At 40.5% G+C, this 174,985-nt stretch carries 178 protein-coding genes, 1 tRNA gene, 1 pseudogene, 2 riboswitches and 2 other annotated features (1 of these 184 running past the window's edge); of the genes and pseudogenes, 52 read left to right on the forward strand and 128 right to left on the reverse strand.

The window, feature by feature from the left end; genetic code table 11:
• From rbsK to refZ, 3 genes are all read right to left on the reverse strand, one after another.
• Nucleotides 1–370, reverse strand: the 5' portion of a protein-coding gene (gene rbsK, locus ACQKKO_RS12245) for a ribokinase (RefSeq protein WP_498647552.1). The gene continues 509 nt to the left of window position 1, outside the view; 370 of the gene's 879 nt are visible here — the first part of the coding sequence; it begins with the start codon at nt 368–370; the stop codon falls past the left edge of the window.
• A 1-nt stretch (nt 371) separates the two neighbouring features.
• The gene (locus ACQKKO_RS12250; RefSeq protein WP_498647553.1) at nt 372–1,352 is read right to left on the reverse strand and encodes a LacI family DNA-binding transcriptional regulator; all 981 of its coding nucleotides are present in this window, start codon (nt 1,350–1,352) and stop codon (nt 372–374) included.
• Nucleotides 1,353–1,491: 139 nt separating this feature from the next.
• On the reverse strand, nt 1,492–2,148 hold the full coding sequence (refZ, locus tag ACQKKO_RS12255) for a forespore capture DNA-binding protein RefZ (protein ID WP_498647555.1): 657 nt from the start codon (nt 2,146–2,148) through the stop codon (nt 1,492–1,494).
• 188 nt (nt 2,149–2,336) lie between these two features.
• On the opposite strand from refZ, the gene ACQKKO_RS12260 reads away from it, so the two are divergent.
• A complete protein-coding gene (locus ACQKKO_RS12260) occupies nt 2,337–2,819 on the forward strand; it encodes a GAF domain-containing protein (protein ID WP_498647557.1) in 483 nt (160 codons plus the stop codon).
• A 266-nt stretch (nt 2,820–3,085) separates the two neighbouring features.
• On the opposite strand, the gene ACQKKO_RS12265 is transcribed toward ACQKKO_RS12260, so the two are convergent.
• Complete coding sequence (locus ACQKKO_RS12265) at nt 3,086–5,299, reverse strand: sensor domain-containing diguanylate cyclase (RefSeq protein ID WP_498647559.1); 2,214 nt, start codon at nt 5,297–5,299, stop codon at nt 3,086–3,088.
• Nucleotides 5,300–5,758: 459 nt separating this feature from the next.
• Here ACQKKO_RS12265 and rpsD point away from each other — a divergent pair, with 459 nt between their 5' ends.
• Nucleotides 5,759–6,361 carry a 30S ribosomal protein S4 gene (rpsD, locus tag ACQKKO_RS12270; RefSeq protein WP_498647561.1) on the forward strand — a complete coding sequence of 201 codons (603 nt, stop codon included), beginning with the start codon at nt 5,759–5,761 and terminating at the stop codon, nt 6,359–6,361.
• 98 nt (nt 6,362–6,459) lie between these two features.
• Here the strand turns inward: rpsD and tyrS are convergent, their stop codons facing one another.
• The gene (tyrS, locus tag ACQKKO_RS12275) at nt 6,460–7,704 is read right to left on the reverse strand and encodes a tyrosine--tRNA ligase (protein WP_498647563.1); all 1,245 of its coding nucleotides are present in this window, start codon (nt 7,702–7,704) and stop codon (nt 6,460–6,462) included.
• A gap of 54 nt (nt 7,705–7,758) precedes the next feature.
• Nucleotides 7,759–7,966 (reverse strand) — a binding site (T-box leader).
• A 131-nt stretch (nt 7,967–8,097) separates the two neighbouring features.
• Here tyrS and ACQKKO_RS12280 point away from each other — a divergent pair.
• The 4 genes from ACQKKO_RS12280 (at nt 8,098) to ACQKKO_RS12295 (ending at nt 14,178) form a co-directional block, all read left to right on the forward strand.
• Nucleotides 8,098–10,908 carry a transglycosylase domain-containing protein gene (locus ACQKKO_RS12280; protein ID WP_498647565.1) on the forward strand — a complete coding sequence of 937 codons (2,811 nt, stop codon included), beginning with the start codon at nt 8,098–8,100 and terminating at the stop codon, nt 10,906–10,908.
• 156 nt (nt 10,909–11,064) lie between these two features.
• On the forward strand, nt 11,065–12,231 hold the full coding sequence (locus ACQKKO_RS12285) for a Gfo/Idh/MocA family protein (protein WP_498647568.1): 1,167 nt from the start codon (nt 11,065–11,067) through the stop codon (nt 12,229–12,231).
• Between the two features lie 13 nt (nt 12,232–12,244).
• Nucleotides 12,245–13,327 carry a Gfo/Idh/MocA family protein gene (locus ACQKKO_RS12290; protein WP_498647570.1) on the forward strand — a complete coding sequence of 361 codons (1,083 nt, stop codon included), beginning with the start codon at nt 12,245–12,247 and terminating at the stop codon, nt 13,325–13,327.
• A 5-nt stretch (nt 13,328–13,332) separates the two neighbouring features.
• Complete coding sequence (locus ACQKKO_RS12295; RefSeq protein WP_498647571.1) at nt 13,333–14,178, forward strand: AraC family transcriptional regulator; 846 nt, start codon at nt 13,333–13,335, stop codon at nt 14,176–14,178.
• Between the two features lie 197 nt (nt 14,179–14,375).
• Here ACQKKO_RS12295 and ACQKKO_RS12300 read toward each other — a convergent pair whose 3' ends face one another.
• Nucleotides 14,376–15,233 carry a MurR/RpiR family transcriptional regulator gene (locus ACQKKO_RS12300; RefSeq protein ID WP_498647573.1) on the reverse strand — a complete coding sequence of 286 codons (858 nt, stop codon included), beginning with the start codon at nt 15,231–15,233 and terminating at the stop codon, nt 14,376–14,378.
• Between the two features lie 153 nt (nt 15,234–15,386).
• On the opposite strand from ACQKKO_RS12300, the gene ACQKKO_RS12305 reads away from it, so the two are divergent.
• Together ACQKKO_RS12305 and ACQKKO_RS12310 are read left to right on the forward strand one after the other, a co-directional pair.
• On the forward strand, nt 15,387–16,412 hold the full coding sequence (locus ACQKKO_RS12305; RefSeq protein WP_498647574.1) for a Gfo/Idh/MocA family oxidoreductase: 1,026 nt from the start codon (nt 15,387–15,389) through the stop codon (nt 16,410–16,412).
• Nucleotides 16,409–17,356, forward strand: a complete 948-nt coding sequence (locus ACQKKO_RS12310) for a Gfo/Idh/MocA family protein (protein ID WP_498647577.1) — start codon at nt 16,409–16,411, stop codon at nt 17,354–17,356. The genes ACQKKO_RS12305 and ACQKKO_RS12310 overlap by 4 nt, the downstream gene beginning before the upstream one ends.
• 70 nt (nt 17,357–17,426) lie before the next feature.
• On the opposite strand, the gene acsA is transcribed toward ACQKKO_RS12310, so the two are convergent.
• Complete coding sequence (gene acsA, locus ACQKKO_RS12315; RefSeq protein WP_498647579.1) at nt 17,427–19,142, reverse strand: acetate--CoA ligase; 1,716 nt, start codon at nt 19,140–19,142, stop codon at nt 17,427–17,429.
• Nucleotides 19,143–19,324: 182 nt separating this feature from the next.
• On the opposite strand from acsA, the gene ACQKKO_RS12320 reads away from it, so the two are divergent.
• Genes ACQKKO_RS12320 through ACQKKO_RS12330 form a run of 3 tightly spaced genes read left to right on the forward strand, consistent with a single transcriptional unit; the run spans nt 19,325 to nt 21,804 of the window.
• A complete protein-coding gene (locus ACQKKO_RS12320) occupies nt 19,325–19,957 on the forward strand; it encodes a GNAT family N-acetyltransferase (protein WP_498647580.1) in 633 nt (210 codons plus the stop codon).
• Between the two features lie 28 nt (nt 19,958–19,985).
• The gene (locus ACQKKO_RS12325; RefSeq protein ID WP_498647582.1) at nt 19,986–20,639 is read left to right on the forward strand and encodes a CBS and ACT domain-containing protein; all 654 of its coding nucleotides are present in this window, start codon (nt 19,986–19,988) and stop codon (nt 20,637–20,639) included.
• Nucleotides 20,626–21,804 carry an acetoin utilization protein AcuC gene (locus ACQKKO_RS12330; protein WP_498647584.1) on the forward strand — a complete coding sequence of 393 codons (1,179 nt, stop codon included), beginning with the start codon at nt 20,626–20,628 and terminating at the stop codon, nt 21,802–21,804. Before ACQKKO_RS12325 ends, ACQKKO_RS12330 begins: the two co-directional genes overlap by 14 nt.
• Before the next feature lie 50 nt (nt 21,805–21,854).
• Here the strand turns inward: ACQKKO_RS12330 and ACQKKO_RS12335 are convergent, their stop codons facing one another.
• From ACQKKO_RS12335 to ACQKKO_RS12345, 3 genes are all read right to left on the reverse strand, one after another.
• Complete coding sequence (locus ACQKKO_RS12335) at nt 21,855–22,562, reverse strand: 5'-methylthioadenosine/adenosylhomocysteine nucleosidase (RefSeq protein WP_498647585.1); 708 nt, start codon at nt 22,560–22,562, stop codon at nt 21,855–21,857.
• Nucleotides 22,563–22,576: 14 nt separating this feature from the next.
• Nucleotides 22,577–23,581 carry a catabolite control protein A gene (gene ccpA / locus ACQKKO_RS12340; RefSeq protein ID WP_498647587.1) on the reverse strand — a complete coding sequence of 335 codons (1,005 nt, stop codon included), beginning with the start codon at nt 23,579–23,581 and terminating at the stop codon, nt 22,577–22,579.
• Between the two features lie 275 nt (nt 23,582–23,856).
• Nucleotides 23,857–24,933, reverse strand: coding sequence for a bifunctional 3-deoxy-7-phosphoheptulonate synthase/chorismate mutase (locus ACQKKO_RS12345; protein ID WP_498647588.1), 1,077 nt, complete (start codon nt 24,931–24,933; stop codon nt 23,857–23,859).
• Between the two features lie 198 nt (nt 24,934–25,131).
• Here ACQKKO_RS12345 and ACQKKO_RS12350 point away from each other — a divergent pair, with 198 nt between their 5' ends.
• Nucleotides 25,132–27,285, forward strand: a complete 2,154-nt coding sequence (locus ACQKKO_RS12350) for a cell division protein FtsA (RefSeq protein WP_498647591.1) — start codon at nt 25,132–25,134, stop codon at nt 27,283–27,285.
• A gap of 189 nt (nt 27,286–27,474) precedes the next feature.
• Here ACQKKO_RS12350 and ACQKKO_RS12355 read toward each other — a convergent pair whose 3' ends face one another.
• From ACQKKO_RS12355 to ACQKKO_RS12390, 8 genes are all read right to left on the reverse strand, one after another.
• Nucleotides 27,475–27,924 (reverse strand): YtxH domain-containing protein, encoded by a 450-nt coding sequence (locus ACQKKO_RS12355; protein WP_498647593.1) that lies wholly within the window; start codon nt 27,922–27,924, stop codon nt 27,475–27,477.
• Nucleotides 27,905–28,381, reverse strand: a complete 477-nt coding sequence (locus ACQKKO_RS12360) for a DUF948 domain-containing protein (RefSeq protein ID WP_498647595.1) — start codon at nt 28,379–28,381, stop codon at nt 27,905–27,907. Before ACQKKO_RS12360 ends, ACQKKO_RS12355 begins: the two co-directional genes overlap by 20 nt.
• A 258-nt stretch (nt 28,382–28,639) precedes the next feature.
• On the reverse strand, nt 28,640–29,941 hold the full coding sequence (murC, locus tag ACQKKO_RS12365; protein WP_498647597.1) for a UDP-N-acetylmuramate--L-alanine ligase: 1,302 nt from the start codon (nt 29,939–29,941) through the stop codon (nt 28,640–28,642).
• A gap of 215 nt (nt 29,942–30,156) precedes the next feature.
• On the reverse strand, nt 30,157–32,763 hold the full coding sequence (locus ACQKKO_RS12370; protein WP_498647599.1) for a DNA translocase FtsK: 2,607 nt from the start codon (nt 32,761–32,763) through the stop codon (nt 30,157–30,159).
• Nucleotides 32,764–32,909: 146 nt separating this feature from the next.
• On the reverse strand, nt 32,910–33,515 hold the full coding sequence (ytpR, locus tag ACQKKO_RS12375) for a YtpR family tRNA-binding protein (protein ID WP_498647601.1): 606 nt from the start codon (nt 33,513–33,515) through the stop codon (nt 32,910–32,912).
• Between the two features lie 51 nt (nt 33,516–33,566).
• Nucleotides 33,567–34,436: a DUF1444 domain-containing protein gene (locus tag ACQKKO_RS12380; protein ID WP_498647603.1), complete on the reverse strand. Its 870-nt coding sequence runs from the start codon at nt 34,434–34,436 to the stop codon at nt 33,567–33,569.
• Between the two features lie 88 nt (nt 34,437–34,524).
• Nucleotides 34,525–34,851, reverse strand: coding sequence for a thioredoxin family protein (locus tag ACQKKO_RS12385; protein ID WP_498647605.1), 327 nt, complete (start codon nt 34,849–34,851; stop codon nt 34,525–34,527).
• A gap of 11 nt (nt 34,852–34,862) precedes the next feature.
• Nucleotides 34,863–35,885 (reverse strand): PTS sugar transporter subunit IIC, encoded by a 1,023-nt coding sequence (locus tag ACQKKO_RS12390; RefSeq protein ID WP_498647607.1) that lies wholly within the window; start codon nt 35,883–35,885, stop codon nt 34,863–34,865.
• A gap of 145 nt (nt 35,886–36,030) precedes the next feature.
• On the opposite strand from ACQKKO_RS12390, the gene ACQKKO_RS12395 reads away from it, so the two are divergent.
• Nucleotides 36,031–36,471, forward strand: a complete 441-nt coding sequence (locus tag ACQKKO_RS12395) for a YtoQ family protein (protein WP_498647609.1) — start codon at nt 36,031–36,033, stop codon at nt 36,469–36,471.
• 42 nt (nt 36,472–36,513) lie between these two features.
• Here the strand turns inward: ACQKKO_RS12395 and ACQKKO_RS12400 are convergent, their stop codons facing one another.
• Complete coding sequence (locus tag ACQKKO_RS12400) at nt 36,514–37,056, reverse strand: DUF84 family protein (RefSeq protein ID WP_498647611.1); 543 nt, start codon at nt 37,054–37,056, stop codon at nt 36,514–36,516.
• Entirely contained in the window at nt 37,053–38,129 is a 1,077-nt protein-coding gene (locus ACQKKO_RS12405) for a M42 family metallopeptidase (protein ID WP_498647613.1), read from the reverse strand. Before ACQKKO_RS12405 ends, ACQKKO_RS12400 begins: the two co-directional genes overlap by 4 nt.
• A 231-nt stretch (nt 38,130–38,360) precedes the next feature.
• Here ACQKKO_RS12405 and ACQKKO_RS12410 point away from each other — a divergent pair, with 231 nt between their 5' ends.
• A complete protein-coding gene (locus ACQKKO_RS12410; RefSeq protein WP_498647615.1) occupies nt 38,361–38,663 on the forward strand; it encodes a hypothetical protein in 303 nt (100 codons plus the stop codon).
• A 42-nt stretch (nt 38,664–38,705) separates the two neighbouring features.
• Here ACQKKO_RS12410 and trmB read toward each other — a convergent pair whose 3' ends face one another.
• Nucleotides 38,706–39,347: a tRNA (guanosine(46)-N7)-methyltransferase TrmB gene (gene trmB / locus ACQKKO_RS12415; RefSeq protein ID WP_498647617.1), complete on the reverse strand. Its 642-nt coding sequence runs from the start codon at nt 39,345–39,347 to the stop codon at nt 38,706–38,708.
• A 79-nt stretch (nt 39,348–39,426) separates the two neighbouring features.
• Here trmB and ACQKKO_RS12420 point away from each other — a divergent pair, with 79 nt between their 5' ends.
• The gene (locus tag ACQKKO_RS12420; RefSeq protein WP_498647619.1) at nt 39,427–39,684 is read left to right on the forward strand and encodes a YtzH-like family protein; all 258 of its coding nucleotides are present in this window, start codon (nt 39,427–39,429) and stop codon (nt 39,682–39,684) included.
• A gap of 70 nt (nt 39,685–39,754) precedes the next feature.
• On the opposite strand, the gene ACQKKO_RS12425 is transcribed toward ACQKKO_RS12420, so the two are convergent.
• Both ACQKKO_RS12425 and pulA read right to left on the reverse strand, forming a co-directional pair.
• Nucleotides 39,755–40,531 carry a phosphotransferase gene (locus ACQKKO_RS12425; protein WP_498647872.1) on the reverse strand — a complete coding sequence of 259 codons (777 nt, stop codon included), beginning with the start codon at nt 40,529–40,531 and terminating at the stop codon, nt 39,755–39,757.
• 144 nt (nt 40,532–40,675) lie between these two features.
• Entirely contained in the window at nt 40,676–42,808 is a 2,133-nt protein-coding gene (gene pulA, locus ACQKKO_RS12430; protein WP_498647621.1) for a type I pullulanase, read from the reverse strand.
• Between the two features lie 168 nt (nt 42,809–42,976).
• Between pulA and purU the strand changes: the two genes are divergently transcribed.
• Complete coding sequence (gene purU / locus ACQKKO_RS12435) at nt 42,977–43,849, forward strand: formyltetrahydrofolate deformylase (RefSeq protein ID WP_498647623.1); 873 nt, start codon at nt 42,977–42,979, stop codon at nt 43,847–43,849.
• A 41-nt stretch (nt 43,850–43,890) separates the two neighbouring features.
• Here purU and ACQKKO_RS12440 read toward each other — a convergent pair whose 3' ends face one another.
• The 5 genes from ACQKKO_RS12440 to thpR all read right to left on the reverse strand — a co-directional run bounded on the left by ACQKKO_RS12440 (nt 43,891) and on the right by thpR (nt 46,945).
• A complete protein-coding gene (locus tag ACQKKO_RS12440; protein ID WP_498647625.1) occupies nt 43,891–44,208 on the reverse strand; it encodes a type II toxin-antitoxin system HicB family antitoxin in 318 nt (105 codons plus the stop codon).
• A gap of 113 nt (nt 44,209–44,321) precedes the next feature.
• Nucleotides 44,322–45,299 carry a nuclease-related domain-containing protein gene (locus tag ACQKKO_RS12445; protein ID WP_498647627.1) on the reverse strand — a complete coding sequence of 326 codons (978 nt, stop codon included), beginning with the start codon at nt 45,297–45,299 and terminating at the stop codon, nt 44,322–44,324.
• 46 nt (nt 45,300–45,345) lie between these two features.
• Entirely contained in the window at nt 45,346–46,026 is a 681-nt protein-coding gene (locus ACQKKO_RS12450; RefSeq protein ID WP_498647629.1) for an LrgB family protein, read from the reverse strand.
• Nucleotides 46,026–46,394: a CidA/LrgA family protein gene (locus ACQKKO_RS12455; RefSeq protein WP_498647631.1), complete on the reverse strand. Its 369-nt coding sequence runs from the start codon at nt 46,392–46,394 to the stop codon at nt 46,026–46,028. Before ACQKKO_RS12455 ends, ACQKKO_RS12450 begins: the two co-directional genes overlap by 1 nt.
• The gene (gene thpR, locus ACQKKO_RS12460; protein ID WP_498647633.1) at nt 46,391–46,945 is read right to left on the reverse strand and encodes an RNA 2',3'-cyclic phosphodiesterase; all 555 of its coding nucleotides are present in this window, start codon (nt 46,943–46,945) and stop codon (nt 46,391–46,393) included. The genes ACQKKO_RS12455 and thpR overlap by 4 nt, the downstream gene beginning before the upstream one ends.
• Nucleotides 46,946–47,055: 110 nt before the next feature.
• Between thpR and cysK the strand changes: the two genes are divergently transcribed.
• Both cysK and ACQKKO_RS12470 read left to right on the forward strand, forming a co-directional pair.
• Nucleotides 47,056–47,988 (forward strand): cysteine synthase A, encoded by a 933-nt coding sequence (gene cysK, locus ACQKKO_RS12465; RefSeq protein WP_498647635.1) that lies wholly within the window; start codon nt 47,056–47,058, stop codon nt 47,986–47,988.
• Between the two features lie 412 nt (nt 47,989–48,400).
• Complete coding sequence (locus ACQKKO_RS12470; RefSeq protein WP_143846456.1) at nt 48,401–48,619, forward strand: DeoR family transcriptional regulator; 219 nt, start codon at nt 48,401–48,403, stop codon at nt 48,617–48,619.
• Between the two features lie 58 nt (nt 48,620–48,677).
• Here ACQKKO_RS12470 and ACQKKO_RS12475 read toward each other — a convergent pair whose 3' ends face one another.
• The 14 genes from ACQKKO_RS12475 to ACQKKO_RS12540 form a co-directional block, all read right to left on the reverse strand.
• Complete coding sequence (locus ACQKKO_RS12475) at nt 48,678–49,382, reverse strand: pseudouridine synthase (RefSeq protein WP_498647638.1); 705 nt, start codon at nt 49,380–49,382, stop codon at nt 48,678–48,680.
• 17 nt (nt 49,383–49,399) lie between these two features.
• A complete protein-coding gene (locus tag ACQKKO_RS12480) occupies nt 49,400–50,563 on the reverse strand; it encodes an FtsW/RodA/SpoVE family cell cycle protein (RefSeq protein WP_498647641.1) in 1,164 nt (387 codons plus the stop codon).
• A 99-nt stretch (nt 50,564–50,662) separates the two neighbouring features.
• Nucleotides 50,663–51,841, reverse strand: a complete 1,179-nt coding sequence (gene rodA / locus ACQKKO_RS12485; protein WP_498647643.1) for a rod shape-determining protein RodA — start codon at nt 51,839–51,841, stop codon at nt 50,663–50,665.
• Between the two features lie 34 nt (nt 51,842–51,875).
• Entirely contained in the window at nt 51,876–53,033 is a 1,158-nt protein-coding gene (gene ftsW, locus ACQKKO_RS12490; RefSeq protein ID WP_498647645.1) for a putative lipid II flippase FtsW, read from the reverse strand.
• Between the two features lie 128 nt (nt 53,034–53,161).
• A complete protein-coding gene (locus tag ACQKKO_RS12495) occupies nt 53,162–54,769 on the reverse strand; it encodes a putative polysaccharide biosynthesis protein (RefSeq protein WP_498647647.1) in 1,608 nt (535 codons plus the stop codon).
• A 212-nt stretch (nt 54,770–54,981) separates the two neighbouring features.
• Nucleotides 54,982–55,833 (reverse strand): SMP-30/gluconolactonase/LRE family protein, encoded by an 852-nt coding sequence (locus ACQKKO_RS12500; RefSeq protein WP_498647649.1) that lies wholly within the window; start codon nt 55,831–55,833, stop codon nt 54,982–54,984.
• A 16-nt stretch (nt 55,834–55,849) separates the two neighbouring features.
• A complete protein-coding gene (locus ACQKKO_RS12505) occupies nt 55,850–56,251 on the reverse strand; it encodes a secondary thiamine-phosphate synthase enzyme YjbQ (RefSeq protein ID WP_498647651.1) in 402 nt (133 codons plus the stop codon).
• Between the two features lie 340 nt (nt 56,252–56,591).
• Complete coding sequence (locus tag ACQKKO_RS12510; protein ID WP_498647653.1) at nt 56,592–57,251, reverse strand: YesL family protein; 660 nt, start codon at nt 57,249–57,251, stop codon at nt 56,592–56,594.
• A 48-nt stretch (nt 57,252–57,299) separates the two neighbouring features.
• Nucleotides 57,300–58,148 (reverse strand): carbohydrate ABC transporter permease, encoded by an 849-nt coding sequence (locus tag ACQKKO_RS12515; RefSeq protein WP_498647655.1) that lies wholly within the window; start codon nt 58,146–58,148, stop codon nt 57,300–57,302.
• 20 nt (nt 58,149–58,168) lie between these two features.
• On the reverse strand, nt 58,169–59,125 hold the full coding sequence (locus ACQKKO_RS12520; RefSeq protein WP_498647656.1) for a carbohydrate ABC transporter permease: 957 nt from the start codon (nt 59,123–59,125) through the stop codon (nt 58,169–58,171).
• A gap of 85 nt (nt 59,126–59,210) precedes the next feature.
• Nucleotides 59,211–60,524, reverse strand: coding sequence for an ABC transporter substrate-binding protein (locus tag ACQKKO_RS12525; protein WP_498647657.1), 1,314 nt, complete (start codon nt 60,522–60,524; stop codon nt 59,211–59,213).
• A gap of 283 nt (nt 60,525–60,807) precedes the next feature.
• Entirely contained in the window at nt 60,808–62,100 is a 1,293-nt protein-coding gene (locus ACQKKO_RS12530; RefSeq protein WP_498647659.1) for an ABC transporter substrate-binding protein, read from the reverse strand.
• A gap of 48 nt (nt 62,101–62,148) precedes the next feature.
• On the reverse strand, nt 62,149–63,753 hold the full coding sequence (locus ACQKKO_RS12535) for a response regulator transcription factor (RefSeq protein WP_498647660.1): 1,605 nt from the start codon (nt 63,751–63,753) through the stop codon (nt 62,149–62,151).
• 6 nt (nt 63,754–63,759) lie between these two features.
• The gene (locus ACQKKO_RS12540) at nt 63,760–65,481 is read right to left on the reverse strand and encodes a sensor histidine kinase (protein ID WP_498647661.1); all 1,722 of its coding nucleotides are present in this window, start codon (nt 65,479–65,481) and stop codon (nt 63,760–63,762) included.
• Between the two features lie 202 nt (nt 65,482–65,683).
• Between ACQKKO_RS12540 and ACQKKO_RS12545 the strand changes: the two genes are divergently transcribed.
• On the forward strand, nt 65,684–66,940 hold the full coding sequence (locus tag ACQKKO_RS12545) for a BaiN/RdsA family NAD(P)/FAD-dependent oxidoreductase (protein WP_498647662.1): 1,257 nt from the start codon (nt 65,684–65,686) through the stop codon (nt 66,938–66,940).
• A gap of 255 nt (nt 66,941–67,195) precedes the next feature.
• Here the strand turns inward: ACQKKO_RS12545 and leuS are convergent, their stop codons facing one another.
• Both leuS and ACQKKO_RS12555 read right to left on the reverse strand, forming a co-directional pair.
• Nucleotides 67,196–69,616 (reverse strand): leucine--tRNA ligase, encoded by a 2,421-nt coding sequence (gene leuS, locus ACQKKO_RS12550; protein WP_498647664.1) that lies wholly within the window; start codon nt 69,614–69,616, stop codon nt 67,196–67,198.
• Between the two features lie 99 nt (nt 69,617–69,715).
• Nucleotides 69,716–69,947, reverse strand: a binding site (T-box leader).
• Nucleotides 69,948–70,012: 65 nt separating this feature from the next.
• Complete coding sequence (locus ACQKKO_RS12555) at nt 70,013–71,209, reverse strand: MDR family MFS transporter (RefSeq protein ID WP_498647666.1); 1,197 nt, start codon at nt 71,207–71,209, stop codon at nt 70,013–70,015.
• Between the two features lie 197 nt (nt 71,210–71,406).
• On the opposite strand from ACQKKO_RS12555, the gene mnmL reads away from it, so the two are divergent.
• From mnmL to ACQKKO_RS12570, 3 genes are read left to right on the forward strand one after another with little or no spacing between them, the layout of a single operon-like run.
• A complete protein-coding gene (gene mnmL / locus ACQKKO_RS12560) occupies nt 71,407–72,372 on the forward strand; it encodes a tRNA modification radical SAM protein MnmL/YtqA (RefSeq protein WP_498647667.1) in 966 nt (321 codons plus the stop codon).
• Nucleotides 72,369–72,941: a tRNA 5-(aminomethyl)-2-thiouridylate-methyltransferase MnmM gene (gene mnmM, locus ACQKKO_RS12565; RefSeq protein ID WP_498647669.1), complete on the forward strand. Its 573-nt coding sequence runs from the start codon at nt 72,369–72,371 to the stop codon at nt 72,939–72,941. Before mnmL ends, mnmM begins: the two co-directional genes overlap by 4 nt.
• 25 nt (nt 72,942–72,966) lie before the next feature.
• On the forward strand, nt 72,967–73,530 hold the full coding sequence (locus ACQKKO_RS12570; protein WP_498647671.1) for a beta-class carbonic anhydrase: 564 nt from the start codon (nt 72,967–72,969) through the stop codon (nt 73,528–73,530).
• Nucleotides 73,531–73,656: 126 nt separating this feature from the next.
• Here the strand turns inward: ACQKKO_RS12570 and ACQKKO_RS12575 are convergent, their stop codons facing one another.
• Nucleotides 73,657–74,439: an alpha/beta hydrolase gene (locus tag ACQKKO_RS12575; RefSeq protein WP_498647672.1), complete on the reverse strand. Its 783-nt coding sequence runs from the start codon at nt 74,437–74,439 to the stop codon at nt 73,657–73,659.
• Between the two features lie 112 nt (nt 74,440–74,551).
• On the opposite strand from ACQKKO_RS12575, the gene ACQKKO_RS12580 reads away from it, so the two are divergent.
• Nucleotides 74,552–75,076 carry a gamma carbonic anhydrase gene (locus tag ACQKKO_RS12580; protein WP_498647674.1) on the forward strand — a complete coding sequence of 175 codons (525 nt, stop codon included), beginning with the start codon at nt 74,552–74,554 and terminating at the stop codon, nt 75,074–75,076.
• A 67-nt stretch (nt 75,077–75,143) separates the two neighbouring features.
• Here the strand turns inward: ACQKKO_RS12580 and metK are convergent, their stop codons facing one another.
• A complete protein-coding gene (gene metK / locus ACQKKO_RS12585; protein ID WP_498647676.1) occupies nt 75,144–76,358 on the reverse strand; it encodes a methionine adenosyltransferase in 1,215 nt (404 codons plus the stop codon).
• Nucleotides 76,359–76,489: 131 nt separating this feature from the next.
• A riboswitch (SAM riboswitch) is annotated at nt 76,490–76,600 on the reverse strand.
• Nucleotides 76,601–76,781: 181 nt separating this feature from the next.
• Between metK and pckA the strand changes: the two genes are divergently transcribed.
• On the forward strand, nt 76,782–78,359 hold the full coding sequence (pckA, locus tag ACQKKO_RS12590) for a phosphoenolpyruvate carboxykinase (ATP) (protein ID WP_498647678.1): 1,578 nt from the start codon (nt 76,782–76,784) through the stop codon (nt 78,357–78,359).
• 52 nt (nt 78,360–78,411) lie between these two features.
• Here the strand turns inward: pckA and ACQKKO_RS12595 are convergent, their stop codons facing one another.
• The 6 genes from ACQKKO_RS12595 to ACQKKO_RS12620 form a co-directional block, all read right to left on the reverse strand.
• Nucleotides 78,412–79,191 carry an alpha/beta hydrolase family protein gene (locus tag ACQKKO_RS12595; RefSeq protein ID WP_498647680.1) on the reverse strand — a complete coding sequence of 260 codons (780 nt, stop codon included), beginning with the start codon at nt 79,189–79,191 and terminating at the stop codon, nt 78,412–78,414.
• 3 nt (nt 79,192–79,194) lie between these two features.
• The gene (gene ytkD / locus ACQKKO_RS12600; protein ID WP_498647682.1) at nt 79,195–79,668 is read right to left on the reverse strand and encodes an RNA deprotection pyrophosphohydrolase; all 474 of its coding nucleotides are present in this window, start codon (nt 79,666–79,668) and stop codon (nt 79,195–79,197) included.
• Nucleotides 79,669–79,732: 64 nt separating this feature from the next.
• Nucleotides 79,733–80,944: an MFS transporter gene (locus tag ACQKKO_RS12605; RefSeq protein ID WP_498647684.1), complete on the reverse strand. Its 1,212-nt coding sequence runs from the start codon at nt 80,942–80,944 to the stop codon at nt 79,733–79,735.
• Nucleotides 80,945–81,064: 120 nt separating this feature from the next.
• A complete protein-coding gene (locus tag ACQKKO_RS12610) occupies nt 81,065–81,556 on the reverse strand; it encodes a YwpF family protein (protein WP_498647686.1) in 492 nt (163 codons plus the stop codon).
• A gap of 469 nt (nt 81,557–82,025) precedes the next feature.
• On the reverse strand, nt 82,026–82,181 hold the full coding sequence (locus ACQKKO_RS12615; RefSeq protein WP_498647689.1) for a sporulation histidine kinase inhibitor Sda: 156 nt from the start codon (nt 82,179–82,181) through the stop codon (nt 82,026–82,028).
• A gap of 26 nt (nt 82,182–82,207) precedes the next feature.
• Nucleotides 82,208–83,386: a MalY/PatB family protein gene (locus ACQKKO_RS12620; protein ID WP_498647691.1), complete on the reverse strand. Its 1,179-nt coding sequence runs from the start codon at nt 83,384–83,386 to the stop codon at nt 82,208–82,210.
• A 231-nt stretch (nt 83,387–83,617) separates the two neighbouring features.
• On the opposite strand from ACQKKO_RS12620, the gene ACQKKO_RS12625 reads away from it, so the two are divergent.
• The 4 genes from ACQKKO_RS12625 (at nt 83,618) to ACQKKO_RS12640 (ending at nt 88,050) form a co-directional block, all read left to right on the forward strand.
• Nucleotides 83,618–85,063 carry a phospholipase D-like domain-containing protein gene (locus tag ACQKKO_RS12625; protein WP_498647692.1) on the forward strand — a complete coding sequence of 482 codons (1,446 nt, stop codon included), beginning with the start codon at nt 83,618–83,620 and terminating at the stop codon, nt 85,061–85,063.
• A gap of 102 nt (nt 85,064–85,165) precedes the next feature.
• On the forward strand, nt 85,166–86,719 hold the full coding sequence (locus tag ACQKKO_RS12630; protein WP_498647694.1) for an ABC-F family ATP-binding cassette domain-containing protein: 1,554 nt from the start codon (nt 85,166–85,168) through the stop codon (nt 86,717–86,719).
• A 22-nt stretch (nt 86,720–86,741) separates the two neighbouring features.
• Nucleotides 86,742–87,365, forward strand: a complete 624-nt coding sequence (locus tag ACQKKO_RS12635; RefSeq protein ID WP_498647696.1) for a deoxynucleoside kinase — start codon at nt 86,742–86,744, stop codon at nt 87,363–87,365.
• Nucleotides 87,366–87,378: 13 nt separating this feature from the next.
• Nucleotides 87,379–88,050, forward strand: coding sequence for a deoxynucleoside kinase (locus ACQKKO_RS12640; protein ID WP_498647698.1), 672 nt, complete (start codon nt 87,379–87,381; stop codon nt 88,048–88,050).
• Between the two features lie 197 nt (nt 88,051–88,247).
• Here ACQKKO_RS12640 and ACQKKO_RS12645 read toward each other — a convergent pair whose 3' ends face one another.
• The 4 genes from ACQKKO_RS12645 to ACQKKO_RS12660 form a co-directional block, all read right to left on the reverse strand.
• Nucleotides 88,248–88,859: a restriction endonuclease gene (locus ACQKKO_RS12645; protein WP_498647699.1), complete on the reverse strand. Its 612-nt coding sequence runs from the start codon at nt 88,857–88,859 to the stop codon at nt 88,248–88,250.
• 77 nt (nt 88,860–88,936) lie between these two features.
• A complete protein-coding gene (locus ACQKKO_RS12650) occupies nt 88,937–89,836 on the reverse strand; it encodes a glycine betaine ABC transporter substrate-binding protein (RefSeq protein WP_498647702.1) in 900 nt (299 codons plus the stop codon).
• Between the two features lie 53 nt (nt 89,837–89,889).
• A complete protein-coding gene (locus tag ACQKKO_RS12655; RefSeq protein ID WP_498647704.1) occupies nt 89,890–90,744 on the reverse strand; it encodes an ABC transporter permease in 855 nt (284 codons plus the stop codon).
• Nucleotides 90,713–91,930 carry a quaternary amine ABC transporter ATP-binding protein gene (locus tag ACQKKO_RS12660; protein ID WP_498647706.1) on the reverse strand — a complete coding sequence of 406 codons (1,218 nt, stop codon included), beginning with the start codon at nt 91,928–91,930 and terminating at the stop codon, nt 90,713–90,715. The genes ACQKKO_RS12655 and ACQKKO_RS12660 overlap by 32 nt, the downstream gene beginning before the upstream one ends.
• 250 nt (nt 91,931–92,180) lie before the next feature.
• On the opposite strand from ACQKKO_RS12660, the gene ACQKKO_RS12665 reads away from it, so the two are divergent.
• Nucleotides 92,181–92,726 (forward strand): GbsR/MarR family transcriptional regulator, encoded by a 546-nt coding sequence (locus ACQKKO_RS12665; RefSeq protein WP_498647708.1) that lies wholly within the window; start codon nt 92,181–92,183, stop codon nt 92,724–92,726.
• 158 nt (nt 92,727–92,884) lie between these two features.
• Here ACQKKO_RS12665 and ACQKKO_RS12670 read toward each other — a convergent pair whose 3' ends face one another.
• Complete coding sequence (locus ACQKKO_RS12670; protein ID WP_498647711.1) at nt 92,885–93,553, reverse strand: phosphatase PAP2 family protein; 669 nt, start codon at nt 93,551–93,553, stop codon at nt 92,885–92,887.
• A 120-nt stretch (nt 93,554–93,673) separates the two neighbouring features.
• Here ACQKKO_RS12670 and ACQKKO_RS12675 point away from each other — a divergent pair, with 120 nt between their 5' ends.
• Together ACQKKO_RS12675 and ACQKKO_RS12680 are read left to right on the forward strand one after the other, a co-directional pair.
• Nucleotides 93,674–95,179, forward strand: coding sequence for a glycerophosphodiester phosphodiesterase (locus ACQKKO_RS12675; RefSeq protein WP_498647713.1), 1,506 nt, complete (start codon nt 93,674–93,676; stop codon nt 95,177–95,179).
• Between the two features lie 15 nt (nt 95,180–95,194).
• The gene (locus ACQKKO_RS12680) at nt 95,195–95,383 is read left to right on the forward strand and encodes a Fur-regulated basic protein FbpA (RefSeq protein ID WP_498647715.1); all 189 of its coding nucleotides are present in this window, start codon (nt 95,195–95,197) and stop codon (nt 95,381–95,383) included.
• A gap of 62 nt (nt 95,384–95,445) precedes the next feature.
• On the opposite strand, the gene ACQKKO_RS12685 is transcribed toward ACQKKO_RS12680, so the two are convergent.
• The 9 genes from ACQKKO_RS12685 to ACQKKO_RS12725 all read right to left on the reverse strand — a co-directional run bounded on the left by ACQKKO_RS12685 (nt 95,446) and on the right by ACQKKO_RS12725 (nt 103,715).
• Nucleotides 95,446–96,204, reverse strand: a complete 759-nt coding sequence (locus ACQKKO_RS12685; RefSeq protein ID WP_498647717.1) for a LamB/YcsF family protein — start codon at nt 96,202–96,204, stop codon at nt 95,446–95,448.
• 23 nt (nt 96,205–96,227) lie between these two features.
• Nucleotides 96,228–97,220 carry a 5-oxoprolinase subunit C family protein gene (locus ACQKKO_RS12690; RefSeq protein ID WP_498647718.1) on the reverse strand — a complete coding sequence of 331 codons (993 nt, stop codon included), beginning with the start codon at nt 97,218–97,220 and terminating at the stop codon, nt 96,228–96,230.
• Nucleotides 97,221–97,952, reverse strand: coding sequence for a 5-oxoprolinase subunit PxpB (gene pxpB / locus ACQKKO_RS12695; protein ID WP_498647720.1), 732 nt, complete (start codon nt 97,950–97,952; stop codon nt 97,221–97,223).
• A gap of 305 nt (nt 97,953–98,257) precedes the next feature.
• A complete protein-coding gene (locus tag ACQKKO_RS12700) occupies nt 98,258–98,641 on the reverse strand; it encodes a DUF1516 family protein (protein ID WP_498647722.1) in 384 nt (127 codons plus the stop codon).
• 76 nt (nt 98,642–98,717) lie between these two features.
• Nucleotides 98,718–99,239 carry a CcdC family protein gene (locus ACQKKO_RS12705; protein ID WP_498647724.1) on the reverse strand — a complete coding sequence of 174 codons (522 nt, stop codon included), beginning with the start codon at nt 99,237–99,239 and terminating at the stop codon, nt 98,718–98,720.
• A 91-nt stretch (nt 99,240–99,330) separates the two neighbouring features.
• The gene (gene cyoE, locus ACQKKO_RS12710) at nt 99,331–100,272 is read right to left on the reverse strand and encodes a heme o synthase (RefSeq protein ID WP_498647726.1); all 942 of its coding nucleotides are present in this window, start codon (nt 100,270–100,272) and stop codon (nt 99,331–99,333) included.
• A 303-nt stretch (nt 100,273–100,575) separates the two neighbouring features.
• A complete protein-coding gene (locus ACQKKO_RS12715) occupies nt 100,576–101,550 on the reverse strand; it encodes a 2-hydroxyacid dehydrogenase (protein WP_498647874.1) in 975 nt (324 codons plus the stop codon).
• 117 nt (nt 101,551–101,667) lie between these two features.
• The gene (locus ACQKKO_RS12720) at nt 101,668–102,798 is read right to left on the reverse strand and encodes a bifunctional cystathionine gamma-lyase/homocysteine desulfhydrase (protein WP_498647728.1); all 1,131 of its coding nucleotides are present in this window, start codon (nt 102,796–102,798) and stop codon (nt 101,668–101,670) included.
• Nucleotides 102,795–103,715 (reverse strand): PLP-dependent cysteine synthase family protein, encoded by a 921-nt coding sequence (locus ACQKKO_RS12725; protein WP_498647730.1) that lies wholly within the window; start codon nt 103,713–103,715, stop codon nt 102,795–102,797. The genes ACQKKO_RS12720 and ACQKKO_RS12725 overlap by 4 nt, the downstream gene beginning before the upstream one ends.
• Nucleotides 103,716–103,826: 111 nt before the next feature.
• On the opposite strand from ACQKKO_RS12725, the gene ACQKKO_RS12730 reads away from it, so the two are divergent.
• Nucleotides 103,827–104,477 carry a class I SAM-dependent DNA methyltransferase gene (locus tag ACQKKO_RS12730; RefSeq protein WP_498647732.1) on the forward strand — a complete coding sequence of 217 codons (651 nt, stop codon included), beginning with the start codon at nt 103,827–103,829 and terminating at the stop codon, nt 104,475–104,477.
• Between the two features lie 24 nt (nt 104,478–104,501).
• Here ACQKKO_RS12730 and ACQKKO_RS12735 read toward each other — a convergent pair whose 3' ends face one another.
• Nucleotides 104,502–105,683, reverse strand: coding sequence for a M20 metallopeptidase family protein (locus ACQKKO_RS12735; protein WP_498647734.1), 1,182 nt, complete (start codon nt 105,681–105,683; stop codon nt 104,502–104,504).
• A gap of 171 nt (nt 105,684–105,854) precedes the next feature.
• On the opposite strand from ACQKKO_RS12735, the gene ACQKKO_RS12740 reads away from it, so the two are divergent.
• A complete protein-coding gene (locus tag ACQKKO_RS12740; RefSeq protein WP_498647736.1) occupies nt 105,855–106,013 on the forward strand; it encodes a Fur-regulated basic protein FbpA in 159 nt (52 codons plus the stop codon).
• Between the two features lie 147 nt (nt 106,014–106,160).
• On the opposite strand, the gene ACQKKO_RS12745 is transcribed toward ACQKKO_RS12740, so the two are convergent.
• From ACQKKO_RS12745 to ACQKKO_RS12810, 14 genes are all read right to left on the reverse strand, one after another.
• Nucleotides 106,161–106,931 carry a class I SAM-dependent methyltransferase gene (locus tag ACQKKO_RS12745; protein ID WP_498647737.1) on the reverse strand — a complete coding sequence of 257 codons (771 nt, stop codon included), beginning with the start codon at nt 106,929–106,931 and terminating at the stop codon, nt 106,161–106,163.
• Nucleotides 106,932–106,972: 41 nt separating this feature from the next.
• Entirely contained in the window at nt 106,973–107,548 is a 576-nt protein-coding gene (locus tag ACQKKO_RS12750; RefSeq protein ID WP_498647739.1) for a GNAT family N-acetyltransferase, read from the reverse strand.
• Between the two features lie 165 nt (nt 107,549–107,713).
• Nucleotides 107,714–108,709: a class F sortase gene (locus tag ACQKKO_RS12755; RefSeq protein ID WP_498647741.1), complete on the reverse strand. Its 996-nt coding sequence runs from the start codon at nt 108,707–108,709 to the stop codon at nt 107,714–107,716.
• Nucleotides 108,710–108,745: 36 nt separating this feature from the next.
• Nucleotides 108,746–110,074: a copper amine oxidase gene (locus tag ACQKKO_RS12760; RefSeq protein WP_498647743.1), complete on the reverse strand. Its 1,329-nt coding sequence runs from the start codon at nt 110,072–110,074 to the stop codon at nt 108,746–108,748.
• A gap of 229 nt (nt 110,075–110,303) precedes the next feature.
• Nucleotides 110,304–110,837, reverse strand: coding sequence for an NADPH-dependent FMN reductase (ssuE, locus tag ACQKKO_RS12765; RefSeq protein ID WP_498647745.1), 534 nt, complete (start codon nt 110,835–110,837; stop codon nt 110,304–110,306).
• Nucleotides 110,838–110,921: 84 nt separating this feature from the next.
• On the reverse strand, nt 110,922–111,509 hold the full coding sequence (locus ACQKKO_RS12770) for a GNAT family N-acetyltransferase (RefSeq protein WP_498647747.1): 588 nt from the start codon (nt 111,507–111,509) through the stop codon (nt 110,922–110,924).
• 134 nt (nt 111,510–111,643) lie between these two features.
• Nucleotides 111,644–112,798 carry a sn-glycerol-1-phosphate dehydrogenase gene (locus ACQKKO_RS12775; RefSeq protein ID WP_498647749.1) on the reverse strand — a complete coding sequence of 385 codons (1,155 nt, stop codon included), beginning with the start codon at nt 112,796–112,798 and terminating at the stop codon, nt 111,644–111,646.
• Nucleotides 112,795–113,589: an HAD-IIA family hydrolase gene (locus tag ACQKKO_RS12780; protein ID WP_498647751.1), complete on the reverse strand. Its 795-nt coding sequence runs from the start codon at nt 113,587–113,589 to the stop codon at nt 112,795–112,797. Before ACQKKO_RS12780 ends, ACQKKO_RS12775 begins: the two co-directional genes overlap by 4 nt.
• 12 nt (nt 113,590–113,601) lie before the next feature.
• The gene (locus ACQKKO_RS12785; RefSeq protein WP_498647753.1) at nt 113,602–115,104 is read right to left on the reverse strand and encodes an alpha-glucosidase/alpha-galactosidase; all 1,503 of its coding nucleotides are present in this window, start codon (nt 115,102–115,104) and stop codon (nt 113,602–113,604) included.
• Nucleotides 115,105–115,174: 70 nt separating this feature from the next.
• Nucleotides 115,175–116,077, reverse strand: a complete 903-nt coding sequence (locus ACQKKO_RS12790) for an AraC family transcriptional regulator (protein WP_498647755.1) — start codon at nt 116,075–116,077, stop codon at nt 115,175–115,177.
• A 20-nt stretch (nt 116,078–116,097) separates the two neighbouring features.
• Nucleotides 116,098–117,006: an ArsR/SmtB family transcription factor gene (locus ACQKKO_RS12795; protein WP_498647757.1), complete on the reverse strand. Its 909-nt coding sequence runs from the start codon at nt 117,004–117,006 to the stop codon at nt 116,098–116,100.
• A gap of 106 nt (nt 117,007–117,112) precedes the next feature.
• On the reverse strand, nt 117,113–118,630 hold the full coding sequence (gene arfA / locus ACQKKO_RS12800) for an arabinosylfuranosidase ArfA (RefSeq protein WP_498647759.1): 1,518 nt from the start codon (nt 118,628–118,630) through the stop codon (nt 117,113–117,115).
• 201 nt (nt 118,631–118,831) lie between these two features.
• Nucleotides 118,832–120,934, reverse strand: a complete 2,103-nt coding sequence (locus tag ACQKKO_RS12805; protein WP_498647876.1) for a beta-galactosidase — start codon at nt 120,932–120,934, stop codon at nt 118,832–118,834.
• Nucleotides 120,935–120,945: 11 nt separating this feature from the next.
• On the reverse strand, nt 120,946–121,710 hold the full coding sequence (locus ACQKKO_RS12810) for an SDR family NAD(P)-dependent oxidoreductase (protein WP_498647761.1): 765 nt from the start codon (nt 121,708–121,710) through the stop codon (nt 120,946–120,948).
• A 197-nt stretch (nt 121,711–121,907) separates the two neighbouring features.
• Between ACQKKO_RS12810 and ACQKKO_RS12815 the strand changes: the two genes are divergently transcribed.
• Both ACQKKO_RS12815 and ACQKKO_RS12820 read left to right on the forward strand, forming a co-directional pair.
• Nucleotides 121,908–121,980 (forward strand) — tRNA-Ala (locus ACQKKO_RS12815).
• A gap of 138 nt (nt 121,981–122,118) precedes the next feature.
• Nucleotides 122,119–122,586: a hypothetical protein gene (locus ACQKKO_RS12820; RefSeq protein ID WP_498647763.1), complete on the forward strand. Its 468-nt coding sequence runs from the start codon at nt 122,119–122,121 to the stop codon at nt 122,584–122,586.
• Nucleotides 122,587–122,633: 47 nt separating this feature from the next.
• Here ACQKKO_RS12820 and ACQKKO_RS12825 read toward each other — a convergent pair whose 3' ends face one another.
• Nucleotides 122,634–122,846, reverse strand: coding sequence for a hypothetical protein (locus ACQKKO_RS12825; RefSeq protein ID WP_498647765.1), 213 nt, complete (start codon nt 122,844–122,846; stop codon nt 122,634–122,636).
• A 134-nt stretch (nt 122,847–122,980) separates the two neighbouring features.
• Here ACQKKO_RS12825 and ACQKKO_RS12830 point away from each other — a divergent pair, with 134 nt between their 5' ends.
• The gene (locus ACQKKO_RS12830; protein ID WP_498647767.1) at nt 122,981–123,214 is read left to right on the forward strand and encodes a hypothetical protein; all 234 of its coding nucleotides are present in this window, start codon (nt 122,981–122,983) and stop codon (nt 123,212–123,214) included.
• A 32-nt stretch (nt 123,215–123,246) separates the two neighbouring features.
• Here ACQKKO_RS12830 and ACQKKO_RS12835 read toward each other — a convergent pair whose 3' ends face one another.
• The 3 genes from ACQKKO_RS12835 to ACQKKO_RS12845 form a co-directional block, all read right to left on the reverse strand.
• Entirely contained in the window at nt 123,247–123,405 is a 159-nt protein-coding gene (locus ACQKKO_RS12835; protein WP_498647769.1) for a hypothetical protein, read from the reverse strand.
• Nucleotides 123,406–123,463: 58 nt separating this feature from the next.
• A complete protein-coding gene (locus ACQKKO_RS12840; RefSeq protein WP_498647771.1) occupies nt 123,464–123,880 on the reverse strand; it encodes a YugN-like family protein in 417 nt (138 codons plus the stop codon).
• 134 nt (nt 123,881–124,014) lie between these two features.
• Nucleotides 124,015–124,173: a hypothetical protein gene (locus tag ACQKKO_RS12845; RefSeq protein WP_498647773.1), complete on the reverse strand. Its 159-nt coding sequence runs from the start codon at nt 124,171–124,173 to the stop codon at nt 124,015–124,017.
• A 157-nt stretch (nt 124,174–124,330) separates the two neighbouring features.
• Here ACQKKO_RS12845 and ACQKKO_RS12850 point away from each other — a divergent pair, with 157 nt between their 5' ends.
• Nucleotides 124,331–124,489, forward strand: a complete 159-nt coding sequence (locus ACQKKO_RS12850) for a hypothetical protein (protein ID WP_498647774.1) — start codon at nt 124,331–124,333, stop codon at nt 124,487–124,489.
• 61 nt (nt 124,490–124,550) lie between these two features.
• Here the strand turns inward: ACQKKO_RS12850 and ACQKKO_RS12855 are convergent, their stop codons facing one another.
• On the reverse strand, nt 124,551–125,897 hold the full coding sequence (locus tag ACQKKO_RS12855; protein ID WP_498647776.1) for a glucose-6-phosphate isomerase: 1,347 nt from the start codon (nt 125,895–125,897) through the stop codon (nt 124,551–124,553).
• Between the two features lie 118 nt (nt 125,898–126,015).
• Nucleotides 126,016–127,176, reverse strand: a complete 1,161-nt coding sequence (locus ACQKKO_RS12860) for an iron-containing alcohol dehydrogenase (RefSeq protein ID WP_498647778.1) — start codon at nt 127,174–127,176, stop codon at nt 126,016–126,018.
• 205 nt (nt 127,177–127,381) lie between these two features.
• On the opposite strand from ACQKKO_RS12860, the gene ACQKKO_RS12865 reads away from it, so the two are divergent.
• Nucleotides 127,382–127,609, forward strand: a complete 228-nt coding sequence (locus ACQKKO_RS12865) for a DUF378 domain-containing protein (protein WP_203088360.1) — start codon at nt 127,382–127,384, stop codon at nt 127,607–127,609.
• A 346-nt stretch (nt 127,610–127,955) separates the two neighbouring features.
• Here ACQKKO_RS12865 and yugI read toward each other — a convergent pair whose 3' ends face one another.
• From yugI to ACQKKO_RS12890, 5 genes are all read right to left on the reverse strand, one after another.
• The gene (yugI, locus tag ACQKKO_RS12870; RefSeq protein ID WP_498647781.1) at nt 127,956–128,384 is read right to left on the reverse strand and encodes a S1 domain-containing post-transcriptional regulator GSP13; all 429 of its coding nucleotides are present in this window, start codon (nt 128,382–128,384) and stop codon (nt 127,956–127,958) included.
• A gap of 130 nt (nt 128,385–128,514) precedes the next feature.
• Nucleotides 128,515–129,663, reverse strand: a complete 1,149-nt coding sequence (locus tag ACQKKO_RS12875; RefSeq protein ID WP_498647783.1) for a DEAD/DEAH box helicase — start codon at nt 129,661–129,663, stop codon at nt 128,515–128,517.
• A gap of 24 nt (nt 129,664–129,687) precedes the next feature.
• A complete protein-coding gene (thiM, locus tag ACQKKO_RS12880; protein ID WP_498647785.1) occupies nt 129,688–130,476 on the reverse strand; it encodes a hydroxyethylthiazole kinase in 789 nt (262 codons plus the stop codon).
• An 88-nt stretch (nt 130,477–130,564) separates the two neighbouring features.
• Nucleotides 130,565–131,746 (reverse strand): aminotransferase, encoded by a 1,182-nt coding sequence (locus tag ACQKKO_RS12885; protein WP_498647787.1) that lies wholly within the window; start codon nt 131,744–131,746, stop codon nt 130,565–130,567.
• Nucleotides 131,743–132,237 (reverse strand): Lrp/AsnC family transcriptional regulator, encoded by a 495-nt coding sequence (locus ACQKKO_RS12890; RefSeq protein ID WP_479824314.1) that lies wholly within the window; start codon nt 132,235–132,237, stop codon nt 131,743–131,745. Before ACQKKO_RS12890 ends, ACQKKO_RS12885 begins: the two co-directional genes overlap by 4 nt.
• Nucleotides 132,238–132,350: 113 nt before the next feature.
• On the opposite strand from ACQKKO_RS12890, the gene ACQKKO_RS12895 reads away from it, so the two are divergent.
• Nucleotides 132,351–132,971 carry a cysteine hydrolase family protein gene (locus tag ACQKKO_RS12895; protein ID WP_498647878.1) on the forward strand — a complete coding sequence of 207 codons (621 nt, stop codon included), beginning with the start codon at nt 132,351–132,353 and terminating at the stop codon, nt 132,969–132,971.
• A 149-nt stretch (nt 132,972–133,120) separates the two neighbouring features.
• Here the strand turns inward: ACQKKO_RS12895 and ACQKKO_RS12900 are convergent, their stop codons facing one another.
• A complete protein-coding gene (locus tag ACQKKO_RS12900; protein WP_498647790.1) occupies nt 133,121–133,591 on the reverse strand; it encodes an S-ribosylhomocysteine lyase in 471 nt (156 codons plus the stop codon).
• Nucleotides 133,592–133,645: 54 nt separating this feature from the next.
• Nucleotides 133,646–134,062, reverse strand: coding sequence for a hypothetical protein (locus tag ACQKKO_RS12905; RefSeq protein ID WP_498647792.1), 417 nt, complete (start codon nt 134,060–134,062; stop codon nt 133,646–133,648).
• Nucleotides 134,063–134,180: 118 nt separating this feature from the next.
• Between ACQKKO_RS12905 and ACQKKO_RS12910 the strand changes: the two genes are divergently transcribed.
• Together ACQKKO_RS12910 and ACQKKO_RS12915 are read left to right on the forward strand one after the other, a co-directional pair.
• Complete coding sequence (locus ACQKKO_RS12910; RefSeq protein ID WP_498647793.1) at nt 134,181–135,005, forward strand: YihY/virulence factor BrkB family protein; 825 nt, start codon at nt 134,181–134,183, stop codon at nt 135,003–135,005.
• 86 nt (nt 135,006–135,091) lie between these two features.
• Nucleotides 135,092–135,364, forward strand: a complete 273-nt coding sequence (locus ACQKKO_RS12915; RefSeq protein ID WP_498647795.1) for an HU family DNA-binding protein — start codon at nt 135,092–135,094, stop codon at nt 135,362–135,364.
• Nucleotides 135,365–135,419: 55 nt separating this feature from the next.
• Here the strand turns inward: ACQKKO_RS12915 and ACQKKO_RS12920 are convergent, their stop codons facing one another.
• Nucleotides 135,420–136,907 (reverse strand): leucyl aminopeptidase, encoded by a 1,488-nt coding sequence (locus ACQKKO_RS12920; RefSeq protein ID WP_498647797.1) that lies wholly within the window; start codon nt 136,905–136,907, stop codon nt 135,420–135,422.
• A 156-nt stretch (nt 136,908–137,063) separates the two neighbouring features.
• On the opposite strand from ACQKKO_RS12920, the gene ACQKKO_RS12925 reads away from it, so the two are divergent.
• On the forward strand, nt 137,064–137,531 hold the full coding sequence (locus ACQKKO_RS12925) for a divergent PAP2 family protein (RefSeq protein WP_498647799.1): 468 nt from the start codon (nt 137,064–137,066) through the stop codon (nt 137,529–137,531).
• Nucleotides 137,532–137,902: 371 nt separating this feature from the next.
• On the opposite strand, the gene spsC is transcribed toward ACQKKO_RS12925, so the two are convergent.
• The 3 genes from spsC to ACQKKO_RS12940 all read right to left on the reverse strand — a co-directional run bounded on the left by spsC (nt 137,903) and on the right by ACQKKO_RS12940 (nt 140,482).
• Nucleotides 137,903–138,622: a stationary phase survival protein SpsC gene (spsC, locus tag ACQKKO_RS12930; protein WP_498647803.1), complete on the reverse strand. Its 720-nt coding sequence runs from the start codon at nt 138,620–138,622 to the stop codon at nt 137,903–137,905.
• A 72-nt stretch (nt 138,623–138,694) separates the two neighbouring features.
• A complete protein-coding gene (locus ACQKKO_RS12935; RefSeq protein WP_498647806.1) occupies nt 138,695–139,012 on the reverse strand; it encodes a YuiB family protein in 318 nt (105 codons plus the stop codon).
• Between the two features lie 267 nt (nt 139,013–139,279).
• Nucleotides 139,280–140,482 carry an NAD(P)/FAD-dependent oxidoreductase gene (locus tag ACQKKO_RS12940; protein WP_498647807.1) on the reverse strand — a complete coding sequence of 401 codons (1,203 nt, stop codon included), beginning with the start codon at nt 140,480–140,482 and terminating at the stop codon, nt 139,280–139,282.
• 309 nt (nt 140,483–140,791) lie between these two features.
• Between ACQKKO_RS12940 and ACQKKO_RS12945 the strand changes: the two genes are divergently transcribed.
• On the forward strand, nt 140,792–141,784 hold the full coding sequence (locus ACQKKO_RS12945) for an NAD(P)/FAD-dependent oxidoreductase (protein WP_498647809.1): 993 nt from the start codon (nt 140,792–140,794) through the stop codon (nt 141,782–141,784).
• A gap of 276 nt (nt 141,785–142,060) precedes the next feature.
• Here ACQKKO_RS12945 and ACQKKO_RS12950 read toward each other — a convergent pair whose 3' ends face one another.
• The 6 genes from ACQKKO_RS12950 to ACQKKO_RS12975 all read right to left on the reverse strand — a co-directional run bounded on the left by ACQKKO_RS12950 (nt 142,061) and on the right by ACQKKO_RS12975 (nt 148,349).
• Nucleotides 142,061–143,182: a mannitol-1-phosphate 5-dehydrogenase gene (locus ACQKKO_RS12950; RefSeq protein WP_498647811.1), complete on the reverse strand. Its 1,122-nt coding sequence runs from the start codon at nt 143,180–143,182 to the stop codon at nt 142,061–142,063.
• Entirely contained in the window at nt 143,182–143,619 is a 438-nt protein-coding gene (locus tag ACQKKO_RS12955; RefSeq protein ID WP_498647812.1) for a PTS mannitol transporter subunit IIA, read from the reverse strand. Before ACQKKO_RS12955 ends, ACQKKO_RS12950 begins: the two co-directional genes overlap by 1 nt.
• Nucleotides 143,616–145,712 (reverse strand): BglG family transcription antiterminator, encoded by a 2,097-nt coding sequence (locus ACQKKO_RS12960; RefSeq protein WP_498647814.1) that lies wholly within the window; start codon nt 145,710–145,712, stop codon nt 143,616–143,618. The genes ACQKKO_RS12955 and ACQKKO_RS12960 overlap by 4 nt, the downstream gene beginning before the upstream one ends.
• A gap of 27 nt (nt 145,713–145,739) precedes the next feature.
• Complete coding sequence (locus ACQKKO_RS12965; protein ID WP_498647816.1) at nt 145,740–147,512, reverse strand: PTS mannitol transporter subunit IIBC; 1,773 nt, start codon at nt 147,510–147,512, stop codon at nt 145,740–145,742.
• A gap of 245 nt (nt 147,513–147,757) precedes the next feature.
• On the reverse strand, nt 147,758–148,111 hold the full coding sequence (locus tag ACQKKO_RS12970) for a HesB/IscA family protein (protein WP_498647817.1): 354 nt from the start codon (nt 148,109–148,111) through the stop codon (nt 147,758–147,760).
• Between the two features lie 55 nt (nt 148,112–148,166).
• The gene (locus ACQKKO_RS12975; RefSeq protein ID WP_498647818.1) at nt 148,167–148,349 is read right to left on the reverse strand and encodes a Spo0E family sporulation regulatory protein-aspartic acid phosphatase; all 183 of its coding nucleotides are present in this window, start codon (nt 148,347–148,349) and stop codon (nt 148,167–148,169) included.
• Nucleotides 148,350–148,621: 272 nt separating this feature from the next.
• Between ACQKKO_RS12975 and mqnE the strand changes: the two genes are divergently transcribed.
• Complete coding sequence (mqnE, locus tag ACQKKO_RS12980) at nt 148,622–149,716, forward strand: aminofutalosine synthase MqnE (RefSeq protein WP_498647820.1); 1,095 nt, start codon at nt 148,622–148,624, stop codon at nt 149,714–149,716.
• A gap of 37 nt (nt 149,717–149,753) precedes the next feature.
• Here mqnE and dapF read toward each other — a convergent pair whose 3' ends face one another.
• The 3 genes from dapF to ACQKKO_RS12995 are packed head-to-tail and all read right to left on the reverse strand — an operon-like array spanning nt 149,754 to nt 151,148.
• Nucleotides 149,754–150,605 carry a diaminopimelate epimerase gene (dapF, locus tag ACQKKO_RS12985; protein ID WP_498647822.1) on the reverse strand — a complete coding sequence of 284 codons (852 nt, stop codon included), beginning with the start codon at nt 150,603–150,605 and terminating at the stop codon, nt 149,754–149,756.
• Nucleotides 150,602–150,853: a hypothetical protein gene (locus tag ACQKKO_RS12990; RefSeq protein WP_498647824.1), complete on the reverse strand. Its 252-nt coding sequence runs from the start codon at nt 150,851–150,853 to the stop codon at nt 150,602–150,604. The genes dapF and ACQKKO_RS12990 overlap by 4 nt, the downstream gene beginning before the upstream one ends.
• Before the next feature lie 58 nt (nt 150,854–150,911).
• Nucleotides 150,912–151,148, reverse strand: coding sequence for a YuzB family protein (locus ACQKKO_RS12995; RefSeq protein WP_479827935.1), 237 nt, complete (start codon nt 151,146–151,148; stop codon nt 150,912–150,914).
• Between the two features lie 147 nt (nt 151,149–151,295).
• On the opposite strand from ACQKKO_RS12995, the pseudogene ACQKKO_RS13000 reads away from it, so the two are divergent.
• Both ACQKKO_RS13000 and ACQKKO_RS13005 read left to right on the forward strand, forming a co-directional pair.
• Nucleotides 151,296–151,454 (forward strand): annotated as a pseudogene (locus tag ACQKKO_RS13000) (TetR/AcrR family transcriptional regulator); the annotation flags it as partial.
• A gap of 411 nt (nt 151,455–151,865) precedes the next feature.
• The gene (locus ACQKKO_RS13005) at nt 151,866–152,933 is read left to right on the forward strand and encodes an NAD(P)/FAD-dependent oxidoreductase (protein WP_498647880.1); all 1,068 of its coding nucleotides are present in this window, start codon (nt 151,866–151,868) and stop codon (nt 152,931–152,933) included.
• Between the two features lie 97 nt (nt 152,934–153,030).
• Here ACQKKO_RS13005 and ACQKKO_RS13010 read toward each other — a convergent pair whose 3' ends face one another.
• Both ACQKKO_RS13010 and ACQKKO_RS13015 read right to left on the reverse strand, forming a co-directional pair.
• Nucleotides 153,031–153,264, reverse strand: coding sequence for a hypothetical protein (locus tag ACQKKO_RS13010; RefSeq protein ID WP_498647826.1), 234 nt, complete (start codon nt 153,262–153,264; stop codon nt 153,031–153,033).
• A gap of 337 nt (nt 153,265–153,601) precedes the next feature.
• On the reverse strand, nt 153,602–153,910 hold the full coding sequence (locus ACQKKO_RS13015; RefSeq protein ID WP_498647827.1) for a YuzD family protein: 309 nt from the start codon (nt 153,908–153,910) through the stop codon (nt 153,602–153,604).
• Nucleotides 153,911–154,074: 164 nt separating this feature from the next.
• Between ACQKKO_RS13015 and ACQKKO_RS13020 the strand changes: the two genes are divergently transcribed.
• A complete protein-coding gene (locus tag ACQKKO_RS13020; RefSeq protein ID WP_203088335.1) occupies nt 154,075–154,314 on the forward strand; it encodes a NifU family protein in 240 nt (79 codons plus the stop codon).
• Nucleotides 154,315–154,352: 38 nt separating this feature from the next.
• Here the strand turns inward: ACQKKO_RS13020 and ACQKKO_RS13025 are convergent, their stop codons facing one another.
• The 5 genes from ACQKKO_RS13025 to yutH all read right to left on the reverse strand — a co-directional run bounded on the left by ACQKKO_RS13025 (nt 154,353) and on the right by yutH (nt 159,127).
• Complete coding sequence (locus ACQKKO_RS13025; protein ID WP_498647829.1) at nt 154,353–154,583, reverse strand: transcriptional regulator SplA domain-containing protein; 231 nt, start codon at nt 154,581–154,583, stop codon at nt 154,353–154,355.
• A 73-nt stretch (nt 154,584–154,656) separates the two neighbouring features.
• Complete coding sequence (gene thrB / locus ACQKKO_RS13030; RefSeq protein WP_498647831.1) at nt 154,657–155,562, reverse strand: homoserine kinase; 906 nt, start codon at nt 155,560–155,562, stop codon at nt 154,657–154,659.
• Nucleotides 155,562–156,626, reverse strand: coding sequence for a threonine synthase (thrC, locus tag ACQKKO_RS13035; RefSeq protein ID WP_498647833.1), 1,065 nt, complete (start codon nt 156,624–156,626; stop codon nt 155,562–155,564). Before thrC ends, thrB begins: the two co-directional genes overlap by 1 nt.
• Nucleotides 156,627–156,629: 3 nt before the next feature.
• The gene (locus ACQKKO_RS13040; protein WP_498647834.1) at nt 156,630–157,925 is read right to left on the reverse strand and encodes a homoserine dehydrogenase; all 1,296 of its coding nucleotides are present in this window, start codon (nt 157,923–157,925) and stop codon (nt 156,630–156,632) included.
• 167 nt (nt 157,926–158,092) lie between these two features.
• Entirely contained in the window at nt 158,093–159,127 is a 1,035-nt protein-coding gene (gene yutH, locus ACQKKO_RS13045; RefSeq protein WP_498647836.1) for a spore coat putative kinase YutH, read from the reverse strand.
• 115 nt (nt 159,128–159,242) lie between these two features.
• On the opposite strand from yutH, the gene ACQKKO_RS13050 reads away from it, so the two are divergent.
• Nucleotides 159,243–159,779, forward strand: coding sequence for a phosphatidylglycerophosphatase A family protein (locus ACQKKO_RS13050; RefSeq protein ID WP_498647838.1), 537 nt, complete (start codon nt 159,243–159,245; stop codon nt 159,777–159,779).
• On the opposite strand, the gene ACQKKO_RS13055 is transcribed toward ACQKKO_RS13050, so the two are convergent.
• The 3 genes from ACQKKO_RS13055 to ACQKKO_RS13065 all read right to left on the reverse strand — a co-directional run bounded on the left by ACQKKO_RS13055 (nt 159,742) and on the right by ACQKKO_RS13065 (nt 161,698).
• Nucleotides 159,742–160,506 carry a TIGR01457 family HAD-type hydrolase gene (locus ACQKKO_RS13055; RefSeq protein ID WP_498647840.1) on the reverse strand — a complete coding sequence of 255 codons (765 nt, stop codon included), beginning with the start codon at nt 160,504–160,506 and terminating at the stop codon, nt 159,742–159,744. The genes ACQKKO_RS13050 and ACQKKO_RS13055 overlap by 38 nt on opposite strands.
• Before the next feature lie 41 nt (nt 160,507–160,547).
• Nucleotides 160,548–161,189, reverse strand: coding sequence for a helix-turn-helix transcriptional regulator (locus tag ACQKKO_RS13060; protein ID WP_498647842.1), 642 nt, complete (start codon nt 161,187–161,189; stop codon nt 160,548–160,550).
• Between the two features lie 65 nt (nt 161,190–161,254).
• Nucleotides 161,255–161,698 carry a DUF86 domain-containing protein gene (locus tag ACQKKO_RS13065; protein WP_498647844.1) on the reverse strand — a complete coding sequence of 148 codons (444 nt, stop codon included), beginning with the start codon at nt 161,696–161,698 and terminating at the stop codon, nt 161,255–161,257.
• Nucleotides 161,699–161,786: 88 nt separating this feature from the next.
• On the opposite strand from ACQKKO_RS13065, the gene ACQKKO_RS13070 reads away from it, so the two are divergent.
• Nucleotides 161,787–162,032 carry a hypothetical protein gene (locus ACQKKO_RS13070; RefSeq protein ID WP_498647846.1) on the forward strand — a complete coding sequence of 82 codons (246 nt, stop codon included), beginning with the start codon at nt 161,787–161,789 and terminating at the stop codon, nt 162,030–162,032.
• Nucleotides 162,033–162,039: 7 nt separating this feature from the next.
• Here the strand turns inward: ACQKKO_RS13070 and ACQKKO_RS13075 are convergent, their stop codons facing one another.
• Together ACQKKO_RS13075 and lipA are read right to left on the reverse strand one after the other, a co-directional pair.
• Complete coding sequence (locus tag ACQKKO_RS13075) at nt 162,040–162,351, reverse strand: YutD family protein (protein ID WP_498647883.1); 312 nt, start codon at nt 162,349–162,351, stop codon at nt 162,040–162,042.
• Nucleotides 162,352–162,501: 150 nt separating this feature from the next.
• Complete coding sequence (gene lipA, locus ACQKKO_RS13080) at nt 162,502–163,425, reverse strand: lipoyl synthase (RefSeq protein ID WP_498647849.1); 924 nt, start codon at nt 163,423–163,425, stop codon at nt 162,502–162,504.
• Between the two features lie 178 nt (nt 163,426–163,603).
• Between lipA and ACQKKO_RS13085 the strand changes: the two genes are divergently transcribed.
• A complete protein-coding gene (locus ACQKKO_RS13085) occupies nt 163,604–164,608 on the forward strand; it encodes a M23 family metallopeptidase (RefSeq protein ID WP_498647851.1) in 1,005 nt (334 codons plus the stop codon).
• A gap of 42 nt (nt 164,609–164,650) precedes the next feature.
• Here the strand turns inward: ACQKKO_RS13085 and ACQKKO_RS13090 are convergent, their stop codons facing one another.
• The gene (locus tag ACQKKO_RS13090) at nt 164,651–164,770 is read right to left on the reverse strand and encodes a methionine/alanine import family NSS transporter small subunit (protein ID WP_498647853.1); all 120 of its coding nucleotides are present in this window, start codon (nt 164,768–164,770) and stop codon (nt 164,651–164,653) included.
• A gap of 19 nt (nt 164,771–164,789) precedes the next feature.
• A complete protein-coding gene (locus ACQKKO_RS13095; RefSeq protein WP_498647855.1) occupies nt 164,790–166,286 on the reverse strand; it encodes a sodium-dependent transporter in 1,497 nt (498 codons plus the stop codon).
• 315 nt (nt 166,287–166,601) lie between these two features.
• Here ACQKKO_RS13095 and ACQKKO_RS13100 point away from each other — a divergent pair, with 315 nt between their 5' ends.
• Complete coding sequence (locus tag ACQKKO_RS13100) at nt 166,602–166,772, forward strand: hypothetical protein (RefSeq protein WP_498647857.1); 171 nt, start codon at nt 166,602–166,604, stop codon at nt 166,770–166,772.
• Nucleotides 166,773–166,866: 94 nt separating this feature from the next.
• On the opposite strand, the gene ACQKKO_RS13105 is transcribed toward ACQKKO_RS13100, so the two are convergent.
• The 7 genes from ACQKKO_RS13105 to ACQKKO_RS13135 form a co-directional block, all read right to left on the reverse strand.
• Complete coding sequence (locus ACQKKO_RS13105) at nt 166,867–168,471, reverse strand: Na+/H+ antiporter NhaC family protein (RefSeq protein WP_498647859.1); 1,605 nt, start codon at nt 168,469–168,471, stop codon at nt 166,867–166,869.
• Between the two features lie 89 nt (nt 168,472–168,560).
• Nucleotides 168,561–168,732, reverse strand: a riboswitch (Lysine riboswitch).
• A gap of 85 nt (nt 168,733–168,817) precedes the next feature.
• Complete coding sequence (gene yunB / locus ACQKKO_RS13110) at nt 168,818–169,585, reverse strand: sporulation protein YunB (protein ID WP_498647861.1); 768 nt, start codon at nt 169,583–169,585, stop codon at nt 168,818–168,820.
• A gap of 69 nt (nt 169,586–169,654) precedes the next feature.
• Nucleotides 169,655–170,140 (reverse strand): dihydrofolate reductase, encoded by a 486-nt coding sequence (locus ACQKKO_RS13115; protein WP_498647863.1) that lies wholly within the window; start codon nt 170,138–170,140, stop codon nt 169,655–169,657.
• 56 nt (nt 170,141–170,196) lie between these two features.
• Nucleotides 170,197–170,517: a YunC family protein gene (locus ACQKKO_RS13120; protein WP_498647864.1), complete on the reverse strand. Its 321-nt coding sequence runs from the start codon at nt 170,515–170,517 to the stop codon at nt 170,197–170,199.
• Nucleotides 170,518–170,572: 55 nt separating this feature from the next.
• Nucleotides 170,573–171,937 (reverse strand): bifunctional metallophosphatase/5'-nucleotidase, encoded by a 1,365-nt coding sequence (locus tag ACQKKO_RS13125; protein WP_498647865.1) that lies wholly within the window; start codon nt 171,935–171,937, stop codon nt 170,573–170,575.
• 18 nt (nt 171,938–171,955) lie between these two features.
• A complete protein-coding gene (locus ACQKKO_RS13130; RefSeq protein ID WP_498647867.1) occupies nt 171,956–172,777 on the reverse strand; it encodes a sulfite exporter TauE/SafE family protein in 822 nt (273 codons plus the stop codon).
• A gap of 37 nt (nt 172,778–172,814) precedes the next feature.
• A complete protein-coding gene (locus tag ACQKKO_RS13135; RefSeq protein WP_498647869.1) occupies nt 172,815–173,651 on the reverse strand; it encodes a DUF72 domain-containing protein in 837 nt (278 codons plus the stop codon).
• 243 nt (nt 173,652–173,894) lie between these two features.
• Between ACQKKO_RS13135 and ACQKKO_RS13140 the strand changes: the two genes are divergently transcribed.
• A complete protein-coding gene (locus tag ACQKKO_RS13140) occupies nt 173,895–174,785 on the forward strand; it encodes a YitT family protein (protein ID WP_498647871.1) in 891 nt (296 codons plus the stop codon).
• Nucleotides 174,786–174,985: the final 200 nt, after the last annotated feature.

A 174,985-nucleotide genomic window follows, 5' to 3' on the forward strand; every position in this document is an offset into this window, starting at 1 on the left:
CCTGGTTAATGTATTCAACGGTAACTTCATCATTCGCTCCTGACGTGATAATAATCCGGTTATCTTGATCTGAGAGAATAATTGAAGCGATACCCGAACTACAATCTGTAACCGGTTCCACATTTGAAACATCAATTCCCTCATGTGCTAAACCTTCTGAGAGGATTTTGCCAAATGGATCATCTCCAACTCGACCGATCATTCGCACAGATGCACCCAGTCTCGCGGCCGCTACAGCCTGATTTGCTCCTTTTCCACCCGGCATTGTGACAAAGCTTTCACCCTTTATCGTTTCACCTTGCTTAGGAAAAACAGCTGTACTCGTGACCATGTCCATATTGATACTACCAACTATCGTTACGTTTCCCATACTACTCTCCTCCTACCGAGGTTTCTCTAATCGTTAATTTTGTTTTAAACTCATGTCTATATGATTGCAGCTCTTTCTTCTCAATCATGGTCATTAGTAGCTTAGTCGCACGTTCGCCCATTTCGTAAATAGGCTGTTGCACAGTTGAGAGAGCCGGCGTAAGCATCTCACCTAATGAAATCCCATCAAACCCTATCACTTTTAAATCGTCTGGCACTGACTTGTGGCACTTATATGCCGCCCGCATTGCTCCAGCTGCTGTTACATCACTACTCGCAAAAATTCCATCAATTAATGGGTACATATCAAGTAGCTTTCTTGTAGCCATTTCTGATTGACCAATTTCAAAGCCTGAATCTATTACAACATGTGCAATTGAGTGCTTTTCTATTACTTGTTTAAACCCTTCATACCGTTCATCAGCTGATGTCACTCCTATTGGACCGCGTAGGTGAGCGATAAATGTACAGCCTTGCTCTACCAAATGCTCTGTTGCATCAATGGCACCTTGTTTATTACTAGAAACCACCGTTGGGATATCCTCACTAATATATCGATCGAGAGCAACAACAGGAATATTTGTGGATAGAATGTGTTCCACTGATTCTGTCCCTGTTACAATAATGAGTCCATCAGCATATTTTTGTTGGAGCACTTGAATGTATTTTTGTTCTTTATCTTGTTTATTATCAGTGTTACATAAAACAACCGTGAAGCCTTCTGCAGTTGCCGCATCCTCTACCGCTCTTGCCAATTCAGGGAAAAACGGGTTTGAAATATCCGGTACAAACAGTCCAATAATTCCCGACGTTTTATGGTACAACGATCTTGCTACTGCGTTAGGTTGATAATTTAGAGTCTCAATTGCTTTTTTAACAGCCTCTTCTGATTCTTTACTTACATAGCCTTTTTGATTTAACACTCTTGAAACAGTAGCAACAGAGACATTCGCCTGTTTTGCTACATCTTTTATTGTTGTCATGACTTTTTCGCCTCACATCATGTAACCGGTTACACATAATATAAATGCGAATCTACTTCGTGTCAATCTTTTTTTGTCGAATTCGGTTGAATGCAAAAAAACGAACGTTCCTACATAGAGGGAAGCTCGCTTTAGATCATTAATACATTTGTTTAATTCGAATTTGAGGTTTTGGTTGGATAAGACTACTGGGATCAGAGCTTAGGCCCGATGCGATCCAGGTTTTTAGGTGATCCATATATCGATCAATAAAATAGGGCTCCTTAGGGTTTAGTTGAAAAAGCTCCCATAAATACTGTGGAGACATAAAAGGTAATGTAATCATGCTGCGCAACTGGATAATGACAAAATCAACCGGTTGTCTACGAAACTCTCCTACGGCCATCCCATGTTTAATCAAGCGTGAAAACTCATGCTTCTCTTTTTGAAGGTAAGTGGCCATGACTTCTCTAACAAGCGTGGAATCAACAGACATCTCACGGTGAACCATTCGGGCAAGCTGATGCTGTGAGCGCTGATAGGTAATCAACGAATGAACAAAGGATAATAAACAATCGTATGCAGATTCACGTTCATTAAACGAACTCTCTTTATCCAATTCTTTCATATACCCTTCGTAAAATTGAATGAGTAATGTTTCAAATAATCCTTTCTTTCCACCAAAGTAATAAGAAACCAAAGCAATATTAACAGATGCATCTTGTGCAATATCTCTGACAGACGTGCCATGGTACCCTTGCCTTTGAAACAATGCAGTAGCTGATGTTAAAATTTTCACTTTGGTTACTTCACTCATACGATCCCTCCGTTTAATTAAGTGGTTCTGTACTCTTTCGCTCTCTATCCCCATTCCCCTGCACCCTCAATCAAAACCAAGGAATAAATCGTCTGACAAATTCCCTTATGAAATCTATTTTTTTGCTGAATCTACTTACTTCATGTAAACTATAGTCGATTAATACGTAATGAAAGCGAGTGAATCGAATGTTCCAATCCTCCACTTATTCTGATAATCAAGAAAAAGCCTACACATTATTAAATAAACAACTAGATGCTCTACTTGAAGGTGAGACCGATCAAGTGGCCAATCTGGCAAACGCCAGTGCGCTTTTGAATCAGTTTCTAAATGATGTGAACTGGGTAGGATTCTACCTATCAAAAGAAGAACAAAAGCTCATTCTTGGCCCATTCCAGGGAATGCCTGCATGTGTTCATATTGATTTTGGAAAAGGGGTTTGCGGAACAGCAGCAGCGAAGCAAGAGACAATTCGTGTTGCCGATGTTCATCAATTCCCAGGCCACATTGCATGTGATGCAGCATCTCGTTCAGAAATCGTTGTCCCTCTTGTTAAAGAAGGGAAAACAATTGGAGTATTAGATATCGACAGCCCAAGTCTGGAGCGCTTTAACGAGGAAGACGAGAAGTATTTGAAACAGTTTGCGGAGATCCTTGTGAAGCATCTGTAATGATTAGAAATGGTGAATTAGTCTAGAAAACACGAATACTAGCAATTCATCCACTCCGGGAGAAGTGCTCGCTTTCCGTGGGTACGGCCTCAGCCCCTTTCGCGGAATAAGGCACCGCTACAGTGTCTTCACCACGTACTGTATCCACAGGAGTCTCACATTCTCCCTACGCTTGTTCTGTAGAAAAATCGAAAGGCAGACGATCAAATCGTCTGCCTTTTTGCATGTTTAATTGTTGTCACGGGCTATTCTTTTTATTTCAAATACTAACTCTCTGCTGCTCGCGGCTGCTCAATCATCACTCGGTTTTTCCCTTCATCTTTTGCCTTGTATAAGCCCGTGTCGGCTGATTTAAAGAGGCATTCCGATGAACGATACAGTGATTCGCTCTTATCCCAGTGAGAGACTCCACAGGATACGGTAACGGGCGGACTTGTATGAAGGGCAACAGCTTTAACAATTCGTTTGGCTATATCAGTCCCTACACGAAGATCCACTTTAGGAAGATAGATCGCCAATTCCTCTCCACCCCATCTCGCAGCAATATCTGTTTCGCGGATGTTTGATTGGATGACACTAGCTACCTGCTTTAAAATTTCATCACCAATTTGATGTCCAAAGGAATCATTAATTCGTTTGAAATCATCAATATCGATGAGTAAAAAGGTTCCCTTTTCATGTTCTAAAAGTGACTCTTCCATCGATTCTTCTAAGTAATTTCTAGAATGTAGACTTGTTAAATGATCCGTAATGACTAGCTTCTCTAGTTCTTCATGTAGAAGCGTATTCGTAAAAGCTAACGTTGAATGATGTACTAACGATTGAAGCAATTTAAAACTCTCGAATGTAAAGTGATAAGACTCCTGATGAAAAGCAAACACAGCACCATGTACAGCTTCCTTGTGGACCATTGGAATCGCAAGCAGTGATGAAAACGGCCCACTTTTGATGTCTGGATGTAATCCTGTATCTCCAATATAGATCGGATCTTTTTTGTTTAGTAACTGCTCTATAATTGTATGGAGATCTAGATGATCACGATTCGACTGGAGATAAGGGGTACCACTTTGATGTATCACAGATTGATCCGTTCGATCGAATAACATAAAACCGACTTCCTGTGCCCCAAATGCGTCTTTAATTTGTTGCGTCATACTCTCAGTTAAGTCATTTAAATTTAACTTACTATTAATTTGGTGGGCTGCCCGATTAATTAATTTTAAATCATGGATCAGATCTCTAGACTGTTGATAAAGCTCTGCATTCTCCAACGCATTTCCCCCTGTATCCGCCAGGATCTCAATAAAAGAAATCTCTGTCTCAGGCAAAGGCAATAATGAACTGGCATGAATTTCTAGCACGCCATAGATTCCTTGCTTGCCCCGTAGCGGCATGTACACGTCAACAATCTGTTGATTATGGTTTCGTTCTACCTGATTTTCTCCAGTAAGAAAGGCCTGCTCAGCTTTTAAATGCACACCTTCTGAGCCATAGATGAATGGTTTAATCGGCAGTTCCTCTTGAACCTCCCACTCATGCGAAAGCATTAAATATACGTCAAACGTAGGGTACGTCTGCTTAATTGCATACACAATCTTGGCTAATACTTCACTGATGTTCATCGTTGAATGAACTTTTTTTGTTACTTCTAAGAGTAAGTCTTTCTTTTTCGCTTCCCTCTCCTCATGTTCTACTTGATAGCCTTTCTCTAGAAGGGGTTGAAGCCAAATGGCCATATTTTGAAAAATAGCGCCCCATTCTTGACGTTGCTTTGGAATTTCAGAGACCAGGCAGCCAAGACACCGCTCCTTAAAAATAATAGGTAGCACCATATAATCACTTTGACTATCAGAGTCCACCATCGTACAGGAAGCATGTCCTTTTGCTACCAATTGTTTATGTACGTTTTGCTTGGCTTCATTCAAAACCTTGGCAGGAAAAACGTTCTCCCCTCGTGCGTGTTTTAACTGTTCTTCTGTCCACTCAAATAGTGTAAATTGAAAGGGAAGCGAGCGCATACTTTGTTCATTAAACAAAGCATTAATTAACGCACGAAACGTAATCTCATAGTTAGCCTCTTTTAATAAACCCTCTGCATGAAACGTGCAAACACTTGCAAATAGCTTTTGTTCAAGACGTTGCAGAAGAATACTAAGCTTGTCTCGTTCACATAATTCATCCCGACTCATCACTCCAAATTTAATAGGAGGATGATTTGCAACTTGGAACAAACGATTCGATTCGATATAGATGTACTCTTCACTACCTGCACCAGCATCATGTTGACAATACGATAGGAACGCTCGATTAAGCTCATCAGATGAAGGACCCATCTGTTTGGCAGAAACAAGCCCCGAATCTGTCCATATCATATAGATAAATGATTCTGCCCCCATTAGCTGTTCTTCCTCCACGGGCACTAACTCATCCCACAAAGAAGTAAACTCATTAGATTGAAAATAATCACGTAACTCATGCACCACTATCACCACCATAGACCAAGACTAACGTCCCGTTTTTCATGAATCTATGTATACAAATACCTTACTTTAGACTGACATAAACCCGCATTATTCGTTTGAACACAGCTTTTTTGTTAAGAATCATAAATAGTTTAAATATTTTGTAAGAATATAGATTGATTATAATGCAATACCTTCCAAATTGCTATGACTTTTTTCTTATATAGTGAGGCATTGACCGTTTCAGTCATTGACTTCTGATACAATTCTAGATATAATCAAGTTTGTGTGAAATGAGACAGCCAAGGTAAGCTTAGTGTAGATTGATTCTATTCCTCGAAGCGGCTGCGTATTTGAGGTGTACCGCGTAACTTCCTGCTGTCGAAGCGAAGGTACATGAAAATAGAACGTCTAGTCTAGGAGATTGCCACGAGGTTGTTATTTTGCAACATTCAAAATAACAGGAGGATTCACCTTATGTCACGTTATACAGGTCCATCTTGGAAGTTATCCCGTCGTCTTGGGATTTCACTTACAGGAACAGGTAAAGAATTAGAAAAGCGTCCTTACGCTCCAGGTCAACACGGTCCAAACCAAAGAAAGAAACTTTCTGAGTACGGATTACAATTACAAGAAAAGCAAAAGCTTCGTCACATGTACGGAGTAAATGAGCGTCAATTCCGTCGCACATTTGATATTGCTGGTAAAATGAACGGAATCCACGGTGAGAACTTCATGATCTTACTTGAGTCTCGTTTAGATAACCTTGTGTACCGTCTAGGTCTTGCTCGCACTCGTCGTGCAGCTCGTCAACTAGTTAACCATGGTCACGTTACTGTTGAAGGTAAGCGCGTTGATATTCCATCATTCCGCGTAGCACCAGGTCAACAAATCGGTCTTCGTGAAACTTCACGTAACCTAACTGCAGTTAAAGAAGCAATCGAAGTAAACAACTTCGTACCTGCTTACGTAACATTTGATGCAGAAAAACTAGAAGGTACGTTCACTCGTCTTCCAGAGCGCACTGAACTTCCTGCTGAAATCACTGAAGCTCTTATCGTTGAGTTCTACTCTCGTTAAGCTGCTAACGAACCTCAACTTGTTACCCAACAAGTTGAGGTTTTTTCATATAAAAAACAGCAACCCTCTTTAAAAGGTTGCTGCCTCTCCCACTACTCTTACAGCGTAATCTTCACAAACTTACGCTTCCCGACTTGCACAATTAATCCGTCAGTGATGGTTACTTCTGTTTTAATATCTGTTACTTTTTCTTCGTTCATCTTCACGCCACCGTTTTGAATCATACGACGGGCTTCTCCTTTTGATGGAAGGAGTCCAAGTTCTACAACTAGATCGATGATGCCAATTTGTGCATCCTTTTCCCATTTCACGACTGGCATATCGTCTGGTAATGCATTCTTTTGGAACACGGTCTCAAAGTAGCTTCTAGCTTCTTTGGCTGCTTCTTGTCCGTGGTACATTTCAACAAGTTTGCTACCAAGATTCATTTTGGCATCACGCGGGTGGATGGAGCCCTCTGCTAAGCCCTTTTCTAGAATGTCTACTTCTTCTAATGGAAGATCCGTTGCTAGTCTAAAGTATTTCACCATGAGTTCATCAGGGATCGACATGGACTTACCAAAGATTTCGTTTGGTGCCTCGTCAATTCCGATGTAGTTGTTAAGGGACTTAGACATTTTTCTTACGCCATCCAGTCCTTCAATTAATGGAAGAGTCATCGCAACTTGCTTTTCTTGTCCGTATGCTTCTTGAAGCTGACGTCCCATGAGTAGGTTGAATTTCTGATCTGTCCCCCCTACTTCGATATCAGACTTCATTGCAACTGAATCATATCCTTGCATTAATGGGTAGAAAAATTCATGGATGGAGATGGGTTGCTGAGATTTGTAGCGTTTTTCGAAGTCATCACGCTCTAACAGGCGAGCGACCGTTAAGTTACTTGCAAGCTTGATGATATCTTCAAAGTTTAGTACTTTTAACCACTCCGAGTTATACATAAGAGTGACTTTGTCCATATCTAACACTTTACTGTACTGTTCCACATAGGTTTTAGCATTTTCCATTACTTGTTCGTTTGTTAAGGCTTTTCTTGTTTCAGACTTTCCAGTTGGATCTCCGATACGACCAGTAAAGTCACCGATTAAAAGCTGAATTTCATGGCCATATTCTTGGAACTGACGCAGCTTGTGTAGAACAACCGTATGACCAATATGCACGTCTGGTGCAGAAGGATCCATTCCAAGCTTGATCTTAAGTGGGACACCTGTTGCTACTGATTGTTCAATTTTCTCTTTAAAAGCGTGTTCAGGCGCAATTTCAACGACCCCACGCATTAATTCCTTCACTTGTGTATCAACTAATTGCTTTTGCTCTGCTGTTAACTCTCTTTTGGACTCAGCCATACCATTCACCCTCCGATTAATCTCTTTTTGCACACAAAAAAACCCGTCTCCTAAAAAAGGGACGAGGTTATCGCGGTACCACCCTTGTTGAAAAGCATGTGCTTTCCCACTCAGTCTATAACGGCATTCACCGTTCTTTGCTTCTACACAAAGAAAAAGCTCCAGGCTGTAATTCTTTCAGCATCTCGTACTGGCTTGCACCTACCGCCAGCTCTCTTTAATCGATGTGTACTGAAATACTCCGACCCTTCCGCGCTTGTGATTTCATTCAATTGTTACAGTTTTAACACAAACAGATGACATAGTCAATAAATACAAGAAACCTTCTCTGATAGCATTTCATCTGATCTAATCCTATGCTATACTGTTTCTGATTATTTAGGGAGGTATGTTATGTCCATGTTTTCTCGTTTGAAAGAGAGAATACACCTACTATATAAAAAACTAGATGATATTCAATTATTCCGCAAAGTAGGCATTACTTATCAAGTATTTTGGAACCTATTCTTGCTTTTTATTATTTTCGGATTGATGTCACTCTTTTTTGTTGGGGGTACTGCAGCAGGTTACTTTGCTTCATTAGTAATGGATGAGCCACTGCAGAATGCGGAAGAGATGACGACTAAAATTCATAATTATGAAGAAACCAGTCAGGTCTTTTTTGCTGGTGACACCTACATGGGTGAGTTACCGTCAGATTTAGAGCGACATGAAGTGGCCTTAGATGACATATCAGATTATGTTAAGCAGGCGATTGTTGCGACAGAAGATGAATATTTTTATGAGCATGAAGGGATTGTCCCTAAGGCGATTTTACGTGCTACATATCAAGAATTTGCAAATGCTTCAACCCAAACAGGTGGGAGTACGTTAACTCAACAGTTAATTAAGCAGCAAATTTTATCAAGTGAAGTTTCCTTTGACCGAAAAGCAACGGAGATTCTACTTGCTATGCGTTTAGAGCACTTTATGAGTAAGGAAGATATTTTAGAGGCTTATCTAAATGTAGTGCCATTCGGACGGAATGCATCTGGGAACCAAATTGCAGGTGTGCAATCTGCAGCGACTGGGATCTTCGGTGTTGATGCTAAGGATCTAAACTTAGCACAGTCAGCCTTTATTGCCGGACTTCCTCAAAGTCCATTCGGATATACTCCGTTTACTTCAACAGGTGAAGTAAAAGAATCCATTGATCCTGGATTAAACCGAATGAATACTGTTCTTACTCGCATGAATTCAGAGGGCTACATTTCAGATGAAGAATTACAAGAAGCGTTAGCCTATGATATTGCAGGCGACTTCACAGAACGTACGCCGCCGATTACTGAAAAGTATCATTACCTGACATATGAGGTCATGAGAAGAGCGACGCCAATTGTCGTTGAAGAGAAGATGAAAGAAGATAAAGTAAACCTCGATGAAATGAGTGATGCTAAGCGAGCTGAGACACTTGATGCTTACTACCAGGCGGCTACAAATGAGCTCTCTAGTAACGGATACAGGATTCATACAACGATCAACCAAGATGTGTATGATGAGATGCAAAATGCAGTGAAGGATGATAGCCTCTTTGGTCCTGAGAAAAAAGGTGAAATCGAAGAAGTCGGAGCTGTTCTCCAAGAAAATAAAACGGGTGCAATTATCGGTTTTGTAGCAGGGCGCGAGGAAGGTAGCTCGGATAAGCAGTTTAACCATGCAACCCAAGCAAACCGACAAACGGGTTCAACGATGAAACCACTGCTTGGTTATGCTCCAGCAATGGAAATTGGTGCGATACAGCCAGGGTTGGTTATTCCTGATACCCCGATGAACTATAAAACAAATGGAGATCCAGTAAAGAACTTTGATCTTGGGCATAAAGGATTACAATCCGTTAGAAAATCACTTGCTCAATCCAGAAACGTTCCAGCCGTTCGTGCACAGGCTATGGTTCCTCATGAGACAGCAAGAGAAACGCTTTTGAATCTAGGTATTCCTTTAGCAAACGAAGAACTACCATATGAGTCAACTGTGCTAGGAACTCTCAACATAAGCGTTGAAGAAAATACAAACGCATATTCCACATTCGGTAATGGCGGAAAACGCGTGGAGTCGTATATGATTGATCGAATTGAAAAAGCCGATGGAGACGTGGTATACGAACACGAAGAAAAAGTTACAGACGTGTTCACGCCTCAAACCACCTATCTAACCTTAGATATGATGCGCGATGTGCTTAAGCCCGGCGGAACAGCAAGCAGCGTTCCAGGTTACTTAAACTTTAGTGCAGATTGGGCTGGTAAAACGGGGACAACGCAAAGCGTTCGTGACTCTTGGTTTATGGCGACCAACCCAAATGTGACGCTTGGTGTTTGGATTGGGTACGATTCTGAATATCCAATTGAACAAACCGTAAACGGCCTTCGCTATGGTCCAAGAAACCAAAAGATTTGGGCGAGTATCGCAAATGCAGCCCACAAAGCAGACTCTGAGCTTATGGCTCCTTCCGGTTCATTTAAGCAACCAGAAGGCATCGTGGCGAAGAAAATTTGTAGTTTAACTGGTACCTCCCCTTCTAAAGCTTGTGAAGAGGCAGATCTCGTTACAACGGATCTTTTTAATTCGAAATATCTACCGAATTCTACTGACAACTTAAAGTCAGAGCGCTATGTAACGATTAACGGAAAAAACTACAAGGCCCGCAGCAATACTCCTGATGAATTTACAGAACGAGGATTGTCCGTTTCAGGCGATTTATTTGGCGTTGGAGATATCTCTTCTTATTTACCTGACTCGATAAATGGTGTGGTCAGTAACGAAGAAGCGCCTGATAATGGGAATACACCAGGCAAGGTATCTGGCGTTTCAGTTAGTGGTGACTCCTTAAACTGGGCAAAGCATGATGCCAGTGATATTGTTGGTTACCGTATTTATCGTGCGGACAACGGAAGTAATGACTTTAAAGTGGTTCAATCTGTAAAAGGCAATGACTCCACAACCTACAATGCTGGAAATGGAACGTATGCCTATTACGTAACAGCTGTTGATTCAGTTGGTAACGAATCCAGTGCATCTGATATTGCTCGAGCTGGTGATTGGTCGGCTGAAGACGAAGCCGATGATGAAGCAGAGCAAGCCGATGATGAAGATGATGAGACGGATGAAGAGGATTCAGACGACAATGATGAAGAGGATTCATCAGACGAAGAATCTGATCAGGATTAAAGCAATAAAAAGACGAGACATCCATGTGATGCTCGTCTTTTTTTGATTCCAGAGAACAACCTCGTATAAATGACCTTCCACTTTCATTAATCAGAACAAAGTACCATATGGCAAATTCCTTTACACTAACAGTAATACACTTAAAGGGGTGACTAGATGTCTGAGATAACTCGTATTGGTGTCATTGGAATAGGCAATATGGGGAGTGCTCACGCAGACTACCTATATGAAGATCGGATTAAAGGTGCTACATTAACGGCCATTCTCGAGGAGCGAGTCGATCGTATTAAAGAAATTGAACACAAATATTCGGAGGAGCAAGTGACTATTTTTTCTGATGAGGATGCTTTTTTTCAATCAGATGTAGTGGATGCGGTTATTATTGCTACTCCACACTACAGTCATCCTTCCCTAGCCATCACAGCATTTAGGCAAGGGTTGCATGTGCTTGTGGAGAAGCCAGCTGGAGTCTTCACAAAACAAGTGCGCGAAATGAACGAGGAAGCTAAAAAAAGCACATTGGTTTTTTCAATGATGTATAATCAACGTATGAATCCTTTGTATCAAAAGCTAAGAGAAATGGTACAGTCAAATGAGCTTGGGTCCATAAGACGTATCAATTGGATTATTACAGATTGGTACCGCTCGCAAAGCTACTATGATTCTAGTGATTGGCGCGCTACCTGGGAAGGCGAAGGTGGTGGTGTTTTGATTAACCAGTGCCCCCATCAACTCGACCTCATGTATTGGCTGACTGATATGATTCCAGCAAGAATTCGAGCCTTCTGCCATTTCGGAAAGTATCGTACCATTGAAGTAGAAGATGATGTAACGGCTTATGCTGAATATGTGAATGGAGCAACAGCCGTATTTGTTACTACAACAGGAGAAGCTCCTGGAACGAATCGTCTTGAGCTGACCGGTGACCGTGGAAAGATGGTAATTGAGCATGATACGCTTAGCTTTTGGCGGTTAAGAGAATCAGAAGCGACATTTAATGAACGGTATACAGGTGGGTTTGGCACGCCAGAATCGTGGAAATGTGAAATCCCAACACCCGGAATCAATTTAGCACATGAAGGCATCACTCAAAACTTTGTGAACGCAATTCAGCATGGTGAACCACTGGTCGCACCTGGGAATGAAGGCATTATTGGCCTCACTTTATCAAATGCTATGCAGCTGTCTACATGGACAGACGAGTGGGTAACCCTTCCGATTGATGAAGAGTTATATGCTAGAAAACTGAACGAACAGATCTCTCAATCAACATATGAAAAGAACACAACTAAGCAATCACTAAACGTCAAAGGGACTCATTAAAAAGGAGGAGCATATGAATCGAAACGATGGAATGAACTACGCACCTAAGGGTAAACCGAAACGAGTGGTAGAAGAAAATACGTTTCATTTTGCTGCGATGGCCTTAGATCATGGTCATATTTACGGGATGTGTCAAGGACTGGTTGATGCAGGAGCCATTTTATCAAAGGTTTACGACCCAGATCCCGAAAAAATGAAAGCGCTTAAATCTAAATTTCCATCGGTTGAATGTGTCACGACTGAAGCCGATATTCTAGAAGATCCTTCTATTCAATTAGTTGCTGCAGCTGCTATTCCTAATAAACGAAGCTCCCTTGGCAACCGTGTTATGAAGCATGGAAAAGATTACTTTACGGACAAAACACCATTCACTACGCTTGGACAGCTTGAAGAAACTAAAAAGGTTGTGCAAGAAACAAAGCAAAAATATATGGTTTATTATAGCGAACGTCTACATGTAGAATCTGCTGTCTATGCTGGGCAGCTCGTAAAGGAAGGCGCAATTGGAGACGTCATTCAAGTCACAGGCTTTGGCCCTCATCGGTTGAATGCACCTAGTCGCCCTGACTGGTTCTTTAAGAGAGACTCATATGGTGGCATTCTATGTGATATCGGTAGCCATCAGATCGAACAATTTCTTTATTTTACTGGTAACTCAGACGCGACCGTATTACACAGCAAAGTAGCGAACTACTCATCCAAACAGTACCCTGAGCTTGAGGATTACGGAGATGCAACATTGGTTGGAGAAAATGGCGCAACTCATTTCTTCCGTGTTGACTGGCACACTCCAGATGGTTTAGGTGTTTGGGGCGATGGACGTTTATTCTTAACTGGTACAAAAGGGACAATTGAGGTTCGTAAGTATATAGATGTTGCAAAAGATACGGCAGGAGATCATATCTATCTTGTAAATGATGATGGAGAACAGCATATACCCGTTGCTGGCAAAGTTGGCTTCCCGTTTTTTGGTGAGTTGATTCTTGATTGTATCCAGCGAACAGAAAACGCGATGACACAAGAACATGCATTTAAAGCAGCTGAATTATGTCTGCTTGCTCAAGAACAAGCTGAAATCATTCACCCGTCGGAATAGCCTGGATGAATACAAATTCGTATCACATCCCTCATCTTTCCATGAATTACTTGCAGAATCACACCTATCAGGTGGCGTTTCATTCGCACCAGGAGGCTGAGTTATTTTATTTTCATGAAGGAAAATGTACGTACTTAGTAGGAGATCGTATTTTTCATTTGGCAGCGGGTGATTTAATTTTAATGAACGGCTTAACCCTTCATCGTCCAAAGCTTTTTGCTGACCATGCGTACGTTCGAACAACCATTCATTTTGATCAGACGTATTTTAAGACCCTTCTCGCTCCAATGAATATGGAGAAATTAGTGGATCCATTTACGTCCCTTTCTTCTCTTCACTTGTCCTTTCGTGGTGAGGAGAAGGCAAAGGTGGAGCACTATCTTACATCGATGATGGCGTGTAAGGAGAAGGATACAGAAGTCGCTTCGTTTCGTTTTCAACTCTTATTTATGGATTTACTAAGTTTTCTATTTCCATACTATCAGGAGCCACTTTCTCAGAAGATGCTCCGGCAAACGGAAAAAGAACGTCATGTTCAAAAGGTAATCTCTCTAATTGAAACGCACTATCATACGGACTTTCATTTAGAAAAGCTAGAAGAAGAACTGCACTTGAGCAAATATTACCTCTCTAAGATTTTTAAAGAAATTACAGGGGTAACGATTTTTAAGTATCTCCATCAGAAACGTATTAATCAAGCGAAGGTTCATATGATGCTTGATGAATCGATTAGTATTACGGAGCTTGGGTACCAAACAGGTTTTAAGTACCCATCCCATTTCTCACGAGTCTTTAAACAACTGACAGGAATCACTCCCGAACAATATCGGAAGACGGTATCGGATCTATAAAAAAGAGTTGGACTAAGGTCGCTGTCCAACTCTTTTTGTTTATCATGTTTTTTCAGATAAGTGATTCGGAAACAAACGAGCTTCTTCAATTTTAGGAAATTTTCTTAATATAGAACTTGATAACCAGCTTAAACTGAAAATAATCATAGCTACACCGCAAATGAATACGGGTACAATAGGTGTAAATACTCCTCTCTTCACTCTTCTACTTCTCCACTCGCTGACCTTGCCGCATCACTCAGACTTTGTTTATAACGATCATAATCCAGCTTATATATACATGAATAGATGGTGTTTAATACGTATTCAAATGAGATTTGTGAAGAGAAGGTTCCAATCTTGGAGAACTTGTCTTCCTCATTTGGCACTAAGATTGTATGTGTGCTTTGATTGGTGAGTTCACTATTACTTGTAGCTGTAATCGAAATAATAGGAACTTCTTTTTGAGTTAAATAATTGGCTGCTCTAATTAGCTCTTTTGATTTCACATGATATGTAAGGAAAATTGCACAATCTGATGGAGTCAGATTCGTTGAATGATAAGACCACTCAGATAGCTCTGTCGCGATCACTACATATTTATTAATCTTAATCATTTTGTTTTGGAAGCTCTTTGCGCGAATTTGTGAATCCCCTAGCGCATAGATGAAAATTTGCTTTGAATCGTTTATCAGATTAGACACTTTTTCGAGTGTATCGTCTTCTAGGAAATGATACGTCTTTTGCACAACATAAGACATTAAATTAGCAAGTTCCTTTGCTATTTCTATAGGCTGTTCATCTGGAGTAAATGGGTAATTAGGGTTTGTCTTTGTTTCTTGCTTATTTTCTTTTTGTAATTCCTGAGCTAGTTTGATGGTAAATTCTTTGTAACCTGCTAACCCTAACTTTTGAACAAATCGAATAATCGCCGAATGAGATGTGTATGTTTTTTGTGCAAGCTCTTGAATAGTTAAGTAAAGTACATTCTCCCCCTCGGACGTCACATACTCGGCAATACTTTTTTCATTAGTGGTAAATCCTTCTTTCTCTTCTAATTGATCTAAAATTCGCATAAAGTCACTTCCTTCTATCTAACAATGAACAAAATGTTTAAGCCTTTTATGATTAATGATTCAATAATGATGATTTATACCAATATGGCTGTAAACCCACGTTTATAAGCTTTTTCTATTTATAATATAGGAAAACCATAAAGGAGTCACATGATGCTAACTATTGGATATATCGGTAATGGGAAAAGTACAAATCGCTATCATCTTCCTTTTTCGCATAATAGGGATAACCTAAATATAAAAACGATTTATGCTCGTGATTTGTCAAAAGAAGATTGGGCTCGCGTTCCTTCAGTTAACTATACAGATCAGCTATCTGAGTTGCTAAATGATCAAGAGATTCAAGCTGTTGTAGTATGTACGCATCTGAATTCACACTTTGACTTAACAAAGCTTGCACTAGATCATGGAAAGCACGTACTCGTTGAAAAACCATTTATGCAAACAAAAGAAGAAGCCGAATCTATTTTTAAGTATGCCAAAGAAAGGAATCTTCATGTGCAGTGCTACCAGAACAGGCGATATGATTCAGACTTTTTAACAACGAAAAAAGTGATTGATTCTGGAGTGCTTGGAGACCTAGTAGAGATTGAAATGCACTATGATTACTACCGACCAGAAACACCTTTGTCAGTTCAGAGCTTCTCCCCAACAAATAGCTTTTTATATGGGCATGGCGTTCATACCATTGATCAAGTAATTTCGATGTTCGGTAAACCTCAAGCTGTCCATTATGATGTACGTCAATTACTTGGACCAGGTAGAATGAACGACTATTTTGACCTTGACCTTTATTATGATTCCCCTTTAAAAGTATCCATTAAATCAAGCTTTTTCCGCATCAAGTCAAGACCTAGATTTTCGGTTTATGGAACAAAGGGAGTGTTTATAAAAGAAACAGAAGATCGTCAAGAGGAGCATTTAAAGCTATTTTATATACCTAAGGATCATCCTGACTTTGGGTTAGACCTTCCTCAGCACTACGGGACACTCACATATATTGATGAGGCAGGTGTCTACCATGAAGAAAAGGTTGTTTCTGAAAAAGGCGATTATGCGAGAGTGTATGATGATTTTTACAAGATGATTGTGAATCGAGAAGAAGGAACTATTAAAGATTTTGAAACATTAGGTGTGATGGACATACTTGAAACAGGGATTAAGGGGTGCTCCGAATGAAACTAGGTATCGTAGGTTCTGGGATGATTGTTCATGATCTGTTAAGCTTTGTTTCTGACATTTCTACCATTGCAGTTGAAGGAATATATGCTAGATCAAAGGAAAAAGTTCAAACCCTTCAAGATAAGCATTCAATCAAAACAACCTATGTCAATTATGAGGATATGCTTCATAATCAGCAAATTGATACGGTGTACATTGGCTTACCAAATCATTTACATTATGAGTATGCAAAAAAAGCATTACTTCAAGGGAAACACGTGATTTGTGAGAAACCTTTTACATCGACTCTGAATGAATTCAATGAATTACAAGAACTCTCTTGTCAACAACAGCTCATGTTACTTGAAGCCATCTCTAACCAATATCAGGAGCAGTATATAGCGCTTAAACGTTCCCTTCCTAAATTAGGCGATATTAAGGTCATTGAGTGTAATTATTCTCAATACTCGTCTAGATACAAGGACTTTAAAGATGGTATCATTCATCCTGTTTTTGATCCCTCTATGGCTGGTGGCGCACTCATGGATATCAACATTTACTGTATTCATTTTGTTGTTGGATTATTTGGTTTGCCAGACCAGGTGCAGTATTTCCCTAACAATGAAAACGGAATAGATACATCTGGAATTCTCATTATGGATTATGGCTCCTTTAAGTCCGTCTGTATCGGAGCTAAGGATAGCTCAGCATCACCTTCTATAAATATTCAAGGAAACAAAGGGTCTATTCATATTCAACACTCTGCAAATCATGTAGAATCTTTTACTTTAAACGAATATGGAGGAGACTCTACTTTTGTTCGTTCAGAGAACTCAACACATCGTATGTATGATGAGTTTGTTTCATTTGCAGCAATGATTGAAAATGAGGATCTTGATCAAGCAATCAAGAGATTAGAGCATAGCGAGCGTGTTATGCAGGTTCTTGACAAGGTCAAATAAACCTTCCTAAAACAGATAAGAAGCCGAATGACTCTACTTAGTGAGTCATTCGGCTTCGAGCTGTTTGCTCTTAGTCTTCCATTGTTGATAAATCACCTGTTGGCAAATCAAGCTCCCACGCTTTTAACACGCGACGCATAATTTTCCCACTTCTTGTTTTAGGAAGTCCTTTACGGAACTCAATCTCACGCGGGGCGGCATGAGCGGATAAGCCTTCTTTAACGAACACACGAATCTCTTCTTTTAATTCATCAGAGATCTCATAGCCCTCTCTCAGGGAAACAAAGGCCTTTATAATCTCACCGCGGACAGGATCTGGCTTACCAATCACTCCAGCCTCAGCAATAGCTGGATGCTCGATCAGCTTGCTTTCTACTTCAAATGGTCCAACCCGTTCACCTGACGTCATAATGACATCATCAATTCGCCCCTGGAACCAGAAGTACCCGTCCTCATCTTGATACGCAGAATCACCAGAGATATACCAGCCTTCAAGTTCAAAGTAGCTGTTGTACTTTTGTGGGTTGTTCCAAATTTCTCTCATCATTGATGGCCAGCCTTTGCGAATAGCTAAATTCCCCATTCGATTTGGTGGAAGCTCATTCCCACGATCATCAATTATTGCTGCCTGAACCCCAGGGATTGGTTTACCCATTGAACCTGGGCGAATCTCAACAGATGGATAGTTACAGATAAGCTGAGCACCTGTTTCTGTCATCCACCACGTATCGTGAATCCGCTTGTTAAATACTTTTGAACCCCAGCGAATGACTTCGGGGTTAAGGGGTTCTCCTACACTTAGAACATGACGCAGACTGGACAGGTCATACTTCTTCACTACTTCGTCCCCTGCACTCATCAACATTCTAAACGCAGTGGGCGCACTATACCAAACCGTCACTTTATTCTTTTCAAGCGTCTCATACCAATCCGTTGGGCTGAAGCGCCCCCCTCGAATCACATTTGTCACTCCTGCAAGCCATGGGGCAAAGATTCCATAAGATGTACCAGTTACCCAGCCAGGATCTGCTGTGCACCAGTAGATGTCATCCTCTTTTAAGTCTAGTACCCATTTAGCTGTCTGATAGTGCTGCAGCATCGCATTGTGTACGTGAAGAACGCCTTTTGGTTTTCCGGTTGAGCCGGATGTATAATGTAGAATTAATCCGTCTTCGCGATCAACCCATTCGATGGAGAGCTGGTCAGAAGCCTGCTCTAGCTTTGAATTAAAATGAACATAATTGCCAGAAGCCTCGTATTCATCAGCTACGATTAATACTTTTTTCAAATCTGGTAAGTCTTCAAAAGGAACTCGCTCCATTAAGGCAGGTGTCGTCACCAAGACTTTTGCACCACTATCCTCTAGACGGTCTCTGACTGCACCTTCCATAAATGCTTCAAACAAAGGCCCGACAATCGCGCCCAGTTTAATGGCTCCAAATAATGCAAAATACAATTCTGGAGAACGTGGCATAAAGATGAAAACACGATCTCCTTTCTTAACTCCTGCTTCTTTTAATACATTCCCTGCTTTGTTTGAGTAGGCTTGCATTTCTTTAAATGTATATGATTCATCTCGTTTTTGATCACTATACAGTAAAGCAGTCTTATCTGCTTTATCCCCTTCTGCAAAACGATCAATGGCCTCATAGGCAAGATTTACTTTGCCAGAAGTGTTCCAGGAGAACTCTTTTTCAACATGACTCCAATCAAACGATTCGTATTCAGTTTCATAGTTTTCTAGATTATAATGCCCGTTTTCAGGTGGAAGCGCTTGCAATTTCATATGTCTCTTCCTTTCTGTAATGAATTAACATTAGTATAATATACGTTTTTCAAATACACAAATAGAAAGTAAGGGTTTACAGTTATAATAAAAAAACTGTTCATAATATTCGTTCATACTCTCGTGGCATGTTAGAATTGTGTATAATGAACGTATCAGCCTTAAAAGGTGAGTGAACAAATATGAATCATATCAAAACGTACCATTCTAGACTGATTTCGTTTCAAGATAGACAATTATTAATCGAAGGTCCTATCTCTAAGGACATGCTCGCATCCTATGCATTTCACGAAGACCTCAACTCGTTTCGACCTGCAAAAAAGCAGAAAGAAGCGTTGCTTGAAATTGTTGAATTGCCTGAGGGTCGGATTAACGTCGTAGTTGATGGTGACATGGTTGTTGGATATGTCACATTTCTTTACCCGGATCCCATGGAGCGCTGGTCAGAAGGGAATATGGAGAATCTATTAGAACTCGGAGCCATTGAGATCGCTCCTGCTTATCGCGGGGTTTCAGCTGGCAAAAACCTTGTCTCTCTCTCTATGCTTGATGCAGAGATGGAGAACTATATCATTATTACAACCGAGTACTATTGGCATTGGGATTTAAAAGGTAGCGGGTTAGATGTATGGGAATATCGAAAAGTGATGGAAAAAATGATGGGTGCTGGTGGGCTCGTCTGGTTTGCAACAGATGATCCTGAGATCAGTTCACACCCTGCCAATTGTCTGATGGCTCGAATTGGTTCAAATGTAGGACAAGAATCGGTTCAACAATTTGATCAACTACGTTTTCACAATCGATTTATGTATTAATTAACTTAGGTAAAGGAGTCTTGTTCACATGAAAGTAAAAGATATTATGAAGCGTAATGTTGTGACATTGTCTGAAACTCACACGATTAAGGAAGCGCTTCATTTACTTGAAAAGAACCGAATCAGACATATTCCTATCGTTAATGATCAGGGTCATATACAAGGAATTGTGTCAGATCGAGATATTCGTGACGCTAGACCTTCAATATTTGCACAAGATTCGGATGACCAGGATTTACTTAAACCCGTTTCTTCTCTGATGTCTACACATATCATTACAGCTGAACCAGAAGATTTAATCCAGGAAGTTGCATCTGTGTTTTATTTATACCATATTGGATGTCTCCCGATTACTGAAGATGACCGGCTCGTTGGAATGGTAACAGAAACAGAGCTGCTTCATACGCTAGTTGAATTTATGGGGGCAGATCAGCCAAGTACACAAATTGATGTGGAAGTGAATAATAGTCCAGGTCAATTAGCAGATCTTGCACACATTTTTAAAGAGCTAGATATTAACATTCATAGTGTTATGGTTTATCCATCTGAACAGGAACAAACTAAGACACTTTTATTCCGTGCGCAGACAATAGATGCCAGGCAGGTCATTTCCGCGATAGCAAAAGCTGGTTTCACTGTACGTGGTCCACAACTCAATGGAGATTCATATGAAGAAAGCTGACGCTTGCTATGTGTACTCCCGTGAGGAGCACGCTTATCACTTTCACGATAAGCATCCGTTTAATCCTCTAAGACTTACATTAACAAAGGACTTACTCGAAGCGTGCAGTAGTTTAGATCAAACAAGCATTCTCGAACCAAGAAAAGCAACAGAAGAGGAACTAGCGTATGTTCATGATTCCGCCTACATTGAAGCCGTTAAGCTTGCAGGAGCTAATCAGCTCAGTGCGGATAAGGCGAGAAACTACGGACTAGGAACAGATGATACTCCTCTATTTTTAGGGATGCATGATGCAGCTTCTTATTTAGTAGGTGGTACATTAGCAGCCGTTGATGCAGTGATGAACGGAGAGTATACCCATGCCTTACACCTGGGTGGTGGCTTACATCATGGATTTCGTGGGAAGGCATCGGGTTTTTGTATCTATAATGACTCTGCGATCGCCATTGAATACTTAAAGCAACATTATCAGGCTCGTGTGCTATATGTGGATACTGATGCACACCATGGTGACGGTGTGCAGTGGTCCTTCTATGATGATCCGGACGTATTTACTTTGAGTGTTCATGAAACGGGTCGCTATCTTTTTCCAGGTACCGGTAGTATTGCGGAGAGAGGCGCTGGATCTGGGTATGGTTTTAAGCTGAATATTCCATTGGAAGCCTTTACAGAGGATGACTCATTTATCACTAGCTACGAGACCGCATTCCGTGAAGCCGTTGAATTCTTTAAACCTGATATCATTCTGACGGTAAATGGTGCAGATTCACATTATCTCGACCCCCTCACCCATTTACATACTTCTCTTAAAAGCTTTCATTTTATTCCTAAGCTTGCTCATGAACTAGCACATGAGTATTGTGAGGGCCGGTGGGTCGCTGTTGGTGGGGGTGGGTATGATCATTGGCGTGTGGTTCCTCGTGCATGGGGTTCCATTTGGTTAGAGATGACAGAGCAAACCCACGTATTGGATCAGCCTATCCCGACAGATTGGATTAATCGTTGGAAACATAAATCTGAAGTGCCTCTGCCTACTACATGGCACGATGAACCATCTATGTTTCCGACCATCCCTCGAAAACCGATTATTACGGCAAGAAACCAGCAGACAGTTGAGAAGGCTTTGTTTGCTATACGAAATGAGAAGAAGCGGAGGAAGTCTTAACAAAAAAAACAGCGATCCATCAGTTAGATGGTTCGCTGTTGTATAAAACACTAGATGTTCCAGGAATGTAGCATTTCTGAAACGAGTGTGTAGGACTGTTCACTTGCAAGCTTCGTAAAATCAGTAAAGCTCATAGTTGCTTCCTCGTTCGCCTTATCAGAGATTGCTCGGATAATGACAAAAGGAATGTCATTCATGGATGCTACTTGAGCAACAGAAGCCCCCTCCATCTCCACGCAACTACCAGTAAAGTCCTCTTTCAGCTTCTCGGAACGCTCAACATCTGCAATAAACTGATCCCCACTTAAAACGCGTCCTCTTTTGACTTGACAAGAAAGAACACGCGTGGCTGCTTGATGAGCTAAGTGAATTAATCCCTCGTCCGCTTGAAATAAAGACGGTGTTGATTGCATCGGGATCTGCCCTTTTTCAAACCCTAACGCGGTTGCATCCATATCGTGCTGGATCGCGTCTACAGAAATGACAACGTCACAAACATTCAGCTGTTTGTCTAAAGCCCCTGCAATTCCAGTAAAAACAAGATGTGTCACTTGAAAGCGATCAGCTAAGAGCTGAGTGGTAACAGCAGCATTCACCTTACCAACACCCGATTGACATAAGACAACGGAGCACCCTTGTATGGTGCCAAGATAAAATGTGATGCCTGCGTGCTCCTGTTTCTGCTCTGCCTGTAAGTCTGCTCGTAATTGAGCAATTTCCTCAGCCATTGCTCCAATTAACCCAATTCTAGTAGCCAACGCACCCACCAACCTTAATCGTTCTTTGTTGACTGTCTGAATTCAATACGGTGTGGAAGCTGAACCGTATGATCTGTTACCTCTTCTTTGTTCATAAACTTGGTTAACAAACGCATCGATACAGCACCGATATCATACATCGGTTGTACAACCGTTGTGAGTGTTGGACGGACCATAACAGACAAACGAGTGTTATCAAAACCAATAACGTCAAAGTCACCAGGAACATTAAAGCCTTTGTCCTGCGCACCGTGAATGACACCAAGTGCCATTTCATCAGATGAAGCGAAGATGGCTGTAGGCTTGTCCTCCATGCTAGTGAAGGTATCCATGGCCTCGATTCCAGAATCATATGTATAATCACCTAAGACAATTAGGTTCTCATCGAATTCTAGATTCTTTTTCTCAATTGCAGAACGATAGCCAGCGAACTTCTGGAATCCATTAATCGGATCATCAAGCGAACCGCTTAGCATACCGATACGTGTATGCCCTTTTTCAATTAGAGTCGTAACCGCATCTTCTGCCGCTTGCTTGTAATCAATGTTAACAGAAGGGAAATTCTTCTCTTGATCAAGCGTTGCTGCTAGAACAATCGGTACTGGTGAACGCTTAAACTGCGCAGCGTGTTCTTCTGTAATTTCTCCACCCATATAAACAATTCCATCTACTTGCTTCTCAAGAAGCGTATTGATGAGATGGATTTCTTTTTCTTTATTCTGGTCGGAGTTACAAAGAATAATATTGTATTTGTACATTGTTGCAATATCTTCAATTCCTCGTGCTAACTCAGAAAAGAAGATGCTAGAAATATCAGGAATGATAACCCCAACAGTTGTTGTTCTTTTACTAGCCAGACCACGCGCTACTGCATTCGGTCGATAACCAAGCTGTTCAATGGCCTCTAGTACTTTTTTTCTAGTTGTAGGCTTCACGTTGGGGTTTCCGTTCACAACTCGTGATACAGTTGCCATGGATACGCCAGCTTCTCTCGCTACATCATAAATCGTTGTATTCACATTGATCCTCCTCATAACATGCTTATGTCCTCATTTTGTACTGTTATCATACGCTACAAACCAGGCTTCCGCAATGTCTTTCGCATTTATTCGACACTATCCGATATTTCTTCGTTATTCTTAGTCATCGAACGTTTTCATATAATACTACAGTTATTCCCGTAGGCACTATTTAATATGCTTCCTTTTACCAAAAAAGCTCATCAATCCATTTTAATCCTCAAACATAGGAAAAGCAACCCACTTCAATAGAAGGGGCTGCTTTAATAAATTTATTAATTCTTGTACAAGCCGGATGCTGTCAATTCATCAATAAATGTGTTAAAGGTTGGGATGTCCATTTGCTGTGCAGAGTCAGAAAGTGCAACAGCTGGATCCGGGTGTACTTCAGCCATAACTGCATCAGCACCAATGGCTAAAGCAGCTTTTGCTGTTGGAAGAAGTAAATCTCTTCTACCTGTAGAATGTGTAACATCTACTAGCACGGGTAAGTGTGTTTCTTGTTTCAGAATTGGTACAGCTGAAATATCTAGTGTGTTACGAGTTGCTTTTTCATACGTACGAATGCCGCGTTCGCAAAGCATGATTTGACTGTTTCCTTTAGAAACAATGTACTCAGCTGCATGAATGAACTCTTCAATTGTTGCAGACAAACCGCGTTTAAGTAGAACCGGCTTGTTCACAGAACCTGCTGCTTTAAGAAGCTCAAAGTTCTGCATATTACGTGCCCCAATTTGAATCACATCTACATAATCCAATGCCATTTCAATGTCATTTGGGCTAACAATCTCACTAATTACAACCATATCTTGTTCTTGTGCTACACGCTTTAAGATTTGAAGACCTTCAAGTCCAAGTCCTTGGAAATCGTATGGAGATGTTCTTGGTTTGAACGCACCACCACGAAGAAGCTTTAAGCCACGCTCTTTCATTGCTTTTGCAACAGCTGTTACTTGCTCATAGCTTTCAACTGCGCAAGGTCCCATAACAAGACGTTGCTGGCCATCTCCAATTGTTTCACCTTTTAGATCAACAATTGTGTTTTCCTTTTGTCTCTTTCTTGAAACAAGTAATGCTTTAGAGTTATCTTCTTCTTGTAGTTCAAGACCAGCTTTAAAAATTTGCTTGAACAAGTGCTGAAGCGTGCTTGTTTCAAATGGTCCTTCATTATGCTCAGCAATATGATCAAGCATTTTGCGTTCACGAACTGGATCAAAACGATTAACCCCAGATTCGCGTTTAACTGAGCCAATTTTTTGGACTAAGCCAGCACGCTCATTTATTAAAGACATTAGCTTTAGATTCACGTCATCAAGTTCAGAACGTAGTTGTTCTAGTTGTTCATTACTCATACTCTCCACTCCTCACAAAAAATAAGTTCTCTTTAACTTAACTTCATTATAAAGGATGTATTCATGAATGTCACGACATTTCTCTTTATTTCTTAGACGCTTTTAAGCACTAAAGCGTTTTGTGTAATTCTATATACCTTTTCTCTGCTAACTCTAGTAAAATAGAATCAGCATAACAGAAAGGTAACAGGTGATTAAATGGACGTTTCGCAAACTTTATTTGCTTTGGATATTGGCACTCGCTCTGTTGTAGGCCTGCTCTTGCAAAAGCAAGGCGATCAGCATACGTTAATTGATATTGAAATCATAGAACATCAAGAGCGCTCGATGTTGGATGGACAGATACATAATATTCCTGCTGTTGCGGCAGTCATACAAACGGTAAAAGAACGCTTAGAAGAAAGACATGGCCCTCTAAAAAAAGCGTGTGTGGCAGCTGCCGGCCGTTCACTCCTTACAAAACGGGCGACCTATTGTGTCCAATTAGATGAACACCCCTTACATACAAAGGAAGAGTTAACACAACTTGAACTTAGCGCGGTCACACAAGCTCAATACCAATTGGCGCTTGATTCGGATCATTCCTCTGCAGCTCGTTATGATTGTGTTGGCTACTCTGTATTGGAATACCGATTAGATGGTACACCAATCGGAAGCTTACTTCAACAGACAGGTAATCAAGCTGAAATTGAGGTCATTGCCACATTCCTACCTAAGGTTGTCGTAGAATCCTTACTTCAAGCTCTTCATGAAGTTGGATTAAGCTTAGAAGCATTAACACTAGAACCAATCGCTGCTATCGATGTATTAATTCCTACTTCTATGAGAAGACTCAATGTGGCCCTTGTCGATATTGGAGCAGGCACTTCGGATATTGCGTTAACAGCTGATGGTACGGTTCAAGCATATGGAATGGTTCCTACCGCAGGAGATGAAATCACGGAGGCTCTTAGTGATGAATACTTGCTTGATTTCCCCGAGGCGGAATCAATCAAACGGATGTCACTTCAAACTGAGAAAATACAACTAACTGATATCTTAGGGTTAACCACTGAGTATACAACAACGGATTTATTTGAATCCATTAAACCCTCTATTCAAGAACTAGCTCATAAAATTGCAGATGAGATCTTGCGGTTGAATGGAAAACCACCACGAGCCGTGATGTTAGTAGGAGGAGGAAGTCAAACACCATTTTTACCCGAGTTACTAGCTAACGCCTTACAGCTTCCCTCAGATCGCGTAGCCGTTCGCGGCGTGGATGCAATAAAACATTTTGTTTCAACAGATGAAAAAGCAGTCGGTCCAGAACTTGTTACTCCAGTCGGCATCGCGATTGCCGCAAAACGAAATCCGATTCAGTACGTTCAAGTTCAAGTGAATCAGATGAATTTACGTTTATTTGATGCAAAGAAATTAACAGTTGGTGATGCCCTTGTCTCTGCAGGATTGGATGTGTTAAAACATCATGGGAAGCCGGGTCTGGCGATGGTGATTAAAGTGAATGGGACTCTATTTTCGATTCCTGGCCAGCTTGGGTCCTCACCTGTACTTAAACGAAATGGTATGACAGCGGATTTATCAGAACCAATATCAGAAGGGGATTCAATTGTTATTGAAAAAGGCGAAGATGGTTCTCCACCACATGTGACAGTTGGGGATGTAATTGAGGAATCGTCGCAGTTAACGTGTTATGTGAATGGCGAAAAAACAGCGTTTGCTTTCGCTTTGTTTAAAAATGGTCAACGATCAGATCGATCAGCTTTTTTACAGGATCGTGATGAAGTGATGATTCAAAACAAAGTAACCGTACAGGACGCACTAACTTATATGAAAATCAAACCAGCATTCTTTAAGGGTGTCCAAGTAACAGTCAATCAGGAAAGCATGAATGTTCGACATCAAGAGTCTACATTGCTGTTAAACCATCGTTCAGTTTCTTTTGATCAGAAACTGTCTGAGGGTGATCATCTTACTGTTTCGGTTCCGACTGATGAAAGAGCTAATGTCACAATAGCAGACTTAATTCGTCAACTCGGAAATGTAGAACAATCCATCACTGTTACGTTTAATGAAAAAGTGATACAGCTCATGAAAGAAACAGTAGAGCTCTATCAAGAGGGTATGAGAGTTTCAGCTGATACGATTCTGACTTCAATGGATACCTTTATAACCAAAGAAATAGATTTTAGTCCATTTATCGTTCAAGATTTATTTGCAGTAACAGATCTTACAATTCCTACATCAAACCATACATTTACATTGCTCTGTAACAACGAGCCCGTAGAATTTACAAGTAGCTTAAAGCACGGAGATAACATCGAACTTTCATTCACAAAACTAACGAACTGAATTGTGCACAAATAGTAAAAGGATGCCGTTACAGTGAGGACTTCGCTTTCAATGGGGGCAACGTCAGCCTCTTACACGCAAAATCGTTGCTCCAGAGTCTACGTCTCCACTTCTGCTAAAGATGATCATATAAAAAAGACTGATGATTCTACCGAATCATCAGTCTTTCATTTTAAATTTATCGTTACGTTAGTTCATTTTGTTCTTTTCTTGCTCTAGTTTCTTCTCTAAATCGTCAACCTCAGATTTTACCGTTGCGGATACTTTTTGACCAGAATCCTTAAGTTCACTAGTTAAATCCTCTGTAAGAGATGCAACCTCATCTTTTGTTTGGCTAGCATCATTTTTCACAGTGTTAGCTACTTCTTTTACTTTATCGGCTACTTGACTTGATTGATCTGATACTGTTTTTGCAATGTTATTAGACTTTTCTTTTGCAATCGTTGCCCATTCGTTTCCTTTATCATATGCAGTTGAAGTGAACTCTGATGTTTTTGCTTTTGCCATTTGAGCTTGCTCTCCCAAATCGTTACGAAGCTCTTTACCAGATTTCGGAGCTAAAAATAAAGCTGTGGTTGCCCCTACAATTCCTCCAATTAGTGTACCAATTAGAAAATCCTTAGTATTCATATCTCCCATTTTCATTTCCTCCTTGTGTTTTTATTGGTTCGTTGAGATGCTGCTTTCTCAGCTTAAACTTTGTATACAAATCAAGGGCCGTAGTCCCCCAATTAACAGCTTTAGCAATGTTTTCTGATTGTTCAACCGTTTGACTTGAAACGGTATTTGATACTTGTCGAATTGATTGATTAAACTGTGAAACCGATTGACCCAAATCCTTAACCGATGTAAACATGGTGTTTACTGCTTCTGATTTCTGTTGAATATCATCAGCCAAGCGGTTGGTCTTATGGAGCAATTGCTCCGTTTCACTTGTGATGCCATTAATTTGTTTCTCTAAATTGGCAACGGTGTTAGCCGTATGCTCAAGTGTACGATTTGCTGATCGCAGTGTTCGAACAAGAAAAATAACGAGTACAGCAAACGCAACAGCTGCTATCAGGGCACTTATGTACAAGAGTATTGCCCAATCCATGATGTATCCCTCCTCCATACCTTAGATTTACCCAAAGCTAAATGTGATTAAACATAAGTATGTTAAAACATATTCGACAGCTTTTTTAGATATCCTCTATCATACCTTACTTTTCAGGGTAATAAAAAAAATTTAATGAACTAAAAAAGACTGTCTTAAGAGATAGCAGCAAAAGGACTGGAAAAATAAAAAAGACAAATGATTCACTTCACTAAAGAAGAATCATTTGTCTTTCTAAACCAATCATTCGTTTTCCTCTTACTGCTTCACTAGATTCTCATAATTCTTTTGGAACTTTTGAATATCTCCAGCACCCATAAAAAGAAGCACGCTGTTTGAATGTTTACCAAGAACTGAGACATCTTGTTCTTTTAAAACATGCGATTGTGGAATAAGCTCTTGCAGATGGCCAATAGTCAAATTCCCTTTATCTTCTCTTGCTGATCCAAAGATATCACATAGATACACAGAATCCGCCTTTGAAAGTGCCTGCGCAAATTCATCAAGAAACGTCTTTGTCCGAGTAAACGTATGTGGTTGGAATATAGCCACGACTTCATGATCTGGATATTTCTTTCTTGCTGCTTCAATTGTAACGGAAATTTCAGTAGGATGATGAGCGTAATCATCAATTAACACCTGCGCGCCAATTTCTTTTTCACTGAAACGACGTTTAACCCCGTCAAACGTTTGAAGATGGGCAGCAAGATCATCAGCCGACACTCCTTCGTAATGACAAATAGCAATCACAGCTAATGCATTTAGTACGCTGTGGTTGCCAAATCCAGGGATTGTAAAGGTTCCATACAAGCTGTTACGTACAAACACATCAAAGGTCGTTCCATGTTCTCCACTTTGTACGTTATGCGCTTGAAAATCGTTATGATCTTTAAAGCCATAATAGACTACAGGTACATTAGCATGAATTCGTTGCAAGTATTCATCATCACCACAAGCGATAATTGCTTTATTCACTTGCTTAGCCATTTCTTGGAATGCGTCAAATACATCTTCAACGTCTTTAAAATAGTCCGGATGATCAAAATCAATGTTGGTCATCACACAATAATCAGGCTTGTAGTTAAGGAAGTGTCGTCTGTATTCACACGCTTCAAACACAAAATACTTTGAGTCCTCTTCCCCTCTTCCTGTCCCATCACCTATTAAGTAAGAAACAGGATAAACAGATCCAAGCATGTGAGAAAGTAAGCCAGTTGTGGATGTTTTTCCGTGTGAGCCAGTTACAGCTACACTCGTAAATTGGTTAATAAACTGACCAAGAAATGTTGGATATTGCTCCACTTTAATGCCCTTTGCTGCAGCTTCCTGAAGCTCAATATGGTCTTCATTATAGGCAGCTGACACGATGACCTTTTGATTTTCTTTAATATTCGCCTTATCAAAAGATAAAAGTGGAATTCCTTTTCTCTCAAGTGGTTTCTGAGTAAAAAACGTCTTTTCTACATCCGAACCTTGCACAGTATAATTCATGTCATGCAGGATTTGAGCAAGAGCACTCATTCCTGACCCTTTAATCCCAACAAAGTGAAAATCGCTCATATGGTAAACCTCCCCGCTAAATCTCATTCTCGATACAGTCGGAAAACAAGAGAAAGCGTTCATTCATTTTTTATTAATCATCTATTTTGTCTCATTAGCTTTTATCTCTTAGTATATGTTTCATGCTTGTAATACGCGTCTGACAACCTTAGCTCACTTGTATCTGACGCCCCTCCCTATGATATAGAATTAGAGGTGTTTAGACAAGTGGCTTCTTAGTCAGTGTATCCAAGAACTTTATCGACAGACATTTCATCAATGAGAACCTGTCTAGGTTTACTCCCCATTGCTCCTGTGATAACACCCCTTGCTTCAAGCATATCGATTAATCTTGCGGCACGGTTATACCCAATTCGGAATCTTCTTTGCAAATTGGATGCTGAAGCATTCCCTTGATTAATCACATGATAACATGCTTCTTCAAAGAGCTCATCTTCCTGCTCTGTCTGTTCCACTGTTTTTTGCATTTGTTCCGTATCTAGTAAAAACTCCGGCTTTCGTTGCTTTTTCACATGCGCAATAACATCTTCAATTTCTTCATCCGTTACAAACGTCCCTTGAACACGAACAGGCTTTGGAGAACCATTTTCGTTGAACAGCATATCACCGCGCCCAAGTAACCGCTCGGCCCCGTTCATATCAAGAATCGTTCTGGAATCCGTTTGAGAAGAAACGGAGAAAGCAATTCGAGTTGGAATGTTTGCTTTGATTAACCCCGTGATGACGTCAACTGAAGGTCGTTGTGTTGCCACCAATAAGTGAATTCCACAGGCTCGAGCTTTTTGAGCAATACGACAAATCGAATCTTCCACGTCTTGTGGTGCTACCATCATAAGATCAGCGAGTTCATCAATCACAACCAGTATGTAAGGCATGGCTGGTTTGCTTGGATTATCTGAATATAACTCATTATATCTGCCTACATCACGGACGCCTTTTTGGCTAAATTGTTCATATCTACGTTCCATCTCACCAACAACCCATTTCAACGCAATGGTTGCTTGCTTTGCATCCGTAATAACCGGTGCAACTAGATGAGGAACATCATTATATGGAGCAAGCTCAACCATTTTCGGGTCAACAAGAAGAAGTTTCACCTCATCCGGATTGGCTTTATATAAGAGACTTATTAGAATTGAATTAATACAGACACTTTTACCAGAACCCGTTGCTCCAGCCACTAAACCATGTGGCATTTTGCGTAGATCTGTCACGATCGGCTGACCTGATATATCTAATCCCAATGCAACAGTCATTGGTGAGTCCGGTTTGATAAACACATCACGTCTAAGAATCTCTCGTAACCAAACCGCTTCAGGATGAAGGTTCGGAACCTCAATTCCAATCGTGTTCTTACCAGGGATCGGTGCTTCAATTCTAATTTCCTTAGCAGAAAGAGCCATTTTAATATCATCTGATAAGTTTGTTACTTTATTTACTTTGACCCCTCTAGCGGGCTGAATTTCATACCTTGTCACAGATGGCCCCATCGTTGTATGAACAACCTTTGCATCAACATGAAAACTTTGCAATGTTTCCTCAAGTAACATTGCTTGCTCTTCAAGCCATTCAGTGTCCGTCGCTCGTTTGGCTTCCGGATAACGTAGTAGCTGGATACCTGGTTTTTGGTAGGAGTCGTTTGAATCTTGTTTTATCTTCTGAGCCGGTTGAACTTGTTTATCCTTAGGCATCATTAGTACATTAAACGGAATAGAAGGTTTACTAGTTGATTTCGGTTTACCTTGCTCTTCGGCTGTTGTTTTAATCGGTGCAGTGACAACTTGTTCTGGTTCCGTTACTTCTGTCTCTTCTACTGGTTCAACCTCAACCGTTTGTGAAGACAGCGTGCTGCTCTCATTAGAAAGATCGCTATCATCGATTATTGGTTCTTCCACAACTACCTCAACAGCACTCTCATCCATTTGAACCTCGTGAGAATCTACCGTTTCCGGCTCAGGTTTTGGCAATATGTCTACCTCATCAAGTACAGGTACATTATGTACCTCAACCGTTTGATCGTTCTGACTGATAGCATCTTCCTGAGGTGCTTGCTCTTTAATAAGGTCGTATTCATCATGTGCATCCGAACCGGAGACAGCCAATTCATTAGGTGCAGGAATATCCATATACGTTTCTACTTGACCTTGATCTGTTTCCACCGGTACCACATCATGCACTTGAATGTCTTCGACTACATCTATTTGTTCAGGTTCGTTGTTCCATTCAGACAAAGAGGGCACAGGTCTTCGCAGTTTCTCAAACACTGAGTCCTCTAGCCGTTTATTAAGCTCTTGCCGTTCTCTTAACCACGAGCCTGTAACGCGAGCCTCACCTTGATGCGCGTCATCAGTGTTATGTAACGTTAACTGTGTTCGCTGACTAGGTGTAACCTTCCTGAATCCATGAATAGGAGAAGGAATAGACGTTGGTTTAAAGTCAGGATTATTAAATTTAACCCGTTCTTTCTTTTCTTCGAGCACTTCTTCCTGATCAGGATATTGAACTCGCTGTGAACCCTTTGGTTGAGCTGTTTCGGCTTTAACCTTCTTTTCCCATTTCGTTTCATCCACTTTTCGATCGTTCATCATTTCCTTAGCCTGTTCTTCCATCTCTTCAGGAAATCTTACACCACTTGACTTTGCATATTGATATGTAATCCGGGGCGTGTGATCTGAAGGTTCTTGATAAGAGGAATAGTTAGGTTTCCGTTCAATTTTGTTTGAACGCGTTTCAGTTGTCTCTTTTTCTTCTGTTTCTCTATCATGCTCTGATCCAAAGAATGTTTGTTGGATCCATTTTTGAAAACGGTTCAATGGTTCCACGCTTTCATTCACCTGCTTTCTAACCACTAAGCTCCTCGGAACAGAAAAAAGCCGGCAGCAGTAAGATCACTTTATCACATGCACAAAGGCTGCTTTAGGAGACCTATTGCTAAACCAGCCTTTTTCATTTTAGGCTGCTGTAATTTTTATCTTGTAAACGGTTGACCCGCTTCATGCGAGTCTTCAAGGACTAGAATCCCTTTTTCTTCAGGCGCATCAGGAAGATTAAGCTCTTTGGCTGAGCAAATCATTCCATTTGACTCTACGCCACGCAGAGAGGCTTGTTTAATTTGTAGACCACTTGGCATAACTGCTCCTACTAAAGCAACAACAACCTTTTGACCTGCTTCTACATTAGGAGCACCACAGACGATTTGTAAGGTTTCATTACCTACATCCACTTGGCAAATCCCTAGCTTATCTGCGTTAGGATGCTTTTCTTTAGAGGTCACATACCCAACAACAAATGTCGGTTGATCTGCACCGTCAAATGAAAAGGTCATCCCTTCTTTTGAAAAAGCACTCTGAACCAGTGACTTCATTGAATCAGTTAACTCAACAACTCCCGAATCCTCTATTACCCCAAAAGCAGACGCGTTAAACACGTTATATCCAATTGTTTTGTTTGAATGCACGTCATAAATTCTCGCAATGTTTCCAGTGCGCTCATAAGATTGTTCTGCTACTTCGTTATTTGAAAGAGAAATTAGCAATGTGTCGCCTATCCCTTTAAGATTATAAAATACGTTCATGAAGGTGCTCCTTTATCTTTTTTCTCGTTTCTAGTATAACACAGCTACTTTTTAGTTTGATGGGCCTTTAGGTTTTTTTTGTGCCATGATAAACACGGGTTCAATCCCATTGTCCCCCATTAAAAATGGAAGGGCTGTGACTGGTACTCTGCCTTGTCCAAAAAAGGTCAAAGTCGTTTGTGCCATCACGTCGTACCCTGTATCATTTACAAGATCGACAAAAAATAAAGCGTCTTGATGTGGAATCGCAATGCCTAATTCGCCTTGCACCTTTTTACCCATTTCTTCAATCAGAGAAGGATCAAGAATTCGACTCGCTTCATACCCGTCTTTTGCGTTCATAAAGTAAAAGGTATTTCCTGCTACCTCCTGTTGTTTAAAGGACTGTGGAAGTGAGCGTAAATTAAACAGCGCCATCTCTCTCAAAGACTCTGATGTCATTCCGCTTTGTTCTAATAGTGAATGATCAATGAGCGTATAGGATTGACCTAAATCAAGTGCATAATACACTCTTGTCTCAGCTGTATGCTCATGGAAAACAAGCTTCTTGCCGTCTTTTGATTCCTCAGGAAATGAGGCCGCACGAATCACAGGATAAATGCGAGACTCGTTCCCCTTTATATTGACTTGTTGACGCATCGACTCAAGTCCAACTTTCACATAGCGTACAGCTTCATCCACACCTGCATACTCTTCACGTTCCCATTTTGCGAGTAACGGGCGTAACGAGAGAGTGACTCCCTTGTTTGTTACCGTATCTTCTATTCTAAGTGTGGCTTCTTTTTGATTGTATTTGATATTCCATTCTGGATGCTCAAGCTGAGCTTCAATCTTCTTTCTAAATTCCTGCATATTCATATCTAATTCTTCCTTCCTACCAATCGGTAAGCGATCCATTGTAGTCTTTACCGATTTTACCATGTGTATGGCAACATTCCAACGAAACCGTATCTTAATGCATTCATAAAAAATACCTCTTTAGGATTTGACCCAAAGAGGTATTTCTTAATTACACGCTTTTCGCTTCGGCTTCAGTTAAGAATTTCTCGATTTCTTCTTGTGTTTTGCGGTCCTTGCTTACAAAGCGATGAATTTCTTGTCCGTTTGCATAGGCTAGGAAGCTTGGAATTCCAAAAATACTTAGCTCTCCACATAGATCAATAAATTGATCGCGATCTACATAATAGAAATGAAAGGTCGGAAAGTCAGCTTCCACTATTGGAAGAAACGGCTCGATTACGCGACAGTCGGGGCACCAATCTGCTGAAAACATAAATACTGCTGTTTCATTCTCACTAATTTTTTTAAAGTGTTCTAAGTCTTTTACATGTTCCATCTTAAATCTCCTCAGCTTTCTTTAGATAAAGTGTAGATTTTCATATCTCCATCTCTAATATAACCCATTTTCCTCATCAATTCCGAGAAAAGTAAACTAAGAAATGCTGGGGCTATAAAATAAAAGATCAGAACAGCGATTACACTTGATGAATGGAAGCCCATATCTCTAAATGTCATAATCGGTCCAACCAATCCACTTGTGCCCATTCCGGCTCCAGCAGGAATATTGGTTATCCCAAATACAATCACTCCGATTGGTGCTAAAATTGCGCCGGCTATTAGAGGAGGAATGATAATAATCGGCTTCTGAATCACCTTCGGAAGAAGAAGCATCGAGGTCCCAAGTCCTAAAGGAATCAGTCCAGAAAAGCGATTGTCTCTAAATCCGCTGACGGCAAACCCAATCATTTGAGCTGCGCAGCCTATCGTCGCGGCCCCGGCAATCGGTCCTTCAAGCTCTAAGACCATTCCAAGCGCAGCGCTTGACGTTGGGCCAGTGATTATAAGCCCCATCACAGTTGCTACAACGATACACATGATAAGCGGCTGCTGTTCCCCCGCCCACATAATGGCATTTCCTAATGTAGTCATAGTTGTTTGCACACCTGGACCTGCAAAGAACCCAACTACATATCCGCTAATCACCGTTACAAAGGGAACAAGAATAATATCCATTTTTGTTTCACCACTGATCAGCTTCCCCAACTCAACTGCTATAACCGAAGCAACAAAACTCCCAGATACGCCACCAAACTCTGCTCCGGCAGCTCCTGCCACTACCGCAGAAAGGACAACGAGTCTAGGTGCTTTAAGCCCAAGAGCAATGGCTGCGCCAATTGCTGGCCCCATCATCGACATTGCCAAGTCTCCGATTCGTATGAGACTTTCCATGCCAAACTGTTCCCCTGCCGTACTTAGAATAAGTCCAATAATTAATGTTGCAAAAAATCCTATAGCCATTTGCCCCATTGCATCAATAAAATAAACACGCCAATGAAGCTTAACCCCTTTTTTCTTTAAAAAAGCGTTCACGGTTTCTCCTCCTGTCATCTACCCATCCCATCATACTCTTAACTATTACACCTGACAAGACACTTGTTAAAAAGAGAGATGTTTTGTTTTTGACAAGTGAAACTCGTATACTTTAACTACCCATCTCATAAAGGAGTGTCTATTCATGGAATTAAACGTTTATCTTGCAGGAGAAATTCATAGCTCATGGAGAGAAACCATTAAACAGTTAGCATCTGATCTACCGATTACGTTTTACCATCCTATGGAACATCATGATCGTTCTGATCATATCGGTGAAGAAATTTTGGGTGAACAACCGAACGCTGTGTTAAAAGATGAAGCCGCTTCTAGCATTAATAATTTACGAACCCAGGTCCTTCTGCAAAAGGCTGATGTGGTGGTTGCGCTATTCAGCGAAACCTATCGCCAATGGAATACGGCAATGGATGCTTCTACAGCCGTTGCATTAGGTAAACCATTAATCTTAATCCGTCCAGAAAAACTTCATCATGCGTTGAAGGAATTATCGAATAAAGCACAAGTTGTCGTAGAAACACCAGAACAAGCAATCTCTGCGCTTTCGTATATTTTTGAGCAGGAATAAAAAAGGACGAGCTCTCCATTCATATGGAAAGCTCGCCTTTTTTTATTTATTTAGTTGTTCTACAAGATATTGACCGTATAGAGCCTTTACAATGTGACTGAACATCTCTTTACGTGAGATCCGGTTTAATGTAAAAGCACCAACAGCTCCTTCTCTTGTATTTGTTCCTTCCTCATTCGCACGTTCATTCATAATTGTTCCGAGCTCTTGACCCTTTAAAAGCTCATCACTGACATCCGTTGGAACTGGGATTCTTAGTCCACTCGCTTCCCAGGTACTCCCTTTTTTATCAACAAGAACTCCCCAATTACATAACATTAGAGCGCCAGTATCCGTTTCACTGACACCACCTTCAAGTCCGATTGCTAAATCAGCGTCAGTATCAACTAAAGCTGCCTTCGCACGATTTAGTGCACCAAGTCTTGTTTCGTCATCAGAAAAAGGTTGGCAACTCACACCTGACGGAACCTCTACGGAAACAAATGTGATCGGTTCACTTAACAATGTTTCTTTTACCGCATGAACCTTTGCTGGATTCTTTGTTCCGATGGCAACAATTAATTGGCTTGTACTCTCTAGACTCATAAAGAGTGACCAATAAGCGATTCAAACGTTGATTTGTCTGAAGTTTTCACTAGCTTGATTAATAGTTCCTTTGCTGCTGCATAGTCATCTACATGAATGATGGAGCCTGATGTATGAATATAACGTGAACAAATCCCCACTACTGCTGATGGAACCCCTTCATTGACCAAATGAACTCTTCCTGCATCGGTTCCACCTGGAGAAATAAAGTATTGGTATGGAATGTTGTTTGATTCAGCTGTATCTAGCACAAACTCACGCATTCCTTTATGTGTAATCATGGTCCGGTCAAAAATACGTAGAAGTGCACCTTTTCCTAAATGACCAAATGCATCCGCTCCACCTGTAGCATCATTCGCAGGACTTGCATCAAGTGCATAGAACAAATCTGGGTTAATCATTTGTGCAGCCGTTTGAGCCCCGCGCAAGCCAACTTCCTCTTGAACTGTTGCACCGGAATAAAGAATATTTGGGATCTCCTCCCCTTGAAGTTCTTTCAGTAATTCAATGGCGAGCCCAACACCGTAACGATTATCCCATGCTTTCGCTAAGATCTTCTTAGGATTAGCGAGTGGGGTAAATTCACTAACAGGCACAATTTGTTGTCCTGGCATCACACCGAGCTTCATAGCATCCTCTTTATTATCAGCACCTATATCAATGTACATTTGCGCAAGAGGCATTGGCTTACTGCGTTGGCTTTCCTCGAGCAAATGAGGTGGCGTTGAACCAATCACACCAATAATCGGGCCTTGATCCGTCATAATTTGCACGCGCTGTGCGAGTAGTACCTGACTCCACCATCCACCAAGTGTTTGGAACTTAATTAGTCCCTTGTCATTAATAGAGGTAACCATAAATCCAACTTCGTCCATATGTCCTGCAACCATTACAGTTGGACCCTCTTCATTTCCTCGCTTCACACCGAAAATACTACCTAAACGATCTTGTACAATCTCATCTGTGTACGTTGATAACTCCTTACGAACAAACTGGCGAACTTCGTGTTCAAATCCAGATGCTCCTTGGAGTTCTGTTAACGTTTTGAATAAAGATAACGTTTCTTGGTTCATGAATTTCTCCTCACTTTCTACGAATAACTGATCTTTGTATGTATTGTTGTGCAATACTCTTAGTGTATCGAATCTTATTTCAAATTGCTACTTTCTTACGTTAACAAAAAACGTATCTTTCTCTCCGATGGACAAACTTTGCACAGAATTTTAACTACTGGTATGATTAGATCATCCAATCGTACTACACATAAGACATAGACGGATTACTTATGAAAGGAATGATTGATTTTGAAAAAGCTCTCATTTGGATTAGGCATTGGCTTTGCTCTGGGATATTTTCTTCGTCCTACTATTTCAAAGGAACGAATTTCTCCAGAAAAAGCTTTAAAGAAAGCGAAAGCAACAGCTGCAACACAGCATACGATTAGTGGATCATGGATTCACATGAACCCTGAAACAGTTGAACGTTATGGTCTTCAATACGAGGTTTATCGCGGTGGAATGTCTACGTCCACGCCAGATGGTACGGTTCAATTTGAGTTTATTGTCGAAACCAAGAATGGCACACTGTTAGAATTGATTCAGTCCTAACAAAAAGAAATCCAAGAAAGGCTCCCTTTCTCGGATTTCTTTTTAGTTTCTGAACTTTGCTTCGCACCGATAGATACGCATTTGTTTTTTTGAGAATTTCTCTTCATACTCGGTCATGACATTTCCTTCAATTCCGCTCTCATGAAGGTTCAAGCTCACTTGATTTAAGATCATCCCGTACAACGAGAAGCTGTGTAAGGAATATTCAAATAACCCTTGATTATCGGTTTTAAAATGAACCTCTCCCTGCTTTACCAGGAGATTTTCATATAAAGCTAAAAATGATTTATATGTTAGTCTTCTTTTCTCATGGCGAGATTTTGGCCAAGGATCCGTGAAGTTGATATAAAACCGATCTACTTCCCCAGGAGCAAAGAATTCTGCTAAGTCGGCAACATCTTGGCTAAGCAGCTTCACATTTTTAAGCTCGGCTTCTTCCACACGCTCCATGGCGGTATATAAAACACTTTGATATTTTTCTACACCAATGTATAAAACGTTTGGATGGAGTTCAGCCATACCAGCTAAGAACTTCCCTTTTCCCGTGCCTACTTCAACATGAATTTCATCAAAATCTCCAAACGTTCGTTTCCAATTCCCCGCCATTTCCTTTGGGTTTTGAATAACAATATGATCACGTTTTTTTAATTCATCAGACGCCCAAGGCTTATGTCTTAATCTCATTTCTTATCCTCCTACTTTTGTATAATAACCGCAGAAATGGTGACATTAACACCAAACCATTTAAAAAGGAGTCAACAAAATGACCCTCTCAAATTCTCATAAATTACAACTACTGTGCGATCTTCTTCAAAGTCAATCCACAGAACAGTACATGACAGATGGAGAAGCGCACCAAATTGATCGACTTGTTCAGTCTTTATCAAGAGATCCAAACTTAGATCCATCCTTGTTGCAAACCCTAGAGCAGATTCAAGAGCAACATCAGCTTGATAATCGTCCTTTTACGAATGATGTGTCAGGCTGGGTAACTTCACTTTCAATCGACCAAACGACATAATCCTCGTCATTTCTCAGGAAATAACACTCATAACAAAAGCTCATCCAGATTAGTGGATGAGCTTCTTATATTATAGAAGCGTAGTCAAATATTCTTCAAACCTTTTGGCCTCTTCAGGTTGTCCTCTTTCATAGTGCCATGTAATTAACGTAATGGTCTGAGCAACCACATACCAGTGCATCCGGTCTCTCAGGGATTGATCAAGCTGGATACCATAGTTATGTAACCATTCTTCCCAATTTTGTTCTGCAATGTATGAGTACAATAGCAACCCGATATCTAATGCCGGGTCCGCAACCATTGCCCCGTCCCAGTCGATCAGATACAAGTTATTCGTCTCATCATCAACCATCCAATTATTATGGTTGATATCACAATGGCACACCACACTAGGAAAGTTGACTACTTTTTCAATTTCCCTACTGAGGTAGGTCATTCCTTCTTGAATCGTATCTATGTTCAACCCTGTTAATTCGGTTTGAATACGCAAATTCTCCAACATGACTTCAGGAATGAGAGGTTCATTACCAATCCTCTTAAACATATCAAGTAATTCGCTCGATCCATGAATGGTAGAGAGTAGATTGGCCACCTGGCTATCCATCATTTGATAGGCCTTTAGTTCTTTTCCTTCAACCCATCTTTGAGCCGTAATGACATCGCCATTCTCTAAGCGTCTTGTCCATAACAGCTTTGGGACTATGCCTTCAGCTGAAAGAACCGCTAGAAAAGGTGATGAATTTCGTTTCAAAAAGACCTGATGGTCACCTCGCCGGGCTACATATGCTTCTCCTGTTGCACCTCCGGCCGGTTGAACCTCCCAGCCATCTCCTAAAAACATTTCCAACCCATTCACCTTCAATTTCCTCTACTTTTCAAATATATCGGTCACATTCTTATAATTATATCGCATTTGAGCTAATGAACCAAGAACGTTTGTAAAAATCAACGAAAATAAGCAGAGCTGCTTCGTTGTCTAGCTCTACTTACACTACTGGATACAAACCAGTGTAGAAAGCGGAGAGATTTCTATCTCTTCTCCACGCAGTGAATACAATGGTACCAAAGAAGCAGCTTTTTCGTCAACGCAAACTTGCCAGATACCTGAAACTTTACAATTCAGCGTTTTCCGTTGAAGGCTGCCATTATGAAAAACAAGCATTTTTTGAGAGTAAGAACGTTTTTTTGAAGGATGATCTAATTGATAAGCGATAAAATCTGATTTCCATTCGATCCAATTCATTTGCATATGAATTTGTTCAAAGGTGCTTAATTGAAAACCTGTGTACGTTTTTCTAATTAAAAGTAACCCTGTTACATAGCTGACATAGGAGTGATACCTTGAACGCCGATTCCAATCCATTTGATTGATCCAATCAGAATGAGCATAGCTGTTCTCAACTCCAAACTTGGTACGGCAAAATTCTTGTCCAGCATGTAAAAAAGGAATCCCCTGCGAAAGCAAAATCATACTGGTTAAAAGCATATGACGTCGCTGAATGGTTGCTTGCCCTTCATCTGGATACAACTTTACCAAACGGTCCCATAATGTTTGGTTATCATGCACTTCGACATAGTGAATGGCTTGAGTAGGAGAATGAAATCGCTTCGGTCCCCCACTCAACACATCTTTTAACCTCTCTGATTGGTTCCCTTTTTGCCCAAACCCTTTGTCTTGTAACGAAAAAATGGAACCCTTTAATGCATCTCTACACTGATCATCAAAGAAAGAAAAATAAGGCAGCTGATCTGCCTGCTCAATCGTAGCCAGCTTATAAGGGGAATAAGCCGTTTGCATGCTCCACCCCTCTCCTAAGAGAAAAAAGCCCTCTTTATATTCGTTGCAGATATCAGCGATCATATTCATCGTTTGGATATCAAGAATTCCCATCAAATCAAAACGTAAACCGTCAACGTTATATTCAGTAACGAGATAGCGAATTGATTCTACCACTAACTTTCGCACCATTTGTCTCTCTGTAGCAAGATCATTTCCCACACCCGTTCCGTTACTGATCACTCCATTTGAATCATGTCTAAAATAATAACCGGGAACCAATTTTTCAAGAGTAGATTCCTCCCAGACATATACATGATTATAAATGACATCCAAGATCACTCTTAACCCTTGCTTATGAAATTCATTAATCGTCTCTCTTAGCTCCTGGACTCGATGAAGCCCGTGATATGGATCCTTTGAATAACTACCCTCAATTGCAAAAAAATGAGTCGTATCGTATCCCCAATTATAGGACTTAAACTGATTGCTCTCATCAACTGTTTGAAATTCTTGAACCGGCATGATTTGAACATGGGTAATGCCTAATTGCTTTACATAATCCAATCCCGTTGTAAATCCATCTTCCGTTAACGTACCTTTTTCAACCATCCCTTTATACGTAGCCTTCCCTTTTATGTCACTCGTATTTGCGATCGAGAAATCACGAACGTGCACCTCATAGAGAATAGACTGTTCTTTAGGTAGTGCTTCGAGAGACCGTTGATTGGCAAGTGGGTTTAAGCTACCAATCATGGCTTTTTGTCCATTAATGGATACGTATTTAGCATAGGGATCAACAATATATTCTGGCTGTTTTCCAGGGTTACACACTCTATATTGATACCAATACTCATTATAATCTCCTGAGAGTTCACACCTCCAAACGCCACTTTCTTCGCGTATGAACGAATGCCTTTCCGCGGGACCCTCATACCAATTTTTGAATAAAAAAAGTTCTAGAAGATAAGCTGTAGGTGTCCAGACTGTAAAAATGGATCTTTCCATTGTATAGTCCAGACCTAAGTCATTACCTCTGTAGTAAAAGAGCTGATCAAATTCAGCTGAACGAACAACATCCTTGATCAGTAACGGAACGTGTATATCTTGGAATCCTACTAAACAAAGTGAGCCAAATGGAAATGGATGGAGTAAGCACAAGATTAAACATGCATTTTCCTGACGTTGAACCGTAAAGGGAATTTCATTTTCACCCGCCATGATAATGAGCCTCTCTTGCTCCTGTGTAGTGAGCCTTCTACTACAAACAACTCGGACCACCTGCATATGAATTAACTCAGCCTCTATAAAAAGAGAATTGACAGTAGGGCATGTCGTTTGCTTCAATAAGAAAAGCTCCTTCCCGTTTAAGTTGCAATATGATCTGATCTTACATATTAATAAATGTTAGAGGAATGGTAAGTAAAATGACTTACTGTAGCAAGCCTATGTATAAAGAGAATCGATCATGCGCTTATTTTTGTAAGGTGCTATTCATATTGTGGAGGGAACATCATGATCCAATCTTTACCTACTAATAGAGGACGTCTGTTGGTTGCGTGCCTTGACCAACCTGGAATTGTCGCATCTATCTCAAGCTTCTTACAAAAGCAAGGAGCAAATATCGTTCAGTCGGACCAATATACAACCGATCCAGAGGGCGGAATGTTTTTCATGCGAATTGAGTTTGATTGGTCTTCAACAAACGATCAGTTCGACCAGATAAAAGAACGTTTTGTAGAAATCGCATCTGCGTTTGATTTTGACTGGCGAATGGAACGAGCGACTCGTAAAAAGAAAATGGTTATTTTTGTATCAAAGGAAAACCATTGTTTACTAGAGCTCCTTTGGAAATGGAAAGCAGGCGAATTACATGTCGATATTCCGCTTGTTATTAGTAACCACCCAGATCAAAAAGAAGAAGTCGAAGGATATGGCATCCCATTTGTGCATATCGCCGTTGAAAAAGGACGTAAGCAGGAAGCAGAGAAAAAAGCCATTGATTTAATCAAACATCATGACGCTGACTTTGTTGTGCTAGCTCGTTATATGCAAATTCTCTCGCCCACTTTTGTTCAGGAATTCCCAAAAAAGATTATTAACATCCATCACTCATTTCTACCTGCATTTATTGGCGCAAACCCATATGCAAAGGCATTTGAACGTGGTGTAAAACTAATCGGCGCTACCGCTCATTATGTAACGGACGACTTGGATGAAGGTCCAATTATTGAACAGGATATTATGCGTGTAAACCATCGCTATTCAAGCGCAGAGCTTAAAGTGGCCGGAAGAAATGTTGAACGGATCGCTCTAGCCCGAGCGGTTAACTGGCATCATGAGGACCGCGTGATTATACATGGAAACAAAACTATAGTCTTTTCCTAATAAAAAAACTGATTCCACATCTGGAATCAGTTTTTTTATTATTAAATTAGCTTTTGCAGCTCTTCGTTTATATACTGTACCTCAACATCCGTCATTTCAGGTAAAAGGTGAATCAATTGTGCACCTTCGCTCTGAGCAGCAGGTAGGGCTTCTTCCCCGTATCGCTTAAGCCAGAGATGAAGTGCTTCATACAAACCTTTCTTCGCTTCTCTGATGGTCTCTCCGAAACTTACACAACCATCAATTCCTTCAAGTTCGATCATATATTCTTTGTTTCCTATCCAATTCGGAACTTGACGAAGGTACCAAGTGAAGTCCTCAGGACGTACTTGGCTTAGAAGATTGCTTCCCGTCCTCATCTAAACCTACTCTCCTCTCGTACTATTGCGTGGACAGTCACTATCTCTCTCACGAACACTTATTTAACCAGTTCCCTATTATACGATGACTAGCCCACTCTTTCAATGCTATCTCACGAGAACATCTCCAGTTCGGCTGAATTTCGTTCGATAGACTCTCTACTCTCACAATACTGAAGTAGCGTTTCACAAGCCTTTACTTGTTGATGTTTTAATGGAATGTTTGAATGGACAAGCTTTGATTTCCAATCAGAAAACGAACGCTTGTCTAGAAAATCCACTTTCATCCCGATCGTCCTATGATCAATAATCGAGTTTGCTGCAATCACAATGCTCCGAACCGGCATACTCCGATCATGTTGAGAGAGAATGTTTCCAATGACTCGTTCCATTCTCTCAAGAGCAGGTATTGGACTAAGTCGCTTACGTCTTTCTTGATTTACGTATTCAATCCAATAACGATCAGAGTTTACTTCAAACACACTTAATGCCTCCCCGTCTAAACGTGTAAGGCATATGATCTCGGTGGGTGTAATTAATACTGTATCTAGCTCGATTTCAGCTTTTTTCACATAAAGAACGGGCTTGTAAAACAAAAAGCAATTGTCAGGTAGCTCGATACCAAGCTGCTTCAACCATTGATCTTGCTTCCAATCTATCATTTGATCCTGATTCAACAATTCCGCGTCGGGAACACCAGCCCAAAGTAGTTGCTTCTCAAAGATTTCATCTCGAAACAGTTGCTTTGTTTGTTGAAATGCTTCATGCTCTCTTTCTTTCTCGTTCTTTTGTTCATGTCCCCTTGTGGTCCAGTTTCGAACCTTATTCACAGCTTTTGACCAAACTTCAGCTATTGCTGAGGATTCCGTCAATTCTTCGTATTCGAGTCGAACGGTTTCAGCGAATTCCCTTTTCCAAGATTCTTGCATGTAATGCCAGCGTTCCTTTTTCATACGAGTGAATTGGCTAGAATATCGTTGAATGTCCGTTTGATATCGTGATGTATAATCAGAAATACGAATAATGTGAGCCACAGCTCCGCCTCCTGTTGACTGCTTGCGACTCAGCACACTCGCTAGCTTCGTTTTCATTTAGTTTATCACATTACTGAACAGGAGCACCGAAGATTTCAATGACTTAAAACCAGATCATAGCCACAACGGGAATAAGAATGGAGACCATGATGGCACATAAAGTCATCGCTACTGAACTAACAGCCCCTTCTTCCTCACTAAATTCCAGTGCTTTTGCTGTTCCAATTGCGTGTGAAGCACTCCCTACAGCAACCCCACGACCAACTACATGCTCAATTCGAAACCATTTGCAGATCAGTGGATAAAGAATGGTTCCAGTCACTCCAGCCACTGTCACAAAAATAGCAGCAAGAGAGGATTCACCACCTGCCGTTTCAGCCAGATCAATAGCAACTGCTGTTGTAACCGATTTTGGTAAAAGCGAAGCGATCGTCCCTTGATCTACGCCTAGTAAGCTCGTTAGTAAGAATGTGCTAAACACTCCGATCATTGATCCAATGGCAGTTCCAACAAATAACGAAACCCGGTATTTTTTTAGTATAGCTAGTTGTCTGTATAACGGATAAGCTAATGCCACAACGGCGATTCCAATTACATACTCAAGCCACCCAGCTCCATCTATGTACGTTTCATACGATATATCAAACAAAAATAAAACAAATAACAATAGTACTGTTGCTGTAATTACTGGTAGTAATAACGGATTTGGGAATAGTCGATAAATCCATCTTCCTCCAACATAACAAAGGAGAGTTAAGCTCGTCATAAGTAACAGATTAATCATTAGGTATTCCTTTCTTGTTTTCGTGCAAAAGATTGGCTAACAAGTCCAGATACGATAATAATCATCAATGTGCTGAACATTGTAATAAGAATTAATATAAATCCATGCTTAGTAAAAAGAATAGGGAATGCAACAATCCCGGCAATGATCGGAATGAACAATAATGAAAGATGCTTAAGTAAAAAAGAAGCTCCTTGATCAACAAAGCCACTAGGAATGAGCCCACTCATTAAACAGACTAACAACAGGAGCATACCAATCAGACTGCCTGGGAACGGAATGGATAACCACGATTGTAAAGCGAGACCTAAAAGATAAAACCCACTCAATATGAGCAGGTGTAATGCCATTCGAGCTATGATTCTCATGTGTCAACACGTCCTAGATGAAATGTGTGGATCGGCTTATACTTTGGTTCAAGCTTTGGGTAGGATTGAAACAAATCCACATGTGAGATTGTAAATGGTTTATCGGTTAAGGTCACGTGTTTAGCTTCATAATTCGTTTCTTCGGTCCACTTTCGAGCAACCGTAATATGTGGTGTATACGGTCGACCGTCCACTTGAACACCAGTAGAAGCAACAATCGTATGTATGTCCTTCTGCACGTTTCTTAAATCAAGATTCTCTTGAACCCCTACCCAATAAATACGTGGGATGTCAGTTGATCCAAACGTCCCCATCTGATCCAACCTCAACGTTATAGACGGCCAATGAATGGACTGTTCCCTCAGTTTATGTACTATCTCCTGCCTTTGATCGATTGAGACTGCTCCTAAAAAGACAAGCGTGATGTGATAGTCCTCCTCATGAACCCATTTCTGAAAACTTTTTTCGTTCCACGCTTTTCTAAGTTGTTCCTTAAGATGTTGTTTTAATTCTTTCGGTAAAGGTAATGCAATAAAAAAATGATCATCCAAGGAATATACCCTACTTTCATGCAGAATTTTTCGCAAAGGACTCATTCATTATAGAATCCTAAGTCTTATGATAAACTAATACCAGTCATTGATTCAAAAGGAGTGGAAGCATGAACGTATACAACAATATAGCAGAACTGATCGGAAATACTCCTCTCGTTCGCTTACAACGTGTGGCAGACATTAATGGAGCCGCCGTCTACTTGAAAATGGAATTGCAAAACCCCAGCGGGTCAGTAAAAGATAGAGCCGCCTATAATATGATTGTTGAAGCAGAGAAAAGTGGTTTATTACATTCAAATTCAACGATCATTGAACCAACAAGCGGCAATACGGGCATCGGCATCGCAATGAATGCAGCTGCAAGAGGCTACAAATCAATTCTCGTTATGCCAGACACCATGTCACAGGAACGAATCAATTTATTAAAAGCTTACGGGGCAAAGGTTGTTCTGACAGATGGAGAAAAGAAAATGCCAGGTGCAATTGAAAAAGCACATGAACTAGTAAAGGAAATCCCAAATAGCTTTATGCCAATGCAGTTTGAGAATCCTTCAAATCCAGATGCGCACCGAAAAACAACAGCTCATGAAATTAAACGATCGTTGGATCAGGTTGATCGAAAGCTTTCGGCATTTGTTGCTGCCTCTGGAACAGGTGGAACCGTGACCGGAACAGGAGAGGAATTAAAAGAGTTGTACCCTGATGTGTCCATTCATGTGGTTGAACCAGCAGGCTCACCAGTTCTTTCAGGCGGGAAGCCTGGTCCTCATAAATTAGTAGGGACAAGCCCAGGGTTTATCCCTCCCATTTTAAATACAGAAGTGTACAATGAGATCTTAAAAATCAAGGATGAAGATGCGTATCGTGTGACACGAGCACTTGCACGTGAAGAAGGCATATTAGTTGGTCCTTCTTCAGGAGCTGCTTGCTTTGCAGCCTTAGAAGTGGCTAAACGATTAAGTCCCAAAGATACGGTTGTCGCTATTGCGTGTGATACTGGTGAACGATATCTTTCAACTGACTTATTTACTTTTGAGTAAAGGATGCATAGTGAACAATTACCGAACAAACCCAATCATTGTTCGGTTTTGTTTACACGGGTCAGATCTTATATTCAAGAGTAGATAGTGGGTCCAGCTATTGTTTTAATAAAGCTGAGAAGCTCATATGTAAACAATGTTCGGTTTTTCAACAGCTCTTTTTTTCATTACATGAAAATACACAAACAAAATCCTTGATATATTAGACGAGCCGTTGTAAAATATACGTGTCTAGGGAAGTATATGTTACATCAGATTAAACAGATAAAAGATAATCTGATCTAACGTCACTTTAGAAAGACAACACGTCCCTGACGCGCACTAATCATTAAAGAACCGTGCATGATGCAGTCTTATACTGCATACATTTAGCAACAGGATCTAGTCATGATTATGTATAAGGAGTGGTGTTTTGAAAACTTCAACTGATCGCATGCTGACTCGTATTAAGTCCATTTACCTCTATATCAAACAAAGGGGGACCGTCACGACGAATGAATTAGTTGAAGAGTTCGGAATTACTCAACGGACGATCCAACGTGACTTGAACGTATTAGAGTATAACAAACTCGTGACAAGCCCCACACGTGGAAAATGGAGTACAACTAACAAAAAAACAAGGGTTTCGTAGTAGACCTGTTACATGAAGAGACCGAGGCAACGATGTGTGCCTCGGTCTCTTTTGGTTTTCATTCAAAAAGTGCCAACTCTTCTTCCGTTAGTTCTCTTGATTCACCCGGTGCAAGTGAATGATCAAGTTCAAGCTGACCAATTGCTTTTCTCTTTAGTGTTAATACGGTTTTACCTCTTGCCTTAAACATACGCTTTACTTGATGGAACTTCCCCTCCGTTATCGTGAGTTCAATGTAAGAGATCTCACTTGATTCCAATATAGTGAGCGCAGCAGGCTTCGTTACATACCCATCATCAAGCTCAACACCTAGACGAAACGCCTCAATGTCTTCGCTTGTCACAACTCCATCAACCTTTGCCTGATACACCTTTGATACATGCCGTCTTGGGGACATCAACCGGTGTGAAAAAGCACCATCGGTTGTTAACAACAATAACCCTTCTGTATCTTTATCAAGTCGCCCCACAGGAAAAATGGAGTAAGACGACCATTTCTCATCTATTAAATCAATCACCGTTCGATGTAGCTGATCCTCCGTTGCAGAGATGACCCCTTTAGGTTTATTTAACATTAAATAAACCTCGGACTGATAATGAACAACCTCACCTGCAACAATGACTTCCTGTGTACCCGGATTGACTTGTGTTTTCGGATCCTTATTCACTTCTTGGTTAATGGATACAACCCCAGATTTCAGGAGTTTTTTTACTTCTTTTCTTGAGCCATACCCCACATCAGCGAGAAGCTTGTCCAGTCTCATTTTTAATGCCTCATTTCCTATAATTCCTCAGTCTTTTCAAACATATATTCTCTTCGATTGGCTTTGACACACAATACCAAACCAAGTGATAAACCGGCGGTCAAAAGTGAACTTCCTCCATAGCTAACAAGCGGCAATGAAAATCCTGTCACTGGGAGTAATCCAATATTCATTCCGATGTTTTGGAAAATTTGAAATGCAAATAACCCTGCTACTCCAGCGCAAATACACAGATCAAATTGGTTTGTTGATTGAAAACCGATCATAACAATATGATATAAGAGTATAAAGTAAATACTAATGAGTATACACGCCACGATGAATCCATGCGTATGTGCAATAATAGCAAAGATAAAGTCGGTATGCGCTTCAGGAATATAGTAATTATTATTCTCTGCCCCAATTCCATTTAACCGCCCTGAACCTACCGCTCTCATCGCTAAATTCACCTGAAACGCTTCATCTGTATATTCTGTTGGGTTCAGCCATCCATGGAAACGTCTCACTTGATACTCTTCAAGATGAACAAAGAAATACTTTTCTAATATATCCATCCGTGTAAAATACACCATCACAAAGCTGAGTATGGCTGTAACAGGAATAAAAATCATTGAAAGAATCCATTTTAAGCTTACTTTTGATACGAGTAGTACAGATAAAACAATCGCTGCAATTTGCATAATCGTTCCCATGTCTGGCTGCTCAATTAATAATAGAGCTATAGGAAAGCATAGAGCAGCAACTTTGGCGATTAACCAGACATCACTTTTCCATTTTGAAAACCCTTCTCTATGTTTACTGATAATGTTTGCAAAGGTAATAATCAAAAAAATCTTTGTTAGCTCCGCAGGTTGAAAAGAGCCAATTACAGGCAAGTTGTACCAACGAATCGCTCCATTGTCTTCTCCTCTTACAAATGAATCCGGTACAATGAGAAGACCTACTAAAATAATGATACCAAATCCATATAAAAACCAATGGCTCTGTTTAATATAATCAATATCAATGTACGACATTGCAATGACTAGCATAAATAAAGCCATAAAAAAGATCAATTGCCTAAGCATAAAGTTTGTTGAATATTGTTGAAGCTCTTGTGCTTCATATATGTAAAAACAACTAATCACCATAAAGAGAAACAGAAGAAATAGCATATTATAATCTAGCTTTGATTTCAACATAATAAACCCACCTAATTTCCAATTCCCTTCATTATATCGACTCCTCTCTTTTTTGGACAGCTTTTATTCCTTTTATTTCATAAAAAAGAACCAGTCGCCTTATTCAGCAACTGATTCTCTCGCTTCAAACATATAGTGCTTTGTTCTCATATTTACATTCAGAATGATTCCCATCGCGAGCATATTCGTAAGTAATGCACTCCCCCCGTAACTGATGAACGGTAAGGCAAGCCCTGTAATTGGCATTAAACCAATCGTCATTGCGATGTTTTGAAAGACTTGGAACACAAGCAAGCCAATAACTCCAGCTACAAGATAAGAGCCGTACAAATTATTACACGTTAGAGCAATCATAATCATTCGGTAAAATAATAAGAAATACGTCACAAGAAGCACCATCGCTCCAAAGAATCCGAACTCCTCACCAATGGCAGCAAAGATAAAGTCAGTATGGATTTCAGGAAGGGTATCACTTTGAGTTTGAACTCCCTGCATAAAGCCACTCCCGTAAAACTGACCCGAGCCAATTCCTTGCAACGCCAGGTTTAATTGATAGCCAATCCCGGATGTATCTCCATCAGGATCCAGCCAACCAAGAATCCGGTCAAGCTGATGGGACTTAATAAAGATATTAAATATATCAAAATGAGCGTTATAGAGCCAGACGAGCATCGAAAGGATAAATACAACAAATACGAACATAAAAACTAATATTCGCCATCTAATCCCTGACATTAAGATCATTACACCAATGATACTTGCAATAACAAGTGCTGTCCCCAAATCCGGCTGTTTAAGAATTAGGAAAAACGGCGGAATTCCTAAAGCCAAGATTTTAAGCAGAATCATGAGATCGCCTTGTATGGACGTATCTTTACGGTGAGTTGTTACCTTATATAACAAATGCGCGAGAGCAAGTATCAAAAAGATCTTCATAAACTCTGAAGGCTGGATTTCTGCTACACCTAAGTTAATCCACCGTTGCGCACCGTTCCGATAGACTCCAAAAAATTCAACGATTAATAAGAGTAGCATCCCAAACGCATAGACAGGCACTGTAAGATTTTTAAAGAAATCATAATCAACAAACATCACACCAACGATAATAACAGCACCTACAGCAAACCAGATAAGCTGTCTGATCACAAAATAACTAGGATCAACACTGTACTGGCCAGACGCGCTATAAATCGCCAGTAAACTAATACACATCAACACAAACATTAGAAACAATAACGTATAGTCAAGCTGTTGAAGGCTTGATTTTCTTTCTTGCATGTTGTTCCTCCACAAATAAGGTTAAGCCCTTCAGCTAGGCTGTTTTAACCTGATTATCAAGATCTTCTTTCAAACGACTTTGGCGAATGTTATGACGGGATATGTTCGCTAAAATGGCGATTGATATCATCGTAACAAGTAGAGATGATCCACCGTTACTCACTAGTGGCAACGTAATTCCGGTAATCGGAAGCAATCCACTCACCGCACCAATATTAAAGACCACTTGAATGGCCAATTGAAACACAATACCAAAAGCAAGTAAGCTGCCAAATGGACTCTTACACTTCATCCCAACTAGGACCCCTTTAAAAAGGATTACTCCATAACAGATTAGGACAAACAACACGCCAAGAATCCCTAATTCTTCTGAGATAATGGCTAAGATAAAATCAGTATGTGCCTCAGGTAGATATAAAAGTTTCTGTACACTACCACCTAATCCAGTTCCCGTAAGCCCTCCATGTGCAAACGCGATATAGCCTTGAATGAGCTGAAGCCCATCATTCATTGGATCTGCAAAAGGATCGACAAAAGAAGTTAATCGTCTAAAGCGATACGACTCGGAAACTGCCAATACTGTAAATAACGAACCACCAACAACACCTAGTCCAATGATATGTATCCATCGTGCTCCTGATAAAAAGATAATAAAGAACGTGACCATTAAAATCGCAGTTGCCGTACCTAAATCCGGTTGGCGCATGATAAGAATAAAGATCAGCCCAACAACAATTAAAGGTGGTAAGACTCCCTTAATGAATTTATGAATATACACTTGCTTTTGAGAATACACTTGAGCAAGATAAATCACCATTCCCAATTTAACGAATTCGGAAGGTTGAAGTCTAAATGGCCCAAGCTGCAACCAACGCTGAGCTCCCCCACCAGAACTACCGAATCCTACCAACACTAAAAATAGCGATAAAAAAGATAAGATTAATATAAACGGTGTTAGTTTCTTAAATACATGATAATTAAAATGCATAAAAAAGATAAAAAGAATCGTGGCGAGTATAAACCAGACAACTTGCCGTTTCAAGAAAAAGTAAGGATCTCCACTTCCTCCTTCTCCCATATACATGCCTTCCACATAGCTTGAGCTAAAAACCATTAACACACCAAAGGAAGCTAGCGCAAATACTGTCAGGATTAGCAACCAATCATGATCTTTTATTAATGAATACTTCATTGCCTCCCCCACTTCACCCGAACATAGTCAGTCTTTTTATTATAGCAGAGCGCGGGCTTTTGAAAAAGAGGAGGAAGCTGTCATAACTTGTTGAAAATCGTGCGCCAATGACGCAAAATCTCTAAACTTTAGTCTGGTCTCTTAAACCGTTCGCCCAGAACAACCTCGGCTAAACGAGAGCGATATGTCAGATACGCATAGACAATCGCTCCAGATAATGCGCCCACTCCAGATAAAACGAAGCTATTGAAGCGATTCTCCAACGGAAAGCTTATACGCAGTCCCATCGTAATAAACCAAACGACAGCTGCCATGACAAGTGAAAAGATGAGAAGGATGCCCCCTCTTTGTGCAATTTTCTGATAAGAAAATGAAGTATACGTACCTATTCCCCACACGGTCACACCAATTGCGACGATAAATCCAATGTAGGTTGCTAAAATAGCTCCATTTGGCCCCATTGTAACAAGTAAGAAATGATTTAGAGTAAGTTTCAAGATTAGACCAGCTAATAGGGCTGTGATCGCAAGCATTTGACGATTTATCCCTTGAAGGATAGCTGCCGTCACAGAGAAAAGAGAAAATAACAACGTAATTGGACCATAGTACTGCAGCGTTTCTCCCCCAATAGCCAAATCCTCCAGACTAAACAATGCCACAAAGATAGGGTCCGATAATACGGCTAATCCAACGGCTGCTGGCAATGTAATAAATAAAATCAGTTGGAAGGTTTGCGTAATTAATCTCTGAAGCTTGGCTTGGTCACCTTCTGTATACGCTCTTGTTATGGTTGGTACCAATGTAATTGATAATGCGGTTGCTAGAGCCATAGGAATCAAGACAATCTTGTGTGCCGATTGCGTCAGCACTCCTACAAAATTCTCAGACACCTCACCCATTCCAATACTGGCAAGCGCACCGTTAATGGTCATCGTATCAATTAACTGAAATAATGGTATCGCCAGACCTACAATTGAAAGTGGAACAGCGTACCAAATGAGTTCCTTGTACATGGCTTTTAACGGTAATGGCTTTTTAGAATGTTTGCTTTCTGCTAGACCGATGATCGTTGTCCGACTTTTAAAGAGATACAAAAGAAGAACAGCCAGTCCGGCCAATCCTCCAACAAATGCGCCAAAGGTCGCAAAACCGACAGCTAGCCCGATTTCACCGTTCCCTACGTTCATGATTAAAAAAGCAGCCGCCAAAATAAAACAGATGCGCACAATTTGTTCAATTACCTGAGAGACAGCTGTTGGCATCATCTGCCCCGACCCTTGGAAATACCCTCGAATCATCCCCATAATCGGAACGATAAGCAGAGCAACACTAACCATACGAATTGTAAATGTAATATCCTCATACGAATTTACACCTGATTGTTCATTCGGCAAAACGAGAGGTGTAATAACAGGAGCTAAGAAAAACAAGAGAAGAAAGGCTATTAAACCAGTTATACTCATCACGAGTAACCCCGACTTAAATAATCGATATCCCGTTTCGTAATCACCCATTGATTGATATTTTGAGACGAACTTAGAGACTGCAAGTGGAAACCCTAACGTCGCTAAGCTGAGTAGTATAGTGTAAGGCGTATACCCATACGAATATAACCCTAACCCTGTTTGACCAACTAAGGCAGAGAAAGGAACGACGTAAATAAAGCCTAGAATTTTTGAAGCAAGTGTCGCAGCGGTTAAGACTTTTGTACCGCGCATCAAATTTGAATCGGCCATGTTTTCCTCCTGTACATTCCGAAAAAGATCTAAATTGAATTGTAGCATAGATTGATTCTGCATAATCGTGACGAATCGTGTAAAAAAATCAGGATGAAAAACCAAAAAGAGCGAGTATTCCATTGTTGTGGAATCATCGCCCTTTTTTCAAGATTATCTATTCAATCATATCATCGTTCTACTTATACAAGTGTTAGCAGAAAAAGCAGTTCTTAACCTGCAAATTCATCGGGTTTATAGCCTTTTGACTGTGTTTCAACAGCAAACAGGTCACCACCATGTGGATCATCCTCGTCACCACTTGATGCGGTTGTGATATAAAGGGTCTGATAATCTTCTCCTCCAAAGGCACAAGAAGTCACGCACTTTGCTCCTACCTCTACTGACTGAATCATTTCTTCAGTAAATGGATTTAATTGAATGACTTGCCAGCCATTATACATCGCCACCCAAAGCATCCCGTCCTGATCAATGGTCATACCATCTGGTGAGCCTTCAGATGTTGGAAAAGTATACACCACTTCTTTTCCGTGAATCTCTCCACTTGTCTCATCATACTGATAGGAGACAATCTGTTGAGTTGGTGTATCAATATAATACATGCGATGATGCTTCGTATCCCATGCTAGTCCATTCGAAATCTGGACATTTTCGATTACTTTGTCACATGTATAGTCCGTATTAAGTCTGTAGAGCGTAGCATCCTTTTCTGAGCCTTCGATGACCATTGTACCGGCCCAGAAGCGCCCAGCAGGATCACATTTCCCATCGTTAAAACGGTGATACGGCACAGTCTTTTCCGGAGAAGCTACCTTTTCCAAACGATCCGCATCAAATAAGTAGAGACCATCTGTCATAGCTAAGATGTATCCGCCTTTTTTCCGCTTCACAACGGCTGTCACCTTTTGTCCAAAGGAAAGCTGTGTATTTTCTTTCTCGTTAGGTGAATAGGTATTTAACTTACATCCATCAATATCAACCCAGTGAAGAACCTGCTGCTTTTCATCCCAAAACGGACCCTCGCCTAGTTTCGCCTTCGAACGCCAAATGATCTCTGCCTTCACACGATCACTCTCCCAATTAGCTGACTTTTATATAATAGGTTCTAGCTCTTGAGCCATCAAATTCACAAAAGTAAATGCCTTGCCACTGGCCAAGGATCAATTTACCTTCAGAGATAATAATGGTTTGTGATGAACCTACCGTGCTTGCTTTTAAGTGAGCTGCACTATTTCCTTCAGCGTGTTTATATTGTTGATGATCCCATGGGTAAACTTCTCGGAACCTCATTAGCATATCTTCTTTTACATCAGGGTCTGCATTTTCATTAATCGTAATGCCTGCAGTTGTATGCGGACAGTAAATAACAACCTGTCCTTCTTTTATATTCGATTCATTTACAACCGATTCTACTTCACGAGTAATATCGACCATACTATCTCTATTTGTGGTCGTTAATCGTTTCTTTTTTAACACGGTCATATCCCCCTTACACGATCTCCACTTCTCTATTCCCTGTTTTATTTACTTAAAACCCAAATGATGGACAAAATAAGAAAATAATTGGATCAAAGCGTAAAGGGAATTCTATCTAAACTTTTTCTATACTATTTTTAACAGACTGCTCCTGTAGAAAGATTTGAATGCCGGATTTCTCGAGTATAGAAATGGCTTGTTTTACAGGTGATTTCATGAAGCCAAACTCATTGTGGATAGATTGTTAGATAATTTCAAAAAAAACATAAATAGCGAATGATTCTTAGTTTGAATCACTCGCCTAATTCCACTTCATATTTAGTTATGTCCATAGATCTTTCACACTTTATACCGATGCCTGCGTGTCAGCTTGCTTTCTTTGATGTTTCCCGTGCATTTCATTGATGCGTTCAAAGCCTTTGTAGGCGATCCACATGTTCACATGAATGAAAAAACTAATGCCTACTAAAGGTATTAAACCAGGAAGGAAAATTAAAAAATAGTAGGTTGATAATAGACTAGCAAATAGAAACACCATGTTCGTTGGGTGCAGAAAACCGATAAAGAGCGCTTTTTTTAATGTTTTCTTAATCGACTCCGCATCATGAACCATTACAGGGAACACATACATCATCAGCATTCCGATCGCAAGTCCAATCACAATCAAGGCAACATGCATAACCGAATGGAAGGCACCATCCCACTGTCTAACAAACATAAAGTCAATGTACCAGATAGCAGAGATGACAAAAAGAATGCCACCAACTCCATTCGAACGTAAGAAGGACTGACGATACTCACGGACAAATGTTTTGAATAAAGGAATGTCCTCTTCTCCTGCCGCAGTCCGTTTCGCTATCGCAAAAACAGCAGTTGTACTAGGCATAAAGCCCAGTACAATCCCACCTAACAATGTCCCTCCTACCCAAAATAAATTGAGCCAGAAGAAGTAGGTGATCCACTTACAGAGGTTATAGATTCCAGTAAACAGCCGATTCATTTCCATTGTGATCTCTCCTATCTGTTCGACTACAATGATTCCACACTACACTGACTACGATTTCAATCCACTTGTACTGATGCCATCTACAATGTAGCGCTGGAAGATGAAGAAAATTAAGAACACTGGTAAAATACTAACCGTTGTCATCGCAAACATTGCGCCCCAGTTTGTTACAGCACTTGGGTCAGAGAACAACTTTAGAGCAAGTGACACAGGATATTTTTCAGGGGTCACTAGGTAAATTAACGGTCCCATAAAGTCATCCCATCTCCAATAAAAGGAGAAGATGGCTGCTGTCATCATGGCCGGAACAACAAGTGGAACAATGATTCGGAAGAAGATGGAAAACGTATTACACCCATCAATCTTCGCTGCTTGATCAAGCTCAGTAGGAATGGTCCGAATAAACTGCATGATCAAGAAGATGAAGAACGGAACACCAAAGAATGTCGGTAAGATCAATGGCAGATACGTATCGATCCAGCCAAAACCTGAGAACATAACGTATTGTGGAATCATAACCATTTCATACGGAAGCATTAGTGTAAGCATCATTAGAACAAACCACATTTTTTTGCCTGTAAACTTAATACGAGCAAAGCCATATGCAATAAATGTTGAAGAAATGACACTTCCAATCGTTGAAATAATCGTGATTACAAATGAGTTTTTAAAGAAAGTGGTGAACGTAATTCCACCGAATCCTTGCCAGCCTTCTGAAAAGTTTTCAAAAGCCCACTCTCTAGGGATTAGTGTGTGTGCATCTACAAACACATCTGAGCTTTGTTTAAATGAACTCATCACCATCCAAGCTAAAGGATAAAGCATAATGAGCGTAAAAATGATCATTAAAATATGTTGAACGATTTTCTTTATGCGTTTTTTTCGTTGTGTATCCATGTGATTTTCTCCTTCCCTTGTTAATCGTTATAGTGAACCCACTTATCAGAGCTTTTAAAGATAACCGCTGTAAAGATCGCTATGATAACTAACATGACCCATGCCATCGCAGACGCATAACCCATATCAAAGAATTCAAACGCACGACGGTACATGTACAGCACATAAAGAAGTGTACTGTTCATCGGCCCACCATTTGTAACAATGAAACTTGGGGTAAATGCCATAAATCCTTGGATGGTCTGCATGATCGTGTTAAAAAGGATCACCGGCGTTAACAAAGGAATGGTAATCTTAAAGAATTGCTGCCAAGGCTTCGCGCCATCTACCGCAGATGCCTCATAAAACGTTTTTGGAATGTTACGTAGTCCAGCAAGGAAAATAAGCATTGATGAACCAAACTGCCAGCCATATAAAGCAACAAGTGTCCAAATGGCTGTACCTGGGTCACCAAGCCACGAATGTGTTGGTAGTCCAATCGAGGCTAACACAGAGTTAAAAGCCCCATCGTTACCAAACAATTGTCTCCACATAATGGAAATCCCAATACTTCCACCGACTACAGATGGAAGGTATAACATCGTTCTGTAAAGACCAACCGCCTCTACAATTTTGTTTAGAGCAACAGCTACCATAAGCGCGAATACAAGACGAATAGGGACTGCTGTACCCGCATATAAGAAGGTCACTTTTAATGACTGTCTCCATGTATCATCTGATGTGAACATTCGTTCATAGTTTGCCAGTCCAATCCATTCATACGCTCCTCCCATCCCATAGTTCGTGAAGGAAAGATAAAGGGAATAGACAATAGGGTAGAGAGTAAACGCAACTAATCCAATAATAAATGGCGAAATAAATGCATATCCTGACAGCTCTTCATAGCCTGTACGCAATCGTTTAGGTCGTTTAAACGGCTTTTTAAAAGGCGGTTTAACTGGGACCACGGTTTCTTTTCCCGTCTGGTTTTGTGCCATAATCTCCACTCCTTACAGATCATTTTCTTTAGCCAAAGAAAGTGATCCCCTTCATATCGTTCATGATAGGATCACTTCCTCTACATTAATTTCCTAAAATCATTTCAGCTGACTTTCTGAATTCAGCAGCGCCTTCTTCAGGTGTAATTTGTCCATACATGACTCGCTCATCAATTGTATTAAGCTCGTTTAGAATCTCAGAAGATTGAGCCGGGAAGTTCGTATCAATAGGTGAACTGTTTTCTGTTACTTTATCGATGTAATCATAGATTTTTGTTTCAATTTCATCTAGGTCCGCACGCATTTCTTCACGGATTTCGTTGTTGATCGGTACACCGCGGTCAGATCCAATTGTTTCAAAAACTTCTTTCGTATTCGTAAAGAAGTTGATGAATTTCACTGCTTCTTCTTTGTTCTCAGAGTTCTCACTTACCGACCAAAGCATAGCTGGCTTGAGATACATTCCCTGAGAAATGTTATCTCCAGGCAATACATTTAGATCGAATGTATAATCTGCTGCCATAGACATTGTTTTCATTTGGTTGGACCATCTTAAATCAAATGGAGCATTTTTGTGTACGATTAATTCATCTTCAATTCCTTGAATCTGCTGAATCACATCGTATCCAGGAGCAACTCCATCATCAACCATTTGTTTAGCTCTTGTAAGATAGTCTGTTAGGATTTGATCATCGTCATAACCTAGAGCGGTGCCATCTTCATTAAACAAAGCAAACCCTTGCTCTCTTAGGTAGTACTCAAAAATATTACCTGCTTCATACGAGCGCGTACCATACGTATCTAGCTCATCATGAACCTTATAGGCAATTTCCTCGAAATCCTCCCATGTCCAATCATCCGTTGGTAGGTCTGCTCCAGCTTCTTCTAGCATCTCCGCATTGTAAACGGCAGTCAGAGCATTTGTACCAGATGGAATGCCTAGTAACTGATCATCTTTCATACCAGATTGAACAATCGATTCGTCAACCTTACTTAAATCGAGAGCTCCACTATCTTTAAATTCGTTCAAGTCGGCAAGTAATCCCTGACTTGCATAAAGATTTAGATACTCACCAAAGTTTTGTTGCATGATATCTGGCAAATTGTTTCCTGCAGCTTGAGCAGCCATACGCTCAAAGTAGCCATCCCATCCGGTGAATTCCGGCTCAATTTTAATATTTGGATTTTCTTTCTCATACATTTCAATGATTTTAAATGTCATGTCATGACGTTCCTGAGAACCCCACCAAGACATACGCAATTTAATTTGCTCATCACCACTGCTACCACCTTCAGAATCAGTCGTTTCTCCACCAGTATCTGAAGCCCCTCCACACGCAGCTAAAGCAAGTGAAGCTGTTAATACAGAAGCCGTTAAGAACATCCATTTCTTTTTCATCAAGCAACCCCCTTTATATTTTGAAAGCGCTTTCTTAAGCTGTATTTATCGTACACCATCCTTATTTTTCTGGGAATCAAATAATCAGATCTAAAATGTTCAAAAAACAGAGGTCTCAAATAGTATGTAAAAAAGATCAGATAAAACGTAGTTCATTCACAAAGAAATCTTCCACTCGTTAATAAAAATACGAATGGCGAACGATTCATTCGTTGAATCATTCGCCACATACTCAGTGAATTTTAGTTACGTTCTAGCCTCTTCATTTCATATTACGGTCTTTTTAATCCCCTAGAATCCGTTCCGATTCGGTTCTAAATTCACTCGCACCTTCTTCAGGAGTAATCTGACCATACATCACTCGCTCGTCAACTTGTTCTAATGCGTTAAAGATTTCACTGGCTTGGGATGGGAAATTCGTATCAATGGGTGAGCTATTTTCAGTAAGATATTCAATGTAATCAAAAATCTTCGCTTCAACCTCATTAAGATTGGCTCTCATCGTTTCTCTAATCTCATTGTTGATTGGCACACCACGCTCAGACCCACTAATGTTGTAAACCTCTTGTTCATTTACAAAATAATCAATAAATTTTACAGCTTCTTCCTTCTGAGTTGAGTTTTCGCTAACGGACCATAGCATTGATGGTTTCAAATACATTCCTCGCTCATTAAACTCACCAGGTAATACATTCAAATCAAATGAGTAATCTGCTGCATTTGAAAGAACCAGAATTTGATTTGAATGGACAAAGGCGATTGGAGATTTCTTATGGACGATTAATTCGTCTTCTAGACCTTGAATTTGATTCGTCACATCCAATCCTGGAATGACGCCAGCATCTGCTAAATCCTTATTTAACGTGAAGTACTCAACTAATAACTGATCGTCGTCGTACCCAAGAGCCGTACCTTCCTGATTAAAGAGTGTAGATCCCCTCTCCCTCAGGTGATACTCAAATGTATTTCCTGTTCCGAGTGCACCTGATCCGTAGATATCGAGTTCAGCGTGAGCCTGCTCTGCAATCTCTTTAAAATCGTCCCATGTCCAATCATTGGTCGGAAGTGCAATTCCTGCCTCTTCTAATAACTGTTTGTTATAGGCAACGGTTAACCCATTTGTCCCTGTTGGGATTCCTAGTAGCTTACCGTCTTTTTCTCCAGTCTGTAAAATGTCATCCTCCACTTGACTCACATCTAAGGTACCATCCTCAATGAAGGTCGAAAGGTCCGTTAGCAATCCTTGACTGGCATACAGATTCAAATATTCGCCGAAATTCTGTTGCATAATATCAGGTAGGTTGTTCCCCGCTGCTTGTGCGGCCATTCTCTCGAAGTATCCGTCCCATCCGGTAAATTCCGGCTTGATTGTCACATGTGGATTTTGCTCCTCATATTTTTCAATGATCTCCAAGGTCAAATCGTTTCTTTGTTGAGACCCCCACCATGACATTCGTAGCGTCACTTCATTTTCCCCATCATCCTCTACCTCGCTTGCTGCATTCTCTTGACAACCGGTAAGAATTAGAGCTAGTGCAACCCCTGAAACCATGAACAAACCGTTTGCTTTTTTCATCTGTTCGCCTCCTAGGATAATGTGAAGGATCGTTTATCAGGATCAGGATTATTTTTCAGATACGCTTAAACAATAGGTTTCTTTGTATTCTTTTGGTGTGTAACCCGTTTGCTTTTTAAAGACTTGACTAAAGTAACGTGGATTATTACCAAATCCCACTAATTCCGCCACCTCTGCCACCTTGCTATTTTCTGTGTCACACATCTGTTCCATTGCTTTATTGATTCTAAGCTTCATTAGATAATATGAAAATTTTTCTCCCATTTCTTTTTTAAACAGCTTCCCTAAGTAATCTGCATTCATATAAAACACATCATTTGAAAGCTGCAGTAATGATAACTCTGAATCCCAGTAGGACGATTCAACATAATCACACAGCCTTTGTATGGTCGTGCTAATTTGCTTTTTGGTTGATTTGTAATTTTCGTGTACAACCTTACTTGTGTATTGCATCATAAATCCTTCAATTTGACGAAACGTGTGTAATCTCTGGAACTGTGCCACCGCTGCGAATAGTTCATCCATCAACTCATTCGAAGCCTGACGAATGATGGACATATACAGCTCTAAGCTGTGTGCTTTTACAATGCCTACATCATATTTTTTTTCCGAAATATAAGAGAAGTAATGATGAAGATAATGTTCCGTTTCGGTTTTGTTACCGCTTCGGATAAAGACCAATAGTTCCTCATGATTAAATTGAAGTTCATCCATCCGAAATGGCTGCTGATCAATAAGACCTGTTGAAATAATTCCTCCCTCCTCTAAATAAAATCGTTCTGCTAAACCTTGTAACGCTTCTCGGTACAATGGTCTAAGTTCCATTAGAGTGCTCTCTCTAGTTACTGCACTAGTGAACGTCATCTGATAAAAGTGAGTAAAGTGGTTTCCCACATCTTCCAAGATTGAAATAAGCTGATCATCAGAACCACTTTCAAGTAAGATCACAACTTTTTCTCCAATAGTCGTTGAAAGCCAGACAGATTGAGTTTTCTCTATCTCTGAAGTAGCCATTTCTTTTAATGCATAAAAATGCTCAAACTCATCAGATTGGACATATGAATGGGAATCAAGCACTGGCTTATCAACTGTCAGTACAACAAGCTTTAAACAGCTGGTCCATTCATCTGGTTCAAACAGGTGTTTATAATATTCCAATTCCTGCGTGCCAAATGTATTTGTTGTTAAGAATTCCTTTAATACCTGCATTTTTGCTTTGGGTAGCATTTCATTCATTTTTTCTTTCATCTTCCCTACAAACGCTGCGTCTTCTTTTTCCTTCGCGAGTCGAGCAACAATTTGAGTGAGGGCATCTTCAATTTTTGATTCATTAGAAGGCTTTAATAGGTAATGTTTCACTTCATATTCCATAGCTGTTTGAGCATAATCAAATTCATCATGTCCAGACAGGATGATCCATTTAGTGGACGGAAACATAGAATGCGCCTGCTTAAGTAATTCAATTCCATTTAATCCAGGCATCTTAATATCTGTAATCACTACATCCGGTTTCTTCTCTTTTATTTGCTCCAATGCCTCAATACCGTTACTGGCTTTTCCAACGAGCTTGGTTCCACAACGGTTCCAATCAACGAGTGCTGCTATCCCTTCAAGAATGTTGATTTCGTCATCTACTAAAAGAACGGAATACACGATTGTTCACTCCCTTACACTAGGAATTTTTACGGTTACAGCTGTTCCCACTCCAACCTTACTTTCAATTCGAATACCATACGGTTCCCCGAACATAATCCGTAGCCGTTCCATAATATTTGCAAGGCCTATTCCAGAACGCTTAGGTTTAACTGTCCCTGCATAAATGGAATCAATTGTGCTTCGAGTCATCCCTACTCCGTTGTCTTGAACTGTAATATATAGATGTTCTCCTACCACCTTAAAGAATATATGAATCTGACATTCACCAATCATTTCTTCTAAGCTGTGTTGAATTGCGTTTTCAACAATGGGTTGAATCGTCAGTTTAGGAATTCGTAGATTCTTTAAATCGTCTGGTGGCTCCATTGAGAAGGTCAGTCTGCTTTTATACCGATAGGATTGGATGACCATATAGTGATGAACAATTGTTAGCTCTTCTTCTAATGTAATCAAAGGCTCCTTCTTGCTTATAATGGTTCTCATCATATTTCCGAGTGACTCTGCAATGCTCGAAATATCCTGTTGCTTGTTCATCTTTGCTAACCAATTAATTGAATCTAACGTGTTATATAAAAAATGAGGATTAATTTGAGCCTGTAATGCACGATATTCTGTTTCTTTAATCACAAGCTGTTTTGAATAATTCTCAGCGATTAATGTATTCATTCGTCCGATCATGGAAACAAAATTCGTATGAAGCTGCCCAATTTCGTCTGAGGAATGTGTCACATTTTCTTCAATCATCGGTTTCACATTACCTAGTTCTACTTGCTTCATTTTCTTAGTTAACTCTTCTAGTGGCTTTGAAATAGTTCTGGCGAGCTTACGGCTGACTAATAAAATAATCACTAAGAAAATGATAAATGAAGCAATCATTAATTTGTTAAGTAAGCTGGTCTTTGAGGATACATTATCAAATGGGAGGATATTGACATAGGAGAGATCTGAATGCCTGGATCGTTGATAGGTTAAAAAATATTCACTCCCATTCCACTTCTTCACCTGGTAACTTCCCTCGGACAAATCTTCTATTAGAGGCTCAGCCCCCTTAGGAAAGTTTTGAGAGAGAATAATGTCTTGATCCTTCATCATGACAAAGCTTTTTTCATCTGAGAGATTTAACGTATCAGAGATAAATTCTTTCATATCAATTGTAATAAAGACGGACCCAAGAAAGGCTAAGCTAAGATCATTGGCCTTTCTCATTTCTCTGGTTGAAACAAGAACGCCTTGATCTGATAAAGGCATCCACACATTAGCGCCTTTGCCAGCTTTCATTTCCTCTTTCCAGTCTTGGTCCACTAAATGTCTTATTGGTTCATTCCCAACAACATAATATTCTGCGAATGTATCTTCTATTTGAATAGATGAAATATAGCGCTCTTGAGAGTAATACGCATTTAAACGTTCCATTAAAAACATCTTTGTACGATAAACGTCATATCCGATATATTCTGAGTTAATGCCTTCCATATAATTTTGAATCACTGGATCGGTCGCAATTTGGAAGGATATTTGTTCAACCTTACGAAGTTCCTCGTCAAGCACAGTTGAAGAAATGTTTAGTGTGTTAGCTGATTCGTTGTACACTTCTTTTTCATAGACAGCTGTAAATACTTGAAAACTTATGACACCCATCAAACAAAAAAAGACTAATTGTAAAATAGCGATCATGATAATCTTATGTTTAATACTATGAAGTTGATTAAACCCCCAGTTAATCAAGCTACCACCGCTTTCAATGATTAAATAAAGCGCTTACATATTAAATTATTTTAACAGATTTTCACTTTTATGTGTTGGATTTTTAAAGGTTTTTGCTCTTTTCATCAACTTTAATGAGCGTATCATACAACCGTTTTATTATTTCTGTGAGATCTATGATAGTATAAGAAAAGCAAATGACCTGAATGATAAGGAGATTTTTATGTTTGATGTAATTGTAATAGGAGGCGGTCCTTCTGGCCTAATGGCTTCTGTCGCTGCTGCAGAGCATGGAGCCCGCGTTCTCTTAATAGATAAAGGAAATAAATTAGGCCGCAAGTTAGCCATCTCTGGTGGTGGTCGATGTAACGTAACAAACCGTATGGAACGTAAGCAGCTAATAGAGCATATTCCTGGGAACGGGAAATTTATGCATAGTCCTTTTGCTACCTTTGATAATGAGAACATCATTGAGTTCTTTGAAGGGCTAGGAATTGAGTTAAAAGAAGAAGATCGAGGTCGGATGTTTCCGATTAATGATAAGGCGCAAACCGTTGTTGATACCTTGTTGCGTCGGATTCGAGAATTAAAAGTAACGATTTGGACGGATTCAGCTGTCAAAACCATCGATTATAAAGATGGTCATGTACATGCCGTGAAATTAATGGATGGTCAAATACTTGAAACACGTTCAATTATCGTTGCAACAGGTGGCAAATCCGTGCCTCATACTGGTTCAACAGGGGATGGGTATCCTTGGGCGAAAAAAGCTGGACACACCATTACTGAACTTTATCCAACCGAGGTACCAATCACTTCACTAGACCCATTTATAAAGGGTAAAGTCCTTCAAGGCCTCTCTGTGCGTGAGATCGAATTATCTGTTATTAATCCTAAAGGAAAAACGATCAAAACCCATGAAGGCGATATGATCTTTACTCACTTTGGTGTATCTGGTCCAGCTGCCTTGCGCTGTAGTCAATACGTGGTAAAAGCGTTAAAGAAATTTGACGTGCCGGCAATTGAGCTTCGTCTTGATTTGTTTCCTGCAAAATCGGGTGAAGACCTTTTCCAGGAGCTATGGAAGCTCGTGAAGGCAGAACCAAAAAAGCAATTGAAGAATGTCTTAAAAGGCGTTACTCAAGAACGGATGCTATTGTACTTGTACGACCTTCATTTCATAAACGCTGAAGCAACCTGTGCCAACATCTCTCATGACGTCTTGCGTCAGCTTGCAAATACGATGAAGCAGTTTTCTATCCAAGCAACAGGTACGCTTTCCATTGAAAAAGCCTTTGTAACCGGCGGCGGTGTTTCGGTAAAAGAAATTGAACCAAAGACCATGCATTCTAGAAAAGCAGAAGGCCTATACTTCTGCGGAGAAGTGCTTGATATTCATGGCTACACAGGTGGATACAATATTACCTGTGCCTTCTCAACAGGCTACACAGCAGGAAAATCAGCTGCAGAACGAGAGTAAGGATTACTAATAATTAACTTGAAAAATGGCGAATGATTCAACAATTGAATCATTCGCCATTTGTGTTTTTGCAAAAGTAGCGGGTGTGAACCCGAGACTCCTACGGAACAGAACATGGTGAAGACACTGTAGCGGCGCCCTTTCCGCGAAAGGGGCTGAGGCCGTTCTTGTGGGTGCGAGGGATTCTCCTGTAGCGGATATGGTGCTATGTTCGTGTTTTATGATCTACTTTCATGCTTTGTCTCCGCTTTTCTATTACCCTACAACAATATTGACTAACTTCCCTGGTACAGCAATGACTTTTCGAACTTGTTTGTCAGCAATCGCCTGCTCAACAAGCTCATCGGCGCGGGCAAGCTCTTCCATTTGCTCACGTGTTGCATCCGCTGGAATGACAAGCTTTGTTTTTAGCTTTCCATTCACTTGAACAACGATCTCGATTTCGTTCTCTACAAGCTTCGACTCATCAAATGTTGGCCATGCTTCGTACGTAATCGTATCCGTATGACCTAGCTTCGACCAAAGCTCCTCAGCTAAGTGAGGCGCAATTGGAGAAAGAATCTTCACGAAACCTTCCATTTGATCCTTTGGTAAGACCTCTTGCTTATAAGCCTCATTAATGTAAACCATCATTTGTGAGATCCCTACGTTAAAGCGAAGCTCCGTAAAGTCCTCTGTGACCTTTTTAATCGTTTGATGATACACGCGAGTTAACGTTTCAGATCCTTCAGCTTCACGAATTACTGGACTTAAGTCTCCAGTTACTTCTTCAATGAACAATCTCCAGATGCGTTCAAGGAAACGACGTGAACCATCCAATCCATTTGTCGACCAAGCAATCGTTCCATCAAGTGGCCCCATAAACATTTCATATAAACGTAATGTATCGGCACCATGTGATTTGATGACATCATCCGGATTTACAACATTTCCTTTTGACTTACTCATCTTCTCGTTGTTCTCGCCTAGAATCATTCCTTGGTTATATAAACGCTGGAACGGTTCTTTTGTAGGTACAGCACCGATATCATACAAGAATTTGTGCCAGAAACGTGCATACAATAAGTGCAAGACAGCGTGCTCTTGTCCACCAATGTACATATCTACCGGCAACCATTCCTTCAAGATCTCAGGATCAGCTAGTGCTTCTGAATTATCTGGATCAAGGTAACGAAGATAGTACCAGCAGCTACCTGCCCATTGCGGCATCGTATTTGTTTCTCTACGGCCTTTCATTCCAGTCTTAGGATCTGTTACTTCTAACCACTCTGTTGCGTTAGCAAGTGGGGACTCCCCCGCTCCAGACGGCTTAATCTCTTCCATTTCAGGTAGCACGAGTGGAAGCTGATCTTCAGGAACAGTTGTTGAAGTTCCATCTTCCCAATGAATGATTGGAATCGGTTCTCCCCAATAACGTTGACGGCTGAATAACCAGTCGCGAAGACGATAGGTCACCTTTTTTGTTCCTACTTCTTTTTCTTCAAGCCAAGCAATTGCTTTTTGAATCCCCTCTTCTTTTCCTAACCCATCTAGGAAATCAGAGTTCACATGCTCACCGTCACCCGTATAGGCTTCAGCATCAATGTTTCCACCTGCAACTACTTCACGAATTGGAAGCGAAAAAGCAGTCGCAAATTCGTAATCACGTTCATCATGCGCAGGGACAGCCATGATTGCTCCCGTACCGTAGCTTACTAACACATAGTCAGCAATCCAAACAGGGATCTTTTCTCCGTTGATTGGGTTAATTGCATAGGCTCCTGTAAATGCACCTGATTTCTCTTTAGAAAGCTCCGTACGTTCAAGATCACTTTTTGTTGCGACTTTCTTTTGATATGCTTCAACCTCGTCTTGTTGATCCGCTGTCGTAATGGTTGACACTAACTTATGCTCAGGTGCCAATACCATATAAGTTGCACCGAATAACGTATCAGGACGTGTGGTAAACACAGAGATCACATCATCAAAGCCATCGATTGCAAAGTCAACCTCGGCCCCTTCAGAACGACCAATCCAGTTACGCTGCATGTCTTTTAAGTTTTCTGGCCAATCAAGATCATCTAAGTCTTCAAGTAAGCGATCCGCATAGTTTGTAATACGTAATACCCACTGTCTCATTGGACGACGCTCTACAGGGTGCCCCCCGCGCTCACTGACTCCATCAACAATCTCTTCATTCGCAAGAACTGTTCCTAGTGCTGGACACCAGTTTACTGCCACTTCATCAACATAAGCTAGACCTTTTTCGTACAGTTTAATGAAGATCCATTGGGTCCATTTGTAATAGTTTGGATCCGTTGTATCAACTTCACGATCCCAGTCGTAAGAGAAACCAAGTTCTTTAATTTGTCTACGAAACGTATTAATGTTTAATTGAGTGAATGCAGCTGGTGCATTTCCTGTATCAATCGCATATTGCTCAGCAGGAAGACCAAACGCATCCCAACCCATTGGGTGCATGACTTCGTAGCCTTGCATCCGTTTCATTCTTGATAAAATATCAGTTGCCGTCATTCCTTCTGGATGACCTACATGAAGTCCCGCACCTGATGGATAAGGGAACATATCTAACGCGTAGTATTTTGGCTTGTCGCTTTTCGTGTTTGTTTGGAATGTTTTATTTTCTTCCCAATGTGCTTGCCACTTTGGTTCGATTTTATTATGTGAAAAAGACATCGTACTTCCTCCTGTAATGGTTTATGGTCCAGTCCGTTGTAAACATGAGTCCGTTTGCATCAACACAAAAAACTCCCGTCCCTAATAACATGTTGCATTATCAGGGACGAGAGTTAGCATATATGCTTATCCCGCGGTACCACCCAGATTAACAGAGAACGATCCTCTGTTCACTCTTTACACAAATAACGGTCGTTACCCGTTGAAGGCTACTCCACTTCACCCTCAAGACTCGGAGGCGAGTTCGATGAATCTGTTCGATTGGCTTGCACCCTCCGCCAACTCTCTGCAATCCCAGATAACATCTACTAGTCCTCGTTAACATCAACATCTCATATGAACTTATTAGTATTGTATGAAGTTGTACCCGCTCTGTCAAGCGACCGCTCAGATTGTTTACAAATTGGGTGCTTGTCTCGTTTGTTTTATTTGCTTTTTCAAAGGTTTGTCATAGGCCATTAGAAATGGAATAGATACAATAAGCATGCCTACTAACACGTAAAATAATACATAGATCGAGTATACATCAACGATAAATCCGCCAAAGACAGGACCTACCATACGTCCTACCATCGCCACACTATTTACGAGCCCTTGGTAAAAGCCTTCCCTTCCTTTTGGTGCTAACTGACTTGCAACTGTTGGAACAGCCGGCCAAATAAACATTTCACCGATCGTTAAGATAATCATCGCAACCATGAAGATCGAGAACTGTTCTGCTTGTGTTAACACGAGGAAGGATAGTGCAAACAATAAGACACCCGCGATCATTTGCGCCTTGATTTGTTGAATCCACTTACGAATCACCCAAGCGAGCAGAGGCTGAGCACAAACAATTAAGAGCCCGTTTACTGTCCAAAACAAACTATATGACCCAAGTGATATTCCAAGATTTTGCGTGTGTACAGAGACATTTGCCTGCCACTGCGTGTATCCCATCCAACAAATGACAAACGCAATGCTAATTAAAATAAGAGCATGAATCCGGTAATGGACGCGAAACGGAATCTTTTCTCGTAATTCTTTTACCCGAGCCTTTGCTCCGCGTGCTTCGAGCCCTCGGAAGGCGAAAATGACAAAGACAAATAAGGCCATATGCATAAGTGCATTTGCACGAAATACGTTTGTTAAATCATTTTGTGCAATGATTCCAATAAGCGCTGTCCCTAGTGCCACTCCAACATTTTGAGATACATAAATGGCGTTATACGGACGACGACCACCCTCAGGCCAAAGTGATCCTGCTAATGCATAAAGTGTAGGAATCATCATCCCAGATCCAAACCCAATCCCCATTAATAGAAACATATAAAAATAGAAGCTATATTGAAACGCCAGTAAACAAGCACTACCTGTGGCAATGCTTAGTGCGATTATTAATGTGCGATAGGAACCAATCTCATCAAACAATCTACCACCAACTAAATTTCCACATGCTCCTGCTGCAGAGTTTAATAGTAAGATAAAACCAGCAACCGTCAGTGACTTCCCTAGCTCCTCGTGAATAATAATGGCATTTAAAGGCCACAAAAACGAAGCACCCGTGATACTCATGGTCATCGTGATTAATAAAATCCAAATTGATTTTGGCAACGTATTTTACTCTCCTTAACGGTAACTCCCACTCCAATCGTAATCCTATGGCAAGTAAATAAGAAAAGCAATTCATTTTTTCATTAAAATGGACCGCTTCCTTTTAATTCATTGGCTCTTACGAATTTCACGTGATAAAATGGAGGATAAAAATAAGCATACTATATATCAACTTGTTTTACAGGAAGGTAGATTTGATGAATTCAGCGACCGATTCAATGCCTAGTCACTTTATAGATAAAAGGTATTACACATGGAGTGCTCATCTCCGTGACCACTTTGGCACCAAAGTATTTAAAATTCCGCTTGATGCAGGGTTTGACTGCCCGAATCGTGATGGGCAAGTTGCTCATGGCGGATGCACATTTTGTAGTGTACGAGGATCTGGAGATTTTGCCGGAGACCGTAGTGATGACTTAGTCACTCAATTCCACACAATTAAAGAGCGAATGCATAAAAAATGGAAAACAGGCAAGTATATTGGCTACTTTCAAGCCTACACAAATACATATGCACCTGTTGAAACGTTAAGAAATTACTACGAGGTTATTCTAAAACAAGAAGGTGTGGTTGGTCTTTCGATTGCAACAAGACCAGATTGTTTACCTGATGATGTTGTAGAATATTTAGCAGAATTAAATCAACGTACGTACCTGTGGGTAGAATTAGGACTTCAAACTGTCCATGAGCGGACTGCAAACATTATCAACCGCGCCCATGATTATGAGTGCTACAAAGAAGGCGTTGCGAAGCTTCGAAAGCATGGCATTCGAGTTTGCTCTCACATCATTAACGGACTACCTTTAGAAACACCGGAAATGATGCTTGAAACAGCAAAAGAAGTGGCCAAGCTTGATGTTCAAGGGATAAAAATCCACCTGCTCCATTTATTAAAGAAAACAGGCATGGTTAAGCAATATGAAAAAGGGCTTGTTGATTTAATGAATATGGATGAGTATGTGAAGTTAGTTGCCGATCAATTAGAAGTCATTCCAGAAGAAATGATCGTTCACAGATTAACTGGTGACGGTCCGCCCGAACTTTTAATCGGTCCAATGTGGAGTATGAACAAGTGGGATGTACTAAACAGTATTGAAAATGAATTAAAGGATCGCGGAACCTGGCAGGGAATTCACTATAGAGCGGAGGCTCCTACCAAGTGAAGCTAAAAGGTATTCTTCCCTTCGCTAGAATCTTATTAGAACAAGCACTAGAACCTGGAGATACAGCTGTGGATGCAACAGCCGGTAATGGTCATGACAGCTGTTACTTAGCGGGACTTGTTGGTGCAACCGGTCATGTGTATAGCTTTGATGTTCAAGAACAAGCCATTCAAACGACCAAAGAGCGTTTGCGCAATCAAGGTCTACATGAACGGGTTTATCTTCATCAAACCGGACATGAACATGCTGTTGAACACATCGAGCCCGAACATGTATCATCATTAAAAGCAGCCATTTTTAACTTAGGCTATCTTCCAGGCGGTGACAAACAAATTACTACCTTAGCCAAAACAACGATTGAGGCTATCTCTCGATTGTTTGAGGCTATGCAAGCTGGTGGGATGATTGTACTCGTGGTTTACCATGGTCACCCTGAGGGAGCAATTGAAAAAGATCAAGTTTTAGATTTTGTTGAACAGCTTCCACAAGACAAAGCCCATGTTTTGCGGTATGGTTTTATTAATCAAAAAAATGCTCCACCCTTTATCATCGCCATTGAAAAACGCTAATTATATTGAGAGGTAGTGAAGAAACGTGTCCATTTTAGACAACATTCTTGAATTTAACCAGCAATTCGTTGATGAAAAAGAGTATGAAAACTATCAAACAACGAAGTTCCCTAACAAAAAAATAGTGATCCTTACATGTATGGATGCACGTTTAGCCGAGCTGCTTCCTCGTTCCATGAACGTAGGACAAGGTGATGCAAAAATCATTCGTAATGCAGGTGCCGTGATTTCTCATCCTTTTGGAAGTATTATGAGAAGTATTTTACTTGCTGTGTACGAGCTACAAGCAGAAGAAGTGATGATTATTGGCCACCATATGTGCGGAATGGCCGGTCTCGAATCCGAGAGCTTCCTGAAAAAGGCCGAAGAGCGCGGTGTTGACTTGAAAACAATCGACACGCTTGATTATGCAGGTGTCGATATTAAACAATTCTTAACTGGGTTTGGCGATGTTGAAGAAAGTGTTAGCCATAGCGTAAGCATTGTTGAAAACCATCCTCTGATGCCAAAAGAAGTACCTGTTCACGGACTTGTTATTCATCCTGAAACAGGAAAGCTTGAACTGTTAAAACGTGGCGAAGCGAGATAGATAGCGAACCCCCTCCACCTAAAGATGGAGGGGGTTTTTAATTGATTCCTCGTAAAATAGTTTGTTCTTCTTATATCGTTTCACTTCTTATCTACACAAAAAAGCAGACACAACTCTGTCTGCTCATCAAGGAAACATTAAATTCACAAAGCTCACAGCATGACGAAACACTTCATCTCGCTCAGGTTCGTTAAAGATTTCATGATATAACCCATCCCATTCTTTGTAGCTTTTGTGGGTAAGGACTAGATGGTTAAACCATTCCTGAGTTGCCTGTTTATCAACAAGAAAATCCTCTCCTGCCTGAAGGACGAGCAAGGGGATATTTGGGAATTTTTCTGGATATCTTCTTGTAAGTCGCATCGTTTTTTCAAGTTCCTGGTACCATCTTGCGGACACTTTACTCACTTTTAAGGGATCAGTCAAATAAGCTTCTACTACCTCTTGATTTCGGGTTGCTCGATCGGAGCGGATTCCGGAGTTCACGCTAAAGGTTGGTGCCACATGCTGTAATACTTTGGAGGCAGCCTTTTTTACTTTCGGTAGTGGATGACTCAAGTCCAGGCATGGAGAGGATAAAATGACACCATAGATTAGTGAGTTATCTCGTTCCATCACGGTACGAATGGAGATGAGTCCTCCCATACTGTGTCCTAAAAGAAGGATTGGAAGCCTTTTTTCTCTTGCTGCATCAAGCCACTCCTCAACAGTATCTAAGTATTGGCCGAAGGACTGAATATGACCGCGGCGACCTCTTGTTTTACCTTGACCAGGTAAATCACCCATAATGACATCAAAGCCATGCTCGTTCCATTTTTTTGCTAGCCATTCATAACGTCCGTGATGTTCACCTGCGCCATGAACCATCACAACGACACCTCTAGGCTCAGATACTTCCCATTTCCACACATTCCTCAGCTCCTTGCTACCACATAAGTCATCGTTGGTTTTTACCTTCGTATCGAATTAGGTTAAGATTAAGTATAGCGTTTTTTTTAAGAGACGGAAAGGATGAACCTACATGATTTATTCATATCTGAACAAAAAACCACGTATCTCAGACAGTGCTTTTATTGCTGACTATGTAACGATTTCCGGCGATGTCGAGATTGGTGATGAATCAAGCATTTGGTTTCAAACGGTCATTCGCGGTGATGTTTCGCCAACACGTATTGGAAAACGCGTGAATATCCAAGACCAGTCCATGCTTCACCAAAGCCCTGCTTATCCACTTCTTATTGAGGACGATGTCACAGTAGGGCATCAAGCTATGCTACATAGTTGTACGATTCACAAAAAAGCATTAATCGGTATGGGATCTATCATTTTGGACGGTGCGGAGATTGGTGAAGGTGCTTTTATCGGTGCTGGAAGTCTTGTTCCTCAAGGAAAAAAGATTCCTGCTCATACACTTGCGTTTGGACGACCCGCCAAAGTCATACGAGAGCTGACCGAAGAAGATCGTGCTGATATGGAACGAATTCGTTCAGAATACGTGGAAAAGGGACAATATTATAAAAGGCTTCAATCTGAGACCAACGACTGATTCTAGCCCTAATTGAATGAATATAAAAAATAAGCTGCATCCAAATGGATGCAGCTTATCTTAGTTATTATGCCATTTTTACGCTAGCTTGTTCTTTTAATGTTGCAGCCTTATCTGTTTTTTCCCAAGGTAAGCTCACATCTGTACGACCAAAGTGGCCGTATGCAGCAGTTTGCTTGTAGATTGGGCGACGCAGATCAAGCATACGAATAATACCAGCTGGACGTAGGTCAAAGTTTTTACGAACAAGAGACACAAGCTCTTCTTCTGACACTTTACCTGTTCCAAATGTATCAACAGAGATAGATACAGGCTGAGCCACACCAATCGCATACGCAAGCTGAACTTCTGCTTTATCAGCAAGACCTGCAGCAACAATGTTTTTCGCAACATAACGTGCAGCATACGCACCAGAGCGGTCTACTTTTGTTGCATCTTTACCGGAGAATGCGCCTCCACCATGACGTGCATAACCGCCATACGTATCAACGATAATCTTACGTCCTGTTAATCCAGCATCCCCTTGAGGTCCACCAATTACAAAACGTCCAGTTGGATTAATGAAGTATTTTGTATTTTCGTCAATTAATTCAGCAGGTACCACATGTTTAATGACATGTGTTTTTAAATCATGTTGAATTTGTTCTAATGTTGCTTCTGGTGCATGCTGAGTTGAAATAACAATCGTATCAACACGAGCAGGCTTCCCTTGCTCATCATACTCAACCGTTACTTGAGTTTTTGCATCTGGGCGAAGGTAATCAAGAATTTCTTCTTTACGGACTTCTGCCACACGACGTGCAAGCTTATGACTTAAAGAGATCGGTAAAGGCATTAACTCTTTCGTTTCATTTGTAGCAAAACCAAACATTAATCCTTGGTCTCCTGCACCGATAGCTTCAATTTCTGCTTCTGTCATTTGTCCTTCACGAGCCTCTAATGCTTTATCAACACCTTGTGCGATATCAGCCGATTGCTCATCAATTGAAACAAGGACTGCACACGTTTCCGCATCGAATCCGTATTTCGCACGTGTATAACCAATTCCTTTAATCGTGTCACGTACCACACGTGGAATATCCACATATGTACTTGTTGTAATTTCTCCTGCTACTAACACCATTCCTGTAGTAACTGACGTTTCACACGCCACACGAGCGTTAGGGTCTTTCTTTAAAATTTCATCTAAAATCGCATCAGAAATTTGGTCACAAATTTTATCAGGATGTCCCTCTGTTACTGATTCGGATGTAAATAATCGTCTACTTTTAAGTTCTGTCATGTTAAACATCACCCTTCCAATTGAGTCTAAGCTTCTCTTATCAGCCTAATCACAGGTTGAGATTAAATATACACAATAAAAAACCCTTCTCCTCTATATTGAGGAAAAGGGTTGAAATGTTGTCCTTTAACCTCTTATCGTTCAAGGCAATTGCCTTGCAGGTTAGCACCTTTCCACTTTTAGTAAAGTAGTGGTTGCTGGGCTTCACTGGGCCTGTCCCTCCGCCGGCTCTCCGATAAGATCCGTTCGCCATGAAGTATATATCATTCTTTCTTGAAAGTCAATCTATTCAAGGCTTTCATGCGATCTGAATGACCTAAATAGATGAACCTAACAAAAGTATAGACTAATTATTTAAATGTGTTATACTAATTAAAAAATAAGTTATTATTAAGCAACTTAATTGGAGAGGAGTATCATATTATGAACATACTTAATACAGCTATTGCGCTTGAAGACCTCTTATCTCAATCTAGAGTACAACATAATCTTTCTGTTCCTAGTCTAGTAAGTAAAGCACTTCAAAATAAAGAAGGTGTGCTAACCGAAAGTGGTGCACTTAGCGTCGAGACAGGTGCATATACTGGTCGTTCTCCTCGGGACAAATTCATTGTAAGAGAAGATTCCGTTGAGTCACTTATTCATTGGGGGGCTGTTAATCAACCTATTTCAAGTGATCTATTTACTGCTCTTTATGATAAAGTCTTAACTCATTTAAGTGAAAAAGAAGAGATCTTCGCGACTCATGGATTTGCTGGAGCAGATACAACGTACCAACTACCTATTCGAATGGTAAATGAGTTCGCATGGCATCAGCTTTTTGCAAAACAGCTGTTTATCAGGTCAGATGAAGTACCTGAGAATTCATGGCAGGAGTCTTTTACAATCGTATCAGCTCCTACGTTCAAAGCAGATCCTCAAACGGATGGAACACGCTCGGAAGCATTTGTCATCATTTCATTTGAAAAACGTATCGTATTAATTGGTGGAACAGAATATGCAGGTGAGATGAAGAAATCAATCTTTTCTGTTATGAACTTTTTATTACCACTTGAAGGGGTTCTCCCTATGCACTGCTCAGCTAACACGAGCACAGAGGGTGACGTCGCCTTGTTTTTTGGATTATCTGGTACAGGTAAGACCACTCTTTCAGCAAGCCCAGATCGGTTGTTAATTGGTGATGATGAACACGCCTGGTCGGCAAATGGAGTGTTTAATATTGAAGGTGGGTGCTATGCTAAGTGCATCAATCTTTCCCTTAAAAATGAACCACAGATCTGGAATGCCATCAGGTTTGGCACAGTGTGCGAGAATGTCGTGGTTGCTGAAAATGGGAAGGCTGACTACGATGATGTATCACGAACGGAAAATACTCGTGCTGCGTACCCGCTACATTACATTCCAAATGCACTTGAACCAAGCATTGCTGGACACCCTTCGACGATTATCTTTTTAACCGCAGATGCATTTGGTGTCTTGCCTCCAATAAGTAAGCTGACAAAAGAACAAGCGATGTACCATTTCTTATCTGGATACACGAGTAAGCTAGCCGGAACTGAACGAGGCGTTACAGAACCCGAAGCTACCTTCTCCACATGCTTTGGTGCTCCTTTTCTACCATTACCACCTAAGCATTATGCATCCATGCTAGGTGAATTCATTGATATGCATAATGCCGAAGTATTTTTAGTCAATACGGGATGGTCAGGTGGACCATATGGTACGGGGGCAAGAATGAGTCTTTCTTATACTCGCGCAATGGTGCAAGCAGCACTTCAAGGGGAATTATCACAAGTAGAAACGACAGAAGATGAATTCTTTGGGTTGCATGTTCCCATCCAATGTCCTGGAGTACCTGATAACGTTCTTAATCCAAAGACAACATGGGAAGACCCAAAAGCGTATGATTTAAAAGCAACAGAGCTTGCAAACCAGTTCAAGAAAAACATTTTGAATTTTGAAGAGTTGTCAGATGACGTTTTACAAGCAGGTCCGAAGTAACCCGATACACAAAAAGAAGCGCTCCCTTTTGGGGCGCTCTTCTTTTTGTACGTTATTGTCGCTTCATCCATTTTGCTGCCTCTTGCAAGATGACTTGCTGCTGGCGAACCGGAAATTGATGACTGTATGTTTTGTAATACCAGCTTTCCACATGCTTTTTCTCTTGTTCAAGCAACGTTTCCAATTGATACGCATGTTCAATGGATACATGCTCGTCGAGTTCCCCATGGATAATCAGTACAGATGCATGGATGTCGCCCACCTGGTTTAATGGCGTGCGAAAATCATAACGCTCTGGATATTTAGTAGGGGTCCCTCCAATCACTCGCTTCATCATCCGTCTCAGGTCGACTCGTTCACGATACGTTAAAAACATATCGGTCACGCCACTCCAACTAATGATGCTTTTCATTTCTTTTTGGTAAATGGCAGCCCAAAGTGCCATCACTCCACCTCTTGAAAACCCTATTGAATGAATGCCTTGTTCGTGATCAAATCGTTCGTTTTCTTTTAATACATCGACCGCATACACTGCATCTAATCGGTCTTGACCTCCAAAGTCTTCATTGCCCTCTCCTCCTTTGTTTCCTCGGTAAAAAGGACCAAAGACAATAAATCCTTCAGATGCCCACTGAATTAACCGTTGAATTCGAACCATCCCTACATTTTTGATTCCACCCCGAAGGTACAGGAGGCCAGGTAAAGAATTACTCCACGTCGGTTCAGCTAAATAACCCTTTACCTTATAGCCCTCACTCAAATAGGTTATTAAATACAGATGGATGTCAGGATGCGGTGAAGGTACTCTTTGTTTGTCAATAATTCTATCCAAGGATCACACCCACTCAAATTGACGATCATTTATGTACTGGAGACAATTCTTTAGAACATCATCTTTCATAATAAAGCTATATTCTTCATGCTCTCCAATTCGGCTTGGTAACTCATCTACCAAAACGGGTCCGTTTGTTTCATAATAATGATCGCTCTTGTTTAATTCATGAATCGTTGCCATATAAACATTCTTGCAGATGTCTAAACCAGGAACTGTATACTGACCAAGGTAATACAGGTTTGATACGACAGCCCCCGTCTCTTCTAACACTTCCCTTTTCGCTGCCTCTTCAGGAAGCTCTCCAGGTTCAAGCTTTCCCCCAGGAAATTCAAGGCCTCTTTTTTTGTGATTCGTTAATAACCACTGATCCTGGTAACGGCAAATGACCCACACATGTTTAGGCGAATCAGAAAAAGGGGCTTCGGAGAATGAGAGGTATACAGTTCGTTGATAAACATCCAGAAAGGTATGCATAATCGTCGTTGACTCCCTCTGCTTTTTTTAGCAGTATACCTTTTCTGTCCATATGCGTCCATCGTTAACCCCAGGAGCCTTTGACTGACTTCTCAGGCTTAAGTAAAAGGAACGTTAGAATAAGGGCTATACAGCTTATCAACGCATGTAGTGAAAAAAGAAGGAAGTGATTTACATTTAATAACGCAGCAAAAATTGGAGGACCCATCGCCACTCCAACAAATCTCATGCTGCTATATAATGAGGTGATTGATCCTCTTTGCTTTTGTTCGATTCCTTCCGTAACAAATGCATCCAGACTCGGCAAGGCAGCTCCTATACCAAGACCAGCTAGAAACAAAGCTGTAAGCAGCACATAAATATTTTCAGAAAAAGCGATCCATAAAGTTGAAGCCGTTACAATGGCTAATCCACCAACCGTATACCACTTCATTAATAATTTATCTTGTCCGATAAGCTTACCGGTTATATAGGAAGCAAAGCATAGGGCAGCTAGTGGAAAGGCCAGCACAAATCCCTTCTTTAAGTCATGAATGCCATAGTCTTTTTCCAGGCTAGTGGATAAATAAAATAACAATCCGAAGATTAAATACATACATAATCCGCCAACAAAAAAGACAATAAACAACCATTTCCCCTCACGTTTAAACGTCTTTTTAATGGATTTTACAAATGGTTTAAAGGCTAGTGGTTTATCCTTTTGCTTTGGTACGTGTACAAGAAATAGAAGCATGACAATTGAAATGAAACAAAAGATTGGAAAAGAGAAAAACGGTAGAAACCAGACAAACGAAGCTAATAGAGCGCCTAGAATTGGGCTAATCACTTTACCAAATGTATTGGATGTTTCAACTAATCCTAGTCCAGAACTAACCTCTTTTTCAGAAGTAAATAAGTCCCCAACTAACGGAAAGGCAATTGGTGCAGCTCCTGCAGCACCGACACCTTGTAGCAGTCTTCCGACTAGAATCCAACTGTACGCAGAATCAAACTTCCAGGCAGCGAATCCCGCTAACGCACCACCGAGTCCAGCGAGGATAAGGCTTGGAATGATGACTTGTTTTCGGCCGATATGATCAGATAAGTATCCTGCAAGAGGAATAAAAATAATAGCAACAATGGAATAAACGGTAATCAACAAACTTGCCTGTACCGAACTGATCCCAAGTTCTTTTTCTATTGTCGGTAGAACTGGAATGAGCATTGAGTTACCAAGTGTCATAACAAGCGGGATTGATGAGATTGAAATAATACCCCATATGCTTTTTTTCTGCACACAGTCTCCTCCTCTTTTACATACTCCGACTCTTAGTATAAGGCGATCCCGCGTATCTATACACGATCAAAAAAAGAAGCGGTGAGACCATTGTCTCCCGCTTCTTTAGTACATATATGATTATAATAAAACGTAATTTCCGCTTTCCTTTAGATCTTTGTACACTTCGTTTAATGTTTTTTCTGAATATGATTCTAAATTCTCGGTTCGTTGCTTAAAGCGCTCAAGTAGACTTTCTGTTGAATGACCGTCTGTTAACAATTCCTCCAACACGTCCTCCAGCACATCATCGCGTCCAAGCACAATTCTTCCTTTAAAAATAATGCTATACCCATCACTTAATTCCTTAATGGTTTCGATGCTTGTAATCATGGCCGCTGGATGGTTGTCTTTGCTAGTGATGATCACATTAAGAAACACATGGCGGTTGGCTTTTTGTTCACCTTCAAAAAAGTGCATATCCTCTTCAGACACAACAGCATCAATAAACCAAGTTCGTTCCTTATTTTCCATGCTAATAATAAGGCCATCTTTTAATGGAATCGATTCTTGTCTTATGGATTCATTGTCCCCTGCCAAAAGATAAAGTGCGTGAAGCTTAAAGGTCTTCATAATTACTGACACCTCCCACTAAACATTACTCTCACCTCTTATTTAACCATAGTGAACATTGTAAGTAAATCCGAATCCATAGGAAAAGTCAATAAAGGAGCACCGAATCTGTACCCCTTTATTGCCTTAACTCAAAAACAGCTTATCATTACGTCATTTATGAAGTTTTTACGTTTCTATAGAGTGATTCAGTCTGCTGTTGTTCCATCCATTTAACAAAATTATCCTCTTCAGGAGTCAACTCACGGCCAAGTTTCGATCTGCAGTCTTCAACCAACTCTTCATATAAATTTTTACATGTCATTGTACATGCCCCATTTCTATAAGAACGTAATAGTTAAGCATCGCGACTTTCATACGCTATCCTTTCCATCAACTTATTCATAAATGTGGACGATATGACTTGAATATTAGGATCTAAACAATTCTTTGAATATTTTTATGCAATATCGTTTGAGTTTCTCTTCGTCTAGAACGTCGGAGTCGCAAAATATGAATCCACTTTATGCTGTAAATCACGCTGTTCAACCTCTTTTTGTAAAAGCACAATAAAATCTTCATTTAAGCGAAGCTCCTTCGCTTTTACATACGCCTCCACTAACATATCGTTATTTAAATTTTTCATTAGCCCTCCGACACACACTCCTATTTTTAGAATTGGTCTTGCTCATACGCTTCTTTTAATTGTGTAAGTCCCTTTTGAAGCGTCGCTCTTGGACATGCTAAATTAAGCCTTTCAAAATGTTGCCCTTCTTCCCCAAACATCGGACCATGGTTTAATGCTACCTTTGCTTTCTCAACTAGCCATTTCTTACGCTCTTCTGCCTCAAGTGGCACATCCCTAAAGTCAAGCCATAGCAAATACGTTCCTTGTGGTTTAATGACTTTAATCTTCGGCATATGAGTTTCAATAAAGTCTTGAGCAAAACGGTAGTTAGCTTGAACATATTGCATTAGCTCATGAAGCCATTCTTCTCCTTCATTGTAAGCTACTTCCGTTGCAATACCAGCAAACGAATTTTGACCGTTCATATAGGTAGATTCAAGATATCTTTTAAACTCAAGCCTTCTTTTCTTATGTTGAATCACAAGATAAGATGCAATAATACCCGCTAAGTTAAAGGTCTTCGTTGGAGCAAGACAAGTGAATGTTCGCTCTGCCATATCTTCATTAATTGATGCCAATGGGATATGGTTGTATCCATCAAATAATAAATCGGCATGAATTTCATCAGACACCACGAGTAAGTCATACTTTTTGCAAAGAGCAGCTAATGCCTCAAGCTCCGATCTTGTCCAGACTCGGCCTCCGGGATTATGAGGGTGACAGAAAACCAGCATTTTTGTTTTTTCTGAGATTGACTGCTCCAATTGTTCTAAGTCCATTTCAAACTGTCCATCCTCTCTTTGTAACAGAGGATTTCTCACAATCGTTCGGTTATTACTTGTAATGACATCATAAAAGGGATAATAAACAGGTGTTTGAATCACAACCTCATCACCCGGCTCAGTAAAAACCTTTATAAGATTGCTTAAAGTCGGGACAATTCCAACCGTGTGAACAATTGAATTGGAATGGATTTTCCAGTTGTATCTCCGGCCTGTCCAACTTACAATCGCTTCGTCAACAGTAGAAGAAGGTGTCATGTATCCAAATATGCCTTGCTCTACTCGGTTATGTAAGGCATCCAGAACAGGTTGTGGGGCTTTAAAATCCATATCAGCAACCCACATTGGAAGCAAATCACTAGCTCCATAACGGCTTTGTAACCCGTCCCATTTTAGAGAATTTGTTCCTTTACGTTCAAACACTTGATCAAATTGACTCATCCTGACACTCCTTGTTCTGTCTAACAAGCGACGCATTGTTAGAACAATCCGTTTGATAGTTTCGATATCCTTTTTATAATTCCTTTAGAAAAATTGTAGCTTTCGTTCGACGAAATTCGGTAATTGGTTAATTATTCTTTATTCTACACACTCTATTTAATAAAAATCAATTGTTTAAGACTTACAAAATTAAGGAATGGTAAGTTCAGATTATATAAAAAGGAGCAGGCCATGAAACGATCTTCTCTTACTAAACGACATCTACTACTCATTCTTCCCATCGTGTTTTTTATTCTCTATGTTAGTACGATCATTTATGGTGTATATCGTCCACTTCCAGACAACGATCTGTCATATCAAAGCGACTTAAAACCGGTCATTGATCCTACATTTCTCACTGACCTTTCCTATACCCAAGATGACAATCAGGTCATTGAACAGGAGATCTTTGATTATGTGAAAGAGATGATTCAACAAGCAGATGAATTTGTTGTATTCGATATGTTTTTATTTAACAGTATATACGGAGAGGATGAGAGCTTTCCGTCACTTGCGGAGGATGTGACTCAAGCGCTTGTTCAAAAGAAACAAGCTGATCAGAGTTTTGCCATCACAGTGATCACTGATCCCATAAATACAATGTACGGAGCCAATGTCCCTGATCACTTACAAAGTCTGAGTGATGCTGGTATTCCTGTTATTATTAGTGACCTTGACACATTACGTGATTCAAATCCACTTTATGCTGGCTTCTACAAACTTTTTCTCCAATGGGATACAGTAGGTAGCATTGGCGGACTCCCGAACGTCTTAGGTTCCAATGGGAAGCATGCGAATTTGCACTCCTACCTCACTTCATTAAATGGTAAGGCCAATCACCGCAAAATTGTGATGACAGATCAAGAAGCGTTAATTAGCTCTGGAAATCCACATGACGCCAGTGCGTTACATAATAACGTAGCCATTGCCTTTAAGGGTGAGCTCTTAGAGGATTTACTTAAAACGGAAGAGGCGGTTGCAAGATATTCAGCGGATACAACAATCCAAGCTCCTTCTTTGAACTCTTCAGCCGATGATACAGAAACGGATGTATATGGAGAAATACTAACAGAGAGGCCAATCAAAGACCGAGCCCTCTCAATCATTAATGAGGCAGAGAGTGGTGACACAATCTGGATTGGGCTTCTCTACTTATCTGAGCAAAGCATAGTCGACGCGTTGATTGAAGCAGCGAACAATCAAGTATCCGTTCAGATTGTATTAGATCAAAACGTTGAATCCTTTGGAAACAAAAAAATCGGCCTACCGAACAAACCGGTTGCAGCCAATTTATTAAAAGAGGCTGAAGGAAATCTTGAGGTCCGCTGGTATGAAACGAATAAAGAACAGTATCACCCTAAGATCCTTTTCCTAGATTCCACGAATGGGTCACAGCTTTTAAGTGGCTCAGCGAATTTCACAAGGAGAAATCTCGATGATTTGAATCTTGAGACGAACATTTATTTGGCAGGTCCAGAGGATGCTGAGATTATGAACGAGGCACGTGCTTATTTTAACAGGATTTGGACAAACGACGGTGGAGTCTATACCGCTGACTACGAAACATATAAGGATGATTCCCTTTGGTTACGAGGCATTTTCACCATTCAAAAGTGGACAAAGCTCTCTACTTTTTAACAGAACATGATTCATCCCTTCTTCCTTCAATTGGTCCTCTGACATCTTGAACTGAGTGTGATAAACTGAAGCGTAGAGATTAGAAAAGAAGGGTGTTAAAAGATGAGCGTGTTATCAGTAAGTAAATTAAGTCACGGATTCGGAGACCGTGCCATTTTTCAAGATGTTTCATTTCGCCTCCTAAAAGGAGAGCATATCGGATTAATTGGTGCAAATGGAGAAGGAAAATCAACCTTCATGAACATCATTACGGGGAAACTTATGCCGGATGAAGGAAAAGTGGAATGGTCTAAAAATGTTCGTGTGGGCTACCTTGATCAGCACACCACGCTGCAAAAAGGTCAGACGATGCGCGATGTCTTAAAAAGCGCATTTCAGTATTTGTTTAATATGGAAGCAGAAATGAATAGTCTATACGATAAAATGGGTGACGTAGACCCAGATGAATTAGAAAAGTTATTAGAAGATGTAGGTGTGATCCAGGATACACTGACAACCAACGATTTTTATGTGGTTGATTCAAAAGTTGAAGAAATTGCGCGTGGACTTGGTCTTGATGAAATTGGTCTAGATAAAGATGTAACAGATCTAAGTGGAGGCCAACGAACCAAAGTTCTACTAGCCAAATTACTCCTTGAAAAGCCAGACATTCTACTTCTGGACGAGCCGACAAACTATCTTGATGAGCAGCATATCAATTGGTTAACGAGATACTTACAAGAGTATGAGAATGCCTTTGTATTAATTTCGCATGACATTCCGTTTCTAAATCGAGTCGTTAACCTTATCTATCACATGGAAAATCAAGAATTAAATCGGTATGTTGGTGACTACGATCACTTCTTAGAAGTACATGAAATGAAGAAACAGCAGCTAGAAGCAGCCTTCAAACGTCAACAGCAGGAGATTTCACAGTTGAAAGACTTTGTTGCCCGAAACAAAGCTCGTGTATCGACACGTAATATGGCAATGTCTCGTCAGAAAAAATTAGATAAAATGGATGTCATTGAGCTTACCAAAGACAAGCCAAAGCCTGACTTTCATTTTCATACAGCTAGAACTCCTTCAAAATATGTATTTGAAGCAAAGGACTTAGTCATTGGCTATGATGAACCTTTAACAAAGCCTTTAAACTTAGAGCTTGTTCGCAATTCAAAAATTGCTTTAACAGGGGCAAATGGAATTGGTAAAACCACACTTCTTAAGAGCTTATTAGGATTAATCAATCCACTCGAAGGTCAAGTCATTAAAGGTGACTACCAAGAGATTGGTTACTTTGAACAAGAGGTTAAGGATTCAAACAAGACGTGTATTGAGGAAATTTGGGATACCTTCCCTTCATTCACTCAACAAGAAGTTCGCTCTGCTCTCGCTAGATGTGGCCTAACTACCAAGCACATCGAAAGTAAGATCATGGTACTGAGTGGTGGAGAAAAAGCAAAAGTCAGACTATGTAAGCTCATGAACAACAAAACGAATATACTCGTTCTCGATGAGCCAACTAACCATTTAGATGTTGATGCCAAGGCCGAGTTAAAGAGAGCCTTACAAGAATACAAGGGCACCGTGCTACTTATTTGTCACGAACCTGAATTCTATGATGGCCTTGTAACAGAGGTTTGGAACTGCGAAGAATGGACAACAAAAGTGATTTAAGGTCAAACTGTAGGGGATGAACATGTCAGAACAAACACCGTTTATTGTGGTTGAAGGTCCAATCGGAGTGGGCAAAACCACACTCACAAAACTATTGGCAGCTGAGTTTTCATATGCCAGCCTCACTGAAATTGTAGAAGAAAACCCGTTCCTCGGTAAGTTCTATGAGAACATCGAGGAATGGAGCTTTCAAACCGAAATGTTTTTCCTGTGTAATCGATACAAACAGCTTGAAGACACACAAGAAAAGCTCGATCTCGGTATACCCGTCGTTGCCGATTATCATGTCTTTAAGAATTTAATTTTCGCAAGGCGGACGTTGCCTGCACATCAGTTGGATAAATATGTTCGCATCTATGATATTTTAACGGAGGAAGTACCAGAGCCATCTGTTATTGTCTATATTCATGCAAGCCTACCTACTTTATTAAAACGTATAAATCAACGAGGTCGAAGCATCGAACAACAAATCGACCCCGACTATTTAAGTCAACTCATTACAGATTATGAAGAATCGATTGCACAAATGGCAGCAATGTACCCACACGTCCCGATTATTAAAATCGATGGCGATCGATTTGACTATGTAGAAAACACAAACGACCTAGAACACATTTTTAATCTCATTCGCGAGATTACATCTTAAGGAGATTATGAAATTGAACCTACGAGAAAAATATAATATTCCAGATCATGCGTTAATCACAGTAGCCGGGACCGTTGGCGTTGGAAAATCAACACTAACAAAAGCCCTAGCAAGCGAATTAGGCTTTCGCACATCATATGAACAAGTAGATGATAACCCGTATCTTGATAAGTTTTACGCAGACTTTGAACGCTGGAGCTTCCACCTTCAAATCTACTTTTTAGCTGAACGTTTTAAAGAGCAAAAAGCGATGTTTGAAGCAGGCGGAAACTTCATACAGGATCGTTCCATCTACGAAGACACTGGCATATTCGCCAAGATGCACGCAGACAAGGGAACGATGTCTGCCGTTGATTATTCAACCTATAAAAGCTTATTTGATGCCATGGTTATGACACCTTATTTCCCGCATCCAAATCTGTTAATTTATTTAGATGGAAGCTTCCAGGACATCGTCGATCGCATTCAGCTACGTGGGCGCGAAATGGAAAAACAAACCCCTCTTTCCTATTGGGAAGAAATGTACGATCGCTACCAAAAGTGGATTGCCGAATTTGACGCGTGTCCCGTCTTAAAAATTAACATTAACGAATATGACCTGTTAAATGATACTCAATCACTAGAGCCAATCATTAAAAAAATTGGTGAACAAATGAGCCGTCCAGGTGCATTAATTCCAGAATAAACGAAGGTAAGCCCCCTCCATGATGGAGGGGGCTTTATTTGTTGATTTGGCTCTCTCTTTGTTGATTTTTGCTTCTCTTTGTTGATTCCGCTCTCTCTTTGTTGATTTCGGCTTCTCTTCGTTAATTCCGCTCTCACTTCGTTGATTTCAGCTTCTCTTCGTTGATTCTGCTCTCTCTCCGTAGATTCCAGATTCCACTATCTCTTAAAAAAATACTCCCCCGCCACAATGCGATTGCGCGAGTGTTTAACCGCTTCGAGAGTACCTTGATTTGAAGAGGACTCAGGTCGAACAGGCTCTTCAACAAGGCTTCTTGCCTTTTCCATCTTCCCTTGCTTACATAACTTTATTAATTCAACCAATTCTTCTCTCATTAAAAAGCTGACGTTTGTGGATCCTGCTAGATTCCAGCAAGAGTCTGTTACATCTTCTGCTGAAGTGATAACGAGCGCAGCATCGGCTTGATAAAACGCCTTAGCAGCATAAATTTCTTGTACAGAGGTGAGTCCTAGCTTTGCTTGATAGCGTTTTGCTTGGACAATGACCTTCTGTTCCTGCTCATTCATAAATACAAGGTCTGCACCATAGTCCCGGCTTTTTTTAGTGATAAATGTTTCATAGCCAATAGCTGTAAAAAGCACTAACAAATAATCTTCAAAATCATGACCTGACATCTGATCAATGTCCTTCATTGTAATTTTAGCAACGTCATATCTCTTGCGCTTTCTTAAGCGCAGGATAAACCATAACAGTCCACCTACAAGTAGTAACCCAATAATAAGTGCCCAAGAGCTATCAAATTCAAACATCTCTATAGTTCCTTCCTATAAAAAAAAGAGTGCATAGCCCTTTTGGCTAGCACTCTTCAGTATAAAGCTTTTCTTCCTTATTTCAAATCTTCAATTGAAGTAATATCCATGTATTCTGGTACAACTAGACCGGTTTTTGCACCTTCAAAGTTTGCACCTAGATCAACCACGTCATCTTCGTAATCTTCATAGAAGGCTTGGTGAGTCACAGGTAACCATCCAGCGACCATTGCATCTTGCTCTCCGTTTGCAATACCGGCCCACATAACGCCACTTTCCATAGATGATGCTTCAACCGTGTATCCAACAGATTCAAGAACTTGCTTCACAACGTTTGTAGATGCAATTTCAGAATCCCAAGATACGTAAGCAAGTGTAATTGTTTCACCGTTTACTTCGCTCACACCATCTGTCCACTCATCAACACGATCTGGATTTGCTTCTACCCAATTTGCAGCAGCTTCTTCAGGATCCGTACCTTCTTGGATCTCAAGCATCACTTCTCCCATTTCATCTTCTGTCCAATGGAAATTATCTAACACAGTGTTTGCTTCAGGAGCATCGTCAGCTAATCCTTCACGAGTGAATGTATGAATGCTCTCAGCTTCTCCAAAAACACCTTCTGGATCATCAAGATACTTAAGTTCATATGTTGCAAACATCCAATGCGGATTCCACCCTGTCACAACAATAGGCTCTTCATTATCAATTGCATTTCCAAGCGCCTCTGTCATTGCGGCAGATGAGCTTGCTTGAAGATTTAGATCTAAACCGTATGTGTCAATCGCATTTTGTGCACCAGTCATGACACCTGCTCCACCATCAATCCCGGTAATTTCTGATACAGAAACATCACCACTACCTGATGCCTCACCACTACCTGAGTCAGAACTGTCATTGTTATCCCCACAAGCAGCTAATGCCAAAATGGATGTTAAACCAATCGTTAACCCTACTGTTTTTGAATTCAACTTCATAATTGAACCTCTCCTTTTGTTTCTATTTATTTTAACTAATTCCTAGGAACTAATTAATGACCTTGGTTTGCGTTGCTATTAAAGACTTGCGTTAGGCGATCAAGAATAATGGCTACAATAACGATAGCAAGTCCTGCTTCAAACCCTAACCCTGCTTTGTTTTGTCCAACAGCTGTGTATACGGTTTGACCAAGACCACTTGCACCGATCATCGCTGCGATAACAACCATAGATAGAGCAAGCATAATACTTTGGTTTACACCAGCCATGATTGTTCCTTTTGCCATTGGCAGCTCTACTTTGAACAGCTTCTGTGTGCCTGTTGATCCGAATGCATCTGCGGCTTCTACGAGCTCTGTAGACACTTGTCGTATACCTAAATTTGTTAGTCGTACAGTTGGTGGCATGGCAAAAATAACAGATGCAACGACACCAGGAATCATCCCTATCCCAAAGAAGGCTACAGCTGGAATGAGATAGACAAAGGCTGGCATTGTTTGCATGAAATCAAGAATAGGTTTAAAGATGCTTTCAACCACTGAGTTTTTAGCCATCCAGATTCCAAGTGGAATTCCGATAATGACTGAGATTAAACCTGCTGTAATAACTAGTGATAAGGTATCAATCATTTGGCTCCAATACTGCAAGTTATCAATAAGCAAAAGTCCAATGAGTACAAATAAGGCCAGACCCCATTTTCGTTTATGAAGTAGGAAGGTTCCTACAGTAATAAGAATAATTAACAACCACGATGGTGGCAGAGCCAGTACCCATCCAATCTTTTCAACAATAAAACCGATACAGCTACGTATAACTGAGAAAATGGCACCAATTACACTGGAGTCCTTGATCCAATCAACAATAGCATCAATCCAATCAGCTAGTGGTAGACGTGGTAGTATATCCATCAAAATCAACCTCACTTCCAGACAGAGCACCGAGTACGGCTCCTCTTACAATAATTCCTCTTAGTTTATTATCTTCTACAACGGCAAGCGGAACGGGACTTGTTGAGACTTGCTCAAACAAATCGGATAGCGTTGTTTCTGGTGTAACTCTAGCTAAATCGTTTTTTACAATGGATTCAATTGATGAATCACCTGACTTGATAAGGTCTGCAACTTCCTTCGCATGAACAATCCCTACAAGCTCTTTATTTCGTCTTGTTACAAAGATACTTGAGATTCCAGCATCTTTCATACGTTGTAGGGCAACACGCGGTCCATCCTTCTCAAGATTTACCGTTTCAGGTCGAATCATCACGTTCTCGGCCGTAAATACTTTTGAACGGTCCACATCTTCAACAAATTTCTCAACATACTCATTTTTCGGCTTCTGAAGAATCTCTTCAGGTGTGCCTACTTGAACAATCGCTCCATCCTTCATAATCATAATTCGATCACCAATTCGAAGCGCCTCGTCCAGATCATGTGTAATAAAGATAATCGTTTTTTGCATGGATTCTTGAAGATCCAGTAACTCATCTTGCATGTCTTTTCGAATAAGCGGATCAAGCGCTGAGAAAGCCTCATCCATTAATAGAACATCTGGATCATTCGCAAGTGCTCTAGCCAGACCAACACGTTGCTGCATTCCACCAGAAAGCTGACTAGGATAGCTTGATTCATATCCTTTAAGCCCTACTAAGTTTAAAGACGTTGTCGCTTTTTCACGTCTCTTTCCTTTTGGAACACCCTGTACTTCAAGACCGTATTCTACATTTTCTAGGATCGTTCGATTTGGGAACAGTCCGAATTTTTGGAAAACCATACTCATTTTCTTCCGACGAACATCTCGAAGCTTTTTATCGTCCATCTTCGCAAGATCGTCTCCATCGATCATAATACTACCTGTAGTCGGCTCAATCAGTCGATTAAGCAAGCGTACAATGGTCGATTTCCCACTACCAGATAACCCCATAATGACAAAGATTTCTCCATCATGTACTTCAAAATTTGCTTGGTTTACTCCTACTGTCATTCCAGTTTCTTTTAGTATGTCTTCTTTACTTTTTTTCTTTGCTAGTAAATCTAAGGCTCGTTTAGGTTTTTTCCCAAAGACCTTTGTCAAACCTTCTACCATAATTTTTGCCACAGATTGTTCACCTCTTTGTCATCGTCAATCATATTCAACTACTTAACTATACAGTTTTAAAAAAAATTGAGCAATTTTCATATAATGGACGAATTGATTATATTTTATGTACAGTTTAAACTGTACGCTTTTAACAATGTTATTGCTAACATATGCTCCTTATTCCTCACGAATCGTAGCTCACATAACAGTTCTTCCTCCTTATTTAATTTGCTACACTTTAGTAGGAGACATAAGGAGGTCGCTTAACTTGGTCAAAGAATCGGAAAATCAATATCGTCAAATTGAAAAAGCACGTGAAGATTTGATCCAGGAGCTTTCTCAAAACATGCATCTGTATGGCATTTCCGAGTCGGTTGGACGTCTATACGGCACTGTTTTATTTGCAAATGATCCAGTGACGCTTGATGAAATGAGTCAATCACTTGGAATGAGCAAAACAAGTATGAGCACAGGTATGAGAGTATTAACAGAAGCAAATATGGTCGAGAAAGCCTGGAAGAAAGGTGTACGCAAAGATTTATACCAGCCTGTGGATGATTGGTACAAATCCTTTTCAACGACATTCGTCAAAAGATGGAAGGTATCTGTATTAAATAATCTTCAAGCCGTTCATCAAATGAGAGATACACTGCAAAATATTAAACAGCTTCAGGAACTGGACTCAGCTGCATATACAGCCGTTAAAGCAGATTTACAAACATTAGAGCACGCAGAGAATTATTACAATTGGTTAGCAGAAGTGACGGAGTTGTTTGAAAGCGGTCAAATCTTTGAGTTAATTCCCAAAAAGTAATTAAGTCTTTTGTACGATTTATATAATGAGTCTTTTGACTTTGTTATTGTACCCGAAATGGATTTATTTAAAACATGAATTTAGCTCAATCACTTTAAAGCTCAAAAACCCCAGAAAAATCATGCATTTCTGGGGTTTTTGAGCTTTTTTAATTCATATTAGGCTTCTGCCTTATGTCTGTTTAGTTGATTGAGTAATAATATAGACAGCATGATCCAAGTTAAGCTAAATAATGTACCTCCTAAAATATCTGTTAAGAAATGAACACCGAGATACATTCGACTAATTCCCATAAGAACAAAAAGAATTAACGCTACGATGATTGAAAGCATTCGCACCATTCTTCGATCAACATAATGATAAATCAAATAAATACACAAGCCACCGAAAGAAACTGCTGCCATCGTATGGCCACTTGGAAAGCTATAGCCCGGTTGTTCGAAGAGGAAATTTACTTCTGGCCTGGCTCTCCCAATCCATTCTTTTACAGTTATATTTAGAAGAGCTGTCCCGCCCATGATTAGAATAGGTGGCAGCACCGCGATTACACTTCTTCTCCAAATAGCTAAAAAGATCACAAGTAGTAATGTTAAGACTGCCATCACGTGAGTCCCTCCTAACCAAGCAAGAAAGAGCATAAAAGATGTGACCCACTCCACCCTTACATAAGGGACATGTTCTACAATGAAAACATCTATTTGCTGAAAAAAAGAGTGTTCATATGTAAAAGCCAATAAAATGAACAAACTAAGAGTGATAGAACTTATACAAAGCAACATTTTATTATGGTTCATCCGTTTCTCCTTTTTCATCATGAATGAACTCATTCTACAGATATCTGATCTGCTTGACAATGATTAGTATTTAAAATGGTTTATATGTTTTCTTTATATAATAACTGGGTACTTAATAAATGAAAGATGATCAAAACCGAAAGCGGGATTAGAATGCCTCGTCAACAGATACCAAAACCATTGGTCACCCCAACTCACATACAACACATTCACGCTCTCCTACGTCCTTCATCTGGCGTTCTTATCTCAGCAAACTTACTTAAGCAGTTGTCTTTACCCATATTGAAGAAGCTTCTTAGATCTTGTCGTACAACGGTTCTACAGATAGAGGATCAAGAAACGTTAGACTTTCTTAAACTACATCTTAAATTGGCTAAAAACCGGCAAGTTATTTTTTTATCTACCCAACTATGTCTGTTAGGGAAAATTGAAACGGCTTATCCAGCAAGTAGACGAGTGTATAAGAGCACGAACTCAAATTGGAAACCAAATAAACTCATTGTTCATTTAAATAGATATCGCATTCGTACAGTTATGCTGGCACCAACGACCGCAGTCTCTCTTTGTCATCCGTTAAGAAAACATGCCCTGTCTGTCTGGAGTCATGCTGAAGATCAAAGACATCTCCATGACCTAATAGTTTCTGGGGTTCAGTCGATCTCAGTACCATTTAAGTGTCAATTCAGATCACTTTGGAATAATTATGACCAGTTGCGTATTGTTCACCGTCCTGTTTTCATTGCCCACCGGGGAGCGTGTCAGCTCAAGCAAGAAAATACGTTAGCTGCGTTTGAGTGGGCGAGTCGATACGGAGCAGATGTACTAGAAACGGATGTTCGAGAAACAAAGGATGGTAAGCTTGTCTTATTCCATGATGCAACCTTAAAGCGACTAACTGGTGATAGACGGAGTGTTGCGGAGGTTACACTTGAACAGATGAAATCACTCATGCCTGTTGTAGAACTGGAAACCTTTTTAGCTACATATCAACATTCCTCACATACATTATTGCTTGAACTTAAAGAAGAACAAATCGTTTCTAATGTGGTAGAGTTCATTCAGAAATATGAGCTTTGGCATCAGGTCCATATCCAGAGCTTTCTTCCAAAGGTCTTAGAGGAAGTTCAAGCCATGCAGCCTCAATTAGGGATTAGTTTACTATATTCTCATAACAAAGCTTCAAAAGTCCATCTTTCTAAATCTTTCGTTAAGAGGACTTTATTAAACACTCAAGCATCGTTTAATCCTAAAATTCGTCGGGCAAGGCGATTCCGAAAGCAGCGTAAGGATGGAATACAATCTTTCTATTGGACCATTCGTACAAAAAAAGAACTTGAGATTCAATGGTCCCAAGGAAAGCTAGGATTAATTATGGATTGCATTCAATACACCAAGTCGTATCCCATTCAACTAACAGTGGCTTCGCTCCCATCTCGTAATAAAGTAGGCACCCTATCGTTTCCTTCACAGCAGCAGGCTATCTTTGGTGATGGATCAACTGAGTGGGTACTAGTAAAGTGGTATATCCAAACACAATCGGGGCTACGTCAGGTGACTGATGAAGTCAAAACAGATACCACTATCCATGTATTTTGTGTGTATCGTATAGTACTTAGTGGCGTTTCTAAGTCAATCTGCTCAGCATTGATTCGTATTTAAAGAGGAGGGTTACCCATGAATAAGAACTCAACACAACCGCTTGAAAGAGATCATTTAATTTCGCGTATTATTGAACTCGGCGTATATAAATTAAAGAATCGGCATTTATTTGAGTTAAGTATGAGTGAAATCAATCACCTTTATCAGACACTGACAAAAAATCAACCCCCTGAAACAGAAGCGAATTTAGACAAGAGTGTATAATAAATGGCGAATGTCCTCTATAAATAGGAGAACATTCGCCATTCGTTTGGTTCGACGCTCAGTTATAAGATAGACCTGATCGTGATTCCTTGTTCTGTTAGATGTTTTCTTAGCTCTGTAACAAATAGCAGTGCATGCTCTCCGTCTCCATGTACACAAACGGTATCAGCTTCAAGCGGCACCGTACTGCCATCAACCGCCGTTACGGTTGAAGTCGTCACCATTTGTAGTACCTGTTTAATGGCTTGTTCATGGTTTGTGATTAGCGCGTTCTCCGATGTTCTTGGCGTTAGTGTGCCATCTGGTTGGTACGTTCGATCAGCAAAGACTTCGTTGGCCACTTTTAGTCCATGTTTCAATCCAGCTTTAATTAATTCACTACCAGACAATCCAAAAAGTATAAGGTCTGGATTGGTATCTTTCACCGCTCTGGCAATTGCATCAGCCATATTAGGATCAACCGCAGCCATATTAAACAACGCTCCATGTGGCTTTACATGCTGCATCGTTTGGTTGTTCAGCTTACAAAACCCTTCAAGTGCACTAATTTGGTAGACAACAAAATGATAGATGTCTTCTGCTGTTGTGTGAATGGGACGTCTTCCGAAACCAAATAAATCATTGAAACCAGGATGGGCTCCAATCCTTGCTCCATGAACTTTTGCCATTTGTACAGTTTTAGCCATCGTATTATGGTCACCTGCGTGGTATCCGCACGCCACATTTATGGAAGTAACAAAGGGGATAATCGCGTCGTCCTCTCCCACCTTAAATGAACCGTAGCTTTCTCCTAAATCACAATTCAGATCGATTTGCTTCATATGAAGTCCTCCTTTAATATCTATTAGACACCTTTTAATTGAATCGCTACCTTTATCTCTGCTAGTTCTTTTTCTGACTGTAAATAGATTTGTTCTGCTTCTTGTAAGGAGACTTCTGTAAATTGAATCCATTCTCCTGGCCTCATCTGAGCTAACTTCGGGATATCAACTAACATCACTTGAGCAATTCTCGGGTACCCGCCCGTTGACTGTCGATCAGCAAGTAAAATAATCGGTTTCCCACTAGGTGGAAGTTGAACGGTTCCAAGCGCTACCGCTTCTGATAATAATTCAAATGAATTAGCTAACTCAATTCTTTCCTCGGTCTCGAGCCGGTACCCCATCCGATCGGATTGAGTAGATAGTTGAAAAGGCTTTTCAAGAAAAAGCTTCTGACTTTCAGTTGTAAATTGATCAAAATGACTTCCCTTAATCACTCGAATCAACTGAGGTTCATCAGTTGCAGATTCTATCGTATGTGCTACTCGCCACTGAAGTGGTTTCGCATCTTTGGATAAACGCTCCATTAAATTGCTAGCACGATTTGACATGGGCAGAAGATCCAGAACATCTCCTTTTTCTAATGCTCTCCCTTCAAACCCTCCAATTTTAGCTCGTATGTACGTACTTTTACTTCCTAGTTGAACAGGTACATCAAATCCACCAGCTACGGAAAGATAGGCGCGACATCCCTTACGTACTGGTTCAAAATGAAGATACGACCCTTTAGGAACAAATAACGGTGTGTGCAACGATCGCCTTTTTCCATTTAGTACTGGAATCATTCCTCCACCAGCAATAGCCATTACTAAGTCCTCATCGAAAGATAAAGAGGGACCTGTAAGCGTCATTTCTAAGCAGGCTTCCCCTTCTTTATTACCGACAAGTAGGTTGGCGACACGAAGAGATTTTGAATCCATGGCTCCAGTGACTGAAACGCCTTGATTCATATACCCATGGCGTCCTAAATCCTGAATAGTGGTCTGCATACCTGGCTTCATTACATGGATGCTCATTTAGTCACGCTCCTTTAACTCATTAAATTCCTCCAAAGAAATTGGAGAGAATCGGATTAAATGACCTGGCTTTAGTAGGCTTGGTTCGTTTCGATTAAGATCAAAGAGTTTAAAAGGGGTTTGTCCAATCAGCTGCCATCCACCAGGTGTTTGCATCGGATAGATACCTGTCTGTTTTCCAGCTATTCCTACAGAGCCTGCAGGGATTGTCAGTCTCGGTTGCTTTTTTCGCGGAGTTGCAATGGTTTCATCCATTCCTCCCATAAAAGGGAATCCTGGAGAGAATCCAAGCATGTAGACTTGATAAATCCCTTCCGAATGAATCTGAATCACTTTATCTATCGTTAATCCGTTATACTCTGCTACCTCATTCAGATCAGGCCCTAGAGAAAGATCGTAGCAAACCGGGATTTCAATCGTTTCCTGTGAGACAGATACCAAGTGATCTAAACTTGCTGTAGTGTATTCATTTAAATGCTGACGAACTAAATCACTAGGACTTAATAGTGTTGTTGGTGCATGTGCCAATACGTCTGTAGGTTTATAGAAAATGGCGATCCCTGTATAACTTGGGATGCATTCAATAAAGCCTGGAAATGGATTTTTCGTTAAAAGATCGATGAAGGTCAAAATCCTCAGATGAATATCTGGATCAATTGTATTCGCGAATTGAACAACCATTGATGTTTCACTTAGTGAATAAATATGTGGATAAGATACATTCGTATCCATACAGGGTCCTCCATTTCTTTATCAAACCTTACACAAAGGTTGAACTTAATGAACATTCTTCTCAATCAATATGTACAAATGTCTTGATGCTCTATACCGCTTATTTTCCCTATTATGTAGATAATCAAAACAGAAACATATGTCTTAATCCACATTTATTTCAAATGACATAGGACAGATCTGGCTCAGATTCATTTAAGCATAGCACTATTTAAAGCGAAAAGTGTAGATAAAATGGGTAGACAAACGAAAAATAGCGAACCTTCATATTATCTGAAAGTTCGCTATGACATATCATTCAACTCTTAGAGTTTCAAGTAGCCTAAAGCGACAACCACTGCTGTTAGAACGATAAAAACAATCCAAACCGACCCTGTTTGTTCAATACGCTTCGTTTTGCCCATGATGACTTCCATGATTCCAATCAGCATAACCGCCAATACACCTTTGAGTAGAAAGCTCCAGTTTGCAGAAGCAAAATCACCAAAATTGTTATAACCATTAAAGCGAAGAACTAATAGACCAATCCCTGAGGCTAGCATAATCACATAGAGTAATCGAACAACCATGTAGACAATTTTAGATCCCTTCGGCTTTCCCCAACGGAAGAGGAAGTAAGCGACTAGAAACAAAAGAATCATAATAGCCCAAGACCCAGCATGAGATTGATAGAACATACTATAAGACATCATAACAACTCCTCTTTAATTTTTTATATGTAAGATCGGGTCAGTCACTTTAACCCAAGAAACAAAAAAACCTGTCCTACTTATTAGGAGCAGGCTCCTGATTCACAGTTATGATGGATGAATCTTCCTGATGATGGAGTTGCTTTTCAACACGACGATACGAAAACAACATAGCAATTCTCCAAGGAAGGATCATGCCATAAGCCAAAAGAAAAAACATCCCTGACAATTCTTCGGGGTTAATACTTTGTCCTAGAAACGCGCGAAATGCAATTCGTATTACCAGTAACCCCATTAATATAAACATAAATGCTTTAGAACGTTGTAAATAAATATGACCATCTCTTATCTCAAATTTAGAGGTTACTATAAGAAAGATCGAGAATAACATCCCAACTGCAAGCGCTTCCGCCACTTGCAAAGAATCAGGCCTAGTTGGTTCATATAAAAACATGAGAAAACCAGTAGACATAAAAATTGGTGGTAAAATAATTTTCTTTAATGAAGCAGGTTTTTTCGCAGCCTTCATTCGCACAAGCAACGCAATTCCACCCATGGCGAAAGCTAGTATGATTGGGATGAGGAGTAAGTTATCCAACTTGATGTCCCCTTTTCAGTAAGATTCATCTATATGAGGTTGATGAAACATGAAAGCCTGTCCCGCTGCTATGAGCGGAACAGGAAGATTATCAACCATTTACATACATTAGGATAAGCGAATACCCAATGATTAATGCAAACAGTATCGTAATATGATTAAGAGAATAAATAAACATAGCAGTTGCCCACTTATAATCACTCATCTTTTTGTATCCAGCTAAGCCAAGAATCATCCAACCTAATGTTAGTACAAACGCTGTAATGGCAATTGTTTTACTGAATGGAAAGAAGAGTGCAGATGAAGCAAGTAATACGACTAAGTAAACAAGCGTTTGAATCTTAGTACGCTTAATACCTTTAACAACAGGAAGCATTGGCACATCAGCAGCTCGGTAATCTTCAAGCTTACGGATCGCAATCGCATAGAAATGCGGCATTTGCCAAATTAACATTAAAACGAATAATCCAATCGCTGCCGGATGATAAATATCAGATGATACCGCAGCCCACCCAATTAATGGAGGAACAGCTCCAGATAAGCTTCCTACCTCTGTATTATAGATCGTGCTCCGTTTTGTCCAAATCGTATAAGGTACAGTATAAAGGAATAATCCTAAAAACCCAAGTAGTGCTGCAAGCGGGCTAGCAAGTGCTAGTAAAACCGTCCCTGCAATGGCAAAAGAAGAACCTAAAATAAGTCCAGCTTTCGTTGAAATGGCACCTGTAACAGTCGGTCGTTTCTTGGTTCGCTCCATCTTTGCATCGATATCGCGATCGTATAAATTGTTAAAAGTACCTGCCGCACCAATAACGAGCGAGCTACCTAGTAACGCTAGAATAATAGATCCCATATGGGTCAAAAGCGTTTCTCCATGTATAAATAAAGCAAAACAAAGTCCCGCAACCATAGCGAGTACATTTGACTTTATAATTCCAGTTTTAATGGTTTCAAAAAGAATATCCGCGTAATAGGATACATTTGAAACTGAAGTTGTCTGTTCAACTGTCTTTTCTAACTTCACACTTTTCATTTGGGACTCCTCTCTCAGTATAAAAGATCTGCATGTTAGCCAGATCAAGCCACTGATTTTTTCAAAAAAGAGTCTTACAGCTTACCTTTATGACACTTTTTTAATCGCCTGGCTCATTTATTAAGTCTAACATAAACCCTTGCAAATAACAGATTCCAATTCTACAATCCAAAAACCTGTCATAGCTTTGTGACTACTTTTTGACAAGATTCTGCCTGCAGTTGTGAAACTATTCACTTGCCAAATGTATTATACTCTCATTTGTCATGAATGCAAGAGTTTATGCCCGCGTTTTAAGTGACGTTAAGAACGAACCTCTGGATTAATCGGTGTCAGCGGATCCTTGCCAGTCAGCGTCGCTACTAAGTTATCGGCAGCTAGCTTAGCCATTTTATCTCTTGTTTCCGAAGTAGCTGAACCAATATGAGGAAGTGACACCACATTTTTCAGCTTAAGAAGCGGATGATCTGCAGAAACTGGTTCTTCCCTAAAGACATCTAGACCTGCTGCATAGATCACTCCGTTTTTTAATGCATGGATTAGAGCATCTTCATCAACGGTTTGACCTCTTGAGCCATTAATAAATACAGCATCTTTCTTCATTAAGGAAAATTGCTTACTCCCCATGAGATCACGTGTTTCTTTCGTTAAAGGAGTTAGCAAGCACACGATGTCTGATTCCGTTAATAGTTCGTCAAGCGAACAGTACGTCGCATTATATGTATCCTCAGCCCATTGGTTTCTCGATCGATTGTGGTAGAGAATCTCCATATCAAAGCCTGCTGCCGCTCGTTTGGCTAAGGTTTGTCCTACTCTTCCCATTCCAATAATTCCAAGCTTCTTATGATGAACATCTAATCCGAAGAGTTCGGGTGTTACCGATGCTTTCCACTCTCCATTTTTTACGAGATGATCGAGTTCAACAATTCTTCTTCTTGTAGCAAGGATTAATGACATCATCGTATCCGCTACTGTATCATCAAGCACTTCTGGTGTATTGGTAGCTAAGACACCAAATGCATTTAAGTCACTTAATACAAGGTTGTCATATCCTACGGTTGTGTTACATACAACCGATAGTTTTGGTGCGCTCTCAAGCAATTTACGATCTACTTTCAGTCCAGAACCAAGAACTCCATTCGCCTCTGTAAGCTCTTTCATAAAATCCGAGTAGTTCTCATCCGTTAGCTTTTCATAATAGGTTACCTCAAATGTCTCTTTAAGACAGGCAAGAACATCTTCGGGAACACGACTGTATACAATGACCTTTGACATGATTTCAATTCCTCCCATTATTCTTTACTTTTAGTATAACAGAGCTAACCATCACACATGAGACATTTAGACATTTTTTTGGAGGAAGATCATTAATCATTCCTGCCTTCCTCCACCGTTCTAGCTTAGTGCTTTATCTAGATCCTCAATTAGGTCTATAGAATCTTCAAGTCCAATTGACAACCGGACTAATCCATCGGTAATACCTAATTGCTTTCGACGTTCTTCTGGTATTGAAGCATGCGTCATCCGTGCAGGAATGGAGACAAGGCTTTCGATCGCTCCAAGACTTTCAGCTAACGTGAAATAAGTTAATGAAGCGGCAAGGTTAGCAGCTTTTTCTGCGTTTCCACTCTCAAATGTGATGATTCCGCTATAGCCTTTCGCTTGTGATGTATGGATATCGTGTCCTGGATGAGTTGATAGCCCAGGATAAAATACCTTCGTAACAGATGGATGTTGATCTAAGAATGCTGCAATCTGTAGCGATGATTTTTCAATTTCCTCCATACGAATACCTAAAGTTCTCATGCCCCGGATAAGAAGCCAACTATCTTGTGCCCCTAATACTGCACCAATTGAATTCTGTAAAAAGGCTATTTTTTCACTCAGCTCAGGGGAAGAAGTCACCGCTAAACCTGCCAACACATCACTATGTCCACCCAGATATTTCGTTGCACTATGAATCACGATATCGGCACCAAGTGTTAATGGATTTTGCCAATAAGGTGTGGAAAATGTATTATCAACGATCGTACGTAAGGAGTACACCTTCGATAACTTACCGATTTCCCGGATATCTGTAATAGAAAGAAGCGGATTGGTTGGTGTTTCTAAAAAAATGGCTTTTGTCTCTGGCTTAATGGCTTTCTCAACTTCCGCTATATTTGTCGTATCAACAAAATCAGCTTTAATTCCTTCTTTTAATAACACTTGAACAATCAGACGATAGGTACCCCCATACACATCGTTTGAAACAAGCAAATGATCTCCTGGGGAAAATAACTTTAATATTGTCGTAATTGCCGCCATACCAGAGGAAAAGGCAAAGCCTGCTACCCCATCTTCAAGTTCTGCAATAAATGTTTCCAAAGCTTGCCTTGTCGGATTTGCTGTTCGTGCATATTCATATTCAAATTGTCCTACACTTTGTTGTTTGAATGTACTGGAGAGATGAATGGGAAAACTGACTCCACCAGTCTGTTTATCTTGAGGTGTACCACCATGAATAAGTTTTGTTTTCTTCTTCATTTCTTTCCCTCCTCATATATTCCTGTGCTGAGATACCGCTCGCCACCGTCAGGGAAAATCGTCACGATCGTTGCTCCCTTTTTTGCCGTTTGCGCCTCTTTTAACGCGGCGCAACAAGCCGCACCAGATGAACTGCCAACCAATAACCCAGCATGACGTGCTAATTGTCGCGTCATATGAAAGGCATCATGATCTGAAATTGTATGGATGCCGTCAAAGAAATATGGATCTATCACAGATGATACCTGATTCATTCCAATTCCTTCCGTTCGATGCGGACCAGGCGTTCCCCCGTTTAAAATCGATCCCTCAGGTTCTACAACTACCGTACGTATAGCAGAGTTCTTTTCCTTTAAATACCGAGCTGTTCCAGTGAAGGTCCCACCTGTTCCAGCACCGGCAATAAACACATCAATGTCGCCTCCGAGCTGTGACCATAGTTCAGGTGCCAGCGTTTCATAATAAGTTAGTGGGTTTTGTACATTCTTAAACTGGCAAGGAGAATAACTATCAGGCATTTCGTCCGTCAGTTTCTTTGCATAAGCAACCGCTCCTTCAATTCCTTCTTCGTATGGTGTGATGTGCACCGTTGCACCAAGTGCCTGCATTAATTGTTGTTTTTCCCTGCTAAATCCTTCAGGAACAACACAGTGCACCTTCACATTCGTTCCAACTGCTGCGAGCGCTAGTGCAATCCCCGTGTTCCCTGCGGTTGGCTCTATGATCGTTCCTTTTTGTGTGATGTATTTGTTATTAATCGCATGCTTTAACAAAGACACTCCCAGTCGATCCTTAATACTACCTCCCGGATTCATGTATTCAAGCTTGGCAATTACACGAACATTTGGAGGAATGAGCTTGTGAGTTAATTCAAAAAGTGGTGTTTCACCTATGAGAGTATGGACACTTTTGTGCATAAGCCTCGACGCCTCCTCACTCATTTATATACATATCCGATTGGTTTAGTTACCTTTTTCTAATAAACAACATAAGGTACTAAAAAAGTCATGTGAGAGGATGCATAAGCGTTGGAAAATGATTTTACGGAGTTATTTAATGAATGGGCTCATACGTATGACGATACGGTTGGTGGAAGGGATGCAGAATATCGAGACGTTTTTCATTTGTACGAAGACATATTAGATGAGGTTGTCCTCCATTCAAAGGGGCTAGTCCTTGAATTTGGAGTTGGTACGGGTAATTTAAGCGAACGATTTCTAAATAAAGGAATCCCCCTAGTTGGAATAGAGCCTTCAGAAAAGATGAGAGAAAAAGCATTGCATAAGAATCCAACCTTACTCCTTTACGAGGGTAACTTTCTCCAATTTCCTTCTTTTGAACAACAGATCGATACCATTGTTAGCACCTATGCTTTTCATCATCTTACAGATCAAGAGAAACAAAAAGCGTTCCAGCTTTATCATAAGACGTTATCAAGTGAAGGACAAATTGTTTTCGCTGATACCATGTTTGAAACAGAGGAAAGCAAACAGCACATGATTCAGCATGCAAAAGCACGTGGATTTCATCGTTTAGCTTGTGATCTGCAGAGCGAATTCTATACGACCCTGCCTGCTCTCTCACAAATGGCCCAATCTACCGGATTTTCTATTACGTATAAACCGTTGAATGCATTTGTCTGGTTAATGATCGCAAAAAAGAACGACTCCACCAAATAAATCATGGTAGAGTCGTTCTTTTTCTTATTCTACAAATCCGATATATTCGGTGACGATGGCCAAAAACATTTTGCCAATCATATGTAACGACTCTTCGTCAAAATCAAAACGTGGATGATGGTGTGGGAATTGAGTAGACACATCATCCGTCCTTCCTCCAACATGGAAGAACACACCTGGTTTTTGCTCTAAATAGTAAGCAAAATCTTCTCCACCTAATGACGGAGCAACCACAACCGGTACATCTTCACCTAAATGTGAACTTGCAATTGAACGAACCATCGCTGTTTCTTCAGCATGATTCACGACAGCAGGGTAGCCCTTTTGATAATTAATGGTATATTCTGCATGAGAAGCTTGGCAAACTCCATTCACGATGTGATTCATTTCTTCTTCAATGAATGCTCTAGTATCAGGGTTATAGGTTCTTACAGTTCCTTTAATTTCAGCTGAATCAGCAATGACATTAAAGGCTGTACCCGCTTGAAACACACCTACTGTCACAACAGCTGGGTCAATTGGATTAACACGTCTACTTACAATCTGTTGTAGGTGCGTCACTAATTGACTTCCTACAGTCACCGAGTCAACCGTCGTGTGTGGTTTAGCACCGTGCCCTCCTTTTCCTTGAATACGTATGGAAAAGGAATCTGCCGCAGCCATGATGGCGCCCTCTCGAATAGCAACCTTTCCTAAAGGAATATCAGAAGATACATGTGCACCAAATACTTTATCTACTCCTTCAAGGGCTCCTGCCTCGATCATTGACTTCGCCCCACCCGGTAATAATTCTTCAGCATGTTGGAATAGGAGTACCACTGTTCCCTTTAATTGATCTTGAACAGTTGATAGTACTTTCGCAACACCTAAAAGAGCAGCTGTATGACCATCATGCCCGCATGCGTGCATGACATTTTCTACCGTTGATTTATAAGGAACATCATTTAACTCATTAATGGGCAATGCATCAAAGTCTGCTCTAAGTGCAATGGTCGGGCCATCTTGATCGCCTCGAACATATGCTAATACTCCATTTCCTCCGACATTTGTTTTCACTTCTAGCCCAAATCCCTTTAGGGTTTCAGCGACATAAGCTGATGTTTTAGATTCTTGGAAGGACAACTCTGGGTATTGATGCAAGTACCTTCTCCAATCTATCACCTGTTGTTTTTCTGCTTTTAGCTTTTCAATTAATTCAATGCTCATACGCTGATCTCTCCTTCTCTCTCTAACTCCTCCATGTATTCTTAACAGATTACAGAATACACAGAAAAATGTCCACCTTTTTAATCCTTACTTTACTTATTGGAATAGATTGTTTATAGTGGTCATATGATAATGAACCAGAACAAATTCACAATAAAAGGAGGCGCATAAGTGGGAAGATTGGAAGAAGCGGTTGATATTCGTAAACAACACTTAATTAGCAAACTTCTTAAGCATCATATTTATAAAAAAGACGGTCAACAGCTTTATGAACTTACACTGTCAGAGGTAGAACAGGTATATGCAACATTGAACAAGAGACCTTCTTAGTGGTTGAAGAAACGTTAAAATCTTCAGATACAAATCTTCAAAGGGTTCCTCCCCATTGGGCATTTCACTTTAATAGATGAAAAGACAAAGACTGATGACCCTACCTGAGGATCATCAGTCACTTTTTTTACGTTCATTTATTCTTAGTTACGCTTTAACTGCTTTTAATACAAATGTTTTTGGAATACCTTTATCAAAGACGTCACTTGATAGATTTGGTTCTTCTATTAATTCGCTTATTTTTAAGCCTGACTTGGCAGCGGCCGTGACTATTTCTCCGAGCGTCCATTTTCTAAGTAAGACCATAGATGTCGTCTCTGTATCAAACTTTGAGAAAGAAACGTTCTGTTCATATAGAGAGGAGTCAAAATAATCCCCTGTTACTTTGTGCTTACGGATCTTGGCCGTTGTTCCCTTTGACGTAATAAGCTTAGTAGAAACAGGGTGAAAATCTCGAATAACACATTGTCCCTTCTCACCAAGTAAGGTATAAATCATTTCGAAAAATGGCTTTAAATCCTTAAAATAATGCAGAATACCCATCTCCGCAAAAACAAGGTCATACGGTGGCTGAACCTCTACTTGTAAGTCCAGCACATCACCTAATACATAGGATATTGTTACACCCGATGCTTCCGCTAGTTCCATCGCATAACGCTTATTTCCTGGGGAAAAATCAGCAACCGTTACATCGGCTCCAAGAAGCGCTAATGGTACAGCCTTTGTGCCATTTGAACCCATTAGGTTCATGATGCGTTTGTCTGTCACCTCACCAAAGTGAGGTAATAGTGTTGTAAGAGGCTTCTCTGGATCCGCTTTTATTTTTTGTGCAGCTTCAGATGGAACGCCAAATCGCTTGACCCATGCTTGATAGGATTCATCGTTCCAAGCCCGCTGATTCTGATTGTTTGTTGTCATACTACTTCTTCAGACCACACTTTCCATCTACTAAACGTTCTTTAGCCAATTAGATGTTTTACCATATGATAATATGGGTGACCATATAAATCAATCTGTTCTAGCTCCGTAAATTCAAAGCGTTCATACAGGCGTTTCGCTCGATTATTTGAGTGTTCTACGTTTAATGAAAGCTTCTGATAACCTTGATCGTAGGCTTCTTCCTCGACAGCTTCTAAAAGCATCGTGCCAATCTTTTGATTGCGGAAGTCTTCCGCTACAGCAATTGAATCAAGATAATATTCATCCGGCTTTGCCTCTATTTGAATAGCTGGTGCCTCAATCTTATAAAACGCAGCGATTTCACTGCTTAACTGGTTATCATAGTACACTGCATCTTCATAATGATACACAATCGCGATTGCAGCAATTCTACCTTCTAACTCACTAAGTAAAAAATTGTGGTAACTGAATCGATTTCCTTCTTTTCTAAACAACGTAGCCAGAAAGCTTAGGAACGTCTCTTTTGGTGTTTGTTGAATAAACTCTAGGTCCATCGTTTCTAAAATTGAGTACGTTAACTCGTTAATTTGTCGTATATCGTCTTCATTCTCATTCTCGGTTGCAAACCGTATCATGATAAGCCTCCATGAAATAGTATGTTTATTTTTCCCTCTATAAAGTAGAGGTATTCTTGTTATTATATGAAATATCGTAGGGGTTGACCACTATTTGCCCTTATTAGTATACCTATATTCTATAAAAATAAGACCAAGCCATGTGATCAAGGCTTGGTCTATACATTAAGGATTTGAGTTGATTATTTCAGATGGTTCAGATTCCTGTCCATAGAGATCAACAGTGGTCAGGTAATAGGATTGGTTTTGTTTGTCTTGAGGAATTGTAAAGCTTTTTCGCTCATGCGCAGATACACTTTCCACATGTTCATACTCATCAGGATTCACTTCTTGATAGATACGATAGCCAGCCACGTTCTCATCCCTAACCGCATGCCACGTTAGAAAAGCTCCTTGGATGTTTACATTCTCAGGTGAACTTGGCTCATCAACTTCAAGGATCGAATCTTCTTCCACTAATTCCGTATAAACCACTAACCGCTCATCATGTGTGCCTGCATCTCGATTAAAGAGACCTGAACACGTAATAAGATTAAGACTTCTAGAATCAGTTGCTCCAAAAATTTGGTTAATGGGAGCCTCTTTTCGATTATAGCTCTCTTTATCTGTCACTTTAAACGTGAGCTCCTCACCCGTATCACTTACAATGATAACCTCATCGTCCGGAACAAGATCCTCTAAGTCAAAGAATATAGCAGGTCCTACCCTACTATCCACATGTCCAGCCATGACTGAGTTTCCAATCGCACCTGGATTGGTTCCGGGTTCAAACCAACCGACCCCATCTACATCATCAGGTACACCCATTTGGCCATTTTCAAGAATACCCACATCCTCAACCTTGGCCTCTATATCGAGCGCAGGGATTTTTATCTCTACTGGTGTAACTCCTTCGTCTTTTGCAAGCTGACTCTCTTTTATCTGAGACTGAATGGCTTCTACTTCTTTCAACATGGCTGAGTCTACAAACGTAAATTCCGAGTCGCTGCCTGGAATCACTAATACTTGCTCATCATCAGGCTTTTCTTGGGTTTCCACTTTCAGATCAGAATCGATTGATGCTATTTGATGTTGATCCATCGGAGAAGCAGAAGCTGTATGAAAAGCTACAACTACGGATAGTAAACATCCCATTGTTAAAAAAGTAGAAAGCCATTTCATCTCCATTCACTCCATTTATTCAAGTCTTTTAGTACATTACGCGTTATTTTGGTTTTCTTTACGACGCAATAGATACAGCCCACCAAGTGCTAAAGCAACAATTCCACTTAACCAAGCCATCATAGAGGATTGATCACTTGCACCACCAAATCCTGTTTGAGGCATTTCTTCAGGCATTACTTCACTACCAAATTGATCTGGCATTTGAGCCTTAATCGCTCCACCTAACGTTTCACCGATTCCAAACATAAACGCGTATCCTTCACGGTATGTTTTAACACTTGCTTCATAGTCTTCTTCTACAAACTGATCGAATGTTTTAATGACTTGTTCTTCGTGAGTCCATACAGCATCTTGTGCTGCTTCTTCAGGAAGATTTCCTTCTGTTGCAGTTGCTAGGAATGATCCAAAATCTTTTGAGAATGTTTTAAGGTGTTCAATTGCTTGATCTCTTGCTTCCTGATCGCCTTCAAGAGTAGCAATCGCTAAGTCGCTTTGTGCATTAATATGATCTTGCTGCCACACTGTCTCAAATTGATCAGCGCCTTCAGCACCGTAAATACCTTCAATGGCTGCTTTAAAATCAGCTGTATGTTCATCTTCAGCCCATGTAACAAAATCAAAGTCTTCTGCTTGTGTATAGCCTTTCTCAAGTTCAAGTGTAGCTAGAGCAAAATGTTCTCCGGCTAATTGATTTAATGAAGAACGTAATTCAGCCTCAGCTGACTCCACTGATCCATCAAACATGTCTGGGAACTGTGCTGTAATGGCTCCAGATAAAACCTTACTAATATCAAACATCCGGTCATACCCTACACGGTAGCTTTCGTACGATTCCATATAATCGCCTGCTGCATAATGATCGAATGTAGCTTGTACATCATCTTCGTGTGCAACGAGTGCTTCTTCTGCTGCTTCTTTAGGCAAATTTCCTTCTGTCGCTTCATCTAAGAAACTTGAGAATTCATCAGCAAAGCCTGCAATATTTTGCTCTGCCTCTTCTTTAGCAGAGTCATCTCCATCTTTCACGGCCTTTACATAATCATCTGTATATCCATTATGAGATTCAAAGATTCGAACAAATTCTGCTGCTCCCTCTTCGCCATATAGAGGTTCAAGGGCCGTACCCATGTCCTTTACGTTTTCATCAAGTGCCCATTCAACCTCTTCCCAATCAGATGCTTCATCATAGGTCTTTTGCATAGATGATGCTGCTAGAATAAAATGCTCAGAAAGTAAATGATCTAAATCTGCTCTGAGATCAGATGCCCCACTAAATTGGCTTTCCCCTCCATCAGCGGCTTGAGCCATCGTCGGAACCATTAGTGCTGCACTTAAGGCAACAGCTGTAAACTTTTTATACATGTTTGTTCTCCCCTTTCAATTTTGTAAATCTACTAGGGTAACGAGAACCATGTCATCTTGGATCACAATTTTTAAAAAAAGTTTTAAAAAAAATTCAAATGACGCTTACTAGCCAACTTCAAGCACATAAAAAAAAGAGACGAACACCCTAAGTAACAAGGTTATTCGCCTCTTCATAACGATTACTCTTATGTTCAAGCCTGATGGTGCGAACATGAAATGACACACACTACGATTTATTAACTTCCTCATTTGCAAGACTTAGAACACGATCAATTCGTTCTTTAATATCAGTGGAGATAATAAATTGATTTTTTTCAGCACGTTCAATATGTGAGTCTAACACATACGCTCCACTTAGAATGTTAGTTGCACCAAGTGAAGACAGTACTGGCTTAAGAGCATAATCTATCGCTAGTAAATGTCCAAATGAACCACCAAGTACAAGTGGTAAAAGAGTTTTACCTTCAAGACCTTTTTGTGGAAGCAAATCAAGGAACGTTTTTAGAATGCCTGAATACGCAGCTTTATATACTGGTGTAATCACGACAACCAGAGACGCTTCTTCTACCTTTTGATTAGCCTCTTTAATTGCTGCGCTTGCAAAGTTTGCAGTAATAAGATCCTCAGCAGGTAATTCGTGCACATAGATGGAGCTTGTTTCATGTCCTTGCTCTTTAAAAAATGCTTCTGATTTCTCTTGAAGTGCTTTTAATCTTGATTGACGACTGTTTCCACCATATATAATCGCTACTTTACCCACTTAAATCATTCCTCTCTGTCCTTACGTATATAAACAATGAATTCATCTTTAGCATACCTTTCCGGTTCAAACACTTCAATCATTTCACCCTAGAATGGGGGATGCTTCCTTTAGTTGATCTAATAACCCTTTGTTTTTAGCAGCAATGTGGCTCCAATCTTTATGTAGATCATAATAGTAACAACGTACAACCGAATCGCCATTACGGAACTCATTTGTTGCATCACGTTCAAAGCCTAACCATTCATATAGCGCCCAAGCTTTCTCCATTATATCACCAGTATGAAGATATAATCGTTTTGCCCCTTTGGCAGCCGCTCTTTCCAAGCTTTCTCTAAGTAAAACTTGAGCAACCCCTAATCCACGAGCTTCTGGATGAACGGCAAGTAAGCGAATAACGGGATGCTCAATACTCAGTTCATCTCGATTGTAGGCCTTGTCACCAGATTCAAACATCTGAATGCTTCCGACAATTGTTGAGCCGTGTTTTGCCACGAGAACCTGCTCTACATTTGGATTATCTAACGATGTTTTAATTTGATTTATATAATTATCCCAAGCCTCAGGGCTTCTAAAAACTTCTTCATATTGACTATAGCTATCCACTAAAAGCTGATTCACTGTTTCTTTTTCCTGAACGAGCAGTGTACTGACTTTAACGGTTTGTTCCATTATAATAACCTCCTTCTTTTCAGCCCTTACAGTATAATCGATAACTCACCAAGTCGCTAGATTAACAGCTCCATTTTCATTAGTAAAACACAAAAACAAGCATTCTCTAATAAGAAGGAATGCTTGTTTTAAATTTATAAATCAGGTAACCAGTGCAACGTTTCATGATAGTAACGTAAAAGAGTCCATCGATTACGAAGATGATAGGCTTTCAGTAAACTTAGCTGAATTAATTCTTCATCAATTGGCGCCTGTTCCTGGTGCCACCCTGCTAACCTCAAGAGTTTGCTGATATCCGCTGGCTCCGGCAACCGATTAATCAACTCCACAAGCTTATTCCGTTCTTGTGTCGGCTCTTCAAGCAAGCTTGTTCTAACAATCTCTTTATAAAATTGCGTAATAATGAGAGACGCACGTGCCACCTTTGCCCCATGAAGCAATTGCTTTTTATTTTCTTCTAAGTAGGTCATCTCCCAATAGTGCGACAGATGATGTTCTGCTCCTGAAGCAGGGTGAGAAGCGCCGAAGATCGACATGGCCGTACCAGAGATAAGCAGTGCATTCATTAATGCTTCGATTCCTTTAAGCTCTCGGTTTCCTATTGCTTCAGCATGCTCAACACAAGCATCGAGCGCGACCTTTGTAAGCTGATAGACTTCCTGATTAAATGGTTCATCAGCTATGATTGTTCCTGCTTGCCAGTCAGTAAGTGAGGTATACTTTCCAACCATGTCTCCAAAACCAGCAGCAATCAACTCAATTGGGGCCTGCGCCAGAATAGAAAGATCCGCAAATAATGCTACAGGTGCTATCGTTTGATACGTGGTTTTGACTCCTTTCACAATGATTGGTGCCCCTTTTGAGTTAAACCCATCTACTGAAGGTGCCGTAGGACAAGAAATAAATGGCTTCTCAATCTTTGCACTCACAAATCGGACCACATCATGGATCGTACCTGACCCGACCGCAACTAAGCAATCAACGTGAGGGGTTACTTGAATAAGTACATCAACAATCGTTTGTTCATCTGCAATGACATCGCCTTGATCGTTTGGAAGCAGGCAATGCACAATTGGCTTTAGGCCTTTGTCCTTTAACTTCTGCTCTAGTTCTTTGCCGGCAGCCCTCAGGGTTTGCTCGTCAACTACTAACAGAATAGTCATAATGGGTTGATCTCCCACATAGTCAACAAGAGCGTTCAGCGCACCATCAGAAACAATCACAGGATGCGTTTCCTGCTCATATTCTTGTTCCTTCATGATCTCATCTACTCGTTCTACTAGTTTCATAGCTCTCTCCTTAGGTCAGCTAGACTTTGAAACGTATAATGTGGCTTTGATCGTTTTGGAGCCTTATTAAGCATTGTCTCTGTTGTGTTCCCAGTCATCACAAGCACCGTTGTCATCCCTTGCATATTCCCCATTACAATGTCCGTATTTAAACTATCACCAATAACCATACATTGATCCGCAGTAAGTCCGATTTGCACAAGAGCCGCTTCGACCATAAAGCACGAGGGCTTACCAATGACAAGCTCCGTTTTCTGACCTGTCGCTGATTCAATGGCTCCGATAAACCCGGCTACGTCAATGGCGGGTCCATTCTCATCTGGATACGTCTTGTCACTATTTGTGGCGATAATTCTTGCACCAGCTGAAGTGGCTCGGAATGCATCATTTAATTCTTCATACGTTATTTCATCATGCAACGTAATCACAACAAAATCGGCTTCCTCTGGTTGGGTTGCTATTGCGACTTCATGCTCTTTCATTTCGTCTTTTAACCCTTCATTCCCAAGCGTCCACACACTAGCAAGTGGGTAGTGCTTTTTGATGAAACGAGCAGTCACAGTGGAAGAAAATATAATGTCACTCTTCTCGACGTTAATTCCATGCTCTCTCAGCTTCAACAGTCCCGTGTCTCGTGAATGGTTTCCTCGATTACTAAGATAAACGACTTTCCTTCCGCTTTCTTGAATCGCAGAGATGGCTTCAGCACATCCACTAATTAGCTCTTTCCCTTGAAATACTGTTCCATCTAGATCAATTAATACACCTTTGACTCCCTTAAATAATGTCACCATACGTCCTCCTTATGATGTGGAAGCTGGACGGTCTTTTGCTTTATCTGCTTCTTGTGCATTCTTTTTTGCTTCTTCTGCATTCTGTTTCATTTCTTCAAGTGACTTTACCTGTATGCGCGCAGCACCATGACCCGTTTTTATAGAAAGACGAGGCTCCGCTTCATGTCTTCGCTTGGCTTCTTTGATACGTGTTGCATATTGGGGTAACCATCTTTCTCCTGCTATCAACATGTCATCAACCATTTGCCAAATTTCCGGGGGGTTACAGACGGCCCCAACTAAAGGGTCCATCATAAAAGCTTGTCGGAGTAGTTGATCGTCCCCGGTAATTGCTGCTTGAACAGCTAAGCGTTGCACAGAAATGCTTACCTGGCACACAGCGGCACAGCCGAGTGGAAGCTTTCCTACCTGTGTCATGTTTATTCCGTTCCGATCAACATACCCTGGTGCTTCGATCACAGCATCAGCCGGAAGATTCTCAATCGTTCCTTGATTAATTGTGTTAAAGTGTCCGCGGTAGATCCTCCCTGTTTCAAGCGCTTCAAGAATATAAGAGCCATGCTCTTCTCCTCGTTCTGCTTCGGCAAACGCAAGAGCGGGCTCTTGTAACCAGTTAGGGAAATCCTCCATAAACCAATTTCTTCCCTCTGTACATACTCGGAGATATCCACCCGTTTCTCCATTAATCCAGCTCCCTAGATCAATCCAATCTTTGATCTCTCCTTCACGTTTTCGATACCAGGGAACGTATTCACTCAAGTGTCCGTTTGACTCTGTGCTGTAGTAGCCAAAACGTTTCAGCATATCAATTCGGACCTTCTCTGTTTGGCTATATTCTTTATGAGACTCAAAGGCTTCTAGCAGCTTTCCGGTTAAATCTTCCCCTTTATGCTTGATTTGAATGTACCATGTTTGATGATTAATTCCAGCACAAACGATGTCTACTTCCCGTTTTTCTAAACCAAACACATCGGCAATTTGCTTATGGCCCCCTTGTACCCCATGACATAGACCAATGGTTTTCACACCGCCTACTTCGTTACATACCCATGTCAGCATAGCCATTGGATTCGCATAATTTAATAAAAGGCAGTCTTCATGTGCTACTTCCTTTATATCCTTGCAGATGGAAAGCATGACGGGAATACCTCTTTGTCCATACATGATGCCTCCTGCACACAGCGTATCACCCACACACTGATCCACACCATATTGCAACGGAATGGAAATGTCTGTTTCAAAGGCTTCTAATCCACCAACTCGTATAACATTAAACACGTATTTTGAACCCTCTAATGCAACTCTTTGATTAGTTGTTGATTGAATCGTAATACTAAACTTATTTTTATTAATATCACGCTGGCAAAGCTCTGTCACCATATCAAGATTCTCTTGATTAATGTCTGTAAAAGCTAGCTCAATTTCTTTAAACTCAGGAACAGAAAGTAGATCTCGTACAAGTGCTCTTGTAAAACCAATACTACCTGCACCAATAAACGTTACCTTAAACAATGTAAGCACCTCACTTTTTTACTTACATTGTCGCACTAGCATCTAGATAACGCTTTCATTTTTGGAACTTTTATTTTGCTTCTTGTTTGAAATGCTCACTTCTTACCATTCTAGAGTCCGTATATCTCGATTCTCTACGATACTGTTTTGGAGTAGAGCCTGTCTGTTGTCTAAAAATTGTACTGAAGTATTGTTGGGAGTTCATACCAATGTAGTGTGGAATTTCTGTAATCGTGATGTTTGTACGTTTTAACAATTCTTTCGCTTTTGTTATACGATGATTAATTAGGTACCCGTTTACGGATGTGCCCATTGCTTTTTTGAAAATTCGATGTAAGTAGCCTGGATGGAGATGCACGGCATCAGCCACATCCTTTACTCTAATATCCCGGTCGTAGTTCTGGTGCATGTATTCAATTGACTTTTGGATATAGACATGTTGTTCAGATGTATCATTCTGTTGCTTTGCGGCTAACTCAGCCATACGTATGAAAAGTTGCCCAAGCAAGAGCTGCTCTGTGAAGACTGAATCGTTTTCTTTACGATCAAGCTCAAGGATGAGAGCGTTTAGGCACTGGAATACATCGGAAGAATCATGAAATAATAAGTACGATTTTGGCGTATCCGTTAATGTTCGCAAAGCGTCATGCTCCGAGACTAGCTGTCTAAAGGATGGAAATACGGTTTGTAACTCCTCAAAATGAAACTCTATATTGCTCATCCTACAGCTTTTTCCAGGTTCCACATAAAGTCTATGAGGCACATCGCCATCAATAAAAATAAACTGACCCTTTTTCAATTTATGAGTGGTTCCATCTACCTCAATCAAACATGAGCCTGATAAACAGTACATAATTTCAATGGCTTCATGCGAATGATTCGGCATATTAAAACCTTCCCACTCCTTATAGTAATAAAAACGAACAACTGGATAATAATCCTGTTCAAGTAACCGGTTATGATAAAAGCTCATGAATAACACCCCTCCTTTTTCTACTCGCGATAATATAATCGAAAATCAATATCCTGGTTGTAATTACCAAAAGATGAACCAAAAAGCGTCACGCCACCAACACATGTTGTACATTCTTGGTTTCCAATACGGAACAACCAAAAAGGATGATGAATGTCTACATCTGAAATGCTCACATCTGAGATTTTTCTTCCATCAATAAACGTTCCATTCTCTTTTATTCGGATCATCTTTAACAATCCATACTGGTTCACAGATCTTGGCCACCAATCAGGTGTGAATTTTCCGATACGCTCCCCAAAATCCCCCGGGCTTCTCCACGTACCGATTTCCACCCCATTCAACCAGAAGGTTATGTCCGATGGCCAGTTTTCATTTGTAGAAGGGGCTTCTGATGAAAGCTCAAGTGAAATCTCCAGCTCTTCCACTGGCTTCACTCGGTCAAAAAAGTTTGCTAGTTTGTATTCAACAAACCCTCGATAAAACCAAAGGATTTTTGCGTTCACTCTTTCTGTATCCATAAAGAAACGCGGGTCATCAAATTCACCAATTATTGCTTGTTCCGTAGCCAGTCCACAAGTAGGCTCCACATGAAAGTCTGAATAATGACCAACAGAAACGGTGCTTTTTACATACGCACGTTGCTTATTCAACAAATTCGGAAAAATGATTTCTAGTTTCTCAACTTTTAAGCGACAGATTTTTTGCTTTCCTGCTTTTCCAGCTACCATATCCGTTTGGAGAAGACCCGCTGTTTCTAATTTTTTGACATGCTTAGTCATAATCGCACTGCTGACTTGATGGGCGTCGGCTAATTCTTTAATATTCATTGGTGATTTCGATACGCTCTGAAGAATACTTAATCGAATCTCACTCGCCAACGCTTCATAAACAGGTAATGACTCTTTTGACCAGCTAAGTGCTTTCATCCTGCTTCACCTGCATCCTTGTCTCTTACACTTTGTTTTCGTTTTCATACAGTATAGCGGGAACAAAACTAAGACGCAATGGAAAAGAGACAGGTTTGCACCTATCTCAGCTTCTCTTAGCCCCTAGTCGAATGACGTGCCATGAAGCCTTTGGCAACTGTGCATGAATAATCCCTTCGTCTAAGGATGCTCCTCCATTTGAATGAGGTCTAACGGCTTCGTGTTGAGCGGTATTCACTGCTTTTAAATCGTTGTTCTCAAGAACAATGTGTTCATTTAATTGATAAGATGAAAAGCTTCTAACATCAAGTGATACATCTAATGGTTCACTCAGGTGTCGATTTAACAAAAACACGGTTAATTCTTCATTTTCCTCATTCCAGACGACTGCAGAATCCAAGTAAGGAATATCTGTAAAGTCCTTTGAATCATACTTTGGCGAGGAAACAACTGGCTGCAGGGAGGTTCCGCGACCAAAAACCGAAACATGCATATACGGATAAAAAATAGTTTGTTTCCAGGCACGCCCACCCGTTTCCGTCATAATAGGAGCGATTACATTTACAAGCTGAGCCATACAAGCCATCTTCACACGATCTGCATGGCGTACGAGTGTCATTAGGATCGATCCTACAAGTAAGGCATCTTCAAATGTATACACGTCCTCTAGCTGCGGTGGTGCAATTCCCCATGGTTCAATTTCCTGATCTGCTTGATTTGAGTGAAACCAGACATTCCATTCATCAAAACTTAAGTACATCGTCTTCTTACTACGTTTTTTTGCTTTTATATAATCACATGTCGCAGTCACGGTTTTAATAAACTGATCCATTTCAAGCGTCTTAGCCAAATAGTTAGCTGAATCGCCAGAACGATTCCCGTAGTATTGGTGCAGAGACAAATAATCGACTTCTTCATATGTGTGATCAAGTGTCGTTGCCTCCCATTGTGGGAATGTTGGCATCGTTGCGTTTGAGCTTCCGCATGCAACAAGCTCAATAGTCGGATCCACAAGTCTCATGGCCTTTGCTGTTTCCAGAGCTAGCCGACCATATTCATCAGCTGTTTTATGACCCACTTGCCACGGACCATCCATCTCGTTACCCAAGCACCAAGTCTTAAAGGAATGCGGATCTTTGTATCCGTGGCTCTTCCTAAGATCACTCCAGTAGCTTCCTCCAGGGTGATTGCAATACTCTAGTAGATTTCTAGCTGCATCTATTCCTCTTGTCCCCAAGTTAACTGCCATCATGACCTCAGTATTTGCAAGCTTTGCCCAATCTGCAAATTCATTTGTACCAACATAATTGGGTTCAATGACTCGCCATGCAAGCTCTAGCTTTTTTGGTCGTTCCGCAATAGGACCAACACCATCTTCCCAGTTGTATGCAGACACCATGTTTCCACCAGGATATCTGACAATCGGAACCTGTAGCTCACGAACAAGGTCCAACACATCCTGCCTAAATCCTTGTTCCGTAGACGTTGGGTGATCTAGCTCATAGATTCCTCCATATACTGCTCTACCTAAATGCTCAATAAAGGATCCATAAAGACGATTATCAATTTCACCAATCTTGAATTCACGGTCAATGGTCACTTTTGCTCGGTTTTGATCTGCCATATAAAAAACCTCCAGCTCAATTTAGTTAGCGCTTTCATAAAACTATATCATTAACATAAAAGTTAATGATTAACCTTTATGTTTCTTTAAATTGAATTATAGACAGTGACCATTTATCCGTCAACGATTTTTTCATGTTGAAACTATCAATTGAATACACAAAGTCGAACGCTCAATTAGAACGCTCGACCCTTGCACATATTAGATAACTTCCACAGTTCCTTTTACAAGCTTTAATGTACGAACATCATACGTAGAAAGTGTTATCTCGTTTGAAACTGTTCCCTCACTTACACTGTCAATTAACTCGCACGACTCCGGAATTGTCACCACTTGTGTGTCTTCAGTAAAATTCATTAAAAACAAGTAGGTGGCTTCCCCATCTGCCCGTGATTGCAAACTAACGCCTTCAGGTAACTCGACACCAATTGGGTTTGAAAGCTGATGCTCTCGTGCCAGCTTCTCATAAAATGCATCTAAAAATCCGGTTTCGGTTCTTGCTGATATATGATAAGCCTGACCCTCTTTATACGTATTCACCGTTAAGGCAGGTGAATTCTTATAGAAATCCTGCTCATATTGAGCTAGAACCGTAGCTGATGTAGGTTCAACAATTTCACAGAAATCGCTCACTTGATACGATTGACCTTCCCAGTTAACGGATTGTTGATCTGCCTTATACAAGCTATCAATCTCATTCACTCTAAGACCGAGCATTGGGAACAATGGATTCGGATCACTTTCGATATAACAGAGGTCATTTGCATCCACAATACCAGACATATACGTACTAACATACGTGCCGCCTGACCCAACAAATGAAAGAATGGCTTGAGCGGTTTCTCTTTTTAACATATAAAGCATCGGGGCGATAACAATGTCATAGGAGCTTATATCATAATGCGCCGGAATCACATCTACTGGAATCCCTTTCTTCCAAAAGGCTTGGTAATGCTCCTCGCAAGTTTTTACGTAATCAAGGTGTTTCTTAGCAAACCCTTGCGCCTCGTACAAGGCCCAACGATTCTCCCAATCATAAATAATGGCTACTTTCGCATCAACTGAAGCTCCAGCCACTTCCTCAAGTGAAGCCAACCTGCTACCGAGCTCAGCTGCTTCCTTAAATACTCTCGTATTCTCATTCCCATAATGATCAACGACTGCACCATGAAGTTTCTCCGAGGATCCTCGTGATTTTCTCCATTGGAAATACATTACAGAGTCTGAACCATGAGCGACTGCTTGTAAGGAAGAGAGAAGATTCATACCAGGCCGCTTTAATTTATTGGTAATCTGCCAATTAACAAGGCTCGGTGTACTTTCTAATAATAGAAAGGGCTTTCCGCCTTTTAATGAGCGATATAAATCATGGACAAAAGCCGTATTTGCTGCAAGCTGCCACGTTTTTTCCCACTCATTATGCCAAGCAGGATAAGCGTCCCACGTAATGACATCCACGTAATCAGCAAAGCGACTGTAATCAAGCCCTTCAAACGGTCCCATATGCGGATTTTCACCCATAAAGTTTGTTGAAACAGCGATATTCGGTGTGATTTCTTTTAGTGGTTTAATTTCATTCCGGTAAAAATCAACCGTTTGAGCTGTTACAAATCGTTTCCAATCAAGCGTGAGTCCGTGAATCTGGTTTTCACCAATTGAGGAAGGCGACTCAATTTGATTCCAGTCTGTAAAGGTATGACTCCAAAACGTTGCCCACCATGCATGATTTAATTTATCTAGCTGATGATCATATTTGTCTTTAAGCCAGTCTCTAAAAGCCTCTTGGCACAAATCACAATGACATTCTCCACTGTATTCATTTGATACATGCCACATAATTAACGCTGGGTGATCCTTATACCGCTCAGCAAGCTTCTTATTGATAGCCGCTGTTTTTTCTCGATAAACGGGTGACGTAAAGCAATGATTATGCCTTTGCCCGTGTAGCTGCTTCTGTCTTTTTTCATTTACTCGTAACACTTCTGGATATTTTTTTGAGAGCCAGGCAGGTCGTGCTCCACTTGGTGTTGATAAGAGAACATGACCTCCAATTGAAGCCATGTTATCCATGACATCGTCGAGCCAACCAAATGTGTATATTCCTTCTTCTGCTTCAATGGCAGCCCAACCAAAAATATTTACAGAAACAGCATTTACATTAGCAAGCTTCACCAATTCAACATCTTTTTGAAGAACCTCAGGATATGCTTGCCATTGGTCTGGGTTATAATCTCCCCCGTACAATAATCCGTTAACACTTGGATGAATCGTTGAAAAACGTTTCAATGAAACCCACTCCTTCATCTGCAAATTGGTTAATACAATCTTACTGACAACCCGCCATCTATTTGAATACATTCACCTGTAATTTGTCGTGACCCTTCATTGGCAAGAAATAAAGCTAACTCTGCAATGTCATGTGGTACTGCCACTTGATTTGTGGCATGAAGTGCACGAACCGTTGATTCTGTCAAAGGATTCTGACTTTCTGTTAGCCAGTTCTGATAGTGTGGCGTATCTGTAAAACCAGGACAGATGGCATTGACCCTGATTCCTTTTTCACCTAAGCTAAGCGCCATGCTTCTTGTCATCGCATTCACCCCTCCCTTAGCTGCCGCATATATTTCTGCGTCAGGCAAAGTCTGTACAGCATGGTTGGAGGATATATTAATAATGCTTGCACCTGATCGATTATGCATAAGAGGTACAGCGTATTTCGAGCACAAATAGGTTCCACGCAGATCAATATTAATCACGGAGTTCCAGTCATTGATTGTCGTTCTGTCAATCGGCTTAAACAACGTAATTCCTGCGTTATTAACCAGAACATCCACAAAGCCAAACGTTTGTTTTACCCATTGAAATAAATCAATAATATTTTGTTCCTGTTCAACATCCGTTTGATAAAAGTAAGCTTTGTGCCCAGCATCTCTAAGTTTTTTTTCTGCATCGATCCCTTCATGACTTTCTTTAGTAGCAAGTATGACAATTGCTCCAGCTTCAGCAAATAATTGAGCAATAGCCTGACCAATTCCTTTACCGGCTCCTGTAACCACGGCTAGCTTGGTATGTAGCTTCACTCAACAACAACTCCTATTGATAACGCTTTCATATTTTCATACTAAAGGAGCGCTTAAGTGCAAGTCAAGTATTTATTTAAGTTAGTTTAATAAATACTCATTTTAATCAAATTTACTGATAATCCCTAAGAAATAACTTGATCTTTGTTTCATCTCAATGTAGAATAGTTTTTGACCGATACATACACTTTTAAAATGGGGCCATAGCTCAGCTGGGAGAGCGCCACGCTGGCAGCGTGGAGGTCAGGGGTTCGAGCCCCCTTGGCTCCATCTACTAAAAAACCTTGAGGAATCAAGGTTTTTTATTTTTAATACGTTTCTTTCATACTCTCTTAACGATTCAACCCTTGTTCCATGTCCTATATCATAGTAACATTGAACTAGGTTTAAAATGTCTGGAGGAATTGTATGAAAAACATATGGATAGGATTTGGAATCATTTTCTGCTTATTTTTAGCTGCCTGCAATGGAACACCGGAGGCGCCAGATCAGGTAGGTGCTGACGCAAGTGAAGTAGAAGAAACACAGGTAGTTGAGACAGCAACAGAGGAAAAGCAGACAGAGGATTCAACGGACATAGAGGATGAAGCGTCAGCGGAAACCGAAGAAAACAAGAATGAAGAGGATGAAGTCACATTCTCGGTTAAAGAACTAGAGGCTGTCTTTTACATAGGAATGAATTATACAACGTATCTTGATGAAGTGACGGGTGTGTTTGAGATAGAACAAACATACACGGACGGAGACTCAAATGATATGCTCGATGTGTTTGAAGCCTATGATGGGTACTTGGGCATTGTTTATTCCCCTGAAGAAGGAATTAAACAATTTCTCCATTACCAAGACGCAAATGAAGCGAACTCTTACTTTAATTAACATTAAAAGACCGACACCGATATCAATACAGGGTGTCGGTCTTTTTTTTATCCCTTAGATTGTTTTAATTCAAAATCTCCCACCGTCTCATTTTCCTTGACCAGCTGGCCTGCGTTTACCATTTCGTCAATGATTTCGTACACCTCAAACGATTCAATTCGTCTTGACTTAATGATCTTTTCCGCCACACTAACTTTTGTTGTGACACCTTCTTCAATCAGTGACTGAATATCCTCTTCGATCTTTACTTTGTCAGCCATCAAGTATCCCTCCCATTTTTTACTTTATCATTACCCGTTTACACGCATAAAAAACCAAATAGTATGCAGTCTAATGTTTTGTCTTCAAGTAGTAGGGTATAGACCACTAAACATAACTACATAGGAGGCACATCTTGACTATAACAAGTAATCGACTTTTAGATGGGTTTATCGCCGGGTTGTTTGTTGCGTTTGCATTGACGATAAAAGACCTCATCCTTTATCAAACGGTTAATGGATTACTGACCCTTTATGTGTCCGCTTCCATTTCTCTAGTTGTTATGATCGTCCTTCCGTTTATACGAACAAGACCGCCTAGATATCGTCGTATTATACGAAATGAATGGCATAACGAAACAAATACCTGAGTCCCGTTTGATGTGGACTCAGGTATTTGTTATTAAAAGAATAGATCTAAGAGATACCAAAAAACGGCACCAATTAATCCGGCTATAACCGATGTAACCACTGTTGCCGCATTAATCGTTCGATATTTTACTACGTCTAATATGATCCAACCTAAAAAGATGGCTACACCAAAAATGATTGCTGTATTCATTATGTTCCCCACTCTGCTTTTTGGTCAGTTTACCAGTTAGGAACGCACAAAACAATCGTTAAGGGAGCAAAAGTGATTCAACTTCTTTTAGAAGGTTTTGTGCAGTAGGCACATACTTCTCGTCGACCTCTCCATCCTTGTTTGTTGGTTCAGAGAATTGGTTCATCACACCGCTCACCTGAAGCGGTACTGATCCACTTGTTGCATAGTCGTCAAGATCTTCTTGGTATTCGTGAGCTAGAATAAATGGGGTGTCTAAGGTAACGGTTGTCCCTCTTTCTCCTACCTCTCCATATCTTGTATGAAAGGGGATACGTAACACTGTATACCCGTTGTGCTGTTCAATCGTATAGTCAAAATAACCATGGTCGTAATCCCAGTTACTTCCAATCGTATAGCCTTTGGGCTTGAGTTGTTCTTCCAGGAAACCTAATTTGTACGTCTCTCCTATAATGGCGGATTGCAATGGTATCAAGGTGGTACGCTCCTTTTTATACGTTTGGCTATAGTATCTCTAAAAAGGATGCATTTATGTGATAAGAGTTTTAAGAAGAGTGTCTTTCTATGTAGCAGAGAGTAATCCTACTCTCTAGTAGCTAAGTTCAGTTTTTATTTTACGAGTTGTCGATCTCTCATGCATATACCTTCTAAAAAACGAATGTCTTCTCGGATACATGCTTTTAGTACAACACAGCTTGTATGATGGTATTCTGATCTTAGCTTTTTTAACTCACTAGTGAACATAGTAAGATCATGTTGTTTAATCATTATGTCCCACTCCCACTTTTAGTTACCGTTGATATCACTATTCCCCCATTTCATTTTCTTACACATGTTTTTTACGCAAAACACATATTAGATTGTCCGATTCAATTGGTGTACACTAGTTATACTTAATATTTTATGACAAAGGGGTCACATCAGGATGTTTAAGAATGCTGAAGGATTAGGAATGATTGCAGGACTAGTTGCGGGTATGGCAATTGGTATTGCTACAGGAAATATTGCATTAGGAATAGGTGTCGGTATTGCCATTGGTGTGATTGGGACTGTATTTTTTTCAAAACATAAAGATAACGATTAATTATGAAAGATATAAAAAACGACAAGCTACATAAACCGTAGCTTGTCGTTTTTGGTTCCTCTTAAAGACGTTTTTCTAACGCTTCTTTTTCTTTCTCATAACCTTTTTTGCCAAGAAGTGCAAACATGTTACGTTTGTAATCTTCAACGCCAGGTTGGTTGAATGGATTGACTCCTAACAGATAGCCACTGATTCCGCACGCTTTTTCAAAGAAATAAACAAGGTATCCGAAGTGGTATTCATTTAATTCTGGAATGTTTACAACAAGGTTCGGCACGCCACCATCTGTGTGAGCAAGCATCGTTCCTTGGAATGCTTTTTTGTTAACAAAGTCCATTGTTTGTCCAGAAATATAGTTTAATCCGTCAAGATCCGTTTCTGCTTTTTCAATAATGATTTCTTCGCGTACTGATTGTACGTTTAGAATCGTTTCAAAAATGTTACGACGGCCATCTTGAACGTACTGACCCATAGAGTGTAGATCTGTAGAGAAGTCAACAGATGCCGGGAATAACCCTTTATGGTCTTTTCCTTCACTTTCGCCAAATAGCTGTTTCCACCATTCAGATACAAAGTGAAGAGCAGGCTCATAGTTTACAAAAAGCTCTGTTGTTTTTCCTTTGTTATAAAGAAGGTTACGAATTGCTGCGTACTGATACGCTTCGTTCTCTTCTAGGTTTGGGTTGCTGTATGCCGTTCTTGCTGCTGCAGCGCCCTCCATCATAGATTGGATGTTTAATCCGCTTACTGCGATTGGTAAGAGTCCAACAGCCGTTAGAACAGAGAAACGTCCACCTACATCATCAGGAATGACAAAAGACTCGTAGCCTTCTTCAGTCGCTAATGTTTTAAGTGCACCTCGTTTGCTATCTGTTGTAGCATAGATGCGTTTGCGAGCTTCTGCTTTTCCGTATTTTTGTTCAAGAAACTCACGGAAAATACGGAAGGCGATAGCTGGTTCTGTTGTAGTTCCTGACTTTGAAATGACGTTAACAGAAACATCCTTATCACCTAAAACATCAAACAAATCCTTTACATACGTGGAACTAATGTTTTGTCCAACAAAGAAGATTTGCGGAGATTTACGGTCTTCTGAAGAGAGCGTATTGTAAAAGCTATGCGTAAGTGCCTCAATCGCTGCGCGTGCTCCTAAATAAGAACCACCAATTCCAACGACAAGAAGGACATCTGAGTCTTGACGAATTTTCTCAGCTGCTTTTTCAATTCGAGCAAACTCTTCCTTATCATAGTTTACAGGTAGATCAATCCACCCTAAATAATCGTTTCCTACACCCGTTCCATTATGTAAGGAATGATGTGCTGCCTCAACTGCTGGAGCTAAGTTCTTTACTTCTTGTTCGTTAAAGAAAGATAATGCTTGTGAATACTGAAATGATACGTTCTCCATGTGTGAAGAACCTCCCTTACTAACTAATATGTACCTATTATTACTTTACCGAACACCCGTATAAAAGACAAGAACAACAAGTAGGATAAATGGCGGTATTACCCGCCATTTGTCGTAATTACAATGCGTCTCTTAAGATTTTGGCTGTTTTTTCTTTATCAAGTACTCTGTAACGACCGAATTCTCCGTTTGCCGCGGCGATTCCAGCCATACGGTCAACCTGAGATTCATCAATGTCGTAGTCAGCCAAACGATTAGGAGCGCCTAAGCTTGTCCAGAATTCACTAAGTTTTTGAATTCCTTCTTCAGCAATCTCTTGATCTGTTTTGCCTTCAGGATCTACACCAAACACTCTTGTTGCAAGTTGAACATGTGGTTTTGGATTCTCATCTATGCTGTTGCGTAACCAATGAGGGAAGATAATAGCCAGCCCACCTGCATGAGGAATATCAGAAACAGCAGAAACTGCATGTTCAATATTATGAGAACCCCAGTCTCCTCTCGCTCCCATTTGTGTCACTCCATTCAGAGCCATTGTTCCTGAATATAGGATTGTTCCACGATGCTCTAGATTGTCTAAGTCCTCTAGAAGTTTTGGAGCGGTTTCGATCACAGTTGTTAAAATAGATTCACAAATGCGATCTTGAAGTGGCGTGTTTTCAACGCGGTTAAAATAAGCCTCAAGTACGTGACTCATCATATCAACCATTCCGTATACTGTTTGGTCTCTTGGAACAGACACTGTATTTTTAGGATCAAGGATTGAGAATGTTGGGAACGAATAAGGGCTACCCCAACCAATCTTCTCATTTGTATCCCAATTTGTAATAACCGATCCTGCATTCATTTCAGATCCTGTTGCAGCTAGCGTTAAGATTGTTCCAAACGGAAGAGCTCCCGTAGCTGTTTCTTTTTTCGTAATGATATCCCAAATGTCTCCGTCAAACTTCGCACCAACGGCAATGGCTTTTGTAGCATCAATTACACTACCACCACCAACTGCAAGGATGAAGTCAATATCATTCTCACGACAAAGCTCAATTCCACGACGTACCGTTTTTAATCGAGGATTCGGTTCAATTCCTGCAAGTTCTGTTACCGTTGCTCCTGCTTTTTCAAGCTCGGCAACTGCTTTATCGTATAAGCCATTCTTTTTAATGCTACCGCCACCGTACACAAGTAGAATCTTTGCATTCTTAGGTAGTTGAGCAGCAAGCTCATCTGTTTGGTCAATACCGTAAATTAATTTTGTTGGATTATAAAACGTAAATGTTTCCATGAATGATTGCCTCCTTCTTTCTACAGATAATCCTAATCAGTTCTGTTGTGTATGTAAAGAAACTTGCTCCAAGCATAGTGTGACCCACCATTTTGAGAAGTACTCATGACGATGCATAATTTTATCCTTAGTTTCTCAACCTAACATAGAAGCACACCCTCACATCGACGGTTGTGCAAATCCTACAACAACGGAGGTGATTGATGTGAGTGGCATTCAACGTACTGCTCTTGTACTAGCTATTATTGGAGCAATCAACTGGGGACTTATTGGTTTTTTCCGATTTGACTTGGTCGCTGCCCTGTTTGGTGGTCAAGCAGCTGGCTTTTCAAGAGTGATCTATGCACTTGTTGGCTTAGCCGGGCTATATTGTATTTCTATTTTATTTAAGCCCGATGCAGAAATTGAACGAATTCCTGAAACGGAACGTTAATGGATATATGGCTGAGGGTGGGACATAACGTTAATGTGGATGACAAAACACCAATATAGCAATAAATCCGCTTCAGGAGAATCCCTCGCACCCACAAGAACGGCCTCAGCCCCCTTCGCGGAAAGGGCGCCGCTACAGTGTCTTCACCGCGTTCTGTTCCGTAGGAGTCTCGGGTTCTCCTTCCGCTCGTCTTAATATATAATCCGAAAACACAAATGGCGAATGATTCGATCGTAGAATCGTTTGCCGTTTTTTTATTGGTTTTTAGTTTTGTCTCAGCCCTATTTTTATCGGCATCAAAAAAAGCTTCTGCGTAACTACGCAGAAGCCCTTTTTAGATTAAAGCTTATTTTTTTGCACGTTTGTTAAGATCAGCTTGGATCTCGTTAGACTGCTTTAACCATTCTTTAAGCTTGTCTTCAAGTGTGTTAAAGCCTTGTTGCTTTTGTGGCTGTTGTTGTGGCTTACGAGAACCACCACCATAGTTACCGCCACCGCCGCTTGGACGTGGTTTGCTCGCTGGACGAGCTGGTGCTTCTTGAGTCGCACGGATTGATAAAGAAATTTTTCCAGAGTTCTCATCAACAGAGATAACTTTAACTTTCACTTCATCTCCAACTGTAAGAACATCATTGATGTCCTTAACAAAACCGTGAGCCACCTCCGAAATGTGTACTAATCCTTGTTTTTGCTCGTCAATTGCAACGAAAGCACCAAAAGGTTTAATACCTGTAATTTTTCCTTCGATGATACTTCCTACTTCATAATTAGCCATGCACATACATCTCCCAACTATTTTTTAACCTTTTGATTTTAACATAGGTTTTGGATTTATGCAAAAAACGATTCAACAAGATCGGTATAAATATTCGCCTTTATTTTCATCACGTTAAATTGGTTTGTCGTTATGCCTTTTGTTCCTTTTCAAGTTGCCCTTTTCTTAAAAAGACTTTCTCTGGAATCAGCTTCAAATCACGCTTTAACTGCTCGATTTTGTAGCCTTGATGTTTTTCAAGTAATGTTATCACTTGACCTGCTTTTCCAACCCGGCCAGTTCTTCCTGCACGGTGTAAATAAGAATCAGCTTCTGCCGGAGCATCTAATTGAATAATATGAGTAACATCGTCGACATCAAGCCCACGCGCAGCAAGGTCGGTGGCAACAAGAATGTGTAGATCCTCTTGTCTAAATGCCTTCAATACCTTTTCGCGATCCTGCTTTGTGTGATCTGAAGACAACGCCGCTGCTTTAATTCCTCGATACTTTAACTTCTCTGTTGTTTCCGCTAATCGCTCTAATTGATTAACAAAAACAATTCCTTTTTCAATCGCTTCTGCATGGACCAGTTTGCGAACCGTGTCAATCTTGTCTCGAGCCTCACACTCAAGATACAGATGGGTAACATTCTCGTTATTAACAAGTTCACCAGATGCTTCTATTTGAACCGTGAAGGGAGCAAATAAAGCTGTTTTCTCTGTTAAATTCTCTGGAATTGTCGCTGACACAAATAAGAATTGTTTGTCGCGACCGATTCGTTTGGATATTTCCGATACAGCATCCCATGAAGATTTCTCAGCAAGCATACGATCCGCTTCGTCTACCGTTACAGTTGCTACATCATTTACTTTTAGCTTTTTCATTTGCATAAGCTCAAGTAAGCGACCAGGCGTGCCTACAACTAAGTGAGGCTTTTGTTTTTTTAGCTTTTCAATTTGACGATTCACATTCGCTCCGCCAATAAAAGCTCCTATATCAAACGGTTCGTTTCCAATAAGCTGCTTTGCTACTCCAACAATTTGCATAGCCAGTTCTTGGGTAGGTGCTAGAATAATACCCTGAATCGCTTTCTTTGATGGATCAAGCTTACTCAGAATAGGCAGGAGATAGGCCATTGTTTTACCAGTGCCCGTCTGAGAGCGCGCAATGATACTTTGACCGTCTAGGGCCTCAGGAATCATTTTTTCTTGTATATCTGTAGGCTCATTGATGTTCATTTCTGTTAATGAATGTTGCAGGAACTCAGGCAATGCCTGAAAGGTAAAACGTGTACTCATTTTCGTTGCCACACTTTCATTTATCTATTTTTTCGTTTCTATTCTTTGTAAGTTAAGAGCCTCTTCTTCTGTTAATGCCCCTAATTGATCGATAAAGGTTTGTCCAAATGCACCATAGCCATCCTTACTGGATCCAACGTACGCTTTCTCAGCTGCCACGCCGTAATAAGAAACAGCCTGTGCACTAGATTTAACGTAGTCGGCTTTGGCAGCTGTTGCAGCAAAAGCAGCTACTACTCCACCAAGTAAGCAGCCTGTCCCAACTACCTTCGTTAACCACTCGTGACCATTTGAAACCATGTACGTTTCTGAGCCATCCGTAATGACGTCCACTTCCCCTGTTAAGACAGCGACACAAGAAAAGGTCAAGGCGACTTGTTTAGCAATCGCCTCTTTGTCACCATCAGAGGAACCATCTACTCCCTTTACTACACCTTCTACACCAACAAGGGCTGAAAGTTCACCAGCATTTCCTCTAACTATGGTTACATCAACTTCTGATAAGATCTTCTGACAAATCTCTGTTCGATATGGTGTTGCACCTGCCCCCACCGGATCAAGAACCACTGGTTTTCCAGCTTGATTTGCCGCTTTACCTGCAATGATCATCGCTTCGGTTAATTCATTAGAAGGCGTACCGATATTTAACAATAGAGCTCCTGCCGCTTGAGCCATATCCCCTACTTCCTCTTTTGCGTACGCCATAACAGGTGATGCACCTAGTGCGAGAAGTCCATTTGCTGTATATGTGGTCACAACCATATTGGTCATGCAATGAATCAGTGGATTATCTTGTTTCACTTGATTAAGCATCTCTAATCAACTCCCTACTTCTATCGTATCCGTTTCTACACATGAAGAAACCACTTATTGGCTCAACCAATAAGCAGCTTCATACGTCTTATGCGTATTTTGTTAAAAAACGATCTAATCTAGTCATCGCTTCCTGTAATTGTTCCATTGAGGTTGCATAAGAACAACGAATATATCCTTCGCCACCTTCACCAAATACATGGCCAGGAACAACAGCTACGCGTTCTTCGAGAAGCAACTTCTCTGCAAATTCCTCTGAAGTAAGTCCTGTATTCTGAATAGATGGGAACGCATAAAACGCACCACCTGGCGAATGGCAGGATAAACCAATTTCAGCAAAGGTTTTAACTAAATAGTTTCGTCTTTGACGATAAGAGTTTCGCATCTGTTCTACGTCTTCCATCCCATTTTCCAACGCCTCAATCGCACCGTATTGAGCCATTGTTGGTGCACACATTAATGTATACTGATGAATTTTCAGCATCGCCGCAAGTATATCCGGTGGAGCCATAACAAATCCTAATCTCCAGCCAGTCATCGCAAACGATTTCGAAAATCCAGAGATTAGAATGGTTCGATCCTTCATACCATCAAGCTCTGCGATACTTACATGTGGTTCATCATAAGATAGCTCGGCATAAATTTCGTCGGAAAAGACGAGAAGATTATGCTCCTCACAAAGCTTCGCTATACTTTTTAAATCTTCACGACCAATTGTTGAGCCGGTTGGATTATTCGGAAAACAAATCATCAAAGCTTTTGTTCTAGGAGTAATCGCCTGTTTGATTTGCTCGGATGTCACTTTAAACTCATCTTCAATTCCTGTTCTAATAGGGACAGGGACACCACCAGCCATTGAGACAAGGGAACGATAGGAGACAAAGGTTGGTTCAACAATAATGACTTCATCACCAGGATTTAAAATGGCTCGCATACCAATATCAATCGCTTCACTAGCTCCTACCGTCACTAATACTTCAGTATCCGGGTCGTAGGAAACAGAAAAGCGCGTTTCCATATAATCACAAATAGCGCGACGTAGTTTAGGAACGCCGGCATTGGCAGAATAGGAGGTAAATCCTCTTTCAAGTGATGAGATGCTTGCTTCTCGTATTTTCCATGGTGTGGTAAAGTCTGGTTCCCCTACACCAAGTGACACCACGTTCTCCATTGTTGAGGCTAAATCAAAGAAGCGACGAATGCCTGATGGTGGAATTTCCTGTACTCGATCTGATAATCTAGATGTTCGGTTTAAGCTGATTGAACTCATGGAGACACCACCATACGTCGATCTTGATCAGGTTCAGCAAACACCACTCCATCATGCTTATACTTTTTCAATTGAAAATGTGTTGTCGTGGATATGACTGAATCGATCGTCGAAAGCTTTTCTGAAACAAAGCGAGCACTTTCTGACATCGTTTTGCTTTCAATGACAACTGATAAATCGTATGCTCCAGACATCAAGTACAGCGCTTGAACTTCAGGAAAGCGGTAAATTCGTTCGGCCACTTCATCAAAACCAACCCCACGTTTTGGTGTGACTTTCACATCTATAACGGCTGTTACACCTTCTTGGTTGCGGACCTTTGTCCAATCAATAACAGCTGAATAACTAAGAATAATTCGTTCCTTTTCCAGTTGAAGGAGATATTGCTTTACTTCTTCTTCTGTGGCCTCTACCATCTTAGCTAAGATTGGTATTTCTACTCGGCCATTTGATTCAATAATTTGAAGGATTTCAATTGCTTTTTGATCCATAATGATGTCCCCTTCCCACCCAAGGATGTAATCTCTATATTTCGTCTATCATAACATAGTGGACACATTTGCCGAACATTCTTTTTTACCATTCTTTTCGTTCTTTTATCACAATGGAGGTGTTACCCATCGAAAAAACATCGAAGTCAAAAAATAAAACAGCGTTAATCATTATAGATATGATAAACGCAATGGATTTTGAAGATGCAGATCAATTGTATGAACATGCGCTCCCTTGCGCAGAAAAGATTGCGGATTTAAAAAGAAGAACAAAAGATGCAGGAATCCCTACGATTTATGTAAATGATAATTACGGAAAATGGCAATCAGACTTTAAAGAAATTGTTGGATTCATTATAGATGAGGATAAAAAAGGCAGACCCATCACTGAACTACTCAAACCTGCCGATGAGGATTATTTCGTACTGAAACCTAAGTTCTCAGGTTTCTTTGCCACACCTCTCCATTTATTACTTGAGCACCTGATGGTTGAGACAGTCATTTTAACAGGAGTAGCTGGAAATATGTGTGTGCATTTCACAGCAAACGATGCATACATGCGTGACTACAAGATCTATGTCCCAGAGGACTGCACAGCCTCAAACACAACATCTGCTAACGAAGAAGCGATGCATCTCATCCGCGATGTACTAAAAGGAAGCATCACCCCATCCTCCCATCTAACGTTTAAGGGAGATACAACGGGCGATATTGTTGAAGAGGATGAATCATAAAAATAGCCTGAGACAAAAATTAAAAATCAATAAGAAAAATGGCGAATGATTCAACGATTGAATCATTCGCCATTTTTATTTTAGTGAAGCGGCTAGATTGCTACGTTCGTGTTTTACTAACCGCATTAATCCTATATCCTACCCTTTTATTAATAAATCTCCCGTAACGTGGCTTTATCTTGACTCAACCAATACTTCATCAATTTTTTCGCGCCATCCAAGTCATGCAGCTTCGCTTGCCCACATTGTTTTTCCGTTGCGGCTGGCACTTCTTCAATCTCAATGGAGTACTTCATTGTCTCTTCTAACACATCAATAATGTCATCGACTGTCGGAGTTCCGTGCATAATAAGATAGAAGCCCGTCTGACAACCCATTGGCGACAAATCGACTACATCAAAATGATCATGTGGTTCAGCAAAACGACGAATGTTTAAAGCTAGCAAATGCTCCATTGTATGAATCACATCTGGCTTCATTGCTCCTTTATTCGGCTGTATAAAACGAATATCAAACTTGCGAACTTCTCCGTCTGATCCAACCTTTATCGTTCCACATGGACGGACGAAAGGGGCGCTTACGATGGTATGATCTAATTCAAAGCTTTCTACTGTTGGCAAGCTACTCACTCCTTTAGCATTATTTGAACAGTATATCGAGAATCTCCTTAAATGTCACTTGCTCTGTTTAAGGAAACTTTGTTCTTTAATTTGAAGATTGTTTCTTTCTGCGAATTGTTGAATTTCTTCTATGTATGAGACAGGTTTAAATCGATGAAGCTTTAACCGTATGCTGTTTGTTATTTGAACTAATACAATCGTTTGACGTTCATTTTTAATCAGTAGGATTTGTTTAATGAATCCTGCCTGTACCTTCCTTTGAAAAAGCTTTACACCAAGCACATAACAAGAAAAGATAAGCCATTCCTCTTCAATTTTTAATGTGTAAGATGAACATAGTACCATTACAAATAGTACAGCTAAGATTAGAAATACGATTCGGAGCGCAGTGTCTTGATAAAATGCATAGGTTAACGATAAGAGTAAGAGGACAATCCATAAAAACATCGGTTCTTTGGCCTTGTAAAGCATGATATCCCTTCCTTTCCAGTTGATTTCCGATTTTTATTATACAGGAGTTTAGACTGAGAGAAAGAAGGGGATTTAATTTATAGAATTCATCTCAATTTAAACTATAAGGATGATGTATATGCGCAAAAGAGAAAGCTCCTTTTCAAAGCAGCTTATAACGAAGCTCAAGACAGATCCCATTCCCGATTGGTCAGCGACGCTTGCCTATTATTTTATGCTATCTATTTTTCCATTGATCATTTTTCTGCTAGCTATTATTCCTTACTTTAATTTAGATACTAGCGTAATTGAAGGGTTTATCGGCGATTACTTGCCTGAGGAAATTGGGTCTTTATTTTCGGAAACCATAATTGAAACGGTAAATGAGCCATCTGGTGGCTTATTATCATTTGGTATCCTAGCAACCATCTGGTCTGCTTCCAATGGATTAAATGCGTTAATCCGTGCGATCAACCGCTCGTATGATTTAGAGGAAACACGCAATTTTGTAAAGATGCGCCTTTTATCCATCCTCTTAACAATTGGAATGATTGTTACCATTGTCATTACACTAGTCATGCCTGTGTTTGGTAATGTTATCATCAATTTCTTAGAAACATATCTGGCTATGCCAAATTCAACAGCAAGTTTATTAAACTTCTTGCGTTATCCTATTGGAGTCGTATTCATGATTTTACTTGTTACGTTAATTTATTGGATTGCTCCAAATGTTCGCTTGAAAGTTAAAGATGTATTGATTGGTGCCGTTGTTGCAACAATCGGTTGGCAGCTTGTCTCGCTCTTCTTCTCGATATATATTAGTAACTTTGCCAATTATTCAGCCACATATGGAAGTCTTGGAGGCGTCATTATCCTTATGCTTTGGTTCTTTATCACAGGCATCATGCTCGTTCTAGGTGGCCAAATCAACGCAGTCATTTATCAGAGAAAACATTTTGTGTAAGATTTTCTTAAGATCATGTATAGGACACGTTTAAATGGGTAACGATGGTAGCAGGTCTTAACCTAGACAAAAGGAGTTGTCCATACATGAACAAATCGGAACTTATTCAAGCTGTTGCTGAACGTTCTCAGCTAACAAAGAAGGATGCAGGCTCAGCCATACAAGCGGCTTTTGACATTATTTCTGAGACACTAGAAAAGGGCGAAACTGTGCAATTAATTGGTTTCGGAAACTTTGAAGTAAGAGAACGCGCTGCACGTAAAGGGCGCAACCCACAAACAGGTGAAGAAATTAGCATTGCCGCAACGAAAACTCCAGCGTTTAAAGCCGGAAAACAACTTAAAGATGCAGTGAAGTAAGTCATGTTAAAACAAAAAAGCCAATGGATGAGAACTCCATTGGCTTTTTGTCTGATTATGAGTGAGTAACAACTAGACGCGTTAATGTACGAGCCATCGCCCCTGTTGCACCAGCTGGGCCGTTGGCAGTTGCTTTATCCTGCCATGCGGTACCGGCAATATCTAAATGAACCCATGGAGTATCCTCAACAAATTCACCGATAAATAATCCTGCAGTAATACTACCGCCTGCACGACCAGGCGCATTGTTCAAGTCTGCGACGTTACTTGTTGCAAGCATTTTCTTGTAAGGCTTATGGCTAGGTAATTGCCAGATCCACTCCCCTGCTGCCTCAGAAGCTTCTGTGACCTTTTTCATCCAATCGTCATTATTCGTAATCGCTCCTGTTGTATAGTCACCAAGTGCGACAACAACCGCTCCTGTAAGTGTGGCTACATCAACGAGGTAATCTACACCAAGCTGGCGTGCATAAGCTACAGCATCGGCTAAGATTAAACGACCTTCCGCATCTGTATTACGAATTTCAATCGTTTTTCCTGTCATTGCTCGAACAACATCACCTGGTTTTAGTGCAGAACCATTCATTAAGTTTTCTGCTGATGGAATAACTGCAACAACGTTGACACTCGGCTTTAGCTGTCCAATGGATTCCATTGCACCAAGTACAGCACCTGCGCCACCCATGTCCATCTTCATCTCATGCATTCCTGCTGCTGGTTTAAGTGAAATTCCACCTGCATCAAATGTAATCCCTTTTCCAACGAGACCAATGGCATTTTCCCATTTATCTGTTCCTTGATACGTTAACACGATAAGCTTGGCAGGCTGATCACTTCCTGCTGTTACCGCAAGCAGTGCTCCCATTCCAAGACGCTTCATATCTTCCTCTTCAAGCACTTCAAGCTTGAAGCCATATTTGTCTGCAAGCTTCCCTGCTTCACCTGCAAGATCAGTCGGCGTTAACAGGTTCGCAGGCGTATTCACAAGCGTTCTTGTGTAGTTCGCTCCTGTTGCATATGCGTTCCCTTGTGTAGCAGCTTCAACAAGCTGATCCGTTGATTCCGTATAGATTGTAATGGATTCAAGCTGTTTGTCAGGCTTATTTGACTTTTCTTTATAATCAACGACTTCATATGTACTCAATGCTAAACCTTCACCGAAAAGGAAAGCAATTTCTTTTGCGGAAAGGGAAGCGTTTGTAAATGCATCTACGCTAATAGCTACATTCGTTACACGATCAGCCTTCACTTTTTTTCCGATCTTTCCAGCAAGCTCTCGGATATCTTCTTGTGTTAATTCCTCTTTTGATCCTAGTCCAAGTGTTAGAATCGTAGGCGTATTTGCTTGTCCAAATGTAAAAAAGGAGCGTAGCTCACCTTTATCAGTAGAAAGCAATCCTTGCTTTTTTAGTTCATCTAATTGTCCATTAATTATGGTATTTACTGTGGCCGCTCCTGAATCAAGATGACCGTTTTTTGACAGACCCACAACTAGCACGTCATGTGTCGTTTCTTTTGAAAACTGTCCCGCTTGTGTATACAAACAAATCCCTCCTCATTATTACACTAGTATAACATATTTCGCCGAAAAACAGCGTAATTGAATGATCACTATCTTTTTTATCTGTAGGTCGACTGTGATATAATAGTGGTATTCGCTACGTGAGTTTGTTTCGTTGGAAAGGACGTTATTGATAACATGGAGATCTTTCTGAACTACCCTTTGTGGTCTGCACTTATTGCAATTATTACGGCTCAATTTATTAAAATTCCTCTTGCGTTTATTGCAACTAAGAAACTCAATTTTGAACTATTTACGAGTACAGGAGGAATGCCTAGCTCTCACTCCGCTGCTGTGACTGCCCTATCTACGGCCGTCGCAATCGAGCTTGGGCTTGATTCACCTGTATTCGCTGCAACAGCCATACTCGGAATTATTGTGATGTTTGATGCAACGGGGGTAAGACGTCATGCTGGTTATCACGCAACCGTCTTAAATCAATTGGTCACTGATTTTAATAAACTAGTCGATGAAGTAAAAACGTGGCCAAAAAAAGAAGATTCGCAAAAACTCAAAGAGCTACTAGGTCATCAACCCATTGAAGTGTTCTTTGGTGCATTACTTGGGATATTCTTAACATTAGGTCTGTATAACTGGATTTTTTAAGTCACACTCATTCCAATGAATAAAGAGCCTGTGACAACTAAAAATTAATACAAAAATGGCGAATGATTCGATTGCAGAATCATTCGCCTTTCTTAGATTTAAGCAAGTCGAGCGGAAGGAGAACCTGAGACTCCTACGGAACAGAACGTGGTGAAGACACTGTAGCGGTTGGTTTCCCGCGAGAGGGGCTGGGGCCGTTCTTGTGGGTGCGAAGGATTCTCCTGTAGCGGAATTTGTGCTATGTTTGTGTTTTGCTATCCATATCAATGTTATGCCTCGCCCTCTTTTGGGTCTATAACTAAAAAATAGCCTTTGCCATCAACTAGATGACAAAGGCCGTTTTAAGACGTAACAAGCTAGTCTCTATTTTATTATGGATCAATTTGCTCCCTGAACACCTGCACTGCCTCATCCTCATTCATCGCTTCGAGCTCCTCTTGACTTAACGAGCCAGAGCCTTCTTCAACGATAAAGACATCTAGATCCTTTTTGCCCCATCGCTCATATACATCATCCACTGTATGATAGTATAAATCGATTTTGTTTCCTTTGATCGCAGAACCAGTATCTGCCACTACTCCATATCCATATCCAGGAATATAAAGAACGGTCCCGATTGGGAAAACAGATGTATCTGCAGCAATGGTTGAAAAAACATCTCGTGTAACAGGTACACCTGAATATGTAATACCGTACGCTGTATCACCAGGAACCTTTCCTGTCGATTCGTACCCTGCTGTATAACCAGTAGCTTCAACGTGATGCGTTGGATACTTTGACCAATCTTCTGATTCATCAAGATCCTTCTCACCTTGAGCATGTGCTTCAACTCTATCCGATAACGTTGCATGTGCAGTCTCATAACGAGGCAGAGTTTTCTCTTGTAAAAACACTTGTTTGTGTTCGTACTCTCCCGCTTTGTAGGTTACGTCTTTTGCTTTCATAACCTCTGATTGAAACCACGTGTTCACCTGACTCGCTTCTACTCCTGATACCGTTGTGAAGGTTGCCCATATAGCACTTATGAGCAATAAGCTCATCACAATTCGAATTGTATTCATTCCTGTATGACGCCGTTTTGGGCTATTCAAGAATATTCACTCCTCTCACAAAACAGCTTCTCCAAAATTTAGAAGAAGTATTCATAAGAGAGAGTGAGGTCGTTAGAACATTTGGTAGCCTCTAACACGTAACATTTTAATAACAATTCCAGCAATAATAGAACCAATCATTCCAAACGTTAATACGAGATGGTCGACTATTTTTAAGTTAATCAACGCACTCCCTAAATTTTGTAGCTCAAGAATCGGTTGAGTTAAGTAACTTCCAAACGGACTTTGGTTCACAATAATCAGTACAACGAGTGGATAGATAAAGGCCATCAACCACGTTGAACGAAGCAACATATTTAATAAGAAACCGATTCCAAAAAACATCACTAAAAAGATTAGCATCGAAATTACTAGCTGGGGTATATTCATTCATTCCTCACTCCTTGTCTGCTTCTATAGTTTACATAAATGAATGAAACACCGTCAATCCAATGTTAGAAGAAACATTGAAAGAGGATGAGACATAACAATGATGTGGATAGCTAAAAACGAACATAGCACAATATCCGCTACAGGAGAATCCTTCGCTTGTTTTAATAAAATCACGAATGGCGAATGATTCGATAGTAGAATCATTCGCCATTTTCGTATTGATCTTTAGTTATGTCACAGGTTCTCATTAAACATAATTACTAATTAAAATGGCTTCTTCCCTTTTTTAAGGGTAAGTCCAACTCCACCTAACATAAACAGGTAGCGGTTATCAATCATTTTCTTCATGAAGTTTGCTGTACCACCGTAAAGCTTACGTGAGCCGACAGCACCGATTGCTTCTTTTCCTCCGAGAGATGCCACTGTACCTTTAATGTCTGGTTTAAAGGTTTTAAGTTGTCCACCACCGTTTACCAATGATTGAAGGTTGCTCGCACATACTTCAGCCATCTGCATCGCAATTTGCGCAGTTGGTGGGTACGGACGATTGATTTCTTCATTGATGATCAGCGCACAGTCACCAATAATAAAGACATCATCATGACCTGGTGCACGAAGATCAGGTTCAACTTTAATACGACCACGCATGTTGTCAAAACCAGAACGTTCGATAATAGAGCTTCCGCGTACTCCTGTAGCCCAAACAACAGTTGATGCTTTAATCTCTTCACCTTCACCAACAACCACTCCAGAAGCTGTTACTTCCTTAATTGGTGTATTGATTTTAAATTCAACTCCGCGACTCTCTAAGAGGTTCATTGCGTATTCAACGAGTTCAGGGTCAAATCCAGGCAGTGCTGAAGGGGCTGCTTCTACTACATACAGCTTCACTTGATCACGTGCGATATCATATTGTTTACAAAGCTCAGGTACTCGTTCGGATAATTCTCCAATAAACTCAATACCTGTGAATCCGGCTCCAGCTACAACAAACGTTAAAAGTCCTTCTTCTTTCTCTACTTGATTGTTGTATTTTGCGAAACAGTTATCAATATGATCTTTAATTTGTCTTGCGCCATTCACAGTCCATTTACTATAAGCATGTTCCTTTACGCCAGGAACACCAAACGTTTCAGCCTCTGCACCAAGTCCAACTACAAGGTAGTCATAGTCTAATTCGCCGTCCTTGAGAACAACCTTTTTGTCCTCAGTCTTAATTTCAACTACTTCATCTTGTACAAAGTTCACTTTGCGGAAGTCTACTACACTATTGATTGGCATTCTTGTTCGCTCTGGCTGCATTGTTCCAGCCGCAGGTTCATGCAACCAAGTTGTTTGATAGTGGTAATCATGCTTGTTTACTAGTGTAATTTTTGCTTCATTGTCTCCCATTTTCTTTTGGAGTCTTGTTGCAGTTATCATTCCACCGTACCCAGCACCAAGAATAACAATATGTGGCTTATTCACAGTATCACGTCCATTGATATATTTTTTGTCAGTCTAAACTTTGTGATCCATTTCACGAACTTATATACAGACATACATTCGTCTAAAAATAGACACAAATTATCTACATCCTATGATATGTGTTTTCTCTAGACTTTTCAACATTTTTCGTGCGATTTATGAAAGATCTTCTGACATTCATTTGCCCTCTTTCTTAACGTATAAAAAAGATGATCAAAATATGAATGAAAAAGATTCTCATTCTTTGTTTTTCCTATGAACTAAAGCTATAATGGGTAAGGCAGATATTAATTCGGAGGTGTCCATAGTATGTCAGAGCAAGAAGAGTTATATGACATTACCATTATCGGAGGAGGGCCAACTGGTTTATTCGCTGCTTTTTACGCGGGGATGCGTAAAGCAAAAGTGAAAATCATTGAAAGCATGCCGCAAATAGGCGGACAGCTTTCAGCTCTTTATCCTGAAAAATATATATACGACGTAGCAGGGTTTCCAAAGGTTAAAGCACAGGATCTTGTTGAGCAGTTAACCATTCAAGCGCAGCAATTTAATCCTGATATTGTTCTAGAACAAGCTGTTAAACACCTAACTAAACAGGAAGATGAGACGTTTATTATCGAAACGGATAAAGAAACTCATTATTCTAAGGCGATTATCATTACTGCTGGTGCTGGTGCATTCCAACCTCGTCGCCTTCAATTAGAAGGAGCAGAAGCATTCGAATCAACTAATCTTCATTACTTTATTAAAGACCTTAATGCATTTGCAGGCAAACGAGTTGTCGTACTTGGTGGAGGAGACTCTGCTCTTGACTGGTCACTTATGCTTGAGCCCCTTGCTAAGGAAGTAACGATTGTTCACCGTAGAGATAAGTTCCGTGCTCATGAGCATAGCGTACAGCTCTTAGAAGAATCCAACGTGAATATAATGACTCCTTATGAGATTACTGGATTAAATGATGAGAATGGGGTCATCAAGCAGGTAGAATTAAGTGAAGTAAAAGGAGAAGGTAAACAAACCATTGATGTGGATGCACTAATCGTAAACTATGGTTTTGTTTCCTCATTAGGACCCATTAAAGAATGGGGTCTTGAGATTGAGAAGAATTCCATTGTTGTTAATTCCAAGATGGAAACAAACATCAAAGGCATCTACGGAGCTGGAGACATTTGTACGTATGATGGTAAAGTTAAATTAATCGCTACTGGCTTTGGTGAAGCACCAACTGCCGTTAATAATGCAAAAGCATATATTGATCCAAAAGCCCGTCTACACCCGGGACACAGTACTAGTCTTTTTTAAATTTATACAAAAAAAGAGCTCAGGACATAACATAAATGTGGATAGCAAAACACGAACATAGCACAATTTCCGCTACAGGAGAATCCCTCGCTTTCCGCGGATACGGCCTCAGCCCCTTCCGCGGAAAAGGCACCGCTACAATGTCTTCACCACGTATTTTACCGCAGGAGTCTCGGGTTCTCCTTCCGCTTGTTCAAATAAAATCACGAAAGGCGAATGATTCTGCAATTGAATCATTCGCCTTTTCAAATTGATTTTTAGTTATGTCCCAGCCTCTTACATCAATTCTTTTACTAAAGGATGAGATTCCTCAAGTCCTGTGACTTGGAGCAGTGTGTCTTTTTTCCCTTTTTCCTTTAGAAGCTTTTGTAATTCTTGGCTCTCTGTATCGTCACTGACGTCGAAGGCTAATGCGGCATTAATAGCTTCAATTAACACAGTTGGGACTTGCCCTTGTTCCATTAACATTCTAGCAGGTTTTACTAAACGGTCGTTAAATCCTAATTTTCGAATAGGTCCTCTTCCTACTCGGACAATATCATCCGACAAGTAAGGATTTTCAAAACGGTTAATAATTTTTAAGATGTAAGCTTCATGTTCTGATTGATTAAAGCCGTATTCTTTTATAAGAACAAGTTTTGTCTCATTTAAGCCGTTGACCACTTTTTGCTTGACCTCATTATCATCCATCGCTTCTTTAATCGTTGTAAGCCCTTTTTGGTATCCAAAGTAAGCAGCTAGTGCGTGTCCTGTATTTACTGTAAACAATTTGCGCTCTATGAAAGGAATCAAATCATCGACATATGTGACCCCTTCAATTGAGGAATTGTTGCCTTTTAGTGATGGCTTCTCGACCACCCATTCAAAAAATGGCTCAACTGAAACAGCCAACAGGTCTTCATTTTTCTGATTCGGGACAATACGATCTACTGCTGCATCAGCAAAACCTGTTTGTTCTAGTACCGTAGCCCACTCTGCTTCAGAGAGTAGATCCTTTGTGTATTCAGCTAAAGTTGAAGTGGCACGAATGGCATTTTCACATGCGATTACATCTACAGGCCCAGCTTCAGGCGATCGTTTGGTAAGACCTTTGGCCAAGACAGGAGCAATGAACTTTAAGATCGTTGGTCCAACTGCAGTTGTAATTAAATCAGCCGTTGCTAACTCCTCTATTAAAGCGGCTTCGTCTTCATTACTGTTCAAACCGCGAACACCTGTAATGTGCTCCTTGCCACCTTCTTCACTCGCAAGTGTTACTGTGTATTCATTGCGTACATTAAGTTCATTAATGATTGCCTCATTCACATCCGCAAAAATAACTTCATAACCGGCTCTATTTAAAAGGGCGCCAATAAAACCACGCCCAATATTCCCTGCTCCAAAATGAACAGCCTTCATTATTCATTCACCTCTGAGAAAAATGATAATACCTCTTCAGATGACTTAGATTCTAAAAGCTTTTCAACATTTTCTTCTTCAGAACATGCAATCGCAATTTTTGAAAGAATGTCTAAGTGCTCATTTCCTTTACCTGCAATTCCAATAACAATTCGAACGTCATTACCGTCCCAGTCAATTGGATGATCGTATAGAAGGATCGAGATTCCCGATTCCTTTACTTCCCCTTTAGCCTCTTCTGTACCATGAGGGATCGCAAGCATGTTCCCCATAAATGTAGAAGTTAACTCTTCACGATCGTGCATTTTTGCTACGTATTCACTAGTCACATATCCACGATCAGCAAGCAGCGTACCTGCCTCCTCAATCGCTTCTTTTTTACTTTTTGCTTGTGCACCTACTACAATATTGTCTTGTTTCAGAATTGAATTTGTCATGGTTTAAGCACTCCTTTTTGTACTAGCTTTTGTATATATTCAAAACAATGTTGACTAAGCAGCTTCTTAATCTCCCCCGCATCTCCATTTTCCATCGAATGCGTGTGCTCTTCACTTGAGATAAGCATCACACTTAGGCTACTAAGTAAATCAAGCAGCTGCTGATTCGCATGACTTGGGGCGAGCATTAAGATGACTCTTTTTACAACAATAGGCTTATCACCCATTGATGCAAGTGGCTCTTCTGCATCTAGTCGAATCATTGTAAAGACCGGTTTTAACACGTGCTCTGTTCGCGTATGAAATAACGCTAAATGTGTGTCAGGTATGCCAAGCCCACCCAACCGCTCCCTTTGCAGGAGTGCCTCAAAAACGGGTACTGCATCTGCAAGGCTTCCAGACTGCTCGAGCTCCGTACAAAGATGTGCAAGAGCTTCGTCCATTACTTTACCCGGATTCAATGAAAATGAATCTAAAATCTGCGTAATATCAGTACTTAACGAGGCTAATTCCTCGAAAAATGTAGCAGCGATCTGTTTGGTTTCCATTCGTTTTTGTTTAAATGCAGAACGACTCACGATCGGTCGTTTCTGCCCGATAAGTTGAACTTGCTTTCGAATTTGTTCCGTTTCTTCCTTAGATAAAAATGGCTTCACTAAAAAGTAAGGTTCATCCTGAGGCAAAGGAATCGTTGAAATGATTAGATCATAAAACCGTGCTTCTTGTTTATTAAAATCAAATAAAGATACTTGATCAATCTGTGCAATTTCAGGGAATTCCTTTTCCAGGCGACTCGCTAAAAGCTTTGAGGAACCAATACCGCTAGAGCAGATAACAATGGCTTTAAGCGGTGTATGCTGGTTTTGACGCTCAATGGCTGAGCCAAAGTGCATGACAAGAAATCCGATCTCTTCTTCCGGGATGGATAAAGGATCAAATACGTTCTTTGCTACATCCTTAACCGCTTCATAAAGGGCTGCATCGTTTTGTCTAATCCGTTCGAGTAAAGGGTTATGAATTTTCATTCCATGATTCATCCGATATAAAGCAGGTTCAAGATGCGAAATAAGCCCTGGATAAAGGGACTCGTCATCGAACACGACATTCAGTTTACTCTCCATCTGTTTAATCATTCGATCCGCATAATAAGAAAGCTCAGTGTACTCTTCGTTATTAAAAAGATGATAGTCGCGTTGAATCTTTGCACCACGTAAGTGCATGACAATGTAACCAATTTCTTCTTCAGGAATCGTAATAGAAAAGAGATCTTCTAATGAATGAGCCAATGCTTTTGCTAAACCATAAACGGGTTCTTGCTGAAGAGCTTGTAAATGATCCGCATCCATTTGGACGTTCTCTCCTTGTTGGATGCGTTCTATTGCAAGAGCCAGGTGAACAACGAGACCAATATAAGATGTATCAGCCATTTGTCCATTGGAATGTGTTCGAAGATCCTCAACTGCTGCTTGAACCTGCTGTATTTTTTTCGGATCAACTATCCCAAGCAGACGATCTGATATCGACTTTGTTAAAGTATGATCAGCCGACTCTGAATGAAAGGAGTGAAAAAAGGAGCTTTCACTTATATTCTCAGTAATCAAGCTACTTAAACTTCTCCGTATATCTGTCTCTGACCCTTCTACTTCTACTCCATATCCCCTGCGTCTAATTAATGTTAAATGAAATGAAGATAGCCATTCTTCGACTTTCGTCAAATCATGGCTGACTGTTGCAACTGTTACATTCAATTCATCGGCAAGCGTAAATAATTTGATCGGTTCCTGCTTCTCAAGAAGAGCAACAAGTAAAAGCAGCTGTCGTTCCTCAGGTGTATAATCACTTGGCTCCATAGAAGACAACTCAGTTTTCAGTTCCTGAATACTCTGATCATCACCAAGTAAATGGAAACCTTTATTTGTGTCCTTTTTGAGTGTAAGACGATGTTCACTTAAAATACTGCCGAGTCCCTTTAAATCACGTTGGACGGTTCTCGTACTTACATCGAGGATGGAGGCTAGTTCATGTAGATCATGTGGACTTTGTTCATTAAGCAAAAGCTTTAACAATTGCCTTTCTCTGGCCGGAATATACACGATCACTAGCCTCCTCTCTTTGCCATTTTATTTTAAGCGATCAATTAACTCATCGTACTTAGGACTATTCATAAAGTTTTCAACAGAAATATGCTCAGCATTAGGCTGCTTAGTCTTTGCTCGTTCTGTTAAATCCTTATGAGTGACAACGACATCTGCATCGTCTGGAATGTTTGAAATGGACGTGTTTGAAACAGCCACATCAAGATTTGCTTTCTTTACTTTATTTTTAAGGATAGAAGCACCCATTGCACTTGATCCCATTCCTGCATCACACGCGAAGATGATCTTTTGAATATCTTCTTTTGATTTCTGACCAGCACTCACTTCTGATGGTTCTGTTGTTTCACCATGACTATTCTTTAGCTCTTCAATGATTTCATTGTAGCGCGGACTATTCATAAAGTTATCAACAGAAACGTGGATTGCGTCGCCTTTTTTAGTCTTTGCACGATCTGTTAAGTCTTTGTGAGTAATGACTAGATCAGCATCGTCAGGGATGTTTGAGATTGATGTATTTGTTACCTCTGTATCAAGGTTTGCTTTCTTCACACGATCGCGCATGATGGAAGCCCCCATCGCACTTGAACCCATTCCTGCATCACAAGCAAAAACAATTTTGTTTACATGAGCGTAAGAATTAGTATGTCCCTCTGTTGCTTCAGTAGCTGTTAGAGAAGAAGAGACGTTACTCTTTTTGCCCTTCATTGCTTCCATTTTGCCTGTTGCTTCCGCAATGTCGTCTTCGCCTTTGCGATCGAGTTTAAGGATTAAAGATGCAATGGCGAATGATACGGCTGTGGCTGCGAGTACACCTAGGAGAACATTAATTCGATCACCCGGATACGCCAAACCTATAATAGGTAAAATACTTCCTGGTGATGCTGGACTTACAAGACCTACATTTAACAAGTCAAAAACGAATACACCCGTCATTCCGCCAAATATTACAGCTAGGAACATAAGTGGTTTCATTAAAACATAAGGGAAATAGATTTCATGAATCCCTCCAAAGAAGTGAATCAAACCAGCTCCGTAAGATGACGCTTTTGAAGCACCTTTACCGAAGATCATGAATGCAAGTAATACCCCGAAACCAGGACCTGGATTTGCTTCCAGAAGATAAAATATGGACTTCCCACTTTCTCTTACTTGTTCAATAGAAATCGGAGTAAGAATTCCGTGATTAATGGCGTTATTTAAGAACATAACTTTAGCAGGCTCAATAAAAATACTTGCTAGAGGAAGTAAATTACGCTCAATGATTGCTTGCGCTCCTAGCCCCATAACCGTTGTTAAACCTGAAACGAGTGGTGCTACAGCTAGCGATCCGAAACATGCTAAAATTGCAGCTAAAATACCTGCGGAGAAGTTATTAACAAGCATTTCAAATCCTTGTCTTACTTTCCCATCTAATGCCTGGTCAACCTTTTTAATTAAATAACCACCAAGTGGACCCATAATCATCGCTCCGATAAACATCGGAACATCTGTAGCAGCGATAACCCCCATTGCCGCGGTTGCACCAACAACCCCGCCTCGGAAATCATGAATCATTCGACCACCTGTAAAAGCAATTAATAATGGTAGAAGATAAGTGATCATTGGTCCAACCATTGCATTTAAGAATGAAACGGACTCAGCCTGTGAACTACTCTCACCATAATAGGATATTACACCTGCACTAATCGCAGTGATAATCCCCCATGCAATAAATGCACCGATATTCGGCATAATCATGCTACTAAGATTACTACCGAACTTTTGAACCTTTGAACGAATGCTGGTCTTTTCTGCCATCATTGTTCCTCCTTTTTCTATATAAAAATAAATAAATGCGATTCTTATATCTAGTTTAATCGCTTGAAAACGCTTCATTCAACCAATTGTTCACACAAATTCGTCACAATTAAGCGCGACAACATTTAATAAGTCCTGTAATATGTACCTTCCTTACGTTTCCCTATCACTCTCAAAACAAACATTAAAAAGACCATTTAACAAATAGCTGTTAAATGGTCTCTTTTCATCTATTCAAAAGTGCCTTAGCAATCTCCTGGTGTACCAGCATTTGCAGCTGTTCTAAATGATGTACCGCAACCACATGAAGCGATGGCATTTGGATTATCAATGGTGAATCCTCCACCCATCATGTTTTGCTTATAATCAATCACCAATCCTTTTATGACCGGTGCACTTTCTTCATCAACCAAAACGGACAATCCATTAATCTCAAACTTCTGATCTTCAGGAGCCTGTTCATTATCAAAACCCATGCCATAGGAAAGACCGCTGCATCCGCCACCTTTTACGCCTACGCGTAGCATCAACGAATGGTCTTCTTCGGCTTTCATCATCTCTTTAATATGCCCAACCGCTGCATCTGTTAATGTAATCATGGTCATCCTCCTATCGTTTTCTCTACATTTATTATAGTACGATAGATACACAATCTCAACCAACTGAACTCTTCTGGGCCATCTTGGTAAAATAACAGGTGTGCAACTTGTCTAATTCCTGACTAAAGTGGAGGACCTCGGGATGGTTAAGACCAAATTTTTCTGCTGCTTCAAGCATTTTTTGCCTCATACGTTCTATTCGTTCTTCAAACGAATCGCTCTGACAAATCCTACACAATATGATCCCCTCTTTTCATAAGGCCATTAAAAAGATAAAGAATTACACCCATTCTACTAAAATATACCTATTAATGCAATTTAATTTACAAAAAATCATTACTGAACCTTAGCGTACCTTTAGTTAAATTCTCCTCAAGTAAGCACAAACCTTTAAATCATAGAACGTGGGTAGTATAATAGTTAAAGATTACACATTTTCATGTTTAGTATATAGATTGTAATCCAGCTGACAGGCTATAGCTGTCAACTAGAGAGCAGGAGATGAATTGGATGAGCATATTGTTAACTGATACAAAGCTTGAAGGTATCAAAGAGAAGGTCTTGCACGGAGAACGTTTAACAATTGAAGATGGTCTATATTTATATGAAACACCTGATCTACTTGGAGTCGCACAGCTTGCTAACCAAGTGAATCTAAAGAAAAACGGGGACAATGTTTATTTTATTCAAAACATGTACATTAACCCAACCAATGTATGTGAAGCTTCATGTAGCTTCTGCGGATTTAAGCGTAAGCCGGGACAAGAAGGTGCTTACACAATGGATTCTGAAGCTTTACTTAAGTATGTTGGCGAACGTTGGAATGAAAACATTCGCGAGTTTCATATTGTTGGAGGGCATAACGTTGAGGTAGGATTTGAATACTACCTTGATACCATCCGCACGTTGAAAAAGCATTATCCATCTGCAACGATTAAAGCATACACTGGAGCTGAAATTGAATTCTTTTCTCGTATTTCAGGTCTAAGCATGAAGGGTGTGCTAGAAGAGCTAATCAAAGCTGGTCTCGATACACTTCCTGGTGGTGGCGCAGAGATTCTAACTGAGAATTATCGCGCGAAGATGAGCCCTGATAAAGCCTCTACTGATCAATGGCTTGAAGCTCATGAAATTGCACACTCATTAGGATTACGCACACATGCAACGATGTTATATGGTTCGATTGAATCGACGGAAGAACGTTTGATTCATATGGATCGTGTCCGTCAGCTGCAGGACCGTACAAATGGATTTATGGTATTCATTCCACTCGCGATGCAGCCTCGTAGTGTGAAAGCAAGCTTAAAACGCAGAACATCTGCATTTGATGATATGCGTACTCTTGCAATCAGTCGTTTAATGCTTGATAACTTTGATCATATTAAAGCGTACTGGATCAACATCGGTGTTCAATTAACACAGATGGCGCTGACATTTGGTTCAAGTGACATTCATGGAACGCTAATTGAGGAGCGTATTTCTCACTCTGTTGGAGCGCTAACTTCATCAGGTATTACGCGTGATGAATTAATTCACTTAATCAAGAGTGCAAACAAAACACCAATTGAGCGTGACACGTTCTATAATGTAGTTAAGACGTACTAATCGAAAAAGCGCAGTGGCCAGTAGCCATTGCGCTTCTTTATTTTGTGATCCATTCACCTTCAAAAATGGTTTCAGCCGCCCCGTTCATCAAGACCTCTCCATTATCTAACCATGTGATAAATAAGTCCCCACCTAATAAGTGAACGGTCACTTCTTTGTCACGAGGAGAGTGACCATTTAGTACAGCAGCGACAACTGCCGCACACGCTCCGGTCCCACACGCTTGGGTGATACCAGTGCCGCGTTCCCACACTCTAAAATGAAGCTCATCTTCCTTTAATACTTGAACATATTCAACGTTTACCCACTCTGGAAAGCGCTCATGTCTTTCTAGTGATGGTCCTACCTGCATTAACGGAATGGAATGTATATCCTCTGTAAAAATCACGGCATGAGGATTGCCCATCGATACCGCTGTGACATCTACACTTAACTCCCCAAGATCAATTGATTCATTCATTACTTGATCAACAGCCGCTCCAATCATCGGAATCTCAGATCGACTCAGTCTTGGTTTACCCATATTTACCGTAACAGTTGGCACTTGATTGGCCTCATCTGGATGAACCGTTGCTTCAACCAGTCCGCCCTTCGTTTCAATGGTAAATATCGTTTCGTCCACATACCCATGCTCATATGCAAATTTTGCAACACAACGTAGCCCATTTCCACAATTCATCGCTTCGGACCCATCGTTATTAAACACACGCATACTTACCTTTGCCGCATCAGACGGTCCAATCAAAATCATGCCGTCAGAGCCAATGCCTCGGTTTTTATCAGCTAATTGAATTGCAAGCTTAGGCATGGCTTCTTCTGCGATGGACTCTTTAAATAAATCAATATAAATATAGCTGTTACCCAAGCCATGCATTTTTGTAAATTTCATGATGTGCGGTCCTCCCTCAGTGCCTGGTTTGTCCAAAAATAGTCTTCATCCGCCTCGAGAATAATTAAACGTCCGTGACAGCAAGGTAAATTTAATTGTTTCTTAATACCTTCTTTTGCTTCTTCTAGTTCTCTTACTTTCATATGTGTGAGCACTTGATCCTCTCCACAAAAAGGGCACTCGTTTAAATAAATATCCTGGTATTGCTTTTCATACGGCCATGAATGGGAAAACGGAATAACTGGCATACTGTGACCTCCCGGTAGATTCGTAAAAAAACTTCTAGTATCCACTAGAAGTCGCAAGTTAGAACATTGGGTTCTCTTCAAGAAATACGTATATATTTGTAACGAGTTCATCAGCTGTTTCGCCCGAGACGTACTCACCATTTACAAGAGCAAATGGCTCCATCGCACAGGCCCCACAATGACTTAAGCACCCGTAATCAACAATATCTAAATTAGGATCTTTTTCAAGCTGTTCCATCGCGCTTTGTGAGACACTTGCTAAATTGCTGAAACAGAACTCTATAATTGGTCTCATGTCTTCACCTCAAATTTCTACCTATAGACTACCTTCTAGGAAAAAAGAAGTCAACGACTAGAAACTAATGTCGAAATCAACCTTGTTTTCTCATAAAATCGTCTGTATAATTTAAAAATGACCGGGGTCATTTAAGGAGAGAATGAAGTGAAACAAGTTAAAAAGGTAGAAACCAAAGAAAAAATTGAAAACGCTGCAATTGCTCTTTTTAGAGAGAAAGGGTTTGATCGTACAACCGTTCAGGAAATTACATCAGCCGCCCATGTAGCAAAAGGAACCTTTTTTAACTACTTTCCGACAAAAGATTCCATCATGCACTCCCTTGCCAAAGAACGACTAACAAGTGTGATGAAGCATATCCAACAATATCCCAGAAATCAGTTACAGCTGTCTAACCGCATTCATTCGTATTTATATTTTATTCTTGATGAGTATGACCAGCACCCTACGTTAACGATTCAAATGTGGAAATTCGTTGTAGACAGTGAGCATTTGCTCTTATCTCACTGGCGTGAATTGCTTCTGGAAGCACTAAACAAACAAGAGCTGACCCCTGGAACGGACATAGAGCTTTGGGCACATATCATCCATTCTCATGTGTCGTACGGAATACAATTATATGCAAAAGAACCCACACGGATCCGATTATTAACTCGCGTAATGGCATTGGTCGAAGCAAGCTTGTCTGCCGTTATGGTGAAAAGGAGTAAACCCCACATGGAAAAATTAGTGATTCTTGGAGCTGGGTATGGCGGTATGCGTGTGATGCAACGCCTTCTACCCAACGACCTTCCTGACAATGTTGAAATCACATTGATTGACCGCTTGCCGTACCATTGCTTAAAAACAGAATATTATGCTCTTGCAGCCGGAACAGCTGCGGATCATCATTTGCGTGTAGCCTTTCCAGAAGACTCTCGCCTAAAAGTTAAATATGCTAACATTGACTCCATTGAGCTTGAGGATAAAAACATTGTTCTCGACAGTGGCGAATCCGTCCCATTCGATAAGTTAATTGTTGGTCTCGGATGTGAGGACAAGTACCACGGTGTACCTGGTGCAAAAGAAAACGCTTATAGCATTCAAACAATGGAAGCCACTCGCAAAACGTACGAAGCCCTAAATAACGTTCGACCTGAAGGAGTCGTATCGATTGTTGGAGGTGGACTGAGCGGCGTAGAGCTAGCAAGTGAGCTTCGTGAAAGTAGACCAGATCTCACTATCAAGCTCTTCGACCGAGGTGAAATGATCTTATCCTCTTTCCCTAAAAAGCTTAGTACCTACGTACAAGGCTGGTTTGAGGATCACGGCGTAGAGATTGTGAACAAATCAAACATCACAAAAGTAGAACCGAATGCTATCTACAATCATGACGAACGCGTTGATGTTGACGCCGTCATTTGGACTGCAGGAATCCAACCCGTTAAAGTGGTGCGCGATCTAGATGTCGCTAAAGACTCTTCTGGACGCGTTGAATTAACGCCACAGCATTTCCTTCCTGGAAACGAAGACGTTTTCGTAGTAGGTGACTGTGCGAGCCTGCCTCATGCTCCAAGTGCTCAACTCGCAGAGGGGCAGGCCGAACAAATTGTACAAATCCTGAAAGCTCAATGGAACAACGAAACCTTACCAACAGAGCTTCCTAAAATAAAACTAAAAGGAGTTCTTGGCTCCCTCGGCAAAAAGCATGGCTTTGGCCTAATGGGCGAACGCACATTGCTCGGACGAGTACCGCGCGTACTCAAAAGTGGCGTGCTTTGGATGTACAAGTATCACTCCGGTTGATCAACGAGAGAGTAGCAGATGATGTCTGCTGCTTTTTTTTGTGTGGATAAGGGAGGGGAGGGGGTCTTGGTTAGGTGCTGGTTCTTCTTGCTGTGCTCTAGAAAGGTCTTATTATCTGGAGTGTCGGCTTGGTATTGAGCGTCGCTTCTTGGTATATCAGCCTTTCTCCTTGGTATGAGGGGGCTTTTCTTGCTGGCGCTCCCTCTCCTCTTGCTATTTTCTGCCTTCTACTTAGTAACGCTCTGGCCTTCTTGTTAAATTTTTTTGAGGTCTTGGTGTTCCTCCCACTCTTCTTGCTAACACTTATGTTCTTGATTAGGTCATAATTCATCTTGCTGTGCTCCTGTAAGCTCTTGGTATCCTCTCCGATCTCCTTGCTATCGGGGCTCTGTTCTTGGTGATGGGCAGGGTTTTCTTGCTATCAGGAGCTAAATCTTGCTTGCACCCCCTCTCCTCTTGTTATTTTCTGCGTTCTTCTTAGTAACGCTCTGGCCTTCTTGTTAAATTTTCAAAAGGTCTTGGTGTTCCCCTCACTCTTCTTGCTAACACTACAGTTCTTGTTTAGGTCGTGATTCTTCTTGCTATGCCCCTGAACGTACTTGCTCCTCCGCATATACTTCCCGCTGAGGCACCAATCCCACTACTTCTCTACATAAAAAAGCCACGATCTACATCGCGGCTTCCACTTTGGCTGAGACGGTTTTTAAGTTTGGGTTACCTTCTGCGATGACCTCGCCGTTTAGCACAAGGAGGGGGTAAAAATATTCGTCATTTAAGATTGCTTCAGAAAAGGACTGGTGCTCTTCGTTATCAGTGGGTTGTTCGATGTCTACGTAGTGAACGTCTAGGTCTGCGTTCGGAAATTTGCGTTTGAGTGCAGCTTCTAGCCATTCCTTAGTTTCAATTGCGCTTGGCAGGTGTACACAGCTTGCGCACTTTTGTTCTGCTCCGTATATTGTAAGTTGAATTCCGATCATTCTCACTTCCTCTCCTATAAAGCGTACCGAATAATGTGAAAAGATTCAATTAAAGAATTTGCATCATCCTAAGGAGAATGAGAACTTTTCTCGAAAAATACGTCAAGATCATGGATTTTTTCTGCTATGACGATTATAATAGGGTCAGAAAGGAGTGTTGACCCATGGAAACAAGTACTGATATGTTAGAAGAAGTACAAGAAGTATTGGAGAAGCTTCGTCCTTTTTTACTTCGTGACGGTGGAGATGTTGAGTTAGTAGGTATTGAAGACGGGATTGTTCGTGTTCGTCTACTAGGCGCTTGCGGTTCTTGCCCAAGTTCAACGATTACACTTAAGGCGGGTATTGAACGCGCGCTTCTTGAGGAAGTACCTGGAGTAAAAGAGTTAGAGCAAGTATTTTAATAAAGATGAAACGCCTGGTCCTCGGACCAAGCGTTTTTTTACATCATAAATTGGTCAAACATTTGCTCAGCTGCTTCGTAACTTTCAAAGATGGCATCATCTTCTTCAATGGAGTGATAATAATCATACAGAAGCAATGATAAGATAGATGGATCCATAGGATCTCGTGCGATCGTTGCCTCCTGAATGGTTGCAACAGTTGGTGTGTGAGGGTTTCTATAAATAATATAGACAGATTGACCTTCATAAAGGTTATTAACATTTAACAATCTCATCCACCTCCAGCCTATTTACGTTCAGCCGTAGTGTATGTGATGTTTCTGTCATTTATTCCTTTTTTGTCTAATTATCTATAATAAGTTGAACGCCCTTTTTCGATGGCTTTAATACATCCACTTCAATGCCTTCAAATGCTTGAGTTAATGTGTGAGCTACCTGTACGCCCATGCCTTCTTTTGTGATACAAAGAATGGTTGGTCCCGCTCCGCTTAATGCGGCCCCGTAAATATCCACCTGGGTTTCGGCGAATGTGATGACCTTATCCATAATCGGAATTAACTGTTTACGATACGGTTGATGGTACAGATCACGTGACATCATTTCACCAACGAGCTCCCAATTACCTGTGAGTGCTGCGGCTGTAAGTACATTTCCTACACTACCTGCTTGAACAGCTTCCGAAAAGTCGAGCGACTCTGGCAGTACCCCGCGTGCGGTTTTTGTCAGCACTTCTTCTGTTGGAATAAGAAACACTAAGTCAAGCTTTGGAATTCCAGCTTGAACGACTCGTGTCAAGTCTTGATGATGGGTTCCAATAACTAAACCTCCATAAACAGAGGCTGCTACGTTATCTGGGTGTCCCTCCCAAAGGCTTGCCATACGAGTTTTCTTCTCTGCTGCAACCTCTTCATCAGAGAAGTAACAAGCGAGCTCGATTCCAGCAACAATTGCCGCTGCACTGCTACCTAATCCTCGTGCAAGCGGGATGTTGCTAGTCATTTTCACATGACAAGGCGGAAGACTGCAATTTAATTGTTCAGCCGTCTGTTTAGCTACTTGGTACACTAAATTATCAACACCCGTTGGAATTCCTTTTAAATCTTTTGAGTCAGAAGAAAAATACCAGTCGCCTGCTGTTGTAACCTCTAGTTCAAGGTAACGACTAACAGCAAGACCAATGGAATCAAAGCCTGGTCCCAAATTAGCTGTACTCCCTGGGACCTTAATTTGAAAGGATTGTGCTTCCATTATTGAGTCACACCTTGTTTTAAATGAGCAAGGAATGCGTCTTTTTCATTCGGTAATAGAGTTGGCTTCACTTTGACACTGTCAATTGCTGTGGCAGGATCTTTAAGTCCGTTACCTGTTAATACACAGACAACCTTAGATCCTTGCTTAATTTCACCAGAATCAATTTGTTTTTTCAGTCCTGCTAAAGAGGCAGCTGAAGCTGGTTCACAAAAGACTCCTTCTTTAGTTGCAAGCGCTTGGTAGGCTTCAATAATTTCGTCATCTGTTACAAAATCAATTTTACCGTCTGATTCCTCTACTGCATTAACTGCTTTATCCCAGCTTGCCGGATTTCCAATACGAATGGCTGTTGCAATGGTTTCAGGGTCCTCAATCACTTCGTTACGAACAATGGCCGCTGCTCCTTCTGCTTCAAAGCCTCTCATTTGCGGAAGTCCGGTTCCTTTTGCTTCGTGATATTCTTTAAAGCCTTTCCAGTATGCTGTGATGTTTCCTGCGTTACCAACCGGGATACATAACACATCTGGCGCTTGTCCGAGTGCGTCACACACTTCAAAGGCCGCTGTTTTTTGGCCTTCAATTCGATAAGGATTCACAGAATTCACAAGCGTAATTGGCTCTACTTCACTGATTGAGCGAACGATATCAAGTGCGTGGTCAAAGTTTCCTTGAATTTCAAGAACTTCAGCGCCATACATTACAGCTTGAGCAAGCTTGCCGAGTGCAATTTTGCCCTCTGGGATCACAACGATACAACGGAGTCCCGCACGAGCACCATATGCTGCTGCCGCTGCAGATGTATTTCCGGTAGAAGCACAAATAATTGCTTTACTCCCCTCTTCCTTTGCTTTTGCTACCGCCATCACCATTCCTCTGTCTTTAAACGAGCCAGTTGGATTGGCTCCCTCGTATTTTACGTGGATGTCTACGCCCCACTCCTTAGATAAGCGTTCTAGTGGTACAAGTGGTGTATTCCCCTCTGACAAAGAAAGTGAAGGTGTTTTCTCCGATACTGGTAAAAATTCTGCATATTCTTTAATAAGACCATTCCATTTACTCATCTCTTAATTTCCCCCTTCAACGCAGTAGCTGCTTTCAACTGATTCAACAACCTCTACGTTTTCCAATCGTTTAATTAATCCATCAAATGTCTGTTTACTTGTTTTATGTGTAACTACAATAATTTCAGCTAGTTTTTCGCCTTCTACTGGCAGCTGTAAAAGCTTTTCAAAGCTGACATCAAATTCAGCAAATAAAGCGGTAATAGCCGAGAATGTTCCCGTCTGATCCAATACTTTTAAGCGGATAAAGTACTGTGAAGAAATCTCGCCGGCTTCTTTTAATTTCTTTTCGTTCATTGGAGCGAGTACACTCTTTCCGTTTACTCCAAGTCTCATGTTCTTCATCACCGTGACAAGATCGGAGACAACGGCTGTTGCAGTTGGCAAAGAGCCAGCACCCGGTCCATAAAACATTGTTTCTCCAACTGCTTCTCCATGAATGTAAACGGCGTTGTACTCATTGTGTACAGAGGAGAGTGGATGTTCATTCGGTAAAAGCGTTGGACGCACACTGACATCAATTTTACCGTCAGTGCGGTCTGCAATTCCAATCAGCTTCATTGTATAGCCAAGTCGCTCTGCATAATGTAAGTCGGCATCTGAAATGCTGCTAATACCCTCTACAGACACATCTGCTAAACTAATCGGAGCAGAAAAACCAAGCGTAGCAAGGATCGCCATTTTTCTTGCTGCATCTAGTCCTTCAACATCTGATGTTGGATCACTCTCTGCAAAACCTAGATCCTGCGCTTGTTTTAACACATCTTCGTACGAGCTACCTTCTGTACTCATTTTTGTTAAGATATAGTTCGTTGTTCCATTTACAATTCCCATTATTTTTTTAATACGATCCGCAGACAATCCGTCTGATAAACTGCGTAAAATAGGAATCCCACCAGCTACACTGGCTTCATAATATAGGTCACATTGATTTTCAACCGCTGTTTTCAGTAACTGCGCGCCATGGATCGCCATTAGATCTTTATTTGCTGTGACCACATGTTTTTTTTGTTTAAGAGCAGCCAAGAGCCAATCCTTTGTTTGCTCGACTCCACCAATCACTTCAACAATCACATCAATTTCTCGATCTTGAATGACTTCATAAGGATCTTCCGTTAAAAGCGAGTCTTGAATTAAACTCTCGCGAAATTTTTGTTTGTCTCGTACTAGAACCTTCTTAATTTCAACAGGACAGCCAACTTGATGCTGTAATTCCTTTTGGTGGCGAGTAATAATGGACGCCACCCCTGTTCCTACTGTTCCTAGTCCAAGAAGCCCTACTTTTACTGACTCTGCCACGTTTCCCACTCCCAACTATCTCTTTAAAAATACAAATGTTTATCTATAAAGGACATTATAGACCTGATCGTAGCTTAAAACAAGAACCTTCTGAAAGTTTACAAGAGATTAAGATTCATCCCAAAAATAAAAACCGTTCCTAAGAAATTAGAAGCGGTTTTAGAGTGTTACAACCAGTCAACCCTTGGGAAGCCAGTTGGCGTATTGGGCATTGGACGTACATCTGCAAAACGATGTAAAAAGATCTCATTTTCTTTTTCCTGTTCGATTAATTGTAAAAAGGTCTGACCAAGCTTTTGCTGATCAATTGGTATTTGACAACGGTAATAATCCTCTACAAGCTCAAAGTAATGAACAGGATATAACAACCGAGCAAACATGAGCCGCCAGCTTGTAGAAGAGAGAGGCTGATATCTCTGGTACCCCTCTAAAAAGTCAGTTGCTTGTGACCATTGAGCCGAGCGTGACAGCTGCCCTCGTCGTCCCCTGAGCCATTCAGCGAGATCTCTTGCAGGATGATCAAATACCAAAGCCGTTGGTGGTTTGATCATGGCTCCATTCCCTGACAGTTGAATCCATGCCCGCTCTGAAAATCTCCGGTGGCAAAGTGTCCCCTCTACTGTTTCGCTTCCAGCTCCGTCCAATGTTGTATCTGTTACATACTGAATTGCATTTTCTGAAAGTCCCATAAAGTAAGGATAGGTTGTTAGAAACGCTTCATCCACAACAGTTCTTGGTCCTTGCGTGTATAATTCCTCATACCAATTCTCAAGTTGCTCAAGTCTAGTTGTCCAGATAGCTCCCCACTGCCCAAACAACTCCTGCTGCCTCACTCTGGGCTGAATTTGTCGTCCGAAATGGTGCCAAGATGCTAAGTGTTCTCCTATGCCTCTTTCATCCGTTGGCATAGGTTGGGCACGCGTTTGATTTGGCAAGGGTAATTGGCAAAGATACATTTCTGATCCTTCAATTAAGCTTGTATTTGTCCCTTGGGCGGTCTGAACCAGCTCCGGAACGGATACATCTCCTGCTTCTCTAAGAAATGAGATGAATGTGAGCATATCTGCTTCATTTGAAGCACTCTCATCTTTTGGGAACAATATATAGGGCACGCCTCCAGCTTCAAAGCATTCATAGCCATCTAACGTAAACCGTTTTTCACTATATAACCGATAACTATCGTAAATGTTCCGTTCAAACATCGTTTCCCTCCTCGCGATTTTGTCATTATAAATAGTCTATGACCCAGTTGTATAAAATGTGTGTAGGAATCCAACACTATGAAATCCAAAGAATCGTACGGAAGGAGAACCCTTTATGAGAAACGTTTGCTCACAAAAAGAGCTGTCAGATAAGGCAAGGGATTGGCTTACGTTTAGAGGAGTGACACTAGATGATATAGCTGAGCTTGTCCACTTTTTACAAAAGGCTTATCATCCGAACCTGTCGATGGAGCTGTGCAAGGAAAATGTGGAACGGGTCCTATCTAAGCGAGAGGTTCAAAATGCTATAATTACCGGCATTCAACTAGATATCTTAACAGAGAAAAAGGTGCTAGAGGCTCCTCTGCAAGGGATACTTGAGCGCGATGAAGGATTGTATGGGATTGATGAGGTTATTGCTCTTTCTATTGTGAATGTCTACGGCTCTATTGGATTTACAAACTACGGATACGTTGACAAGCTAAAGCCTGGCATCCTCAAGAAGTTAAACGAGAAAAAAGAAGGTGTTTGTCACACCTTCTTAGATGATATTGTAGGAGCCATTGCAGCAGCTGCCTCCAGTCGTTTAGCACATCGAATGGAGGAAGAACCTACTATTCGAATGTCCACTGAGAAAGAGCTTGAAGTGTAATGGTTGGTTTTTCTGGCAATTGAGTTAAGTCAGCTTCTGTTGTGACGCCTGAGAGCACAAGCATTGTATCCATTCCTGCATTCAGTCCGGCCATAATGTCTGTACGATAGTTATCGCCAACCATCATTGTCTCACTTGAACGTAATCCCAATTTATCAAGAGCTTGATTCATAATTAGTGCCTCTGGTTTCCCAACAAACATGGGCTTTGTTCCTGATGCTGTTGCAATGGCCGCAACAATCGAACCATTTCCCGGTACAAGCCCTTCCTCTGTTGGTAAAGCATGATCTTGGTTTGTTGCAATAAATGTAGAGCCTTGCTGGATGAGAAGAGAAGCTTGTTTGATTTTCTGATAGGTTACTTCACGATCTAGCCCCACGATAACAAAATCAACATTCTCCGTTGCTTCAACGAGACCCGCATGACGACATGCTTCTCGAATTCCTTCTTCCCCAATGACGTACACACGAGCCGCCTGCTGTTGTTCACGAATGTAGGATGCCGTTGCCATTGCAGATGTATACACATGGTCAGATGTTGCAGGAATGGCTAATTTACGCAAGTGAGCAGCTGCTGTTTCCGGTGTCTTTGTTGAATTATTTGTCACAAATAAGTAAGGAAGTTCTCTACGTTCAAGTTCGCGAACAAATTCTATCGCTTCTGGAATGACCTCTCCTCCACGATACATTGTCCCATCTAAGTCAATTAAATATCCTTTATACATCATGGCTCATTTCCTTTCATGAGAAAAACCGTCCAGTGGACGGCTTACTTAGTTGTAGATTGCTTATTAATTTTATACACACAGTGTGCGTCTCCATTTTCAGCCATACATGCTGTACGTTCGACGTTTTCCGTGTAGAGTAATTCCTTGAATAACTTCTTTTCACATGTACAAGCAATGGGATAAGCTTTAGCCACATGGGCAATCGGACAGTTGTATTCAATAAATTCGTACGAACCATCTGCGTTTTCCGACCACTGAACCATATATCCCTGTTCGTTTTGAATATCAGCTAATGCTCGAATTCGTTCTTTTAACGTCCCAGTAACACTCGCTCCATACGAATCATGAAGGCGATTATGTCGCTTTTCAAATAATTGATTAACGGCTTCTTTGCCGTATAGCTCCTGTAGATCATCTAAAAAACCAAGTGATAGCTGGCTATATTTTCGCGGGAAATTTTCATTACCCTTTTCAGTTAAATAGTATTTATGAACGGGCCTTCCCATGGTTTGACGAACCAATCGGGAGGTTATTAGTTCTTCATCTTCTAACCCTCGTAAATGACGTCTAACCGCCATCTCCGTAATCTTAAGCATTTCAGACAGTTCAGCTGTTGTCATCTCATGCTTTCGTTTTAACAGGGTCAACACAACTGAACGAGTTGACGTTGATTGGTCTCTCATTCTGTCCACCACCTTACGTTTATTGTAAGCGATGGGCATTCTTTTTGTAAACGAACAGGACTTGTCTACTCTTTAGGTAAAAAAGCTGATACTGGTCCCAGTTCATTTGCCAAGTAGCTGCGAACATTCTCCGGGAATGCTTTTAATGCTCCGCTTTGTGCTTGGAGAAGTTGATAAAGATCGCTGTGGTTAATGGTCCCCGTTGTTTGAATGATCTCTTTTCTAGCTTGAAGGAATTCTTTTAGCGATTCTCCCTGCCCATGCGGTACAACACGTTCGTCCACTAAAATATCAACAATATCTGCGTAACTTCCTGGATCACGCATAATAAATCCATCAATCATACTGTTCCCTACATCGATAATTGCTTCAATCATGAGGTAGCAAACACGCTCCAAAGCTAAATCCTCTACGATTGAATCACGTTCATTTAGCGAATCCAATGTTGGAAAAAGCGATTCCATATATCGTAATGTCGTTTCAATTTTCGTACGGTCTACAAAATACATTCTATAACCCAATCCTTTCTTGTAAGCGCAGTCAACTAAAAATAAAAGAACATCTTTTGGTTACCCTATAAATAAAGGGGGCTTTCTATTGAAAAAGACTACGGAATACCACGACTTTAAAAACGTTGAAGCCATGCATAATTATGTGACAGCTGAAGCCACTCCTGAAGGTCCTTATGGTTCTCCGATTGGAAAAGAAACACCTGTAGAAGGTAAAAGCACCCCTTGGAGAAAAGACCAACGCACCTATAGCGCATTTAATTATGTAAATAAGGATCTTCACCAACATACGCCCAGGAAATACCCTGGACATCACCCACCACACGATTCATAAAAGAGGGTTATTTACCCTCTTTTTGTTTATGTTTATTACCTTTATCTGAACGTTTTTTAATACGTTTTACAACAAAATATGCGCATCCAAAATTACAATACTCATAAAGATAATCCGGCAACGTACTAATCTTGGAATCATATGTTGATTTCTTATGTTTGTCTTCAAAAAAACCTCTTAGGCGTAATTGATTGTAGCCCCAATCTCCTACAATATAATCGTATTTATTTAAGATATCGCTATAACGCGCCTTAAAGGCTTCTTCGTCCCAGCCATCTTTTATATCTTCAACGACTTCAAATTGAAGCTCCTGAATCATAACCAACGCGTATACACCTCACGTTTCATTTTTTCCATTGTATCATAAGCATTAGGTAGCAGGAAATGTCGGGTTTTGTAAAAGGAGAACAGCATTTTGACCATTAAAAAGACGGACATTTCTTTTAATCGAATGTCCGTCTTCTATTTGTTATGAATTTACGGTTGATCCATCTTGTACTTTTCTAGCTTCTTCATTTACTTGTGCCTGATTTACCTGCTCATCCGCATGGTAAGACGAACGAACGAGTGGTCCGGCCTCACAATGACTGAACCCTTTACTCATCGCAATTTCACGAAGCTCTGCAAATTCATCTGGGTGATAATATTTTTGTACTTTTAAATGCTTTTTAGTAGGTTGTAGATATTGACCAATCGTCATAATGTTTACGTTGTTTGCTCTAAGATCATCCATCGTTTCAATAATCTCTTCTTTTGTTTCACCAAGACCAATCATTAAGCTTGATTTTGTTGGGATATCCTCGTGCATTTCCTTGGCACGACGAAGGAATTCAAGCGTACGTTCATAAGTCGCACGCGCCCGAACTCTTGGAGATAAGCGGCGAACCGTCTCAATATTGTGGTTCATAATATTAGGTCTCGCATCCATAAGTGTCTGCAGACTGTTTTCATTTCCGAGCATGTCTGAAGGAAGCACTTCTATGGTACAGAATGGATTTTTACGACGAATCGCACGTACTGTTTCTGCAAAAACGTCGGCACCGCCATCTTTTAAGTCATCTCTAGCTACGGCAGTGATCACGACATGTTTAAGCCCCATGTCACTCACCGAGTCTGCCACACGTTCCGGCTCTTGTAAATCGAGTTCTGTAGGAAGGCCTGTCTTTACTGCACAAAATCGACAGGCTCGTGTACAGATGTCACCTAAGATCATAAATGTAGCCGTTTTTCGAACAGCCCAACATTCATGAATATTTGGACATCTTGCTTCCTCACATACCGTATGTAGTTTCTTTTCTCTCATCATTTTCTTTAAGTTTGTATAGGATTCATTGGTATTTAGCTTAATTTTAAGCCATTCTGGTTTACGGACATGCTCCTCTTTCTTTGCCACTCTATCCACCATCCTTACTAATCATATCAACTTTAAGACTATTCTCTTCTTACTTTATCACGAGTAAACCGTTTAGCCAAACCCCTCTTTTTAAAAATTGCCAATCATTCACTAATATATTTTCCACATTGAAGCTTACACTACCTTTATAATGCTTGATTGAAAGGAGCAGCCAAACATGTCTCCAAAACGAATAGCTTTAGTCATTCTTTTCTTTATGATCTGTGCACAAGCGCTGCTTCCTCACTCAGGACTTGCCGCAGAGCAATCTGATACGACGTATAATGATCGGATGAATTTGTATAAAAAAACAGAAACCTTAACAAATGTTCCTTGGTATTATCTCGCAGCTGTTGATACGTATGAAAGAGGATTACGCAAAGCTTTAAGAGATCGGGACGAGGAAAAGGGACTCATCTCTATCTTCTATTCACCTACTCAATGGGCCGGTGCAACAAATCCTGATCTGGATGATTCAGATCCGCTTTCCATCAGTATCTTTGGTGGTGTAGGTATGGACGGCGATGGGGACGGAGTTGCAGATCGGTTTAACGATGCAGACCTACTTTTTACGTTCGCTCATTTTTTAGAAAAGTACGGCTTTAAAGAAGAAGATATGCGAATTGCTTTATGGGAATATTACAAGCGAGAACAATCCGTTAATATTGTCCAATCTCATGCAAAAACGTATAAAACATTCGGTACTCTTGATCTACATGAACACAGCTTTGTTATGCCACTTCACGCGAATTATAGCTACCGCAGTACTTGGGGTGCAAAACGCGGCTGGGGTGGACGCAGAATTCACGAGGGAACAGATTTATTTGCTGGATATGGTGTGCCTATTCAATCAACCTCATATGGTACCGTTGAATTAATTGGCTGGAATAATTACGGAGGCTGGCGAGTGGGCATACGTGACCTAGATAACATCTATCATTATTATGCTCATCTTAGTGGGTTTGAAAAAGGCATTAAAAAAGGAGATGTGGTGAAACCTGGTCAAGTTGTAGGGTACTGTGGCAGCTCCGGCTACGGAAAGCCAGGAACTCAAGGAAAGTTCCCTCCTCATCTTCATTACGGAATGTATCGCGATAATGGGGTAACGGAGTGGTCGTTTGATCCTTATCCTTTGCTTAAAAGCTGGGAGAGACAGGCTTTTAAAAAGAGAAATAGTAACTAAATATTAAAGAGCAAGCATCTGTTTGGATGCTTGCTCTTCTTATTATTTTGCATCAAGTTGTTTTTTCTTTGTTGATCTTCTTGCATTAATAATGCTAAAGATAAGGCCACCCCATATAATGGTTGTGCTTAAAATCAGCATAACGATCGCACTTGTACTCATATTGTATTCTTCCTTCCTATTAGTACTGCTTTAACTGGTTTTTATCTGTTCTCCATTTAACCATAGTAAGGATAAATCCGAACACGATGGCAAGAACAGCAACAGTCCACCCAAATGTAATAAGGAAACCAGTTGGATACTCTTCATAGTTTGTCGTAAGGTTTGTGATCAGGTTCTGTACAAGCATGACACCCAATACAAGTGGAGTGACAACAGATAAACAGAACGTCCACCAGCCACCAATTTTAAAGTCTGATACTTCATTCGTGTGAGCTTTCAATTCAGGTAGCTTACGAAGAACCCAAGATACAACAATAACAGAAATTAACCCAGAGACGGCAATACCAAAGTTATTAATAAAGTAATCGACGGTATCTAACACTCTAATTCCGTTTTGCGTTGTATAAATTAGTGATATTAAAGCTGATAGTCCGCCTCCAAATAAAACGGCTTTTGTTCTAGAAATGTTGAACTTCTCTTGGATCCCTGCAACATATGTCTCAACAATGGAAATGAGTGAAGTTAACCCGGCCAGAACTAAGCAACCAAAGAATAGAACACCGAAGAACTCGTTAAATCCAGGAAATGTACTAATAATCTGTGGGAACACAACAAATGCTAGTCCAATTCCTCCAGTTGCGACATCTTCCACAGCTACACCACTTTGAACAGCCATAAAACCTAATGCTGAGAATACTCCGATTCCTGCAAGAATTTCAAAACCTGAATTACTAAAACCAGTAATAAAAGCATTATTGTTAATATCCGATTTTTTCGGTAAATAACTTGCATACGTGATCATGATGGCAAAGGCCACTGATAAGCTAAAGAAAATATGTCCATATGCAGCTACCCAGACTGACGGCTTAAGTAAACCTTCCCAGTTTGGCTTGAAGAATGCGTCTAATCCTGTCATAGCCCCTTCAAGGGTTAATGCGCGAATCACAATACATAAAAACATAATAACAAGAGCTGGAATGATAATACGGTTCGCCAACTCAATTCCACGTTTAACTCCTTTGAATAAAACACCTAGTGCAACTGCCCAGACAAGGACAAGCGGTAAAAGTATACTTGGAACAAACGAGCCCATTTCACTAGCTGAAGCGGATGCATTTAAGAACGGTCCAAAAAAGAATGCATCAGGATCACTACCCCAACTTAGATTTAAAGAAAAAACAGCATAGGATAAGGCCCAAGCAATAATGACCGAATAATAAGTAGAAATAACAAATGCAATAGCTACTTGCCACCATCCTAACCCTTCTGCTCGCTTATTTAATCGTGCGTACGTTAATGGTGAAGAGCCTCTATATTTTTGACCCATTGTAAATTCCATAATTAGAATCGGAATTCCGGCTGTTAGCAAAGCAAAAAGATAAGGAATTAAAAATGCTCCTCCCCCATTGTCGTATGCTACATAAGGAAACCTCCAAATATTACCTAATCCTACCGCAGAGCCTATCGCTGCTAATATAAACCCTGCTCTTGAACCCCACTGTTCTCTTTCTGCCATCCTGTTAAACTCCCTTCGGCTTGTTAACGCAATCAGATCCTTTAGTCAAAATGATCTGATAATTCAAATTAGACATATTGTAGGAAAAATCGTCATTTTCTTAACACAATGTCAATTATTCATTATAGGCATGCTCCTGGCAGTTGTCAAAGTAAGTTATACCCAAATAAAAGATTCATCGACTAATGTTTAAAAATGATTAAGTTAGGGAAAAGAGTATATTTCACTTAACTACTGTATACTTTGCTAAGTGGGTGTGAGAGAATGAACTAACAGCTTCACGATGGGCTGAATCGATATCGAGGAGTGTGCCCCATGTACAAAGTCATTCGTACTGTAAAAGGGGTAACAGAGACTCTGAAGGATTCAAACAGCCATTTGGATAAAACCTTTACAGATTCTGTTGCTGCAGAATTGTTAGCAAAGAAACTGAACGCAAATTCGTTGTTGAATGCTGATCACTGGAAAGTACAACAGGTTAGGTAATCTAGTAAATGGGTGGCTGCTTATTTATTTGATCATTTAGCTAGACTATCATAAAAAAACGCGCATGCTGGTTGCATGCGCGTTTTATTTGTATTTAAGCGAGGTTGGACTTTTGAACTTTTTTTATCACAAAAGCAACGAATACTAAAATAGCGATCGTTAGAATGAGCGTCACAATTGTTCCGAGAAACGGAAGCAAAAGGAAACCAAGAGCTGCAACTAGTGCAGAGATGATTGCATAAGGGAGCTGCGTCATCACATGGTCAATATGATGACTACCTGATCCCGCAGCCGATAAGATGGTCGTATCGGATATTGGAGTGATATGATCTCCAAAAATAGAACCCGCCATAACCGCTGCAAGCATAGGTAATAGCAATGAACTATCTACGGTTGCTCCCATATCTCCAGCAATCGGTAGAAGAATAGCAAAGGTTCCCCATGAGGTTCCCGTTGAAACAGCAGAGATACCAGCGATTATAAATAACATAAGTGGAAGTAAAAATGGTGGAATTCCATTACTTACGAGTGAAGCGAGATACGCCCCCGTACCAAGATCTCCAATGATTGAGCTGATTGTCCAAGCTAAAAGTAGAATACATACGGCAGGTAGCATTGATTTAACACCTGCTTTTGCCACAACAAGCATATCTTTTGCAGCTGGTTTCGTACGTAATGTGCAAATGAGCACTGTAAGTAGGCCAACTATTCCTCCGTATAATAAAGATCGAGATATATCAGTAAACTCCAATATACTCATACTGTTAACAGGTATACCTTCGTCCTGTGCACCCATAATACCAGTACTAATCATACTTCCTACTGTCACAACCATAAGTAATAAGATTGGCAGAATTAAATAGCTTATCTTACCTTGCTGCTCACCAGCTTCTGTTTGAGCAGATCCCTCAGGTTCTCCTTTAGACAGATCATAGAGTACGCCTTCACGTATGGCTAAATCTTCGTGTTTTTTCATAAGACCGATGTCAAACTTATACAAAGCCACTACAAATACCATTGATAATGCAGTCATTGCATATAAATTCATCGGAATCATTGCAAGAAACGCTTGAAATGCACTATAATCTGTTACTTCATTTTTTTCGAGCACTCCAGCAATAATGGTAATAATATACGCCCCCCAGCTGGATAACGGAGCAATCACACAGATAGGAGCTGCAGTGGAATCCACAAAGTAAGCAAGTTTTGCTCGTGAAATCCGGTGACGGTCTGTTACAGGACGGCTTACATTTCCAACCGTTAAACTATTAAAATAATCATCGATAAAGATAATAAATCCTAAGAAAACGGGAAGCAATTGCGCTCCTCTACGCGTTTTAATTCGTTTTACTGCCCATTCTCCAAAGGCCGTGCTTCCTCCCGAGTAGGAAATAAACGAAGCAACCATCCCAAGTAAGATCAAAAAGAGCAGAATAAAAAATTCCCAATCGTTCACAGCGAAACCACTGTCTACGATCGCACCAGTTATCGCTTTCATTGTGGTGGGCTCTGCGACTTCATAACTAAAGAAGAGAGAACTAACAATGTGCAGAATTTCTGTTGCTGCGCGAGGTATTGAAAAATCATAAAGCATGAGTGCACCAAGAATGATGCTTACACCTAGTGATAAGAGAACTTTTCTTGTTAAGACTACAAGGATAAGTGCAAGTAGCGGGGGAATAATTGAATAAATATCCATATACCTAATGTTCCTTTCTATTGATCAAATAAAATAAGAGCCATCACGGATATCCCATGATGGCTCTCTCAATACACAAACGCCCATTCCATGTTGATAGTCCTCCACAGCTTTTACACTGTGACAGTCCAGTAGTTGTTCACCACTGACCCAACAAAAAGAATATGCCACTCTTCTTGTTTCGGCGAAGCTTCCTTTCCATTTGCATCATCGTTGCCACTCCACAAACGTACTCTTAAGATTCGCGCCTCTACCTCACTCGACATGAGGTTTATACAATTTAGTTTTATTAACTTGTATACCTTAACACACTCAAATCATTCGATCAACAGCCATCAGAATTAATCTAATCTACTGATTCTTCCGTTTCTTCAATCTCTTCGGGGGTCACAACAGGTGCCGGCATAATTGCGCCTCCACCACCCTGCATATAGTAATTAGGGACCGGTCCGTTAATGACCGAGAAGCCTACAGGTAATGTAACACTTATTACTTCAGTTGTTACCGCAAACGGGATAACCACTTCTACTTCAATATCCACATCAATATTCAAGGAAATTCTTGTACTATTTATATTCACTGGTTCTACTTTATCACTCATATTCACCTTTACATGACTAATTGTTTGAAGTCTAACAGGAATCGATGGTCCAAGCTCTGCAAGCAACGAATTGTTTAAAGCTCGCCCAAGTGGAATTTCATAAAGAATGACGCGATCTTCGCCAATGACCTCTCCTTCAGGTCCTGTTTTTAACTGATCAAGCTGATGATGCACCTCAGCTAATGTTTCTCCTAAAATACGGTTATACTCCCCGGCATCAAAGCTAAGCATCGTTACATATCCACTATCATCTTTATCTATAATTAAGAGCTCATCCATGTTAATGGTCTGCCCTAACTTTTGGTTTAACGCCCCTTCGAGTGAATGAGTTGCGATATTTTTCAGCTCCATCTCGGCAATCTGAACGATGACTGGTCGAATTTTTTGATCAATTAGCCAGATCCCCTGATAGGTCATGGCACCAAAGATTAGAATGGATAGTAGAAGTACATATCGAAAAGGCAACGGTCCTTTTTGCCTGGTTTGTCGTCGTATGGGTCGTCGATTAAACATGTCAAAAACCCCCTCCCTCTTAACTGTATGCGAGAAGATGGGGGTTTTGACCTTTTACTTTATACAACCTTAGGCTCGGTCGTATACCTCATACTGATGCTTGTACTTATTCTTTTCATCCACTACACCCTCACGACTTGAAACAAGCGTCCACTCTTCCTCTGGTATCTCAGGGAAAAATGTATCTCCGTTGAATACACCTTCAATTCGAGTAATATACATGCGGTCTGCATCGTCCATAAAGAGTTTAAAAAGCTCTGTACCTCCAATAACAAACGTCTCCTCATCCGGATGAAACAACGCCTTCGCCCCGTCAATCGTATGTACCACTTCGCAGCCCTTTGCCTCGTAGTCTTTATTGCGGGTCACAATAATGTTTCGACGATGAGGTAGGGGTTTCTTATCTAGAGAATCAAAGGTTTTACGCCCCATTACAATCGTGTGATGCTTTGTTGTATCTTTAAAGAATTGAAAATCAGCCGGCAAATGCCATGGTAAGTCGTTATTTTTTCCGATTGCTCGTTCTTCATCCATTGCAAAAATATAAGATATCATCTATATTTCCCCCTGTCATATGGCTTGTCCACCATCTGATAAGTAAGGAAAAATCCTTACTTATCAGGCTTAAGTCCATGTAATAAAAGCATGGCTTCTCTACCAATTGTCCCTTTTTTAACACCTTTTTCTTCTGCTGCTAAGGTTACAGATTCAAGCGGCGCTTCAAGTAACTGCTCGATCGTCCTAACACCCACTGCACGCCCTGCTAAAATCCCTCGATCCTTTAACTTTTCATTTAATAAGGCAACATCTAATGCCCCACACATAATGTAGCCATCTGCACCGGTTACGGCCATAAAGTTTGTTTTAGGTAACTTGACAGTAATAGCTGTAAACCCTATACCCTCAATAGTAATCGGTTGAACCTCGATCATCGAAAACACCCCTTTCTCCACATACTATGGAGAGAGGGCGCCGACGGTTCCTTGATTATTGTTGGTTTAACTTCCAGGCTAGGATATCTCTTAAGAACTCTGGCATTAGATAATTTTTATCTTCTGAATCAGTTAATTCAGGATACAAGAATCCAAATGTATACATATCCAGTGTGGCTAAGCTATATCTAGCTTGAGGATCAATTGGCTCGCCAAGCACCGAAATACTTATTACCTTTTCCTCGTCATTTGGGTCTAATTCTACAGAAATACCGGTATAGATCATTTTACCTAACACCTGGCCTCGGAATCCAAACCCTTTTAGCTCTAAATTAATTAATTTGAAGCTAGAGGCTCGTTCAATCGTAGTCCAAAGCTCACTTCCTGAAAGTTGAATGACACAAGGGTTAATTGGGTGTGGACAAATTCGATGGATTGCTCCACGAGTCAGCTGTCCTTTAGGTAAATCACTCAGTAATACACCGGCATTCATCATCCCAATGGACTCTCCACACCATTCTGTGATTCCATCGCATAACAGTCTCGTAGCTGTTGTCTCTCTGTACCAGTCAACGGGGAGAGGCTCAGGCAACGTTGCCAATGGTTTGTTTAAAATCTCTTCAGACTGTTTTCTAGCCTTTTCTAAGTATTGAATGGTGTCGGGATCCGCATCCATTTCCTTTGTTTCATGTAAAACCGCTGTTGACATCGTTACATGCTGTTTTGAATTAAAGGTTAACGTCACTTCTCCAAGATAATGACCATGTTTTCCCGCTTGAACAATAAGCGTTTCCCCCACTCGTTTACCCTGTTCAATCACGTGGTGAGTATGAGCTCCGATGATCACATCGATTCCTTTAATCTCATCCGCAATTTGTTCATCTTTAAATAAACCAAGATGTGAAAGCAGAATAATCACATCTACTTGAGGCTGGAGCTTTTCAATTTCTTTTTTTATAGATTCCGTTAGATCTACAACGGTCCATCCAAGCTTCTCGTAAAAGTGTGAAAGTGGTGCTGTGACGCCAAAAAGGCCAATTCGCAACCCACTTTCCATTACCTTAATCGTCGAAGGAATGGACCATGAAGGCTGAGTTCCATCCTCATTTAATAAGTTCGCAAGGAGAATCGGAAACGATGCTTCTTCGTAAAGTGTATCGAGTTGATCCTTAGAAAACGTCACACCTTCGTTATTGCCGATCGTCGCAAAATCGACTCCAGCTATGTTAAGCAGGGCCATATTGGCCAGTCCATCTGTAGCTTCGGTAATCGGATTACTTCTATCTGCATGATCCCCTAAATCCAAAAATAAAGAATTCTTCGTACGATGTTCCTTTACATAACGAACAATTCCTGGCCACTGATTAAAATCACTGTGTATATCATTCGTATGAAAAAGAGTGAGATACTGTTCTCTCATATTGATCTCCCTCCTACTCTATCCATTTAATCCTTGAATAATGAGACGAATCGCAACGATCACCATAAAAATCCGTAAAATAAAGATCAAGCGATCACTTGAAATTCGTCGATTAATGGCCGCACCTAGCTGCCCACCAAACCATGCTCCTGGCACAAGAGCAAGTGCGAAGAGCCAGTTCACATGACCCGCAGCCATATGTGAAATCGAACCGATGAATGCAGATACTAAGATAACAAACATTGATGTAGCCACAGCAAAATGCGCTGGAAACCCAAATAATATAATCATAATGGGCACCATCAACGCGCCACCGCCTACACCAAATAAACTCGAAATCATTCCAACAAAGAAACTTAAAACAACGGCAAAAACAGGCTGATAGCCGTATGTAAATTCCTTCCCGCTTGGATCTATGACCGTTCGCTTAAATCCCTTTGGACGCAACTTCATTGGCTTTAAATACTTGCGAACAAAAAACGTAAAAGCCACAACTAACATAAAGATTCCAAAATACAGAAGAAAATCATCTGTGTTTACGCTCCGATTAATCACAACCCCACAGATGGCTCCTGGAATAATTCCAATAGAGAAAATGGCTCCACTTTTAAAATCAATCGTCTTTTGTTTGGCGTAAGCAACTGTTGAAGAAATTCCTGTGAAGATCATAATTAATAAAGAGGTACCAGCAGCCACTTGAGGTGTAACATCATTTAGAATGGATAGCACACCATTTAGAGACAAGAGTGCTGGTACAACAATAATCCCACCACCTAGTCCCATTAAGCTACCGACTGTTCCTGCTGCCAATCCAATTACAACTAACAAAAACCAGCTCATGTAACAACCCTTCTTACCTTTTCATATCGTTTCACATTCAAAATAAATCCAACTGACGTGGGGCTAACCCTTGATACGTAATTCCAAGCATATCAATCAATTGCTTAGCATTATCCGCTGCGTCCCCACCCGAATTATTATTGAAGATCACGTAAATATCCTTACTTTGCTTTTGTAATGCTAAAAGATACTTGCGCCATTCTTCTAGCTCTTCTTTATTATAACGATATAAGTACCGAACTTCACGCCATTTTCCGTCTTTTGTATCATTCCATCCATATGTATTTCTACCATGGAGACGCACTAATGTTTTGAGTTCATTTGTTGGATGGAGCACAGTTGGAATCGAACCTACTCCAGCCTGCGGTTCATCACAAATCGAATGAATAAAACCCTCCTGTTCCATAAACTCAAGAGTACGCTCCCTCATATCCCCACTAAACCAGCTTTGGTTTCTAAATTCGAGCGCAACAGGATAACCCTCAAGCTTTTCCTTAACATAGCGTACCCATTGAACGTTCTCTTTACGACAGTCAAACCAGGGAGGAAACTGACAGAGCACCATAGCTAGCTTTGAACCAAGTGGCTGTAAAGATTCAATAAAAGCAGAAAACATCGATTCCTTATCATCAAAAGGAGCATACCCTGTTTGATGCCCAGTCATTCCTTGATAGGCTTTGACTACAAGTGAAAATGAATCCGGTGTCTCATGTGTCCATTTCTCCATCGATCGTTTCGGCTGAACCGCATAAAAAGAAGAATCCAATTCTACAATTGGAAAGTGGCCTGCATAAGTAGAGAGCTTATCAGCTGCCCTCGTTCCTTCATATAAAGAATCGTGATCTCCCCAGCCTGTTAATCCGATGTAGATCATGTTGGTAGCTCCTTAACCCATTTTTAGATTGAACTAGAAGAAAAGCGAATCCTTAAGGACTCGCTCATTTTTCACTTATGGTATGTATTCTATTTTTATGATAATACTCTTTTTTACGTGAAGCAAGCTTGAAGCGACTATCTTACATTTAGAGTAAGTGTTACAATGTCCTCCACACCATTGTTTAGTAGTAGGGTGTAGGGTAACATGGTTACTAGTTGGGGCGAATGGTAGGAGGTACATATGAAGGAATACGGTTTAATGATTCTCGGAACATTTTTCTTTGCGTTTTCTGTTTCTATTTTTGCTATGCCCAATTCTCTTGCTGAAGGAGGAGTTGCAGGGCTGGCGTTATTATTTTACTTTGGCTTAGGTTGGTCGCCAGCAGTCGTGACTTTATTTGCAAATGGTATTATTTTACTTATAGGTTATCGGTATCTTCCTAAATCAATGATTGTAAAATCAATCATTACTGTCCCCTTGTTTTCACTCTTCTTATTTCTTCTTGAAGATTTAGCACGTCCCATTAATGATCCTCTATTAGCGGCTTTATATTCGGGTGTGTTTACCGGAATTGGCTTTGGGTTTATCTTTCGGTCAGGAAGTACGATGAGTGGGTCCTCAACCATCTCTAAAATGCTAAATTATAAGTTTGGTTGGGATTTAACAGGCACAAACTTTATTCTTGACACCCTTGTTGTGCTAGCTGGGGTCTTTGTGATTGGACCACTGCTAACCATGTACACAGTCGTTGCGCTTTTTATTGGGAAACGTGTGACAGATTATGTACTAGAAGGGTTTGAATCAAAAAAAATTGTTCATATCTTCTCTAAGAATCATGAATCCATTGCTCGCTCGATTCAAAAAAACTTAGGGACACATGCAACAATTTTACAAGGCAAGAACTATGATGTGAACGAGGAAGAAAATTTGATCTATGTAGTAGTCAAAAAGCAGCAATTGTTTTTCTTAAAGAAGCTTATTCGAGAATTAGATGACGATGCTTTTACCGTTGTGCATACCGTAAAAGACGTAAGTGGCGGTTCTTTTAAGAAAGCACACTACCCAACTCAAATTACATTTAGCTCAGATAAAAAAGAAAAAGAGTTCTATAAAGAGCAAGCTCAGGAATAAGCAACAAGAGAGCCTGAGACAAATCTAAAAATTAACAAAAAATTGGCGAATGATTAGACGGTCTAATCATTCGCCATTCGTATTTTTAAGAAAGCGAGCGTGTGTGAACCCGAGACTCCCTCCGAAAAAGTTAATGTATCAATGGTTTTAAGGTTTTTAAAGAGATAAAAATATTTTTTATGAATCAATCAATATCATCA

The organism is Alkalihalobacillus sp. NPDC127517 (assembly GCF_050276055.1).
GTDB lineage: Bacteria > Bacillota > Bacilli > Bacillales > Bacillaceae_D > Alkalicoccobacillus.

What these genes read in the sequence shown, in the direction of transcription:
- ACQKKO_RS12250 (WP_498647553.1), bottom strand. Translation starts at nt 1,352, where the DNA reads ATGACAACAATAAAAGATGTAGCAAAACAGGCGAATGTCTCTGTTGCT.
- refZ (WP_498647555.1), bottom strand. Translation starts at nt 2,148, where the DNA reads ATGAGTGAAGTAACCAAAGTGAAAATTTTAACATCAGCTACTGCATTG.
- ACQKKO_RS12260 (WP_498647557.1), top strand. Translation starts at nt 2,337, where the DNA reads ATGTTCCAATCCTCCACTTATTCTGATAATCAAGAAAAAGCCTACACA.
- rpsD (WP_498647561.1), top strand. Translation starts at nt 5,759, where the DNA reads ATGTCACGTTATACAGGTCCATCTTGGAAGTTATCCCGTCGTCTTGGG.
- tyrS (WP_498647563.1), bottom strand. Translation starts at nt 7,704, where the DNA reads ATGGCTGAGTCCAAAAGAGAGTTAACAGCAGAGCAAAAGCAATTAGTT.
- ACQKKO_RS12280 (WP_498647565.1), top strand. Translation starts at nt 8,098, where the DNA reads ATGTCCATGTTTTCTCGTTTGAAAGAGAGAATACACCTACTATATAAA.
- ACQKKO_RS12285 (WP_498647568.1), top strand. Translation starts at nt 11,065, where the DNA reads ATGTCTGAGATAACTCGTATTGGTGTCATTGGAATAGGCAATATGGGG.
- ACQKKO_RS12290 (WP_498647570.1), top strand. Translation starts at nt 12,245, where the DNA reads ATGAATCGAAACGATGGAATGAACTACGCACCTAAGGGTAAACCGAAA.
- ACQKKO_RS12295 (WP_498647571.1), top strand. Translation starts at nt 13,333, where the DNA reads ATGAATACAAATTCGTATCACATCCCTCATCTTTCCATGAATTACTTG.
- ACQKKO_RS12300 (WP_498647573.1), bottom strand. Translation starts at nt 15,233, where the DNA reads ATGCGAATTTTAGATCAATTAGAAGAGAAAGAAGGATTTACCACTAAT.
- ACQKKO_RS12305 (WP_498647574.1), top strand. Translation starts at nt 15,387, where the DNA reads ATGCTAACTATTGGATATATCGGTAATGGGAAAAGTACAAATCGCTAT.
- ACQKKO_RS12310 (WP_498647577.1), top strand. Translation starts at nt 16,409, where the DNA reads ATGAAACTAGGTATCGTAGGTTCTGGGATGATTGTTCATGATCTGTTA.
- acsA (WP_498647579.1), bottom strand. Translation starts at nt 19,142, where the DNA reads ATGAAATTGCAAGCGCTTCCACCTGAAAACGGGCATTATAATCTAGAA.
- ACQKKO_RS12320 (WP_498647580.1), top strand. Translation starts at nt 19,325, where the DNA reads ATGAATCATATCAAAACGTACCATTCTAGACTGATTTCGTTTCAAGAT.
- ACQKKO_RS12325 (WP_498647582.1), top strand. Translation starts at nt 19,986, where the DNA reads ATGAAAGTAAAAGATATTATGAAGCGTAATGTTGTGACATTGTCTGAA.
- ACQKKO_RS12330 (WP_498647584.1), top strand. Translation starts at nt 20,626, where the DNA reads ATGAAGAAAGCTGACGCTTGCTATGTGTACTCCCGTGAGGAGCACGCT.
- ACQKKO_RS12345 (WP_498647588.1), bottom strand. Translation starts at nt 24,933, where the DNA reads ATGAGTAATGAACAACTAGAACAACTACGTTCTGAACTTGATGACGTG.
- ACQKKO_RS12350 (WP_498647591.1), top strand. Translation starts at nt 25,132, where the DNA reads ATGGACGTTTCGCAAACTTTATTTGCTTTGGATATTGGCACTCGCTCT.
- ACQKKO_RS12355 (WP_498647593.1), bottom strand. Translation starts at nt 27,924, where the DNA reads ATGGGAGATATGAATACTAAGGATTTTCTAATTGGTACACTAATTGGA.
- ACQKKO_RS12360 (WP_498647595.1), bottom strand. Translation starts at nt 28,381, where the DNA reads ATGGATTGGGCAATACTCTTGTACATAAGTGCCCTGATAGCAGCTGTT.
- murC (WP_498647597.1), bottom strand. Translation starts at nt 29,941, where the DNA reads ATGAGCGATTTTCACTTTGTTGGGATTAAAGGGTCAGGAATGAGTGCT.
- ytpR (WP_498647601.1), bottom strand. Translation starts at nt 33,515, where the DNA reads ATGAACGTATTTTATAATCTTAAAGGGATAGGCGACACATTGCTAATT.
- ACQKKO_RS12380 (WP_498647603.1), bottom strand. Translation starts at nt 34,436, where the DNA reads ATGGTAAAATCGGTAAAGACTACAATGGATCGCTTACCGATTGGTAGG.
- ACQKKO_RS12385 (WP_498647605.1), bottom strand. Translation starts at nt 34,851, where the DNA reads ATGGAACATGTAAAAGACTTAGAACACTTTAAAAAAATTAGTGAGAAT.
- ACQKKO_RS12395 (WP_498647609.1), top strand. Translation starts at nt 36,031, where the DNA reads ATGGAATTAAACGTTTATCTTGCAGGAGAAATTCATAGCTCATGGAGA.
- ACQKKO_RS12400 (WP_498647611.1), bottom strand. Translation starts at nt 37,056, where the DNA reads ATGAGTCTAGAGAGTACAAGCCAATTAATTGTTGCCATCGGAACAAAG.
- ACQKKO_RS12405 (WP_498647613.1), bottom strand. Translation starts at nt 38,129, where the DNA reads ATGAACCAAGAAACGTTATCTTTATTCAAAACGTTAACAGAACTCCAA.
- trmB (WP_498647617.1), bottom strand. Translation starts at nt 39,347, where the DNA reads ATGAGATTAAGACATAAGCCTTGGGCGTCTGATGAATTAAAAAAACGT.
- ACQKKO_RS12420 (WP_498647619.1), top strand. Translation starts at nt 39,427, where the DNA reads ATGACCCTCTCAAATTCTCATAAATTACAACTACTGTGCGATCTTCTT.
- purU (WP_498647623.1), top strand. Translation starts at nt 42,977, where the DNA reads ATGATCCAATCTTTACCTACTAATAGAGGACGTCTGTTGGTTGCGTGC.
- ACQKKO_RS12440 (WP_498647625.1), bottom strand. Translation starts at nt 44,208, where the DNA reads ATGAGGACGGGAAGCAATCTTCTAAGCCAAGTACGTCCTGAGGACTTC.
- ACQKKO_RS12445 (WP_498647627.1), bottom strand. Translation starts at nt 45,299, where the DNA reads ATGAAAACGAAGCTAGCGAGTGTGCTGAGTCGCAAGCAGTCAACAGGA.
- ACQKKO_RS12450 (WP_498647629.1), bottom strand. Translation starts at nt 46,026, where the DNA reads ATGATTAATCTGTTACTTATGACGAGCTTAACTCTCCTTTGTTATGTT.
- ACQKKO_RS12455 (WP_498647631.1), bottom strand. Translation starts at nt 46,394, where the DNA reads ATGAGAATCATAGCTCGAATGGCATTACACCTGCTCATATTGAGTGGG.
- cysK (WP_498647635.1), top strand. Translation starts at nt 47,056, where the DNA reads ATGAACGTATACAACAATATAGCAGAACTGATCGGAAATACTCCTCTC.
- ACQKKO_RS12475 (WP_498647638.1), bottom strand. Translation starts at nt 49,382, where the DNA reads ATGAGACTGGACAAGCTTCTCGCTGATGTGGGGTATGGCTCAAGAAAA.
- ACQKKO_RS12480 (WP_498647641.1), bottom strand. Translation starts at nt 50,563, where the DNA reads ATGTTGAAATCAAAGCTAGATTATAATATGCTATTTCTTCTGTTTCTC.
- rodA (WP_498647643.1), bottom strand. Translation starts at nt 51,841, where the DNA reads ATGCAAGAAAGAAAATCAAGCCTTCAACAGCTTGACTATACGTTATTG.
- ftsW (WP_498647645.1), bottom strand. Translation starts at nt 53,033, where the DNA reads ATGAAGTATTCATTAATAAAAGATCATGATTGGTTGCTAATCCTGACA.
- ACQKKO_RS12495 (WP_498647647.1), bottom strand. Translation starts at nt 54,769, where the DNA reads ATGGCCGATTCAAATTTGATGCGCGGTACAAAAGTCTTAACCGCTGCG.
- ACQKKO_RS12505 (WP_498647651.1), bottom strand. Translation starts at nt 56,251, where the DNA reads ATGACCGTGTTAAAAAAGAAACGATTAACGACCACAAATAGAGATAGT.
- ACQKKO_RS12510 (WP_498647653.1), bottom strand. Translation starts at nt 57,251, where the DNA reads ATGGAAATGAATCGGCTGTTTACTGGAATCTATAACCTCTGTAAGTGG.
- ACQKKO_RS12515 (WP_498647655.1), bottom strand. Translation starts at nt 58,148, where the DNA reads ATGGATACACAACGAAAAAAACGCATAAAGAAAATCGTTCAACATATT.
- ACQKKO_RS12520 (WP_498647656.1), bottom strand. Translation starts at nt 59,125, where the DNA reads ATGGCACAAAACCAGACGGGAAAAGAAACCGTGGTCCCAGTTAAACCG.
- ACQKKO_RS12525 (WP_498647657.1), bottom strand. Translation starts at nt 60,524, where the DNA reads ATGAAAAAGAAATGGATGTTCTTAACGGCTTCTGTATTAACAGCTTCA.
- ACQKKO_RS12530 (WP_498647659.1), bottom strand. Translation starts at nt 62,100, where the DNA reads ATGAAAAAAGCAAACGGTTTGTTCATGGTTTCAGGGGTTGCACTAGCT.
- ACQKKO_RS12545 (WP_498647662.1), top strand. Translation starts at nt 65,684, where the DNA reads ATGTTTGATGTAATTGTAATAGGAGGCGGTCCTTCTGGCCTAATGGCT.
- leuS (WP_498647664.1), bottom strand. Translation starts at nt 69,616, where the DNA reads ATGTCTTTTTCACATAATAAAATCGAACCAAAGTGGCAAGCACATTGG.
- mnmL (WP_498647667.1), top strand. Translation starts at nt 71,407, where the DNA reads ATGAATTCAGCGACCGATTCAATGCCTAGTCACTTTATAGATAAAAGG.
- ACQKKO_RS12580 (WP_498647674.1), top strand. Translation starts at nt 74,552, where the DNA reads ATGATTTATTCATATCTGAACAAAAAACCACGTATCTCAGACAGTGCT.
- metK (WP_498647676.1), bottom strand. Translation starts at nt 76,358, where the DNA reads ATGACAGAACTTAAAAGTAGACGATTATTTACATCCGAATCAGTAACA.
- pckA (WP_498647678.1), top strand. Translation starts at nt 76,782, where the DNA reads ATGAACATACTTAATACAGCTATTGCGCTTGAAGACCTCTTATCTCAA.
- ytkD (WP_498647682.1), bottom strand. Translation starts at nt 79,668, where the DNA reads ATGCATACCTTTCTGGATGTTTATCAACGAACTGTATACCTCTCATTC.
- ACQKKO_RS12610 (WP_498647686.1), bottom strand. Translation starts at nt 81,556, where the DNA reads ATGAAGACCTTTAAGCTTCACGCACTTTATCTTTTGGCAGGGGACAAT.
- ACQKKO_RS12615 (WP_498647689.1), bottom strand. Translation starts at nt 82,181, where the DNA reads ATGAAAAATTTAAATAACGATATGTTAGTGGAGGCGTATGTAAAAGCG.
- ACQKKO_RS12620 (WP_498647691.1), bottom strand. Translation starts at nt 83,386, where the DNA reads ATGAGTCAATTTGATCAAGTGTTTGAACGTAAAGGAACAAATTCTCTA.
- ACQKKO_RS12625 (WP_498647692.1), top strand. Translation starts at nt 83,618, where the DNA reads ATGAAACGATCTTCTCTTACTAAACGACATCTACTACTCATTCTTCCC.
- ACQKKO_RS12630 (WP_498647694.1), top strand. Translation starts at nt 85,166, where the DNA reads ATGAGCGTGTTATCAGTAAGTAAATTAAGTCACGGATTCGGAGACCGT.
- ACQKKO_RS12635 (WP_498647696.1), top strand. Translation starts at nt 86,742, where the DNA reads ATGTCAGAACAAACACCGTTTATTGTGGTTGAAGGTCCAATCGGAGTG.
- ACQKKO_RS12645 (WP_498647699.1), bottom strand. Translation starts at nt 88,859, where the DNA reads ATGTTTGAATTTGATAGCTCTTGGGCACTTATTATTGGGTTACTACTT.
- ACQKKO_RS12650 (WP_498647702.1), bottom strand. Translation starts at nt 89,836, where the DNA reads ATGAAGTTGAATTCAAAAACAGTAGGGTTAACGATTGGTTTAACATCC.
- ACQKKO_RS12655 (WP_498647704.1), bottom strand. Translation starts at nt 90,744, where the DNA reads ATGGATATACTACCACGTCTACCACTAGCTGATTGGATTGATGCTATT.
- ACQKKO_RS12670 (WP_498647711.1), bottom strand. Translation starts at nt 93,553, where the DNA reads ATGAGTTCATTCATGATGAAAAAGGAGAAACGGATGAACCATAATAAA.
- ACQKKO_RS12675 (WP_498647713.1), top strand. Translation starts at nt 93,674, where the DNA reads ATGCCTCGTCAACAGATACCAAAACCATTGGTCACCCCAACTCACATA.
- ACQKKO_RS12680 (WP_498647715.1), top strand. Translation starts at nt 95,195, where the DNA reads ATGAATAAGAACTCAACACAACCGCTTGAAAGAGATCATTTAATTTCG.
- ACQKKO_RS12685 (WP_498647717.1), bottom strand. Translation starts at nt 96,204, where the DNA reads ATGAAGCAAATCGATCTGAATTGTGATTTAGGAGAAAGCTACGGTTCA.
- ACQKKO_RS12690 (WP_498647718.1), bottom strand. Translation starts at nt 97,220, where the DNA reads ATGAGCATCCATGTAATGAAGCCAGGTATGCAGACCACTATTCAGGAT.
- pxpB (WP_498647720.1), bottom strand. Translation starts at nt 97,952, where the DNA reads ATGGATACGAATGTATCTTATCCACATATTTATTCACTAAGTGAAACA.
- ACQKKO_RS12700 (WP_498647722.1), bottom strand. Translation starts at nt 98,641, where the DNA reads ATGTCTTATAGTATGTTCTATCAATCTCATGCTGGGTCTTGGGCTATT.
- cyoE (WP_498647726.1), bottom strand. Translation starts at nt 100,272, where the DNA reads ATGAAAAGTGTGAAGTTAGAAAAGACAGTTGAACAGACAACTTCAGTT.
- ACQKKO_RS12720 (WP_498647728.1), bottom strand. Translation starts at nt 102,798, where the DNA reads ATGAAGAAGAAAACAAAACTTATTCATGGTGGTACACCTCAAGATAAA.
- ACQKKO_RS12725 (WP_498647730.1), bottom strand. Translation starts at nt 103,715, where the DNA reads ATGCACAAAAGTGTCCATACTCTCATAGGTGAAACACCACTTTTTGAA.
- ACQKKO_RS12735 (WP_498647734.1), bottom strand. Translation starts at nt 105,683, where the DNA reads ATGAGCATTGAATTAATTGAAAAGCTAAAAGCAGAAAAACAACAGGTG.
- ACQKKO_RS12745 (WP_498647737.1), bottom strand. Translation starts at nt 106,931, where the DNA reads ATGACAACAAACAATCAGAATCAGCGGGCTTGGAACGATGAATCCTAT.
- ACQKKO_RS12750 (WP_498647739.1), bottom strand. Translation starts at nt 107,548, where the DNA reads ATGATACGGTTTGCAACCGAGAATGAGAATGAAGACGATATACGACAA.
- ACQKKO_RS12755 (WP_498647741.1), bottom strand. Translation starts at nt 108,709, where the DNA reads ATGAAATGGCTTTCTACTTTTTTAACAATGGGATGTTTACTATCCGTA.
- ACQKKO_RS12760 (WP_498647743.1), bottom strand. Translation starts at nt 110,074, where the DNA reads ATGTATAAAAAGTTTACAGCTGTTGCCTTAAGTGCAGCACTAATGGTT.
- ACQKKO_RS12770 (WP_498647747.1), bottom strand. Translation starts at nt 111,509, where the DNA reads ATGGAACAAACCGTTAAAGTCAGTACACTGCTCGTTCAGGAAAAAGAA.
- ACQKKO_RS12775 (WP_498647749.1), bottom strand. Translation starts at nt 112,798, where the DNA reads ATGAAACTAGTAGAACGAGTAGATGAGATCATGAAGGAACAAGAATAT.
- ACQKKO_RS12790 (WP_498647755.1), bottom strand. Translation starts at nt 116,077, where the DNA reads ATGAGCTTTTATCATAACCGGTTACTTGAACAGGATTATTATCCAGTT.
- ACQKKO_RS12795 (WP_498647757.1), bottom strand. Translation starts at nt 117,006, where the DNA reads ATGAAAGCACTTAGCTGGTCAAAAGAGTCATTACCTGTTTATGAAGCG.
- arfA (WP_498647759.1), bottom strand. Translation starts at nt 118,630, where the DNA reads ATGGCAGATCAAAACCGAGCAAAAGTGACCATTGACCGTGAATTCAAG.
- ACQKKO_RS12805 (WP_498647876.1), bottom strand. Translation starts at nt 120,934, where the DNA reads ATGAAGGAGTGGGTTTCATTGAAACGTTTTTCAACGATTCATCCAAGT.
- ACQKKO_RS12820 (WP_498647763.1), top strand. Translation starts at nt 122,119, where the DNA reads ATGAAAAACATATGGATAGGATTTGGAATCATTTTCTGCTTATTTTTA.
- ACQKKO_RS12825 (WP_498647765.1), bottom strand. Translation starts at nt 122,846, where the DNA reads ATGGCTGACAAAGTAAAGATCGAAGAGGATATTCAGTCACTGATTGAA.
- ACQKKO_RS12835 (WP_498647769.1), bottom strand. Translation starts at nt 123,405, where the DNA reads ATGAATACAGCAATCATTTTTGGTGTAGCCATCTTTTTAGGTTGGATC.
- ACQKKO_RS12845 (WP_498647773.1), bottom strand. Translation starts at nt 124,173, where the DNA reads ATGATTAAACAACATGATCTTACTATGTTCACTAGTGAGTTAAAAAAG.
- ACQKKO_RS12850 (WP_498647774.1), top strand. Translation starts at nt 124,331, where the DNA reads ATGTTTAAGAATGCTGAAGGATTAGGAATGATTGCAGGACTAGTTGCG.
- ACQKKO_RS12855 (WP_498647776.1), bottom strand. Translation starts at nt 125,897, where the DNA reads ATGGAGAACGTATCATTTCAGTATTCACAAGCATTATCTTTCTTTAAC.
- ACQKKO_RS12860 (WP_498647778.1), bottom strand. Translation starts at nt 127,176, where the DNA reads ATGGAAACATTTACGTTTTATAATCCAACAAAATTAATTTACGGTATT.
- yugI (WP_498647781.1), bottom strand. Translation starts at nt 128,384, where the DNA reads ATGGCTAATTATGAAGTAGGAAGTATCATCGAAGGAAAAATTACAGGT.
- ACQKKO_RS12875 (WP_498647783.1), bottom strand. Translation starts at nt 129,663, where the DNA reads ATGAGTACACGTTTTACCTTTCAGGCATTGCCTGAGTTCCTGCAACAT.
- thiM (WP_498647785.1), bottom strand. Translation starts at nt 130,476, where the DNA reads ATGCTTAATCAAGTGAAACAAGATAATCCACTGATTCATTGCATGACC.
- ACQKKO_RS12885 (WP_498647787.1), bottom strand. Translation starts at nt 131,746, where the DNA reads ATGAGTTCAATCAGCTTAAACCGAACATCTAGATTATCAGATCGAGTA.
- ACQKKO_RS12890 (WP_479824314.1), bottom strand. Translation starts at nt 132,237, where the DNA reads ATGGATCAAAAAGCAATTGAAATCCTTCAAATTATTGAATCAAATGGC.
- ACQKKO_RS12895 (WP_498647878.1), top strand. Translation starts at nt 132,351, where the DNA reads ATGGAGGTGTTACCCATCGAAAAAACATCGAAGTCAAAAAATAAAACA.
- ACQKKO_RS12905 (WP_498647792.1), bottom strand. Translation starts at nt 134,062, where the DNA reads ATGCTTTACAAGGCCAAAGAACCGATGTTTTTATGGATTGTCCTCTTA.
- ACQKKO_RS12910 (WP_498647793.1), top strand. Translation starts at nt 134,181, where the DNA reads ATGCGCAAAAGAGAAAGCTCCTTTTCAAAGCAGCTTATAACGAAGCTC.
- ACQKKO_RS12915 (WP_498647795.1), top strand. Translation starts at nt 135,092, where the DNA reads ATGAACAAATCGGAACTTATTCAAGCTGTTGCTGAACGTTCTCAGCTA.
- ACQKKO_RS12925 (WP_498647799.1), top strand. Translation starts at nt 137,064, where the DNA reads ATGGAGATCTTTCTGAACTACCCTTTGTGGTCTGCACTTATTGCAATT.
- ACQKKO_RS12935 (WP_498647806.1), bottom strand. Translation starts at nt 139,012, where the DNA reads ATGAATATACCCCAGCTAGTAATTTCGATGCTAATCTTTTTAGTGATG.
- ACQKKO_RS12945 (WP_498647809.1), top strand. Translation starts at nt 140,792, where the DNA reads ATGTCAGAGCAAGAAGAGTTATATGACATTACCATTATCGGAGGAGGG.
- ACQKKO_RS12950 (WP_498647811.1), bottom strand. Translation starts at nt 143,182, where the DNA reads ATGAAGGCTGTTCATTTTGGAGCAGGGAATATTGGGCGTGGTTTTATT.
- ACQKKO_RS12955 (WP_498647812.1), bottom strand. Translation starts at nt 143,619, where the DNA reads ATGACAAATTCAATTCTGAAACAAGACAATATTGTAGTAGGTGCACAA.
- ACQKKO_RS12965 (WP_498647816.1), bottom strand. Translation starts at nt 147,512, where the DNA reads ATGGCAGAAAAGACCAGCATTCGTTCAAAGGTTCAAAAGTTCGGTAGT.
- ACQKKO_RS12970 (WP_498647817.1), bottom strand. Translation starts at nt 148,111, where the DNA reads ATGATTACATTAACAGATGCAGCGGTTGGGCATATTAAAGAGATGATG.
- mqnE (WP_498647820.1), top strand. Translation starts at nt 148,622, where the DNA reads ATGAGCATATTGTTAACTGATACAAAGCTTGAAGGTATCAAAGAGAAG.
- dapF (WP_498647822.1), bottom strand. Translation starts at nt 150,605, where the DNA reads ATGAAATTTACAAAAATGCATGGCTTGGGTAACAGCTATATTTATATT.
- ACQKKO_RS12990 (WP_498647824.1), bottom strand. Translation starts at nt 150,853, where the DNA reads ATGCCAGTTATTCCGTTTTCCCATTCATGGCCGTATGAAAAGCAATAC.
- ACQKKO_RS12995 (WP_479827935.1), bottom strand. Translation starts at nt 151,148, where the DNA reads ATGAGACCAATTATAGAGTTCTGTTTCAGCAATTTAGCAAGTGTCTCA.
- ACQKKO_RS13005 (WP_498647880.1), top strand. Translation starts at nt 151,866, where the DNA reads ATGGAAAAATTAGTGATTCTTGGAGCTGGGTATGGCGGTATGCGTGTG.
- ACQKKO_RS13010 (WP_498647826.1), bottom strand. Translation starts at nt 153,264, where the DNA reads ATGAATTATGACCTAATCAAGAACATAAGTGTTAGCAAGAAGAGTGGG.
- ACQKKO_RS13015 (WP_498647827.1), bottom strand. Translation starts at nt 153,910, where the DNA reads ATGATCGGAATTCAACTTACAATATACGGAGCAGAACAAAAGTGCGCA.
- ACQKKO_RS13020 (WP_203088335.1), top strand. Translation starts at nt 154,075, where the DNA reads ATGGAAACAAGTACTGATATGTTAGAAGAAGTACAAGAAGTATTGGAG.
- thrB (WP_498647831.1), bottom strand. Translation starts at nt 155,562, where the DNA reads ATGGAAGCACAATCCTTTCAAATTAAGGTCCCAGGGAGTACAGCTAAT.
- thrC (WP_498647833.1), bottom strand. Translation starts at nt 156,626, where the DNA reads ATGAGTAAATGGAATGGTCTTATTAAAGAATATGCAGAATTTTTACCA.
- yutH (WP_498647836.1), bottom strand. Translation starts at nt 159,127, where the DNA reads ATGTTTGAACGGAACATTTACGATAGTTATCGGTTATATAGTGAAAAA.
- ACQKKO_RS13050 (WP_498647838.1), top strand. Translation starts at nt 159,243, where the DNA reads ATGAGAAACGTTTGCTCACAAAAAGAGCTGTCAGATAAGGCAAGGGAT.
- ACQKKO_RS13055 (WP_498647840.1), bottom strand. Translation starts at nt 160,506, where the DNA reads ATGATGTATAAAGGATATTTAATTGACTTAGATGGGACAATGTATCGT.
- ACQKKO_RS13060 (WP_498647842.1), bottom strand. Translation starts at nt 161,189, where the DNA reads ATGAGAGACCAATCAACGTCAACTCGTTCAGTTGTGTTGACCCTGTTA.
- ACQKKO_RS13065 (WP_498647844.1), bottom strand. Translation starts at nt 161,698, where the DNA reads ATGTATTTTGTAGACCGTACGAAAATTGAAACGACATTACGATATATG.
- ACQKKO_RS13075 (WP_498647883.1), bottom strand. Translation starts at nt 162,351, where the DNA reads ATGATTCAGGAGCTTCAATTTGAAGTCGTTGAAGATATAAAAGATGGC.
- ACQKKO_RS13085 (WP_498647851.1), top strand. Translation starts at nt 163,604, where the DNA reads ATGTCTCCAAAACGAATAGCTTTAGTCATTCTTTTCTTTATGATCTGT.
- ACQKKO_RS13090 (WP_498647853.1), bottom strand. Translation starts at nt 164,770, where the DNA reads ATGAGTACAAGTGCGATCGTTATGCTGATTTTAAGCACAACCATTATA.
- ACQKKO_RS13095 (WP_498647855.1), bottom strand. Translation starts at nt 166,286, where the DNA reads ATGGCAGAAAGAGAACAGTGGGGTTCAAGAGCAGGGTTTATATTAGCA.
- ACQKKO_RS13100 (WP_498647857.1), top strand. Translation starts at nt 166,602, where the DNA reads ATGTACAAAGTCATTCGTACTGTAAAAGGGGTAACAGAGACTCTGAAG.
- ACQKKO_RS13105 (WP_498647859.1), bottom strand. Translation starts at nt 168,471, where the DNA reads ATGGATATTTATTCAATTATTCCCCCGCTACTTGCACTTATCCTTGTA.
- yunB (WP_498647861.1), bottom strand. Translation starts at nt 169,585, where the DNA reads ATGTTTAATCGACGACCCATACGACGACAAACCAGGCAAAAAGGACCG.
- ACQKKO_RS13115 (WP_498647863.1), bottom strand. Translation starts at nt 170,140, where the DNA reads ATGATATCTTATATTTTTGCAATGGATGAAGAACGAGCAATCGGAAAA.
- ACQKKO_RS13120 (WP_498647864.1), bottom strand. Translation starts at nt 170,517, where the DNA reads ATGATCGAGGTTCAACCGATTACTATTGAGGGTATAGGGTTTACAGCT.
- ACQKKO_RS13125 (WP_498647865.1), bottom strand. Translation starts at nt 171,937, where the DNA reads ATGAGAGAACAGTATCTCACTCTTTTTCATACGAATGATATACACAGT.
- ACQKKO_RS13130 (WP_498647867.1), bottom strand. Translation starts at nt 172,777, where the DNA reads ATGAGCTGGTTTTTGTTAGTTGTAATTGGATTGGCAGCAGGAACAGTC.
- ACQKKO_RS13135 (WP_498647869.1), bottom strand. Translation starts at nt 173,651, where the DNA reads ATGATCTACATCGGATTAACAGGCTGGGGAGATCACGATTCTTTATAT.
- ACQKKO_RS13140 (WP_498647871.1), top strand. Translation starts at nt 173,895, where the DNA reads ATGAAGGAATACGGTTTAATGATTCTCGGAACATTTTTCTTTGCGTTT.